Annotated in this window: 197 protein-coding genes, 5 tRNA genes, 2 pseudogenes and 1 riboswitch (2 of these 205 cut by a window edge); of the genes and pseudogenes, 137 read left to right on the top strand and 67 right to left on the bottom strand. The window is 71.7% G+C overall.

What is annotated here, in order from left to right:
• The 3 genes in view from AC0VXQ_RS04230 to AC0VXQ_RS04240 are tightly spaced (at most 19 nt apart) and all read right to left on the bottom strand, a layout consistent with a single transcriptional unit that may run on beyond the window.
• On the bottom strand, nt 1-1,723 hold the 5' portion of the coding sequence (locus tag AC0VXQ_RS04230) for a heavy metal translocating P-type ATPase (RefSeq protein ID WP_038569906.1). It extends 194 nt beyond the left edge of the window; the window shows 1,723 of its 1,917 coding nt (coding positions 1-1,723); it begins with the start codon at nt 1,721-1,723; its stop codon lies beyond the left edge, outside the window.
• The gene (cmtR, locus tag AC0VXQ_RS04235) at nt 1,720-2,088 is read right to left on the bottom strand and encodes a Cd(II)/Pb(II)-sensing metalloregulatory transcriptional regulator CmtR (RefSeq protein ID WP_038566113.1); all 369 of its coding nucleotides are present in this window, start codon (nt 2,086-2,088) and stop codon (nt 1,720-1,722) included. Before cmtR (AC0VXQ_RS04235) ends, AC0VXQ_RS04230 begins: the two co-directional genes overlap by 4 nt.
• A gap of 19 nt (nt 2,089-2,107) precedes the next feature.
• The gene (locus AC0VXQ_RS04240; RefSeq protein ID WP_038566116.1) at nt 2,108-2,572 is read right to left on the bottom strand and encodes a methyltransferase family protein; all 465 of its coding nucleotides are present in this window, start codon (nt 2,570-2,572) and stop codon (nt 2,108-2,110) included.
• Between the two features lie 92 nt (nt 2,573-2,664).
• On the opposite strand from AC0VXQ_RS04240, the gene AC0VXQ_RS04245 reads away from it, so the two are divergent.
• A complete protein-coding gene (locus tag AC0VXQ_RS04245; RefSeq protein ID WP_099049768.1) occupies nt 2,665-3,036 on the top strand; it encodes an ArsR/SmtB family transcription factor in 372 nt (123 codons plus the stop codon).
• A complete protein-coding gene (locus AC0VXQ_RS04250) occupies nt 3,033-4,094 on the top strand; it encodes a cation diffusion facilitator family transporter (RefSeq protein ID WP_038566119.1) in 1,062 nt (353 codons plus the stop codon). Before AC0VXQ_RS04245 ends, AC0VXQ_RS04250 begins: the two co-directional genes overlap by 4 nt.
• Nucleotides 4,095-4,295: 201 nt before the next feature.
• On the opposite strand, the gene AC0VXQ_RS04255 is transcribed toward AC0VXQ_RS04250, so the two are convergent.
• The 11 genes from AC0VXQ_RS04255 to AC0VXQ_RS04305 all read right to left on the bottom strand — a co-directional run bounded on the left by AC0VXQ_RS04255 (nt 4,296) and on the right by AC0VXQ_RS04305 (nt 14,403).
• Entirely contained in the window at nt 4,296-5,063 is a 768-nt protein-coding gene (locus tag AC0VXQ_RS04255) for a cytochrome c biogenesis CcdA family protein (protein ID WP_224800058.1), read from the bottom strand.
• Between the two features lie 72 nt (nt 5,064-5,135).
• A complete protein-coding gene (locus AC0VXQ_RS04260; RefSeq protein ID WP_051805394.1) occupies nt 5,136-5,585 on the bottom strand; it encodes a TlpA family protein disulfide reductase in 450 nt (149 codons plus the stop codon).
• Between the two features lie 152 nt (nt 5,586-5,737).
• The gene (locus AC0VXQ_RS04265; protein ID WP_196826333.1) at nt 5,738-6,493 is read right to left on the bottom strand and encodes a hypothetical protein; all 756 of its coding nucleotides are present in this window, start codon (nt 6,491-6,493) and stop codon (nt 5,738-5,740) included.
• 266 nt (nt 6,494-6,759) lie between these two features.
• Complete coding sequence (locus tag AC0VXQ_RS04270; RefSeq protein ID WP_038566122.1) at nt 6,760-7,308, bottom strand: hypothetical protein; 549 nt, start codon at nt 7,306-7,308, stop codon at nt 6,760-6,762.
• Between the two features lie 268 nt (nt 7,309-7,576).
• Complete coding sequence (locus AC0VXQ_RS04275; protein ID WP_038566125.1) at nt 7,577-8,101, bottom strand: carboxymuconolactone decarboxylase family protein; 525 nt, start codon at nt 8,099-8,101, stop codon at nt 7,577-7,579.
• A gap of 43 nt (nt 8,102-8,144) precedes the next feature.
• Nucleotides 8,145-8,513 carry a metal-sensitive transcriptional regulator gene (locus AC0VXQ_RS04280; RefSeq protein ID WP_171969963.1) on the bottom strand — a complete coding sequence of 123 codons (369 nt, stop codon included), beginning with the start codon at nt 8,511-8,513 and terminating at the stop codon, nt 8,145-8,147.
• 11 nt (nt 8,514-8,524) lie between these two features.
• Entirely contained in the window at nt 8,525-10,690 is a 2,166-nt protein-coding gene (locus AC0VXQ_RS04285) for a heavy metal translocating P-type ATPase (RefSeq protein WP_038566131.1), read from the bottom strand.
• A 44-nt stretch (nt 10,691-10,734) separates the two neighbouring features.
• A complete protein-coding gene (locus tag AC0VXQ_RS04290) occupies nt 10,735-11,340 on the bottom strand; it encodes a YdhK family protein (protein ID WP_006944980.1) in 606 nt (201 codons plus the stop codon).
• A 114-nt stretch (nt 11,341-11,454) separates the two neighbouring features.
• Entirely contained in the window at nt 11,455-11,727 is a 273-nt protein-coding gene (locus AC0VXQ_RS04295) for a YHS domain-containing protein (RefSeq protein ID WP_006944982.1), read from the bottom strand.
• Nucleotides 11,728-11,779: 52 nt separating this feature from the next.
• Nucleotides 11,780-14,047, bottom strand: a complete 2,268-nt coding sequence (locus AC0VXQ_RS04300) for a heavy metal translocating P-type ATPase (RefSeq protein WP_038566134.1) — start codon at nt 14,045-14,047, stop codon at nt 11,780-11,782.
• Between the two features lie 146 nt (nt 14,048-14,193).
• Nucleotides 14,194-14,403, bottom strand: coding sequence for a heavy-metal-associated domain-containing protein (locus AC0VXQ_RS04305; RefSeq protein ID WP_006944934.1), 210 nt, complete (start codon nt 14,401-14,403; stop codon nt 14,194-14,196).
• A gap of 150 nt (nt 14,404-14,553) precedes the next feature.
• Here AC0VXQ_RS04305 and AC0VXQ_RS04310 point away from each other — a divergent pair, with 150 nt between their 5' ends.
• A complete protein-coding gene (locus tag AC0VXQ_RS04310; RefSeq protein ID WP_129358159.1) occupies nt 14,554-15,000 on the top strand; it encodes a DUF6153 family protein in 447 nt (148 codons plus the stop codon).
• A 212-nt stretch (nt 15,001-15,212) separates the two neighbouring features.
• Nucleotides 15,213-16,718, top strand: coding sequence for a multicopper oxidase family protein (locus AC0VXQ_RS04315; protein WP_058731094.1), 1,506 nt, complete (start codon nt 15,213-15,215; stop codon nt 16,716-16,718).
• Between the two features lie 337 nt (nt 16,719-17,055).
• Here the strand turns inward: AC0VXQ_RS04315 and AC0VXQ_RS04320 are convergent, their stop codons facing one another.
• On the bottom strand, nt 17,056-18,036 hold the full coding sequence (locus AC0VXQ_RS04320; RefSeq protein ID WP_038566154.1) for an Abi family protein: 981 nt from the start codon (nt 18,034-18,036) through the stop codon (nt 17,056-17,058).
• Nucleotides 18,037-18,331: 295 nt separating this feature from the next.
• Between AC0VXQ_RS04320 and cmtR (AC0VXQ_RS04325) the strand changes: the two genes are divergently transcribed.
• A complete protein-coding gene (gene cmtR / locus AC0VXQ_RS04325; protein WP_006947315.1) occupies nt 18,332-18,691 on the top strand; it encodes a Cd(II)/Pb(II)-sensing metalloregulatory transcriptional regulator CmtR in 360 nt (119 codons plus the stop codon).
• Complete coding sequence (locus AC0VXQ_RS04330) at nt 18,688-19,284, top strand: cadmium resistance transporter (protein ID WP_006947316.1); 597 nt, start codon at nt 18,688-18,690, stop codon at nt 19,282-19,284. Before cmtR (AC0VXQ_RS04325) ends, AC0VXQ_RS04330 begins: the two co-directional genes overlap by 4 nt.
• Before the next feature lie 2 nt (nt 19,285-19,286).
• On the opposite strand, the gene AC0VXQ_RS04335 is transcribed toward AC0VXQ_RS04330, so the two are convergent.
• Entirely contained in the window at nt 19,287-20,345 is a 1,059-nt protein-coding gene (locus AC0VXQ_RS04335; protein WP_006947314.1) for an IS630 family transposase, read from the bottom strand.
• Nucleotides 20,346-20,909: 564 nt separating this feature from the next.
• Nucleotides 20,910-22,334, bottom strand: coding sequence for a type I glutamate--ammonia ligase (gene glnA / locus AC0VXQ_RS04340; RefSeq protein ID WP_061225493.1), 1,425 nt, complete (start codon nt 22,332-22,334; stop codon nt 20,910-20,912).
• 258 nt (nt 22,335-22,592) lie between these two features.
• Here glnA and AC0VXQ_RS04345 point away from each other — a divergent pair, with 258 nt between their 5' ends.
• Nucleotides 22,593-23,033 carry an RDD family protein gene (locus AC0VXQ_RS04345; protein WP_061225492.1) on the top strand — a complete coding sequence of 147 codons (441 nt, stop codon included), beginning with the start codon at nt 22,593-22,595 and terminating at the stop codon, nt 23,031-23,033.
• 141 nt (nt 23,034-23,174) lie between these two features.
• Here AC0VXQ_RS04345 and AC0VXQ_RS04350 read toward each other — a convergent pair whose 3' ends face one another.
• The 3 genes from AC0VXQ_RS04350 to lipB form a co-directional block, all read right to left on the bottom strand.
• Nucleotides 23,175-23,924, bottom strand: coding sequence for a DUF4191 domain-containing protein (locus tag AC0VXQ_RS04350; RefSeq protein ID WP_061225491.1), 750 nt, complete (start codon nt 23,922-23,924; stop codon nt 23,175-23,177).
• Between the two features lie 98 nt (nt 23,925-24,022).
• Nucleotides 24,023-25,081 (bottom strand): lipoyl synthase, encoded by a 1,059-nt coding sequence (gene lipA / locus AC0VXQ_RS04355; RefSeq protein ID WP_081046186.1) that lies wholly within the window; start codon nt 25,079-25,081, stop codon nt 24,023-24,025.
• Between the two features lie 58 nt (nt 25,082-25,139).
• Nucleotides 25,140-25,820, bottom strand: coding sequence for a lipoyl(octanoyl) transferase LipB (lipB, locus tag AC0VXQ_RS04360; RefSeq protein WP_058731666.1), 681 nt, complete (start codon nt 25,818-25,820; stop codon nt 25,140-25,142).
• 122 nt (nt 25,821-25,942) lie between these two features.
• On the opposite strand from lipB, the gene AC0VXQ_RS04365 reads away from it, so the two are divergent.
• The gene (locus tag AC0VXQ_RS04365; protein ID WP_129357593.1) at nt 25,943-27,916 is read left to right on the top strand and encodes a protein kinase; all 1,974 of its coding nucleotides are present in this window, start codon (nt 25,943-25,945) and stop codon (nt 27,914-27,916) included.
• Between the two features lie 30 nt (nt 27,917-27,946).
• Here AC0VXQ_RS04365 and AC0VXQ_RS04370 read toward each other — a convergent pair whose 3' ends face one another.
• From AC0VXQ_RS04370 to AC0VXQ_RS04385, 4 genes are all read right to left on the bottom strand, one after another.
• Entirely contained in the window at nt 27,947-28,300 is a 354-nt protein-coding gene (locus AC0VXQ_RS04370) for a hypothetical protein (protein ID WP_058730683.1), read from the bottom strand.
• A gap of 212 nt (nt 28,301-28,512) precedes the next feature.
• The gene (gene sucB, locus AC0VXQ_RS04375; protein ID WP_058730682.1) at nt 28,513-30,303 is read right to left on the bottom strand and encodes a 2-oxoglutarate dehydrogenase, E2 component, dihydrolipoamide succinyltransferase; all 1,791 of its coding nucleotides are present in this window, start codon (nt 30,301-30,303) and stop codon (nt 28,513-28,515) included.
• 54 nt (nt 30,304-30,357) lie between these two features.
• Nucleotides 30,358-31,731: a dihydrolipoyl dehydrogenase gene (gene lpdA, locus AC0VXQ_RS04380; protein ID WP_058730681.1), complete on the bottom strand. Its 1,374-nt coding sequence runs from the start codon at nt 31,729-31,731 to the stop codon at nt 30,358-30,360.
• 220 nt (nt 31,732-31,951) lie between these two features.
• Nucleotides 31,952-33,472 carry a leucyl aminopeptidase gene (locus AC0VXQ_RS04385; RefSeq protein ID WP_475529244.1) on the bottom strand — a complete coding sequence of 507 codons (1,521 nt, stop codon included), beginning with the start codon at nt 33,470-33,472 and terminating at the stop codon, nt 31,952-31,954.
• Between the two features lie 345 nt (nt 33,473-33,817).
• Here AC0VXQ_RS04385 and AC0VXQ_RS04390 point away from each other — a divergent pair, with 345 nt between their 5' ends.
• The 3 genes from AC0VXQ_RS04390 to AC0VXQ_RS04400 all read left to right on the top strand — a co-directional run bounded on the left by AC0VXQ_RS04390 (nt 33,818) and on the right by AC0VXQ_RS04400 (nt 38,222).
• Nucleotides 33,818-34,741, top strand: a complete 924-nt coding sequence (locus AC0VXQ_RS04390; protein ID WP_058730679.1) for a proteasome assembly chaperone family protein — start codon at nt 33,818-33,820, stop codon at nt 34,739-34,741.
• 148 nt (nt 34,742-34,889) lie between these two features.
• Nucleotides 34,890-36,383, top strand: coding sequence for a hypothetical protein (locus AC0VXQ_RS04395; RefSeq protein ID WP_058730678.1), 1,494 nt, complete (start codon nt 34,890-34,892; stop codon nt 36,381-36,383).
• A 240-nt stretch (nt 36,384-36,623) separates the two neighbouring features.
• Entirely contained in the window at nt 36,624-38,222 is a 1,599-nt protein-coding gene (locus tag AC0VXQ_RS04400; RefSeq protein WP_058730677.1) for an RNA polymerase sigma factor, read from the top strand.
• A 138-nt stretch (nt 38,223-38,360) separates the two neighbouring features.
• On the opposite strand, the gene AC0VXQ_RS04405 is transcribed toward AC0VXQ_RS04400, so the two are convergent.
• Nucleotides 38,361-38,570, bottom strand: a complete 210-nt coding sequence (locus AC0VXQ_RS04405) for a DUF7455 domain-containing protein (protein WP_058730676.1) — start codon at nt 38,568-38,570, stop codon at nt 38,361-38,363.
• A gap of 219 nt (nt 38,571-38,789) precedes the next feature.
• Between AC0VXQ_RS04405 and AC0VXQ_RS04410 the strand changes: the two genes are divergently transcribed.
• The 6 genes from AC0VXQ_RS04410 (at nt 38,790) to cydC (ending at nt 50,825) form a co-directional block, all read left to right on the top strand.
• Complete coding sequence (locus AC0VXQ_RS04410) at nt 38,790-40,895, top strand: DNA gyrase/topoisomerase IV subunit B (protein ID WP_061225488.1); 2,106 nt, start codon at nt 38,790-38,792, stop codon at nt 40,893-40,895.
• 177 nt (nt 40,896-41,072) lie between these two features.
• On the top strand, nt 41,073-42,704 hold the full coding sequence (locus AC0VXQ_RS04415) for an L-lactate permease (RefSeq protein WP_129357590.1): 1,632 nt from the start codon (nt 41,073-41,075) through the stop codon (nt 42,702-42,704).
• Between the two features lie 105 nt (nt 42,705-42,809).
• Nucleotides 42,810-43,856: a malate dehydrogenase gene (locus AC0VXQ_RS04420; protein ID WP_217265788.1), complete on the top strand. Its 1,047-nt coding sequence runs from the start codon at nt 42,810-42,812 to the stop codon at nt 43,854-43,856.
• Nucleotides 43,857-44,146: 290 nt separating this feature from the next.
• Complete coding sequence (locus AC0VXQ_RS04425; protein ID WP_058730673.1) at nt 44,147-45,733, top strand: cytochrome ubiquinol oxidase subunit I; 1,587 nt, start codon at nt 44,147-44,149, stop codon at nt 45,731-45,733.
• A 9-nt stretch (nt 45,734-45,742) separates the two neighbouring features.
• On the top strand, nt 45,743-46,810 hold the full coding sequence (gene cydB / locus AC0VXQ_RS04430) for a cytochrome d ubiquinol oxidase subunit II (RefSeq protein ID WP_475529251.1): 1,068 nt from the start codon (nt 45,743-45,745) through the stop codon (nt 46,808-46,810).
• Nucleotides 46,811-46,817: 7 nt separating this feature from the next.
• The gene (cydC, locus tag AC0VXQ_RS04435; protein WP_058743520.1) at nt 46,818-50,825 is read left to right on the top strand and encodes a thiol reductant ABC exporter subunit CydC; all 4,008 of its coding nucleotides are present in this window, start codon (nt 46,818-46,820) and stop codon (nt 50,823-50,825) included.
• A gap of 38 nt (nt 50,826-50,863) precedes the next feature.
• Here the strand turns inward: cydC and AC0VXQ_RS04440 are convergent, their stop codons facing one another.
• The gene (locus tag AC0VXQ_RS04440) at nt 50,864-53,404 is read right to left on the bottom strand and encodes a DNA gyrase/topoisomerase IV subunit A (RefSeq protein ID WP_058730296.1); all 2,541 of its coding nucleotides are present in this window, start codon (nt 53,402-53,404) and stop codon (nt 50,864-50,866) included.
• 138 nt (nt 53,405-53,542) lie between these two features.
• Here AC0VXQ_RS04440 and AC0VXQ_RS04445 point away from each other — a divergent pair, with 138 nt between their 5' ends.
• The 3 genes from AC0VXQ_RS04445 to AC0VXQ_RS04455 all read left to right on the top strand — a co-directional run bounded on the left by AC0VXQ_RS04445 (nt 53,543) and on the right by AC0VXQ_RS04455 (nt 58,202).
• Nucleotides 53,543-56,269 carry a bifunctional acetate--CoA ligase family protein/GNAT family N-acetyltransferase gene (locus AC0VXQ_RS04445; protein WP_058730295.1) on the top strand — a complete coding sequence of 909 codons (2,727 nt, stop codon included), beginning with the start codon at nt 53,543-53,545 and terminating at the stop codon, nt 56,267-56,269.
• A 113-nt stretch (nt 56,270-56,382) separates the two neighbouring features.
• On the top strand, nt 56,383-56,982 hold the full coding sequence (locus tag AC0VXQ_RS04450; protein WP_058731494.1) for a DUF5998 family protein: 600 nt from the start codon (nt 56,383-56,385) through the stop codon (nt 56,980-56,982).
• Nucleotides 56,979-58,202, top strand: a complete 1,224-nt coding sequence (locus tag AC0VXQ_RS04455) for an alkaline phosphatase family protein (RefSeq protein WP_242650417.1) — start codon at nt 56,979-56,981, stop codon at nt 58,200-58,202. Before AC0VXQ_RS04450 ends, AC0VXQ_RS04455 begins: the two co-directional genes overlap by 4 nt.
• Before the next feature lie 90 nt (nt 58,203-58,292).
• Here the strand turns inward: AC0VXQ_RS04455 and AC0VXQ_RS04460 are convergent, their stop codons facing one another.
• Nucleotides 58,293-58,997, bottom strand: a complete 705-nt coding sequence (locus tag AC0VXQ_RS04460) for a biliverdin-producing heme oxygenase (RefSeq protein WP_058731495.1) — start codon at nt 58,995-58,997, stop codon at nt 58,293-58,295.
• 217 nt (nt 58,998-59,214) lie between these two features.
• Here AC0VXQ_RS04460 and AC0VXQ_RS04465 point away from each other — a divergent pair, with 217 nt between their 5' ends.
• From AC0VXQ_RS04465 to AC0VXQ_RS04500, 8 genes and pseudogenes are all read left to right on the top strand, one after another.
• Entirely contained in the window at nt 59,215-59,394 is a 180-nt protein-coding gene (locus tag AC0VXQ_RS04465) for a hypothetical protein (RefSeq protein ID WP_058731496.1), read from the top strand.
• Nucleotides 59,395-59,406: 12 nt separating this feature from the next.
• A pseudogene (locus AC0VXQ_RS04470) lies at nt 59,407-60,567 on the top strand (HtaA domain-containing protein); the annotation flags it as partial.
• A gap of 321 nt (nt 60,568-60,888) precedes the next feature.
• A complete protein-coding gene (locus AC0VXQ_RS04475) occupies nt 60,889-61,557 on the top strand; it encodes an HtaA domain-containing protein (protein WP_260007530.1) in 669 nt (222 codons plus the stop codon).
• The gene (locus AC0VXQ_RS04480) at nt 61,557-61,868 is read left to right on the top strand and encodes a hypothetical protein (RefSeq protein WP_058743658.1); all 312 of its coding nucleotides are present in this window, start codon (nt 61,557-61,559) and stop codon (nt 61,866-61,868) included. The genes AC0VXQ_RS04475 and AC0VXQ_RS04480 overlap by 1 nt, the downstream gene beginning before the upstream one ends.
• A 12-nt stretch (nt 61,869-61,880) precedes the next feature.
• Nucleotides 61,881-62,762, top strand: coding sequence for a heme/hemin ABC transporter substrate-binding protein (locus AC0VXQ_RS04485; RefSeq protein ID WP_328798567.1), 882 nt, complete (start codon nt 61,881-61,883; stop codon nt 62,760-62,762).
• The gene (locus AC0VXQ_RS04490) at nt 62,762-63,805 is read left to right on the top strand and encodes a FecCD family ABC transporter permease (RefSeq protein WP_058731639.1); all 1,044 of its coding nucleotides are present in this window, start codon (nt 62,762-62,764) and stop codon (nt 63,803-63,805) included. Before AC0VXQ_RS04485 ends, AC0VXQ_RS04490 begins: the two co-directional genes overlap by 1 nt.
• Nucleotides 63,806-63,891: 86 nt before the next feature.
• Nucleotides 63,892-64,206, top strand: coding sequence for an ATP-binding cassette domain-containing protein (locus tag AC0VXQ_RS04495; RefSeq protein WP_254303303.1), 315 nt, complete (start codon nt 63,892-63,894; stop codon nt 64,204-64,206).
• The gene (locus AC0VXQ_RS04500) at nt 64,098-64,568 is read left to right on the top strand and encodes an ABC transporter ATP-binding protein (RefSeq protein WP_254303296.1); all 471 of its coding nucleotides are present in this window, start codon (nt 64,098-64,100) and stop codon (nt 64,566-64,568) included. The genes AC0VXQ_RS04495 and AC0VXQ_RS04500 overlap by 109 nt, the downstream gene beginning before the upstream one ends.
• A 33-nt stretch (nt 64,569-64,601) precedes the next feature.
• Here the strand turns inward: AC0VXQ_RS04500 and AC0VXQ_RS04505 are convergent, their stop codons facing one another.
• On the bottom strand, nt 64,602-65,636 hold the full coding sequence (locus AC0VXQ_RS04505) for a hypothetical protein (protein ID WP_064725259.1): 1,035 nt from the start codon (nt 65,634-65,636) through the stop codon (nt 64,602-64,604).
• An 84-nt stretch (nt 65,637-65,720) separates the two neighbouring features.
• Complete coding sequence (gene sepH, locus AC0VXQ_RS04510; protein WP_196826036.1) at nt 65,721-66,785, bottom strand: septation protein SepH; 1,065 nt, start codon at nt 66,783-66,785, stop codon at nt 65,721-65,723.
• A gap of 343 nt (nt 66,786-67,128) precedes the next feature.
• On the opposite strand from sepH, the gene AC0VXQ_RS04515 reads away from it, so the two are divergent.
• The gene (locus AC0VXQ_RS04515; protein WP_058731643.1) at nt 67,129-67,428 is read left to right on the top strand and encodes a DUF4193 domain-containing protein; all 300 of its coding nucleotides are present in this window, start codon (nt 67,129-67,131) and stop codon (nt 67,426-67,428) included.
• A 123-nt stretch (nt 67,429-67,551) separates the two neighbouring features.
• Here AC0VXQ_RS04515 and AC0VXQ_RS04520 read toward each other — a convergent pair whose 3' ends face one another.
• A complete protein-coding gene (locus AC0VXQ_RS04520; protein ID WP_081101582.1) occupies nt 67,552-68,133 on the bottom strand; it encodes a DUF3093 domain-containing protein in 582 nt (193 codons plus the stop codon).
• Nucleotides 68,134-68,357: 224 nt separating this feature from the next.
• Here AC0VXQ_RS04520 and dut point away from each other — a divergent pair, with 224 nt between their 5' ends.
• The 4 genes from dut to AC0VXQ_RS04540 all read left to right on the top strand — a co-directional run bounded on the left by dut (nt 68,358) and on the right by AC0VXQ_RS04540 (nt 70,939).
• Nucleotides 68,358-68,816 carry a dUTP diphosphatase gene (gene dut / locus AC0VXQ_RS04525; protein ID WP_064725257.1) on the top strand — a complete coding sequence of 153 codons (459 nt, stop codon included), beginning with the start codon at nt 68,358-68,360 and terminating at the stop codon, nt 68,814-68,816.
• Nucleotides 68,817-68,885: 69 nt separating this feature from the next.
• Nucleotides 68,886-69,683, top strand: a complete 798-nt coding sequence (locus tag AC0VXQ_RS04530; RefSeq protein ID WP_129357583.1) for a DUF3710 domain-containing protein — start codon at nt 68,886-68,888, stop codon at nt 69,681-69,683.
• Between the two features lies 1 nt (nt 69,684).
• Nucleotides 69,685-70,149 (top strand): hypothetical protein, encoded by a 465-nt coding sequence (locus AC0VXQ_RS04535; protein ID WP_061225476.1) that lies wholly within the window; start codon nt 69,685-69,687, stop codon nt 70,147-70,149.
• 40 nt (nt 70,150-70,189) lie between these two features.
• Nucleotides 70,190-70,939 (top strand): DUF3159 domain-containing protein, encoded by a 750-nt coding sequence (locus tag AC0VXQ_RS04540; protein ID WP_196826034.1) that lies wholly within the window; start codon nt 70,190-70,192, stop codon nt 70,937-70,939.
• Here AC0VXQ_RS04540 and AC0VXQ_RS04545 read toward each other — a convergent pair.
• Both AC0VXQ_RS04545 and AC0VXQ_RS04550 read right to left on the bottom strand, forming a co-directional pair.
• Nucleotides 70,890-71,627 carry a potassium channel family protein gene (locus AC0VXQ_RS04545; protein ID WP_064725255.1) on the bottom strand — a complete coding sequence of 246 codons (738 nt, stop codon included), beginning with the start codon at nt 71,625-71,627 and terminating at the stop codon, nt 70,890-70,892. The genes AC0VXQ_RS04540 and AC0VXQ_RS04545 overlap by 50 nt on opposite strands.
• 2 nt (nt 71,628-71,629) lie before the next feature.
• A complete protein-coding gene (locus tag AC0VXQ_RS04550) occupies nt 71,630-72,367 on the bottom strand; it encodes a potassium channel family protein (protein WP_058730299.1) in 738 nt (245 codons plus the stop codon).
• A gap of 116 nt (nt 72,368-72,483) precedes the next feature.
• On the opposite strand from AC0VXQ_RS04550, the gene AC0VXQ_RS04555 reads away from it, so the two are divergent.
• The 3 genes from AC0VXQ_RS04555 to acnA all read left to right on the top strand — a co-directional run bounded on the left by AC0VXQ_RS04555 (nt 72,484) and on the right by acnA (nt 79,137).
• On the top strand, nt 72,484-74,532 hold the full coding sequence (locus AC0VXQ_RS04555) for an APC family permease (RefSeq protein ID WP_129357581.1): 2,049 nt from the start codon (nt 72,484-72,486) through the stop codon (nt 74,530-74,532).
• Nucleotides 74,529-76,043 (top strand): class I SAM-dependent RNA methyltransferase, encoded by a 1,515-nt coding sequence (locus AC0VXQ_RS04560; protein ID WP_475529265.1) that lies wholly within the window; start codon nt 74,529-74,531, stop codon nt 76,041-76,043. Before AC0VXQ_RS04555 ends, AC0VXQ_RS04560 begins: the two co-directional genes overlap by 4 nt.
• 286 nt (nt 76,044-76,329) lie before the next feature.
• The gene (gene acnA, locus AC0VXQ_RS04565) at nt 76,330-79,137 is read left to right on the top strand and encodes an aconitate hydratase AcnA (protein ID WP_133566143.1); all 2,808 of its coding nucleotides are present in this window, start codon (nt 76,330-76,332) and stop codon (nt 79,135-79,137) included.
• 91 nt (nt 79,138-79,228) lie between these two features.
• Here the strand turns inward: acnA and AC0VXQ_RS04570 are convergent, their stop codons facing one another.
• The 5 genes from AC0VXQ_RS04570 to AC0VXQ_RS04590 form a co-directional block, all read right to left on the bottom strand.
• On the bottom strand, nt 79,229-79,771 hold the full coding sequence (locus tag AC0VXQ_RS04570) for a Rieske (2Fe-2S) protein (protein WP_081101581.1): 543 nt from the start codon (nt 79,769-79,771) through the stop codon (nt 79,229-79,231).
• 112 nt (nt 79,772-79,883) lie between these two features.
• Nucleotides 79,884-82,028 carry a 3-hydroxyacyl-CoA dehydrogenase NAD-binding domain-containing protein gene (locus AC0VXQ_RS04575; RefSeq protein ID WP_475529268.1) on the bottom strand — a complete coding sequence of 715 codons (2,145 nt, stop codon included), beginning with the start codon at nt 82,026-82,028 and terminating at the stop codon, nt 79,884-79,886.
• Between the two features lie 120 nt (nt 82,029-82,148).
• Complete coding sequence (locus AC0VXQ_RS04580) at nt 82,149-83,435, bottom strand: ribonuclease D (protein ID WP_475529270.1); 1,287 nt, start codon at nt 83,433-83,435, stop codon at nt 82,149-82,151.
• Between the two features lie 43 nt (nt 83,436-83,478).
• Nucleotides 83,479-83,943 carry a peptide-methionine (R)-S-oxide reductase MsrB gene (gene msrB / locus AC0VXQ_RS04585; protein WP_081046413.1) on the bottom strand — a complete coding sequence of 155 codons (465 nt, stop codon included), beginning with the start codon at nt 83,941-83,943 and terminating at the stop codon, nt 83,479-83,481.
• Nucleotides 83,936-84,454, bottom strand: a complete 519-nt coding sequence (locus AC0VXQ_RS04590; protein ID WP_100514587.1) for a hypothetical protein — start codon at nt 84,452-84,454, stop codon at nt 83,936-83,938. Before AC0VXQ_RS04590 ends, msrB begins: the two co-directional genes overlap by 8 nt.
• Nucleotides 84,455-84,539: 85 nt before the next feature.
• Here AC0VXQ_RS04590 and AC0VXQ_RS04595 point away from each other — a divergent pair, with 85 nt between their 5' ends.
• A complete protein-coding gene (locus AC0VXQ_RS04595; protein WP_475529273.1) occupies nt 84,540-85,793 on the top strand; it encodes an alpha/beta hydrolase family protein in 1,254 nt (417 codons plus the stop codon).
• Between the two features lie 10 nt (nt 85,794-85,803).
• Here AC0VXQ_RS04595 and ybaK read toward each other — a convergent pair whose 3' ends face one another.
• Nucleotides 85,804-86,295, bottom strand: a complete 492-nt coding sequence (gene ybaK / locus AC0VXQ_RS04600) for a Cys-tRNA(Pro) deacylase (RefSeq protein ID WP_475529275.1) — start codon at nt 86,293-86,295, stop codon at nt 85,804-85,806.
• 207 nt (nt 86,296-86,502) lie between these two features.
• Here ybaK and zapE point away from each other — a divergent pair, with 207 nt between their 5' ends.
• Nucleotides 86,503-87,558 (top strand): cell division protein ZapE, encoded by a 1,056-nt coding sequence (zapE, locus tag AC0VXQ_RS04605; RefSeq protein WP_475529277.1) that lies wholly within the window; start codon nt 86,503-86,505, stop codon nt 87,556-87,558.
• A gap of 18 nt (nt 87,559-87,576) precedes the next feature.
• Nucleotides 87,577-88,314: a TSUP family transporter gene (locus tag AC0VXQ_RS04610; RefSeq protein ID WP_058730315.1), complete on the top strand. Its 738-nt coding sequence runs from the start codon at nt 87,577-87,579 to the stop codon at nt 88,312-88,314.
• A 133-nt stretch (nt 88,315-88,447) separates the two neighbouring features.
• Here the strand turns inward: AC0VXQ_RS04610 and AC0VXQ_RS04615 are convergent.
• The 3 genes from AC0VXQ_RS04615 to AC0VXQ_RS04625 all read right to left on the bottom strand — a co-directional run bounded on the left by AC0VXQ_RS04615 (nt 88,448) and on the right by AC0VXQ_RS04625 (nt 88,748).
• A tRNA-Val gene (locus tag AC0VXQ_RS04615) sits at nt 88,448-88,519 on the bottom strand.
• 29 nt (nt 88,520-88,548) lie between these two features.
• Nucleotides 88,549-88,619: transfer RNA gene (locus tag AC0VXQ_RS04620), tRNA-Cys, on the bottom strand.
• Nucleotides 88,620-88,675: 56 nt separating this feature from the next.
• Nucleotides 88,676-88,748, bottom strand: a tRNA-Gly gene (locus tag AC0VXQ_RS04625).
• Between the two features lie 284 nt (nt 88,749-89,032).
• Between AC0VXQ_RS04625 and AC0VXQ_RS04630 the strand changes: the two genes are divergently transcribed.
• The 6 genes from AC0VXQ_RS04630 to rpe all read left to right on the top strand — a co-directional run bounded on the left by AC0VXQ_RS04630 (nt 89,033) and on the right by rpe (nt 94,130).
• Nucleotides 89,033-89,104, top strand: a tRNA-Val gene (locus AC0VXQ_RS04630).
• A 151-nt stretch (nt 89,105-89,255) separates the two neighbouring features.
• The gene (locus AC0VXQ_RS04635) at nt 89,256-90,176 is read left to right on the top strand and encodes a PD-(D/E)XK nuclease family protein (RefSeq protein WP_058730314.1); all 921 of its coding nucleotides are present in this window, start codon (nt 89,256-89,258) and stop codon (nt 90,174-90,176) included.
• The gene (gene def / locus AC0VXQ_RS04640; protein ID WP_475529280.1) at nt 90,173-90,772 is read left to right on the top strand and encodes a peptide deformylase; all 600 of its coding nucleotides are present in this window, start codon (nt 90,173-90,175) and stop codon (nt 90,770-90,772) included. Before AC0VXQ_RS04635 ends, def begins: the two co-directional genes overlap by 4 nt.
• Entirely contained in the window at nt 90,772-91,707 is a 936-nt protein-coding gene (gene fmt, locus AC0VXQ_RS04645) for a methionyl-tRNA formyltransferase (RefSeq protein WP_061225466.1), read from the top strand. The genes def and fmt overlap by 1 nt, the downstream gene beginning before the upstream one ends.
• The gene (locus AC0VXQ_RS04650) at nt 91,704-93,350 is read left to right on the top strand and encodes an RsmB/NOP family class I SAM-dependent RNA methyltransferase (RefSeq protein ID WP_058730311.1); all 1,647 of its coding nucleotides are present in this window, start codon (nt 91,704-91,706) and stop codon (nt 93,348-93,350) included. Before fmt ends, AC0VXQ_RS04650 begins: the two co-directional genes overlap by 4 nt.
• Nucleotides 93,351-93,428: 78 nt before the next feature.
• Nucleotides 93,429-94,130, top strand: coding sequence for a ribulose-phosphate 3-epimerase (rpe, locus tag AC0VXQ_RS04655; RefSeq protein ID WP_058730310.1), 702 nt, complete (start codon nt 93,429-93,431; stop codon nt 94,128-94,130).
• On the opposite strand, the gene AC0VXQ_RS04660 is transcribed toward rpe, so the two are convergent.
• Complete coding sequence (locus AC0VXQ_RS04660; RefSeq protein ID WP_100463581.1) at nt 94,105-95,043, bottom strand: SDR family oxidoreductase; 939 nt, start codon at nt 95,041-95,043, stop codon at nt 94,105-94,107. The genes rpe and AC0VXQ_RS04660 overlap by 26 nt on opposite strands.
• Nucleotides 95,044-95,191: 148 nt before the next feature.
• Nucleotides 95,192-95,330: riboswitch (FMN riboswitch) on the top strand.
• 148 nt (nt 95,331-95,478) lie between these two features.
• Between AC0VXQ_RS04660 and pnuC the strand changes: the two genes are divergently transcribed.
• The 7 genes from pnuC (at nt 95,479) to hisF (ending at nt 101,928) form a co-directional block, all read left to right on the top strand.
• Entirely contained in the window at nt 95,479-96,216 is a 738-nt protein-coding gene (pnuC, locus tag AC0VXQ_RS04665; RefSeq protein WP_058730309.1) for a nicotinamide riboside transporter PnuC, read from the top strand.
• Nucleotides 96,213-97,316, top strand: coding sequence for a bifunctional diaminohydroxyphosphoribosylaminopyrimidine deaminase/5-amino-6-(5-phosphoribosylamino)uracil reductase RibD (gene ribD / locus AC0VXQ_RS04670; RefSeq protein WP_263619084.1), 1,104 nt, complete (start codon nt 96,213-96,215; stop codon nt 97,314-97,316). Before pnuC ends, ribD begins: the two co-directional genes overlap by 4 nt.
• Before the next feature lie 73 nt (nt 97,317-97,389).
• Nucleotides 97,390-99,384: a 3,4-dihydroxy-2-butanone-4-phosphate synthase gene (gene ribB, locus AC0VXQ_RS04675; RefSeq protein WP_475529286.1), complete on the top strand. Its 1,995-nt coding sequence runs from the start codon at nt 97,390-97,392 to the stop codon at nt 99,382-99,384.
• On the top strand, nt 99,381-99,866 hold the full coding sequence (gene ribH / locus AC0VXQ_RS04680) for a 6,7-dimethyl-8-ribityllumazine synthase (protein WP_358293960.1): 486 nt from the start codon (nt 99,381-99,383) through the stop codon (nt 99,864-99,866). Before ribB ends, ribH begins: the two co-directional genes overlap by 4 nt.
• A 114-nt stretch (nt 99,867-99,980) precedes the next feature.
• Complete coding sequence (locus AC0VXQ_RS04685; RefSeq protein WP_064725242.1) at nt 99,981-100,244, top strand: phosphoribosyl-ATP diphosphatase; 264 nt, start codon at nt 99,981-99,983, stop codon at nt 100,242-100,244.
• 30 nt (nt 100,245-100,274) lie between these two features.
• Entirely contained in the window at nt 100,275-101,120 is an 846-nt protein-coding gene (hisG, locus tag AC0VXQ_RS04690) for an ATP phosphoribosyltransferase (protein WP_075513890.1), read from the top strand.
• 43 nt (nt 101,121-101,163) lie between these two features.
• Entirely contained in the window at nt 101,164-101,928 is a 765-nt protein-coding gene (hisF, locus tag AC0VXQ_RS04695; RefSeq protein WP_475529290.1) for an imidazole glycerol phosphate synthase subunit HisF, read from the top strand.
• A 17-nt stretch (nt 101,929-101,945) separates the two neighbouring features.
• On the opposite strand, the gene AC0VXQ_RS04700 is transcribed toward hisF, so the two are convergent.
• A complete protein-coding gene (locus tag AC0VXQ_RS04700) occupies nt 101,946-102,617 on the bottom strand; it encodes a maleylpyruvate isomerase family mycothiol-dependent enzyme (protein ID WP_064725240.1) in 672 nt (223 codons plus the stop codon).
• 81 nt (nt 102,618-102,698) lie between these two features.
• On the opposite strand from AC0VXQ_RS04700, the gene hisI reads away from it, so the two are divergent.
• The 10 genes from hisI (at nt 102,699) to AC0VXQ_RS04750 (ending at nt 116,457) form a co-directional block, all read left to right on the top strand.
• Nucleotides 102,699-103,172, top strand: coding sequence for a phosphoribosyl-AMP cyclohydrolase (hisI, locus tag AC0VXQ_RS04705; protein WP_475529387.1), 474 nt, complete (start codon nt 102,699-102,701; stop codon nt 103,170-103,172).
• The gene (locus tag AC0VXQ_RS04710) at nt 103,169-104,797 is read left to right on the top strand and encodes an anthranilate synthase component I (RefSeq protein ID WP_475529292.1); all 1,629 of its coding nucleotides are present in this window, start codon (nt 103,169-103,171) and stop codon (nt 104,795-104,797) included. The genes hisI and AC0VXQ_RS04710 overlap by 4 nt, the downstream gene beginning before the upstream one ends.
• Nucleotides 104,794-105,450, top strand: a complete 657-nt coding sequence (locus AC0VXQ_RS04715) for a Trp biosynthesis-associated membrane protein (RefSeq protein WP_196826020.1) — start codon at nt 104,794-104,796, stop codon at nt 105,448-105,450. The genes AC0VXQ_RS04710 and AC0VXQ_RS04715 overlap by 4 nt, the downstream gene beginning before the upstream one ends.
• Nucleotides 105,451-105,516: 66 nt before the next feature.
• Nucleotides 105,517-105,780, top strand: a complete 264-nt coding sequence (locus AC0VXQ_RS04720; RefSeq protein WP_061225461.1) for an HGxxPAAW family protein — start codon at nt 105,517-105,519, stop codon at nt 105,778-105,780.
• A 133-nt stretch (nt 105,781-105,913) separates the two neighbouring features.
• Nucleotides 105,914-106,750, top strand: a complete 837-nt coding sequence (gene trpC, locus AC0VXQ_RS04725; protein WP_279751929.1) for an indole-3-glycerol phosphate synthase TrpC — start codon at nt 105,914-105,916, stop codon at nt 106,748-106,750.
• Nucleotides 106,747-108,216, top strand: coding sequence for a tryptophan synthase subunit beta (gene trpB / locus AC0VXQ_RS04730; protein ID WP_196826019.1), 1,470 nt, complete (start codon nt 106,747-106,749; stop codon nt 108,214-108,216). The genes trpC and trpB overlap by 4 nt, the downstream gene beginning before the upstream one ends.
• Nucleotides 108,213-109,181, top strand: coding sequence for a tryptophan synthase subunit alpha (trpA, locus tag AC0VXQ_RS04735; protein WP_279751928.1), 969 nt, complete (start codon nt 108,213-108,215; stop codon nt 109,179-109,181). The genes trpB and trpA overlap by 4 nt, the downstream gene beginning before the upstream one ends.
• Nucleotides 109,178-110,065 (top strand): prolipoprotein diacylglyceryl transferase, encoded by an 888-nt coding sequence (gene lgt / locus AC0VXQ_RS04740; protein ID WP_058731319.1) that lies wholly within the window; start codon nt 109,178-109,180, stop codon nt 110,063-110,065. The genes trpA and lgt overlap by 4 nt, the downstream gene beginning before the upstream one ends.
• 301 nt (nt 110,066-110,366) lie before the next feature.
• A complete protein-coding gene (gene gltB, locus AC0VXQ_RS04745) occupies nt 110,367-115,004 on the top strand; it encodes a glutamate synthase large subunit (protein ID WP_475529295.1) in 4,638 nt (1,545 codons plus the stop codon).
• A complete protein-coding gene (locus AC0VXQ_RS04750) occupies nt 114,997-116,457 on the top strand; it encodes a glutamate synthase subunit beta (protein WP_475529297.1) in 1,461 nt (486 codons plus the stop codon). The genes gltB and AC0VXQ_RS04750 overlap by 8 nt, the downstream gene beginning before the upstream one ends.
• A gap of 123 nt (nt 116,458-116,580) precedes the next feature.
• On the opposite strand, the gene AC0VXQ_RS04755 is transcribed toward AC0VXQ_RS04750, so the two are convergent.
• Nucleotides 116,581-117,132, bottom strand: coding sequence for a flavodoxin domain-containing protein (locus AC0VXQ_RS04755; protein WP_475529299.1), 552 nt, complete (start codon nt 117,130-117,132; stop codon nt 116,581-116,583).
• 139 nt (nt 117,133-117,271) lie between these two features.
• On the opposite strand from AC0VXQ_RS04755, the gene pyk reads away from it, so the two are divergent.
• The 4 genes from pyk (at nt 117,272) to AC0VXQ_RS04775 (ending at nt 120,378) form a co-directional block, all read left to right on the top strand.
• A complete protein-coding gene (gene pyk / locus AC0VXQ_RS04760; RefSeq protein WP_061225457.1) occupies nt 117,272-118,741 on the top strand; it encodes a pyruvate kinase in 1,470 nt (489 codons plus the stop codon).
• A 98-nt stretch (nt 118,742-118,839) separates the two neighbouring features.
• Nucleotides 118,840-118,924: transfer RNA gene (locus AC0VXQ_RS04765), tRNA-Leu, on the top strand.
• Nucleotides 118,925-119,058: 134 nt separating this feature from the next.
• Nucleotides 119,059-119,523: an SRPBCC family protein gene (locus AC0VXQ_RS04770; RefSeq protein WP_064725233.1), complete on the top strand. Its 465-nt coding sequence runs from the start codon at nt 119,059-119,061 to the stop codon at nt 119,521-119,523.
• A gap of 180 nt (nt 119,524-119,703) precedes the next feature.
• A complete protein-coding gene (locus AC0VXQ_RS04775; protein WP_260009749.1) occupies nt 119,704-120,378 on the top strand; it encodes an ANTAR domain-containing response regulator in 675 nt (224 codons plus the stop codon).
• Nucleotides 120,379-120,489: 111 nt separating this feature from the next.
• Here the strand turns inward: AC0VXQ_RS04775 and AC0VXQ_RS04780 are convergent, their stop codons facing one another.
• A complete protein-coding gene (locus AC0VXQ_RS04780) occupies nt 120,490-120,948 on the bottom strand; it encodes a hotdog fold thioesterase (RefSeq protein WP_061225455.1) in 459 nt (152 codons plus the stop codon).
• A 70-nt stretch (nt 120,949-121,018) separates the two neighbouring features.
• Here AC0VXQ_RS04780 and polA point away from each other — a divergent pair, with 70 nt between their 5' ends.
• The 3 genes from polA to rpsA all read left to right on the top strand — a co-directional run bounded on the left by polA (nt 121,019) and on the right by rpsA (nt 127,039).
• The gene (polA, locus tag AC0VXQ_RS04785; protein ID WP_475529305.1) at nt 121,019-123,787 is read left to right on the top strand and encodes a DNA polymerase I; all 2,769 of its coding nucleotides are present in this window, start codon (nt 121,019-121,021) and stop codon (nt 123,785-123,787) included.
• A gap of 55 nt (nt 123,788-123,842) precedes the next feature.
• Complete coding sequence (locus AC0VXQ_RS04790) at nt 123,843-125,330, top strand: GNAT family N-acetyltransferase (RefSeq protein ID WP_475529308.1); 1,488 nt, start codon at nt 123,843-123,845, stop codon at nt 125,328-125,330.
• 236 nt (nt 125,331-125,566) lie between these two features.
• Complete coding sequence (gene rpsA, locus AC0VXQ_RS04795; protein WP_064725231.1) at nt 125,567-127,039, top strand: 30S ribosomal protein S1; 1,473 nt, start codon at nt 125,567-125,569, stop codon at nt 127,037-127,039.
• A gap of 123 nt (nt 127,040-127,162) precedes the next feature.
• Here the strand turns inward: rpsA and AC0VXQ_RS04800 are convergent, their stop codons facing one another.
• Entirely contained in the window at nt 127,163-127,813 is a 651-nt protein-coding gene (locus AC0VXQ_RS04800) for an IMPACT family protein (RefSeq protein WP_064725265.1), read from the bottom strand.
• A gap of 365 nt (nt 127,814-128,178) precedes the next feature.
• Here AC0VXQ_RS04800 and AC0VXQ_RS04805 point away from each other — a divergent pair, with 365 nt between their 5' ends.
• Together AC0VXQ_RS04805 and coaE are read left to right on the top strand one after the other, a co-directional pair.
• Nucleotides 128,179-128,928 carry an SLC5/6 family protein gene (locus AC0VXQ_RS04805; protein WP_133566126.1) on the top strand — a complete coding sequence of 250 codons (750 nt, stop codon included), beginning with the start codon at nt 128,179-128,181 and terminating at the stop codon, nt 128,926-128,928.
• Between the two features lie 221 nt (nt 128,929-129,149).
• A complete protein-coding gene (coaE, locus tag AC0VXQ_RS04810) occupies nt 129,150-129,773 on the top strand; it encodes a dephospho-CoA kinase (protein WP_279751923.1) in 624 nt (207 codons plus the stop codon).
• Nucleotides 129,774-129,818: 45 nt separating this feature from the next.
• On the opposite strand, the gene AC0VXQ_RS04815 is transcribed toward coaE, so the two are convergent.
• Nucleotides 129,819-131,909, bottom strand: a complete 2,091-nt coding sequence (locus AC0VXQ_RS04815; RefSeq protein ID WP_328798585.1) for a siderophore-interacting protein — start codon at nt 131,907-131,909, stop codon at nt 129,819-129,821.
• 154 nt (nt 131,910-132,063) lie between these two features.
• On the opposite strand from AC0VXQ_RS04815, the pseudogene AC0VXQ_RS04820 reads away from it, so the two are divergent.
• From AC0VXQ_RS04820 to AC0VXQ_RS04835, 4 genes and pseudogenes are all read left to right on the top strand, one after another.
• Nucleotides 132,064-133,892 (top strand): annotated as a pseudogene (locus AC0VXQ_RS04820) (BCCT family transporter).
• Between the two features lie 98 nt (nt 133,893-133,990).
• A complete protein-coding gene (locus tag AC0VXQ_RS04825) occupies nt 133,991-134,593 on the top strand; it encodes a hypothetical protein (RefSeq protein WP_260007842.1) in 603 nt (200 codons plus the stop codon).
• 70 nt (nt 134,594-134,663) lie between these two features.
• Nucleotides 134,664-136,862, top strand: coding sequence for an excinuclease ABC subunit UvrB (uvrB, locus tag AC0VXQ_RS04830; protein WP_058731301.1), 2,199 nt, complete (start codon nt 134,664-134,666; stop codon nt 136,860-136,862).
• A gap of 10 nt (nt 136,863-136,872) precedes the next feature.
• Entirely contained in the window at nt 136,873-138,681 is a 1,809-nt protein-coding gene (locus tag AC0VXQ_RS04835) for an AIPR family protein (RefSeq protein ID WP_475529314.1), read from the top strand.
• A 305-nt stretch (nt 138,682-138,986) separates the two neighbouring features.
• Here the strand turns inward: AC0VXQ_RS04835 and AC0VXQ_RS04840 are convergent, their stop codons facing one another.
• The 4 genes from AC0VXQ_RS04840 to AC0VXQ_RS04855 all read right to left on the bottom strand — a co-directional run bounded on the left by AC0VXQ_RS04840 (nt 138,987) and on the right by AC0VXQ_RS04855 (nt 140,186).
• Nucleotides 138,987-139,274, bottom strand: coding sequence for a transposase (locus AC0VXQ_RS04840; protein ID WP_133143337.1), 288 nt, complete (start codon nt 139,272-139,274; stop codon nt 138,987-138,989).
• Between the two features lie 9 nt (nt 139,275-139,283).
• Nucleotides 139,284-139,409, bottom strand: coding sequence for a hypothetical protein (locus AC0VXQ_RS04845; RefSeq protein ID WP_375542924.1), 126 nt, complete (start codon nt 139,407-139,409; stop codon nt 139,284-139,286).
• Complete coding sequence (locus tag AC0VXQ_RS04850; RefSeq protein ID WP_058731300.1) at nt 139,402-139,602, bottom strand: hypothetical protein; 201 nt, start codon at nt 139,600-139,602, stop codon at nt 139,402-139,404. The genes AC0VXQ_RS04845 and AC0VXQ_RS04850 overlap by 8 nt, the downstream gene beginning before the upstream one ends.
• A 173-nt stretch (nt 139,603-139,775) precedes the next feature.
• The gene (locus AC0VXQ_RS04855; RefSeq protein WP_165590090.1) at nt 139,776-140,186 is read right to left on the bottom strand and encodes an IS110 family transposase; all 411 of its coding nucleotides are present in this window, start codon (nt 140,184-140,186) and stop codon (nt 139,776-139,778) included.
• Nucleotides 140,187-140,612: 426 nt separating this feature from the next.
• Between AC0VXQ_RS04855 and AC0VXQ_RS04860 the strand changes: the two genes are divergently transcribed.
• The 3 genes from AC0VXQ_RS04860 (at nt 140,613) to AC0VXQ_RS04870 (ending at nt 142,207) form a co-directional block, all read left to right on the top strand.
• Nucleotides 140,613-141,695, top strand: a complete 1,083-nt coding sequence (locus tag AC0VXQ_RS04860; RefSeq protein ID WP_058731298.1) for an LLM class flavin-dependent oxidoreductase — start codon at nt 140,613-140,615, stop codon at nt 141,693-141,695.
• Entirely contained in the window at nt 141,692-141,892 is a 201-nt protein-coding gene (locus AC0VXQ_RS04865) for a histidine phosphatase family protein (protein ID WP_058731297.1), read from the top strand. Before AC0VXQ_RS04860 ends, AC0VXQ_RS04865 begins: the two co-directional genes overlap by 4 nt.
• A gap of 120 nt (nt 141,893-142,012) precedes the next feature.
• Complete coding sequence (locus AC0VXQ_RS04870) at nt 142,013-142,207, top strand: hypothetical protein (RefSeq protein WP_058731296.1); 195 nt, start codon at nt 142,013-142,015, stop codon at nt 142,205-142,207.
• 236 nt (nt 142,208-142,443) lie between these two features.
• Here AC0VXQ_RS04870 and AC0VXQ_RS04875 read toward each other — a convergent pair whose 3' ends face one another.
• Nucleotides 142,444-142,932 carry an Lrp/AsnC family transcriptional regulator gene (locus AC0VXQ_RS04875; RefSeq protein WP_081046127.1) on the bottom strand — a complete coding sequence of 163 codons (489 nt, stop codon included), beginning with the start codon at nt 142,930-142,932 and terminating at the stop codon, nt 142,444-142,446.
• 224 nt (nt 142,933-143,156) lie between these two features.
• On the opposite strand from AC0VXQ_RS04875, the gene AC0VXQ_RS04880 reads away from it, so the two are divergent.
• Nucleotides 143,157-144,587 carry an MFS transporter gene (locus AC0VXQ_RS04880; RefSeq protein ID WP_475529318.1) on the top strand — a complete coding sequence of 477 codons (1,431 nt, stop codon included), beginning with the start codon at nt 143,157-143,159 and terminating at the stop codon, nt 144,585-144,587.
• A gap of 123 nt (nt 144,588-144,710) precedes the next feature.
• On the opposite strand, the gene AC0VXQ_RS04885 is transcribed toward AC0VXQ_RS04880, so the two are convergent.
• The gene (locus AC0VXQ_RS04885) at nt 144,711-144,947 is read right to left on the bottom strand and encodes a hypothetical protein (protein ID WP_061225442.1); all 237 of its coding nucleotides are present in this window, start codon (nt 144,945-144,947) and stop codon (nt 144,711-144,713) included.
• Between the two features lie 291 nt (nt 144,948-145,238).
• Between AC0VXQ_RS04885 and AC0VXQ_RS04890 the strand changes: the two genes are divergently transcribed.
• The 5 genes from AC0VXQ_RS04890 (at nt 145,239) to AC0VXQ_RS04910 (ending at nt 152,116) form a co-directional block, all read left to right on the top strand.
• Nucleotides 145,239-146,438: a TerC family protein gene (locus AC0VXQ_RS04890; protein ID WP_058731293.1), complete on the top strand. Its 1,200-nt coding sequence runs from the start codon at nt 145,239-145,241 to the stop codon at nt 146,436-146,438.
• Between the two features lie 129 nt (nt 146,439-146,567).
• On the top strand, nt 146,568-146,903 hold the full coding sequence (locus AC0VXQ_RS04895; protein ID WP_058731292.1) for a hypothetical protein: 336 nt from the start codon (nt 146,568-146,570) through the stop codon (nt 146,901-146,903).
• Between the two features lie 32 nt (nt 146,904-146,935).
• The gene (locus AC0VXQ_RS04900) at nt 146,936-147,901 is read left to right on the top strand and encodes a fumarylacetoacetate hydrolase family protein (RefSeq protein ID WP_058743454.1); all 966 of its coding nucleotides are present in this window, start codon (nt 146,936-146,938) and stop codon (nt 147,899-147,901) included.
• 25 nt (nt 147,902-147,926) lie between these two features.
• Nucleotides 147,927-148,667: a 3-keto-5-aminohexanoate cleavage protein gene (locus tag AC0VXQ_RS04905; RefSeq protein WP_058731290.1), complete on the top strand. Its 741-nt coding sequence runs from the start codon at nt 147,927-147,929 to the stop codon at nt 148,665-148,667.
• Between the two features lie 32 nt (nt 148,668-148,699).
• Nucleotides 148,700-152,116 carry a PHP domain-containing protein gene (locus AC0VXQ_RS04910; protein WP_475529321.1) on the top strand — a complete coding sequence of 1,139 codons (3,417 nt, stop codon included), beginning with the start codon at nt 148,700-148,702 and terminating at the stop codon, nt 152,114-152,116.
• A gap of 27 nt (nt 152,117-152,143) precedes the next feature.
• Here the strand turns inward: AC0VXQ_RS04910 and AC0VXQ_RS04915 are convergent, their stop codons facing one another.
• Both AC0VXQ_RS04915 and AC0VXQ_RS04920 read right to left on the bottom strand, forming a co-directional pair.
• Nucleotides 152,144-152,404 carry a Txe/YoeB family addiction module toxin gene (locus AC0VXQ_RS04915; protein ID WP_061225494.1) on the bottom strand — a complete coding sequence of 87 codons (261 nt, stop codon included), beginning with the start codon at nt 152,402-152,404 and terminating at the stop codon, nt 152,144-152,146.
• A gap of 1 nt (nt 152,405) precedes the next feature.
• Nucleotides 152,406-152,666: a type II toxin-antitoxin system Phd/YefM family antitoxin gene (locus AC0VXQ_RS04920; protein WP_058731839.1), complete on the bottom strand. Its 261-nt coding sequence runs from the start codon at nt 152,664-152,666 to the stop codon at nt 152,406-152,408.
• Nucleotides 152,667-152,878: 212 nt separating this feature from the next.
• On the opposite strand from AC0VXQ_RS04920, the gene AC0VXQ_RS04925 reads away from it, so the two are divergent.
• From AC0VXQ_RS04925 to AC0VXQ_RS04935, 3 genes are all read left to right on the top strand, one after another.
• The gene (locus AC0VXQ_RS04925) at nt 152,879-154,165 is read left to right on the top strand and encodes an SLC13 family permease (protein ID WP_061225436.1); all 1,287 of its coding nucleotides are present in this window, start codon (nt 152,879-152,881) and stop codon (nt 154,163-154,165) included.
• A 150-nt stretch (nt 154,166-154,315) separates the two neighbouring features.
• The gene (gene thrS / locus AC0VXQ_RS04930) at nt 154,316-156,331 is read left to right on the top strand and encodes a threonine--tRNA ligase (protein WP_100463619.1); all 2,016 of its coding nucleotides are present in this window, start codon (nt 154,316-154,318) and stop codon (nt 156,329-156,331) included.
• A 22-nt stretch (nt 156,332-156,353) separates the two neighbouring features.
• Entirely contained in the window at nt 156,354-157,316 is a 963-nt protein-coding gene (locus AC0VXQ_RS04935; protein ID WP_358293098.1) for a hypothetical protein, read from the top strand.
• Between the two features lie 17 nt (nt 157,317-157,333).
• Here AC0VXQ_RS04935 and AC0VXQ_RS04940 read toward each other — a convergent pair whose 3' ends face one another.
• Nucleotides 157,334-157,840 (bottom strand): FBP domain-containing protein, encoded by a 507-nt coding sequence (locus AC0VXQ_RS04940; protein WP_064725371.1) that lies wholly within the window; start codon nt 157,838-157,840, stop codon nt 157,334-157,336.
• A 114-nt stretch (nt 157,841-157,954) separates the two neighbouring features.
• Here AC0VXQ_RS04940 and AC0VXQ_RS04945 point away from each other — a divergent pair, with 114 nt between their 5' ends.
• Nucleotides 157,955-158,521 carry an HIT family protein gene (locus tag AC0VXQ_RS04945; RefSeq protein WP_061225543.1) on the top strand — a complete coding sequence of 189 codons (567 nt, stop codon included), beginning with the start codon at nt 157,955-157,957 and terminating at the stop codon, nt 158,519-158,521.
• A 13-nt stretch (nt 158,522-158,534) separates the two neighbouring features.
• Here AC0VXQ_RS04945 and AC0VXQ_RS04950 read toward each other — a convergent pair whose 3' ends face one another.
• The 3 genes from AC0VXQ_RS04950 to AC0VXQ_RS04960 form a co-directional block, all read right to left on the bottom strand.
• Nucleotides 158,535-159,140 carry an LOG family protein gene (locus AC0VXQ_RS04950; protein ID WP_061225542.1) on the bottom strand — a complete coding sequence of 202 codons (606 nt, stop codon included), beginning with the start codon at nt 159,138-159,140 and terminating at the stop codon, nt 158,535-158,537.
• Between the two features lie 131 nt (nt 159,141-159,271).
• Entirely contained in the window at nt 159,272-160,393 is a 1,122-nt protein-coding gene (locus AC0VXQ_RS04955; RefSeq protein ID WP_358293103.1) for a hypothetical protein, read from the bottom strand.
• The gene (locus AC0VXQ_RS04960) at nt 160,386-162,518 is read right to left on the bottom strand and encodes a M3 family metallopeptidase (RefSeq protein ID WP_358293106.1); all 2,133 of its coding nucleotides are present in this window, start codon (nt 162,516-162,518) and stop codon (nt 160,386-160,388) included. Before AC0VXQ_RS04960 ends, AC0VXQ_RS04955 begins: the two co-directional genes overlap by 8 nt.
• 144 nt (nt 162,519-162,662) lie before the next feature.
• Between AC0VXQ_RS04960 and AC0VXQ_RS04965 the strand changes: the two genes are divergently transcribed.
• The 10 genes from AC0VXQ_RS04965 (at nt 162,663) to AC0VXQ_RS05010 (ending at nt 174,206) form a co-directional block, all read left to right on the top strand.
• The gene (locus AC0VXQ_RS04965) at nt 162,663-163,964 is read left to right on the top strand and encodes a Mur ligase family protein (protein WP_058731448.1); all 1,302 of its coding nucleotides are present in this window, start codon (nt 162,663-162,665) and stop codon (nt 163,962-163,964) included.
• Between the two features lie 2 nt (nt 163,965-163,966).
• Nucleotides 163,967-164,740, top strand: coding sequence for a type 1 glutamine amidotransferase (locus tag AC0VXQ_RS04970; protein WP_196825990.1), 774 nt, complete (start codon nt 163,967-163,969; stop codon nt 164,738-164,740).
• Nucleotides 164,741-164,932: 192 nt separating this feature from the next.
• The gene (locus AC0VXQ_RS04975; RefSeq protein WP_058731447.1) at nt 164,933-165,694 is read left to right on the top strand and encodes a YebC/PmpR family DNA-binding transcriptional regulator; all 762 of its coding nucleotides are present in this window, start codon (nt 164,933-164,935) and stop codon (nt 165,692-165,694) included.
• On the top strand, nt 165,684-166,340 hold the full coding sequence (locus AC0VXQ_RS04980; protein WP_058731446.1) for a crossover junction endodeoxyribonuclease RuvC: 657 nt from the start codon (nt 165,684-165,686) through the stop codon (nt 166,338-166,340). Before AC0VXQ_RS04975 ends, AC0VXQ_RS04980 begins: the two co-directional genes overlap by 11 nt.
• A gap of 56 nt (nt 166,341-166,396) precedes the next feature.
• Nucleotides 166,397-167,014, top strand: coding sequence for a Holliday junction branch migration protein RuvA (gene ruvA, locus AC0VXQ_RS04985; RefSeq protein ID WP_058731445.1), 618 nt, complete (start codon nt 166,397-166,399; stop codon nt 167,012-167,014).
• A 91-nt stretch (nt 167,015-167,105) separates the two neighbouring features.
• Nucleotides 167,106-168,140: a Holliday junction branch migration DNA helicase RuvB gene (gene ruvB, locus AC0VXQ_RS04990; RefSeq protein ID WP_061225538.1), complete on the top strand. Its 1,035-nt coding sequence runs from the start codon at nt 167,106-167,108 to the stop codon at nt 168,138-168,140.
• 105 nt (nt 168,141-168,245) lie between these two features.
• Nucleotides 168,246-168,740 carry a preprotein translocase subunit YajC gene (locus AC0VXQ_RS04995; RefSeq protein ID WP_058731443.1) on the top strand — a complete coding sequence of 165 codons (495 nt, stop codon included), beginning with the start codon at nt 168,246-168,248 and terminating at the stop codon, nt 168,738-168,740.
• A 91-nt stretch (nt 168,741-168,831) separates the two neighbouring features.
• A complete protein-coding gene (secD, locus tag AC0VXQ_RS05000) occupies nt 168,832-170,652 on the top strand; it encodes a protein translocase subunit SecD (protein WP_081101593.1) in 1,821 nt (606 codons plus the stop codon).
• Complete coding sequence (gene secF / locus AC0VXQ_RS05005; RefSeq protein WP_058731442.1) at nt 170,645-171,784, top strand: protein translocase subunit SecF; 1,140 nt, start codon at nt 170,645-170,647, stop codon at nt 171,782-171,784. The genes secD and secF overlap by 8 nt, the downstream gene beginning before the upstream one ends.
• A 121-nt stretch (nt 171,785-171,905) precedes the next feature.
• Nucleotides 171,906-174,206 (top strand): RelA/SpoT family protein, encoded by a 2,301-nt coding sequence (locus AC0VXQ_RS05010; protein WP_196826012.1) that lies wholly within the window; start codon nt 171,906-171,908, stop codon nt 174,204-174,206.
• Here the strand turns inward: AC0VXQ_RS05010 and AC0VXQ_RS05015 are convergent.
• Both AC0VXQ_RS05015 and AC0VXQ_RS05020 read right to left on the bottom strand, forming a co-directional pair.
• Nucleotides 174,175-174,897, bottom strand: a complete 723-nt coding sequence (locus AC0VXQ_RS05015; protein ID WP_058743458.1) for a hypothetical protein — start codon at nt 174,895-174,897, stop codon at nt 174,175-174,177. The genes AC0VXQ_RS05010 and AC0VXQ_RS05015 overlap by 32 nt on opposite strands.
• Nucleotides 174,898-174,972: 75 nt before the next feature.
• On the bottom strand, nt 174,973-176,457 hold the full coding sequence (locus AC0VXQ_RS05020; protein WP_081101592.1) for a DUF349 domain-containing protein: 1,485 nt from the start codon (nt 176,455-176,457) through the stop codon (nt 174,973-174,975).
• Nucleotides 176,458-176,613: 156 nt separating this feature from the next.
• On the opposite strand from AC0VXQ_RS05020, the gene hisS reads away from it, so the two are divergent.
• The 31 genes from hisS to AC0VXQ_RS05175 all read left to right on the top strand — a co-directional run bounded on the left by hisS (nt 176,614) and on the right by AC0VXQ_RS05175 (nt 211,925).
• On the top strand, nt 176,614-177,972 hold the full coding sequence (gene hisS, locus AC0VXQ_RS05025; RefSeq protein ID WP_058731438.1) for a histidine--tRNA ligase: 1,359 nt from the start codon (nt 176,614-176,616) through the stop codon (nt 177,970-177,972).
• A gap of 137 nt (nt 177,973-178,109) precedes the next feature.
• Complete coding sequence (gene aspS, locus AC0VXQ_RS05030) at nt 178,110-179,879, top strand: aspartate--tRNA ligase (RefSeq protein ID WP_058731437.1); 1,770 nt, start codon at nt 178,110-178,112, stop codon at nt 179,877-179,879.
• Nucleotides 179,880-180,003: 124 nt separating this feature from the next.
• Nucleotides 180,004-180,456, top strand: a complete 453-nt coding sequence (gene dtd / locus AC0VXQ_RS05035; RefSeq protein WP_064725361.1) for a D-aminoacyl-tRNA deacylase — start codon at nt 180,004-180,006, stop codon at nt 180,454-180,456.
• A 25-nt stretch (nt 180,457-180,481) separates the two neighbouring features.
• Entirely contained in the window at nt 180,482-182,014 is a 1,533-nt protein-coding gene (locus AC0VXQ_RS05040; RefSeq protein WP_058731435.1) for a replication-associated recombination protein A, read from the top strand.
• A gap of 260 nt (nt 182,015-182,274) precedes the next feature.
• Complete coding sequence (gene rpsD / locus AC0VXQ_RS05045) at nt 182,275-182,916, top strand: 30S ribosomal protein S4 (RefSeq protein WP_058731434.1); 642 nt, start codon at nt 182,275-182,277, stop codon at nt 182,914-182,916.
• A gap of 213 nt (nt 182,917-183,129) precedes the next feature.
• Nucleotides 183,130-183,525: a DUF948 domain-containing protein gene (locus AC0VXQ_RS05050; protein ID WP_058731433.1), complete on the top strand. Its 396-nt coding sequence runs from the start codon at nt 183,130-183,132 to the stop codon at nt 183,523-183,525.
• The gene (locus AC0VXQ_RS05055) at nt 183,522-183,983 is read left to right on the top strand and encodes a hypothetical protein (RefSeq protein WP_100463633.1); all 462 of its coding nucleotides are present in this window, start codon (nt 183,522-183,524) and stop codon (nt 183,981-183,983) included. The genes AC0VXQ_RS05050 and AC0VXQ_RS05055 overlap by 4 nt, the downstream gene beginning before the upstream one ends.
• Nucleotides 183,984-183,985: 2 nt before the next feature.
• The gene (alaS, locus tag AC0VXQ_RS05060; protein WP_058731431.1) at nt 183,986-186,670 is read left to right on the top strand and encodes an alanine--tRNA ligase; all 2,685 of its coding nucleotides are present in this window, start codon (nt 183,986-183,988) and stop codon (nt 186,668-186,670) included.
• 31 nt (nt 186,671-186,701) lie between these two features.
• Nucleotides 186,702-187,265, top strand: a complete 564-nt coding sequence (ruvX, locus tag AC0VXQ_RS05065) for a Holliday junction resolvase RuvX (RefSeq protein ID WP_058731430.1) — start codon at nt 186,702-186,704, stop codon at nt 187,263-187,265.
• Complete coding sequence (mltG, locus tag AC0VXQ_RS05070) at nt 187,262-188,473, top strand: endolytic transglycosylase MltG (RefSeq protein ID WP_058731429.1); 1,212 nt, start codon at nt 187,262-187,264, stop codon at nt 188,471-188,473. Before ruvX ends, mltG begins: the two co-directional genes overlap by 4 nt.
• Nucleotides 188,470-189,441: a shikimate dehydrogenase family protein gene (locus tag AC0VXQ_RS05075; protein WP_475529334.1), complete on the top strand. Its 972-nt coding sequence runs from the start codon at nt 188,470-188,472 to the stop codon at nt 189,439-189,441. The genes mltG and AC0VXQ_RS05075 overlap by 4 nt, the downstream gene beginning before the upstream one ends.
• Nucleotides 189,442-189,592: 151 nt before the next feature.
• Nucleotides 189,593-190,813, top strand: coding sequence for a chorismate synthase (gene aroC, locus AC0VXQ_RS05080; protein ID WP_100463636.1), 1,221 nt, complete (start codon nt 189,593-189,595; stop codon nt 190,811-190,813).
• Nucleotides 190,810-191,379, top strand: coding sequence for a shikimate kinase (locus tag AC0VXQ_RS05085; protein ID WP_058731426.1), 570 nt, complete (start codon nt 190,810-190,812; stop codon nt 191,377-191,379). Before aroC ends, AC0VXQ_RS05085 begins: the two co-directional genes overlap by 4 nt.
• Nucleotides 191,376-192,491 (top strand): 3-dehydroquinate synthase, encoded by a 1,116-nt coding sequence (gene aroB / locus AC0VXQ_RS05090; RefSeq protein ID WP_475529337.1) that lies wholly within the window; start codon nt 191,376-191,378, stop codon nt 192,489-192,491. The genes AC0VXQ_RS05085 and aroB overlap by 4 nt, the downstream gene beginning before the upstream one ends.
• 139 nt (nt 192,492-192,630) lie before the next feature.
• Nucleotides 192,631-193,194, top strand: a complete 564-nt coding sequence (gene efp, locus AC0VXQ_RS05095; RefSeq protein ID WP_058731424.1) for an elongation factor P — start codon at nt 192,631-192,633, stop codon at nt 193,192-193,194.
• Nucleotides 193,191-193,601: a transcription antitermination factor NusB gene (nusB, locus tag AC0VXQ_RS05100; RefSeq protein ID WP_058731423.1), complete on the top strand. Its 411-nt coding sequence runs from the start codon at nt 193,191-193,193 to the stop codon at nt 193,599-193,601. Before efp ends, nusB begins: the two co-directional genes overlap by 4 nt.
• A gap of 132 nt (nt 193,602-193,733) precedes the next feature.
• Nucleotides 193,734-194,405, top strand: a complete 672-nt coding sequence (gene pyrR / locus AC0VXQ_RS05105; RefSeq protein ID WP_058731422.1) for a bifunctional pyr operon transcriptional regulator/uracil phosphoribosyltransferase PyrR — start codon at nt 193,734-193,736, stop codon at nt 194,403-194,405.
• A complete protein-coding gene (locus AC0VXQ_RS05110) occupies nt 194,402-195,403 on the top strand; it encodes an aspartate carbamoyltransferase catalytic subunit (RefSeq protein ID WP_061225531.1) in 1,002 nt (333 codons plus the stop codon). The genes pyrR and AC0VXQ_RS05110 overlap by 4 nt, the downstream gene beginning before the upstream one ends.
• A 19-nt stretch (nt 195,404-195,422) precedes the next feature.
• Nucleotides 195,423-196,754, top strand: a complete 1,332-nt coding sequence (locus tag AC0VXQ_RS05115) for a dihydroorotase (protein WP_100463662.1) — start codon at nt 195,423-195,425, stop codon at nt 196,752-196,754.
• A complete protein-coding gene (locus tag AC0VXQ_RS05120; protein ID WP_064725354.1) occupies nt 196,751-197,332 on the top strand; it encodes a PH-like domain-containing protein in 582 nt (193 codons plus the stop codon). The genes AC0VXQ_RS05115 and AC0VXQ_RS05120 overlap by 4 nt, the downstream gene beginning before the upstream one ends.
• Before the next feature lie 8 nt (nt 197,333-197,340).
• The gene (gene carA / locus AC0VXQ_RS05125; protein ID WP_100463637.1) at nt 197,341-198,537 is read left to right on the top strand and encodes a glutamine-hydrolyzing carbamoyl-phosphate synthase small subunit; all 1,197 of its coding nucleotides are present in this window, start codon (nt 197,341-197,343) and stop codon (nt 198,535-198,537) included.
• Nucleotides 198,538-198,541: 4 nt separating this feature from the next.
• Entirely contained in the window at nt 198,542-201,865 is a 3,324-nt protein-coding gene (gene carB, locus AC0VXQ_RS05130) for a carbamoyl-phosphate synthase large subunit (protein WP_100463639.1), read from the top strand.
• Complete coding sequence (gene pyrF / locus AC0VXQ_RS05135) at nt 201,862-202,773, top strand: orotidine-5'-phosphate decarboxylase (protein ID WP_328798607.1); 912 nt, start codon at nt 201,862-201,864, stop codon at nt 202,771-202,773. The genes carB and pyrF overlap by 4 nt, the downstream gene beginning before the upstream one ends.
• Nucleotides 202,774-202,931: 158 nt before the next feature.
• Nucleotides 202,932-203,246 carry an integration host factor, actinobacterial type gene (gene mihF, locus AC0VXQ_RS05140; RefSeq protein WP_058731701.1) on the top strand — a complete coding sequence of 105 codons (315 nt, stop codon included), beginning with the start codon at nt 202,932-202,934 and terminating at the stop codon, nt 203,244-203,246.
• A 4-nt stretch (nt 203,247-203,250) separates the two neighbouring features.
• A complete protein-coding gene (gmk, locus tag AC0VXQ_RS05145) occupies nt 203,251-203,835 on the top strand; it encodes a guanylate kinase (protein ID WP_058731700.1) in 585 nt (194 codons plus the stop codon).
• A 118-nt stretch (nt 203,836-203,953) separates the two neighbouring features.
• The gene (gene rpoZ / locus AC0VXQ_RS05150) at nt 203,954-204,415 is read left to right on the top strand and encodes a DNA-directed RNA polymerase subunit omega (RefSeq protein WP_058731699.1); all 462 of its coding nucleotides are present in this window, start codon (nt 203,954-203,956) and stop codon (nt 204,413-204,415) included.
• A gap of 171 nt (nt 204,416-204,586) precedes the next feature.
• Complete coding sequence (coaBC, locus tag AC0VXQ_RS05155) at nt 204,587-205,885, top strand: bifunctional phosphopantothenoylcysteine decarboxylase/phosphopantothenate--cysteine ligase CoaBC (protein WP_404435513.1); 1,299 nt, start codon at nt 204,587-204,589, stop codon at nt 205,883-205,885.
• Between the two features lie 56 nt (nt 205,886-205,941).
• Nucleotides 205,942-207,144: a methionine adenosyltransferase gene (metK, locus tag AC0VXQ_RS05160; protein WP_064725349.1), complete on the top strand. Its 1,203-nt coding sequence runs from the start codon at nt 205,942-205,944 to the stop codon at nt 207,142-207,144.
• Nucleotides 207,145-209,268: a primosomal protein N' family DNA-binding protein gene (locus AC0VXQ_RS05165; RefSeq protein ID WP_475529344.1), complete on the top strand. Its 2,124-nt coding sequence runs from the start codon at nt 207,145-207,147 to the stop codon at nt 209,266-209,268.
• Between the two features lie 141 nt (nt 209,269-209,409).
• Nucleotides 209,410-210,690 (top strand): YkvI family membrane protein, encoded by a 1,281-nt coding sequence (locus AC0VXQ_RS05170; protein ID WP_133143327.1) that lies wholly within the window; start codon nt 209,410-209,412, stop codon nt 210,688-210,690.
• On the top strand, nt 210,687-211,925 hold the full coding sequence (locus AC0VXQ_RS05175; RefSeq protein ID WP_058743580.1) for a YkvI family membrane protein: 1,239 nt from the start codon (nt 210,687-210,689) through the stop codon (nt 211,923-211,925). Before AC0VXQ_RS05170 ends, AC0VXQ_RS05175 begins: the two co-directional genes overlap by 4 nt.
• Here AC0VXQ_RS05175 and AC0VXQ_RS05180 read toward each other — a convergent pair.
• Nucleotides 211,876-213,012 (bottom strand): glycosyltransferase family 4 protein, encoded by a 1,137-nt coding sequence (locus tag AC0VXQ_RS05180; RefSeq protein WP_058731243.1) that lies wholly within the window; start codon nt 213,010-213,012, stop codon nt 211,876-211,878. The genes AC0VXQ_RS05175 and AC0VXQ_RS05180 overlap by 50 nt on opposite strands.
• A complete protein-coding gene (locus AC0VXQ_RS05185) occupies nt 213,009-214,004 on the bottom strand; it encodes an alpha/beta fold hydrolase (protein WP_165590114.1) in 996 nt (331 codons plus the stop codon). Before AC0VXQ_RS05185 ends, AC0VXQ_RS05180 begins: the two co-directional genes overlap by 4 nt.
• A gap of 123 nt (nt 214,005-214,127) precedes the next feature.
• Between AC0VXQ_RS05185 and leuS the strand changes: the two genes are divergently transcribed.
• The 5 genes from leuS to holA all read left to right on the top strand — a co-directional run bounded on the left by leuS (nt 214,128) and on the right by holA (nt 221,578).
• Nucleotides 214,128-216,638 carry a leucine--tRNA ligase gene (gene leuS, locus AC0VXQ_RS05190; RefSeq protein WP_058731241.1) on the top strand — a complete coding sequence of 837 codons (2,511 nt, stop codon included), beginning with the start codon at nt 214,128-214,130 and terminating at the stop codon, nt 216,636-216,638.
• Nucleotides 216,639-216,774: 136 nt separating this feature from the next.
• On the top strand, nt 216,775-217,710 hold the full coding sequence (locus AC0VXQ_RS05195; RefSeq protein WP_058731240.1) for a DegV family protein: 936 nt from the start codon (nt 216,775-216,777) through the stop codon (nt 217,708-217,710).
• A gap of 124 nt (nt 217,711-217,834) precedes the next feature.
• Nucleotides 217,835-218,746, top strand: a complete 912-nt coding sequence (locus AC0VXQ_RS05200) for a ComEA family DNA-binding protein (protein ID WP_475529348.1) — start codon at nt 217,835-217,837, stop codon at nt 218,744-218,746.
• 31 nt (nt 218,747-218,777) lie between these two features.
• Nucleotides 218,778-220,643 (top strand): ComEC/Rec2 family competence protein, encoded by a 1,866-nt coding sequence (locus AC0VXQ_RS05205; RefSeq protein WP_131797963.1) that lies wholly within the window; start codon nt 218,778-218,780, stop codon nt 220,641-220,643.
• Nucleotides 220,574-221,578, top strand: coding sequence for a DNA polymerase III subunit delta (holA, locus tag AC0VXQ_RS05210; protein ID WP_231377226.1), 1,005 nt, complete (start codon nt 220,574-220,576; stop codon nt 221,576-221,578). The genes AC0VXQ_RS05205 and holA overlap by 70 nt, the downstream gene beginning before the upstream one ends.
• A gap of 187 nt (nt 221,579-221,765) precedes the next feature.
• On the opposite strand, the gene rpsT is transcribed toward holA, so the two are convergent.
• Complete coding sequence (rpsT, locus tag AC0VXQ_RS05215) at nt 221,766-222,029, bottom strand: 30S ribosomal protein S20 (RefSeq protein WP_058731236.1); 264 nt, start codon at nt 222,027-222,029, stop codon at nt 221,766-221,768.
• A gap of 247 nt (nt 222,030-222,276) precedes the next feature.
• A complete protein-coding gene (locus AC0VXQ_RS05220; RefSeq protein WP_475527931.1) occupies nt 222,277-222,795 on the bottom strand; it encodes a type II toxin-antitoxin system PemK/MazF family toxin in 519 nt (172 codons plus the stop codon).
• 232 nt (nt 222,796-223,027) lie between these two features.
• On the opposite strand from AC0VXQ_RS05220, the gene lepA reads away from it, so the two are divergent.
• Both lepA and hemW read left to right on the top strand, forming a co-directional pair.
• A complete protein-coding gene (lepA, locus tag AC0VXQ_RS05225; RefSeq protein WP_231377214.1) occupies nt 223,028-224,890 on the top strand; it encodes a translation elongation factor 4 in 1,863 nt (620 codons plus the stop codon).
• A complete protein-coding gene (gene hemW, locus AC0VXQ_RS05230) occupies nt 224,887-226,116 on the top strand; it encodes a radical SAM family heme chaperone HemW (protein WP_058731235.1) in 1,230 nt (409 codons plus the stop codon). The genes lepA and hemW overlap by 4 nt, the downstream gene beginning before the upstream one ends.
• Nucleotides 226,117-226,202: 86 nt before the next feature.
• Here hemW and AC0VXQ_RS05235 read toward each other — a convergent pair whose 3' ends face one another.
• Both AC0VXQ_RS05235 and AC0VXQ_RS05240 read right to left on the bottom strand, forming a co-directional pair.
• Nucleotides 226,203-226,622, bottom strand: a complete 420-nt coding sequence (locus AC0VXQ_RS05235; protein WP_224799492.1) for a DUF4870 domain-containing protein — start codon at nt 226,620-226,622, stop codon at nt 226,203-226,205.
• A 133-nt stretch (nt 226,623-226,755) separates the two neighbouring features.
• Nucleotides 226,756-227,616 (bottom strand): DUF3097 family protein, encoded by an 861-nt coding sequence (locus AC0VXQ_RS05240; RefSeq protein ID WP_061225517.1) that lies wholly within the window; start codon nt 227,614-227,616, stop codon nt 226,756-226,758.
• A 275-nt stretch (nt 227,617-227,891) separates the two neighbouring features.
• Between AC0VXQ_RS05240 and hrcA the strand changes: the two genes are divergently transcribed.
• Nucleotides 227,892-228,036 carry the 5' portion of a heat-inducible transcriptional repressor HrcA gene (gene hrcA / locus AC0VXQ_RS05245; RefSeq protein WP_061225516.1) on the top strand. Its footprint extends 893 nt past the window's final position, so the window shows 145 of its 1,038 coding nt (coding positions 1-145); the start codon lies at nt 227,892-227,894; the stop codon falls past the right edge of the window.

Genomic DNA, 228,036 nt, shown 5'->3' on the forward strand with positions numbered 1-228,036 from the left:
CGTGGCGCAGCGCCTGCGGGATCAGGCCGAGGTCGTGGCCGGTGAAGGCGACGTCGGCGGACTCGATCGCGGCGTCGGAGCCGGTCGCTCCCATCGCGATGCCCACGGTCGCCCCGGCCAGGGCGGGAGCGTCGTTGATGCCGTCGCCGATCATCGCCGTGGGCGAGGCCTCGGAGAGCTGGGCGACGATGCGGGCCTTGTCCTCGGGCCGCAGCTCGGCGTGCACGTCGCCGATCCCGGCGCGCTGCGCGAGCGCGTGCGCGGTGCGGGCGTTGTCGCCGGTGAGCATGCTCACCTCGACGCCCTGGGCCCGCAGCGTGCGCACGACCTCGGGGACCTCGGGGCGCAGCTCGTCGCGGACGCTGATCGCCCCGGCCAGGCGGCCGTCGACGGCCACGAGCACGCAGGTCTGTCCCTCGGCCTCCAGGTCCTCGACCCGGGCCTTGAGCGCCCCCGCGTCGATCCAGCGGGGGCTGCCCACCGTCACCCGGCGGCCGTCGACCAGGCCGCCGATGCCGTGCCCGGCCTCCTCGGCCACGTCCTGCGCGGCGGGGGCTGCCTGGCCCGCGGCGGCGATGGCGGCGGCCAGCGGGTGCGTCGAGTGCTGCTCGACGGCGGCGGCCCAGGCGAGCACCTGGGCGTCGTCGAAGCCGTCGGCGGCGACGACGGCGGTGACCTCGGGCCGGTTGCGGGTCAGGGTGCCGGTCTTGTCCACGGCGAGGTGGCGGATGCCGCCGAGGCGCTCGAAGGCGGCACCGCTCTTGATGACGACGCCGAACTTCGTCGCCGCCCCGATCGCGGAGACCACGGTGACGGGCACCGCGATCGCCAGCGCGCACGGGCTGGCGGCGACGAGGACGACCAGGGCGCGGGTGATCCAGGTCTCGGGGTCGCCGAGCAGCGAGCCGAGCACGCCGACCAGGACGGCGAGGACCATCACGCCGGGCACCAGCGGGCGGGCGATCCGGTCGGCGATGCGCGCGCGTTCGCCCTTCTCGGCCTGGGCCTGCTCGACCAGCTCAACGATGGTGGTCAGCGAGTTGTCGGTGCCCGCCGCGGTCGCCTCGACCTCCAGCACACCCGCGGTGTTGATCGCGCCCGCCGACACCGCGTCATCGGGGGCGACCTCGACCGGGATCGACTCGCCGGTGATCGCCGAGGTGTCCAGACTGGAGCGGCCGGACCGGACAGTCCCGTCGGTCGCGACCCGCTCGCCCGGGCGGACCAGCAGCACGTCGCCGACGGCGATCTCCTTCGCCGGGATCTCGACCGAGGCCCCGTCGCGCAGCACGGTCGCGGTATCCGGCACGAGCTTGAGCAGCGCGCGCAGGCCGCCGCGAGCGCGGTCCATCGCCTTGTCCTCCAGGGCCTCGGCGATCGAGTAGAGGAACGCCAGCGCGGCGGCCTCCTCCACGTAGCCGAGGATCACCGCGCCGACGGCGCTGATCGTCATCAGCAGCGCGATCCCCAGCCTCCGCCTGACGACCAGGTTCCGCAGCGCGCCGGGCACGAACGTGTACGCGCCCAGCAGCAGCCCCGCCCAGAACGCGACCAGCGCCGCGACGTGCAGCCCCGACCACTCCAGCACCAGGCCGGTGCCGAACGCGACGCCGGAGAGGATCGGCACGACCAGTCCCGGGTCGCGCCACCAAGGGCGCTCGGTCTCCTCGGCTTCCTCGGATGAGCTGGTGGTCGGCTCGTCGCAGCCGCAGGCGGCGCTCACGAGGCGTCCCCCGAGCCGGTCGCGGCGCAGCAGCCCGGCACCGAGCACTGCGGGTCGATGCACGGCGCGCTCTCGTCCACGGCCAGCGTCACGTCCACCAGCGCCGTCAGCGCCGCGGCCAGGTGCGGGTCGGCGATCTCGTAGCGGGTCTGACGGCCCTCGGGCTCGGCGACCACGATCCCGCAGTCGCGCAGGCAGGTCAGGTGGTTGGACACGTTCGAGCGCGTCAGCCCGAGCTCGCGCGAGAGCACGGCGGGGTGGCTCGGGCCGTCGAGCAAGGACATCAGGATCCGGGAGCGCGTCGGGTCCGCCATGGCCCGGCCGAGCCGGTTCATGACGTCGAGACGCGAAGCAATAGTCAGCACACGCTGAACTATACAGTGATCACTGACCAGACGGCAAGGTTGGCGGGCCGATCCAGCGGGGAGCCGCGGCCGCATAGGCGTCGAAGGCGGCACCGAACTTCTCCCGCAGGGCGCTCTCCTCCGCCGGGATCTGGATCCGGTCGATCAGGGCGACGAAGCCGGCGGCGGGCAGGAGCGCCGCCCACGATCGGCGAAGGGCCGCGTGGGCGAGGAGCAGCCCGGCCATGACCGTGTACATCGGGTTCCGCGTGAGGCGGAACGGCCCGGTCGTGACCAGCGCCTCTGCCCGGTCGACGGCGAGGGGGTCGACGGTCGTGCCCCGGCGTCGGAACGCCGTGGTCGATGAGAGCAGCAGCCCTGCCGATGCCGCGGCCATCGCGCCAGCCGTTGCCCGCGACAGCGCGGTGCTCGCCGACCCCCGCGCGATCAGCCCCTGAGCCGCGGCCGCGCCGGCGGCCAGAAGGAGCGGCGGGACGCGCGTCATGATCGAGACCCCTCGGCGGTCCGAGCAAGAATGGTCATCATGCGATGACCATACAGGATGCGCTGACGCATCGGTCATGCGATAATCTGCGCATGGACGCAGATAAGCAGATGTGCGGGCTGGACCCGGACTCGCCGTTCGTGGAGCTGGCGGTGGAGGTGTTCGGGCTGCTCGCGGACGCGACGCGGGTGCGGATCATCCTGGCGCTGCGCGGCAGCGGGGAGGTGTCGGTCAACCATCTGGCCGACATCGTGGACAAGTCCCCGGCGGCGGTGTCGCAGCATCTGGCGAAGCTGCGGATGGCGCGGATCGTGTCGACCCGGCAGGAGGGGCAGCGGGTGTTCTACCGACTGGAGAACGAGCACGCCTCGCAGCTGGTGTCCGACGCGATCTTCCAGGCCGAGCACTCCATTGCGCAGGGCCAGCCCCCGGCGCACCACCACCAGGAACGGGAACGAGCATGACCCGGCACGACCACGCCCATCCGCACGACGCCGTCGAAATCGAGCCCGGGCACGATCATGACCATGAGCCCGACCACGATCATGATCGCGGCGATGGGCATGGCCACGGCCACTCGCACCCGACGGGACTCAAGGGATTCCTCTACGGGATCTTCGTGCCGCACTCCCACGACGCCGCGGACTCGATCGACGACGCGATGGAGGCGAACGCAGAGGGCGTCCGGGCGCTGAAGATCAGCCTCGTGATCATGATCGCCACCACCGTGGTGCAGGCGGTGATCGTCGCCTTCTCCGGCTCGGTCGCGCTGCTGGCCGACACGATCCACAACCTCTCCGACGCGCTCACCGCGATCCCGCTGTGGATCGCGTTCGCACTGTCAAGGCGGGCCGCGACGCGGAAGTACACCTACGGCTTCAACCGGGCCGAGGACCTCGCCGGCCTGTTCATCGTGCTGATGATCGCGCTGTCCTCGATCGTGGCCGCCTACGAGGCGATCGACCGGATGATCAACCCACGCCCGATGGAGAACATCGGCTGGGTGATCGCCGCAGGGATCGCCGGGTTCCTGGGCAACGAGGCGGTCGCGGTGTACCGGATCCGCGTGGGCCGGAAGATCGGCTCGGCCGCGCTGGTCGCCGACGGCGTGCACGCCCGGACCGACGGGTTCACCTCGCTGGCGGTGGTCGCCGGCGGGATCGGCGTGCTGCTGGGCTTCCCGCTGGCCGACCCGATCGTCGGGCTGCTGATCTCGGCGATGATCGCGGTGCTGCTGGTCGGCACTGTCCGATCGGTCGGCCGGCGGCTGATGGACGGCATCGAGCCCGAGCTCCTCGACCGGGCCGAGCACGCCCTGGAGCACCTGACCGAGGTCGAGTCGGTGGAGCAGGTGCGGCTGCGGTGGGTCGGCCATCGCCTGCACGGCGACGCCCTGCTGCGCACGCGGTCGCTGAGCCTGGCCGAGGCCGACCGCGTGGCGGCAGAGGCGGAGGCGTCGGTGAAGGAGCGCATGCCGAACGTGGACGAGATGGCGGTGCGGGTCACGGGGTCTGCGGCCTGACACCGAAACGCAGATGACGCGCCCTCACTTGATGCCCTCACTTGGTGAGAGGCAACGCGGCTGCCCGCACGGGTGGTCGATGCCGGAGCTGCCGATCATGACTCCTGCTGCCCATCGCGGCAAGGGTGCCGCGGCCAGCAGTCATCACCTCACCTGCCCGAGCCCGGGGCGGCGAGCCGGCGGGTCGGGCTCGGAACGCGGTCAGATCACGGTGACGAATCCGCTGACGACCTGCCGGATGACGCCCATCAGCCAGCCCCAAACGCCGGTGATCATCAGCGCCCCGGTCGCGATCATCAACAGGCCGCCGATCCGCATGATCAGTTCCTGCCGGGCCCGCAGGAAGGCGACGGCACGGCTGATGCGCTGGAAGGCCACCGCTGCGACGATGAACGGCACGCCGAGCCCGAGGGTGTAGGCCACGGCCAGCCATGCGCCCTTGGCCGCGCTGCCCGCGTTCAGCGCCATCGTCAGCACCGCGCCGAGCGTCGGGCCGGTGCAGGGCGTCCATCCCAGGCCGAAGATGAGACCGACCAGCGGAGCAGCGGCGAGGCCGACCCGAGGCAGCCGGGTGGGCCGTAGGTCGCGCTGGCCGAAGCGGACCAGGCCGGCGAAGATCAGGCCAAGCACGATCATGATCGCGCCCATCGCGCGGGTGAGGGGTCCCTGCCATCGCAGGACGATGCCGCCGAGAGCCCCGGCCAGGGTGGCGCTGCCGACGAACACGACGCCGAAGCCGGCGACGAACAAGACGGTCCCCGCCAGCGCGCGCCACATCCTCGTCCGCGGTCGAGCGGCCACGATCTCGGCGGCCGACAGGCCGGTTGCGTAGGAGATATATCCCGGCAGCAGCGGCACCACGCAGGGCGAGAAGAACGACACGAGGCCGGCCAGGAACGCGACCGGCAACGCCAATGGCATCGCCCCGCTGACCGTCTGCGCGGCCCAGCTTCCCAGTGACTCGAGCACCAGATTTCCTTTCTCGTGGTCTGTCGACTCCCGGGCCGGCCGCAGCGCTGGTCGATGCCTGGGGCCGGTCGGCTACTTGCCGTTGGCGGTGTCGGTGATGAGCGCGGCGAGGGTGTCGCGATCCACGGGTCCGGTGATGCGGGCAGCGCTGCGCCCTGCGCGGTCGATCACCAGGGTGGTCGGGATGGCCGTGGTGGACAGCTGCCCGGAGAACTTCACCAGCTGCTTGCCCTCGGGGTCGAAGATGCTCGGGTAGGGGGTCTTGAAGGCGCGGGTGAAGGCCTGCGCGGCTTCGCGGTCGTCGCGGATGTTGAGGCCGACGAACCGGGCCGTCTTGGCCGTGTCACGGCTCGCGGCGGCGAGGTCGGGGGCCTCCTTGCGGCAGGGCCCGCACCAGGACGCCCACACGTTGACCACGACCACCTTGCCGGGATGGTCGGTGGTCACGTTCCCGCCGGTCCTGACGTCGGGCCCTTCGGCGGTCGAGGCGGGCTTGCGCTGTCCGGGTTGATAGAGCTGCACACCACACCGGAGGCCGGCCCGGCGGAGCCGTCCTTCGACGGCGAGGCGGGGTCTATGGACTTCGTGCAGCCCGCGGCCAGCCCCAGGCTCAGCACGGCGGCGGCCAGCGCAACGGTCCGGGCCGCGGTCTGTGGTCCTCTCGCTGGCATCGTCTACTCGCCCTGCTCGAACGCGTAGCTGGCCGCCGGGTCGTCGGTGGCGTCTCGCGGCCCGTAGACCAGTGAGATCTGCCGGTGGGCGGTGAGCTGGATCGTGGCGGGGTCTCCCTGGAATCGCTTCCCGTCGACGTAGGCGCGCAGGCTGTCGGTGTTGCTGTTGTCCAGTCCGCCGATGCCTTCGGCGTCGAGGCGGACCTGCCACTCGGTGAAGACCTGGCCGAGGGTGTAGCGGCCGTCGGCGGTGGGGGCCTCGACGTGCAGCACGCCGCGTTCGTCGTGGGTGTGGAGCTCCGACATCTGGCCGCTAGCGGGGTCGACGCCGATGTTGGCCGGCACGGCGATGGGCTGCCCGTTGACGCTGATGTCGAGGTGGGAGTGGAAGTGGGCCGCCGTTCCCTCCATCGGGCCGACTCGGAGGCCGACGGCCTTCGCCGCGTCAGAGGTGTTGGCGGGCAGCGACCATGGCGGCAGGTCCCGACGCCCCGCGGCGGCAGCCCCGCCGGTGGGGCCGTCGGATCCACCGCCTTGGAGGCTGGCGATGACCACCGCTCCGGCGGCGACGGCCAGCACCACGACAGCGATCGCGGCACCCGTGATCAGCCGTCGCGCCCGTCGGGCCTTGGCCTCCTGGAGCTGCATCTGCCGCAGCCGGTCCCGCGCGGACCGGCTGCTGGCCGTACGCCCGCCGGTCGAGCGCTGCGATGGCGACGATTTCGAAGACTTAGTGGATGATTTCTGGTTCTTGGTCATGGGTCTCTCAGCTGGGATGGTCGACGGCCACCGGGGAAGACGTGCCCGACGTCGCCGAGGATGCATGGACCGCTCAACTCCAGCCGGTGGGGTCGTCGCGAGTTGTCAAAGGAGTCGTCAGAGAATGGACGCCGGGGCGTCGCGAGCGTCGCGGGTCGGCACACCCGCCCACAGGTTCCGTGGTTACTTGCCGGTTCTCCGGCTGGGAACGGCCACGGCTGCATGTCTGCTGCCCCGAAACGGGCGCGGATGGACCTGCGACCGGCTCAGGTGCGACTGATCGACAGCTCGGCGAGGCTCAGCGGAGGGCGAGCCCAGCAGCGGAGGACCAACGATTCCATAAGAGTGCGCCGTGATGGGCGCGGAAGCGACCAGCCGCCTCCGCGGGCTGCCGGCCGCAGGCCTCCGATCCCGACCAGCAGCACCAGCAGGATCAGGCAGCCCGCTGCGACGCAGTCCATCGGACCCGGGGACGGGCTCGCCGGCGAGCCGCAGTCCGGGCCGCAGCCCGACGCCATGCCCATCCCGGAGGACACGGTCCCCATGGACAAATGGCCGGCGGCCGCGGCCGCCTGCTGGTCACCGACGTTCTTGGTCGAGAACTGGCCGTGGACCACAATGGGAGCGCTGTTCTCCGGGGAATGGCCGGTCGCCATCTCGGCAGCGCCGGCATCGGCGGCGGCGGTGCCCAGTGACGCAGACATCGAGAAATGGTCAGCGGCGCGAGCCGGCGGCTGCAGCATCAGCAGAGCTGCGACGGTGAGGACCGCGAGCACCGGCGAGAAGCGGCGCGCGATGCTCAGGAAACGCTGCACTGCCTTCCCGCCTTCCGCTCGATTCGGTGGCCCCAGAGTGCCGCGGAGCACGCCGTGGCCCCGGACAAGTATTCGGCAAACACCGGCGACATGCCAATCCGACCCGGGAGCTGACCGCCAGACCCCGCTCTGGCCGAGGCCAGGGCGACTGCTGCGAGCACGGCTCCCGCTGCCAGGCCAGCCGGTGCGAGGCCGACGACGCGGCCCGCACCCGCCGGTCGAAAGGCCCCGTGCACAGTCGGGTCGCCGAAGAGAATGCCCTCGGGCGTCAGTGCTGGTCCTCGGGTCCCAGCCCGGCGACGAGGTTGAACGCGCCGGTGAGGATGTTGAGCGCGACGACGCCGACGACGTCGGCGATCGCGCGGTCGCTGTAGCCGAACGCGCGGAGCTGGTCGATCTGCTCGTCGGTGACGGAGGTCGGCTCCCGATAGACCTGCCGCCCGAGCCGGATCATGGCCGAGATGGCGGGATTGCTCGACGTGCCCTGGTGGGCGAGGCTGATCTCCTCCTCGGCGACGCCCAGGGAGCGGGCGGCCGCGACGTGGGCGTCGAGGCACAGGCCGCAGCCCTGCTGCGCCTGCACCGCGATGGAGAGAAGCTCGCTGATTCTCCGGTCGAGCTTGGCGCGGCGCATCGCTCTACTCAGCTGCAGGTAGCCGCCGAGGACGGCCGGGGAGTGGGCCATCGTGGAGACCATGTCGCCCACGGTGCCGTGGCGCTCGACGAGCTCGCCGAGCAGGTCCCGGGACGCGCCGACGGCGGTCTCCGCGGTCAGCGGGGCGAAACGGGGCATGGGTCCTTCTCCTTCGTGTGCGCGGGTGCGCTGCTCGTGAGCCTCAGGAGCGGACGAGGCGGTTGATCGCGTCGGTGGCTTCCTGGATCTTGGCGATCGCCGCGTCGTCGTCGCCGAGCTTGGCGGCGTCGAGGACGCAGTGCTTGAGGTGGGCGTCGAGCAGCCCGGTCGCGACGCCCTGCAGGGCTCGGGTGAGCGCTGAGACCTGGGTGAGGATGTCGATGCAGTACTTCTCGTCGTCGATCATCTTGGCGATGCCGCGGGCCTGGCCCTCGATCCGCTTCATGCGCGTCAGGTAGCGGTCCTTGTCGCTGATGTAGCCGTGATGGTGGGCCGCGGCGGCGGCGACTTCGGTGCCGGGGCTGGCGGTGCCGGTGCTGTCAGTGGTGTCGGTGGTGGTGTCGAGTGTCATGGGCGTGTCCTTCACTTCTGACGCTCCAGGATCGAGCGGGTGCTGGCTTGGGGGGTGAGGTCGATGCGCCGCAGCAGCTGGGCGTTGAGGGCGACGACGACGGTGGACAGCGACATCAGGATCGCGCCGACCGACATCGGCAGCACGAAGCCGACGGGTGCGAGGACGCCGGCCGCCAGCGGGACGGAGATCAGGTTGTACCCGGCGGCCCACCACAGGTTCTGCTTCATCTTCCGGTAGGCGGCCTTCGACAGCTGGGTGACCGACAGAACCGAGCGGGGGTCGGAGCTGGCCAGGATGACGCCGGCGGAGGCGATGGCGACGTCGGTGCCCGCGCCGATGGCGATGCCGACGTCGGCCTGGGCCAGCGCCGGGGCGTCGTTGACGCCGTCGCCGACCATGGCGACCTTCTTGCCCTCGTGCTGCAGCTGGGCGACCTTGGCCGACTTGTCCTCGGGGCGGACGCCGGCGAAGACGCGGTCGATGCCGAGCTCCTGGCCGACCTCGTTCGCCACGGCCTCGGCGTCGCCGGTGATCATGACGACCTCGACACCCAGTTCGTGGAGCGCGTCGACGGCGTCGCGGGACTCCGGGCGGACCTCGTCGGCGAGTTTGAGGCCGCCGATCACCTGCCCGTCGCGCAGGACGTGCAGGATGATCGCGCCCTCGCCGCGCCAGGCTTCTGCGGATTCAGTTTCGTGCTGGCCGGTCTCCTCGAGCAGCCGGGGGCCGCCGACGCGGATCTCGTGGCCGGCCACGGTCGCTGTGACGCCGACGGCGGGCGAGGAGGAGAATCCGGTGGCCTGCTGCAGGGCGAGGCCGCGGTCCTTGGCGGCGGCGACGATGGCCCGGGCGAGCGGGTGCTCGCTGTCGGCCTCGGCCGATGCGGCCAGGGCGAGGACCTGGTTGGCGTCCAGGTCTCCGGTCGGTTCGACGCCGGTGACGGTGGGCTCGCCCCTGGTGAGGGTGCCGGTCTTGTCGAACAGCACGGCATCGACCTGGCGCATGGACTCCAGCGCGAGGCGGTCCTTGACCAGGACGCCGCCGCGAGCGGCGCGCTCGGTGGCGATGGAGACGACCAGCGGGATCGCCAGGCCCAGGGCGTGGGGGCAGGCGATCACGAGCACGGTGATGGTGCGGACCACGGCGTCGTCGGGGGACCCGGCCAGCGTCCAGACGATCGCGGTGATCAGGGCAGCGCCGAGGGCGAACCAGAACAGCCAGGCGGCGGCGCGGTCGGCGATGCGCTGAGCGCGGGAGGAGGAGCCCTGCGCCTCGGCGACGAGCCGGTTGATGCCGGCCAGGGCGGTGTCGTCGCCGGTGGCGGTGATCTCGACCCGCAGGCCGGAGTCGGTGGCCACCGTGCCGGCGGTGACCGGGTCGCCCTCGCCGCGGGCGACGGGCCGGGACTCGCCGGTGATCATCGACTCGTCCATGTCGGCGTGGCCGTCGACGACGGTGCCGTCGGCGGGGACGCTGCCGCCGGGGCGGACGATGACGACGTCGCCGACGCGAAGCTCGGCGGGGTCCACCTTGACGATGTCGTCGCCCTCGACACGCTCGGCCTCGTCGGGCAGCAGGGCGGCAAGCGAGTCGAGCGCGGAGGTGGTCTGGGCCAGGGAGCGCATCTCGATCCAGTGCCCCAGCAGCATGATGACGATCAGCAGCGCCAGCTCCCACCAGAACTCCAGCTCGTGGTGGACGAGCCCGAGGGTGGCGGCCCAGGAGGCGAAGAACGCCACGGTGATCGCCAGCGCGATCAGCAGCATCATCCCCGGCTTGCGGCTCCTCAGCTCGCTCCAGGCACCGGTGAGGAACGGCTTGCCGCCCCAGACGTACATGACGGTGCCGAGCACCGCTGCGACCCACCCCGCCCAGCCGGGCACGGAGTACCCGAGCAGCATGGCGAACATGGGCGAGAGCCCCACCACCGGGGCGGCGATGACGAGGTTGATCCAGAACAGCCGACGGAACTGGCCGACGTGGTCCCCGTGGCCTCCATGACCGCCGTGACCGGCGTGGTCTCCGTGCTGCCCCTGGTGCGCGACGTGGCCTGCGTGCCCCGCGTGCGGATCTTCCCCGTGGCCGGGCGCGGTGGTCGCGACGGCGTGCCCGCTGTGGGCGGGCGCGTCTGCGGTGTCGCCGTGGTGGTGCTGATGCGCGTTCGGGTCTGTCATTGCTGCTTCCCTTGTCCGGGCCCTGCTCTGCGGTGGTGGCCGGCTCAGGAGGCCGGCTTGATCTCGCTCTCGACGACCCACTTGTGGTTGGTCATCTTCATGCCGCCTGCTTCGTAGTCGACCATGTAGACGGTCTCGTCGGTGGAGGAGGCGATGGTGGCCTTCGCGCCCTTCATGCCCTTCATGTGCTCGGCCTCCAGGGTGACTTCGGTGCCGTCGGCCAGCTGCTTGCTGCCGGCGTCCTTGATCTCCTGCTGGACGACCCACTTGTGGTCCTTGACCGGTTCGCCGCCGGTGGTGGGCGTGAAGTTCACCGCGTAGGTGTAGGTGTCGTACGCGCCGACGATCGTGGCCTTCGCGCCGTCCATGCCCATCATGTGGTCGGCGGTGAGGATCACCTGGGTGCCGACCGGGTACTTGGGGGAGGCGGCCTTCTCGATGCCGGCGGGCGCTGGGCCGCCGTCCATCGGGTGCTCCATCGAGGAGTGGTCCATCCCGCCGTCGCTGCTGGCCGGGGAGCTCGTCGAGCTGCTGCCGCCGTGGTGCGGGCCGGCTTTCGAGGGGTCCTGGTCGCCGGAGCTGCAGCCGGTCAGCAGGAGTGCTCCGCCGAGCACTCCTGCTGCGAGGGTCATGGTGAGGCGCTTGCGCATGTGGTCTCCTGTTCGTTGCCTTGTCCATCTCCGACCATATACCCCGGTGGGGTATATCGCAATCCTGCTGGTCCGCCGGAGCGTCTATCCGGGCGCTCCGATCCGGTGCTCGGACTACGCCATGGCGGCGGCGTACTTGGCGGGGTCGGCGTCGAAGGCCGGCCCGCAGCCGGCGCAGCAGAACCAGTAGCGCTGGCCTCGGTAGTCGCGGAAGAGGCCTGCCGCCTCGGCCGCGGTCTTGCTGACCCGGCTGCCGACCATGACGGGGCAGGTGGTCATGTCGTCGCTGCCGCTCAGCAGGTTCTCGCGGCCCTCGGCGTCGACCGCCGGGTTCGCGGCGCTGGAGGTGCTGCAGCAGCTGGCGTGGGCGTGGGAGTCGTTCGTCATCGTCGGATGCCTCTCGTGCGATCAGTTCAGTTCGGGTGGGTGGTTGTGCGGGTCAGTGCGGGGTGACGCTGCGGAATCCGCGCAGGCGGAGGCTGTTGCCGACGACGAAGACGGATGAGAACGCCATCGCCGCGCCCGCGAGCATGGGGTTGAGCATGCCCAGCGCCGCGACCGGGATGGCCGCGACGTTGTAGGCGAAGGCCCAGAACAGGTTGGCCTTGATGGTGCCCAAGGTCCGGCGGGACAGCCGGATCGCGTCGACGGCGGCCCGCAGGTCCCCGCGCACCAGAGTGATGTCGGAGGCCTCGATGGCGACGTCGGTGCCGGTGCCCATCGCCAGACCCAGATCGGCCTGGGCGAGGGCGGGGGCGTCGTTGACGCCGTCGCCGACCATCGCGACGACCTTGCCTTCGCCCTGGAGGCGGGCGACGACGTCGACCTTGTCCTTGGGCAGGACCTCGGCGATGACCTGGTCGATGCCGACCTCGGCGGCGATCCGCTTCGCGACGGCCTCGTTGTCTCCGGTGAGCAGCACCGGGGTCAGGCCCAGGCCCTTCAGGCCCTGGATCGCCTCGGCGCTGGTGGGCTTGACCGTGTCGGCCACGACGAGGACGCCGCGGGCCTGCCCGTCCCAGCCGACGGCGACGACGGTCTTGCCCTCGGCCTCGGCTGCGGCCTTGGCGGCGGCGACGTCAGGGGAGAGGTGCTGGGACCAGTCGGCCAGCAGGGACTCCCGGCCGACGAGCACGGCGTGGCCGTCGACGACGCCCTGCACGCCCTTGCCCTCGACGTTGGCGAAGTCCTCCGGCGTCGGGAGCTGGCCGGTCTCCTGGACCGCGCCCTTGGCGACGGCCTGGGCGATCGGGTGCTCGGAGGCGTCCTCCAGGGCCCCGGCCAGGCGGAGCAGCTCGGCGCGGTCGGTGCCGGCCTCGGCGATCACGTCGACCAGGGTCATCCTGCCGGTGGTGACGGTGCCGGTCTTGTCCAGCACGACGGTGTCGACCTTGCGGGTGGATTCGAGGACCTCGGGGCCCTTGATCAGGATGCCCAGCTGCGCGCCGCGGCCGGTGCCGACCAGCAGTGCGGTCGGGGTGGCGAGGCCCAGGGCGCAGGGGCAGGCGATGACGAGGACCGCGACCGCGGCGGTGAACGCCGTCGAGACGCCGGCCCCGGAGATCAGCCACGCCGCCAGGGCGACGAGCGCGATGGCGATGACGATCGGGACGAACACTCCGGAGATCCTGTCGGCCAGCCGCTGGACAGCGGCCTTGCCGGACTGGGCGTCCTCGACCAGCTTGGCCATCTGCGCCAGCTGGGTGTCCGAGCCGACGCGGGTCGCCCGGACGACGAGCCGGCCGCCGGCGTTCACGGTGGCCCCGGTGACCGGGTCGCCTTCGCCGACCTCGACAGGCACGGATTCGCCGGTGAGCATGGAGGCGTCCACCGCGGAGCTGCCGGAGACGACCGTCCCGTCGGTGGCGATCTTCTCGCCGGGCCGGACGACGAACTCGTCGCCGACGGCCAGTTCGGAGGTCGGGATCTTGATCTCGGTCCCGTCCCGCAGCACCGAGACCTCCTTCGCGCCGAGCTCGAGCAAGGCGCGTAGCGCGGCACCGGCCTGGCGCTTGGAGCGCTTCTCGAAGTAGCGGCCGGCGAGGATGAACATCGTCACCCCGGCGGCCGCCTCGAGGTAGATGTTGCTCGCGCCGTCGGAGCGGGCCAGGGCGAACTCGAACGGGTGCTTCATGCCCGGCATGCCGGCGTGTCCGAGGAACAGGGCGTAGAGCGACCACAGGAACGCCGCCGAGGTGCCCATCGAGACGAGCGTGTCCATCGTCGCGGTGCCGTGCTTGAGGTTGGTCCATGCGGCCTTGTGGAACGGCCAGCCCGCCCAGACGATCACCGGCGCGGCCAGGGTCAGCGAGGCCCACTGCCAGTAGGTGAACTGCAGGGCAGGGATCATCGCCATCGCGATCACCGGCACGGTGAGCACGATCGACCCGATCAGCCTCTGCCTCAGAGAGATCAGCTCAGGGTCGGCGTCCGCGCCTCCGTCGGAGGCGTCATCGGTCTTCGCGTCCGGGGGCTCGGGCAGGGCGGCGGTGTAGCCGGTCTTCTCGACCTCGGCGACCAGCAGCTGCGGGTCGTAGCCCGCGGGCACGGTGACCTTGGCCTTCTCTGTGGCGTAGTTGACCGACGCGGTGACGCCGTCGAGCCTGTTGAGCTTGCGCTCAATCCGGTTCGCGCACGAGGCGCACGTCATCCCGCCGATCTCCAGCTCGATGCCGGCGTCCGTGCTGAGCGGCGCTGGTGCAGTCATCCTCTGCGTCCTTTCTTCTCCGGGCTTTGAGACGTCCGGTTCGTGCGCAGGGGCGGTCATGTCGCCGATGCGGTCAGTGGTGCGCGCTCCGCCCCCGCCGCCGTCGGGGTCGACGGGGAGCGTGAGCCGCGCTGGTGGTGGTGTCGTCAGGCGCGCACGGCCGTGTAGCCGGCCTCCTCGACGGCGGCCAGGACCTTCGCGTCGTCGATCTCGCCGGAGCCCGACACGACGAGCTTGCCGGTCTGCGCGCTGACCTCGACGTCCTCGACGCCGGGGATCCCGCTGACCTCCTCGCGGACCGACATCTCGCAGTGCCCGCAGGTCATGCCCGTCACCTGGTACTCGTTCGCAGCCATCGAATGCCTCCTCAGCAGAGATACCCCCAGTGGGTACCGCGTACGAGTAACCGTATACCCCTGCCGGGTATTCCCGCAACGCGGGGGGTGCGCCTCGCCGACGGATCCTCCCTTGGAGACGGGATACGCCACCGGGGTATGCTGTGCAGCGTGGAGACCGCGACCGACGAACCCCGCCGCAGCCGGCACCGGCTGCAGCTCCTCGTCCTCGCGGCCCTGCTGATCGCCGGCCTCCTCGGAATGCACTCGCTGGCCAACGGTGCCGGGGCCACGGCCATGAGCGCCCCCATGGCCTCGATGAAGCATTCCGCCCCGGCGACGCCAGCTCTGACCGCAGAGGCGGCCGTCGCCCCCTCGTCGTCGACGTCCGGATCGCATGGCATGGTCCACGGCTCCGGCGGCTGCGCGGGTGCCATGAGCAGCGGCTCAGGCTCCACCTGCGTCCCCGGGCCGACCGGCAAGAGCATCCCCGTCCTTCCGGCCCCGCTCGCCGCGACCCTGCCCGAGCTCGGCCGCGCGCCCGAGCCGGTGCCGCCTCTCCAGACGCCCCGCCGATTAGCGCTGTCGCACCTGGAACTGTCGATCTATCGAACGTGAGCAGCGGGGAGCGCCCCCCAGCGGCGCTCCTGCCCATCGGGGCATGCCCATGCGCCTGCCCTGCATCTGCGACGGCATCGCGCCCAGATGGCGCTGACCCCTCTCCCGAGAGCCCTCGAGCCTGCGCATCCGATCACCCGTGGTCGTCGAGCGCGTCCAGGCCGATGCCCGTGGCACCGCTCACCATCGACACAGAAGGACACCGTTCAACCATGCACACCGACCTGAACCGCCGCCAGTTCCTCGCCGCCGGCGCACTGACCCTCACCGCCGCAGGCCTCGCCGGCTGCACCTCCACCAGCAAGACGACCTCGTTCGTCGGGCCCGACAGCGCCGCCGTCGAGAAGGCCGAATCCAAGCGCCGCCGCACCGGCACAACCGTGCAGCGTGCGCTGACCGCCGAGCCGACCACCGTGGACCTGGCCGGGAAGGAGGCGAAGACCTGGGCGTTCACCGGCGCGTCGGCGACCGAGCCGATCCGCGGCAACATCGGCGACACCCTGAAGGTCGCCCTGACCAACGATCTACCCGACCCGACCACCGTGCACTGGCACGGCCTGGCACTGCGCAACGACATGGACGGCGTGCCGAACCTGACGCAGAAGCCGGTCGAGCCAGGCGGCGCGTTCTCCTACGAGTTCGTGCTCCCGCACGCCGGGACCTACTGGTTCCACCCGCACGTCGGCGTCCAGCAGGACCGCGGCCTGTACGCCCCGCTGATCATCGACGACCCGAACGAGAAGGGCGACTACGACCAGGAGTGGATCATCGTCCTGGACGACTGGCTCGACGGCGTCATCGCGACGCCCGACCAGGTGATGAAGGAACTCGGCAAGGGCATGATGGACCACGGCGGAATGGACATGGGGCCGATGCGGATGGGCAACACCCTGATGGGGGCGACCTCGCCGCTGCTCGGCGGCGACGCCGGCGACGTCTACTATCCGCTCTACCTGATCAACGGCAGGCCAGCGGCCGACCCGGAGACCTTCACCGCGAAGCCGGGCCAGAAGATCAGACTGCGGATCATCAACGCCGGCGGCGACACCGCCTTCCGGTTCGGCGTCGCCGAGCACCCGCTCACCATCACCCACACCGACGGCTACCCGATCCAGCCGTTCGAGGCCGAGAGCGTCGTGCTCGGCATGGGCGAGCGCTACGACGCCGTCATCACCGCCGGCGACGGCGCGTTCGCCGTCGTCGCCGAGGCCCTTGGGAAGCAGGACCAGGCCGTCGCCGTCCTGCGCACCGGATCCGGCAGCGCCCCGGCCAAGGACGCGAAGCTCCCGCAGACGAAGGCTCCCGCCACCGCGGCCGACCTCAAGGCCATCGATGCGGTCGCCCTGCCCCAGCGCGCCGCCGACCGCACACTCGTCCTCGAGCTGACCGGGGGCATGGAGAAGTACGACTGGGCGATCAACGGCAAGCGCATGGACATGGAGCAGCCCATGCGCGACGCCCTCGGCCTCAAGGAGGGCGAGCGCGTCGCGCTGGAGTTCAAGAACTCGACCAAGATGTGGCATCCGATGCACCTGCACGGCCACACCTACCAGCATCCCGGAGGCGGGCCCCGCAAGGACACCTCGATCGTCCTGCCCGGCAAGACGCTCCGCGTCGAGTTCGACGCCGACAACCCCGGCCGGTGGCTCAGCCACTGCCACAACGTCTACCACGGGGAAGCCGGCATGATGACGACGATCGCCTACCAGCAGGGCTGAACTCCGGCCGGACGTTTCTGGGTAGGACCAGTCATCAGCGGCGGGGCCGCGTGCTCTGTGGTTGCACGGCCCCGCCGCCGTTGCCGTACCGCTCGCTAGTGTGCATCGCGGATGCGAGACAGCAGCGCGACCGTTCTTTGACTGCTTTCGCGTCCCATCGAAGATGCAGCGTCGACAATGGCAGGTTTCGGCGGTGCTCCGAAGACGCGTCTCGAAGACATCTCCTTGACGGGACGAGACGAGGCCCCCGCAGTCATGCGGGGGCCTCGGTCTCAGAACTCTGTCTCACTGCCCCTGTCTCAACAAGCACCTTTACGAGACTTGATCGGCGTCGAGCTCACCGCCACAGGTCCAGCGACTCCCAGCCGTCGGGGACGCCGATCGATCCGACCGTCAGGGCGTGCGACGCTGGGAACGCTTCGAGCAGCTCGGCTAGCCGGCGAGGCCACCCGGACTCCGGGGCGACCGTGAGCAGGAGGTAGGCGATCACGGCCAGCGCGTTGTAGGTGCCGAAGTCCTTCTTCGGCGCTTCCGGCGCACGGAGGTGATCGAGCATCGACACCAGCCCTGAAGCAGGACGCGACGGCGCGTTCTGAAGCTTCCGATTGAACAGCCGCGAGTGGTGGGCCGCCACGTTGCGCACGTAGTTGAGGCTGGCGAGCCAGCTGGCCATGAGCTTCTTCCTCGGGACGCCGAACGCGAGGGCGAGCTCTTCGGCATCCGGCTGGAGCATTCCCCTGTACAGGCTCGACAGCTGTCCGAGCTCGAGGAGCTCGGTGAGGGCCCAGACCGGCATGCGATCGTCGTACTTCTCCCGGAAGTGCGCGACGAACTGCTCGTCGGACCCGTCCCGCCGATCCTTGACGCGCTGCAGCCACTTCACGTGCGAGCTGGGCTGCGGATCGCGGCTGTCCGTGCCCGCCTTCGTGAACGAGTCGTCGAAGGCCGCCGGGTCCTCATGGGCGAACGCGGAGGACCTGCCGAGGACGTACCCCGCCTGCATCCGCACCGCGACCTCGATGCGCTCGACGCCTTCCATGACCAGCATCCGCAGTCGGCGGTCGAAGTCGATGATCGTCTCGGCATGGTGAAGCGCGGTGCCGGGCAGATACCTGTTCAGTACCCGAGTTCGCTCGCGACCGTCGTCGGTGTACTCCTCGGCCTCGAGGAAGGGGTACAGGTAGCCGGTGAGTCGGTAGTAGCCGATCGACTGCAGCAGTCGGAGCGCTCGTTCTGGGTCGTCGACCGCGAGGCCGCGGTCGATCAGCCGCTCGACCTGCTGGTCGAGCGGAAGCCACTCCTTCGTGTACTCGACCACGAGCTTCCTTCAGATAGAAAATCAGCCCGCGCCTTGCGGCAACGGGCTGATCGTGATGACTCGACTCTAGCACGGGGAGCCGACGACGGGCTCCTACGAACCGGCCTGCGCCGCCCGGTGGCGATAGTAGGTGGCCTTCGACCAGCCCACCGTCTTTGCGGCCTCGACCACGCCCAGGCCTTCCGAGTCGATGAGGTGCTGGACGGTCCTCAGGTTCCTAGTGTCACGCGTCTGAACTTGTTTGACGAGTTGGGTGGGGCGATTGTAGTTCAGCGGTTACTGTATCGTTCAGTGCATGCTGACTCTTGCTTCCCGCTTAGACGCCATGCAGCGTCTGGGCCGGGCGATGGCCGACCCCACGCGTTCACGGATCCTTCTGTCGCTTCTGGCGTGCCCCGCGCATCCGGCAGAGCTCGCCAACGCGCTAGACCTGACGCGCTCGAATGTGTCGAACCACCTGGGTTGCCTGCGGGACTGCGGGATCGTGGTCGCCACCCATGAGGGCCGCCAGGCCCTTTACGAGATCGCTGACCCCCACCTCGCACGTGCGCTCACCGAGCTGGTCGAGGTCAAGCTGGCCGTCGACGCGGACGCCCCCTGCCTCGACGTCGCCTGCGAGGTGCCTGGTTGCCACGACGGCAGGTCCGGCGCATGACGGCCGCGGCGCTGCTCCAAGCGATCGGGCTCTTCATCGCGACCAACATCGACGACATCATCGTGCTCTCGCTCTTCTTCGCCCGAGGTGCCGGACGCCCCGGGACGACCGCGAAGATCTTGGCCGGGCAATACCTTGGCTTCGTCGGGATCCTCGCCGCCGCACTCGTGGTGACCTTGGGGGCGGGGTGGGCGCTGCCAGAGGAGGCGATTCCCTACTTTGGGCTCATCCCCCTCGCGCTGGGTCTCTGGGCTGCGTGGGAGGTCTACCGCGGCGAGGGCGACGACGATGATGCCGCCGTGTCAGGTAAGAGCGTTGCCGTGGCGACCGTCGCCGGCGTCACCTTCGCCAACGGTGGGGACAACATCGGCGTTTACGTCCCGGTCTTCCTCAACATCAGTACTCCCGCTGTCATCACCTTCTGCATCGTTTTCCTCGTGCTCGTGGCAGTGCTGGTGGCCACCGCCAAGTTCGTCGCCACGCGTCGACCCATCGCCGAGGTCCTCGAACGGCGGGAGCACATCCTCTTCCCCATCGTCCTGATCGGACTGGGCGTCGCAATCCTCGTCGGCGGCGGCGCGTTCGGTCTCTGATGTCACGCGCCTGAACTGGTTTGACGGGTGGCGTGGGGCAGGATTTCCTCGGCGGTCTTGGTCCAGATGAATGGGTGGCAGCGCTCGTTCCAGCCGTCGATGAAGGTGCTGATCGCTGTGACGAGTTGCTTGACGCTGTCGAAGGAGCCGCGGCGGATGGCCTGTCGGGTGATGATCCCGAAGAAAACCTCGACGAGGTTGAGCCAGGACCCGCTGGTCGGGGTGAAGTGCAACGTGATCCGCGGGTGCTTGGCCAGCCACTGCTTGATGTCCTCGTGCTTGTGGGTGTGGTAGTTGTCCAGGACCACGTGCAGCTCCCGGCGCGGGTAAGCCCTGGCGACCTTCTTGAGGAAGTCGAGGAACTCGGCCTTACCGTGCCGGTCGTAGCACTGGTCGGTCACCGCACCGGTGGCTACCTCGATAGCGGCGAACAGCGTGGTGGTGCCATTGCGCTTGTAGTCGTGGGTCGCCTTCTCCGGCAAGCCTGGTCGCAGCGGCAGGATCGGCGCGGTCCGGTTCAAGGCCTGGATCTGGGACTTCTCATCCACGCACAGCACGACCGCCTTCTCCGGTGGGTTCAGGTACAGCCCGACCACGTCGCGGACCTTGGCCTCCAGCTCCGGGTCTGTGGAGAACTTGAACGTCTCCCGCCGCCATGGCTTGACCCCGTACTTGCGCCAGGCACGGGCGACGGTGGCATCCCCGATCCCCAAGTGCCTGCCCAGCAACCGCGAGGACCAATGCGTCACCCCGAGTTTGGCCGGTGGCGGCTCGAGCGTGGTGGCGATGATCACGGCATCATCGATGCGTTTCGGTCGGCCCGAACGCTCCTCGTCCTCGAGGCCAGCGAGCCCGTCGACGGCGAACCGGTCACGCCACTTGATCACAGTCGGACGCGAGACCCCGACATGCCGCGCCACTGCCGAGGTGCCCGTCCCCGCCGCGACGGCCAGCACGATCCGCGCACGCTGCGCACGTCCCGCCGGCAACGTCCGCGACCGTGTCCACGAGGTCAGGGTCGCACGGTCCTCTTCGCTGATCTCCAGCACAGGTGACGGCATATGCCATCATCCCATACTGTCAACGAATTAATGACGCGCGACACTAGGCGCTTCTGGGAGTCCCGGCATCCCAGCAGACGCTGCATCGGGATCAGCCGCGTCGTCACCTGCACGCGCACCCAATCCACGACCTCGGGGGACTAGTGCCCGGCGGTAAGCTACTCGAGCTCGTGCGTCAGCGTGGATCGCGCCCTCACCCAGGTCAAGACAGGCGAGTGCCACATAGGCTCATTATCGGTCACCCCGGGCAGGTGGGACGGCTGGAGACCGACCCCTCTGCTGCGCATCGCGTATCCGCTGGATGCCCTGTTGACGGAGGTGGCCAGAAGTTCCCACCAGATGCAGGGGAAACTGGCGAGATGCTGGCGGTGTCATGAGCCAGGCTCCAACGAGCTGAAGGCCGAACAGATCGTCGCCGCGCTCCACCAGATCGGGATGATGACCTCAGATGCGTTGAGCAGGTGCGGGCCCTCGAACGCAGTCGCACCGTCCCAGAGCACGGGAAAGCCCCCGCTCCACCGGCCCGTGAGGGCGGGGGAGCGGGGGCTTTCCGGCGTCGAGGGCTCAGACCCCGTAGTACATCTGGAACTCCAGCGGGTGGGGAACCTGGGTGAGCGGCTTGAGCTCGTTCTCCCGCTTGTACTCGATCCAGGTGGAGATCAGGTCCTCGGTGAACACGTCCCCCTCCAGCAGGAAGTCGTGGTCCGCCTCGAGGGCGTCCAGGGCCTCCTCCAGGGAGCCCGGGGCCTTCTTGATGTCCTTGGCCTCCTCCGGGGGCAGCTCGTAGAGGTCCTTGTCGATGGGCTCCGGCGGCTCGATCCGGTTGCGGATCCCGTCCAGCCCGGCCATCAGCTGCGCGGCGAAGGCCAGGTACGGGTTGCAGGAGGGGTCCGGGGCGCGGAACTCCAGGCGCTTAGCCTTGGGGTTGGAGCCGGTGATCGGGATGCGGATGCCCGCGGAGCGGTTGCCCTGCGAGTAGACCATGTTCACCGGGGCCTCGAAGCCCTTGACCAGGCGCTTGTAGGAGTTCACCGTCGGGTTGGTGAAGGCCAGCACGGCCGAGGAGTGCTCCAGCAGGCCGCCGATGTACCAGCGGGCGGTGTCGGAGAGGTTGGCGTAGCCGCGCTCGTCGAAGAACAGCGGCTCCCCGCCCTTCCACAGCGACTGGTGGCAGTGCATCCCGGAGCCGTTGTCGCCGAAGACCGGCTTGGGCATGAAGGTCGCGGACTTCCCGAAGGCGTCCGCGGTGTTCTTGACCACGTACTTGAACTTCATCAGGTCATCCGCGGCCAGGGTCAGCGTGGAGAACCTGTAGTTGATCTCCGCCTGCCCGGGGGCGCCGACCTCGTGGTGGGCACGCTCCACCTCCAGGCCGACCTCGTCCAGGGCCACGGAGATCGCATCGCGCAGATCCCCCTGCTTGTCCACCGGGGCCACGGGGAAGTACCCGCCCTTGGTGAGGGTCTTGTTGCCGAGGTTCCCGCCCTCCTCCTCGCGCCCGGAGTTCCACGGGGCCTCGTCGGAGTCCACGCGGTAGAAGGTGTGCTGCGGGGTGACCTGGAAGCGCACATCCTCGAAGATGAAGAACTCGGCCTCGGAGGCGAAGTTCGCGGTGTCCGCGATCCCGGTGGACCTCATGTAGGCCTCGGCCCGCTCGGCCACGCCGCGGGGGTCGCGGTGGTAGGGATCGCCGGTGCGCGGGTTGACGATGGAGCAGGAGACCACGAGGGTCTTCTCCACCCGGAAGGGATCCACGAAGGCGGTCTTCGGGTCCGGGATCAGCTGCATGTCCGACTCGGCGATGCCCTGGAAGCCGCGGATCGAGGAGCCGTCGAACAGCTGCCCGTTGACGAAGAAGTCGTCGTCCACGGCCTTGGCGGGGAGGTTGAAGTGCTGCTGCACGCCGGGCAGGTCGGTGAAGCGGATGTCGACGAACACGACATCCTCTTCCTTCAGATAGTCCAGCACTTCCTGGCCGTTCTGGAACATGGTCGGGGCTCTCCTTCGGGTAGCTTGCGGCGACCGCGCGGCGATCCCGGAAGCGGCTTCCGGGCCGTGCGCCGCGGTGCGGGTGGCCCCAACCTAGGGTGACGACGTTGCCCCGCCGTATCCCGAGTGTTTCCCCGCGGTAACGCGGGCCCGGGGCGAGGCGGCGACGCGGGTCGGCGGCCGGCCTGTGGCTCCCACCCTACCGCGGGGGACCCCCGGCCTCCGGGAGGCGGCGGCTCTCGGCTATCCTGGGCCATCATGGCTATCCCCGATCCCCCCACCTCCGAGCACGACGCCGCGGCCCCGGACTGGCCGGGTCAGCGCCTGGGCCGTCCCGCGGCGGGCCCGGGCTCCGTGGCGCGCTTCCCCCGGCGCCTGCTGGCCCTGGCCCTGGACTGGTATCTGTGCTTCGGGATCTGCTGGCTGGCCGTGGGCACGGTGCAGGGCTGGGCCGGGATCTGGCCGCTGGTGGTCTTCCTCGCCTACCAGAGCCTGCTGGTGGGGATGTGGGGCCACACCCTGGGCCACCTGCTGTGCGGGATGCAGGTGCAGACCCTGCGCGGGACCCCCGCCGGATTCGGCCGGGCCGCGCTGCGGGCCCTGCTGGTCACCCTGGTGATCCCCGCCGTCGTCATGGATGAAGACCAGCGCGGGCTGCAGGATCGCCTCAACGACACCGTGCTGGTGCGCATCCGCTGAGGATCCCCTGCGGCGAGCCCACGGACGGTGAGCCCACCGCCCGTGAGGGCGCCCCCGATGACGCCGGCGGCCCGGTCTCCACCCCTCGGGGAGGGGAGGTGGAGACCGGGCCGCTCAGGTCGATGCGGTCGCAGGGCGCCTTCAGCGCATCATCTTCCGATCCGGGCGGGCCCGCATGGGGTCCACGCCCTTGGGCACCGGCAGGGACCGGTTCAGGGAGGACAGGCGCTTGGAGACCTCGTGGACCTCCTGCTGGGTCAGCTTCTTGGGCAGGGCGCGCACCGTCTTGCTCACGCGCTTCAGGGCCACCTGCCCCTCGCCGTCGCCGGTGTTGACCACGTGCACGGGGACGTTGGGGGCCAGCCGGTGCAGCCTCTTGCGCTCCTGACCCACCAGGGAGCGCACCCGCTGGGTCGGACCTTCGGTGACCAGCACGACGCCGGGTCGTCCCAGGGCCCGGAACACCAGGTCCTGGGTGCGCGGGTTGAAGGCCACCGGCTGCTCCTCGATGATCCAGCCGCGCCCCAGGTCCTGCAGCGTGGCGCCGGCCGCGCCGGGCTGGCCCTCCACCTGGGCGTAGGCAGCGCGCCGGGCCCGCCGGGAGAGGATGATGACGGCGACCAGCACCGCGACGGGGATGCCGATGATCAGCCAGGTGATCCAGTTGTGCAGCAGGACGCCGATGAGCAGGAACACCAGGAGGGTCGCCAGGGCGGACAGCAGCAGGATCCAGGTGATGTTGGGATCCGACTTCTTGGTCATCCCGTAGACCTGCTTCATCTGGGAGAACCAGCCGGGCCCCTTGTTCTGCTTCCGCTGCCGCTTCTGCTCACGCCGCTCCTCGCGGGTGGGCGCGGGCTTCCTGTTCGACGACGTCGACGCCAAGTCCATACCTCGCTAGCACTGCTGATGATGGGTGTCCGCCTCCGCCCCGGCGGCCGCAGCGCGATCCCGGGAGCGGAAGGGAACGGAGAAAGACGGGGTCCAGTCTACGCGAGGCTCTTCAGCAGGGAGGACGCCTCCTGCCGGGCGCTGCCTTCGTCGGCGATGTGGGCCAGGTGCTCCGGGATCTCCCGCCCCATCTTGCGCATGGCCCGCGCCCACAGGCGCCCGGCCCGGTAGGAGGAGCGCACCATGGGTCCGGCCATGACCCCCAGGAAGCCGATCTCCTCGGCCGCCTCGGACAGCTGCACGAACTCCTCGGGCTTGACCCACCGGTCGATCGGGTGGAACAGCGGAGACGGACGCAGGTACTGGGTGAGGGTGATGATGTCGCAGCCGGCGTCGTGCAGATCGCACAGCGCCTCGTAGATCTCCTCGTTGGTCTCGCCCATCCCGAGGATCAGGTTGGACTTGGTGACCAGCCCGCGCTCCTTGCCGTAGGAGATCACGTCCAGGGATCCCTCGTAGGAGAAGGCGGGGCGGATCTTCTTGAAGATCCTCGGGACGGTCTCGACGTTGTGCGCGAAGACCTCCGGTTCGGCGTCGGCCACCAGCTTCAGCCGCTCGTGCTTGTCCTGGAAGTCGGGGATGAGGATCTCCACGCCGGTGTTCGGGTTCTGCTCGTGCACGGCCTCGATGACCCGCCCGTAGTGCGCGGCCGAGCCGTCGTCCAGGTCATCCCGGGCCACACCCGTGATCGTGGCGTAGCGCAGATCCATCTGCCGGATGGAGCGGGCCACCTTCATCGGCTCCAGCGGGTCCAGGGCGGAGGGCCGCCCGGTCATGATGTCGCAGAAGTCGCAGCGTCGGGTGCAGGTGTCCCCGGCGATCAGGAACGTGGCCTCCCGGTCCTCCCAGCACTCGTAGATGTTGGGGCAGCCGGCCTCCTCGCACACGGTGTGCAGGCCCTGGCTGTGGGTCAGCTGCTTCAGCTCCTGGTACTCCGGGCCCATCACGGCCCGGTTCTTCATCCAGCTGGGCTTCTTCTCGATGGGCGTCTCGGCGTTCTTGCGCTCGACGCGGCGCAGCCTGCGGTCCTTGTCCGCGGCGCGTCCGGAGCGGGCCTGCACGCTCAGCAGCCGACGGCCTTCGGGGGCGATGGTCATGGGTGCTCCTCCTGCGGGGGCGGGTGGGCCGCACGGGCCCGACGACGATGGCGGGGCCTCAGGCGGCCGTGGTGGGGCGGGCGGGTTCGAAGGATGCTGCCAGCAGGTCGGCCCGGCGACGCAATGCGTCCTCCACCGTGTCAACGATGTCCTCGGGGGTGATATTCCGCCCGGTGACCCGGCTGATGGTGGTGACCCCGGCGTCGCTGATCCCGCACGGGACGAAGGTGTCGAAGGCATCGAGGCTGTTGCTGCAGTTGATCGCGAAGCCGTGCATCGCGGTGCCGCGGGCCACGCGCAGCCCGATCGCGGCGATCTTCCGGTCCGGGGCGGTGCCCTCGCCGCGGATCCACACCCCGGAGCGGCCCTCCACCTGCTCGCCGTGCACGCCCAGGGAAGCCAGGACCTCGATGATGGCCTCCTCCAGGATCCGGACATAGCGCACCACGTCCAGCGGCTCCGGCAGCTTCACGATGGGGTAGCCGATGAGCATGCCGGGTCCGTGCCAGGTGATCTTGCCGCCGCGGTCGATGGGCACCACCTCGGTGCCGTCGCGCGGATACTCCTCGGGCAGGGCGCGCTTGCCCGCGGTGTAGACCGGGGGGTGCTCCAGCAGCAGCACGGTGTTCTGGCGGCGCCCGGAGGCGACCTCCTCGTGCAGCCGCTCCTGCAGGGCCAGGGCCTGTCGGTAGTCCACGAGGTCCGGGGCGAAGCCGACCCGCCGCATCTCAAGTGCCATGCCGTCCAGCGTACTCCCGGCCCGCACGCGCCCCAACCGGAGTCGAGTCCGGGACCCTGCGATCGGGGGCAGCCTGTGGACAACGCCGTCGTCGGCGGCTTGCGGCCGGTAGAACTGGGCCCATGAGACCCCAGGACTCCGACGCCACCCCCTCCGCCCGACGACTGCGCGCGCTGCTCGACCCCTCCGCCGGCCCCGGCCACCCGGAACCGCCGCCACCGACCCCGCAGGCCCCGGCGGTCCCGCAGGCCTCATCTGCAGCGGCGTCACCCGCACGGGAGTCATCCGGGCCGCGCGGGCCCGTGCTGCCCGAGGTCCAGGCGCCGGGTGCCCCGCCTCCGGAGGACGATCCCGAGCCGGGGGAGTCCGCGGGAAGGGGTGGCGACTACGAGCTGGTCACCCGGCTGCGTCGGGAGGAATCCTCCGTGCTCTGGTACGCCCGGTGCACGGCGGAAGGGGACGACCCCGCCGCACCGGATCCGCGCACCCGCATCGGGGAAGCCGCCGCCGCGCGCGGGCCCGTGCGCGCCCTGGAGCGCGGGTACCTCGACGCCGCCCGACGCCGCCTGGCCCGCGAGCGCATGGTGCGGGTGTACCTCCCTCCGGAGGGCGCAGCGGCCCAGGAGCAGCTGATCCGCAGCGCGACGCGGTGGGCCGAGCAAGTCAGCGCCCGGGCCCCGGGCCTGCGCCACCCGCACCTGCTGCACGTGTACGGCGCCGATGCCGCAGACCCCCTGTCCCCGCTGCTGATCAGCGAGTTCCCGGAGGGAGGCGGGCTCGCGGAGGTCCTCGCGGCCAGGGAGCGGATCAGCCCCGCCGAGTGCGCCGGCGTCGTGGCCCACCTGTGCCGGGCGCTGTCCTGGCTGCACGCCCAGGACCTCGTGCACGGCGGCCTGGACGCGGGGGCGGTGTTCTTCACCCGCAGCTCCCAGACGCTCCTGCGCCCGCCCCTGCCCGATCCGTGGCGGGAGGCCGAGGAAGGTCTCGAGCCTGCGGAGGACGTGTGGGCCCTCGCCGAGCTGGCGTGGCTGATGCTCACCGGCCGGCCGCCGGGGCCCGAGGCCCAGCGGGCGCCGCTGCCCCTGATGTGCCCCGGAATCGGCTCCCAGGTGGTGGCGGTCCTGGAGGAGGCCCTGGACCCGGATCCGCAGCGGCGCCCGCGCGTGCAGGAGATCGTGCAGGTCTTCCGCGGCGCCCTGCAGGCCGAGCCCGTGGATCTGCACGCCTCCGTGCGGGAGGAGTTCGCCGGGCGCCTGCCCCGCCAGCGGGAGGGGCATCCCGGCGGGGCCGGGCCTCGCCGGGCAGGCCCGGGATCGGGCGAGCAGGTCGAGGAGGCGGAGCAGTCCCGGGACCGGCTGGTCTACGACGTCGAGGATCCGGGCACGCGCAAGCTGCGCCGCACCGGGCGATCACGACGTCGCTCGGCCGCGGCGCTGCGCCTGTCGGCCCCGGCCCGGCGTCGGCGCGCCCTGGTGCTCGGCGCCGCGGGGCTGCTGGGTCTGTCCGCGCTCGCCGTCGGAGGCGGCCTGCTGCTGCGCGACGGGCAGGAGCAGGTGCAGCCGCTAGCCCAGGCGAGCGCGGAGACCGCCGATCCCGCGTCGACGGGCGGGGGCTCGGAGGGCGGCTCGGGCGCCTCGGAACACGCGGTGTCCTCCGCCGAGCCGCGGCGATCGGCGGAGGGGGAGTCGCCCGCGGCCGCCGAGGATCCCGCGGCGGCCCTGGGCGGGCTGCTCGCGGCCCGTGACGAAGCGCTGCGCTCCCGGGACGCCGCGCTGCTGGCGCGTTACGCGGTGCCCGACCAGGAGCTGGCCACCCAGGATGCGCAGCTGATCCGGCGGCTGCAGGAGACGGACACGGACTGGTCCGGTCTGCGCTCCACGGTCCAGGACCCCGAGCCGATCTCCCGCAGCGGATCCGAGGCGATCGTGCGCACGACGCTGCGGGTGCAGGGGTATCGGACCCAGGAACCCGCCCAGGCCGGGGAGGGGCGGGCGCGCGGAGACAAAGACGGCGCCGAACCCGATGAGCAGCGGATCGAGGTCCGGCTGCGCGCCGAGTCCGGCGCCTGGCGGATCGAGAGCGTGCGGGTCCTGTGACCGGCCCGCCGGATCCCGGGGGGGGGGGCGTCAGTGCAGCAGCGTGGCCACGGCGATGTTGATCAGCGCGAGGCCGCCGACGGCGTGGGCCAGGCCGGTGGACACGGTCTCGCCCCGCTTGTCCTTGCGCTGGCCGATGTAGGCCAGGACGGTGATGACCAGGCCGAGGATCAGCTTGATGCCGATCCAGGTGTAGGAGTGGGAGCTGCCGCCGTGGGCCTCGCTGATGCCCACCATCGCCAGTCCCGTGATCAGCTGCAGCAGGGCGGCGTGGAACTGGCCGGGCAGGACCCGCGGGGTCCGCAGGTGGGCGACCCACAGGCCGAAGACCAGGGCCGCGCCGACGATGTGCAGGAAGAGTAGGAGTGACATGAGCACAGACATGCCTCCAGCATAGGCAGGCTCGGACGATCTTGGCGACATGGTGTCACCATGATGTCGTGCGGTTCACGCCCCCAGCTCCCCGGGTCCCGGACCAGTGGAGACGAAGGACGCCGGGCCGGCGACGACGCCGGGTGCCGGTGGAGACGGCGACGGTCCGCCGACCCCGCCGTGGGCGGGAGTCAGCGGGCCGTGGAGTCCGGGATCCGGGAGCCTCAGAGGCCGAGCTCGGCCTCGAACTGCCCCTCCTCGAGGCGCTTCTTCACGGTCGCCAGGAAGCGTCCGGCGTCCGCGCCGTCGACCAGCCGGTGATCGTAGGTCAGCGACAGGTAGCACATGTGGCGGATCGCGATCGAGTCGTTGCCGTCGGCGTCCGTGACGACCATGGGCCGCTTCACGATGGTGCCGGTGCCCAGGATGCCCACCTGCGGCTGGTTGATGATCGGGGTGTCGAACAGGGCCCCGAAGGAGCCGATGTTCGTGATCGTGAACGTGCCGCCGGAGAGCTCATCCGGGCCGATCGAGCCGTCCTTGGTGCGCGCCCCGACGTCGGCGATCTTCTTGGCCAGACCGGCCAGGTTCAGGTCGCCCGCGTTCGGGACCACCGGGACCAGCAGACCCCGCGGGGTGTCCACGGCGAAGGCGAGGTCCTCGGAGGCGTTGTAGGTGATCTCCTTCTTCTCCTCGTCGAAGGAGCCGTTGAGCACCGGGTGCTGCTGCAGCGCCTCGGCCACGGCCTTCGCGAAGAAGGGCAGGAAGGTCAGCTTGGCGCCCTCGCGGGCCTGGAAGTCCGCCTTGGCGCGGTTGCGCAGCATCGCCACCCGGGTCATATCCACCTCGGTGACCTGGGTCAGCTGCGCGGAGACCTCCAGGGACTCCTTCATCCGCTTGGCGATGACCTGGCGGATGCGCGGGGCCTTCTCCGTGGTGCCGCGCTTGGCCGACGGCTTCGGGGCCTGGGGCGGCTTCTCGGCGCGCGGGGCGGCCTGAGCCGGTGCGGAGGCGGGAGCGCTCTGCTCGGCGGAGGCGGGGCCCTGGCTCTTCTTCGCCTCGACCGCGGCCTGCACGTCCTGCTTGCGGATGCGACCGCCGACGCCGGTGCCCTCGATGGTGGACAGGTCGATGCCCTCCTGCTTGGCCAGCTTGCGCACCAGCGGAGTGACGTACGGGGTCCCGGAGGACTGTCCGGCGGCGGGGGTGGCAGCGGCCGGCTCCGGGGCCTTGCTCTGCTGCTTCGCGGAGCGCTGCTCGGCCCGGGCCGCGGAGGACTCCTGCTTCGGCTGCTCGGCCTCCTTCTTCTCCTCCTTCTGCTCGGCCGGGGCCTGCTGCTCGGGGGTGGGCTCCGGCTCGGCGGACCCCGCGGAGGCACCCTGCTCGCCGACCAGGGCGAGGACCTGGCCGACCTCGGCCTCCTCGTCCTCCTGGACCTTGATCTCCAGCAGCGTGCCGGCCACGGGGGAGGGGATCTCGGTGTCGACCTTGTCGGTGGAGACCTCCACCAGCGGCTCGTCCACCTCGACCGTCTCGCCGATCTCCTTGAGCCAGCGGGTCACGGTCCCCTCGGTCACGGACTCGCCCAGAGCCGGGAGGGTGACCTCCTGGGCCTCACCGGAGCCGCTGGAAGCGGAGGACGACTCCTCGTCCTTCTGCTCCTTCTCCTCGGCCGGGGTCTCGGGTTCGGATTCGTTCTCCTGCTGCGCGGAGTCATCAGACTCCTCGGCCGCGGCGGAGTCCTCGGCGGCGTCATCGTCGGAGGAGGAGGCGCCGGAGCCGTCGCCGATCTTCACCAGCGGGGCGCCGACCTCCACCTCCTCGTCCTCCTCCACGAGGATCTCCTCGATGACCCCGGCCACGGGGGAGGGGATCTCGGTGTCGACCTTGTCGGTGGAGACCTCCACCAGCGGCTCGTCGACCTCCACGGAGTCGCCGACGGCCTTGAGCCAGCGGGTCACGGTTCCCTCGGTCACGGATTCGCCGAGTGCGGGCAGTTCTACGGTTTCGGACATCGTCTTCCCGTTTCTCCTAGTGATTTGTGCCTGTGCGCGGGGTGGTGCGGTGGCTCAGCCGTGCAGCGGGTGCCCGGCCAGCATCATGGCCGCCTCGCCGAGGGACTCGTTCTGCGTCGGGTGGGCGTGGATGAGCTTGGCGACGTCTTTGGGGTAGGCCTCCCAGTTCACGATCAGCTGGGCCTCGCCGATCTGCTCGCCCATGCGCCGGCCCACGGCGTGCACGCCGATGATCGGGCCGTCCTTCTCCCGCACGAGCTTGACGATGCCGCCGGTCCCGAGGATCGAGGACTTGCCGTTGCCGGCGAGGTTGTACTCGGAGACCTCGATGTTCTCCTTGCCGAACTTCTCCTCGGCCTTGGGCTGGGTGTAGCCCACCGAGGCGATCTCCGGATCGCAGAAGGTGACCTTGGGGATGTCGATGTCCGCGACGACCACCGGGTTCAGCCCGGCGATCTCCTCGGCCAGGAAGATGCCCTGCTGGAAGCCGCGGTGGGCCAGCTGCAGACCCGGGACGATGTCCCCGGCGGCGTAGATGTTCCCCACGCCGGTGTGCAGGCGCTCGTCGGTGATGACGAAGCCGCGGTCCATCGTGATCCCGGCTTCCTCGTAGCCCATGTCCTTGGTGTTCGGACCGCGGCCCACGGCCACCAGCACGATGTCGGCGTCGAACTCCTTGCCGTCGGCCAGGGTCACCTTGGCGCCGTCGTCGTCCTGCTCGACCTTCTCGAAGAAGGTGCCGAGGTTGGACTTGATGCCGCGCTTCTTGAAGGAGCGCTCCACGACCTTGATGATCGCCGGATCCTCGTTGGGCACCAGGTGCGGCAGGCCCTCGATGATCGTGACGTCCACGCCCATCGAGTTCCACATGGAGGCGAACTCGGAGCCGATCACGCCGCCGCCGAGCACGATCGCGGACTTCGGCAGGTAGTCCAGCTCGAGGGCCTCGGTGGAGGTCATGATCCGACCTCCGATCTCCAGCCCCATGGTCTTGGACACCGAGCCGGAGGCCAGGATGATGTGCTCGCCGGTGTACTCGGTGCCGTCCACCTCGATGGTGCGCTCCCCGGTCAGGCGGCCCCAGCCGTTGATGACGGTGACCCCGCGCATCTTCAGCAGGCCCTGCAGGCCCTTGAACTTGCCGGCGATGATCTTGTCCTTGTAGTCCCGCACGGCGGCCATGTCGATGCCCTCGTAGGAGAGCTTGACGCCGTACTTCTCGGACTCGCGGGCCTCCTCGGCGACCTCCGCGGAGTGCAGGTACGCCTTGGTGGGGATGCAGCCCCAGTGCAGGCAGGTGCCGCCGACCTTGGAGCCCTCGATCAGACCGACGCTGAAGCCGAGCTGGACGGCGCGCAGGGCGGCGGCGTAGCCCGCGCTGCCTCCGCCGAGGATGAGAATGTCGAAAGCTTTGGGCGAATCGGCCACGTGGACGCTCCTCGAGTGTGGATCGGACCTCCATCGGTCCGCGACGTGTGGGTCAGTCACCACCTACCCTATAGTGCCGTCCGGCACCGCTCCACCTGCCGCGCCGCGTCCCGACGAAGCCCGACCCCCGACGGAGTCCGATCCCGGCGGCCCCCGAAACCGGAGGCGCCGCGGGACCGGTCGAGACCGACCCCGCGGCGCCACCGAGGAGGAGAGGGGCTCAGGCCCCCGCGATGCGCTCGGCCAGGGTGACTAGGGTGCGCACGGCCACCCCGGTGCCCTGCTTCGGGGTGAACCCGTACTCCGAGCCCTCGTTGAAGGACGGCCCGGCGATGTCCAGGTGGGCCCACGGGATCTGCTGCCCGTCGACCTCCCCGACGAAGCGCTGCAGGAACAGCCCGGCCGTGAGCATCCCGCCGGCCCGGCCCGCGCCGATGTTCTTCAGATCCGCCACGGGCGACTTCAGCCCGGCGCGCAGCTCCTCCGGCAGGGGCATCGGCCAAAACGGCTCGCCCGCCTCCGCACCGGCCTCGGCGACGGACTCGCGCAGGGACTCCTCGCCCATCACCGCCGCGTACCGCTCGCCCAGGGCCACCACCTGCGCCCCGGTCAGGGTGGCGACGTCGAGCAGGCAGTCCGGGGACTGCTCGGAGGCGTAGGCCAGCCCGTCGGCCATCACCAGGCGACCCTCGGCGTCGGTGTTGAGGACCTCCACCGTGGTGCCCCCGCGCATGACCAGCACGTCCTCCGGGCGGGTCGCCCCGCCGCCGGGCAGGTTCTCGGCCAGGCACAGGTACCCCGTGACCCGCAGGGGAAGGCGCAGCTCCGCCGCGGCGGCCACCGTGTTCAGCACGGCCGCGGCCCCGGCCATGTCCGACTTCATGGTCATCATGCCGGTGCCCGGCTTCAGGGACAGTCCGCCGGAATCGAAGGTGATGCCCTTGCCGACCAGGGCCATGTGCTGCCCGGCGTCCTCGGGACGGTAGTCCACGACCACCAGGCGCGGCGGGCGGTGGGAGCCGCGGCCCACGCCGAGGATCCCTCCGAAGCCGCCCTCGGCCAGGGCTTCCTCGTCCAGGACCTCGACCTCGACGTCGTCGATCCCGGCCACCCGCTCCAGGACCCGGCCGGCGAAGGAATCGGGGTACAGGTGGTTCGGGGCCTCGTTGACCAGGCGGCGGGTCGAATCCACGGCCTCGCCCAGGATCAGCGCCCGGGTCAGGACCGGCTCGGCCTCCTCGGCCTCCACCTCCGTGATGATCACGACCTCGCCCACCGGGGTGCGCTGCCGATCCTCCTCGGAGGTCCGGTGCATCGGGTCCACGAAGGCCCCGAAGGCCGCCCCCTCGGCCAGGGCCCCGACCTCCGCGACGTCGCCCGCCGGCAGGTCCAGGGCCGCGCTGTCCATGCCGTGCAGCTGTCGGATCGCGGAGCCGGCCGCGTAGCGCAGGGCATCCAGGCGCGCCCGGCCCTCCTCGGGCAGCTCGCCCATGCCGACCAGCACCAGCACGTCGGCCCCGGTGGACTCGGCCCCCGGCAGGCGGCGGACCTCATCGCGGGCCCCGGTGATGCCGAGGTCCGCCAGGACGGCCTGCAGACCCTCCGCCGTCTCCTCCGGCAGGTGGTGCGGGGCCAGCCGGGCCCCCTGCCCCGAGGGCAGGACGCCGACGACGAGCGCCCGGACCTCGAGACCGTCGTCGGGGGCCGTGACGGACAGGGCCAGATCGTGGGATTCGGTCATGGAAGCTCTCCTTGCTCGGAAAACGGGGATGCAGTCAGCGCCGCCGCAAGCCGGTGCACTGCGCCGCGGCTCACCCGGAGGCGGGAAATACCGCGGGCGCCGGTACCGTTGCTACAGACACGGGACGTCGAGCCATCCGGCGGCGCCCCGCGGCGCGCACACCACAACCTTAGGCCCTCACCGGGCCGCAGGTGTCGGGCGGATCACCCCGAAAGGCCCTCTTCCGGTGGGCCGGAACGTGTTCCCCGCCCGGACGCGCCGGGATCTGGATCAGGCCGTGTCGCCGCTCATCGGGCCCTCTCACCCGTCGGGCCCGGGGGCACGTGAGGAAGGGGAATCGGCACCATGCACGAATCGCACAAGCTCTACCTGGGTCACGCGGGGCTGCTGGGCGATCCCCGGCTGAAGGGCCTGCCGCTGGTCGTGGCCATGACCGGCTACGCCGAGGCCGGGCAGGCTGCGCGCCAGGTGGGGGAGGAGATCCTGGAGACGCTGGATTCCCAGCAGGTCGCCGAATTCGACGTCGACCGGCTCTACGACTACCGTTCCCGGCGCCCCCGGGTGAAGTTCATCGAGGACCACTTCGAGGACTTCGACCTGCCGGAGCTGTCCCTGCGGGCCGTGACCGACGGGCTCGGACAGCCGTTCCTGCTGCTGTCCGGGCCCGAGCCGGACCTGCTGTGGCAGCGGTTCGCGCAGTCCGTCGTGGAGCTGGCCGAGACCCTCGACGTCTCTCTGGTGGCCTCCGTGTCTTCGATGCCCATGCCCGTGCCGCACACCCGACCGCTGCCGGTGACCGCGCACGGCAACCGGGAGGACCTGATCGCCGGGATCTCCCCGTGGAAGCCGATCGCCGAGCTCGGCGGCTCCGCGGCTCAGATGCTGGAGGTCGTCCTCGGCGAGCGGGGCTTCGACACGATCGGGTACACGGTGAACGTCCCGCAGTACCTCGCCGACGCCGAGCTGCCCCAGGCCGCGCTGATCGCCCTGGAGCACCTGGGGGCCGCGACGCACCTGAACCTTCCCACGGACCGACTGCGGGAATCCGGGCGCGAGGTCGAGCAGCAGATCGACGACCAGGTCAGCGGCTCCCCGGAGGTTCAGGCCATCGTCACCCACCTGGAGCAGCGCTACGACGAGCACGTCGGAGGCTCCGCCCAGCGGTCCCTGCTGGCGCGGGACGAATCCGAGATCCCCGACGCCGACGAGCTGGGCGCGACCATCGAGGCCTTCCTGGCCGAACAGGACGAAGACTCCTCGGAGGACTGAGCCCGAGGCTCTGGTGGCGCCGCAGCGGGGACGGGAGTTTCCCCAGGCGCACGATCTCCGGCGGGATCCGCCCGCCCATCCACAGGGACGCCGGAATCGCGCGGCCTCGCTCGGGGACGGGGTCTGGGCCCTCGGGCACCCTGGGGCCATGACGACATCCCCAGCCTCCGACCTGCCCCTCGACGCCGAACCCGGCACCCCGATCACCCGGGCCCAGGACGTGATCGCCCTGCTGCCCCTGCACTCCGGCCGCTGGCCGCAGGAGTGCCTCGCCCTGGTCTTCTTCACCGACCAGCGCCTGGGCCCGTGCCTGACCCTGCCCCTGCCGGATCCCGACGAGGACATCGGCTCCTGGGCCGGGTGCCTGGAGCCCGTGCTGGAGCAGGTGCAGCGTAGCAGCGCCCCCGACGGGATGTTCACCGTGGCCTACACCCACCGCACGGCCCCGCTCGCGCCCGAGGCCCGGCGTCTCCTGGACACCGGGCGGCCTCCCGAGGCCGCCTCCTTCCTCGCCGAGACCGCGGTGCTGCTGGCCAGCATGCACGCGGCGGCCGCCGCGGGACTGCGCGGGGCCCGGCCCCGGGAGCTGCTGGTCATGGACCGGAGCGCAGGGCGCTGGGGGCGGCTGAGCGTGGGCAGCGCCGACGGGGAGTTCGCCCCGCTGCTGGCCCCGCCCGAGCACCGCGTGGGCGAGGCCTGCTGGCTGGTGGACGGCGGCGGGACCCTGGAGGACGTCCTCGCCTCCCCGGTGGCCGTCGCGGCGGCCGTCGGCGGTCATCCGCTGAGCGCCCGGTCCCCGGTCGGCGCGGTGCAGCCGCTGCCGGGCATTCCCGACCTGGAGGCCCTGTGCGGACGGGACCGGGCCCGGGCCTGGCGCGACTCCTTCCGCAGCCGCTGCGCCGAGATCTTCCTGCGCTTGGCTGCCGATCACGATCCCGACACCGGATGCTGGCCGCCGACCCCGCAGGGGCCCCGGCGGGCGCCGGCCCTCGAGGAGCAGCGGCGCCTCGGCGACGCGCTGGATCGCATGGCCCGGCTGTGTCGAGCCCACCGCGTGCGGGCCGAAGAGCAGGGCTGGTCCCCGGACGCCGCCAGCCCCGAGGCCGCAGTCCTGCGCGCGAGTCTGGCCGAGGCCACCGCGCCGGAGGATGCCGCGGCCCTGGGCGCTCGCCTGCCGGGCATCTGCGGGGTGCTCACGATGCTCGCCGCGGCCCAGCTGGGCCCCCGGCACGGCGAGGCCCTGCGGGGGTGGCTGGAGCGGCGCCTGGACACGCTCACCGAGGCCGCGGAGAACCAGCCCGTCTCCGACGCCGACCCGGAGCCCGCGGGTCCGCCGGAAGACGACCCCCTGACGGTCTCCGCCCTGGAGCTGATCTTCGGTCGGGGATCGACCGCACCCGATCCGGACCGGCGCTGCGCCCTGCGCTTCCTGCTGGGGCTGATCGCCGCCGACGGCGAGCAGCCCTGGGCCTCGGGGGCCGAGGTGGGGCTGTCCCTGCTGGCCTGGCAGGAGGGGTGCACCCGGGAGGCCTACCGTCGCCTGGAGGCGGCGCAGGACCCGATCCTGGGGCAGGCCGTGGTGCTGGTGAGCGGACTGCTGGATCGGGGATACCTGCCGGAGTGGCTGTTCCACCGGGACTGACCCCCCGGGCTGCTGCGGGGGGGGGGAGTCCATTACCCCCGCGGGATCGCGGCGTCAACAGATCCGTCGGAGAAATCTGCGCCGACGGGAATAAGCGGTGCGGCCCCGGGCGTTGTCACCACCGAACGACCTTGCGGGCCCGGCAGTGGGAATCGTCCTCACGGAGGACGCCGGACTTGACAGGGTCATAGGCGTTTCGGGCGCATCTGACGTCCGACCACCGGGAAGAAAGGCTCTTGAGTGTCTCCTGCTGCCCAGAAGACGACCGCCGAGCGGACCGACTCCGCCGCGGCCACCACGACCACGACGTCCGCCGGCACCACCACGGCCCGGCGTTCGAGCGCGCGCTCCGCGTCCGCGGCGAAGGCCGGCGGAACCAAGACCGCGGCCGCCAAGAGCGGCGCCCAGTCCACCGCCACCAAGCCCGCCGGCAAGACCACCGCGCGCAAGAGCGGGACGAAGACCGCCGGGACCGCTGCGGCAAAGACCGCGGCCGCCAAGACCGCTGAGTCCGGGACCGACGCCGGTCAGACCGCCGCCAAGGCCGGTGCGGGCAAGACCGGCGGGACGAAGACCGGTGCCGCCAAGACCTCCGCGGGCAAGACCACGCGGGCCAAGTCCGCCGCGAAGTCGGGCACCACGGCGAAGTCCGGGACCCGCACCGCCACCGCGAAGAAGACCTCCACCCGCTCGCGCTCGGCCGCTAAGGCCGCCCCGAAGAAGGGTGCGCGCAAGACCAAGGCCGATGAGATCGAGGAGCTGGCCAACAGCGCCGACGTCGAGGACCAGGCCGAGGAGACCGAGGAGGAGGTCGTCGAGGACGAGGACAAGAAGGAGAAGAAGACCGTGGCCGCGCGCGGCAACGGCTTCGTGATCTCCACCTCCGACGACGACGACGAGCCGGCCCTGCGCGTGCAGGCCCCCGGTGCCACCGCGGACCCGGTCAAGGACTACCTCAAGCAGATCGGCAAGGTCTCCCTGCTGAACGCCGAGCAGGAGGTGGACCTGGCGATGCGCATCGAGGCCGGGCTGTACGCCGAGCACAAGATGAAGACCGAGGGGGACACCCTGGACCCGCAGCTGCGCAAGGAGCTGCGCTGGGTCATCCACGACGGCAAGCGGGCCAAGAACCACCTGCTGGAGGCCAACCTGCGCCTGGTGGTCTCCCTGGCCAAGCGCTACACCGGGCGCGGCATGCTCTTCCTGGACCTGATCCAGGAGGGCAACCTGGGCCTGATCCGCGCGGTGGAGAAGTTCGACTACTCCAAGGGCTTCAAATTCTCCACCTACGCCACCTGGTGGATCCGGCAGGCTATCACCCGGGCGATGGCCGACCAGGCCCGCACCATCCGCATCCCCGTGCACATGGTCGAGGTCATCAACAAGCTGGCCCGCGTGCAGCGGCAGATGCTGCAGGACCTCGGCCGCGAGCCCACCCCGGAGGAGCTGGCCAAGGAGCTGGACATGACCCCGGAGAAGGTCGTGGAGGTCCAGAAGTACGGCCGCGAGCCGATCTCCCTGCACACCCCGCTGGGCGAGGACGGGGACTCCGAGTTCGGCGACCTCATCGAGGACTCCGAGGCCGTGGTCCCCGCCGACGCCGTGTCCTTCACCCTGCTGCAGGAGCAGCTGCACTCCGTGCTGGACACCCTCTCCGAGCGGGAGGCCGGCGTGGTGGCCATGCGCTTCGGCATGACCGATGGTCAGCCGAAGACCCTCGATGAGATCGGCAAGGTCTACGGCGTGACCCGCGAGCGGATCCGCCAGATCGAGTCCAAGACCATGTCCAAGCTGCGCCACCCCTCCCGCTCCCAGGTGCTGCGGGACTACCTGGACTGAGCCGGACCCGGGTCGGGGAGGCCGCTGGTGCGGCTCACCGGCCCGCCGGGATCCTCTCGGACCCGCCTCAGAGCGCGAAGAACCCCGCACCGCCGTGTCGGCGATGCGGGGTTCTTCGCGTGGCTGCCCGAGGAGATCTCAGACCGCGGCGGGCGTGGTGAGCCGATCCCGCTCGTCCTGCCAGAGGCTGGCCATCGGGCGCAGCTTGGCCTCGTTGGCGCTGGCGTGGTGGGCGCAGAACAGCAGCTCCCCGCCCGATTCCAGCACGACGCGCACGTAGGCCTGGGCTCCGCAGGAGTCGCAGCGGTCGGTCGCGTCGAGCTGGCGTGCTTCCAGAGTTGCCGTCATGATGGTCCTCCTGACGAGTCGTTCCCGCCCCTGCACCCGCACGCGGCGGGGGATCGGGGCGGCGCTGATGTCCATCCATGCAAACACGGAGCACCCCCGATGTCATCCCGGCCCCGTCCAGTTCGCTGTGGGCATGGGTGCTGCCCGCGCCCGTCGTAGACTGGGGCACTGTCCCGACCCCGCCCGCACCCGCCCGTCCCCGTGAGGAGCACCGTTTCCGTGAGTCCCCAGCAGTCCGAGTACACGGCACGTCAGCTCTCCGTCCTGGAGGGCCTGGAGGCGGTGCGCAAGCGCCCCGGCATGTACATCGGCTCCACCGACTCCCGCGGGCTGATGCACTGCCTGTGGGAGATCATCGACAACTCCGTGGACGAGGCCCTGGCCGGGTACGGCCAGGCCATCGGCATCGTGCTCAACCGGGACGGCTCCGTGGAGGTGCGCGACGACGGGCGCGGCATCCCCACCGACATCGAACCGCGCACCGGACTCACCGGCGTCGAGGTGGTCTTCACCAAGCTGCACGCCGGCGGCAAGTTCGGCGGCGGCACCTACAACGCCGTCGGCGGCCTGCACGGGGTCGGCGCCTCCGTGGTCAACGCCCTGTCCTCCCGCCTGGACGTGCAGGTGGACCGGGGCGGGAAGACCCACCAGATGTCCTTCCGCCACGGCATCCCGGGGACCTTCGACGACACCGGAGCCCCCTCCCCGGACGCCCCCTTCACCCCGGCCGAGCCCGGGGAAGCCCTGCGGGTGGTCGGGAAGGCCCGCCGCGGGGCCACCGGCACCCGGGTGCGCTACTGGGCCGACCGGCAGATCTTCACCCCGGACGCCGCCTTCGGCTACGAGGACCTCGTGCAGCGGGCTCGCCAGACCAGCTTCCTGGTGCCCGGCCTGCGCCTGTCCATCACCGACGAGCGCAGGCTTCCCGGCACGGCCGGGGCCGAGGGCCCGCACGAGGAGGTCTTCCAGCACGACGGCGGCATCGCCGAATACGTGGAGTTCCTCGCACCGGACGCGCCGGTGACCGACGTCTGGCGCTTCCAGGGCACCGGGGCCTTCACCGAGACCGTGCCCGTGCTCGGGCCCGACGGGCGCTCGCAGCTGCAGGAGGTGCAGCGCGAGTGCGAGGTGGACGTGGCGCTGCGCTGGGGCATCGGCTACGAGACCACCGTGCGCTCCTACGTCAACATCATCGCGACCCCCAAGGGCGGCACCCACCTGACCGGCTTCGAGCAGGGGCTGCTGAAGACCGTGCGCAAGCAGATCGCGGCCAACGCCCGCAAGCTCAAGGCCGGCACGGACAAAGTGGAGAAGGACGACGCCCTGGCCGGACTCACCGCCGTGCTCAACGTCCGCCTCGTGGAGCCGCAGTTCGAGGGCCAGACCAAGGAGATCCTGGGCACTCCCGCGGCCCGCCAGATCGTCTCCAAGGTGGTCTCCCAGCAGCTGGAGAAGACCCTGACCTCCTCGGCCCGAGCGCAGAAGCAGCAGGCCGGGCAGGTGCTGGAGAAGATCGTCGCGGAGATGAAATCCAGGATCTCCGCGCGGGTGCACAAGGAGACCCAGCGGCGCAAGAACGCCCTGGAGACCTCGCAGATGCCGGCCAAGCTGGTGGACTGCCGCACGGACGACGTCGCCCACTCCGAGCTGTTCATCGTGGAGGGCGACTCCGCGCTGGGCACGGCCCGCCTGGCCCGGGCCTCCCACTACCAGGCCCTGCTGCCCATCCGCGGGAAGATCCTCAACGTGCAGAAGGCCTCCCTGACGGACATGCTGGCCAACGCCGAGTGCGCGGCGCTGATCCAGGTGATCGGGGCCGGCTCGGGGCGCACCTTCGACCTCGACGCCGCCCGCTACGGCAAGGTCGTGATGATGACCGACGCCGATGTGGACGGCGCGCACATCCGCACCCTGCTGCTGACGCTGTTCTACCGCTACATGCGCCCGCTGGTGGAGGCCGGGCGGGTCTACGCCGCGGTGCCCCCGCTGCACCGGGTGGAGATCGTGCGCCGGGGCAGGGACAACGAGATGGTCTACACCTACTCGGAGAAGCAGCTGCACGAGGTGCTGGCCCGCCTGGAGGCCGAGGGGCAGCGGTACAAGGAGCCGATCCAGCGGTACAAGGGCCTGGGGGAGATGGACGCGGACCAGCTGGCCGAGACCACGATGGACCCGCGCCAGCGCCTGCTGCGCCGGGTGCGCATCGAGGACGCCCAGGCCGCCGAGCGGGCGTTCTCCCTGCTGATGGGCTCCGAGGTGGCCCCCCGGAAGGACTTCATCATCTCCCACGCGGACGAGCTGGACCTGGAGCAGATCGACGCCTGAGCCGGCGGGTCGTGCGGCTTGACGAAGGTCACGCCGTCACATACTGCGTTCGTGTGGGTTTATGTGGGTTCGTGAGTGTTCTGCTGGGTAGACTCGGGTCCGGAGGATCCCCGGCACGCGTGGACGATGGCGCTCACGGACGGGGCCTTCCGAGAACACGAAAGGCTCGCACCGGACATGTTCCTGCAGCACTACGACCCGCTGGGCTCCCTCTGGCTCTCCGCTCTCGTCGCGGCCCTGCCCATCCTCGTCTTCCTCCTCGGATTGACCCTGTTCAAACTCAAGGGCATCACCGCCGCGATCATCGCCCTGGCGCTCACCGCCGTGCTGGGCACCGCGGTCTTCGGGCTGCCCGTGCCCTCGGCCGCTTCGGCCGCCGTCTACGGTGTGCTCAACGGCCTGTGGCCCATCGGCTGGATCGTGCTGATGGCCGTCTGGCTGTACCGCATCGCGGTGCGCGCCGGGAAGTTCGAGACCATCCGGGCCTCGATCGCCGCGATCTCCACGGACCAGCGGGTGCAGGTCCTGCTCATCGCCTACTGCTTCGGCGGCTTCCTGGAGGGCGCGGCCGGCTTCGGCATCCCCATCGCGATCTGCGCGGCGCTGCTGGTGGCTCTCGGCTTCGAACCGCTGCGCGCGGCCATGCTGGCGCTCGTGGCCAATGCCGCGGCCGGCTCCTACGGGGCCATCGGCATCCCCGTGATCGTCGGGGCCCAGCAGGGCGGGGTGGGCCTGCACGAGCTGTCGGCCATGATGGTGCTGGTGACCATCCTGGTCACCGCCGCCGTGCCCTTCCTGCTGATGGCCATCATGGACGGCTGGCGCGGGCTGCGCGAGACCTTCCCCGTGGCCCTGGTCTCCGGGCTGGTCTTCGGCGGGCTGCAGGCCGCGGTCCTGCTGCTGCTCGGCCCGGAGCTGGCCGACATCGTCCCGCCGCTGGGCGCGATGGTGGCCCTGACCGTGACGATGCGCCGCTGGCAGCCGAAGCGGATCTACCGCGAACCCGGCGCCCCCGAACCTGCGGCTGCGACCGGCGGGGATCGCCCCGCCGGCAGGCAGGTGCTGGCCGCCTGGAGCCCCTTCTACATCCTCTCCGTGCTGATCCTGCTGTGGTCCCTGCCGGGCGTGAAGGCTCTCACCGCCCCGGGCGGGCCACTGTCCTTCACCTCGCTGTCCCTGCAGATGCCCGCCCTGCATCAGGCGGTGGCCCGCACCACCCCGATCGTGGAGCAGGACGCCCCGCTGACGGCGGTGTGGAACCTCAACCTGCTCTCCGCCAGCGGCACCGCGATCCTTGTCGCGGCGATCATCACCGTGCTGAGCACCCGCGCCATCGGCTGGCGCGAGGCCGGTCAGGAGCTGGCCGGGGCCTGGCGGCAGCTGTCCACCCCGATCCTCATGATCTGCCTCGTCATGGCGGTGGCGAACATCATGAGCTTCGCGGGCATGTCCTCGACCCTCGGCCTCGCTCTGGCCGCGGCCGGTTCCGTCTTCCCCCTGCTGTCCCCGATCATCGGGTGGATCGGCGTGTTCGTCACCGGCTCGGTGGTCAACAGCAACACCCTCTTCGCGGGCCTGCAGGCCGTGACCGCCGGGCAGATCGGGGTCAACCAGACCCTGCTGGTGGCCTCCAGCACCGCCGGCGGGCTGATGGCGAAGGTTGTCTCCCCGCAGTCCATCGCCATCGCCACCGCAGCGGTGGACCGCTCCGGGCAGGAGTCCCGCCTGATGCGCCTGGCCCTGCCCTACAGCCTCGGCCTGCTCGCCTACGCCTGCCTGTGGGTGCTGGCCCTGTCCCTGGTGCTCTAGTCCCCGGTGCTCCGGCCCGACGCCGTCGCCGGCCCATCCCTGTCGCCCCGTCGGCCCCGCGTCACACACGCGGGGCCGACGGGGCGGATCACTAGCCTGGGAACCATGCAGACCAGCACCACGACCACCGCCCGACTGCGCCGGGACCCCGTGACCGTCACCGTGACCGGGGCCGCCGGGCAGATCGGCTACGCCATCCTCTTCCGCATCGCCGCCGGTGAGATGCTCGGTCCGGATCAGCCGGTGCGCCTGAAGCTGCTGGAGATCCCCGCGGCCCTGCCCGCCGCCGAAGGCACCGCCATGGAGCTTGCGGACTGCGCCTTCGGCCTGCTGGACTCCGTGGAGATCACCGACGATCCCGAGGTCGCCTTCGACGGGGCGAACCTCGCCCTGCTCATCGGCTCCGCCCCGCGCCGACCCGGCATGGACCGCGGGGACCTGCTCTCCTTCAACGCCGCGATCTTCGCCGAGCAGGGTCGGGCCATCAACGCCGCCGCGGCCGAGGACGTGCGGGTGGCCGTCGTCGGCAACCCGGCCAACACCAACGCCCTGATCGCCGCCAGCCACGCCCCGGACGTGCCCCTGGGGCGCTTCACCGCCCTGTCCCGCCTGGACCACCTGCGGGCCGAGGCCCAGCTGGCCGAGGCCGCCGGGGCGCCCGTGCGGGACGTCTCCCGGGTGATCATCTGGGGCAACCACTCCGGAACCCAGGTCCCGGACCTGGACCACGCCCGCATCGGCGGACGCGGTGCCCGCGAGGTGCTCACCGAGCGGGGCCTGGGACAGGAGTGGATCACCGAGACCTTCATGCCCACCGTGGCCATGCGCGGACACGCGATCATCGCCGCGCGCGGCGGCTCGTCGGTGGCCTCCGCGGCCCACGCGACGCTGCGCCACGTGCGCGACTGGGTGCACGGCACCCCGGAGGGCACCTGGACCTCCATGTGCGTGCCCAGCGACGGCTCCTACGGCGTCGAGCCCGGGGTCATCTCCTCCGCCCCCGTCATCTGCTCCGCCGGCGGCTGGCGGGTCGTGCCGGACCTGGAGATGTCCGAGGACATCACCACCCGGCTGGAGGCCTCGGTGCGGGAGCTGCGCGCCGAGCGCCAGGCGGTGCAGGACCTCGGTCTGCTGGGTCCCCGCACCCGCTGAACCCGACATCGGGCGGCCGCGTCGATCCGCGCCCGGACCCCGTCTGCCGGACGGGGGCGGGGCGTGCGGCCGGAATCACCCCTGATCGCTGCGCCACACCCCGCAGCCCTCGGCGGCCCGGCTGCCGCAGGATCCCGCGGTGCGCCCCCGGTCACCCAGGCTGGATCCCAGGAGGCGGTGCTACGGTCTGGCCCATCGGCGCGCCCGCGCCCGCAACCGCCTCCCGACGGGCGGCGCGATGCCACGGGAGCGCCGCGCATCACCCTCTTCACGATCCCTCGAGGAGCAGCGTGGACATCGTCGACATCGCACGGTGGCAGTTCGGCATCACCACCGTGTACCACTTCATGATGGTCCCCCTGACCATCGGCCTCGGCACCGTCGTGGCCACCCTCAACATCGCGTGGGTGCGCACCCGCAGACCCGAGTACCTGAGGATGACCAAGTTCTGGGGCAAGCTCTTCCTCATCAACTTCATCATGGGCGTGGCCACCGGGCTGGTCCAGGAGTTCCAGTTCGGGATGGCCTGGTCCGAGTACTCCCGCTTCGTCGGCGACGTCTTCGGCGCGCCGCTGGCCATGGAGTCCCTGCTGGCGTTCTTCGTCGAATCCACGTTCCTGGGCCTGTGGATCTTCGGCTGGGATCGGCTGAAGCCCTGGGTGCACGCCGCGTGCCTGTGCTGCGCGGTGGTCGCCTCCCTGCTGTCCGCGTACTTCATCATCGTCGCCAACTCCTGGATGCAGCACCCGGTGGGCTACGAGATCGTCGACGGGCGCCCGGTGCTCGACGACATCGCCGCGGTGCTGACCAACAACACCGCGATCGTCGCGATCATCCACACCCTGTTCGGCTCGATCGCGGTGGCCGGATCCTTCCTGCTGGGCATCGCCTGGTACAAGCTGTGGCAGCGCCGCCGGGCCGGCATCGACACCGTGGATGCGCAGGGCCGGGTGGTCGTGGGCGAGGAGCCCACCGGCGCCCGGGACCGCACCGACTACCGGGTCTGGTGGCGCTCCCTGCGCATCGGCTGCCTGATCGGCATCGTCGGCTTCCTCGGCACCGCCTTCTCCGGGCACGTGCAGGCCCAGCTGATGATCCACCAGCAGCCGCTGAAGATGGCCTCCGCCGAGGCCGCCTGCCACGACGGCACGGCCTTCTCCGTGTTCACCTTCTCCAACCCCGGGGCGCGGGACTGCAACAACGTGCACACCGTCATCGAGATCCCCGGGCTGCTGTCCTTCCTCGCCCACGACAACTTCCACACCGACGTCGCCGGGATCAACACCCTGGTGCCCCAGTACGAGAAGGAGTACGGCACCAACCTCGCCCAGGACGCCAAGTACGGGGACCGAGCGGGGCAGGAGATCAACTACGTCCCGCTGATGATCGTCACCTACTGGGGCTTCCGGATCATGATCACGTTCGGCGGCCTGGCCGCGCTGGCCTGCGCCCTGGCGTGGTGGCTGACCCGCAAGGGCACCGTGCCGGAATCCCGGTGGCTGATGCGCCTGGCCGTGTTCGGGATCCTCGCGCCCTTCGGCGCCAACGTCACCGGGTGGGTGTTCACGGAGATGGGCCGCCAGCCCTTCGTCGTCGCCCCCAACCCGGATCTGCCGGCCAGCCAGCGCATCCACATGTTCACCGAGGCCGCCGTCTCCCCGACGATCACCCCCGGCGAGCTGCTGACCTCCCTGATCTGCCTGTGCCTGGTCTACCTGGTGCTGATGATCGTGGAGGTCTGGCTGCTGGCCAAGTACGTGCGCACCGGCGTCGTGGCGGCCATGCCGGAGCTGGTGCGGGACCCCGAGCACGATGACGACGACGCGGACGCGCCTGCCGGCCGACGCTCCGACGACGTCCTGGCCTTCGCCTACTAGGAGCACCCGATGATCGAGACCCTCGCGAACGAACCCGCGCTGAACACCGCCTGGTTCCTGGTGATCGGCCTGTTCTGGACCGGCTACCTGGTGCTGGACGGCTTCGACCTCGGCGTCGGGATGCTCATGGGCCGCATCTTCGCCCGGGACGAGAAGGAGCGGCGGCTGCTGCTGAACACCATCGGACCGGTCTGGGACGGCAACGAGGTCTGGCTGGTCACCGCCGGTGCCGCGACCTTCGCCGCCTTCCCGTTCTGGTACGGCGCCCTGTTCTCCGCCCTGTACCTGCCGCTGACCCTGCTGCTGCTGGCGCTGATCCTGCGGGCCGTGTCCATCGAATACCGGGGCAAGGGCTCCTCCGCCCGGTGGGCGCGCACCTGGAACGGGATCCTGGCGGTCTCCTCCGGGGCGATCGCCTTCCTCATCGGCGCGGCCCTGGCCCTGACCACCATCGGCCTGCCGCTGGATGCGAACGGGGACCGGATCGGCGGGGCCTTCGCGTGGCTGACCTGGCCCGCGGTGCTCGGCGGCCTCGGCTTCCTCGGCTTCGCCCTGGTCCACGGGCTGGCGTTCCTGGCCCTGAAGACCTCCGGGCCGGTGCAGGAGCGGGCCCAGCGGGCCCTGGTGCGCCTGCTGCCGGTGGGCCTGCTGCCCCTGGCCGGGTGGGTCCTGCTGGTGCAGGTGCGCGACGGCGTCGGCCCGACTTGGGCGCTGACCGGACTGGCCGTGCTCGGGGCCGTGCTGTCCTGGGCCTTCGCCCGCGCCGGGCGCGACGGGGCGAGCTTCGCCGGCAGCGCCGTGTTCCTCATCGCCGGGGCGGCGGCCGTCTTCCTGGCCGTGTTCCCCGTGGTGCTGCCCACGACCCTGGCCGGAGGAGCGGATCTGACCGTGACCAGCGCCGCCTCCTCCCAGTACACCCTGAAGATCATGACCATCGTGGGCTGCTTCGGCCTGCCCGTGCTGTTCCTGTACCAGGGCTGGTCCTACTGGGTGTTCCGCAAGCGCCTGCGCACCGAGCACATCCCGGACGCCCACGACGTGCGGGAGCTGGCCGAGCACCCGACCCGCACCGCCTGAGCCGCTGATGAGCCCGGCCCGCCCCGGCGTCGACCCCGGCGCCGATCCCCACCTCGCCACCGAGGCCGCCCCCGGTGCGCCCTCCGAGGCCGAGTCCCGGGGTGGGTCGTCCGCGCGGCCCCCGCTGGGGCCGAACGCTCGCAGGGCCCTGCCCGCACTGGGGCTCCTGCAGGCGATGCGCGCGGTCGGCACGGTGCTGTTCAGCCTGGGCCTGGCCGTGCTGCTGACCGGACTGGCCCAGGCGGGGCTGGCCGGCCTGTCGGATCCCGGCGCCGCCGGGCCCCTGCCCGAGTACATCGGCACACAGGTCCTGCGCGATGACGCCCTGCTGCCCGGGCTCGGCGGGTCCTGGACGCCCGGCGGATTCCCCGCGCAGCGTCTGAGCGCGGCCCTGGCGATCGCGGTCGGCGGCCTGGCGCTGCGGGCGGCGGGTGACTGGCTGCTGGGTGTTGCCGCCCGGCGCGCGGCCCGCGGCGCCCAGACCGAGCTGCGCGAGCGGCTGCTGCGCCGCGAGCTGCTCGGCGGGCACCTCGGCGCGGGCGGGGCGGCCGTGCTGATCACCCGGGGACTGGACGCCCTGGACGACTACTACACCCGGTCCGTGACCGCCCTGGTGGCCACCGGCGTCGTCCCCGTGATCCTGCTGGGCGTGGTGGCGCTGGTCGATCCGATCAGCGCGCTCGTGCTGGTGCTGACCCTGCCGCTGGTGCCGGTGTTCATGGTGCTGATCGGCAAGACCACCCAGCGGGACACCCGCACCGCCCAGGCCGGGCTGCTGCGGCTGTCCTCGCACCTGGCGGAGCTGGCCCGGGGCCTGCCCGTGCTGGTGGGGCTGAACCGGGATCGGGCGCAGCGGCGCGCTCTGGCCGAGCTGGGGGAGCGTTACCGGCGCACCACCATGACCACCCTGCGCTCGGCCTTCCTCTCCTCCCTGGCCCTGGAGCTGATCACCACGCTGTCCGTGGCGGTGGTGGCCGTGACCATCGGGGTGCGCCTGGTCAACGGGAGCCTGGGGCTGGACACCGGGCTGCTGGTGCTGCTGCTGGCCCCCGAATGCTTCCAGCCCCTGCGCGACGTCGGCACCGCCTACCACCAGTCCCAGGACGGGGTCGCGGCCCTGCGTCGGGCCGAGGAGATCCTCCGGGAGGACCCTGCGGCGACCGGGCAGGAGGAGCCGGGGGACGCGGCCGATGCTGCGCCGGGGGACGCGCCGGGCGCAGCGGCGGGTCGCCCGGTCCTGGCCGTCGAGGGGCTGAGCGTGACCTACCCCGGGCGCACCGAGCCCGCCGTGCACGACGTCGAGATGACCGCCCGGTCCGGGGAGATCACCGCGCTGGTGGGTCCCTCCGGGGCGGGCAAGACCACCCTGCTGCGCGCGGCCGCCGGGCTGCTGCCCGCGGGGTCCGCGGTGACCGGATCGGTGCGGGTGTGCGGCCCGGTGGCGTGGGTCGGGCAGGATCCCCGCTTCCTGGCCGAGACCGCCGCGGCGGAGACGGCCCTGTACGCCGAGCCGTCTCGGGCCGGGCAGTGGCTCGCGGCCGGCGAGGGCATCGGATCCCTGCCGGGGGAGAAGGACCGGGACCGGGGAGCCCTGGCGGTGCCCGGGGTGCGGGCGGCCCTGGAGCGGCTGGGCCTGCTGGGCCTGGCCCGGGTGGCCCCGGCGGCGCTGAGTGCGGGCCAGCAGCGGCGGCTGGCCCTGGCCCGCGCCCTGGCGCCCCTCCTGGCTCGCCGCGCGGACCCCGCCTCTGGCGCCCACGGGGTGAGTATCGATGGGCCAGGAGCCGACGGAACGGGAACCGAGGGGCCGGTGATCGACGCGCCCGGTGCTTCCGGGCCGGACGCCCACGGGCTGGTGCTGGTGGACGAGCCCACGGCCCACCTGGACCCGGCGGCCGCCGCGCGGGTGCTGGACAGCCTGCGGGCCCTGGCCGCCGCGGGGGCCGCCGTCGTGGTGGTCACCCACAGCCCGCGGGTGCGCGCCGTGGCCGATCGGGTCCTGCGCGTGGACGCCCGGGGCGCGCTCGGCCCGGACCCGGCCCCGGAACCCGCACCCGACGCGGCGGACCCGGCCAGGCAGGGGAGGACCGACGAGGAGCGAGCCCCGCGGGAGGCCGGGGCGCCGGACGCCGTCGCGGGGCCTGCCACCGCGGGTCCCACCGCCGCGGCCGACGGCTCCCGGCCCCGGGTGCGCGAGGTGCTGGGGATCCTGCGCCGGGTCACCGGCCTGCGCGCCCGCGCCCTGCTCGGGGCCCTGACCCTGAACACCCTGGCCGTCCTGGCCGGGGCCGCCCTGACCGCGCTGTCCGGGTGGCTGATCGTGCGCGCGGCCCAGCAGCCGGGGCTGATGTACCTGCTCGTGGCCATCACCGGGGTGCGCTTCTTCGGCCTGGCCCGGGCCGGGTTCCGCTACGCCGAGCGGCTGCGCACCCACGATCTCGCCCTGCGCGCGGCCGATGCGCTGCGGCTGCGCACCTGGAGCGCGACCGGCGCCACCGCCCTGGGCCTGCGCTCCCTGCTGCGCGGCCGGGAGTTCCTGCGTCGGCTGATCGCCGACGTCGAGGACCTGCGCGATGCCCTGCCCCGGGTGCTGCTGCCCGCCGCGACCGCCGTGCCCGTCCTGGCGGTGGCCGTCATCGCCACCCCGGTGTGTCTCCCGTCGGCCGCGTGGCTGATGGCCGGAGCCTGCGTCCTGGGGCTGATCGTGATCCCCGGCCTGGCCCTGCGGGCCGACGCCGCGGGGGAGGGGACCCAGCGGGAGGTGCGGGCCCGCGCCCTGGGCCTGGCCGCCGGGGTCCTGGAGAACCGGGAGGATCTGCGCGGCAACGGCGTGGTCGAGCCCGTGCTCGCGGTGTTCCGGTCCGCCGACGCCGCCGCGCACGCGGCGGCCCGCCGGGCGGCCTGGGCGACGGGCCTCGGTTCCGGCGGGCAGGTGCTGCTGTGGTGGGGCACCGCCCTGGGCACGGCGGCCCTGGCCTGGCCGGCCGTCTCCTCCGGTGCGGTCTCCGCACCGGTGGCGGCGATCCCCGTGCTGCTGGCCACCGCCCTGGTGGAGCCGATGACGGCGGCCACCGAGGCGATCCGCGCGTGGCCCGCCTTCGCCCGACTGACCCGGCGGGTCGGCTCCCAGGCGCAGGAGGGCACCCCGTCGGAGGTCGGAGATCGGACGGAAGACGCCGTCCGGGCCGGTGCGCAGGACCGCGCCCCCGCCGCACCCCAGGGGAGGGACCGTGCCGAGCGGGATGACGTCGAGCCGGCGGGCCTGGTGCTGCGGGAGGTCGCCGCGCGCTGGCCCGGGATGGACCGGCCGGCGGTGCGCGGGCTCACCGGAACCGCGGCCCGGGGACGCTGGTGGGGCATCACCGGGCCCTCCGGCTCCGGGAAGTCCACCGCGCTGGCGGTGCTGCTGGGCTTCCTGCCCCGCGAGTCCGGCAGCATCCGGGCGCTGGACCCCGCGGTCTCCGCCCCCGCCGATCCCGCCTCCTCCGCGGCGGGGCCCGAGCTCGGTCCGTCCCGGCTGCGCGGGCTGGCCGCCTGGTGCCCGCAGGACGCCTACGTCTTCGACTCGACCGTGCGCGGGAACCTGTCCCTGGCCCGGGACCGGGAGCACGCGCCCACCGACGATCAGCTGTTCGCCGCCCTGGAGCGGGCCGGTCTCGCGCAGGACGTCGCGGCCCTGCCGCAGGGCCTGGACACCCGGGTGGGCCCGGCCGGCGGCCTGCTGTCCGGGGGTCAGCGCCAGCGCCTGGCCGTGGCCCGTGCGCTGCTGACCGAGGCGCCCCTGCTGTACCTGGATGAGCCCACCGCCCACCTGGACGAACCCACCGCGCGCGCCATGATGGCCCGGCTGGCCGCGGGTCTGAGCCCCGGCCCGGGGGAGAACGACGCGACGGCGCCCGGCGTCATCGTCATCTCCCACCGCCCGGCGGACCTGGCACACTGCCGCAGCGTCCTGCGCCTGGCTCCGGGCACGGCCGACGCCCGGGAGCCGCACCCGGTGCCCGGCGAGGCGTCCTGAGGCCGCTGCGCTGGCCGCCCGCCGCCCGCGGGCCCGGCCTACGACGTCGGGCTCTGCCGCTGCCCGGCGTCGAGGCCGTCCAGGGAGGGGCCGACGGCGACGATGCCGCGCTCCAGCGGCACCCCGGACCCGTCCCTGGCACCGTGCTCGGTGGGCAGGGACCGGGCCACCCCGGACTTGGACACGGCCCGCACCGGGCCGGGCCCGGCGAAGGCCAGCGCCAGTCGGGACTCCCCGCGCAGGAAGCGATGCGCCCGCACCCCGCCGGTGGCCCGGCCTTTGGCGGGGAACTCCTCGAAGGCCGTGACCTTCGCGGAGCCGGCGCCGGTGCCGGGCAGGGAGTCGTCCTGGGCGGCGATGGTGACGACCTCGGCCCGCTGACCGGGGCGCACCACCCCGAAGGCCAGCACGGCGTCGTCCTCGGCCAGCTTGATCCCGGCCACCCCGGAGCCGGTGCGGCCCTGCGGGCGCACCTTGGAGGCGTCGAAGGTCAGCAGTTTCGCCGCCCGGGTGATGAACACCAGGTGGTCGTCATCGGCGGCCGCGGCGCACCCGAGGACCTCGTCGCGGCCCTTCAGGGTGATGACCTCCCAGTCGTCCCGGTTCAGCGGGTAGTCGGGATTCACCCGCTTGACCACCCCGTCCCGGGTGCCCAGGGCGATGACCTCGGAGGTCGGCACCAGGCCCACCACCCGCTCCCCGCGGGCCAGGGTCAGGAACTCCGCCACCGGCACCCCGGTGCCCAGGTTCGGCGCCTGCCCGCTCAGCTGCAGCACCGGCAGGTCCATCACGTTCACCCGCAGCATCCGGCCGGCACTGGTCACCGCCCCGACCTCCCCGCGTGCGGTCGCGGGGATGCAGGAGACCAGCGCGTCGTGCTTGATCCGCTGGCCCGGATCCGCCAGCCGCTCCCGGCCGCCGGGGGCCCCGGGGGTGCGTCCGAGCAGACCCGAGGCGGACAGCGCGACCCAGCACGGGTCGTCCGCGGTCTCCAGGGCCAGGCCCAGGCCCTTCCCGGTCTTCTTCGCCCCGGCCGGGGTCGCCGCCTTCGCCAGCTGCGCCAGATCGTCCGTCTCGGTGAGCACCGTGCGCCGGTCCGTGCCGTACTTCTCGGCCACCTCGCCCAGCTCCGCGGAGACCACCGAGCGCAGCGTCGCATCCGAACCGAGGATCTCCTCCAGCTCGGCGATGCGCGCGCGCAGCTCCTCCTGCTCCCGCTCCAGCTCGATCCGGGAGAACTTGGTCAGCTGCCGCAGCCGCAGCTCCAGGATGTGCTCGGCCTGCACCTGGGTCAGATCGAAGACCTGCATGAGCCGCGTGCGGGCCTCGGCGGTCTCCTCGGCGGCGCGGATGATCTGGATGACCTCGTCGATGTCCACGATGGCCAGCAGCAGGCCCTCCACCAGGTGCAGCCGGTCCTTGGAGCGGCCCAGCCGGTGCTCGGTGCGCCGGCGCACGACGTCGATCCGGTGGTCCACGTACACCCGCAGCAGCTCCAGCAGGCCCAGGGTCTGCGGCTGCCCGTCCACCAGCGCGACGTTGTTGATGCCGAAGGAGTCCTCCAGCGGGGTGTGCTTGTACAGGCTCAGCAGCACCGCGTGCGGGTTGAACCCGTTCTTCAGCTCCACGACCAGGCGGGTGCCGTGCTTGCGGTCCGTGAGGTCCACGACGTCGGAGATCCCGGACAGCTTCTTGGCCTGCACCCCGTCCTTGATCTTCTCGATGATCTTCTCCGGGCCCACCATGTACGGCAGCTCGGTGATCACCAGGCCCTGCTTGCGGGCGGTGACCTGCTCGATGCTGACCTTCGCGCGGGTCTTGAAGGAGCCGCGCCCGGAGGCGTAGGCGTCGCGGATCCCGGACAGCCCGACGATCGTGCCGCCGGTGGGCAGGTCCGGGCCCGGGATGAAGGCCATGACGTCCTCGAGGGTGGCCTGCGGGTGGGTGATCAGGTGCTGGGCCCCGGCGATCACCTCGCGCAGGTTGTGCGGGGCCATGTTGGTGGCCATGCCCACCGCGATCCCCGAGGAGCCGTTGACCAGCAGGTTCGGGAAGGCCGAGGGCAGCACGCCGGGCTGGGTGAACTGGTTGTCGTAGTTGGGCACGAAGTCCACGACGTCCTCGTCCAGGTCCCCGGTCATCGCCAGGGCCGCCGGGGCCATCCGCGCCTCCGTGTAGCGGGCCGCGGCCGGGCCGTCGTCCACGGAGCCGAAGTTCCCGTGCCCGTCCACCAGCGGCAGGCGCATCGCGAAGGACTGGGCCAGGCGCACCATCGCGTCGTAGATGGCCGCGTCCCCGTGCGGGTGCAGCTTGCCCATGACCTCCCCGACCACGCGAGCGGACTTCACGTGCCCCTTGTCCGGGCGCAGGCCCATCTGGGTCATCATGTACAGGATCCGCCGCTGCACGGGCTTGAGCCCGTCCCGGGCATCGGGCAGGGCGCGGGAGTAGATCACCGAGTAGGAGTACTCCAGGAAGCTGGTCTCCATCTCCGCGGAGACGTCCACGTCGACGATGTTCTCCACGACGTCGACCGGGAACTCCTCCTGCATACTCGAGCTCTTGCGGCGAGGGGCCATCGGTGATCCTTTGCGCTTCGGGGGTGGGCGGGGACGGTGCCGCACCAGTCTAGGTCACGCCCCACCCGGGCGGACCCGGGGCGACGCCGCGTCGTCACGCCCACCCGGAAGTGTGATGTGCCCGACTAGGATGGGGTCATGGCCGAGTCCGAGCAGCCCCCGTACCCCGCCCACTGGGAGGCCGACGTCGTCCTGCGCGACGGAGCCACCGCCCACCTGCGCCCCGTCCTGCCCACCGATCGGGACGCCCTGGAGCGGATGTACGCCGGGCAGTCCGAGCAGACCATCTACCTGCGCTTCTTCACCTACAAGTCGGCGCTGACCGCCAAGGAGCTGACCCGCTTCACCACCGTGGACCACACGGACCGGGTGGCCTTCGTGCTGATGCTCGGGGAGGAGATGATCGGCATCGGCCGCTTCGACCGCACCGGGGATCCCGCCGAGGCCGAGGTCGCCTTCTTCATCTCCGACGCCCACCACGGGCGCGGCATCGGCTCGATCCTGCTGGAGCACCTGGCCGCGGCCGGCCGGGAGCGGGGCATCCGCAGGTTCACCGCCGAGGTGCTGCCGGAGAACCGGAAGATGCTCAGCGTCTTCTCCGAGGCCGGCTACGAGCTGTCCCGCGGCTTCGACGACGGCGTGGTCATGGTCCACTTCGACATCGACCCCACCGAGCGCTCCCGCGCCGTCATGGAATCCCGGGAGCACCGCGCCGAGGCGAAGTCGGTGGCCCGGCTGCTCACCCCCTGGTCCATCGCGGTGATCGGGGCCAGCCGGGACTGGACCAGCCCCGGCCACGAGGTCCTGGTGAACATCGTGGAGGGTGGGTACACCGGCTCCGTCTACGCCGTGAACCCCGAGGCTCTGGAGGTCGCCGGGATGATGGCCCACCCCAGCATCGCCGAGGTCCCGGAGACCGTGGACGTGGCGATCATCGCGGTGCCCATCGACCGGGTCGCGCAGGTGGTGCGCGAGTGCGGGCGGGCCGGGGTGCGCGGGGTCCTGGTGATCACCAGCGGATACGCCGACGACGGCGCCCGCGGCCGGGCCCGCCAGCGGGAGCTGGTGCGCATCGCCCGGGACCACGGGATGCGCGTGATCGGCCCGGCGTCGATGGGCATGGTCAACACCGACCCCGAGATCCGCCTGAACGCGACCTTCGGCGAGCACGCCCCCGGTGGGGGCGCGCTGGGGCTGTTCAGCCAGTCCGCGGCCATCGGCGTGATGATGTACACCTCGGCGTTCCGCCGCAGCATCGGCGTCTCCTCCGCCTTCTCCGCCGGCAACCGCGCGGACGTCTCCGGCAACGACCTGATGCAGTACTGGGAGGACGACCCGCGCACCCGGGCCGTGTGCCTGTACCTGGAGTCCATCGGCAACCCCCGCAAATTCTCCCGGATCGCCCGGCGCCTGGCCCGCACCAAACCCGTCATCGTCGCCAAATCCGAGGTCACCGGGCGCCAGCTGCCCCCGGGACACACCGGGCGCACCAGCTCCGCCCCGCCGGAGGCGCTCAACGCGATGATGCGCCAGGCCGGGGTGATCCGCGCGGACACCTCCGAGCACCTGATGGACATCGCCCAGATCCTCGTCTCCCAGCCCCTGCCGCGCGGGCGCGGGGTCGCGGTGGTCTCCAACGCCTTCGCGCTGAGCCGGGTCATCGAGGACGCCTGCACGGCCCACGGGGTGGAGGTCCGCCGCCGCGAGGACGCCCTGGACACCTCCGGGCTGGAGACCGACCCGCGCGAGATCATCCGCGAGGCCCTGCTCGCGGCCCTGCGCGCCCCCGACGTCGACGCCGCCATCGTCACGCTGCTGCCCACGCCCCTGGCCGATCCCGACGAGATCGCCGCGGTGCTGATGGACTGCGCGGCCCAGACCGGCACCCCCGTGCTCGCCGCGTTCGTCGGGGTGCTGGACTCCTCGGCCTCGCGCCGCGGCATCTTCCCGTGCCCCCGCACCCTCGAGGAGTCCGCCGCGGGGCAGGAGGAGCCTCGGGAGCTGCCGGGGCTGCCCTGCTTCGAATCCCCGGGGGCCGCGGTCGGCGCGCTCGCGGCGATCATGGACTACGTCGACTGGCGGGAGAAGGAGGAGGCCTTCCTGGCCGAGGTGGACGGCACCGACGCCAAGGCGGTGCGGCGGCTGCTGCGCGAGGAGGCCCCGAGGATCCCGGGGGAGGGGCTGCTGGAGCTGGATCAGCAGCGCACCCGGCAGCTGCTCGGGGCCTACGGCATCGAGGTGCTGGAATCGGTGCCCTTCACCACCGAGGAGGAGGCGGTGCGGGCCGCCGAGCGCCTGGGCTACCCGGTGGTGCTGAAGACCACCGACGCGACCCTGCGCCACCGCCTGGACCTGGGCGGGGTGCGCCTGGGCATCGAGGACGAGGCCGCGCTGCGCCGGGACATCGCCCTGATGCGCCGGACCCTGCGCCCCTACGGGGAGGTCGGCCTGGAGGTCCAGGCGATGGGAACGCCCGGGCAGAACTGCGTCATCCGCGCCACCGAGGATCCCCTGCTCGGGCCCGTCGTCTCCTTCGGGATGGCCGGGGACGCGGTGAACCTGCTGGAGGACTGGGCCCACCGCGTCCCGCCCCTGACCCAGCGGGACGTGCGGCTGATGGTGCGGGCGCCGCGGGCCAGCCGCAAGCTGTTCGGCTACGAGGGGCTGCCGGTGGTCGCGGTGTCCCTGCTGGAGGAGCTGCTGGCCCGGGTGGCGCAGCTGAAGGACGCCCACCCGCAGATCGCGCGCCTGGAGCTGAATCCCGTCATGCTCTCCGCCGACGACCTCACGGTGCTGGGCGCCCGGGTGGATCTGGGCAACCCCCAGCGGCGCACGGACTCCGCCCGGCGCACCATGACCCGGTGATCCACAGGGCCTCCCGGGGCGGGCCGGGCGGGACGTAGAATGTCCGGACGGCGGGGTGCCGCGCACGGCGCGCGCCCCGCGCAGAGGATCAGCGGCACCAGGAAAGCGAGTCGATGGCAGAGTCGGGATATCAGGGACGGAAGCTGGAAGAGGACATCATCAACGCGGGCTTCTACCCGCAGCTGGTCATGGACGTGGTCACGGATGCCCTGGACGGGGCCGTGCCCACCTCGCACCTGGTGCAGGTGGAGACCCACTTCGATCAGACGGAGGTCCACCGGCACGTGACCGTCCTGGCCCTGGCCGGCGAGGTCGTGCAGGTGACCCACGTGGATGACCAGGCGCTGGACGAGGACGGCCAGGACGTGGTCGCCCACGTGTCCACGGAGACCGTCCCGATCCGCAACCTCACTTCCGTGACGCTGTCCTTCGCCTACCGCCAGCCCCAGGAGTACACCCCCCGCACCCCCGCCTCGGAGGTCACGCTGATGATGTCCTGGACCGGATCCCAGCGCATCGACGTGCAGCCGGCCGACTGCGCGGATCCCGCCTGCGAGGCCGACCACGGCTACACCGGGGTGGCCCCCCGGGAGGACGTCGTGCTGCGGATCTCCGCGGAGGCGGACGGCCCACAGGCGGTGGAGGACGCCAAGGAGTTCGCCCGGGCCCTGCGCCGGGCCAACACCGCCCTGTCCGGGACCTCCCACCTGTGAGCCCGAGCCCGCTGCGGGACCTGCTCGGGCGCGAGATGCCGCCCGCCCCGGCCTACGGCACCGGCGCCGTCGCCGACGCGCTGGCCTCCGCGGCCGCCCTGCACCGCCCCGTGCAGGCGCTTCCCGAGGATCACCGGCCCGCCGGGATCGGGGACCGGCTCGGCCTGTCCGCCGCGCTGGAACGGGCCGGGCGGCCCCCGGGCTCCTACCGCAACGTGTGCCTGGTCCTGGTGGACGGGCTCGGCGCCGAGCAGCTGGAGCGGCACCTGGGCTACGCCCCGACCCTGCGCCGGGCGGCCCGCCTGGCGGATCTGGACGCGGCCTTCCCCTCCACCACCGCGGCGTCCCTGGCCACTCTGGGCACCGGGCAGCCCCCGGGACGGACCGGGATGGTCGGCTACGACGTCGTGGACCCGTCCCGGCGCGTCGTGGTCAACCAGCTCTCCGGATGGGATCCGCAGGTGCTGCCCGAGGACTGGCAGCCGCTGCCGACGATCTTCCAGCAGCTGGAGGGCCTGACCGACGTCGTGACCGTCTCCCAGCGCGCCTACGCCGGGTCGGCCCTGACCCGGGCGGCCCTGCGCGGCGGGGACTTCGTAGCCGCCGGCTCCACCGTGGCCCGCGTGGCGAAGGCCGCCCAGCGGCTGCAGAGCCCGGAGCCCACCCTCATGTACCTGTACTGGCCGGAGCTGGATCAGGCCGGGCACCGGTACGGCGTGGATTCCCCCGCCTGGCGCGAGGCCCTGGAGGAGCTGGACTCCGGGCTGCGGCGGCTGCGCTCGCGGGCGGGGGAGGAGACCCTCATCCTGCTCACCGCGGATCACGGGATGGTCGACGTCGCCGCCGAGCACCGCATCTCCTACGACGAGCACCCGGAGCTGGTCGCCGGGGTGGAGCTGACCGCCGGCGAGCCGCGCCTGGTCCAGCTGCACCTGGCCGACCCCGAGGACGAGACCGCGCGGGGGCGCCTGATCGCGGCGTGGGGGCAGCGCTTCGGGGACCGGGCCTGGATCCTGGACCGGGAGGACCTGGTGCGCGCGGGCTGCTTCGGCGACCTGCGCGAGGGGGTCCGCGGACGCATCGGGGATCTGCTGATCGCCGCCTCCGGGGAGCTGGCCCTGTACGACCTGCGCCGGGTCTCCCCGCTGGCCAAGGGCATGGTGGGTCAGCACGGCTCCTGGACCGACGCCGAGCGGAAGGTTCCGCTGCTGGCCCTGTGAGCCGCAGCGGGGCGGGCCGGTGCCCGCTCCGAGGGTCGCCCAGAGCGGGCGCAGGGGATCGTCGGAGGATCGCCGGGGCGATGCCCCGCCTCAGGCGCGCACGGCGCGCTGCAGGTCGGCGAACATGCGGGCGTTGAGGTCGAAGCCGGCGACGGCTTCCTCGACCAGCGCGGCACGCTGGTCCTCGCTGAACTGCGCCCGGTCCAGCAGGGTGCGGTAGCCGTCCTTGAACACCTTGGGCTTGGGCAGGTCCGGGAAGCGGTACATGCTCAGCGCCTCGGCGGGAAGTCCGTAGTGCCGGGCCATCAGCGCCGCCACCGCCTGCCCGCCGGAGAGGTCCCCGAGGTAGCGCAGATAGTGGTGGGCCAGGAACCGCTCCGGGCTGGTGCGGGTGGTCCGGATGCGCGCGACGTACTCGGCGGTGCTGAGCAGGGCCGCGAAGAGAGGATCTCCGTCGACGTCGAGCGGGCGGCCCACCAAGTCGGCGAGCACCGCCAGATCCGCCTCGATCGCGGACAGCCGATCCAGCCCGGGAAGGACGAACGGGTTCGTCAGCGGCTGGGGGTCCTCGCGGAAGGAGCGGGCGACCTCCTCGAGTGCCGCGTAGATGTGGCGGTACTGCGCCAGCAGCCGGAGGTAGGCGCTCGCATCCAGGGTGCCGCCCATGAGGTCGGTCATGAAGGTCGAGTGCTCGGCGGAGGAGTGCCGCTTGGCGGTCGAGCGGCGCAGGCGCGCGGAGAAGGTCTCCTCCTGCGCGGCGTCGGTGCGGGAGCGGTGGGCGGTGGTGACGGACATCGGGGCCTCCGGGCACTCGGTCGGGTGAACAGGGTTGGTGACAGGGTGTCGCCAACATGTCTTGATGACAGTCTGTCACCGAAACATGACGCGATTAGAGGGTGCCCTTGAATTCTGCTGAGCCACACCTTAGTTTGGGTTGTGCCGGTCCTCGTCCGTTGCACAGCCGCGCCTGCACAGGAACCGGACCCTCCCCGTCACTCGACCCGAAGGCATCATGAACAACTCCAGCACCTCCCGCCGCGTCGGCACCGTCGCCGCCGCGGCCGTCATCGGGCTGGCGGGCCTCGCGAGCCTGCCCGCCGTCGCCGATGCGAGCCCGGTCCCCGCCCAGGCCCAGGTCCAGCCCGCCGCCCAGACCCAGCAGGACACCCTGACCCAGGCCACCATGGACTAAGGCGTCAAGGGGTCCTTCCGTCGCTACATCAAGGGCCCCATCGCCCGCGGGGAGATCGCCGTCTCCGGCGGGCTGACTCAGAACGCCGACGGCACCTACCACTGGAGCGAGGGCACCGGAACCTGGAACGGCACCTCCGGGGAGGTCGCCCTGCCGGGCGCCGTCACCTTCACCGGGCACAAGGGCATCCTCGAGACCACCCTGAGCAACCTGCGACTGCGCATCGACGGGACCAAGGGCACGCTGATCGCCGACGCCCAGGCGCGGCCGTTCATCGACACCACCACCAAGGGCGAGCTGGAGGACTACCGGAGCCTGGAGCTGGCCGACGTCGATCTCAAGGGCCTCACCGGCGCCGACGGCCAGCTCCGCCTCAAGGACGCGAAGGTCACACTCAAGGACTCCGGGCGCGCCGTGTTCGGGCAGACCTTCTACGACGCGGGCCAGGAGCTGGATTCCCTGAGCTTCACCGCCGACTACGCCGCCGCTCAGGAGCCTTCGGCCCAGCCCAGCGAGCAGCCGCAGCCCACCCGCACGTCCACGCCCGCGCCGAGCTCGAGCCCGAAGCCCAGCACCGCGGCCCCGCGGTCCACCGCCGAGTCGTCCGAGAATCCCGCCGCCCAGCCCACCCGGGATTCCGGCCAGGGCACCGCCCAGGAGGGGAAGAAGACCGAGACCACCAAGCGCACGGTGGACTCCGGGTCCATGTCCTGGGGCGTCAAGGAGTCGTTCCGCAAGTACATCAAGAGCCCCATCGCCCGTGCCTCCTGGACCGTGTCCGGAGTTCAGGATCGCAACGGGATCTTCACGTACGACAACGCCAGCGGCTACTACGATCCGGCCACCCGCACCGGCCAGATCGACTACCCCGGCACGCTGCACTTCACCGGGCACAAGGGGCTGCTGGACCTGACCATCGCCAACGCCCGCCTGCAGATCCGGGACGGCCAGGGCACCCTCGTCGCGGACGTCGACTCCCGCGAGCTCAACGACGACTACAAGACTCCCGGGAAGATGATCTCCTACAAGAGCGTCGCCCTGGCGCAGGTGGATCTCAGCGGGGCCACCCTGACCGGCGACGTCATCTCCGCGCAGGACGCGCGCACCACCCCCACCAGCAAGGGCGCGGATGCCTTCGCGGGCTTCTACGAGGCCGGCCAGGAACTGGACCCCCTGAGCTTCACCGCGCGCCTGGGCGCCGCCGTGCAGAACCCGGATGAGGCCACCCTGGACGAGGCCGACACCTCCGCCGGTTCCGGCAAGACCGCCTCCGCCTCCACGGACGATGCCGCACAGACCGGGAGCTCCAACGGCAGCGGGACCGGGTCCGGCTCCGGGGCCCAGAGCGGGACGAGCGCCGGTGGTGCCGGGGCCGTCTCCACGGATCCCGGGCAGGCCGAGCTGCAGTGCGTGCCGGTGACCGTCACGGAGACGGCGACGCCGGCGGCCGCCTCCGGCGCGTCCTCGGCCCAGGGCACCGTCTCCGCGGCCACCATGGACTGGGGACTGAAGACCTCCTTCCGCAACTACATCTCCGGTGGCATCGCCAAGGGCAAGTGGGACCTGACCGACGTCAGCTACGCGAACGGGAAGTACTCCTGGTCCGGAGGCACCGGGACCTTCAAGGACGGCTCCGGCTCCCTGAAGTTCCCCGGCACCCTGCACTTCACCGGGCACAAGGGCATCCTGGACACCAAGCTCTCCGACTTCCACCTGGAGATCGACGGCAGTCACGGCAAGCTCTACGCGACCATCTCCTCCAATGACATGGAGGGCAAGAACAAGGACTACGGCGACGTCGTGTTCGCCAACGTGGACCTGTCCGGGATCCAGGCCGACGGAGGCTCCGTGTCCGTCAGCGACGCGAAGACCACCCTCACCCAGACCGGTGCCGATGCTTTCGCCAACTTCTACGAGGCCGGCCAGGAGCTGGATCCGCTGAGCTTCTCCGCGTCCCTCACCGGGGATGCCGCCGCGCCGGCCGCGGACGCCTCCCCCCAGGTGACCACCCGTGTGGAGTACCAGGGCCCCGGTTGCGAGAACCTGGCTGAGACCGGCGCCCAGCGTCCGCAGCAGCTGGCCGCGGTCGGCCTGGCGGTGCTGGCCGTCGGCGCGGCCGCCGTGGTCATCGCCCGGCGTCGCGTGAACGGGCGGCAGCGCTGATGCGCCCCGCACCGAGCACCCGCCCGGGGGCCGCCGACCCCCGGGCCCTGCGGGGACCGGCCAGGGTCATCACGGCCCTGCTGCTCAGCCTGCTCCTGCTGCTCACCGCCTGCGGTGACCAGGGCGGCGCGGCGGGCTCCTCCGCCAGCGGCGGGGGCGGGGGCGGGGCCGACTCCGAGCAGTACGCCGCGTCTCTCGAGAAGGCCGCCACCGCGCTGAAGCAGAACGCCGTGGATGACCCGAAGTCCATCACCGGCCCCACCGAGGCGGCCTCGGTTCCGGACGTGGAGCCCATCTCCGATCCCAGCTAGCCGAAGCTGCCCGTGACCGTCAAGGACCATCAGGGCACCGAGGTCACCGTCACGGACACCTCACGGATCCTCGCCCTGGACCTGTACGGCACCCTCGCCCAGACCGTCGAGGCCCTGGGCCAGGGAGACAAGCTGGTCGGACGGGTCACCTCATCCACCGAGGAGTCCCTGAAGGATCTGCCGCTGGTGACGGAGAACGGTCACGATCTGAATGCCGAGGCCATCATGAAGACGGCCCCGACGGTCGTGCTGATGGACACCACCAACGGGCCCACCGAGATCACCGAGCAGCTGCGCTCGGCGGGGATCACCGTGGTGCACTTCTCCCCGGACCGGCGCATGGACCTGATCGACGGGCAGATCCAGAAGGTCGCCGACGCCCTGGGGGTTCCGGAGGACGGCAAGCGCCGGGGGGGGGAGCGGGTGCAGAAGGATCTGGACCACGCGATCCAGACGATCCGCGACGTCGCCCCCGGTGAGGACGGGAAGAAGCTGTCCATGGCCTTCCTGTACGTGCGCGGCAACGCCGGGGTGTTCTTCATCCTGGGCAAGGGCAGCGGGGCGGATGACCTGATCACCTCCCTGTCCGGGGTCGACGCCGCGACCGAGAAGGGAGTGGAGGACATCGTGCCCGCCACCTCCGAGGCTCTGGTCAAGCTCAACCCGGATCTGATCCTGGCGATGAGCAAGGGCATCGAATCCACCGGCGGCATCGACGGGTTCCTGGCTCGTCCGGGCGTCGGGGAGACCACGGCCGGGAAGAACCGGCGCGTCGTGTCCATGGCCGACGGACAGATCCTGTCCTTCGGGCCGAACACCCCGGCGGTGCTGCTCTCCCTGGCCCAGGCCGTCTACGCCCCGGACGCGGTGTCCGGGGACGGGACCTCCTCCTGATGCCGCAGAGGGGCCGCGCCGGGCGTATCGGGGGGACCCTCGTCGCGCTCGGCGTCGTCCTGGCGGTGCTCTGCCTGCTCTCCGCGGGTCTCGGCCAGTACGAGATCCCGGCCAGGGACGTCCTGAGTTCGGTGACCCGGCGCCTCGGGTGGTCCCCGGTCCAGCCCTCCCTGCAGCTGGCGGATGCGACCCTGTGGAACATCCGCTTCCCCCGCATCGTCCTGGGCGTGCTGGTCGGGGCGGCCCTGGGCTGCGCCGGGGCTGTCATGCAGGCGGTGTTCGGCAACCCGCTGGCCGAACCCGGTGTCATCGGCATCTCCGCGGGGGCCGCCGTGGGGGCGTGCCTGGCCATCGTGCTGGGCCTGAGCTTCCTCGGGATCTTCACCGTGCCGCTGCTGGCCTTCGTCGGGGCCATGGTCACCACGGTCGTGGTCTACGTCCTGTCCCGCAGCGATGGCCGGGCCGGGGTGATCACCATGATCCTCACGGGCATCGCGGTGACCGCCGTGGCCAATGCCGCGATCGCCTTCCTGGTGTTCGTCGCCAGCCCCACCGACCGGGATCAGATCGTGTTCTGGCAGATGGGGTCCCTCAACGGCTCCACCTGGAAGGCCGTCTTCTCCGCGGGCCCGATCATCCTCCTCGGCCTCGTCGTCGGTCTCGTCATCGCCGGAAGGCTGAACCTGCTGGCTCTGGGCGATCGGGCGGCGCGGCACACGGGCGTCGACGTCGAGCACCTGCGCATCGCCGCCATCACCAGTGCGGCCCTGCTCACGGGGGCGGCCGTGGCCTACGCCGGGATCATCGCCTTCGTCGGGCTGATCGTCCCGCACGTCCTGCGCCTGGTGCTGGGTCCCTCCAACCGGGTGCTGCTGCCGGCCTCGATGCTCGGCGGGGCCGTGCTCATCGCCGCCTCGGATCTGGCGGCGCGCACGCTGGTGCCCTTCGCGGACCTGCCCATCGGGATCTTCACGGCCCTGGTCGGGGGTCCGACCTTCTTCGTGCTGCTGCGGCGCACCCTGCGCAAGGGGGTGAGCCTGTGAGTCTGCTGCGCGCCGAGGGCATCGGCCACGGCTTCGGGGAGCGGTCCGTGCTCGAGGACATCACCGTGGACGTCGAGGCGGGGGAGGTGCTGGCCCTGATCGGGCCCAACGGCGCAGGGAAGTCCACCCTGCTGTCCGTGCTGGCCGGGGACGTCGTGCCGCGTCACGGCACCGTCCGGGTGGGGGAGAAGTCCCCGAGCGGCTGGAGTCCCATGGAGCTGGCCCGACGACGCAGCGTCCTGCTGCAAATTCCCAGGTCGCGTTCTCCTACCCCGCGGAGGAGATCGTGGCCATGGGGCGGACCCCCTGGAAGGGCACGCCGCTGGCGGAGCAGGACGAGCAGGCCTGCGCCGAGGCAATGGAGACGACCCGCACCCGGCTGCTGCGCCATCGGGACGTGACCACGCTGTCCGGCGGGGAGAACGGCCGGGTCCAGCTGGCCCGGGTCCTCGCCCAGCGCACCCCGCTGATCCTCCTGGATGAGCCCACCGCGGCCCTGGACATCCTGCACCAGGAGGAGACGCTGCGCACCTGCCGGGAGCTGGCCGCGGATGGGGCCGGCGTCGTCGTGGTCCTGCACGATCTGGACGTCGCCGCGGCCTACGCCGACCGGATCATCCTGTTGGAGCACGGCCGGATCGTCGCGCAGGGCACCCCGGAGCAGGTGTGCACGAGTCAGCGGCTCACCGAGGTCTACGGCTGGGACATCGAGGTGCTGCGCCACCCCGTCTCCGGGCGCCTGCTCGTGCTGCCCCGCCGCTGATCAGGCACCCCCGCTCCACCGTCCGCGGCAGACCTACCCGCCGGAGCCGCCCGCGGTGCCCGCGTCCTGCCCCGACTGCGCGTTCTCATCCTGCGCGCCCTGATCCTGTCCACCCTGCCCGCGGGTGTCCTGGGTGGGCTGCTGCCCGCCGGGGTTGGTCGGGGCCGGGGCCTGGGTGCTCGGGGCGGGCGCCTGGGTCGTGGGCTCGGGCGCCGGGGCGGATGTCGGCTCCTGCGTGGGCTCCTGGGTCGGCTCCGGTGTTGTAGGCTCCTCGGTCGGCTCCGGGCTCGGCGCGGCGCTGGTGGTCGGCGCCTGCGTGGGCTCCTGGGTCGGCTGCGGCGCTACCGAGATCTCCCCCTGCTGCGGAGGCTCGATGACCGTGGGCTGCGGGGCCGGGCTGGTCTCCTGCCGGGTCGGCTGCGCGCTGCTGGGGGAGGGTGAGCTCGAGGTGGTGCGCGGCGCCGAGGAGGTCGGGGCGGGGGCTGGCTGGTCCCCGCGCTGCTGGTAGAGGTAGGTCGCCCCGGCGCCGATGCCGAGACCGATCACGGCCAGACCGGCCAGGGCCGCGATCCGCCCGGCCCGCCCGCGCCGAGCCGGGGCCGGCCCCGCATCCTGATCCGGGGCTTCCGGCGCCGACTGCTCGGGAGCCGAGGCGGTCTCCCGGGCGGCCGTGACGGGTGCGACCCCATCGAGCCCCGGCGTCGCCCCGGTCCTGGGGGAATCCGTCGCGGATGCCGCGGTCTGCTGCCGGCGTCGGCGCGCCCAGCGGCGCCGCTGAGCGGTGGCCTCCGGATCGTCGGGCAGCTGCGGGCCGAACAGCTCATCGTTCAGACTCACCATCGGCTCGGTGGGCTGACCCGTCGCGGTCTGTGCGGTCGCATCGTCCACGTACTCGTAGCCCGGTGCCAGCGCCTCGCGCTCCTCCTGCGCGGCGACCTGCTCGGTCGCCTCCGTCTGCGGAGCCGACTCCTCGGCGCCCGCGGCCTCCCGGGCGGCGGAGTCCTCGGATCCGCCGTGCGGGGCCGCGGGGTCCTGTGCGCTGTCGCGACGACGCCGTTTCTTGGCCATGAAGTCACTGTCCCATATCAGGTGCGGTGGTGGTCGATGCCGATCCCGTCCGGCGGGCGGCCCGGGAGCGTGCGGGGGTGTGGATCAGTGCCGACCGCCGAAGACGATGTCGTCCCAGCTGGGCACGGAGGGACGCCGGCCGGAGCCCCGCTGAGCCCCGGCGACGGGGTGCCGGCCGTGGTCGGCGTCTTCGTCGGCCCGAGGATCGGTCTCCTCCGGGGCGGAGGCATCCTCGCCCATCCGCTCGGCGAGGCTCTGCACGCGGGCGTCGGAGGAGGGATCGGTTCCGGCCGCCCGGCCGCGACGCCGCTGCAGCTCCTCCAGCAGCTCGTCCTGGGCGTCCTGCGCGGGCTCCGGCACCGTGCGCAGCTCCGCACGCTCGGCCGGGTCGGTCTCGGCCGTCGCGGATTCCGACGGGGCGGGATCCTGCCCGGCCGGGGCGGACTCGTCCGCCTCCGGGGCCTCCGGATCCTGCGCCTGATCGTCCAGCTCCTGCGGGCCGGGGGAGGGCTGGCCCGCCGCCTCCTGCCCTCCGGTCTCGCGGCCCAGGAGGAACTCGGCGACGGCGTTGGCCGCGGTCACGGTCTGGTTGGCGGGGTTGTAGACGAAGCGAGCCGGGAACTCGGCGCCGTCGGGCAGCTGCCCCAGGGCCGCGGGGGAGTAGTCCACGGACACCGAGACGTTCCACTGCCCGTCCTCGCGCTGCCAGGAGTTCCACTGGGCGTCGCCCTCGGCGAAGCCCCAGTCCTCCCGCACGGCCACGATCTGCTCGTGCAGGCTCGGACGGGTCGAGACGGCGGTGCGCTCGGCGTGCAGCGGGGTCACCGCCACGGCCTTGGCCTCGGCGACGATGTGGGAGCGCTCGGCGAGGATCGGCCATTCGTAGCGGCGCACCCGCTCCGGCTTCCACCCGGACTCGGCCACGATCTCATCCACGCTGGCCCCCTGGCGGAACCGGGTCTGGATGTCCCGGGGCCCGAAGACCCCGTTGCCGGACAGCCCCCGGGCCGGATGGGCGCGACGGGCCTTGACCACGGCGTTGCGCAGGTCGGAGTCGAGGGGCGCGCTGAAGCGCTGCTCGCCATCCGGGGTCTCCAGGATGAGGTGCTGCCCGTCATCGTGCACCCCTACGAATCGCAACTGCTGCATCGGCTCTCCTTCGACATCGTGACCGTCCGCCGGTCCCGCCGCCCCGGCGCCGGGCTCGGCGATGACGGCTCCCGCGAGGGTATCACTGACCAGAGTACCCGTTCGCTCCGCGCGGATTCGGGCAGGTGCGGGGCCTGTTTCCGCCCCTGACGACGCCGTGCGCGCGCCACGGCTGGACACGGTGTGTCCGATGGTGTTCAATCGTCGCGTTACCGGCGCCGCACCGTCCCCTGCACCGCGAATCCGAGGGGCAGCATCGCGTGCCGAACGGACCGCACATCCGTCACGACCGGCTCTCATCGAGGAGAGCGGGTCCCCCGACATCGAAAGGGTGACTCACCCAATGGCCACCGATTACGACGCCCCCCGCAAGCAGGACGAAGAGACCAGCGCCGACTCCATCGAGGAGCTGAAGTCCCACCGCGGGGATCAGCAGTCCAACGTCGTCGACGAGGACGAGAACGCCGCCGCGGAGAGCTTCGAGCTGCCCGGGGCGGATCTGTCCCACGAGGAGCTCTCCGTCGTCGTGCTGCCCGCCCAGCAGGACGAGTTCACCTGCGCCTCCTGCTTCCTGGTCCGCCACCGCTCGCAGATCGCCCGCGAGGAGGACGGCCTGTACTACTGCGTGGAGTGCGAGGGCTGAGGCTCGCGCCTCCCCAGACCGGCGAGGGCCCGGCGGATCCGCCATGATCCGCCGGGCTCTCGCCCGTTCCGGCTGCGTCGGCGGCGCCGCCGGACCCGAAGGCCGCCGTTCGCGCGGGCAGTCTCAGCGGCGCCACCCGGGGTTGTCCTCCGGGGAGGCGGCCGGCTCGGTGTACTCCAGGGCGTGCTCGTCCTGCTCGTCCGGATCCCCGCCCAGGGCCCGCACCAGGTCCTCCGGGTGCCGGGCGTTGGCCAGCCAGTAGGGGGTGGGGTCCGCGGGATCCTCGATGCGGATGCGCACCACGGGGGAGACCCACGGGCGGAAGCACATGTAGGCCCGTCCGTCCGCGGCCGGCCCCGCCGCGATCCGAGCGGCGTCCCCGCGGAATGCCTCGGCCCGCCCGACGTAGCGCCGTTCGATGTGGGCCCGGCCCACCTGCAGGGAGTCCTGGGTGACCTCCAGGACCGGGGAGGTGGCCGTGAGGATCACCCCGAGCAGGCCCGCCAGGACGACGGCCACGGCGGTGCCGATCGGGATGCTGATGGGGGCCCCGATGAGGAACACGGCCAGGCCGAAGACCACCACCAGGATCCAGGTTCCCACCGAGGGAACCAGCTTCTCCCGGAACAGCACCTCCCCGGGAGCCGTCACGGCCGGGGAAGAGGCGGGGGCGTCATCGTGCGGGGTGGGCAGGGATGCTGACATGCCTCCAGGATCTCACGAACCCGACCCCCGCACGCCCCGCGGCCCGGGGGCCGGGCGGTGCGGCAGGGTCCCGCCCCGCCGGTTCCCCGTCCGGTGAACTACAGTGGCCTACGGGCCCCCGACGCCGTCCGCGTGCCGCGGCGCGAGCGGTAGACGGGAGGCTGGCGCCCCGGCCACACGCCGTCTTTTCGCATCCCGTCCACCGAGGAAGTGCTCCCGAGACCATGAGCCAGACCACCGAGATCCCGCTGCAGCTGCTGGACCCCGAGCTGGACCCGCCGAGCTACGCCCACCCCGGAGACGCCGGCGCGGACCTGCGCAGCCGGGTGGACCTCGTGATCGAACCGGGCCACCGGGCCGCCGTGCCCACCGGCGTCGCCCTGGCCCTGCCCCGCGGCCTGGTGGGGCTGGTGCACCCGCGCTCCGGACTGGCCCTGAAGCACGGCGTCACCGTGCTCAATGCCCCCGGCACGGTGGACTCGGGATACCGGGGAGAGATCGTGGTGACCCTGCTGAACACCGACCGCAGCGAGCCCTTCGCGATCCGCCGCGGGGACCGCATCGCGCAGCTGGTGGTGCAGCGCCACGAGACCGCCGCGTTCACGCTCGTGCCGACGCTGGCCGCCGAGGACGAACCCGCCGCCCGCGGCGCCGGCGGCTTCGGCTCCAGCGGGACCCGCTGACGACACCACCGACGCGACCCGGCACCGGGTCGGCACACGACCGAGACGACGAGGAGAGGCTGAGGCAGCATGCTGGGATTCGGCAGGAAGAAGAAGGACCAGGCCGAGCAGGAGCCGGCGGTCGACGAGCAGAAGGACGCCGCGCGGAAGGATGACGCACGGAAGGACCCCGCGGCGTCGCAGGCCGAGGTCAGCGACGCCGCGGGGGAGGCCCAGGCCCCTTCCGAGACCGAGGAGCGGACCTCCCAGCGGGCCCAGACCGGGCCCTTCGACCTCGCCGAGGTCGACGCGGCGGACCTGGAGGGGTTCATCGACCTGGGCGGGCTGCGCATCCGCCGCGAACCCGGGGTGAACCTGCGCCTGGACGTGGATCAGAAGTCCCAGCGGGTCGTGGCCGTGACGCTGGAGGATGGTCAGGCCAGCGTGCAGGTCCAGGCCTTCGCCGCGCCGAAGTCCCGCGGGCTGTGGCCCCAGATCCGCACCGAGCTGGCCGAGTCCGTGCGCTCCCAGCAGGGCATGGTGGACATCACCGAAGGGCCCTTCGGGCGCCAGGTGCTGGCCAAGATCCCGGCCAGCCTGCCGGACGGGCAGCGGGGCCTGCGCGTGGCCCGCTTCGTCGGGGTGGACGGGCCGCGCTGGTTCCTGCGCGGGGTGTTCACCGGGGACGCGGCCGTGCAGGAGCAGGCCGCCGCCCGCATGGAGGAGCTGTTCCGCGGCATCGTCGTGGTGCGCGGGCGCGAGCCGATGGCCCCGCGGGACCTGCTGCCCCTGGAGGTCCCCGCCGAGGCCGTGCGTCGCACCGAGCCCCAGGAGGAGCCGGACCTGCAGGTCCCGCAGCGCGGTCCCGAGGTCACCCAGATTGGCTGAGGTGCCGACCCCGCCCCGGCCCGAGCGGCGCGGCGGCACCGCCGAGTACCTGCCGGTGCACGGGTCCATGTCCCACCAGCCGGGGATGAGGCCGCGGGTGCGGGTGCTCGTGGAGGGGCGGATCAGCGAGGTGCGCCTCCAGCCGATCGGGGCCCTGCCGCGCTACGAGGCCGAGGTGGAGATCCGCCAGTCCCTGCGCACCGTGGTCAGCGCCCAGACCAAGGCGGCCCGCGGCTCCTTCGCCGCGCCGACCTCCGCGATCGCGATGGACACCCCGGAGCTCTCCGACGCCCCCGGTCCGCTGGCCCCGGGGGCCCGGGTCCGCCTGATCTGGCACGGCCAGCGCAGCGTCCCCGGGCTCGACGCCGGGACGCGGCTGCGCTGCTCCGGGATGCTCGCCCGGGATGCGGTCGGCCCGGTCATCTACAATCCCCGCTACGAGATCGTCTCCCGGCACACCCCGTGACCGGCGTCGACCGACCCGCCCAGGAAAGGACCCCGGACCCGTGACCCAGGACCCCGGACAGCGTTCGCCCCAGCACCCCGAGTCCGACGGGGCCTCACCGGACTCCCTCGGGCGCACCCTGGCCGCCTCCTACGGCGCCTCCGGAACCTTCCGCCGGGACGAGCAGGGCCGCATCGACCTGCTGCACGCCGTCGGCGGGTGGCGAGGGATCGCGGAGTCCGTGCTGCCCAGCCTGGTCTTCCTCGTCGTCTACCTTTTCACCCAGCACCTGGGCCACGCCCTGTGGGTGGCCGTGGCCGCGGCCCTCGCGGCCGCCCTGCTGCGCGTGGCCCAGCGCGGCAGCCTCCTGCAGTCCCTGGCCGGGGCCGCGGGAGTGCTGGTGTGCGCCGGATTCGCTCGCTTCACCGGCCAGGCCGCGGACTACTTCGTGCCCGGCTTCTGGATCAACGGCCTCTATCTGCTCGGCGCCCTCGTCTCGATGGTCGCCCGCTGGCCCGTGATCGGGCTGTTCTACGGTTTCCTGCGCGGGGAGGGCACGGCCTGGCGCTCCCGGCCCGAGCGGCTGCGGGCCTACCAGTGGGCCACGGTGGTCTTCGCGGGGATGCTGGCCCTGCGCCTGGCGGTGCAGCTGCCCCTGTACGCGGCTGATCTGGTGGGGCCGCTCGGGGCCGCCCGGATCGTCATGGGCACCCCGTTCTACCTGCTCGTGCTGTGGCTGGGGTGGCTGATCTCCCGCCCGGCTACAGCTCCTGACCGTGGGCCGTCTGATCGCGGTCCGGAACCTGCCTGACCCCCTGATCCTCGGTCCCGGCCTCGCCCGCGGCGCGGTTGAAGGTCAGCTGCAGCTCCCGCTCCCCGTGGGCGGTGGTGATGAAGAACAGCTCGTCATCGCCCTCCAGGACGTCGTCGTCGCTGGGGGTGATCGGGATCCCGTCGCGCAGGATCGCCACCAGGGTGGTCTGCTCGGGCCACTCGATCGCGCCGACCTCCGTGCCGATGAACCCGTGCCCGTGGGGCACGGTGTACTCGATGAGGGTGGCCCCGCCGGCCTGCAGGTTCAGCAGCCGCACGACGCCGCCGACCTCCACGGCCTCCTCGACCAGCGCCGTCATCAGCCGCGGGGTGGACACGGCCACGTCCACTCCCCAGGCGTCGTCGAACAGCCACTCGTTCTTGGGGTTGTTGACCCGGGCGATGGTGCGCGGCACCCCGAACTCGGAGCGGGCCAGCAGGGAGACGACGAGGTTGGACTTGTCATCTCCGGTGGTCGCGACGATCACGTCCGCGGACTGCGGGGCGGCCGCGCGCAGCACGGACAGCTCGCAGGCGTCCCCGATCAGCCACGAGGCGCCCTGCAGGTTGGAGCGCCCGATGGCCTCGGGCTTCTCGTCCACGAGGGTCACCTCGTGGCCGTGGGTCAGCAGCTCCCGGGCGATCGAGGATCCCACGGATCCCGCGCCCACGATCAGCACCTGCACCGCTAGCTCCTTCCCTCCCCGCGCCGGCGCAGCGCCCGGCGGGGCCGATCGTCCTCCCGGTACTCCTGCTCCTCCGGATCCTGCGGCGGATTCGCGAAGACCTTCGCGACCTCGTCCACCTCCTGGGTGCGCAGCATCGCGTGCACGACGTCGCCCTGCTGGTAGCTGGTGTCGGGGCCGGGCAGCTGGCCCTCGCCGAAGCGGGTGATGAACGCGATGCGCACCTCCGCTGCGGCCTCGATGCGCTCCAGCGGCAGGCCCGCCCAGGCCGGGTGCAGCTTCAGCTCGGCCAGCACCAGCCGCCCGGAGGCCTCCCGGTAGTCCCCGGTGACGTCCTGCTCGGGCAGGATCCGGCGCAGCACCTGGTCCGTGGACCAGCGCACCGCGGCGACCGTGGGGATGCCCAGGCGCTGGTAGAACTCCGCGCGATTCGGGTCGTTGATCCGGGCGACCACGTGCTGGACCTTGAAGGTCTCCCGGGCCACCCGGGAGGCCAGGATGTTGGAGTTGTCCCCGGAGGAGACGGCGGCGAAGGCGTAGGCCTGCTCGATGCCGGCCCGGCGCAGCGTGTCCCGGTCGAAGCCGATGCCGGTGATCTGGCGGCCCTGGAAGTCCGCGCGCAGGCGCCGGAAGGCCGCCTCGTCCCGGTCGATCACGGACACGGTGTGCCCGGCGGTCTCCAGGGAGTGGGCGAGCATCACGCCCACGCGCCCGGCACCCATGATGACGAAGTGCGGCACGGCGGGATCAGTCCTTCCGGGGCGGTACGGGGGCGGTGAGCGGTCGGGTCCGAGCTCCACAGTAGTGCACCCGTCCCCTCCCGGCGCACCCCGAGGCGGTGGGGTAGCGTGGGCCTGTGCGAACCCCGGGCTCCCGTCTGCGCGACGCGGTCCTCGGCGCTCCCCAGGAGACCGAGCGGCTGCGTCGGCTCTCCCTGCCTCGGCGCCAGGCCATGCCCGTGTTCGGCGCCGACGGCGTCTCCTCCCTGGCCTACTCCCCGGACGAGGTCGTCATGGTCCTGGCCCTGGCGGGCACGGCCGCGCTGAGCCTGGCCCCGTGGGTGGGACTGCTCATCGCGGTGACCCTGCTGCTGGTGATCGGCACCTACCGGTACAACCTGCGTGAGGTCGCCCGCTCCGGCGGGGACTTCCAGGTGGTCTCGGATCGGCTGGGACCCCGGGCGGGCACCGCGGCGGGGGTCAGCCTGCTGTTCGACTTCGTGCTGACCGCGGCCGTCTCCGCCGCGGCGGCCTCCTCCTACCTGGTGACCCTGCTGCCCTCGCTGGCCGGGCACCGGGTGGGGATCTGCCTGGTCATCATCGCCGTGCTCACCGCGGTGCGCCTGCGCGGGATCGGCCTGATCGGGCGGCTGAACCCCGTGCCCGCATACCTGTTCGTCCTGCTGGTGGCGGTGCTGGTGGCCGTCGGGCTGGCCCAGGACGCCGCGGGCACCCTCGGACCCGCCCCGAGCGCGGACTACGGCATCCAGCCGGGCCGCCAGGTGGAATCCGTGGTCACCGGCGCCGGGCTGGCACTGCTGGTGCTGCGGGCCTTCTCCTCGGGCGCGGTGGGCCTGACCGGCGTGGAATCGGTGTCCAACTCCGCCCGGTTCTTCCGCCGCCCCCGGGCACGCGGCGCCTCCCAGACCCTCCTGGCCATGGGGCTGGTCTCCGCGGTCTTCCTGGTCGCGGTGCTGCACCTGGTCCGGGCCACCGGCGCCGTCGTCGTCATGGATCCGCGCCAGCTGGTCATCGACGGGGCGACGGCCCCGGCGGACCTGCACCAGATGCCCCTGCTGGCCCAGGTCTCCCGGGCGGTCTTCGGCGACGGGCTGCTGGGGGCGCTGGTGCCCATCGCCACGGTCCTGGTGCTGCTGGTCGCCCCGGCGGCGGCCTACTCGGGCTTCCCGGTGCTGGCCTCCGCGATGGCCCGGCGCGGCTACCTGCCCGTGCACCTGAACGCCCGGCTCAACCGCGCCGTCTACGCCAACGCCGTGCTGCTGCTCGGGGTCGCGGCCTGCCTCGTGGTCCTGGCCTTCGGCGCCCAGGTCAACGACCTCATCCAGCTGTACGTGCTGGGCGTGCTGTTCTCGATGTCCCTGACCCAGGCGGCCGTGATCCGCACCCGCCACCGCAGCATCCGCCTGGTCCTGGACCGGCTGCCCCGCAAGCGGCTGATCCGCGACCAGCTGGTCACCTGCGTGGGCTTCGCCGCGACCGTGCTCGGGCTGCTGATCGTGCTGGTGACCAAGCTCGTGCAGGGCGCCTGGGTCACGGTCCTGGTCGTGCTCGTGGGAACCTGGCTGTGTCTGCGGATCAAGAGCCATTACGAGCGAGTCGATGAGGAGTTGGCCGTGCGCGAGAACAACCCCCTGAAGGCCCTGCCCTCCCGGGTGCACGCGATGGTCGTCATCCCGCGGCTGCGTCTGCCCGCGCTGCGGGCCCTGGCCTACGCCAGGGCCTCCCGGCCCTCCAGCATCGAGGCGCTGGTGCTGAACATCGACGAGACCCGCACCCACCGCATCCGAGCCCTGTGGGACCGCTACGAGGTGCCCGTGCCCCTGACGATCCTCGCCGCGCCCTTCCGGGACCCGGTGGCCCCCGTGGTGCGCCACGTGCGCCGCTTCCTGAAGCGCTCCCCGCGCGACGTCGTCGTGGTCTACATCCCGGACTACGTGGTGGAGCACTGGTGGCAGGCCCTGCTGCACCACCGGCTCTCCCGGCGGCTGGTGCGGGCCCTGCGCCGCGAGCCCGGGGTGATCACCGCGGTGGTGCCCTGGCGGCTGGGCCGCGAGGACGGGCAGGACGTGCCCGATCCGACGCAGACCCCGCGGGTCGTGGACGGGCAGGCCCCGGGCGAACCGGCGGCCTCGGAGACGACGCAGACGGCGGAAGGACAGCGATGAGGATCGGCGACGAGTTCGCGGTGCGCCTGACCGGCATGGCCCACGGCGGGGCGGCGCTGGGTCGGCACGAGAACCGCGTGGTGTTCGTGCGCCACGGGATCCCCGGCGAATCCGTGCTGGTGGAGGTCACCGGCCTGGGCCCGAAGGGCCGCTACGCCGAGGCCCGGCTGCTCGAGGTCCTGGAGGCCTCCCCGGACCGGCGCGAGCACCCGTGGCCCGCCGCCGATGCCCTGCTCACCCTGCACCCGGTCGGCGGCATGGAGTACGGGCACATCCGCCCCGAGCGCCAGCGCCTGCTGAAGGCCGACGTGCTGCGCGAGCAGCTGGTGCGCCTGGGCGGGATGGATCCCGCTGACCCCCTGCTGGAGCAGCTGACGGTCGTCGATCCCGCGGCGCTCGCGGACCCGGCCGTGCTGGCCGCCGCGGGGAGCTCGGACCGGCAGGGGCACTCCGACCCGGAGCCCTCCGGGGCTCACGGCGGCTGGCGCACCCGGGTGCACTTCGCCGTGGACGACGAGGGCCGCCCCGGGATGCACCCCTACCACGAGGAGCGGGTCATCCCGGTGGAGCGCTTCCCCCTGGCGGTGCGGGAGATCCAGGAGCTGGGCCTGGGCGCGGGGCGCTTCCCCGGGGTCTCCCGGATCGACGTCGCCGCCCCCTCGGCGGGTGCGGGCTCGGCTAGCCGGCCGCTGATCCTGTTCACGGCCGCCCCGGACACGCAGGATCTGGCGCCGCTGGGCCGGGAGCTGGATGTGGCCCTGGACGCCTGCCCGGCCGACGTCGAGGTCTCCGCGGTCCTGCAGCCGGCGCGCATCTCCGGACGCCGCGGCCCCCGGCCCCAGCCGATCGTGCTGCGCGGGGATGACCACGTGGTGGAGACCCTCCCCGTGCCGAGCCCGGACCGGCCCGATGCCCCCGCCCCGCTGCGCTTCCGCGTGGGTGCGGGCGGGTTCTGGCAGAACCACCGGCTGGCCCCGGCCGCCCTGACCGAGACCGTCCGGCAGCTGGCCGACGTCCGCCCGGCGGATACCGTGTGGGACCTGTACGGCGGGGCCGGGCTGTTCGCGGCGCTGGCCGCGGACCAGGTGGGTGCGGGCGGCACGGTGTGGTCCGTGGAGGGCTCCCAGGTCACCTCCGGGGACGCCCGGCACAATCTGGCAGGACAGGGTCCGGCCCGCACCGAGGGCTCGCGGGGGGCGAAGGTCATCGCCCAGCGCGCCGCGGTGGAGCGGGCCCTGACCGGCAGGCCCCGTACCGGGACCCCCGACGTCGTCGTGCTGGATCCTCCGCGGGACGGGGCCGGGCGCGCCGTGATGCGGCGGCTGGCCGCCTGCGGGGCGCGGCGCATCGTGTACGTGGCCTGCGACCCGGCGGCCCTGGGCCGGGACGCCGGCTTCCTGCGCGCGGACGGCTGGGAGCCCACGGCGGTGCGGGGACTGGACCTGTACCCCGAGACCCACCATCTGGAGGCCGTCGCCGTCTTCCAGCCGGGCCCGGACCGCTCCCGCTGAGCGCGAGCTGAACGGTGGGCCGCGTCAGGGGAGGGGCCGCGCCGTGCCCTGCCGCCGGACGCGCCCCGACGGATGTGGCCTCGGCTACGTCCCGATGCTGGGATGGCTGGGGTGAGCGGGTAGACTGCACGGCGAAGGCTTAGCGTCACTGTGTCTCCAAAGGTCTGCATCACACACCGGAAGAAGGCGAAGGCGCCCCACTCACGGGCACGCGACCGCTGGGATCCCACCGGACGAGGACGGCAGCTGGGCCTGGACCATGAAGCGGCGAGAGGAGTGCCACGCAATGAGCACCGTGGACAGCTTCGGTTCCAAGGACGTCCTGGACGTCGACGGCACCGAGTACGAGATCTACCGGCTGGACAAGGTCGAGGGTTCCCAGAACCTGCCCTACAGCCTCAAGGTTCTGCTGGAGAACCTGCTGCGCACCGAGGACGGTGCCAACATCACCGAGGACCACATCCGGGCGCTGGCCTCCTGGGACCCCACCGCGGAGCCCGACACCGAGATCCAGTTCACCCCCGCGCGGGTGATCATGCAGGACTTCACCGGCGTGCCCTGCATCGTGGACCTGGCGACCATGCGCGAGGCCGTCAAGGAGCTGGGCGGGGATCCGAACAAGATCAACCCGCTGGCCCCGGCCGAGCTGGTCATCGACCACTCCGTGCAGATCGACTCCTTCGGCAACAAGGACGCGATCGAGCGCAACATGGACATCGAGTACCAGCGCAACGGCGAGCGGTACAAGTTCCTGCGCTGGGGCCAGACGGCCTTCGAGGACTTCAAGGTCGTGCCCCCGGGCATGGGCATCGTGCACCAGGTCAACATCGAGTACCTGGCCCGCACCATCATGGCCCGTGAGGTCGACGGCGTCCTGCGCGCCTACCCGGACACCCTGGTCGGCACCGACTCCCACACCACCATGGTCAACGGCCTGGGCGTGCTGGGCTGGGGCGTGGGCGGCATCGAGGCGGAGGCCGCTATGCTCGGCCAGCCCGTGTCCATGCTGATCCCGAAGGTCGTGGGCTTCAAGCTCACCGGCAAGATCCCGGCCGGCTCCACCGCGACCGACGTCGTGCTGACCATCACCCAGATGCTGCGCGAGCAGGGCGTGGTCGGCAAGTTCGTGGAGTTCTACGGCGAGGGCGTCTCCGAGGTGCCCCTGGCCAACCGCGCGACTATCGGCAACATGAGCCCCGAGTTCGGCTCCACCGCCGCGATGTTCCCGATCGACGAGGTCACCCTGGACTACCTGCGCCTGACCGGGCGCTCGGAGGAGCAGGTGGCCCTGGTGGAGAAGTACACCAAGGAGCAGGGCCTGTGGCACGACCCCTCCCAGGAGGTCGCCTACTCGGAGTACCTGGAGCTGGACCTGTCCACCGTGGTCCCGTCCATCGCCGGCCCGAAGCGCCCGCAGGACCGCATCGAGCTGACCAAGGCCAAGGAGCAGTTCCGCTCGGACCTGACCAACTACGTGCACGAGGACGTCTCCGAGCAGGAGAAGGAGTCCTTCCCCGCCTCGGACGCCCCGAGCCACTCCGCGACCGAGGAGCAGGAGGAGCAGGAGCGCCCGCGCGCGACCGTCTCGGCCGCCGCCGGGGCGGAGGGTCGCGCCTCGGATCCCATCGAGGTCTCGATGCCGGATGGCCGCGAGTTCGAGATGGACCACGGCGCGGTGGCGATCGCCTCGATCACCTCCTGCACCAACACCTCCAACCCGTCCGTGATGATGGCCGCCGGTGTGCTGGCCCGCAACGCCGCGGCCAAGGGTCTGACCTCCAAGCCGTGGGTCAAGACCTCGATCGCCCCGGGCTCCAAGGTGGTCACGGACTACTACGAGAAGGCCGGGCTGCTGCCGGACCTGGAGAAGGTCGGGTTCTACGTGGTCGGCTACGGCTGCACCACCTGCATCGGCAACTCCGGGCCCCTGGAGGACGAGGTCTCCCAGGCGGTGAACGAGAAGGACCTCTCGGTCACCTCGGTGCTCTCCGGCAACCGGAACTTCGAGGGCCGGATCAACCCGGACGTGAAGATGAACTACCTGGCGTCCCCGCCGCTGGTCATCGCCTACGCCCTGGCCGGGTCCATGGACTTCGACTTCGAGAACGACCCCCTGGGCCAGGACCCGGACGGCAACGACGTGTTCCTCAAGGACATCTGGCCGGACCCGACCGAGGTGCAGAAGATCATCGACGACTCCGTGTCCACGGAGGCGTACACCACCGAGTACGGCACGATCTTCGACGGCGACGAGCGCTGGCAGTCCCTGGACACCCCCACCGGAGACACCTTCGAGTGGGATGAGGAGTCCACCTACGTGCGCAAGCCCCCGTACTTCGAGGGCATGGCCATGAACCCGGAGCCGGTGGAGGACATCCACGGCGCCCGGGTGCTGCTCAAGCTCGGGGATTCGGTGACCACGGACCACATCTCCCCGGCGGGCTCCTTCAAGACGGACACCCCCGCGGGGCAGTACCTGACCTCCCACGGGGTGCAGCGCAAGGACTTCAACTCCTACGGATCCCGGCGCGGCAACCACGAGGTCATGATCCGGGGCACCTTCGCCAACATCCGCATCAAGAACCAGCTGCTGGACGGCGTGGAGGGCGGGTTCACCCGCGACTTCACCCGCGACGGCGAGCAGGCCGCGGTCTACGACGCCGCGCAGCACTACGCGGAGGAGAACACCCCGCTGGTGGTGCTCGGTGGCAAGGAGTACGGCACCGGGTCCTCCCGCGACTGGGCGGCCAAGGGCACCCGGCTGCTGGGGGTGCGCGCGGTGATCACCGAGTCCTTCGAGCGCATCCACCGCTCCAACCTGATCGGCATGGGCGTGCTGCCGCTGCAGTTCCCGGCCGGGGAGTCCCACGAGTCCCTGGGCCTGGACGGCACGGAGACCTTCTCCATCACGGGAGTCACCGAGCTGAACGAGGGCCGCACCCCCAAGACGGTGCACGTGACCGCCGAGCACCCGGAGGGCAAGACCACCGAGTTCGACGCCGTCGTGCGCATCGACACCCCGGGGGAGCGGGAGTACTACCGCAACGGCGGGATCCTGCAGTACGTGCTGCGCAACCTGGTGCGCCAGCAGTAGGGCCCGTTCCACCGACGACGGCAGGCCTCCGGCCCGGATCGATCCGGGCGGGAGGCCTGCCGTCGTCTCCGTCCCCTGTGCGCGGGGGGGGTCAGCTGCTGACGATGATCCGCCCGTTCTTGACCTGCGCGGTGAACTCGGGCAGCGGCTTCTGGGCGGGCCCGGCCTGCACGGAGCCGTCTTCGATGGAGAACACGGAGTGGTGGCACGGGCAGGTCAGCTGGGCGCCGTCGGCGTTCACGGTGCAGCCCTGGTGCGGGCACACGGTGGAGAACGCCTTGAACTCGCCCTTGCTCGGCTGGGTCAGCAGCACGGTCGTGCCGTCCTTCGCCTTCTGCACGGACCCGCCCTCCGGGACCTCGTCGGTGCCGGCGAGGTCCAGGGGCTCGGCGATGGTCTCCGCATCCGTCGCGGAGTCCTTGCCGTCACCGCAGGCTGCCAGCAGCGCGGCGGCCCCGGCCGCGGCCCCGGCACCGGCCAGGGCCCGACGCCGCGTGGTCGTGCGGACTCCTCCGTCGGATCCGCAGGCGGGGGCTGAATCGGTGTGGCCGCAGGCGCAGCCGGGGGCGGCCTCCGCGCGGGCGGCGTTCTCGGCGGCGTCCTCGGGGCGGGGGCGGGGGTTCTCGGCGGGCATGGCAGGGGCCTTCCTCATCGTCGCTGGGTCATCGCGGTCGCTGTGTATGCGGCGCGGCGCCCCGGGGACGGTGCGGAAGGCCCCGTGCGGAATCCTCGCGGGAGCCGGTGCCTCAGATCCGGTCGAAGGCGCCCACCCGGTCCAGGTAGCGGGTGATGCCGCCGTTGAAGAAGGGCCAGTTGGCGCCGAGGATCATGGCCAGGTCGATGTCCGCCCGATCCGGGACCACGCCTTCCTCCAGCATACGAGTGATCTCCCGGGCCAGGGCTTCTTCGGCGTCCGTGCGGATCGTTTCAGCGTCCTTCCCCTCGCCCTCGGCCTCGATCAGCTCCTGGGCCTGCGGGGTCAGCCCGCCGGAGCGGTCCGCGATGGGCCGGATCTTCTCCTCGGCGAGCCGGCGGAAGTTGCCCGAGACGTGGAAGCGCTCACCCTGGTAGGTGCGCAGGGACTCCAGCAGGTGCACCCCGATGGGCAGGCCGACCAGGTCGATCAGGGTGAAGGCGTCCATGGGCAGGCCCAGGGACCGCAGGGCCTCGGAGATCCGCTGCGCCGGTGCGCCTTCGTCCAGGTCCCGGCCCACCTCGGAGAGCACCACGCCCAGGATGCGGTTGACGATGAACCCGGAGGAGTCCCGGGCGCCCACGGCCACCTTGCCCAGGCGCTGGGCCAGGTCGAAGGCGGTGGCCACGGCCTGATCGTCGGTGTGCTCGGTGCGCACGATCTCCACCAGCGGCATCACGGCCACCGGGTTGAAGAAGTGGAAGCCGATGACCCGCTCCGGGTGCGCCAGGTCCTCGACCATCTCCGAGACCAGCAGGGAGGAGGTGTTGGTGGCCAGGATGCAGTCCTCGCCCACGCTGCGCTCCAGGTTCGCGAAGACCTCCTTCTTCACGGAGGTCTCCTCGAACACGGCCTCAATCACCAGGTCGCAGTCGGCGTAATCGGACGTGTCCACCGTGCCGGAGACCAGCTCGCCCAGCTGCCCGGCCTGCTCCTCGCTGAGCCGGCCCTTGGCCACGAGCTTGTCCAGCTCCCCGCGGATGGTCTCCAGGCCGTGATCCACCCGGGAGCGCTCCACATCGGAGATCATCACCGGAACCTGCAGGCGGGTCAGGAACAGCAGGGCCAGCTGCGAGGCCATCAGCCCCGCGCCGACGACGCCGACCCGGCCGATCCGCCGCGGCTCGGTGCTCGGGGGCACCATCGAGGGGTGCTTGGCCCGGTGGGTGACCAGATCCAGCATCGCGTACAGGGCCGAGGGCAGCTGATCCCCGGCCACCAGCTCGCCCATCGCCTCGATCTGCGCGGCCCGGGAGTCCGCGCGGGTCTGCTGGGGCCCGGCCGCGAACAGCTCCAGGGCGGTGTTCGCCGCATCCGAGGCGCCGGCGGTCTTGCGGGCCACCACCTGGCGGGCCCGGGTCACGGCCTGCTCCCAGCGTTTGCGCAGCGCGGGGTCATCCTGCGCGCCGGTGTCCGCGGCGAACAGGGCGGCGTCGGGATCGACGGCCTCCGGGCGGTGCACCTCGGTGCGCCCGGTCACCACCTCGCCGAACCAGGCCAGGGCCTCGGGGCGGGCGGCATCGTCGTCGGCGCCGGCCTCGGTCAGGGCGTCGAGGATCCCGGCCTCGCGGGCCTGCTCCGATGTCAGGGTGCGGTTGCTGTTCAGCGGGTTCTCGAAGATCACGGTCACCGCCTGCTCCGGGCCGATCAGGCGGGGCAGATCGAAGATCCCGGCCCAGCCGGGGAACAGGCCCAGGCGGATCTCGGGCAGGCCGATGTTGCGGGTTCCGGGGTGCCCGATCCGGTAGTCCGCGGCCAGGGCCAGCTCCAGGCCGCCGCCCAGGGCGGTGCCGGTGACCCGGGCGAGGGTCGGCACGGACAGCTCGCGGATCGCCTCGACGAACTCGTGGCCCATGGACCCGATCATCTCCAGGGGCGCGTCGGTTCCGCGCAGATCGCGCACCAGGGACAGGTCCACCCCGGCGGCGAAGGTCGGGGCGGTGCCCTCGATCATGACGGCCTGCACCCGGCCCTCCTCGGCCAGCTCCCGGACCTCGCTGACCGCCTCCAGCAGGGCGTCGATGGATCGCGGCCCGAGGGTCTCCGGGCGCTTGTCGGCGTCGTTGTGCAGGGTCAGGACGGCGACCTTGCCGTCCGTTCCGGGCAGATCCAGGATCTCCCGGCGCACCTGGGTGACGACCTCGTCGCCGCAGTGCTCGGTCAGGGGGGTGTGGTCCGTGGTGGGGGTGGTGGACACGGGGCATCCTCTCGTTGTGTCGGATTCCCCACCAGCCTAGCTGTAAGACGCGTCACGAGGTAATCGGTACGGGCGGTATCGCATGACGCCGCGGATGGGCCCCGCGGAGGCCGATCCGCCTTAGGCCGGGGTGTCCGCCCAGACCTCGGCCAGCGGCGCCGCGCACAGCTGGATCTGCCACGGCCGGGCCCCCAGCTGCTCGAGCTGCGCCCCCAGCTGGCCGGGATCCTCCTGGGCGTGGTCCCAGCACAGCCGCCGCAGGTGATCCGGGGTCAGCAGGTTCTCCACCGGGGTGCCGGTCTGCTCGGCCAGCTCCGCCAGGCGGGCACGGGAGGCGGTGAGCAGGGCGAGGGAGCGGGGCCGCTTGGGCTCCCAGGCCTTGATCGGCGGCGGGGTGTCCGAGGGCACCGTCATCGGCACCGGGTCCGGATCCTGGGCGGCCTCCCGGATCGCGCTCACCCAGCGCACGGCTTCGCGCTTGATCAGCTTGGTGTGGAAGCCGGGGATCTGCACCAGCGCGGGCACCGAGCGGGGCATGGCCTTGGCCCCCGCGATCAGCACCGAATCCTTCATCAGGCGCTTGGGGGCGATGTCCTTGGCCTCGGCCAGCTTCTCCCGCTCCGTCCACAGGTTGCGCAGGGCGGTGAGCTGACGGCGGGTGCGCAGCTGACGCAGCCCCTTGGTCCGGCGCCACGGATCCTTCGCCGGGGCCGGGTGGGCGGCCCGCTCGATCTCGTGGGCGAACTCCTGGCGGGCCCACTCCAGCTTGCCCTGGGTATCAAGCTGCGCGATGGTGGCCTCGCGCAGATCCGCCAGCAGCTCCACATCCAGGGCGGCGTAGACCAGCCAGGACTCCGGCAGGGGGCGGGTGGACCAATCCGCGGCCGAGTGCTCCTTGGCCAGGTGGTAGCCCAGCAGATCCTCCGTCATCGCCCCCAGCCCCACATGCGCGTAACCGAGCAGGCGCCCGGCAAGCTCCGTGTCGAACAGCGCATCCGGGGCCATCCCGACCTGGCGCAGACTCGGCAGATCCTGGGTCGCGGCGTGGATGATCCACTCGACCCCGCGCAGGGCCTCCTGCAGCGGGAGGAGATCCGGGAAGGCCTCCGGATCCACGAGCAGGATGGGGGAGTCCCCGCGCTTGAGCTGGACGAGGAAGGGGCGCTGACCGTAGCGGATGCCGGAAGCCCGCTCCGTGTCGATGGCCACCGGCCCGGTGGCCTCCGTCAGCATCCGGGCGGCGCGGGCCAGCCCCTCGGGGGTGTCGATGACCCGCGGCACCCCGTCGTGCGGGCTGTCGAGGGGAACCACCTCCGGGATGCTCAGGGTGGGATCCAGACCCAGCTGCCCGGGATCGGGGGTCGCGGGGGAGGAGGCGGAGGGGACGGAGGCGGTGGCTTCGCTCATGACCATCCCAGTGTAGTTGCCCCCGCGCGCCAGCGCGTGGGGATCAGGCCTGCTCCGGGGTGAAGTCCAGGCTCACCGAGTTCATGCAGTAGCGAAGATCCGTCGGCGTGCCCAGCCCCTCGCCCTCGAAGACGTGCCCCAGGTGCGAGTCGCAGGACGCGCAGCGCACCTCGATCCGCTCCATGCCCAGCGAGGAGTCCCGGATGTAGCGGACCCGATCCTCGGCCAGGGGCGCGAAGAAGGACGGCCAGCCGCAGCGGGCGTCGAACTTGGTCTGGGCGGAGAACAGCTGCGCCCCGCAGGCCCGGCACGAATAGGTTCCGGGCGAGAACTCGTCCCAGTAGCGGCCCGTGAAGGGACGTTCGGTGCCGGCCTCGCGCAGCACAGCGTACTCCTCGGGGGAGAGGATCTCCCGCCAGTCCGCCTCCGTGCGCCGCCCGGGATCACCCAGCGGCCCGGGGGCCCGACGGTCGAAGGGGCTGTTCTGCTGGTTCTGCTGCTCAGTCATCCACATGTCCTGTGCCCCAGTACAGGTGCAGCACGGGCACCCCCAGGGTCTTCTCCGCGGTGTTGGACCAGCCGATGTTGAACGTGTCCTGCACCGGGTGCGGATCCGTGATGATCAGCGCCTGGGTGGCGCCATCCCGGATCTCCTCGGCCATGGCCTCCACCGGGTCGCCCGTGCTGGTGCGTCCCGAGGCGGTCAGTCCCGCGCCGCGCAGCACCTCGAGGGAGGTATCCAGGATCTCCTGGGCCTCGGCCTCCAGGGTCTGCGGGCCCTTCTCCGAGGAGGAGAACACGTCCGCGGCCTCACTGAACTGCAACAGCGTGAGACGGTCCAGGAATTCCATCCACTGCGGCTGGCGCAGCTGGGCCGGGACCAGCAGGCGCACCGTCGGGGCGGGGCGTCCCGGATCCGCGTCCCCGCGCGGGTCGGCCGCCGCGCCGCCCGCGATGCGGATGTTCTCGATCTCCTGCTCGCCGAGGGTCTTCTCGGTCACCACCAGTACTGTGCTCATGGGCACAGCCTACCGATCTCCCCGCGGGATCGGCGATGATGGGGGAGTCCGCGCCCGCGTCCCCGGCGGGCGGGAGAGGAGAGCCATGACGAGCACCGCGTCGACCCCGCACACCGGCCTGCGCCGAGCCCTGGGCTCCCGGTCCTGGCGGGCCGGCCTGCGCACCGGCCTGATCGCCGGTGGCGCCCTGACGGGTCTCGGCGCCACCGCCGCGGCCGGCATCGCCGGCTACTACGCCCGCATGGCCGTGACCCCGCCGACGCCGACCAGCAGCGAGGTGCTGCCGATCCTCGGCGTCGGCTTCGACACCCCCGACCCGGAGGAGGGCAGAACACCCACCAGCGTCACGCTGCCGGCGAACGCGGAGACCCTGGTCCCCGGGCGGTACCAGATCTCCTTCGACGGCGGGCGCTCGCAGGCCCGTCTCGGGGAGATCCTCTCCTACTCGCCCAAGCTGGGCACGGTGGTGCGGGCCGTGGAGCACGTGGAGTCGGGGGATCTCGGGGCGGCGAAGAAGGTCCGCTGGTCCGGGGCCATCTGGCGGGATCCGGCCGACGCCGGGTACCCGTTAGAGGAGGTGACCCTGGACCTGCCGGTCGGGGAGGCCCCGGCCTGGCTGGTCCCCGCCCCCGCCGGCTCCTCCGGGCAGACCTGGGCGATCATGGTGCACGGGCGCGGGGCCAGCCGTCAGGAGACCCTGCGTGCTCTGGCCACCACCCAGCGGCTGGGCCTGACCAGCCTGCACGTGACCTACCGCAACGACTCCGACGCCCCGGCCTCCGCCGACGGCCGCTACGGCCTGGGCTTCACGGAGTGGCAGGACGTGCAGGTGGCCGTCGAATACGCCCTGGCCCACGGGGCCCGGGACCTCGTGCTGTTCGGCTGGTCCATGGGCGGGGCGATCGTGCTGCAGACCGCGGACAAGTCCCCGGACGCCGAGCGGATCCGGGCGCTGGTCCTGGACGGGCCGGTGGTGGACTGGTTCGAGCTGATCCGCTTCCACACCCGGCAGTACCGCCTGCCCCTGCGCCTGGGCCAGCTGGTGGCCGATCTGCTCAGCGCCCAGCGGGCCACCCTCATGACGGGGCTGGACCACCCCATCCGGCTGACGGATCTGGACTGGGTCACCCGCAGCGCCGAGCTGCGCGTGCCGACGCTGATCCTGCACTCCGTGGACGACGAGTATGTGCCGGCTTCGGCGTCGATGGAGCTGGCCGAGCGCAGCCCGCGGGTCACGCTCGTGCCGTTCCAGAAGGCTCGGCACACCAAGGAGTGGAACGTGGACCCGGCCCGCTGGGAGGCCGCCGTCCTGGAGTGGCTGCCGGCCCAGCTGGGGTGAGGGGCGCGGCTCAGCCCTGGGCGATGGGCGCGTAGCGCCCGCCGGTGACCGCCAGCAGGTCCGCCGGGGCCAGCTCAACGTCGAAGCCGCGCTTGCCCCCGGAGACCAGCACGGTCTCGAAGGCCTGGGCCCCTGAGTCCAGCAGCACCGTGACCGGGGTCTTCTGGCCCAGCGGCGAGATCCCGCCGACCACGTATCCGCTGCGCTTCTGCGCCACCGCCGGATCCGCCATGCTCGCGGACTTCCAGCCCATCGCCACCGCGGCCGCCTTCATGTCCAGCTTCCCCGCCACGGGCACCACCCCGAGGGCGAACTGGCCGTCGTGGGTGATCATCAGGGTCTTGTACACCTGGCCCGGGTCCCGGCCCAGCTTGGCCGCGGCCTCCGCGCCGAAGCCCGCGCCCTCCTCGTGCTCGTAGGGCAGCTCGGTGAACGCCACCCCCGCCTCGGTCAGGGCGCGCACCGCCGCCGTCGCCCCGTGCTGTTGCTTCTTCTTGGCCATGGGAACCGCTGCCTTTCTCCCGGAATCGGGGACGATGCTCTGGATGCGCAGTGCCGGGCCCGGACCGATCCCGCGGGAACGGGTCCGGTCCGGACGCCGTCGGCACCACTGTAGGCACGGGCAGGGGATAGACTCGGCGTGGCGATCCGCACACCCGCGGCGCGCCCGCCCCTATCCGCAGCCATCCCCCGTCCCCCGAGGAGTCCGGTGCCTGAGACCGTCCACCTGACCGACCGCCGCCCCCGCGTCTCCGCCGAGCAGCTTCTGGAGGGCTTCCGGCCCTCCGAGCGCTTCGGCGAGGTCTCCTTCGACACCTACATCCCGGACCCCGACCAGCCCTCGCAGGCCGCCGCGGTCCAGGCCCTGCGCGACTTCGCCCGCGGCGTCGGCCGCGGCGGCGGTGGGGGCGGGGGGCTGTTCGGGAAGCTGTTCAGGCGCGGCGGCAAGGGTGCGGCCGGCAAGGCCGGGATCTACCTGGACGGCGGCTTCGGCGTCGGCAAGACCCACCTGCTGGCCTCCCTGTTCCAGGCCGTGCCGGGGCCCGCGGCCTTCGGCACCTTCGTGGAGTACACCAACCTGGTGGGGGCCCTGACCTTCCGCAAGACCGTCGAGGCGCTCAGCGGCTACACCCTGGTGTGCATCGACGAGTTCGAGCTGGACGACCCCGGGGACACCGTCCTGATGTCCCGGCTGATGCGGGAGCTGTCCGACGCCGGGGTGAAGCTGGCCGCGACCTCCAACACCCTGCCCGGATCCCTCGGGGAGGGCCGCTTCGCCGCCGCGGACTTCCAGCGGGAGATCCAGGTGCTGGCGGACCAGTTCGAGGTCATCCGCATCGACGGCGAGGACTACCGGCACCGCGGCCTGCCCGAAGCGCCCCAGCCGGTGGAGGCAGCCGGGTTCGACGACGCCGTCGCCGCGGCCTTCGAGCCGGAGCAGACGGTGGCCGTGGACGACTTCTCCGCCCTGATCGAGCACCTGTCCCAGGTCCATCCCAGCCGCTACCGGCAGATGATCGACGGGCTGGATGGGATCGCCTGGCGCGGGGTGCAGACCATCACGGCCCAGGCGGTGGCCCTGCGCTTCGTGGTCCTGGCCGATCGCCTCTACGACAAGGACCTGCCGATCGTCTCCTCCGGGGTGCCCTTCGACCGGGTCTTCACCGAGGAGATGATGGCCGGGGGCTACCAGAAGAAGTACTACCGGGCGGTCTCCCGCCTCACGGCACTGGCCCGCGAGGGCGGCACCCCCGGGACCGCTTGAGCGGCTCGGGTCGGATCCGTGGCCTGGCTGGTGCTGCCCGCCGTGCTGGTGGGCACCGTGCTGCAGCGCATCTGCGGCACCGGGGTGGGCCTGCTGGTCGCCCCCGTGTTCGCGCTGCTGCTGGGCGGGGCGGACGGGGTGCTGCTGACGAACATGACCACCTTCGTCTCCGCGACGATGCTGACCGTGGCGATGCGCCGGGAGGCGGACTGGGCCACCTGGGCCCGCCTGTTTGCGTGGTCCCTGGTGGGCACGGTGCCCGGGGCGCTGCTGGTCCGAGCCCTGCCGGCCGCCGTGCTCCAGGTGGTGGTCGGCGGGGTCGTGCTGCTGGCGATGGCGGTGATCCTCACCTCGGCGGCCCCGCGCAGGAGGCGCGGCCCCGGGGCGGGGGTCGCCGCTGGAATCGCGGCGGGGCTGCTCAACGTCACCGCCGGGGTGGCGGCCCCCGCCGTCGTGCTGTTCGCGCGGATCACCGGCTGGGATCAGCGGGCCTACGCCGCGACCACGCAGCCGCTGTTCATGAGCCTGGCCGTGACCTCCGTGGGGGCGAAGCTGCTCCTCGGGGCGGCCCACCCGGCGCATCTGCCCTCCGCGTGGCTGTTCCTCGGGATCGCCGCGGCCGTCCTGGTCGGGCTGCCGCTGGGCGCCCGGCTGGGCAGGGTCATCGCGGCGTCGGCGGCGCGCACGCTGTCCCTGCTGCTGGCCGGGGCCGGTGCCGTGCTGGCCGTGGTCCGGGGCGTGGCGGGCCTGATCTGAGGCGGACGCCGGAGCAGCACGGGCAACTCGTGAGGGGTGGCCACGCGAGGAGTGCGCCGGGGGAGGCCAGCGGGCGCGGAGACGGAGAAAGCCCCGGATCCTGGAGGGGATCCGGGGCTTTCTCCTTGAAACGTGCGCGATACTGGGATCGAACCAGTGACCTCTTCCGTGTCAGGGAAGCGCGCTACCGCTGCGCCAATCGCGCGAGAAGCATGAACAGCGTCATGATCTGCGAGGTGAGGACGGGATTCGAACCCGCGTACACGGCTTTGCAGGCCGCTGCCTAACCACTCGACCACCTCACCATCGTCCGGTCGGGGACTTAGGGGTCCGTGCTCCACGCGAAGCGGAGCGGTATCCGAGCGGTTGACGAGACTTGAACTCGCGACATCCACCTTGGCAAGGTGGTGCTCTACCAACTGAGCTACAACCGCATGTCTGCCTGCCGCTCATATTCGTGCGGCTCGCCGTCCTCCGGGGGAGTCCGTCGCGCTGACAGGTGAATACTCTACACACCCGGCGCGGAGATGCAAAATCGAGGCCCCGGCGCCGGTCGAACCCCGCGTCCGCCCCGGAATTCCGCGGATCGCGCCGCCTCGACGGGCCGCGGTCAGGGGCCCTGACCGCCGACGCCTCACTGTGGGATACGCCATGTGAAGAAGGGGATCTCCGGATTTGCGGGCCCTCGACCCGGTGTGTATAGTTCTGGGAGTGCCGAGCGCGATTGGCGCAGTGGTAGCGCGCTTCGTTCACACCGAAGAGGTCGCTGGTTCGAACCCAGCATCGCGCACGAACAGGCTCCCCGCCGGAGCCGCGAAGGCCCCCGCCGGAACCGATTCCGGCGGGGGCCTTTTCCGTTCACGCTGCCCGGCGTCGCGCCCGGTGCGTGCCGCGCCATCCGGCGGCGACCCTTCCGTCCCCTGCCCAGGAGCACCCCTTCCATGACCCAGCCCCGGCTCGCCACGCAGACCGAGCACGGTCGCATGTACGCCCGCGCGGACGGCGGCGAGCCCGAGGTCCCCTCGATCACCACGGTCATCGGCCAGCAGGCCACGGACCTGGGCGGCTGGCACGGGTACATGGCGGCCAAGGCCGTGCTGGAGGATGACCGGGCACTGCGCGCCGGGCGCTCGGCGGGGCTGCGCCACGCCGTCATCCGCGACGCCGCCCTGGCCGCCGAGCGCTACCGGGACCAGGCCGCCGCCCGCGGGGATCGCGTGCACGCCTACTGCGAGGCCGTCGCCCTGCGGGCCATGGGCCGGGAGCACGACGTCGACGGCGCCCGGGAGGCGCTGATGCTGCATCAGGAGACCGCCTGGGCTGATCGCTTCGACGAATGGTGGGAGGCCTACCGCCCGGAGCCGCTGGCCCCGGAGATCACCGTGTGGAACCGGACCGTCGGCTACGCCGGGACCCTGGATCTGGTCGCCCGGATCGGCGGGCGGGTGTGCATCATCGATTACAAGACCAAGGGCACCGACCGCAAGGGCCGCGTCAAGCCCCTGGACGAGAAGGTCATCATGCAGCTGGTGGCCGGGGTCAAGGCCGAGGAGTCCCTGGTGGATCCCGCCGCCGGCACCTGGGAGCCGTGGGCCTACGGCGACGCGCCGGTGCTGCTGGGGGTGGCCCTGGGGGAGACCGAGGTCCGGGCCCAGCAGGCCAACCCGGAGCTGCTGCGCCACCACTGGCGCTCCTTCTGCGCGCTGCGCCGCGTGTGGCAGCACCACCACGAGCTCGCCCAACTGACCCGCGAGGCCGCCCTGCCGCCGCTGATGGCCGTCGTGCCCCCGCCGCGCCGGGAGCCCGCCGCGACGCCGTCACCCGAGACCGCCGATCCCACGACCACCAGGAGGGCCTCATGACCATCCTCCCCGTGCGCACCATCGGAGATCCCGTGCTGCGCACCGCCTGCCGCCCCGTCGGGACCCCCGACGCCGAGCTGGCCAAGCTCATCGAGGACATGCTCGAGACCATGTTCGACGTCGGCGGGGTCGGCCTGGCCGCCCCGCAGGTCGGCGTGGAGCTGCGCTTGTTCGTCTGGGGCCTGGAGGGCCCGGGCGGTCCCGTCGGGCACGTGCTGAACCCCGTCCTGGAGGTCTCCGAGGACCCCCAGGAGGGCGGGGAGGGCTGCCTGTCCGTGCCGGGGCTGTCCGCCGAGACCCCGCGGGCCCGCTGGGCGCGGGTCACCGGCACCGACGTGCACGGGCGACCCGTGGACGTGGCCGGGGAGGGACTGCTGGCCCGGTGCCTGCAGCACGAGACCGACCACCTGGACGGCACCCTCTACGTGGATCGGGTGCGCGGGGAGGACCGCCGCCGGATCATGCGCCAGCTGCGGGACCGGGACTTCTGGAACCGCTCCCAGGCGGTCACCGGCCAGCGCTCCGGCCGGGTCTCCTCCGCCTTCGGGGCCGGGGCCTCCGTCGCACCCGGCGCCTCCTTCGGGGGTGGCCGCTGATGCGCGTGCTCTACGCCGGAACCCCGGCCACTGCCGTCGCCCCCCTGGAGGCCCTGCTGGCCGATGCCACCGGGCGGATCGAGGTCGTGGGGGTGCTCACCCGGGAGGATGCCCCGGTGGGGCGCAAGCGCGTGCTCACCCCATCCCCGGTGGCCGCCCGCGCCGAGGAGCTGGGCCTGCCGGTGATCCGGGCCAACCGCTACGACGACGCCGCGCACGCCGCGGTGACCGCCCTGGCCCCCGAGGCCGCGGCCGTGGTCGCCTACGGGGCGATCCTGCCTGAGCGCGCCCTGGAGGCCGTGCCGAAGGGGTGGATCAACCTGCACTACTCGGACCTGCCGCGCTGGCGCGGGGCCGCCCCGGTGCAGCGGGCCCTGATGGCCGGGGAGCGGGAGCTGACCGCCTGCACCTTCCGGATCGAGCGGGGCCTGGACACCGGTCCCGTCTACCACCGCCTCACCGAGCCGGTGGGCCCGGAGGACGACGCCGGGACCATGCTCGAGCGGCTCTCCGCGGCGGGCGGGCCGCTGCTGGCGCGCACCCTCGGGGAGATCGCCGAGGGCACCGACCGCCTCACCCCGCAGGAGGGGGAGCCCATCACCGCGGCCAAGCTCACCGCCGAGCAGGCCCGCATCGACTGGCAGGCCCCGGCCGAGCAGGTGGCCGCCCTGGTGCGCGGCACCACCCCGGAGCCCGGGGCGTGGACCACGCTGGAGGGACAGCGGGTCAAGGTCGCGGGACTCGTGCCTGTCGGCGCCTCGTCGGGGCACCGCCCCGGCACCGTGCGCCTGGAGGGCCGGGACGTGCTGGTCAGCGCCGGGGACGGGGATCTGCGGCTGGGCAGGATCCAGCCCGCGGGCAGGAAGATGATGGCCGCGCCCGACTGGGCGCGCGGATCCGCACGGCTGGATGAGGGGAGCGTGGAGTTCGCATGAGTGCACAGCAGGGCCGCGGACGCGGCGGGAACGCGGGCTCCGGGCCCGGACGCGGTGGGCAGGCCCGCCCGGGGGAGCGGCGCAACGCCAAGGGGCGCCAGCGCCACCGCGGGGCAGGCCCGCAGCGGGACTTCTCCCGCACCGCCCCCAGCCAGCGGCGTCGCACCGGGGACCCGGCGCGCCTGGTCGCCTTCGAGACCCTGCAGGCCGTGCAGACCGAGGACGCCTACGCCAACCTCGTGCTGCCCCGGGCCATCCGGCGCCACCGCTTGGATCAGCGCGACGCCGCCTGGGCCACGGAGCTGACCTACGGCACCCTGCGCGAGCAGGGGCTCTACGATGCGATCCTCTCCCGGTGCGTGGACCGGCCCCTGGCGCGCCTGGACGCGAAGGTGCTGACCGTGCTGCGCCTGGGCGCCCACCAGCTGCTGGGCATGCGCACCGCCGCCCACGCCGCGATCAACGAGACCGTGGGTCTGACCCGCGCCGTCGTCGGGGCGGGCCCGGCCGGGATGGTCAACGCCGCGCTGCGCCGGGTCAGCGAGAGGACCCGGGAGCAGTGGCTCACCGAGCTGACCGCGGATCTCACGGATGAGACCCGCCGGCTGGCCCTGGAGCGGTCCCACCCGGTGTGGATCGTGCGGGCCCTGCGCCAGGCCCTGGCCGCCCACGGCCGGGTGCCCACCGAGATCGAGCAGCTGCTGGCCGCGGACAACGCGGCCCCCGTGGTGCACCTGGTGGCCCTGCCCGGGCTGGGGTCCCTGGAGGAGGCCGAGCGCAGCGGCGCCGAGGCGAGCACCCTGGTGCCGGGGGCCGCGACCTACCGGCACGGGGACATCGGCCGCCTGGAGACCGTGCGGGAGGGGACAGTGCGCGCCCAGGACGTCGGCTCCCAGCTGGTGGCCCGCGCCCTGGCCGCCGCACCCCTGGAGGGGGAGGACGGGCGCTGGCTGGACCTGTGCGCCGGTCCCGGCGGGAAGGCCGCGCTGCTGGGGGCCCTGGCCCAGCAGCGCGGCGCGGAGCTGGTGGCCAACGAGTCGGCCCCGCACCGGGCCGAGCTGGTGCGCACCTCCCTGCGGCCCCTGGACCCCGCCCGGTATGCGGTGCTGACCGGGGACGGGCGGCGGATCCGGGAGACCCTGGCCGATGCCGAGCAGCTGCCGGAGCAGACCTCCCTGGCCGTGGAGGCCTTCGGGGAGTCCGGGGAGATCTTCGACCGCGTGCTCGTGGACGCCCCGTGCACCGGCTTGGGGGCGCTGCGTCGTCGTCCCGAGGCGCGCTGGCGCAAGCAGCCCGCGGACGTGGCCGAGCTGCTGGAGCTGCAGACCCAGCTGGGCCGGGCCGCGATCGAGGTGACCCGCCCCGGCGGGGTCATCGCCTACGTGACCTGCTCCCCGCACGCCGCGGAGACGCAGAACGTGCTGGCGGACCTGCTGGAGACCGGGCAGGTGCAGCTGCTGGACACCGCGGCGATCACCCGCGACGCGGCCCTGCCGCACGCCCTGGACGGGGAGAAGGACCCGGGGCTCACGGCCCCGGACCTCGCCCCGGCCGAGGGTCAGGACCGGGCCTCCACGGTGCAGCTGTGGCCGCACGTGCACGGCACGGACGCGATGTTCCTGGCGCTGCTGCGCCGCATCTGATCAACGGCGGCTGCTGCGCCGCGTCTGATCGGGCGGTTGCTGCGCCGGAGCTGAGGCCGACCCGCCCGACCTGGAAGAATGGGCCGGGCATCGACGACCCGAGGAGCACCCGCCGTGACCCACCTGCGCATCCACCCCTCCATCCTCTCCGCGGACTTCGCCCGGCTGGGTGAGGAGCTGGCCGCGATCTCCACCGCCGACGCCGCGCACATCGACGTCATGGACAACCACTTCGTCCCGAACCTCACGTGGGGTCCGCCGGTGGTGCAGCGGCTGCGGGAGGTCTCCCCGGTGCCCTTCGACGCGCACCTGATGATCGAGGACGCGGACCGCTGGGCCCCGCGCTACGCGGAGATCGGCTGCGAGTCCGTGACCTTCCACGCCGAGGCCGCGATCGCCCCGATCAAGCTGGCCCGGCAGCTGCGTTCGAACGGGGCGCAGGCCGGGATGGCCCTGCGACCGGCCACGCCGGTGGAGCCGTACCTGGATCTGCTGGCCGGCGGGGAGCTGGACCTGCTGCTGGTGATGACCGTGGAGCCGGGCTTCGGCGGGCAGGCCTTCCTGGAGGTGACCCTGCCGAAGATCCGCCGGGCGGCGCAGGCCCTGCTCGGCTCGCAGGTTCCGGTGGCCCTGCAGGTGGACGGCGGGATCACGGAGGAGACCATCGCGCGGGCCGCCGAGGCCGGGGCGGACGTGTTCGTCGCCGGCTCCGCGGTCTACGGCGCGCAGGATCCGGCGGAGGCCATCGCAGCGCTCAGGCGATCCGCCGCCCGCTCATGACCTGCTCCAGGCTCAGCGGGGGATGCCCAGTGAGCCGTTCGACGTCGTCGGTGACCTCCGCGAGCTCACCCGCGGCGATCGCGGTGTAGGTGGAGATCCAGGCCTCCAGCTCCCACTCCGGGGCTCCGTATCCGGCGCGGGAGGCCCGGGCCTGCTCGAGGGTCTCATCCTGAAACCGGTAGTCCTCACCCGTGGCCTCGGACATGATCCGGGCCGCCTCGGTCATGGTCAGCGCCTCCGGGCCGGTGAGCGTGTAGGCGCGGTCCTCGTGGGCGCCCGGATCGGCGAGCACCGCGGCGGCGGCGTCGATGACGTCGGTGCGGGCCACCGCCGCGACCCGCCCGGTCCCGGCGGGCCCCCGGATCACCCGGTCCTGCCCGGCGAAGTCCTCGAACACGTCCAGGTAGAAGTTGTCCCGCAGGAACGTGTGGCGCATGCCGGTGGCCCGGATCGCGGCCTCGGTGATCCCGTGGGTGCGGGCGAAGGTGAAGGTGGCCTCCGGGCCCGGGTGGGCGAAGGACAGGTAGACCAGGTGGCGCACCCCGGCGGCGGAGGCGGCCGCGACGGCGTCGATCTGCTGCTCGTCCCGGTGCGCGGCCTCGGTGATCGAGACCATGAACACGGTGTCCAGCCCGGTCATGGCCTCGCGCAGACCTGCCGGGTCGGCGAAGTCCCCGCGGGCGGCCTCCAGCAGACCCTCGGAGTCCTCCACCCGCTGCCGCACGGCCTCGGGGCGGCGCACCAGCAGGCGGTGGGGGATCCCGCGCTCCTGCAGCAGGCGGGAGACCCCGCCGCCGATCAGTCCCGTGGCCCCGGTGATGCCCACGCGCACCGGCTGGGCGTCGGGGTGCTCCTGGGAATCCTGGTGGTCGGCGGCGGCTTTGCGGGCGGAATCGGCGGGGTGATGGCTCATGGATGCTCCTCGGGATCGACGGTGAGGTGGCGGTCTCTTGGGTGCAACGGTGCGGTGCGACGGATTGTTTCCTCGGGTGTCCGCGGATGATGCCGCATCGTGGCCTGCGGCACGCCTTTCGGGAGGGTGTGGCATAGTGGGTGGCGCAATCGTGCTCCGGGGGTCGGTGAAACTCCGAACCGGCGGTAGAGTCCGCGAACCGGGACGGCCCTGAGATCAGGGGCCATCCCGGCTGATCCGGTGGAATTCCGGAACCGACAGTCACAGTCTGGATGAAGGTGCACGAGCCCACCGCGACCCGTTGAACGGGGTGCGCGCGGGGTGTCGCCGTCGTCCCGTCCAGGGGCGTCCGCCGACGCACCCGGCGCAAGACCCGCCAGCTCGGCGCGCGTGTGTTCTCCCCGGGGCCTCCGCGGTCCTCGAGAAGGAGAGAACATGGACTTCCTGCGGTGGCTCTTCGACGCCCAGCTCACCATCGGCGGTGGGTTCATCCTGTGGCGCGAAGTGATCGGCAACCTCTTCGGCCTGGCCTCGGCCCTGGGCGGCATGCGCCGGAAGGTCTGGGCCTGGCCGGTGGGCATCATCGGCAACCTGCTGCTGTTCACGGTGTTCCTCGGCGCCGTGTTCGGCTCCCCGAATCCCGTGAACATCCTCGGCCAGGCCGGGCGCCAGGTCATGTTCATCATCGTCTCCGTCTACGGCTGGTGGCAGTGGCGGGCAGCCCGCGGGCAGGACGGCGCCGCCGTCACCCCGCGCTGGGCCAGCACCCGGGAGCGGGTGCTGCTGGTGGTCCTGCTCTTCGGCGGCACCGCCGCCCTGACCCCGGTGTTCCGGGCCCTGGGCTCCTACGAGCCGGTCTGGTCCGACGCCTGGATCTTCGTCGGCTCCCTGCTGGCCACCTGGGGCATGGCCCGCGGCTGGGTGGAGTTCTGGCTGATCTGGGTGGCCGTGGACGTGGTCGGGGTGCCCCTGCTGTTCTCCGCCGGGTACTACGCCTCCGGGCTGATGTACCTCTTCTACGGCTGCTTCACCCTCACCGGCTTCTTCGTCTGGTGGCGCACCCGACGTCGTGCAGACCGGGTGCGAGTTGAGACCCGCTTCCCGGACCCCACCGTGGAGGTGGCCGGCGGCGCAGCCGAGACCCCCGCCGAGTCCTCCACCGAGCGCCGATGAGCCCGGCACCGAACGCCCGTGCCGGGAGCGGGCGATCGTCCGGGTCGAGCGCGGAGGAGCGGCTGATGGGCCTCGCCCTGGCCGAGGCCGCCCGCGGACCTCGTGGGGCCAATCCGCTGGTCGGGGCGGTGCTCGCGGATCGGGACGGCACCGTGCTGGCTGTGGGCCACCACCGCGGGGCCGGCACCGCCCACGCCGAGCCGGACGCGCTGGCCGCGGCTCGGCGCGCCGGAACCGACCCGCGCGGGGCGACCCTGTGCGTGACGCTGGAGCCGTGCGATCACACCGGGCGCACCGGCCCGTGCACCGAGGCGATCCTCGCCGCCGGTGTCACCCGGGTGATCATCGGCGCCCCGGATCCCACCGGGGACGGCGCCGGGGGAGCGGCCCGCCTGTGTGCGGCCGGCGTCGAGGTGATCACCGGGGTGCTGCCCGAGCAGGCGCGGGAGCTGAACCACCGCTGGACCCGCGCCCGCGCCGAGGACCGTCCCTTCGTGACCGCCAAGACCGCGAGCACCGCCGACGGCTTCGTCGCCGCGGCCGATGGGACCAGCCGGTGGATCACCGGGCCCGAGGCCCGCGCCCACGCCCACCGGCTGCGCGCCCGGGTGGACGCGGTGCTGGTGGGCACCGGCACCGCCCTGGCCGATGACCCCCGGCTCACCGCCCGGGACGAGACGGGCGCGTCCCTGGCGCATCAGCCGCTGCGGGCGGTCATGGGACGCCGCACCCTGCCGGACACCGCCGCCCTCACCCGCGACGGCGGAGCCCTGCGCCTGGACACCCGCGACCCGGTCGAGGCCCTGCGGCGGCTGCGCGAGCGCGGCGTCGAGCACGTGCTGCTGGAAGGTGGGCCCACCCTGCTCACCGCCTTCCTCGCCGCGGACCTCGTGGACGAGCTGTGGTGGTACCGCGCGCCCCTGCTCCTCGGGGAAGGCGCCCCCGCCATCGGCCCGCTGGGCGTGGGCGGGCTGGGCGAGGCCCGGCGCTGGCGCACCGACCGCACCGGACCCGGCATCTCCGACGCCGCGCGCGGCGTCGAGATCCTCGGCCCCGACGTGCTCACCCGCTGCGAACCTCAGCCCCGGCCCGCGCCCTGACCACCCCTCACCCACCTGAGACCCCACCCCTCGAGAACGGGCGCGCCGCCGACGACGCGCCGGAGAGGACCCCATGTTCACCGGAATCATCGACCACCTCGGCACCGTCGAGACCCTGGAGCGCACCGGCGACGCCGCCCGGCTGCGCCTCCGCGCCGGAGACCTCATCCGCGACCTGCCGCACGGCGGCTCCCTGGCCGTGGACGGCGTGTGCCTGACCGCCGTGCCCGACCCCGAAGCCGGCGAGGGCGTCTTCCTCGCCGACGTCATGGGCGAGACGCTGCAGCGCACCACCATCGGCCGCCTCGCCCCGGGAGATGCGGTCAACCTGGAACGCTGCCTGCCGGCCGGCGGGCGCTTCGACGGGCACATCGTGCAGGGCCACGTGGACGGCACCGGGAGCGTCATGGCGATCACCGAGCACCCCGCCTGGACCGTGCTGCGCATCGGCATCCCCGAGCGTCTGGCCCCGCAGCTGGCGGAGAAGGGCTCGATCGCCGTCGCCGGGGTCTCCCTGACCGTGACCCGCACCAGCCCCGCCGGCACCACCCCCGCCTGGTTCGAGGTCGGCCTGATCCCCGCGACCCGCACCGCCACGACCCTCGGGAGCGTGCGCATCGGGGATGCGGTGAACCTGGAGACCGACGCCGTGGCCAAGTACCTGCTGCGCTCGCGGGAGTTCGAGCGGGCGCTGCTGGGAGCCGACAGCGCCCCCGAGGACGACACCCCCGCGGCGGACGCACCGGACCGCCCCGTCGCCTCGGGGTCGGCCGCCGCACCGCACCGCGCCCCCGCGGCGATCGACCCCGACGCCGCCGCCGAGCCGGTGCGCCTGGACCGGGTCCAGGAGGCCCTGTCCGCCCTGCGCACCGGCGGGCTCGTCGTCGTGGTGGACGATGAGGACCGGGAGAACGAGGGCGACCTGATCGGGGCGGCCGCGACCCTGGATGCGGCGGGGCTGGGCTTCATGATCCGGCACACCTCCGGGGTGGTCTGCGCCCCGATGAGTACCGCGAGGGCCGACGCCCTGGGGCTGCCGCCGATGCTCGCGCGCAACGAAGACCCCAAGGGCACCGCCTACACTGTCACCTGCGACGCCGCCGCCGGGATCACCACCGGGATCAGCGCCGCGGACCGGACCCGCACCCTGCGGGTGCTCGCCGACCCCGCGAGCACCCCCGCGGACCTCACCCGCCCGGGGCACGTGCTGCCGCTGCGGGCCGTGGACGGCGGGGTCCGGGACCGTCCCGGGCATACCGAGGCCGCGGTGGAGCTGATGCGCCTGGCCGGGCTGCCCGAGGTCGCAGCGATCGCCGAGGTGGTGCACGAGGACGGCTCGATGCGCCGCAGCCCGGACCTGCGGGCCTTCGCCGATGAGCACGGACTGCCGATGATCTCCATCGAGCAGCTGATCGCCCACCTCGACGCCGCCCCGACCGCGCCTCCCGCGCCCGAGCCGGTGCTGGTGCCCACCGAGCACGGACTGTTCGCGGTGCGCGCCTGGCCCGGGGCGGGCGGGGTGGAGCACCTGTCCGCCACCGCCGTGCACCCGGACGGCACACCCCGCACTGGCCCGGGCGCCCCGCTGGTGCGCCTGCACTCGGAGTGCCTGACCGGGGACGTGCTGGGCTCGCTGCGCTGCGACTGCGGACCCCAGCTGCGCCAGGGGCTGGCGATGCTCGCCGCACGCGGCGGCACCCTGGTCTACCTGCGCGGGCATGAGGGCCGCGGCATCGGCCTGGGGGAGAAGCTGCGGGCCTACGCCCTGCAGGACGCGGGCCTGGACACCGTGGAGGCCAACCTGGCCCTGGGCCACCCGGCCGATGCCCGCACCTGGGAGGAGGCCGCCGCGATCCTGCGGGCCCTGGGCCTGCACACCGGGATCCGGCTGGTGACCAACAACCCCGCCAAGGCCGACGGGCTGCGCGCCGCCGGCATCCCGGTGCACGAGCTGGTGCCGGATGAGATCCCCCCGCAGGAGCACAGCGCCCGCTACCTGCGCACCAAGAAGGAGCGCATGGGCCACCTGCTGGACCTGACCATGACGACCGAGAGGACACCCCGATGAGCGGACACGGAGCACCCCGACGCGACCCGAACACCCCGAGAGATCCCCGCGCGCGCACCCTGCGCGTCGGGATCGTCGCGGCCAGCTGGCACGAGGAGGTCATGGGCGGCCTGCTGGCCGGGGCCCGCCGCACCCTGGCCAAGGCCGGAGTCCCCGAGCCCACCGTGGTCCGGGTGCCCGGCTCCTTCGAGCTGTCGGTGGTCGCCGCCCGGCTGGCCCGCACCCACGACGCCGTCGTCGCCCTGGGGGTGGTCATCCGCGGCGGCACCCCGCACTTCGACTACGTCTGCTCCGCGGCCACGGACGGGCTGACCCGGGTGGCCCTGGAGACCGGAACCCCCGTGGGCTTCGGCCTGCTGACCTGCGATGACGAGGAGCAGGCCCGGGACCGGGCCGGGCTGGAGGGCTCCCGGGAGGACAAGGGCGCGGAGGCCGCCGACGCCGCGGTGCGCACCGCCCTGGTCCTGGCCGACCTGGACTGAGCCCGCCCGGATCCCTCGCAGCCCCTCCGGAGGGGTCCCGGCCCCGCCCGATGGGTGAGACGCTTCAGCCTGCGGCCCGCGCACCCGGTGCGCGGGCCGGTAGGCTGGGGGACCGTGAAGGATTTCGAGACGCTCTACGCCGAACTGGCCGAGAAGGCCGCCACCCGCCCCGAGGGCTCCCGCACCGTCGCCGAGCTGGACTCCGGGGTGCACGGCATCGGGAAGAAGATCGTCGAGGAGGCCGCCGAGGTGTGGCTGGCCGCCGAGTACCAGTCGGATGCGGAGCTGGCCGAGGAGGCGTCCCAGCTGATCTACCACCTGCAGGTCATGCTCATCGCCCGCGGGCTGAACCCCGCCGACGTCTACCGCTACCTCTGATCCCGCCCCTCCCGGAAGGACATCCCACGGATGCTGCGCATCGCCGTGCCCAACAAGGGCTCCCTCTCCCAGGCCGCCCAGACCATGCTCACCGAAGCCGGGTACCTCCAGCGTCGGGACTCCCGCGAGCTGGTGCTCGCCGATGAGGCCAACGACGTCGAATTCTTCTACCTGCGGCCCCGGGACATCGCCGTGTATGTCGGCTCCGGGACCCTGGACGTCGGGATCACCGGGCGGGACCTGCTGATGGACTCCCCGGGCGGGGCGGAGGAGACCCTGCCCCTGGACTTCGCCCGCTCCACCTTCCGCTTCGCCGGGCCCCGCGGGGCCTTCGCCAGCGTGGAGGACCTCGCGGGTCAGCGCATCGCGACCAGCTACCAGAAGCTGGTCACCGACCACCTCACGGCCCGCGGCATCGAGGCCGAGGTGGTGCGCCTGGACGGGGCCATCGAGTCCTCGATCCGGCTGGGCGTGGCCGATGCGATCGCCGACGTCGTGGAGACCGGCAACACCATGCGCGCGGCCGGACTGGAGCCCTTCGGGGAGCCGGTGATGCGCTCCGAGGCCGTGCTGATCCGTCGCCCCGGCACCCCGGACACGGACGCCCTGCAGGTGCTCTCCCGGCGGCTGCGCGGGGTCCTGGTGGCCCGGCAGTACGTGCTGATGGACTACGACGTCGCCGAGGAGCACCTGCAGGCCGCCACCGCCCAGACCCCCGGGCTGGAGGCGCCCACCGTCTCCCCGCTGCAGCGGGAGGGCTGGTACGCGGTGCGGGCCATGGTGCCCAAGAACATGACCAACCGGATCATGGACGGGCTCTACGAGGTCGGGGCGCGGGCCATCCTCGTCTCCCCGATCGCCGCGGCCCGGCTTTGACCGGACGCCGCACCGCACACACCGGAACAGGAGGAGGAAGCCGATGGGGCTGGCCGTGCGTGTGATCCCCTGCCTGGACGTGGACGCCGGGCGGGTGGTCAAGGGAGTGAACTTCGAGGGCCTGGTGGACGCCGGGGACCCCGTGGAGCTGGCCGCCCGCTACCACCGGGCCGGGGCCGATGAGCTGACCTTCCTGGATGTGACCGCCTCCTCCGGGAACCGGGAGACCACCTGGGAGGTCGTCGGACGCACCGCCGAGCAGGTGTTCATCCCGCTGACCGTCGGCGGGGGAGTCCGGGGCGTGGCGGACGTGGATCGGCTGCTGCGGGCCGGGGCGGATAAGTGCTCCGTGAACTCCGCGGCCGTGCGCGAACCCGGGATCATCGATGAGATCGCCCGCCGCTTCGGCAATCAGGTGCTGGTGCTCTCGGTGGACGCCAAGCGCACCGGGAACACGGCCTCGGGCTTCGAGATCACCACCCACGGCGGGCGGCGCCTGACCGGCATCGACGCGGTGGACTGGGCCCGGGAGGGTGCCTCCCGCGGGGCCGGGGAGATCCTGCTGAACTCGATGGACGCCGACGGCACCCGGGACGGCTTCGACCTGGAGATGATCCGGGCGGTGCGCACCGTCGTGGACGTCCCGCTGATCGCCTCCGGCGGGGCCGGCCAGCCCGCCGACTTCCCGCCGGCCGTGGACGCCGGGGCCGACGCGGTACTGGCGGCCTCGGTGTTCCACTTCGGCCCGGAGAACGCGATCGCCGAGGTCAAGGACGCCCTGCGGGCCGCGGGGCACGAGGTCCGCTGATCCCCACCCCGCCGGGATCAGCTCAGCTCGACGTCGGCCTTGCGGCCGAACAGGTGCAGCAGCAGCTCCAGGGGCCGGCCGGTGACCGTCACGGGCTCCTTCTCCGGGGCGCGCACCACCGCCTGCACCGCCCGACCCGGCAGGGACTCGCGCGCCGGGCGGCGCAGCACGCGCTCGCCGAACACCGGCTCGCCGTCGGCGTCCGTGCCGACCAGGCGCAGCCCGCCCGGGTGGCGCAGGGCCGAGATCAGGCCGACTCCGCCGAGCTTCCCCCAGATCAGCTCCTGCTCATCGGGGCGGAACGGAGTCAGGGCGGCCAGCTCGGCCCGCCCCTCCTCCTGCCCGCGCACCACATCCTCGCGGTGCACCAGGTACTCGATGGTGTTCATGCCCGCATCCACCCGGCCGATCGCCCGGGCCGGGGTGCGCGCCCCCGTGAAGCGGCGCAGGCCGTCGGCGTACTCGTCGGGGGAGGCCAGCTGGTCCCCGAGCTGCCGAGTCAGCCGCTCGGTGCGCGCGGCCAGCGGCGGCAGCGCGACCCCGGCCGCGACATCCGGGCGGGTCTCGCGCAGCAGCAGGTGGGCCAGCAGGTCCCGGGTCCGCCACCCCTCGCACAGGGTGGGTCGGTCCGGTCCGGCGGCCTTGAGAACCTCGGCCAGGTGGGCGCGCAGCTCGGTGATCATCGTCATCTGCCCATGGTAGGCCCGGAGCCCGCACCGCAAGCCCCGCCACGGCGGGCGGGGGAGCGGGGCGGGTACAGTGGCCGGGTGATGAACACCCCCGAGACCCCCGCGCAGCAGCCCGCGCAGGACGCCGCGCAGCAGCCCGAGCTGGACCCCGCGATCCGCGAGCGGCTGAAGCTGGACCCGCAGGGCCTGCTGGCCGCCGTCATCCAGCAGCACGACACCGGCGAAGTCCTCATGCTCGGCTGGATGGACCCCGAAGCCCTGCGCCGCACCCTGACCACCGGGCGGGTCACCTTCTGGTCCCGCTCCCGCCAGTCCTACTGGCGCAAGGGGGACACCTCGGGGCACCGGCAGTACGTCCGCTCCGTGGCCCTGGACTGCGACGGCGACGCTCTGCTGGTGCGCGTGGAGCAGATCGGGGCCGCCTGCCACACCGGCACCCGCACCTGCTTCGACGCCGACCCGCTGCCCGCCGTCGTCGGCGACCCGCAGCAGACCCCCGCAGACCCCGCAGCACCCGCCGCCGACCGTCAGCCGCCGAAGGAGGACCGGCCATGACCCGCACCCCCGAGATCCGCCCCACCCGCGAGGAGTTCCGGGAGCTGGCCCGCACCCGCCGGGTCATCCCCGTGCGCGCCAGCGTGGTCGCCGACGCGATGACCCCCATCGGCCTGTACCGGGCCTTGGTCGCCCGCGACGGGGACCCCCGCCCCGGCACCTTCCTCCTGGAATCCGCGAACGAATCCGCCTCCTGGTCTCGCTGGTCCTTCATCGGCGTGAGCTCCCGGGCCACGCTGACCGCCAAGGACGGTGCCGCCCACTGGCAGGGCACCGTGCCCGCCGGGGCCCCCGAGGGCGGGGACCCGGTCGAGGCGATCCGGGAGACCCTGCGCATCCTGCACACCGAGCCCTTCGAGGACGTGCCCCCGCTGACCTCGGGGCTGGTCGGCTACCTCGGCTGGGACGCGGTGCGCCACTGGGAGCGCCTGCCGAACCCGCCGGCCGATGACCTGCACCTGCCGGAGTTCGCCCTGAACCTCGTCTCGGACCTGGCCGTGCACGACCACCGGGACGGCACCGTGACCCTGGTGGCCAACGCCGTGAATTGGGACGGCACGGACGCCCGCGTGGACGAGGCCTACGACGACGCCGTCGCCCGCGTGCACGCCATGCTGGCCGACCTCTCCCGGCCCCTGCCGCGCACCACCGTCTCCACCGCCACCGCCCCGCAGGACGTGGAGCAGCGGTTGGAGGAGGAGGTGCAGGAGAGCTGGGAGCGCCAGCAGTTCCTCAATGCGATCGTGCAGGCCAAGCACGCCATCCGGGACGGGGACATCTTCCAGGTGGTCCTCTCCCGCCGCTTCGAGGCCCCCTGCGAGGCCTCCCCGCTGGAGGTCTACCGGACCCTGCGCCGCACCAACCCCTCCCCGTACATGTACCTGTACACGTTCGCCGCCGACGACGAGGCCGCCGAGCCCTTCCACATCGTCGGCTCCTCGCCGGAGGCGCTGGTCACGGTCCAGGGCCGCACCGCCACGACCCACCCGATCGCCGGCTCCCGGCCCCGGGGTGCCGACCGCACCGAGGATCTGGCCCTGGCCGAGGAGCTGCTGGCCGATGAGAAGGAGCGTTCCGAGCACCTGATGCTCGTGGACCTGGCCCGCAACGACCTCTCCCGCATCGCCCGGCCCGGCACGGTGGCGGTCACCCAGTTTATGGACATCGAGCGGTTCAGCCACATCATGCACATCTCCTCCACCGTGGAGGCGCAGATGGCGGAGGAGGCCACGGCCTACGATGTGCTGCGCGCGACCTTCCCGGCCGGCACCCTCTCCGGGGCGCCCAAACCCCGGGCCCTGCAGATCATCGACGAGTACGAACCGCACCGGCGCGGGGTCTACGGCGGGGTGGTCGGCTACTTCGACTTCGCCGGGAACATGGACATGGCCATCGCCATCCGCACCGCGGTGCTGCGCAAGGGCCGCGCCTGGGTGCAGGCCGGGGCCGGGATCGTCGCCGACTCCGTGCTGGAATCCGAGGCCGCGGAGACCGTCGCGAAATCCGCCGCCCCGTTGCGGGCGGTGCTCGCGGCCCGGGACCTCACGCCCCTGGACGCCGACGCCGACGGGGCGGGCCCCAAGGCCGACGCGGTCGATAGCGCCCGGGACGGGGCGGCCTCGTGAGCGCAGCACGGACCCCGGCCCCCACGATCGAGGGGGAGGAGGACTCCCGGACCCCCCGGACCCGCGGGGCGGGCCGCCTGATCCTGCTCAGCCTCCTGGTCCCGGCCCTGGCCTTCGCGGCGACCCTGCCGACCTGGGTCACCGCCCAGGTGGATACCGTGCTGGCCCAGCGCCAGGACATCAACGTGCCCGGCACCACCGCGGCCCCCGCGGTCTCCGCACTCGCCCTGGTCGCGCTGGCCGGGGTGCTCACGGTGCGCATCGCCGGGCCCGTGCTACGCACGGTGATCTGCGCCGTCATCGCCTTGGCCGGGATCGGCACGGTGCTCGCGGCGCTGAGCGTGCCCCTGGACCCGGAGGGCGCCGCCCGCTCCAGCGTCGGGCAGCGCACCGGCGCGGTCGGAGCGGGCGGGGATTACACGGTGCACCCCTGGCCGTGGGTGTGCCTGGTCTTCGCCGTGGGCATCGTCGTCATGGCCGTGGTCCTGTGGCGGGCCTCCCGCTCCTGGCGCGGGGCCGGGCGCCGCTTCGAACGCCCGGAGCAGCGGGCCGCGGCGACCCGGGAGACGGCGCCGGCGCCCGAGCAGGCCCCGCACGCGCGGGACATCGACGCCTGGGATCGGCTCAGCCGCGGCGAGGATCCCACCGCCTGAACCGGCATGCACTAGACTGAGTCGGAGCATACGCATCGCACCCTGGGCGCAGAAGGAGCACTTCCCGTGACCTATGACAACCCCGACGTTCTGGTCTCCGAGCCGGTGGAGGGCCACGGCAGCACCGTGGCCGCCTGGTTCCTGGTCATCGTCACCACGATCGGGCTGATCGTGGCCACCGTCGCCTTCGACACCTTCCACCTGGTGGGCATGTGCGTGGGCTTCGGCATCATGATCGTGGGCCTGGGCGGCTCCGCCGTGCTCAAGGCCCTGGGCTACGGCAAGGACGGCAAGCACACCCTCGCCCGGGCCCGCTCCGCCGAGGACTAGCCCCATCGTCTTCCGACCGCAGCGCCCCCTGACCCCGCGCCACCACGGCGCCCGGGGCTCCAGAGGGGCGCTGTCGGCTTAACGGCTTCCCCACCGTTCCCCGCACCCGATCCGAAAGCGACGCACCACCCCCATGACAGTCCTGGACGAGATCATCGCCGGAGTCCGCGAGGACCTGGAGGCCCGCCGGGCCGAGATCAGCCTCGAGGAGCTGGCCAAGAAGGTCGCCTCCGTCTCCCCGACCCGCGACGCCCTGGCCGCCCTGCGCGGCGCCGGCGTCGCCACCGTCGAGATCATCGCGGAGGTCAAGCGGGCCAGCCCCTCCAAGGGGGACCTGGCCGAGATCCCGGAGCCGGCTCGTCTGGCCCACGAGTACGAGGCCGGCGGGGCTGCGGCGATCTCGGTGCTCACCGAGTCCCGCCGTTTCCAGGGTCGCCTGGCGGACCTGGACGCGGTGCGCGCGGAGGTCTCCATCCCGCTGCTGCGCAAGGACTTCGTCATCGACCCGTACATGATCTGGGAGGCTCGCGCCCACGGGGCGGACCTGGTGCTGCTGATCGCGGCGATCCTGGATGACGAACAGCTGCGCGAGTACCTGGAGCTGACCCACCGGCTGGGCATGAACGCGATCGTGGAGGCCCACACCGAGGAGGAGGTGGACCGGGCCGTGGCGACCGGGGCGAAGATCATCGGGATCAACACCCGCAACCTCAAGACCCTGGAGACCGACCCCGCGCACTTCGCGACCCTGGCGGACCGGATCCCCGAGGGGCGCCTGATCGTCGCCGAATCCGGGGTGACCGGCCCCGAGGTGGTCGCCGACTACGCCGCGGCCGGGGCCGACGTCGTGCTGGTGGGGGAGGCGCTGGTGCGCACCGAGGACCCGCGCGAGGCCGTCTCCGAGTTCCGCAACCACGGACGCCGGGCCCGCGCGGCCCGGCTGGAGAGCATCGAGGAGGAGCGGGCATGAGCGAGCAGCCGCGCGACGGCGCCAGCACGGCAACCCCCCAGGACCCCGGAGCCCGGGACGCCGGGGATGCCGGGCTGGCCGAGGCCTTCCTCGCCGGGGACCGCCCCGACGGCTCCGCGGGCGCGCACTCCCTGCGCGATGCCCCGGGGCCGTACTTCGGGCGCTACGGCGGCCGGTGGATGGCCGAATCGCTGATCCGGGCGATGGACGAGCTGGAGGAGACCTTCGAGAAGGCCAAGGCGGATCCGGCCTTCGCCGAGGAGTTCCAGCGGCTCTCCCGCGAGTACTCCAACCGCCCCTCCCTGCTCACCGAGGCCGCACGCCTCAGCGAACGGGCCGGCGCCCGGATCTTCCTCAAGCGCGAGGACCTGAACCACACCGGCTCCCACAAGATCAACAACGTCATGGGTCAGGCCCTGCTGGCCCGGCGCATGGGCAAGACCCGCCTCATCGCGGAGACCGGCGCCGGCCAGCACGGCGTGGCCACGGCGACCGCAGCGGCGTACTTCGGCATGGAGTGCGTGATCTACATGGGCGAGGAGGACACCCGGCGCCAGGCCCTGAACGTGGCGCGCATGCAGCTGCTCGGGGCCCGGGTGGTCGCGGTGCAGACCGGCTCGCGCACCCTGAAGGACGCGATCAACGAGGCCCTGCGGGACTGGGTGGCCCATGTGGACACGACCCACTACCTGCTGGGCACCGCCGCCGGCGCCCACCCGTTCCCGGCCATGGTCCGGTACTTCCACGACGCGATCGGCACCGAGGCCCGCGCCCAGGTGCGCGAGGCCACCGGCGCCCTGCCCGACGCCGTCGCGGCCTGCGTGGGCGGCGGCTCCAACGCGATCGGCATCTTCCACGCCTTCCTGGATGACCCCGTGGACCTGTACGGCTTCGAGGCCGGCGGAGACGGGGTGGAGACCGGTCGCCACGCCGCGACCATCACCCTGGGGCGCCCGGGGATGCTGCACGGGGCGATGACGTACCTGATGCAGGACGAGGACGGGCAGACCATCGAGTCCCACTCCATCTCCGCGGGCCTGGACTACCCGGGGGTGGGCCCGGAGCACGCGCACCTGGCCGACATCGGGCGGGTCTCCTACCAGCCGGTCACGGACACCGAGGCCATGGACGCCCTGCGCCTGCTGTGCTGCACCGAGGGCATCATCCCCGCGGTGGAATCCGCCCACGCCCTGGCCGGGGCGCTGCGGGTGATCGAGCAGTGGAAGGCCGAGGACCCGGAGGCGGCGCGGGAGAAGGTCATGGTCGTGTGCCTGTCCGGACGCGGGGACAAGGACATGGACACCGCGGTGCGCTGGTTCGGGCTGGGCGAGGCCGAGCCCAGCTCCCAGCTGCACGGGGCGGGCACGCAGACCCAGACCGACGCCGTGCACGCCGCGGACCCGCAGGCCGCCGAGCAGCTGCCGACCGACAAGCACGAGGACACCGCCGAAGGGATGCAGCGATGAGCACCGACCCGACCGCAGCCCGCCGCGCCGAGGCCGCACCGGAAGGGGCAGAGCAGGCCGCACCCCGCGGGATCCGGCTGCCCACCGAGTTCCCGCCGGCCCCCGAGCACTCCCGGCTGGCCGAGCGCCTGGCGGCCTGCCGCGAGCAGGGCCGCCCCGCCCTCATCGGGTACCTGCCCGTGGGCTACCCCAGCACGGAGGAGTCCATCGCCGCGGCCATCGAGCTGGGCCGATCCGGGGCGGACATCATCGAACTCGGCGTGCCGTACTCGGACCCCGTCATGGACGGGCCCGTGATCCAGGAGGCCACCGCGATGGCCCTGGCCCACGGCTTCCGGGTGGACGAGCTGTTCCGCGCGGTCCGGGAGATCACCGCGGCCACGGACGCCGTCGTCGTGGTGATGACCTACATCAACCCGGTGCTGCGCCGCGGCGTGGACCGCTTCGCCCGGGAGCTGACCGAGGCCGGGGGAGCGGGGATCATCACCCCGGACCTGGTCCCGGAGGAGGCCGAGCAGTGGTTCGCGGCCAGTGCCGCGCACGGGCTGGACCGGATCTTCCTGGCCGCTCCCTCTTCCACCGCCCAGCGCCTGGAGATGATCTCCCGGGCCTCCAGCGGCTTCGTCTACGCTGTCTCGGTGATGGGCGTGACCGGGGCCAGGGAGAAGGTCTCCGACGCCGCCGAGAAGCTCGTGGCGGACCTGCGCGCCGCCGGGGCGCCCGCGGTGTGCGTGGGCCTGGGCGTCTCGCGTCGGGAGCACGTCGAGCAGATCGGGGCCTACGCCGACGGCGTCATCGTCGGCACCGCCCTGGTGCGGGCCCTGGGCGAGGGTGGCCCCGAGGCCGTCGGGGCGCTGACCCGGCAGCTGGCCGGGCGCGAGCCCTCCGGGGACGACGCGGCCGAGCCCGCCCCCAGCACCGCTCCGCGGGATCCGCGGGTCCCGTCCGGGGAGTCCCGCCTGTGAGCCCGCTCGCCGTGCTGGCGGCCATCCCGTCGCCGTCCTGGAGCGCCTTCCACCTCGGCCCGCTGACGATCCACGCCTACGCGCTGTGCATCCTGCTGGGCATCGTCGTGTGCCTGTGGCTGACCTCCCGGCGCTGGGCCGCGGCAGGGGAGGACCCGGACACCCTCTGGGACATCGCCTACGTCGCGATCCCCCTCGGGCTGGTCGGGGCCCGGCTGTACCACGTGCTGATCACCGCGCCCGAGGACTACTTCGGGCCCGGCCGGAACCCGTGGGATGCCCTGAAGATCTGGGAGGGCGGCATCGGCATCATGGGGGCGATCTCCTGCGGGGCGCTGGGCGCCTGGATCGCCTGCCGGCGCCTGGGGCTGTCCCTGACCAAGTTCGCCGACGCCGCGGCCCCCGGGATCCTGCTGGCCCAGGGCATCGGCCGCTGGGGCAACTGGTTCAACCAGGAGCTGTTCGGCAAGCCGACGACCCTGCCGTGGGGCCTGGAGATCGACCCCACCAGCTACAACTTCCCGCACCAGTACCCGCCGGGCACCCTGTTCCACCCGACGTTCCTCTACGAATCCCTCTGGGACGTGCTCGGGGCGCTGCTGCTGCTGTGGATCTCCCGCCGCGGGCTGCTGAAGCTGGGCCAGACCTTCTGGGCCTACGTGGCCTACTACGGCTTCGGTCGGCTGATGATCGAGCTGTTCCTGCGCATCGACCACTCCCAGGAGCTGCTGGGGCTGCGCATCCACGTGTGGACCGCCGGGCTGCTGGTGGTCCTCGGGCTGATCATGCTGGGGGTGTTCGGGCGCCGTCCCCGGGACTCGGAGGAGCGTCCGGATGCTGGAACGCAGGGTCACACTTTGGAGAACGCCGGGGACCCGCGGTAGTTTTGCATCACATCACCTGAGGAGAATCGGTCGTCCAGTGCGCCCCACCGGCGCCGCACGGCCCACTCGACCCTCCCCGCCGCCGCATCCGGCCGGACGGGATACGAGCGGACGAGCCTCGTCCACGCTGCAACGACGCGGCCACCGTGGAGACACTGGTTCGGAAGAGATCGCGCCGGCGCGTCCGCGCGGGCCCGGTTCCCCCAGGGCCCGCCGCCTCCTCGCCCGAGGATCTCACCTCGAGGGTCCGGGTCGGCGCACCCGACTCCACGGTGGCCCCGACCGGGAGGAGTCCGCGACCATGCCCGACGTCGACCAGACCGGTGAGCGCGCCCGCTCGCCCTTCGAGACCTTCTCCGCCGCGCCCCGGGACACCGGGCTGTACCACCCCGACCAGGAGAAGGACGCCTGCGGGCTGGCGATGATCGCCACCCTCAGCGGGGAGGGCTCCCACGAGATCGTCGACCAGGCCCTGATCGCCCTGCGCGCCCTGGAGCACCGGGGCGCGGTGGGCGCGGACGAGGGCACCGGCGACGGCGCGGGGATCCTCCTGCAGATCCCGGACGCCTTCTTCCGGGCGGAGGCCGACTTCGCCCTGCCCCCGCTGGGGGAGTACGCGGTGGGCACCGCCTACCTGCCCACCGACGGCATCGGCGCCGAAGAGCACCTGCAGGCCCTGACCGAGCTGGCCGAGGCCGAGGGGCTGCGGGTGCTGGGCACCCGGGTGGTGCCCATCGTGGAGTCCGTGGTGGGCAAGAGCTCCCGCGCCGTGATGCCGCACTTCGTGCAGATCTTCGTCGCCGAGGGCGGCGGCCAGGAGGCCTTCACCGGGCACATCCCCGTGGTGGGTCTGGACGAGGACGCCCGCCGGCGCCAGCTGGACCAGAAGGCCTTCCGGGTGCGCAAGCGCGCCCAGCACAAGCTCGGGGTGTACTTCTCCTCCTTCTCCAGCCGCACCATCACCTACAAGGGCATGCTCACCACCGCCCAGCTGGAGCCGTTCTACCCGGACCTGTCCGATCCGCGGTTCACCACCCGCCTGGCGATCGTGCACTCCCGGTTCTCCACCAACACCTTCCCCTCCTGGCCGCTGGCCCAGCCCTTCCGCACCATCGCGCACAACGGCGAGATCAACACCGTCAAGGGCAACCGCAACTGGATGCGGGCCCGGCAGTCCCAGCTGAAGTCCCCGCTGCTCGGGCGCAACCCGGAGGAGCTGTTCCCGATCTGCTCCGTCGGGGCCTCGGACTCGCAGTCCTTCGACGAGGTCGCCGAGCTGCTGATGCTCTCCGGGCGCTCGCTGCCGGAGGCGATCATGATGATGATCCCCGAGGCTTGGGAGAACCACGAGACCATGGACGAGGACCGGCGGGCCTTCTACCGGTACCACTCCACGCTGATGGAGCCGTGGGACGGCCCCGCCGCGGTGACCTTCACCGACGGCGCCCTGGTCGGCTCGGTGCTGGACCGCAACGGGCTGCGCCCGGGCCGGTACTGGGTCACCGAGGACGGTCTGGTGGTCTTCGCCTCGGAGGTCGGCGTCGTCGAGCTCGGGGATCGGAAGGTGGTGCGCAAGGGCCGAGTGTCCCCGGGGACCATGTTCCTCGTGGACACCGAGGCCGGGCGGATCGTCCCGGATGAGGAGATCAAGGCGGAGGTGGCCGCGCGCAACCCCTGGAAGCAGTGGTGCGAGCAGAACATCACCACCCTGGAGTCCCTGCCCCAGCGGGAGCACCAGCAGTCCTCCCCGCGCTCGATCCTGCTGCGCCAGCAGACCTTCGGGTACACCCACGAGGAGCTGAACAAGATCCTCAAGCCGATGGCCCGCACCGGGGCGGAGCCGATCTACGCGATGGGCACCGACACCCCGATCGCCGCTCTGGCCGAGCGGCCCCGGCTGCTGTTCGACTACTTCGTGCAGTCCTTCGCCCAGGTCACCAACCCCCCGCTGGACTCGATCCGCGAGCAGCTGGTCACCTCCCTGGGCACCAGCATCGGCCCGGACGGCAACCTGCTGCGCAACGGCTACGTCCCGACCCACCACCTGGAGCTGCCGTTCCCGGTGCTGGACAACGATGAGCTGGACAAGATCGTGCACCTGGAGGACGAGGACGGGATGTCCACGGCCCTGAAGGTGCGCGGGCTCTACGACCCGGCCGGCGGTGCCGCCGCCCTGCGCGCCCGGATCACCGAGATCTGCGAGAAGGTCTCCGCGGCGATCCACCGCGGGGTGCAGTACATCGTGCTGTCCGACCGCAGCTCCTCGGCCACCTGGGCCCCCATCCCGTCGCTGCTGCTCACCGCGGCGGTGCACCACCACCTGCTGCGCTCGGCCACCCGCACCAAGGTGGGCCTGGTCGTGGAGGCCGGGGACGTGCGCGAGGTGCACCACGTGGCCTGCCTGATCGGCTACGGCGCCTCCGCGGTCAACCCGTACCTGGCCATGGAATCCGTGGAGCACCTGGTGCGCACCGGGGAGCTGACCGAGGTCAGCCCGCAGCAGGCGGTGCGCAACCTCATCACGGCCCTGGGCAAGGGGCTGCAGAAGATCATGTCCAAGATGGGCATCTCCACGGTCAGCTCCTACACCGGCGCGCAGACCTTCGAGGCCCTGGGGCTGTCCCAGTCCCTGATGGACGAGTACTTCACCGGCACCCACTCCCAGCTGGGCGGGGCCGGGCTGGAGGTCATCGCCGAGGAGACCCGGGCCCGCCATGCCCGCGCGTACCCCGCCGACGGCGTCTCCGTGCCCTTCCGCGCCCTGGAGACCGGCGGGGAGTACGACTGGCGCCGGGACGGCGCCCCGCACCTGTTCGACCCGCACACGGTGTTCCGGCTGCAGCACGCGACCCGCACCCGCCGCTACGACATCTTCAAGTCCTACACCCGCCGGGTGGATGACCAGTCCGAGCGGCTGATGACCCTGCGCGGGCTGATGGCCTTCCGCCCGGACCGCGAACCGGTGCCGCTGGAGGAGGTGGAGCCGGTCTCCTCGATCGTCAAGCGCTTCTCCACCGGGGCGATGTCCTACGGCTCGATCTCCCAGGAGGCCCACCAGACCCTGGCCATCGCGATGAACCGGCTGGGCGCGAAGTCCAACACCGGCGAGGGCGGGGAGGACCTGGAGCGGCTGCTGGACCCCGAGCGGCGCTCGGCCATCAAGCAGGTGGCCTCCGGGCGCTTCGGGGTGACCAGCCTGTACCTGACCCACGCCGACGACATCCAGATCAAGATGGCCCAGGGCGCCAAGCCCGGGGAGGGCGGGCAGCTGATGTCCGCGAAGGTCTACCCGTGGGTGGCCCGCACCCGGCACGCGACCCCCGGGGTCTCGCTGATCTCCCCGCCGCCGCACCACGACATCTACTCCATCGAGGACCTGGCGCAGCTGATCTACGACCTCAAGCGCGCCAACCCGAAGGCGCGGGTGCACGTGAAGCTCGTCTCCGAGATCGGGGTGGGCACGGTCGCGGCCGGGGTGACCAAGGCCAAGGCCGACGTCGTGCTGATCTCCGGGCACGACGGCGGCACGGGGGCCGCCCCGCTGAACTCCCTGAAGCACGCCGGGGCGCCGTGGGAGCTGGGCCTGGCCGAGGCGCAGCAGACCCTGATGCTCAACGGGCTGCGCGACCGGGTGGTCGTGCAGGCCGACGGGCAGATGAAGACCGGGCGCGACGTCGTCATCGCGGCCCTGCTGGGAGCCGAGGAGTACGGCTTCGCGACCGCCCCGCTGGTGGTGGAGGGCTGCATCATGATGCGCAAGTGCCACCTGGACACCTGCCCGGTGGGGGTGGCCACCCAGAACCCGGTGCTGCGCGAGCGGTTCACCGGCAAGGCCGAGCACGTGGTGAACTTCTTCGAGTTCATCGCCGAGGAGGTCCGCGAGCACCTGGCGACCCTGGGCTTCCGCAGCCTCGAGGAGGCCATCGGGCACGCCGAGGTGCTGGACACCGAGCGGGCCGTGGCCCACTGGAAGGCCGAGGGGCTGGACCTGACCAACGTGCTGCGCTCCACCGCGGTGGAGTATGGCGGGCAGGGGGTGCGCAACCTGCGCGGGCAGGACCACGAACTGGACAAGCACCTGGACGCCGAGCTGATCCGCCTGGCCGCCCCCGCCCTTCAGCAGCGCACGCCCGTGTCCCTGGAGCACACCGTGATCAACACGGACCGCGCCGTCGGCACGATGCTCGGCAACGCGGTGACCGCGACCTTCGGCCCGGAGTTCCTGGACCCGGACACCATCACCGTGAACCTGTCCGGGCAGGCCGGGCAGTCCCTGGGCGCGTTCCTGCCGCAGGGCATCACCCTGCGCCTGGCGGGGGAGTCCAACGACTACGTCGGCAAGGGCCTGTCCGGCGGGCGGATCATCGTCCGGCCCCACCGGCAGGAGGGCTACCTGCCGCAGGAGAACGTGATCGCCGGCAACGTCATCGGCTACGGCGCCACCAGCGGGGAGCTGTTCCTCTCCGGGCAGGTGGGCGAGCGGTTCCTGGTGCGCAACTCCGGGGCCACCGCGGTCGCCGAGGGCATCGGAGACCACGGCTGCGAGTACATGACCGGCGGCACCGCGGTGATCATCGGACCCACCGGGCGCAACTTCGGCGCCGGGATGTCCGGGGGCACCGCCTACGTGCTGGACCTGGACCCGGTGGACGTCAACAGGGCCGCCCGGGAATCCGGGGAGCTGACCTTATCCGGACTGGACGAGCAGGATGAGCAGGTGGTCACCGCGCTGCTGGAGAAGCACTGGGCGGAGACCGGCTCCCCGGCGGCCCGCGCCCTGCTCGACGACGTCCCGGCCAGCCTGGCCCGATTCACCCGCGTGCTGCCGCGCGACTTCGCGGCCGTGCGGAGCATCCGCGAGCGCGCCGAGGAGAACGGCGCGGATCCGGACGGGGACGCCGTCTGGCAGGAGATCCTGGAGGTGACCGCCCGTGGCTGACCCCCGCGGCTTCCTGAAGCACACCCAGCGTCAGGACCGGCCCAAGCGCCCGGTCCCGGTGCGCATCCGGGACTGGAAGGAGGTGCAGGTCGAGCAGGACTCGGCCGTGCTCAAGGAGCAGGCCTCCCGCTGCATGGACTGCGGCGTGCCCTTCTGCCACCAGGGCTGCCCGCTGGGCAACCTCATCCCGGAGTGGAACGACCTCACCTGGCGGGGGCTGACCCGCGAGGCCGTGGACCGGATGCACGCGACCAACAACTTCCCGGAGTTCACCGGGCGGGTCTGCCCGGCCCCCTGCGAGGCCTCCTGCGTGCTGGGGATCAACCAGCCGCCGGTGACCATCAAGCAGGTGGAATACAGCATCGGGGAGTCCGCGTTCGAGGAGCACGTGATCACCCCGCAGGTGCCGGAGCGGCTCGTGGACCGCACGGTCGCCGTCGTCGGCTCCGGGCCGGCGGGTCTGGCCGCCGCCCAGCAGCTGACCCAGGCCGGGTTCACCGTCGCGGTGTACGAGCGGGAGGACCGCATCGGCGGCCTGCTGCGCTACGGCATCCCGGACTTCAAGCTGGAGAAGGAGGTCATCGAGCGGCGCCTGCGGGTCATGGAGGCCGAGGGCACCCGGTTCCGGCCCGGCGTGGAGATCGGCCGGGACATCACCTGGGATCAGCTGCGCCGCCGCTACGACGCCGTCGTGGTGGCCACCGGGGCGACCAAGCCGCGGGATCTGCCGATCCCGGGGCGGGAGCTTTCCGGGGTGCACTTCGCGATGGACTACCTGGTGGCCTCCAACCGGGTGCAGGCAGGCGACGAGGTGCCCGAGGCGATCGACGCGGCCGGCAAGCACGTGGTGGTCCTGGGCGGCGGGGACACCGGTGCCGACTGCATCGGCACCGCCCACCGGCAGGGCGCGGCCTCGGTGACGACCCTGGCGATCGGGCGCAAGCCCCCGGAGGAGCGGGCCGAGCACGAGCCGTGGCCGATGTTCCCGAACCTCTTCGAGGTGGCCAGCTCCCACGAGGAGGGCGGGCGCCGGAACTACCTGGCCTCCACGGTGGAGTTCGTGGGCGAGGACGGGAAGCTGACCGGGATCCGGGTGGCCGAGACCGAGTACCGCGAGGACGGCAAGCGGGTGCCCAAGGCGGGCACCGAGCACGTGATCCCCGCGGACCTGGTGTTCGTGGCCCTGGGCTTCACCGGCCAGGACTCCGAGGCGATCACCGAGCAGCTGGGGGCGCCGCTGGATTCGCGCACCAACGTGGCCCGGGATGAGCGGTACATGACCGCGGTGGACGGGGTGTTCTCCTGCGGCGACGCCGGGCGCGGCCAGTCCCTGGTGGTGTGGGCCATCGCCGAGGGGCGGGCCTGCGCGGCGGCGGTGGAGCGGCACCTGCTGGGTGCGACGGCGCTGCCGGAGCCGGTGCGGCCCAGCGACCGGCCGATCGACCTGCTCTGAGCCGACGGCGCGGGGGGGGGGGGCTGGGCGCGGTGGGTCAGACGCGATGGGTCTGCCCCCGCCGCGTCGGGCCGCGCGGCGTCGCTCCGGCCGGGTCTCTCCGTCTGGGGCGCTCCGTCCGGGTCAGCCGCGCTGGGCCCGCACCGCGGCCACGAAGTCCGCGGTGCTGGCCCGGTCCGAGTAGTCCGCGGATCCGCCGTAGGAGTCGATCATCTGCTGATCGGAGACGGACTTGTCCGGCTTGGCCTTCAGGAAGGTGCGCACCCCCATCATCGCGGTGCGGTGGGTCCGGGACAGGCGCGAGTAGTCGATGCCGCCGCGGAAGTGTCCGGTGGGCACCGTGCCGCGGCGCGGGGCGTAGGCGGTGGGCAGGTTCTTGGCCAGCTGCCCGTCCAGCTTCTCGGCGGTCGCGGAGACGGTCCCGGAGAAGGAGACCGTGAAGAAGCCCAGGGCCCGCCCGTCCAGGTGGGGTGCCAGGCGCTCGGCCTCGGCGGCGTCGGTGAGCTTGCCGGCGTAGTCGCTGAAGCCCAGCACGACGGCGTCGGCCTCGGCGACGTCGTCCGGGGTGGCCGAGGCCAGGTCCAGGGCGGTGCCCTCGAGGTCCTCGGCGATCCACTGGGCGTAGGTGCGGGTGTAGCCGTAGTGGGAGCCGTACAGCACGAGGGCGCCGGACATGTTCTCCTCCTGGGGTCTCTCGGATCTTCCCTCAGCCTAACCCGCGGTGTGGGAATGTGTGGGATTGAACGCGGACACGGTGGGTTCACCCGGCGCCGATGACTGTTCATGTGGCTTTGCGAGAACTAGAGTGGAAGCCATGAGACGCGCAAAGATCGTATGCACCCTGGGTCCGGCACTGTCCTCCTACGACAAGCTCTCCGAGGCCATCTCGGCCGGATTGAACGTCGCCCGCCTGAACATGAGCCACGGCGACCACGATGTCCACACCGCCAACTTCAACAACGTCCGCCGAGCCTCGCAGGACCTCAACAAGAACGTCGCGATCCTCGCCGACATCCAGGGGCCCAAGATCCGCCTGGAGACCTTCGTCAACGGCTCCGAGATGCTCGAGCCCGGCGACATCTTCAAGATCACCGCCGAGGACGTGCCCGGCACCAAGGAGATCTGCGGGACCACCTACAAGGGCCTGCCCGGGGACGTGCGCCCCGGGGACCTGCTGCTGATCGACGACGGCAAGGTCCGCCTGGAGGCCACCGAGGTCTCCGCGACCACCGTGACCACCCGCGTCGTGATCGGCGGGAAGGTCTCCGATCACAAGGGCATCAACATCCCCAACGCCGCGGTCTCCGTCCCGGCGCTGACCGAGAAGGACGAGAAGGACCTGCGCTGGGCGCTGCGCACCGGCGTCGACATCATCGCCCTGTCCTTCGTCCGCTCCGGGGACGACATCCTCCGCGTGCACGAGATCATGGAGGAGGAGGGGCTGAAGCTGCCCGTCATCGCCAAGATCGAGAAGCCGCAGGCGGTGGACAACCTCCAGGACATCATCGACAAGTTCGACGGCATCATGGTCGCCCGCGGCGACCTCGGCGTGGAGTACCCGCTGGAGGAGGTGCCGCTGGTCCAGAAGCGCGCGATCGAGCTGGCCCGCCGCTGGGCCAAGCCCGTGATCGTGGCGACCCAGGTGCTGGAGTCCATGATCTCCAACCCGATGCCGACCCGCGCGGAGGCCTCCGACTGCGCCAACGCGATCCTGGACGGCGCGGACGCGGTCATGCTCTCCGGGGAGACCTCCGTGGGCCAGTACCCGATCATCACCATCCAGACGATGGCGCGGATCGTGGAGTCCACCGAGGCCCACGGCCTGGACCGCGTCCCGGCCCTGGGTTCCAGCCCCCGCACCCGCGGCGGCGCGGTGACCCTGGCCGCGGTGAACATCGCCCAGCAGCTGGACGTCAACTTCATCTGCACCTTCACCCAGTCCGGCGACTCCGCCCGGCGCCTGTGCCGCCTGCGTCCGTCCAGGCCGATCCTGGCCTTCACCCCGGACCCCAAGGTGGCCGCGTTCATGGCCCTGTTCTGGGGCGTGCAGGCCGTGGTGGATCAGAAGGCGCAGTCCACGGACGAGATGCTCGCCGAGGTGGATCGCTACCTGATCTCCAAGGGCATGGCCACCAAGGACGAGATGATCGTGATGACCGCCGGCTCCCCGATGGGCGTGGCCGGCTCCACGAACATGGTCCGCGCCCACCGCGTGGGCGACCTGGACGACAACGGCGCTCCCGTGCCCGAGGAGCACGAGAAGCTGGGGCCGTACCGGGACTGATCCCGCGGTGATCCAGCGGTGACACCGGCCCGGGCGACGGGCTCGTGTACAGTGGGGGCGTCCTGCCGGGCAGCGATCCGGCGGACGCCCCCTTCCGCGCCCAAGTGGCGGAATCGGCAGACGCGCCGCACTCAAAATGCGGTGTCTTCGGACGTGTGGGTTCGAGTCCCACCTTGGGCACCACGGCCGCTCTGTACGGTCTCGACGGCGGCTGGTCAGGCGCGCGGTCTTGCGGCTGAGGGCGAACTCGGCCCCGCGCTCCCGGCCGCCGACTAGGGTGGATGGTGACCGCTGTTCCCTCACCCAAGGAGCAAGAGATGACCGACCAGACCTCGATCACGGTGACCCGCACCATCGACGCCCCGGCGAAGGACCTCTTCGACGTGCTGTCCAACCCCGAGCGGCACCAGGAGCTGGACGGCTCCGGGTTCATCGTCTCCGACGACAAGACCGACCGCATCCAGAAGGTCGGCGACGTCTTCCGCATGAACATGCACGGGGACCACATGGGCGGGGACTACAAGACCGAGAACCACGTGACCGGCTTCGACGAGAACAAGCTGATCTCCTGGAAGACCGCCCCCGAGGGCACCGAGCCCCCCGGCTGGGAGTGGGTCTGGGAGCTGGAGTCCACCGGCTCCGACTCCACCGATGTGCGCCTGACCTACGACTGGTCCGCCGTGGACCCGCAGTTCGCCCGCGAGGTCGGCTTCCCGCTGGTCAGCGAGGAGCAGCTGGAGTCCTCCCTGGACAAGCTCGCCGCCGCCGTCGCCGGCGCCTGAGCCGCCGTCGCACCCGACGCCGCCTCACCCTCTGCGCATGTCCCATCCCGCCGTCCGAGCGGGTGGGCGTAAAATGCGCAGAGGGTGAGGCGCTGTCCGTCCCGGGTCCCTTCCCGAGACGCGTGCGCTCACCCCGCACCCTTTTTCCGTGACCGTCCGCATCACCCAAGGAGACCGCCGATGTCCGAGAACAGCTCCACTCCCCAGGACTCCGCGGAGACCATCGACGTCAGCGCCGCGGCCGAGCCCGCCGCGGCCGAGACCACCCGGGCCGACTCCAACCGGCCGGTGCGCCGCGTCGTCGTCGCCGAGGACGAGGCCCTGATCCGGCTGGACATCGTGGAGATCCTCTCCGCCCGGGGATTCGACGTCGTGGCCCAGGCCGACAACGGCGAGGACGCGGTCTCCCTGGCCCAGGAGCATCGCCCGGACGTGGTGCTCATGGACGTGAAGATGCCCAAGATGGACGGGATCAGCGCCGCGGAGCACATCGCCAAGGAGCGCATCGCCCCCGTGGTGCTGCTGACCGCGTTCAGCCAGAAGGAGCTCGTGGACCGGGCCACCGAGGCCGGGGCGATGGCCTACGTGGTCAAGCCGTTCACGGAGAACGACCTCATCCCCTCCATCGAGGTCGCGATCAGCCGGTACGAGCAGATCAAGGCCCTCGAGCACGAGGTCACCGACCTCAAGGAGCAGTTCGAGACCCGCAAGCTCGTGGACCGGGCCAAGTCCCTGCTGATCACCAAGATGGGCCTGACCGAGCCGGAGGCCTTCCGCTGGATCCAGAAGACCTCCATGGACCGGCGCCTGTCCATGCGCGAGGTGGCCGAGACCATCATCGCCCAGGTCGCCTGAGCCCACGCACCGGGCGGGGTGACCCGCGCACAGCAGCCCCCGACGCCGCGATCCCGCGGCGTCGGGGGCTGTCCGCTTCCGCCGGAGGCCGCCCCGGAGGCGCCCGTCTCGTCAGCCCTTCCGGTCAACCAGCAGATTGGTGATCCGGGCGGTGGACAGGCGCCGGCCGTCGTCGTCGGTCATCACGATCTCGTGCACGCACAGGGTGCGGCCCAGGTGGATCGCCGTGCAGGTGCCGGTGACCCAGCCGCTGCTGGCCCCGCGCTGGTGCGTCGCGTTCACATCCAGCCCCACGGCCATCTTCTCCGGGCCGGCGAACACGTTGGCGGCCATCGACCCGAGGGTCTCCGCCAGCGCCACGTGCGCCCCGCCGTGCACCAGGCCGTAGGGCTGGGTGTTGCGCTCCACCGGGAAGCGGGCGACGGCGCGCTCGGCGGTGAGCTCCTCGAAGACGATGCCCATGTGCTCGGCCATCGTGCCGATGCCGTGCGCGGGCAGCGCCTCCTGCACCTCGGGCGGCACCCCCATCGCGGTGAGGCGATCGGCGGACTGGCGGGGGGAGTCTTCCATGGCGGGCTCGGCCTTTCGAGAGGGGATGCGGGCCCGGACGGGCCGCGACGGGTGTGCTTAGGATTGTAGGGTGACTTCCACCCAGCAGCCCCAGCCGTCCGACGCCGCCGCGACCGATCCCGCCGAGCAGCCCGCCGCCGAAGGCCTGGAGGAGGTCAGCCGCCTCCTGCTGGTGGACGGGCACTCCATGGCCTTCCGCGCCTTCTACGCCGTGCCCGAGGGGTCCTTCGTCACCACGGCCGGGCAGCACACCAACGCCGTGCACGGGTTCACCGCGATGCTGCTGACCATGATTCGGCAGCTGCGCCCCACCCACGTGGCCGTGGCCTTCGACCTGTCCGGGCCCACCTTCCGCTCCGAGGAGTACCCCGAGTACAAGGCCGGGCGGCAGAAGACCCCGGAGGAGTTCGCCGGGCAGATCGAGTACATCCAGCAGACCCTGGACACCCTGAACATCCCGTGGATCACCGTGGAGGGCTTCGAGGCCGACGACATCGTCGCCACCGGGGCGCACCTGGCCGAGAGCGCGGGGGCGGAGGTCGTCGTCGTCTCCGGGGACCGGGACGCCTTCCAGCTGATCTCCGAGCGCACCAGCGTGCTGTACCCCACCAAGGGGATCTCCGAGATCCCGCCGCGCACCGCCGCGGACATCGAGGAGAAGTACGGGGTCCCGCCCCGGCTGTACCGGCACGTGGCCGCCCTGGTGGGGGAGTCCGCGGACAACCTGCCGGGGGTGCCCAAGGTGGGGCCCAAGACGGCCGCCAAATGGCTGGGCCAGTACGGGGACCTGGAGGGGGTGCTGGCCCACGCCGAGGAGATCCGCGGCAAGGCCGGGGAGAACCTGCGGGCGCACCTGGAGGATGTGCGGCGCAACTTCCGCCTCAACGAGCTGAGGCGGGACCTGGACCTGCCGGTCAGCTTCGCCCAGATGGCCCGGCGGGAGCCGGATCTGGAACGCATGGACGCGCTGTTCGACGAGCTGGAGTTCCGCACCCTGCGGGACCGGGTCCGCCGGGACCTGTCCGCCGCCGAGCCCGAACCGCAGATCCAGATCCCGCAGCGGCAGGACCTGCCCGACGCCGCGGCCATCGAGGCGGCCTTCGGGCAGCCCGGCACCACGATCGCGCTGACCCTGCAGGAGGACTACCGCCTCGGCCCCGTGCTGCAGATCGCGGACCCGGAGGCGGTGGGCACCGCGGTGCTGGAGGAGCTGGATGAGGCCGCGAGCAGCACCCTGCAGCGGCTGCTCACCGAGCGGGCCGCGGACCTGCTGGTCAGCGACCTCAAGGGGCTGGTGCGCCGGCTCGGGGAGCTGGGCTACCGCCTCGCCGACGCCGGCCGGGACGTGGCCCTGGAGGCCTTCGTGCTGCGCCCGGGGGCCCGCGGCTACGACCCCGAGCAGCTGGGCGGGGAGTTCACCTCCTACTCCTTCGGCCCCAAGCTGAAGAAGCCCACCCAGGCCACCCTGCGCAAGGAGACCCCGGAGCAGCGCCGTCAGAAGGCGGTGCCGTGGCTGGATCGCTTCGCCGCGGCCGCGTGGCTGCTGCACGACGTCGCCCGGACCGTGCGGCAGCGGCTGGGCGAGCACCCGTGGGCCCAGCGGATCCTCACCGAGCTGGAGATCCCGCTGGCCGAGATCCTGCTGCGCATGGAGCTGGCCGGGGTGGCCGTGGAGCCGGCCCGGCTGGAGGCGCTGATCGAGGCGTACCAGGCCGAGATCGACACCGCCCAGCGCAACGCCGAGCAGGTGCTCGGCGGCCAGACGGTGAACCTCTCCTCGCCCAAGCAGCTGCAGACCGTGCTGTTCGAGACCCTGGGGCTTCCCACCACCCGGAAGATCTCCTCCGGGTACACCACGGATGCGACCTCCCTGCAGGAGCTCAGCCGCACCCTGGAGCCGGGCACCGCCGGGTACGACTTCATGGCCTGGCTGCTGCGCTACCGCGAGTACACCAAGCTGCGCCAGGCCGTGGAGGGGCTGCGCGACGCCTTATCCGCCCAGGACCGGGTGCACACCACCTTCGGGCAGACCACCGCGGCCACCGGCCGGCTCTCCTCGATCAACCCGAACCTGCAGAACATCCCCGTGCGCACCGCAGAGGGCCGCAAGATCCGGGCGGCCTTCGTCGTCGGCGAGGGGTACCAGGAGCTGCTGACCGCGGACTACTCCCAGATCGAGATGCGCATCATGGCCCACTTGTCCCAGGATGAGGGCCTGATCCAGGCCTACCGGGACGGGGAGGACCTGCACCGCTTCGTCGGCTCCCAGGTCTTCGGCGTCACCCCGGCCGACGTCACCCCGGAGATGCGCGCCAAGGTCAAGGCGATGAGCTACGGCCTGGCCTACGGGCTGAGCTCCTACGGGCTGTCCAAGCAGCTGGAGATCTCCGTGGACGAGGCCCGCGGGCTGATGTCCAGCTACTTCCGCCGCTTCGGGGCGGTGCGCACCTACCTGCGCCATATCGTGGACGAGGCCCGCAAGAGCGGATACACCGAGACGATGTTCGGGCGCCGCCGCTACCTGCCGGAGCTGACCAGTTCCAACCGCCAGACCCGGGACATGGCCGAGCGCGCCGCGCTGAACGCCCCGATCCAGGGCTCGGCCGCGGACATCATCAAGAAGGCCATGCTGGGGGTGGATCGGCGCCTGCGCGAGGAGGGCCTGTCCACCCGGATGGTCCTGCAGGTCCACGACGAGCTGATCCTGGAGGTGGCCCCGGGCGAGCACGACGCCGCCGAGGCTATCCTGCGGGAGGAGATGTCCGGGGCCGCCGAGCTGCGGGTGCCCCTGGAGGTGCAGGTGGGCCGCGGGCCGTCCTGGAACGACGCCGCCCACTGAGCCCGCCCGATCCCGCCGAGCCGAGACACCGCGCACCCGAGACCCAGGAGACCCCATGACGCTCACGCCCTTCGAGCTGACCCGCTTCCTCGACGAGGACGGCGAGCCCACCGCCCTGTACCGCGCCGCGACCCGGCGCATCGCCCTGGGCTTCTACGAGGACCCGGGGGACGCGAAGCTGCAGCGCTGGAACGCCGAGCACGAGCAGCAGATGCGGGCGGTGATCCGCGGCTTCACGGATGAGGACACCACCCTGGCCGGGCTGCCCAGCGCGCAGGGACCGCACCCGGTGGCCACGATCTTCGGCTTCCCCAACACCGTGGAGGTCGGCGCCGGGGCGGTGCCCGCGTGGATGATCACCGGGGTGGGTGTGGCCCCGACCCACCGGCGTCGGGGGATCCTGCGCCGGATGATGGAGCCGGAGCTGGCCCGGGCCCGGTCCGAGGGCTGCGGGATGGCCGCGCTGACCGTCTCCGAAGGCGAGATCTACGGTCGCTTCGGCTTCGGGCTGTCCACCCGCATGATCACCTACGAGCTGGACCTCACCGCGCGTCCGCGGCTGCTGCCCGGCGTCGCCGAGCGCTCCGGGGCCCGGCAGGGCCGCATCCACCAGGCCCAGGGCAAGGAGCTGGTGGAGTTCGGGCTGGCGCTGCGCGAGCCGATCGCCGGGTTCCGGGCCGGGCAGGCCGTGCGCCCGCGCGGGGTCGTGGAGAACGCGGTGGGCGCGGTGAACCTCTCCGAGGATCAGCTCAAGCCCGACGGCGCCCGGCAGGCCCTGGTCTTCGAGGGCCCGGACGGGGTGGAGGGCTACGCCGCCTTCAACCACCAGGGCTGGGGCTCCTCCTCTCCGGGGCCCAACCGGGTGGTGGTCAAGGACTTCCAGGCGGTGAGCACCCGGGCGCGGGTGGCCCTGTGGGAGCAGCTGCTCAGCCTGGACCTGGTGGACTTCCTGGAGTTCCGCGCGGCCCCCGGCAACGAGCTGGCCCGGGCCCTGTCCAACCCGCGGGCTGTTCGACAGATCCGGGAGACCGACGTGCTGTGGACGCGGATCCTGGACGTGGCCCGCGTCCTGGAGCACCGGGAGTACCTGGCCGACGGCGAGCTGGTGCTGCTGGTGGATGACCCGCTGGGACTGGTCACCGGCGCGTACCACCTGCGCATCCGCGACGGGCGGGCCGAGGTGGTGCCCGGGCGGGCCGTGTCCGAGGTCGACGCGGCCCGGGCCGAGGAGGGCGCCGAGGCGGCGGTTGGTGCTGGGGAGTCCGCGGGATCCGGCACTGCCGATGGCGCCGGGGCCTCGACCGAGCTGCCCGGGGCGCACCTGCTGGCCGCGCGGGACGAGCGGCGCACCGAGGCCGAGGACGAGTCGGAGCTGGCCCCGCAGGCCGCCCGGGTGCGCTTCCCCGTGCAGCTGCTGGCCTCCGCGGTGTTCCAGGGCTGCGAGCCCGAGGTGCGCTTCGGCCTGGTCACGGGCGAGGGCGCGGAGGAGGCGGCGCGGCTGTTCGCGGTCCGCCGGGAGCCCTACTGCGACTTCATCTTCTGACGCCGTCGACGGTCTCGGCCGTCATGGTGTGGCGCGCGGGGCCCCGGCCATTGACCCGAGGCCCCGCGCGCCCATAGACTTGACGGGTACGCCCAGGCGTACGCCCTATCAGTAACCAAGCACATGTCCGTGCCGTGCGTCCTCGTCCTGCCCGCCAGGAGGGGGATCACCCGCCGGGAGGCGGGCCGCGGCGTCGGACCCGTTCGACCAACGATCCACATCGGAGCCCCTACTACATGACCACCAACACCCCCCAGGTTGCCATCAACGACATCGGAACCGAAGAGGACTTCCTCAAGGCCGTTGATGAGACCATCAAGTACTTCAACGACGGTGACCTCGTCTCCGGCGAAGTCGTCAAGGTCGACCGCGACGAAGTTCTGCTGGACATCGGGTACAAGACCGAGGGCGTGATCCCCTCCCGCGAGCTGTCCATCAAGCACGACATCGACCCGGACGAGGTCGTCGCCGTGGGTGATGAGGTCGAGGCTCTGGTCCTCACCAAGGAGGACAAGGAAGGCCGCCTGATCCTGTCCAAGAAGCGCGCGCAGTACGAGCGCGCCTGGGGCGACATCGAGAAGATCAAGGAAGACGACGGCGTCGTCGAGGGCACCGTCATCGAGGTCGTCAAGGGCGGGCTCATCCTGGACATCGGGCTGCGCGGCTTCCTGCCGGCCTCCCTGGTGGAGATGCGCCGCGTGCGCGACCTCGCCCCGTACATCGGGCAGAAGATCGAGGCCAAGATCATCGAGCTGGACAAGAACCGCAACAACGTGGTCCTGTCCCGTCGCGCCTGGCTCGAGCAGACCCAGTCCGAGGTCCGCTCCAACTTCCTGCACCAGCTGCAGAAGGGCCAGGTCCGCACCGGTGTGGTCTCCTCCATCGTCAACTTCGGCGCCTTCGTGGACCTGGGCGGGGTCGACGGCCTGGTGCACGTCTCCGAGCTGTCCTGGAAGCACATCGACCACCCCTCCGAGGTCGTCGAGGTCGGCCAGGAGGTCACCGTCGAGGTGCTCGAGGTGGACATGGACCGCGAGCGCGTGTCCCTGTCCCTGAAGGCCACCCAGGAAGACCCGTGGCAGACCTTCGCCCGCACCCACGCCCTGGGCCAGGTCGTGCCCGGCAAGGTCACCAAGCTGGTGCCCTTCGGCGCGTTCGTGCGCGTGGAGGACGGCATCGAGGGTCTGGTGCACATCTCCGAGCTGGCCGTGCGCCACGTGGACATGGCCGAGCAGGTCGTGTCCGTGGGCGAGGAGCTGTTCGTCAAGGTCATCGACATCGACCTGGATCGCCGCCGCATCTCCCTGTCCCTGAAGCAGGCCAACGAGGGTGTGGACCCGGACGGCACCGAGTTCGACCCGGCCCTGTACGGCATGGCCGCGGAATACGACGAGCAGGGCAACTACAAGTACCCCGAGGGCTTCGACCCGGAGACCAACGAGTGGCTCGAGGGCTACGAGGCCCAGCGTGCCGCCTGGGAGCAGGAGTACGCCAACGCCCAGGCTCGCTGGGAGGCCCACAAGGAGCAGGTCCGCAAGGCCCTCAACGAGGACGCCGATGCCGCCGCTTCCGCGGCCACCGGCGGCCGCGGCGGGTCCTCCGCGCAGACCTCCTACTCCTCCGAGGCCCCGGCGTCCGACGCCGGCACCCTGGCCTCCGACGAGGCCCTGGCTGCTCTGCGCGAGAAGCTCACCGGCGGCAACAACTGATCTCCTCGGCACTCGCCGCGCCGCCCGTCAGGGGCCCGCGGTGAGGCCGTGAGATGAGGCGAAGGCCCCGTCCCCGTGATGATTCACGGGGGCGGGGCCTTCTCTCGTGCTCGGGGAGGGCGGTCAGCCGTCGATCCAGGTGACGGTGCCCCAGGTGATGCGGGCTTGCCCGGAGCTCAGCGCGGCCAGGCGGGCGGCGGCCTCCTCCTGGGCGGCTGGGTCGTCCGGGACGGACAGGTGCAGGACGGCGTGATCCGGGGCGTATTCGGTGTCCTGCAGGGCGAAGCCGTGGGCGCGCAGCTCGTTCTCCAGCTGACCGGCGCGGGCGTGCTCCACCGGGACGGTGCCCAGGCGGCGTCGGGAGCGGGTCACCAGGTGGGCTTCATCCAGGGTCTGGGTGACGGCCTCGGTGTAGGCGCGCACGAGACCGCCGGCACCGAGCTTGATCCCACCGAACCAGCGCACGACGATCGCGCACACGTCCGTCAGATCCGCCTGCTCGGGGTCCAAGGGGTCGGGACGGTGGGACAGCAGGGCCTGCAGCATGGGGATGCCCGCGGTGCCGGCCGGCTCGCCGTCGTCGGAGGAGCGCTGCACGTCCCGGTCCGGCCCGAGGACGAAGGCGGAGCAGACGTGGCGGGCGTCGTGGTGACGGCGGCGGATCCGCTCGATGTGCTCCCGGGCTGCCTCCTCGGTCTCCACCCGGACCAGGTGCCCCAGGAACTCGCTGCGCTTGATCTCCAGCAGACTCTCCACCGGCTCGGTGTCGGCCAGGACGGTGCAGCGGCGCGCGCGAGTCTCGGCCTGCGGGGCGGCGTCAGTCGGTACCGAGGCGCTGGCCTGATCGGCTGGTTCGGCGGGAGCGTCGGGGGAGGAGTCGGTCACCAGGCCAGTCTACGAACCTCGCGCTGCGGATCCGGTGCGCTGGCTTCGGCACCGGATCTTCGACGACACCGCGTGCGATGGTGCGCGTGGCAGCCCGGATTCGGTGCGGTGAACCCGTATCGGGGATCTCGAGGGTCGGCGGGCGGGCTCGACGCCGGGGTTATCCACAGCCCGACCCCGAGAGGATGAGGTGTCTCACTAGACTGCGGAGCACCCGGCGCCCCAGGACCGGCGCTACTCCAAGGAGGCATCCCATGACCCAGCAGCCCCCGTTCGATCCGCACCACCCACCGGGCCAGATCCCGCCCGAGCAGCAAGCCCCCTACGGCCAGCAGCCTCCGCCGGAGGGCCCGGGGAGAGCCGGAGCCTGGCGGGCGCCGACCCTGCGAGAGCAGTGGCATCGACTCACCCACCCGGCCGTGCTCGGTCAAGGACACCCGCTCCCACCCGGTGCGCCGCAGGAAGGGCCGGGCTTCGGCGCACCGCCGCCAACGGATTCCGCCGGAGCGGAGCGTCAGGTCTCCGTCGATCAGCTCGTGTGGCAGATGGAGGAGCGTCGTCTCAACGCCCGGAAGGAGCTGGGACGCCGCACCAAGGGGGCGCTGGTGTGGTACCCGCTGCCGGAGGGCCCCGGGCACATCGTGCTCGCGGTCCTGCTCTTATTGGTGGGGATGGGAGCCTCCGCCGTGTGCCTGCTCGGTCCGGGGCTGATCGTGCTCTTCTGGGCATTCATGGCGCTGGTGGCCCTGCTCTTCGGTGCCCCGCCGAGTCAGGCGGGGCCCGCGCTCATGGAGGAGACGGGTCCGGCCCTGGTCTGGGCCATCGTGATCGTGGCGCTGGTGATGCTGGCGGGTCTGCTGGGAGCGGTGGCCAACGTCATCGTGAACACTGCCCGGCGGCATCGGGACGCCGTGGTCTGGCCGGGGCAGGTGCTCAGCGCGGCCATCCCGGTGGTCCTGGCCGTGTGGTGGGTGTCGATGCTGCCGCCCACCATCCTCGGGTGACCCCGGCCGGCACGCAGCGGCCGGTCCACCGCCCCGGGCCACCATCCCGGGCCATCGCATCGTGAACGACGCGTCGGGAGCGTCGCCTCAGGCCCGTCGCATTGGGGACGCCGCGTCGTGAACGCCTTGTCGGGACCGTCGCCTCAGGACCGTCGCATCGCACAGGGAGGGCCTGCCTGCGAAGATGGCCTGGACAGGACATCGACGAAGGGGGACGGGCTGTGACGCTGCACATCGGACTGACCGGCGGCATCGGATCGGGGAAATCCACGGTGGCCGCGCGGCTGGCGCAGCTGGGTGCCGTGGTGATCGACGCGGACCGGATCTCCCGGGAGCTGATGGCCCCCGGCTCACCCGTGCTGGAGCAGGTCACGGAGGTTTTCGGCTGCGAGATCCTGGATGCGGACGGCGCCCTGGACCGCCCGGCCCTGGCCCGGCGGGTCTTCGGCGACGAGGAGGCCCGGCAGCGACTGAACGGCATCGTGCATCCGGCGGTGCGCGAGGAGGCCGCGAGTCAACGGGTGGCCGCCGCCCAGCGCCCCGGATTCGCGGGGGTGATCGTGGAGGACATCCCCCTGCTGGTGGAGACCGGGCAGGCTGACCGCTTCGACGGCGTCCTGGTGGTCACCGCGGAGGAACCGGAGCGGGTGCGCCGCCTGGTCGAGGCCCGGGGGATGGATGAGGGGGACGCCCGCGCCCGGATCGCTGCGCAGGCCACCGACGCCGAGCGGGCCGCGGTCGCCACCTGGACTGTAGACAACTCCGGAACACCGGAGCAGACCCGCACACAGGTGGACCGGATCTGGGCGGACTGGCAGGAGAAGCTCGGACGCGCCGACGGCTGAGCGCCGGGCGCCGCCTCGGCGCGGGTCTGTGTTCGGTGCTCAGGCTCAGGCACTCAGCCGCAGGGCCACCTTGCCCCACCCCAGCTGCTCCACGCGCACCCGGCTGAAACCAGCCTCCCGGGCCATGGCGAGAAGTCGCTCCTCGGAGCGCGGGGCCGCCCCGGTCAGGGCCACGGTCATGAGCTCCTGCACCGCGGCCGACGGCGCGAGCTCATCCGGGCACGGGGCGTCGATCACCACCGCCCGCTCCGAGGCCCGGCGCAGCGCCCGCAGGTGCGCCAGCGCCTCGGTGTCGTCCAGGAGACTCAGCCACAGCACCGAGACCACGGGCGGACCACGGGCCGGCAAATCGGCGTCGTGGGCGTCAGTGAGGACCACGGGTTCGCTCGGGTCCACGACCTTCTCCGGCCTCGAGGCCTCCTGCTCGCGGTCCGCCAGCATCCCGGCGAGGACCTCGGCCCCCGGCCCCACGAGGGCGGGGGAGCCGGCGCCCATCTCCGCCAGCACCCTGAGGATGGGGTGCTGCAGGAAGGGCAGGGTCGCGGCGCGCTCGACCATCTCCTCCCACAGCTGCGACCGCTGCTCGATGCTGCGGGCGAAGCCCTCGCCGTGCTGACGCCGCCACGCGGAAGCGCCGCCGCGCAGGGCCTGCGGCAACCGGGTCAGCGCGGCGATCTGGTCCAGGGCGAAGGACTCGAAGCCCTCCCGCTGGTGCTCATCGGCCACCAGCTCCCGGCCCAGCTCGGTCAGGGACCACCGGGTGACACCCACTTCCCTGTGCGCCGCGGATGCCCGGTCGGCCGCGTCCTGGTCGTCGACAGCGGAGCCCCCGGACGTCGGGAGGTTGGGGGCTTCGGTCCCGGCAGCGACGGAGTCGGAGACCTCGGTCCCGGGTGCGGAGGTGCCGGGGGAGTCCCGTCGGGTGAGCAGCCCCTCTCGGGCCAGCAGATCCAGCAGCGGGAGCAGGAGCGCGGCGTCCAGGCCCGCGGCCTCGGCGATCTGCGCGGCCTCGAGTCCCTGTGCGCCCTCGAGTCCCGGCGTGTTCTGGACCCCCTGAGAAGCCTCGGGCTCCGGGGACGCTTCGGGGCCCTGCGCGGATTCGGCCTCCTCGGCGTCGGCCAGGGCGTCCAGCAGGCCGGTCTGCACGGCAGCGGCCACCGCGAACCAGGCCACCGGGGCGACGGGCAGGGTGGTCGGCGCGGCCGGTCCCCGGTCCCCTCGCGGCCCGTCGGTCCCAGTGCCGCTCGCGGACTGGGCGGCGCCGGCGGCCCTTCCGCCCTGCCCGCGCCCGGCGGCGCGTCCGGAAGAACCCGGCGCGGCGTCGGCGGCGCGCCGGGAGCTGTCCATGGCGACGTGCCAGTATCCGGTCATGGACTGGTGGGTCTTGGGGATGACCCGCTCCCGGCTGGCCCATCGGCGCAGCGGCAGCAGACTGCGCGCCTCGCCCGCGGCCCACAGGAACGGGTCCGGCCCCAGCTCCAGCCCGGCGAAAGTCTCGCGCACCGCGCGCAGCAGCCCCGGCCCGTCCGGGCGCTCCTTGCGCACCCACGTCACGGAATCCCCCTCGCGCAGGGCGAGCTCCTGGCGGGCCGCGTCCTCGGACACGGTGATCACCGCGTGCGCCGGGGCCTGCACGGGGCGTTCGTCGAAGAACCGCCCGATCGCCGGCAGCGCGGTCTCATCCCCGACCAGCAGCATCGCGGAGATCTCCGCAGGAAGGTGCATCGAGAACTTCGGGCCGACGAAGCTCAGCTCGTCCCCGGGTCGCGCTGCCCGGGCCCAGGCGGCCGCCGGACCGTGCCCGTGCAGCACGAAGTCCAGAGTCAGCTCCCCGGCGTCGGTGTCCACCGCGCGCGGGGTGTAGTCCCGGGTGATCCGCGCCGAGGCCGGGGTCCACTCGATGCCCTCGGACAGCTGCCGCGGCAGCACCGCCTGGACCGGGCCGTTCTCGGCGAAGATCAGCTTCACGTGGTCATCGAAGCTCGGGGCCCGGAAAGCCGGGGCGGTCGTCTCCAGCCCGGCCGGGACGAAGGAGCTCAGCTGCTCCCCGCCCAGACGGATCCGCCGCATCCGCGGGGTGACCTCCTGGACGGAGAGCACCCGGACGGTGCGGACCACGAGGGGATGGACGCTCATCCGATGCTGGGCCATGGCTTCCTTCCGTCGCCGGGCGAACCGGGGAATCTGCAGGTGAGGCCAGGCTAACCCATGGGGCGGCGTCGGGGGCCGGCGTCGGATTCTGCCCGGAGCCGACTCCGCACCCGGTGATCAGGTGCCTTATGATGTTCGGATGCTTCACTCGCTGCATCGACGCCTCGGTCTGAAGACCACCCCGGGGATCTTCTTCCCGTCCGCCGCGTTCATCCTCCTGTTCTCCGCGGCGACCATCGCCTTCCCCCAGACCATGATCGACGTGTTCGGTGCGGTCTCCGGGTGGATCCTGACGTACCTGGGCTGGTTCTACGTCCTGGGCACGGCCCTGTGCGCCCTGTTCCTCGTCTACGTCTGCGTCAGCCGCTTCGGCCGGATCAAGCTCGGCCCGGATGACTCCGAGCCGCAGATTCCACCCTGGCCTGGTTCGGCATGACCTTCGCCGCCGGCGTCGGCGCGATCCTGATGTTCTGGGGTGCCGCGGAGCCGCTGACGCACTTCGCCCGCCCGCCCTACGACGGCGTCGAACCCGGCAGCCAGGAGGCCGCCCTGGACGCGCTGTCCATCGCGGACTTCCACATCGGCCTGGGCGTGTGGGTGCTGCTGACCGTGCCGGCGCTGGGCTTCGGGTACTTCACGTACAAGCGGCGCCTGCCCCCGCGCGTGTCCTCCTCCTTCCAGCCGCTGCTGGGCGACGGGATCCATGGGCCCTGGGGCAAGACCATCGACGTCATCTCCCTGATCGCCTCCGTGTTCGGCATCGCCGTGTCCGTGGGCCTGGGTGCCCTGTAGCTGAACTCCGGGGTGACCATCATGTACGGGGTGCCGGTGGCGGGTTGGATGCAGGCGGTGATCATCGCGCTGATCACCGCGGTGGCCCTGACGTCGGTGCTCAACGGCATGGACAAGGGCGTGAAGCGGCTGTCCACCTTCAACATCGTCCTGGCGATGGCGTTCCTGCTGTTCATCCTCATGGCCGGTTCCACCATGTTCGCGCTGCGCGGCGTCGTGGAGTCCGTGGGCAACTTCCTGTACATCCTGCCGAAGATGATGTTCTTCAACGACACCTTCGCCAACACCGGGTGGCTGGGGCAGTGGCCGGTGTTCTACTGGGCGTGGACCATCTGCTGGGCGCCGTTCGTCGGGCTGTTCCTGGCCAAGATCTCCCAGGGCCGCACCATCCGTCAGTTCGTGCTGGGCGTGGTGGTCCTGCCGACCGCCTTCACCATGGTGTGGGTCGGGATCTTCGGGATGAACGCCTTCGACATCGAGATGCACGGCGAGGGCGGCCTGGTGCACACCGTCGTGGCCGAGGGGGACATCCCCGGGGCCATGTTCCAGTTCCTCGGCAACTTCCCGTTCCTGCCGGTGGTCGCGGTGGTGGCGATCGTGCTGATCTTCATCTTCTTCGTCACCTCCATCGACTCCGCCTCGATCGTCATGGACTCCATGGCCAACGGGCACGAGGACGAGTCCCCGATCCGCCAGCGCGTGTTCTGGACCGTGTCCATCGGGCTGGTGGCCGCCTCCATCCTGCTGTTCGCCGGGGAGCTGGGACTGGACGCCCTGCAGAACGTGGTGATCATCATCGGCCTGCCGGTGTTCATCCTGACCTTCGTGCAGGCGTGGATGATCGTGCGCGCCTTCAAGGAGGACGCCGGGGAGCTGCCGCCGCTGCGCACCCGGCAGTGGAAGCAGGTCCTGCCGGTGGAGGAGTACCGGCGCCGCGCCCAGGAGGACTTCACCAGCGTGCAGGAGTACTCCATCCACCCCGAGTACGACGAGACCACCGCCCCCGAGTACGAATCCCTGGTGCCGAACACCTACCAGGAGATCCGCCGCCAGCGCACCGAGGGCGGCGCGGATGAGGCCGCGGAGCTGGCCGAGGGTACGGGCGCGGGGGAGATCCCGGCCGACGACGTCGTGACCGGTGCCGAGCAGACGGTGGAGCCGCGCGAGCGCGGGTGAGGTCGGTGCTGCTGGGTAAGTGAACGGAGGGAGACCCTCCCGGCCCCCGAGTGCCGATTCGCATGTGAACCCCTGTGGGTGACGTTACACTTCCCGGTATGGATGCAGCAGCATGGATCGAGCTGGTGGGGGCCTTGGCGGCTTTGGCGGGAGCCGCGGTCTCCGTGGTCGCTCTGTACCTGTCGTACCGGGCCAACAAGGCGGCAGAGGCCGCTAGGGAACGCTCGGAGGAGATCAACAAACAGGCACAGAGACGAGAGGATGAGCGCAATCGGCGCGAGCAGGAGCATGAGGAGCGCGAGGAGGAGCGCGAGAAGCGGCTGATGGCCGGCTGTCTCCAGGCCTGGTGGTGCAAGGCCACGATCGAGGGCAGGGAGAGCTGGGGTGTGCTGGTCAGCAACGACGGCCCCTACTCGGCGGTCTTCCGCAATCTGATCGTGAAGCTGTCCGATGAGAACAATCCGCAGACCACGGAGCTTCGTCTGAGGATGATCCCTCCCGGTTTCTACTACTGCGCCTCCAACTCCAAGGCTCTGACGGGCTGGGATTTTCCGAAGCGCCTCGTATCCCTGGACGGGCTCCAGCCTGCGACGCAGTCCAATAAGCACCGTATTCACAGCATGACCTTCGACGATCAGCTGCATAGCCGCTGGGAGTGGACCGAGGCCGGGCAGCTCAATCGGATCAGGCGGGAAGGGTGATCACGGCTCGGCCTGTCGGCTCACAGCGGAGCTCGTCGAACACCTGTGCGATCCGGCGTAGGCTGGGCGTATGAGTCTTGCGCAGGAGATCCATCGCGTCGTCGCGCCCTTCGAGGTCGTCTCCGAGTACCAGCCGGCCGGTGACCAGCCGAAGGCCATAGAACAGCTCACCGAGCGGGTGGAAGGCGGCGAGAAGGACATCGTCCTGCTCGGTGCCACCGGCACCGGCAAATCCGCCACCGCCGCGTGGCTGATCGAATCCGTGCAGCGGCCCACCCTGGTGCTGGTGCAGAACAAGACGCTGGCCGCGCAGCTGGCCAACGAGCTGCGGGAGCTGCTGCCCAACAACGCCGTCGAATACTTCGTCTCCTACTACGACTACTACCAGCCGGAGGCGTACGTCCCGCAGACGGATACGTTCATCGAGAAGGACTCCTCGATCAACGAGGAGGTGGAGAGGCTGCGCCACTCCGCGACCAACGCGCTGCTGACCCGGCGCGACGTCGTCGTGGTCTCCACCGTCTCCTGCATCTACGGCCTGGGTACGCCCGAGGAATACGTGCGGCAGATGGTGACTCTGCGGCAGGGGGAGGAGATCGACCGGGATACCTTGCTGCGCCAGTTCGTGAACATGCAGTACGCCCGCAATGACGTGGACTTCCACCGCGGGACCTTCCGGGTGCGCGGGGACACCGTGGAGATCATCCCGATGTACGAGGAGCACGCGATCCGCATCGAGTTCTTCGGGGATGAGATCGAATCCATCCATACCCTGCACCCGCTGACCGGAGAGGTGATCCGGGAGGAGACGGAGATGTACGTGTTCCCCGCCAGCCACTATGTGGCCGGTGCGGAGCGCATGGCCAAAGCCATCGACGGCATCCAGCACGAGCTGACCGAGCGGCTGAAGGAGCTGGAGAACCAGAACAAGCTCGTGGAGGCCCAGCGGCTGCGGATGCGCACCACTTACGACATCGAGATGATGGAGCAGATGGGCTTCACCTCCGGGATCGAGAACTACTCCCGGCACATCGACGGGCGCGCGGCCGGCTCCGCACCGCACTGCCTGCTGGATTACTTCCCGGATGACTTCCTGCTGATCATCGACGAGTCCCACGTGACGGTGCCGCAGATCGGCGGGATGTACGAGGGCGATATGTCCCGCAAGCGCACCCTGGTGGAGCACGGCTTCCGGCTGCCCTCGGCCCTGGATAACCGGCCGCTGAAGTGGGACGAGTTCCTGGAGCGGATCGGGCAGACCATCTACATGTCCGCCACGCCGGGCAAGTACGAGCTGTCCCAGGCGGACGGGTACGTGGAGCAGATCATCCGCCCGACCGGCCTGGTGGACCCGCAGGTGACCGTCAAGCCCACCAAGCACCAGATCGATGACCTGCTGGAGGAGATCACCCGGCGCACCGACCGGGATGAGCGCGTGCTGGTCACGACCCTGACCAAGCGCATGGCCGAGGACCTCACCGACTACCTGGTGGAGCACGGGGTCAAGGTGCAGTACCTTCACTCGGACGTGGACACCCTGAAGCGGGTGGAGCTGCTGCGGTCCCTGCGGCTGGGGGAGTTCGACGTGCTGGTGGGCATCAACCTGCTGCGCGAGGGCCTGGACCTGCCGGAGGTCTCCCTGGTGGCGATCCTGGATGCGGACAAGGAGGGCTTCCTGCGCTCGACGACGTCGCTGATCCAGACGATCGGGCGGGCGGCCCGCAACGTGTCCGGGGAGGTGATCATGTACGCGGACAAGATCACCGACTCGATGCGCACCGCGATCGACGAGACCAACCGACGCCGGGAGATCCAGGAGGCGTACAACCGGGAGCACGGGATCGACCCGCAGCCGCTGCGCAAGCGGATCGCGGACATCACGGACCAGCTGGCCCGGGAGGACGAGGACACCAAGGAGCTGCTGGCCATGCGGGCCGCGGCCAACAATCACACCGCCCCGGTCAAGGGGAAGAAGGCCGGGGCTGGCGCTGACGCGGTTGCTGGTGCCGGGTCCGGTGGGGGAGCGGGGAGGAAATCCGCGACACATAGTGACTCGGACAACGTGGCGCTGGCCGCAGCTGCTAGGATCCGAGAAGACGGCTTGGCCGCAGCACCCGCGGAGGATCTTCTGGAGCTCATCGAGCAGATGAACGAGCAGATGCGGAACGCGGCGGCGGAGCTGAAGTTCGAGTTGGCCGCCCGCCTCCGGGACGAGGTGGCCGACCTGAAGAAGGAGCTGCGTGCCATGCGGGACGCGGGACATGCTTAGGAGTGTTCTAGTGGAAAATACAAACACGTTGAAACTTGAAAATATCGGCGAAGGATCGGCCTGGGCGCACCTTGCGACTCGAACAGATTTGATGGAGTACGTAAACAGGGCTCTTGGGGTAAATAATTACGGTTGCCAGATTGCACTGTTCGCAGCTGCACTCAAATACCGCATTGAAGATATGGAGAGCTTCGCTATAGAATCACTGACCGACGGTTATAAAGATAAAAAATGTGACTTGGTTGGAGTGATGCGTGATGATAGAGAGATTGTTATTGCGCAGGCATACGCAACTACTAGTCCAAGAAAACGAGATCGGTGTCCTATAGGAAAGGTTGATGATCTGAACACAGGTGTTTCTTGGTTGCTTGCCGGTGATTTAAAAGATATGTCAGACATTTTGGCGCAGCAGGCACTACAGGCGCGAAGTGCCATAGATGATGGCGATATCGATAAAATTACCATTTGGTCGGTGCACAATTGCCATGAGAGTGAAGATGCTAAGAATTCGCTTGCGCAGTGCAGAAGATCTACCCTGAGTGTTCTTAGTAACAACTTTAAAGATGCCAGCGACATCACTGTTGTTGCAGAAGAGGTGGGTCTCGAGGAGATCAATAGTCTCTATGAGAGAACCAAAACCCCGATCTTGGTTTCAGATATTCTAGAATTTGATGTGCCTGGCAGTTTTGAGACCTCAGGAAAGGACTGGTCAGTCCTTCATACCGTCATTAAGTTGTCAGATCTCCAAAAGCTTTGGAAGAAATACAACACAAGGCTGGTTTCACCAAATATTCGTGACTATTTGGGTTTCAGAAACTCCGAGAAAAATATTAATAATGGGATTAGGAATACCGCAGAAACAGAACCTCATAATTTTAGCATCTACAATAACGGTATTACTGCCCTAGTTAATGATTTTGAAAAAGTTAACGAGAGTAAATGTAAAGTTGAGGGCATGGGAATTGTTAATGGAGGACAAACTACAGGGTCTATCGGCAATTTAACTAATCCAATTGAAAAAGACTCTGATGGATTTGTTCAAATTCGTTTCGTAAAAATTGATAACAATTCGATTCTAGACAACGTTATTAAGTTCAATAATACTCAGAATAAGGTTGAAGCCTCTGATTTTCGCAGCAAAGATAAAGTGCAAAATCGGCTCCGCGAAGAGTTTGAGAAAATCGAAGGGGTTCAATATAATGGTGGCCGGCGTGGAGGTGTAAATCCGGCAATGAAAACTCCTCCTGAGGTGTTGCCGGACAAGACTGTCGCCCAGGCTTTGATATCATTTCACGGAGACCCCAATCTTGCATATAATAAAACGCGCACTGTTTGGGAAGAAGATAAAGTATACTCACGTTACTTTAATGAGAACTTAACTGCTGATCATGTAATTTTCTGCGCATCATTATTGAAAGTAATTGAGGATAGGAAGGCATACTATAGATCCAAAGACGAATCGGATCTTACCAAACACGAAAGTAAGATCCGCGAATACTTTTCGAGTCGCGGCGCAGTTTTTGTTATGACGGCGGCACTTGGAAAAAACCTTGATAGTATCCTTGGCAGGTCAATTCCGGATGAGTTTTCTCTTAAATTCTCAACGAGTTATAATCTTGCAGAGGCAAAAAAAGCATGGGAGCCTATTGTTAATAAGTATATACATTTTGCAGCGACTTTGAAATCCGCCACGGATGCAGGGTTGAAATCCAAGGAAAGAATTACTAATGTAATAGAGCAGTTTGGCGCCCAGGTGAGTGCAATTAATTCCTCTGGCGCTGATGATGAAGTAGTTGAAAACTTTAAAAAGTTGCTATAATAGTTATAGTGTCCCTGCCCATTTGACGGTAGAGATCGGTCTAGTGGGTACACGTTGAGGTCTCATGATCGTGGAAGTTCTCACTTTCGCCATTTGGTAGACTTCGACGTGCCCGTAACGCCGACGCCGCCGATTGGCTTCGCCTGCCTGGACCTGATCGCCTTAGCTTGATTCTTTGGCCTCCGCTTGTTCCTGACCAACCGTCTCTTCGAACCCAATCATCTCCCTTTCGCTTGGCGTGTCATCGAACCCGTTCGGTGGCGTGGCTGCTGTGTGTATGTGCGGGCGGGCTTCTATGGTTTGCGTCAAGCGGCCAAGGCCATGCCGGGGCCGGGGGCAGGTTCCTGGTAGAAGGACCCATTCCGGATCATCGCATACAGGGCGTCCACCCTGCGCCTGGCTAAGGCGGTGACCGCCTGGCTATGCCGCTTACCCTCAGCGCGCTTCCGGCCGTAGTAGGCCCTGGATGCTGGGGAACCCTTCAACGACGCGAACGCTGAGAGGAACAGCGCACGCTTGAGGGTCTTGTTCCCCCGGCGGGACGGTGCCTCCCCGCGGATCGAGGCCCCCGAACGCCTGGTCACCGGCGCGATCCCAACGTATCAATCCAGATGGGCCGCATCAGCGAAGTCCTTGCCCACCACCTCGGTGAGGATCCTGGCCGCCGTCCTGACACCCACCCCGGCATGGATGTCTTCGACCTCGGTAAGAGGGTGGGCATCAACCACCCGTAAGGATCTCCACCTCGATCTCGGCCCGCTGGGCACCCAGCTGCTGCAGCTGGGCGGCTAGCCGACCGATGATCTTCCCAGCCGCACCGGTGCCGGTGACTTCCACGCTCTGCTGGCCTAAGGCATCGAAGATCTCCTCGGTCAGTTTCGTCGCTAAGCGGGGAGCATGCTTGCGCAGCAGGGCCTGCACGTGGCCCCGCCCCCGCTGCAGCCAGTCGCTGCGGACACGGGTAACGGCACAGCAGTGCGATGACCGCCGGGTAGGACAGCCTGGGCCCGAGCACCCGCTCCAGGGAAGGGCGGATCTGGGTGAGGAAGCCACGCAGCCGGTCGCTGACCTGGGTCATCTGGGCGGCCGGGTCATCATCGAACCCGCACAGCAGCGAGAAGTTCGGCGATGCTCTGTTCCGCCACGGTGATCCCACGCAGGGTGGCCGGCATGGTCCTGGCCGTCTCGGCGATGATGAAGGCATCCCTGGCGTCGGTTTTGGCTTGGCCGGGGTGTAGGTCCGCGACACGGCGCATGGTCAGCCCGGGCAGGTAAGCCACGTCCACGCCGAGGCTGGTGGCTACCGCGATGGCCAGGGTGCCGATGGTCTTGGGCTGATCCACGATCACCAGGATCGACCCGTAAGTGCTTCGCAGTTGCTCGAGCAGGTCTCGGATGGCTGGTTCGGTCTGGGGTAGGGGTGTTCCGTCCCGTGTTTGATAGAGGGTGGATGACAGTGCGCCATTTCCGACGCGATGAGCGCGGCCTCTTGTGGCGACAAGCAATTCACCGCGCAGTTGAGTCAGGAGCGACGCTGTCGCGGACCGGCCTGCCGTGAGAGCTGACCGGGATCGAGGTCCAGCACCTCGCGGTGGTCCGGTCGCCGGGGGTCTTGGGGGTCGCGAGGGACACCGCGGTCAACGCGGTCCTGGCCGAAAGTAGGCGCAGGTTGACCAATGACCTGGCCGGGTTCGACGGGCCGGCTGCGACATCGCCGACACCGACGAAGCCCGCCGCAGACTCGGCGGACGCCGCGAGTACGAGCCCGGCATGTGCGCCCAGCGCCTGCTCCTCGCCGAGACCCGCCGCCTCGGCATCGGCCCTTTCCCCTCTGCACCGGGCCGACCCGCAGACCCCGGCGCGCCGCGTTCGCAGATACTTCACCCGGCAACTAATCTGGCCACAAGACCCCCACCCCGTCAGGAGACCCCATGACTGACAGCACCCACCGCCTCGCCCACCTCGGCTTCCTGCACATCGCCCCCTTCTCCCCGGAGGACCCGGGGGCGGGCCTGCGCGAGGCCATCGAGCTCTTCCGGTTCGCCGAGGGCCTCGGCCTCGACTCCGGCTGGCTGCGCACGCGCCACCTGCAGTACGGGGTCACCGCGCCCGGGGTCATGCTCGGCGCGCTCTCCCAGGCCACCGAGCACATGGAGCTCGGCAACGCCGTGATCCCCGTTGAGTGGGAGAACCCCTTCAGCCTCGCCGAGGACCTCTCCGTCGCGGACGTGCTCTCCGGCGGACGTCTGCGCCCGGGGCTGTCCGTGCACCCGCCCCGCCTGGACGAGGAAACCGCCGACGCAATCTTCGGCCCGGCCTGGCGCCACGAGGACTACTCCTACGAGCGGATCCTGCGCCTCAAGCGCATCCTGGAGGGCGAGAAGCTGCGCAGCCTGGAGGAGTACCAGGGCTACGGCGGGGACATGGACTCCGAGACCCTCCAGCCGTTGAGCCCCGGCCTGTCCTCGCGCCTCTCCTACGGCGCCGGCTCGCTGAAGTCCGCCGCCTGGGCCGGGGAGCACGGGCTGGGCCTGCTGGTGAGCAACATCAGCTCCACCGAGAACGGCGTCCGGGACTTCGACCAGGCTCAGGCCGCGCAGATCCGCGCCTACCGCCAGGCCTTCGAGGCCCAGCACGGCACCGCGAGCCTGGGCGGGCCGGGGCAGGGTCCCGCGGACAGCGACGCGGTGGGTCGCGGGCGCGTCGCCCAGGCCCGGGTCGTCATCCCCACCGGCGGGACCACTCGCGAGCAGAGGCAGCGCTTCGAGGACTACGTGGCAGCCCGCACCCCGCGCACCACGAAGGTGCTGGGGGAGAAGACCATCATCTCCCCGGACCGCATCGGATCCGCGGAGCAGATCGTGGACGGTCTGCTCGCCGACCCGTCCTTCCTGGCCGCCGACGACTTCATCGTGGAACTGCCCTTCGAGCTGGGCGTCGAGGACTGGAAGCACATCCTCAAGCAGTTCGCCCAGGAGATCGGCCCGCGTCTGGGCTGGCAGCCCCGCCGATGACGGCCGCAGCCCGCACGCGCTCCCTGGTCCGAGAGCTCGACCAGCGGCATCCGGGCGCCGACGTGGTCCTGGTGGCCCACGGGGGCATTCTGCAGATCACCCCGGCCTGGACGGCCGGCCGTCCCCCGGCCGAGCACCGGTCGCTGCCACACCTGGGCAATGCCGAGCTGCGGCGGCTGCTCCCTCGGCAGTCCTAGCGAAGCAACGTGCTTCTATGGTTTTCGTCAGGCTGCCAAGGCGGCCGCAGGTGCGATGGGCTCGCGGTCGAGCGTCCGGGGAAGCCGAATTCCGCGGCCTTCTCCTTCGCCTCCGAGATCATGATGCTGGATGCTCTGGAGGTCGTGGCCGGTGCAGAGACCCGGGAGCTGGTCTACGACGAGCCGGATCCGCGCGTCGCGGAGATCGTGTGCTCCTGGCCGGGCGAGTTCGACATCTCCCGCGCCCTGGCCCTGGGGCTGGCCGTGGACGAGGACTTCGCGGACGTGGTCCGTGCCCACGCCCGCCTGGAGTAGTCGCCCTCTGGGTTCCTGGATCCTTCCTGCGGGAGCTGAATATTCATCTGCCGGGGCGGGACGGCGGACGCGGCGGAAGCTGAATATTCAGCTGGCCCGAGCGCTAGGTGCGCTTCTGCGGCAGCTGAATTTTCAGCTCCAGGGGCGACGCTTGAATATTCAGCTGCGGCGAACATCGTCATCGACCGGGCGGGTTGAAAATTCAACCGGGCCGGGGAGGGGTCGGGGTGAGACGGTCACTCCAGCAGCTGCGCCATCCGGTACTTCACCAGGGTCCGCAGGTAGAGGGAGGTGCGGGTGCGCAGCACGCCCGGGCACAGGCGGATCTCCTCGGAGACCCGGTACAGGTGCTCCTCATCCCGGGCCACCACCCGCACCAGCAGGTCCGTCTCCCCGGCCGGGGCCTGCACCTCCACCACCTCCGGGATCTGGGTCAGCCCCGCCACCGTGTCATCGATCTGGCGTTGATCCAGCTCCACCGCCACGTGCGCGCTCACCCGATACCCCAGCGCCTCCGGCTCCACCCGCACGCTGGGGGAGCGCAGCGCCCCACCGGCCTGCGTCCGCTCCAGATGCGCCTGCACCGTGCGTCGGGCCAGGCGCGTGCGCTCCGCGATCGCCACCACCGTGGCCCGCGGATGCTCCTCCAGCACCCGCAGGATCCGCAGATCCGTCCGATCCAGCGACGTCGGTGCGCCCGCCCCGCCCCGTGTGTCCTGAGGCACCAGAAACCCTCCCAATGAACGATCTGCGCAGAAACAGTCACCACTACCCGCACAGAGTGAGCAGAATGAGCACTATTCTGGCACAGGTTTGCCCACTCTGCGGAGGGTCCCCACCATGGAGAGGTCCCACCCGCCGTCGTCGTCTCATCCCCGAGGTTCGCAGCCAGGACCCCGGGGTCAGAGCTCGACGGCGCACCCACGACCGCGAAGGACCCATCCGCCCGATGTCCACCACCACCGCACCCGAGCGCGCCCAGCCGCCGCAGGGCTCCGCCTCACCCGCGCCCGCCCGCCGCAACTCGCCCGGGCGCGTCATCTTCTCCAGCCTCATCGGCACCACCGTGGAGTACTACGACTTCTACATCTACGCCACGGCCGCCGTGCTGGTGTTCCCCTCGCTGTTCTTCCCGCACCAGTCCGGCATCACCGGTCTGCTCGCCTCCTTCGCCGTGTTGGGCGTCGCCTTCATCGCCCGACCCCTGGGCTCCGTGATCTTCGGGCACCTCGGGGACCGCCTCGGGCGCAAGAACACCCTCGTGCTCGCGCTGCTGCTCATGGGCGGCGGCACCTTCCTCATCGGCTGCCTGCCCACCGCGCTGACCCCCGGCTGGGAGGTCGCCGCCCCGACCATCCTCGTGCTGCTGCGCTTCGCCCAGGGCATGGCGCTGGCCGGGGAATGGTCCGGCGCCGTCCTGCTCGCCACCGAGAACGCTCCCGTCGGCAAGCGCGCCCTGTACGGCTCCGTCCCGCAGCAGGGGGCACCGGCCGGCTTCATCGTCGCCAACGGGCTGTTCCTGATCATCACCTCCCAGATGGCTCCCGAGTCCTTCGAGACCTGGGGTTGGCGCGTGCCCTTCTGGGGTTCGGCCATCCTCGTGTTCGTGGGCCTGTGGACCCGGATGAAGCTGCTCGAATCCGAGTCCTTCACCCGCGTGCAGGAGAGCGGGAAGGTCGCCAAGGTGCCCGCCCTCGAGGTGCTGCGCCGCTCCTGGAAGACCGTGGCCATCGGAACCATCGCCACCGTCTCCAACTACGTCACCTTCTACTTCCTCACCACCTTCACCCTCACCTACGGCACCACCGCCGCCACCGAGGACGCCGCCCGGGCCGCCGCGGAGAAGACCGGCAAGGCCTTCGACGCCGCCTCCTTCGTCCCCGGGCTCGGCTTCAGCCGCTCGGAGTTCCTGCTGCTGATGATCGGCGCGGTGCTGCTGCTCGTCGTCGGCAACGTGGTCGGCGCGGTGCTCGCCGAGCGGTGGGGCCGGCGCAAGGCCATGATCGGCTTCCACGTGGTCGTCGCCGCCTTCGGGCTGGCCGTGCCGTGGCTGCTGCGCGGTTCCGACGGCGAGGTGTTCTTCGCCCTGGCCCTCGGGTTCTTCGTCTTCGGGCTGATCTTCGGGCCCCTGGGCGCCCTGCTCTCCGAGCTGTTCCCCGCCAACACCCGGTACACCGGCAGCGCGCTGTCCTACAACATCGCCTCGATCCTCGGGGCGGCCGTCGCCCCGTTCATCTTCATCTGGCTGTGGGGCATCACCGGCGACATCCGCCTGGTGGGCCTGTACGTGGCTGGTGCCGCGGTGCTGTCCATCATCGCGCTGCTGTTCGTCCAGGAGCACACCTCCACCCAGGACCTGGCCGAGCGGATCCACGACTGATCCCGACCGGATCAGCCTGCCCGGCATGACGGAAGGCCCCGCGCCCCATCGAGCGGAAGCTCGAACGGAGGCGCGGGGCCTTCTCGCGTCTCGGGCCGGCCGGAGCCGGGGGAGTGCGGGGCCTCAGTGGTCCCCGGAGACCTCCACATCCGTGCCGTGCTCCACCGGGCGGACCCAGCCGTAGATCGCGGCGGCCAGGGAGAACAAGGCGGTGAAGCCCAGGAAGATCTGGCCCCACAGCACGAAGTCCGGGTTGTCGGTGGGCATGGCCCACAGGAACAGGGCGACCCCGACGCAGAACACGGCGATCAGGATGAAGCCGGTGACGTGGGCGGGCTGCTTCTGGCGCTGCTCGGACAAGAGGGGTACCTCCGGGAAGGATCGGCGGGACGGATGCTCAGTCACCAGGGTACGGCATCCCCGGGGCCCGCGGTGAGGTAGCATATCCCCTCGAGCAAGGGAGTATCCCCACCACCCCGCAGACGTCAGCACGTCGGGCGCCGTCGCCCGGCCGGATGCGGGGGCCGCCCCGCCGTCGTCGGGCCCCGGCGCCGCAGCGCGGAGCCGACACAGCACGGCAGGGACGGCGGGAGAGACTTGTGCGGCTTGCCGCACCCACCTCACCCACCCCTGAAAGCCCGAGGAGGCTTCGTGGAGATCTCCGCGCTGCAGTGGACCATCACCATCTGCGTCATCCTGGCCCTGCTGGCCTACGACTTCATCTTCCACGTGCGCAAGGCGCACGAACCCACCATCAAGGAAGCGGCCATCTGGTCCGCCGTGTACGTCGGCATCGCCCTGCTGTTCGGCATCCTCATCTTCTGGATGGACGGCGCCCAGTACGGGGCCGAGTACTACAGCGGCTACATCACGGAGAAGGCCCTGTCCGTGGACAACCTCTTCGTCTTCCTCATCATCATGGCCTCGTTCAAGGTGCCGCGGGCGGACCAGCAGAAGGTCCTCCTGTTCGGCATCATCTTCGCCCTGATCATGCGCACCGTGTTCATCTTCGTCGGTGCCGCGGCCATCAACCGGTGGTCCTGGGTCTTCTACCTCTTCGGCCTGATCCTCATCTACACCGCCGGCAACCTCGTCAAGGACGAGGTCACGGACAAGGACGAGGAGAACGAGGCGGACAACATCGTCATCCGCCTGGCCAAGCGGTTCATGCACACCTCGGACGAGTACGACGGCGACAAGCTGTTCACGCACATCGACGGCAAGAAGGTCATGACCCCGATGCTGCTGGTCATGGTCGCCATCGGCGGCACCGACCTGCTGTTCGCCCTGGACTCCATCCCCGCGATCTTCGGTCTCACACAGGACCCGTACATCGTGTTCACCGCCACCGCCTTCTCCCTCATGGGCCTGCGCCAGCTGTACTTCCTCATCGACGGGCTGCTGGACCGGCTCATCTACCTCTCTTGGGGCCTGTCCGCGATCCTCGCGTTCATCGGCGTCAAGCTCATCCTGCACGCCCTGCACGAGAACACCCTGCCGTTCGTCAACGACGGCGAGCCCGTACACGTCGTGGAGGTCTCCACGGGGCTGTCCCTGATCGTGATCATCGGGGTGCTCACCGTGACCGTGCTGGCCTCCCTGTTCACCCCCAAGGGGCAGGCGGTGCGTGCGATCAACGGTGCCCGGGAGGCCGCCGAGGCCTACCTGAACCTGCCCGACGACGCCCCGGACGAGGAGCGGATCCGGCTCAACGCCAAGCTGGAGAAGCACCGGCGCAAGCTGCCCGGCATCAAGCAGAAGCACCGGGACGAGCTGATCGAGTCCGAGACCCGCTACCGGGACCTGCTCGAACGCGCTCGCGGGGAGCACGAGGCCTCCTCCGCCTCCTGACCCCGCCTTCCCTCCGATCCGCGGCCCCGTCCGCGCCGCCCCTGACCCGGGTGGTGCGGGCGGGGCCGCTTCGATCTGTCAGTCGCCCCTCCTAGCGTTTCGAACTCATCTTCGAAACGAGGGGGTTCCATGGTTACGGCACGGGTCAGGACGACGACGGCGGGCCAGCCGCTGCGCGTGGAGATCGACGGTGCGCGGTACCGGGTCGCGGCGGACCCGGTGCAGTGGTTCGAGCGCCGGGCGTGGTGGGAGGAGGTCACCCGCGCCCCGAAGGACCGATGCCCGCACCTGGTGGACCGGGAGCTATGGCAGGTGCAGGTGGCCCCGGAGGCGGGCCCGGGCTCCGGGCGACGCCGCGCCGGGGCGGCGGCGTCCTTCCAGGTGGCGGCGGAGGACCTGCGTACGATCTCCCTGGAAAGGGACCGCAACACGGGGACGTGGATCCTCCTGGGTCGGTACTCTTGACCAGGACATCCATCACCGATGCTGGGGAGAACATGAAACTGGGACGCGCTTACGTGGAGAGCCTCTTCGAACAGCACACGGGCATCTACACGTGGGTGGAGATCGAGGGGCAGCGGTACTACCTCCGCGAGCTCGGCACCGCCTCCGTGGTGGACACCGACTTCTTCCACAGCGGCCTGGTCCGCGAGCAGATCAACTACTTCTCCGGGGTGGGTCAGACCGAGCTGACCCACCCTCGCAAGATCATCCCCACCATGCCCATCAAGCCGGGCAAGATCCTGTGCATCGGGCTGAACTACCACGACCACGCCGCCGAGGTGGGTGTGCAGATCCCCGAGCACCCCACCGTGTTCACCAAGTTCCGCAACGCCCTGGTGGGCCCGGCCGACCCCATCGCCCTGCCCCCGGAATCCCAGAAGGTGGACTACGAGGCGGAGCTGGCCGTGGTCATCGGCAAGAACGTGCGCCGGGCGGACGAGGCCCAGGCCCTGGAGGCCATCGCCGGGTACACCATCCTCAACGACGTCTCCGTGCGGGACTGGCAGGGCCGCACCTCCGAGTGGTTCCAGGGCAAGAACTGGGACAACTGCACCCCGGTGGGCCCGTACGTGGTCTCCCGAGACGAGGTGGATCCGGTCGCGGGCCTGCGCATCGAGTGCCTGATCGACGGGGAGACGGTCCAGTCCGGGACCACCGCGGACATGATCTTCACCCCCGCCCAGCTGGTCTCCTACATCTCCACCTTCATGTCCCTGGAACCCGGGGACGTCATCGCCTGCGGCACCCCCGCTGGGGTCGGCATGTCCAAGACGCCGCGCCGCTGGCTGCGCCCCGGCGAGGAGGTCACCACCCGCATCGAGGGTATCGGGGAGATCACCAACATCTGCCGTCCCGAAGCCCAGACCGAGGACCACTTCCAGGACAAGGCGTGGTGGGGTCCGGTGCTCTCCGAACGGGAGGCCGAGGCCGCCACGGGCTGCTGGACCGAGGACGACTGAGCAGAGACGACGGGGTGGGGGTCCGGTGCTGAAGCTCTGCGTCAACGGCGCCAGAACACCTGCGGAGCATCCGCTGCTCAGCGCGGATCCCGCGGACCTGCTCGACGACGCCGTGGAGGCAGCGGCCTTGGGTGCGGGTCCCGTGCATCTGCACCCTAAAGACCGGGCCGGACGGGACAGTCTGCGTGCTGAAGATGTGGCGCGGTGGGTCGGTGCCTTCCGTCGAGCCCTCCCACGCATCCGGATCGGCGTGACCACCGGCGCCTGGGCTGAGACCGAGCCTGCTGCGCGGATCGAGCGCATCCGGTCCTGGACCGCGCTGCCGGACTTCGCCTCGGTGAACTGGCATGAAGACGGCGCCGAGGAGTTGGCGTCTGCTCTCCTCGCGCGGGGGATCGCCGTGGAGGCTGGTCTGTGGGACGCCGGGGCCGCCCGGGCATGGGTGGACTCGCCCCTGAGGCGGCGCTGCCTCCGTCCACTGCTGGAGGTCCAGGACCTCCCGGCTCCCCGCGCTGCAGCAGAGGCGCACGAGATGCTGCAGGTGGTGCGCGAGAGCGCACCGGAGTCCGTCCCCCTCCTGCACGGGGAGGAGCGCAGCGCCTGGCCCGTGCTGCGCATCGCCCGGGAACAGCACCTGGATACCCGGATCGGCCTGGAGGACACGCTGGTGCTGCCGGACGGAACCTCCGCCGCGGGAAACTCCCAGCTGGTCGCCTCCGTGCTGCGCATCTCGGCAGCGGGCGCGCCGTCGGCAACCTCCGATTGACTTAAGATTCGAACACCTGTTCGATAACGGGTGTGACGTTCCCGCACCTGGTCTCCTACAGCGCCTACAGCGCGCACTACGGCGTGTGCACGCCGGAGGAGATCGTCGCGGCCGCCGCCGCCCACGGAGCCACCCACGTAGGGCTGACCGACCGGAACGGGCTCTACGGCGCCGTCAAACACGTCCGGGCCTGCCTGGACCACGGCATCGCCCCCATCCTCGGGGCGGACCTCGCGCTCGCGGACCCGACCCGGCAGCGACTGATCGGGCGGATCGTGATCCTGGCCGAAGGCCACGACGGCGGCGGAGGCTACGGTGACCTGTGCGCCCTGATCTCCCGCGCCCACGGCGAGCACCGGGCCGCAGCCCTCGGCGGATCACCCCACCTGGGGGAGGTGGGCGGCGTCGGGCGCAGCGGCCTCCCGCCCCTGCGCACCCGGCCCCACCTGAGCCTGGCGGACCTCGCCGAAGCCGCGGCCGCCGGGCACGGCCGGTTCGTCGTGCTGCTCGGCCCGGACTCCGACGTCGGGCGCCTGGCCGCCGCCCGCCGATACCGCCGGGCCCGGGCGGCCCTGGCCGCCTGGCGCGCCGCGCTGGGGGCCCACCGGGTGCGGGTGCACCTGGTGGATCGGCTCACCCACCCCGGCGCCCCCTACGGCCTGTCCCACGCCGCCCGCCTGGCGGACCTGGCCGCCGAGGCCGGGGTGCCGGCGGTGCTCAGCAACGCCGCCCGCTACGCCACCGAGGACCAGGCCGTCACCGCGGACGTGCTCGACGCCGCCCGCGGACTCACCCCGCTGGGCGAAGCCCACCACCAGCCCAACGGGCAGGGCTGGCTGAAGGATCCGGCTGCCATGCACCGCATCGCCGGGCGCATCGCCGCGGCGGCCACCGGCCCGGTGAGCGCCACCGGGCTGCTCGGGGCCACCGCCGAAACCGCCCAGCGCTGCGCCCTGAGTCCCGCCGCGGACCTCGGCTACGGCACCCCCACCGTCCCGGAGGCGCACCTGACCGGCACCCGGGACACCCCCATGCGGGAGCTGCGGGCCCGATGCGAGGCGGCCCTGCACCGGATTTACGGGGCGGAAGCGCAGCGCACCGTGCGGGGGCCCGGCATCGCCGCGACCCACTGGGAGAGCCCCCGGGGGCGGATGGAGAGGGAGCTGGCCGTCATCGAGACCCTGGGATTCAGCTCCTACTTCCTCACCGTCGCCCACGTCTCCCGGCTCATCGGGGGACTGGGCATCCGCCACGCCGCCCGCGGCTCCGGGGTCTCCTCCCTGGTCAACCACCTGCTCGGGATCTCCGTGGTGGACCCCCTGGAGTACGGGCTGGTCTTCGAGCGGTTCCTGTCCACCGAGCGCTCGACCCTGCCGGACATCGACATCGACGTCGAATCCGCCCGCCGCCACGAGATCTACCGGGCCGTGCTCGAGCACTACGGGTCCCAGCGGGTCACCCTCATGTCCATGCACAACGGCTACCGGGCCCGCGGGGCGGTGCGCGACGCCGCCCGCGCCCTGGGTCTGGAGCAGGCCACCACGGACCGGATCGCCCGGGCCATCTGGCGCATCCCCGCCGGGCGGCTGCGCGAACAGCTGGCTCACCAGCCGGAGCTGGCCGGGCTGCGGGAGGAGGCCGCGCGCAACCCGCGGGTGGACCTGCTCATCGACCTCGTCGAGCGCCTGGACCGCCTGCCGAGGCACCTGTCCATGCACCCGTGCGGGGTGATCCTCTCCAACGCCTCCCTGCTGCGGCGCACCCCGGTGCAGCCCTCCGGCATCGGCCTGCCGATGAGCCAGTACGACAAGCACGACATGGACCCGATGGGCCTGCTCAAGCTGGACATCCTGGGGGTGCGGAGGCAGTCCGCGATGGCTCACACCCTCGAGGAGATCGAGCACACGCTGGGCCACCGCCCGGACCTGGAGGCCATCGACACCCGGGATGAGGAGACCTTCGAGCTGATCCGCTCCACCCAGACCCTGGGCTGCTTCCAGATCGAATCCCCGGGGCAGCGGGAGCTGATCGGGAAGATGCAGCCGCGGGAGGTCGGGGACCTGATCATCGACATCTCCCTGTTCCGCCCGGGGCCCATGCACTCGGACATGGTCCGGCCCTACCTGGAATCCCGCCACGGCTTCGCCGCGCCCTCCCTGATCCACCCGGATCTTGCCCCGTACCTGCGGGAGACCGGCGGGGTCATGGTCTTCCACGAGCAGATCATCAACATCGTGGACCGGATGACCGGGTGTGGGCTGGCCGCCGCGGATGAGCGCCGTCGCACCCTCGGCGGCCCGCGGGAGCCGGAGACCGAGGCGTTCTTCCGGAAGGCCGCCGCGGCCCGCGGGTACCCCGGGCCCGTGATCGACCGGGTGTGGGAGGCCCTGGCGGCCTTCGGCTCCTTCGGCTTCTGCAAGGCCCACGGCGCGGCCTTCGCGATCCCCACCTACCAGTCCGCGTGGCTGAAGACCCACTACCCGGCGCACTTCATGGCCGGGGTCCTGGAGCACGACCCCGGCATGTACCCGCAGCGGCTGCTGCTGGCCGACGCCCGCCGGATGGGGGTGGGCATCCTGCCGGTGGACGTCAACCGCTCCGGGACCAGCTACCGGGTGGAGCATCGGGGGAGCGCCGAGGACGCGGAGCCGGGGCGGGCGCGGGACTGGGCGATCCGGCTGCCCCTGACCCAGGTCTCCGCGCTGTCCGCCGCGGAGATCGACCGGATCATCGCCGGCGCGCCGTACACCTCCGCGGCGGATCTGCGGGCCCGGGTCCGCCCGCACCGGCCCTCCCTGGAGCGCCTGGCCGCGATCGGCGCCCTGGACCCGGCCGTGTTCGACGGCGTCGCCGCCCCGGGACAGTGGGCCGAGGGCCAGCGGGGCGAGGTGCGGCGGAGCGAGGACCTGCGGACGACGTCGGTGCGCGCGATCCCGCTGCAGCTGGCCCTGCCCCTGGGGGCGGCGGAGAACCCCCACCCGGCGCGGGAGAGCGCGGATCTGGCCGCGACCCTGCGCACCGAACTGGACGTGCTGAGCCTGGATGTCTCCGCGCACCTGATGGCCGGGTGGGCGGGCCGGCTGGCGGACTGGCCGCTGACCCGCGCGGCGGACCTGCTGAGCCTGCGCAACAGGACCGAGGTGTGGGTGGCCGGGGTGCGGGTCTCCACGATGACCCCGCCCATGAAGTCCGGTAAGCGGGTGGTCTTCGTCTCCGTGGACGACGGCACCGGCTGCGTGGACGCCGCCTTCTTCGATGACGCCCAGGCCCTGTCCGGACCCGAGCTGTTCGGCACCCCCATGCTCCTGATCCGCGGCACCACCCGGCGCACCGGGCCCCGCGGCATCTCCGTGACCGCCCACCAGGCCTGGGACCTGCGCCAGCTCATGGACGGGACCGCGCCCCTGCCCTTCGCCCCGGCGCGCACCCGCCCCCTGGCCGCCGGCTGAGCCGGCAGACGGATCGGGGCCGGGGACTCACTGCCCGTAGTGATAGCGGCACGCGGCGATGAGCACCTGGCGGTCGGTGAGTTGATACACCAGTCGGTGTTCCGCAGTGATCCGGCGGGACCAGTATCCGGCGAAGTCATGACGAAGCGGCTCCGGTTTGCCGATGCCCTCATTCCCGTGGCGTTGGATGTCCCGGATCAGCGTGTTGATCCGACGCAGCACGGCGCGATCCTGACGCTGCCACCACAGGTAGTCCTCCCAGGCGTCAGGGTCCCAGGTCAGCAGCAGGTCAGGCATCGGGGTCCACGAGCTCGTGGCGCTCGCCCTCTCCTGCCTCCAAACGCTGCATCGCATCCAGCAGCCGACGGGCGTTGGAGGGGGAGCGCAGCAGGTGCGCCGTCTCCTTCAGCGACTCATACTCCGCCAGGGAGAGGATCACTACCGGGTCGTGACCGCTGCGGGTGATCACCACCTCCTCCCGGTCCTGCACCACGCCGTCCAGCACCTCGGCATAGCGCGCCCGGGACTCCGTATACGTCATCGTCTTCACTGCCGCCCCTCTCCCCGCGGTATCTGTACAGAAAAGAGTACAGACGGGCAGGGACGATGGGAAGAGACTGGCCCCCAGGAGCATCGCCCTACAATGGATCTCCGGGTGGCGCGCATCGCAGCCCGCCGCCGCACGCCTCACACACCCCGCAGCACCCGACCGGGGCCTCCGCACCGACCCCGGCCCCGCGCCGCACCACCGAAGGGATCACCGTGGATCCGGTCCAGACACTCTCCCTCGCGCTGCTCGCCCTCGCCCTCATCCTGGCGATCTGGCGGCGCATCAACATCGGCCTGCTCGCCCTGGCCGCGACCTTCGTCCTCGCCCTGACCGCCCACCTCACCGCCGAGGACGTCTACGAGGCCTTCCCCGGCTCGATCTTCGTGCTGCTGGTCGGGGTCTCCCTGCTGTTCGGGCACCTCGAGCGCTCCGGGGCCCTGACCTGGTTCGTGGACCGGGTCTACCGCCTCATCGGGGAGCGCACCCACCTGATCCCCTGGGCCGGATTCCTCATCGGCGCCGTCCTGTCCTCCCTCGGCGCCTTCGCCACCGCACCCATCACCCTGCTCGTGCCGACCATCGCGCACCTGTCCCGCCGCTTCCCCCGCTCCTTCCTCATCAGCGAGCTCGCCGTGGTCATCGGCGCCAACTCCGCCGGACTCTCCCCGCTGAACCCCGCCGGCGCCGTCATCCGCAAGGTCGCCGACCAGCACCACATCAGCTACCAGCCCTGGCTGATCTGGGCCCTGAGCCTGGCCATGGCCGCCGCCGTCGTCCTCGTCCTGCAGATCGGCCTGGCCCGCTTCCGCGGCCCCGCCGCCGGGCAGAACCCCCAGGACATCGCCGCCGACGCCCAGCCCTACACCCGGCCCCTGGTCATCGTCGACGAGGACGCCGCCCGCGGGCTGCGCCCCGCCTACGCCATCACCGCCGCCGCCTCCCTGCTGGTCTTCGTCCTGTTCGTCGTCTTCGCCAAGACCGACGTCGGACTCACCGCCGTCGCCCTGGTCATCGTGCTCCAGCTGCTCTTCCGGCCCGAGGAGAAGAAGCTGCTGCGCTCCGTGCCCTGGCCCTCCGTGCTGCTGCTGTGCGGTCTGCTGACCTACCTCGGCGCCCTGCAGAGCATCGGCACCATGGACACCATCCAGGCCGGCCTGGAATCCACCGGCAGCCAGGTGCTCCTGGTGTTCCTGCTCGCCTACATGACCGCCGCCCTGTGCAACATCGAATCCTCGACCCTCGGGGTCCTCGGCCTGGTCATGCCCCTGGTCTTCTCCGCCTTCGGGGAGAACCCCGCCCTGACCTGGGTGCTCGCCGCCGTCGCCGCCCCAGCGACCCTCACCGTGATGAACCCCATCCACGTCGCCGGGACCCTGATCATCTCCTACACCGACGAACGCGACCAGCAGGCCCTGTTCCGCCGCCTGCTCGCCCTGTCCTTGGGCATCACCTGCGTGGCCCCCGGCCTCGCCGCGATCGTCCCGGCCCTGCTCATCTGATCCCCCCGCCCTCTCCCCGGGGACCAGGCACGCCCCGGCCAGGAGCGCAGACGGTAGAATGGCCACGGTGCTCGCCCATCCGAGGCCGGCCCGCACCCGAACCAGCACGCCCCCGGTACCGGCGTGCCACCGAACAAGGAGTGAACGCCCATGGCCGCACCGGCCGAGACCCTGCACCTCTACGTCGACGGCGAAGCCCAGCAGGCGACCCCCGGGACCACCGCGGCCGAGCTGTTCGCCGATGAGCAGGACATCGTCGTCGCCCGCATCAACGGCACCCTCAAGGACCTGTCCACCGAGCTGGCCGAAGGCGACGACGTCGTGCCCGTGCGCATCCACGAGCCCGAGGGCCTGGAGGTCCTGCGCCACTCCGCCGCCCACGTCATGGCCCAGGCCGTCCAGCAGCTGCGCCCCGATGCCAAGCTCGGCATCGGCCCCTACATCACCGACGGCTTCTACTTCGACTTCGACGTCGCCGAGCCCTTCACCCCCGAGGACCTGAAGAAGCTCGAGAAGTCCATGATGAAGATCGTCAAGTCCGGGCAGACCTTCCGCCGCCGCGTCGTCACCCACGACGAGGCGCTCGCGGAGATGGCCGAGGAGCCGTACAAGATCGAGCTGCTGGGCCTGTCCCAGGGGCCCGGCTCCGGGGCCGACGCCGCCGAGGGCGCCTCCGTGGAGGTCGGCGAAGGTGAGATCACCATCTACGACAACGTGGACCGCAAGGGCGAAACCGTCTGGAAAGACCTGTGCCGCGGACCCCACCTGCCCAACACCAAGCTCATCGCCAACGGCTACGCCCTGACCCGCACCGGCGGGGCCTACTGGCGCGGGTCGGAGAAGAACCCGATGCTGCAGCGCATCTACGGCACCGCCTGGCCCACCAAGGAGCAGCTGCAGGAGTACAAGGACCGCCTGGCCGAGGCCGAGCGGCGCGACCACCGCCGCCTGGGGGAGGAGCTGGACCTGTTCTCCTTCCCCAAGACCATCGGCCCCGGCCTGCCCGTGTTCCACCCCAAGGGCGGCATCATCCTGCGGGAGATGGAGAACTACGTGCGGGAGCGGCACATCGCCGAGGGCTTCCAGTACGTGAAGACCCCGCACATCTCAAAGGAGGATCTGTTCTACACCTCCGGACACCTGCCGTACTACGCCGACGGCATGTTCCCGCCCATGGAGGAGGAGTCGGTGAAGTACCGGCTCAAGGCCATGAACTGCCCCATGCACAATGAGATCTTCCGCTCCCGCGGCCGCTCCTACCGCGAGCTGCCCCTGCGGTTCTTCGAATTCGGCACCGTGTACCGGGACGAGAAGTCCGGGGTGCTGCAGGGCCTGACCCGCGTGCGGATGATCACCCAGGACGACTCCCACAGCTACGTGACCAAGGAGCAGGCCCCGGGCGAGGTGCGCCACCTGCTGAACTTCATGCTCTCCCTGCTGCGCGACTTCGGCATGAGCGACTTCTACCTGGAGCTGTCCACCCGGGACACCGAAGGGGAGAAGAAGGACAAGTTCATCGGCACCGACGAGCAGTGGGAGGAGGCCACCGCCATCCTGCAGCAGGTGGCCGAGGAGACCGGGCTGGACCTGGTCCCGGATCCGGGCGGGGCCGCGTTCTACGGGCCCAAGATCTCCGTGCAGGCCAAGGACGCCATCGGGCGCACCTGGCAGATGTCCACCGTGCAGTACGACTTCAATCAGCCGGCCCGCTTCGGCCTGGAATACCAGGCCGCCGACGGCACCCGGCAGGAGCCGGTGATGATCCACTCCGCGAAGTTCGGCTCCCTGGAGCGGTTCTTCGGCGTGCTCACCGAGCACTACGCGGGGGCCTTCCCGGCCTGGCTGGCGCCGGTGCAGGTCATCGGGATCCCCGTGGCCGAAGCCTTCAACGACTACCTGGCCGAGATCGCCGCGAAGCTGCGCGCCGAGGGCATCCGCGTGGAGGTGGACGAGAGCACGGACCGCTTCCCCAAGAAGATCCGCAACGCCGCCAAGGAGAAGGCGCCGTTCGTGCTGATCGCCGGGGGAGAGGACGCCGAACACGGTGCGGTCTCCTTCCGCTTCCGCGACGGCTCCCAGGACAACGGCGTGCCCGTGGACGAGGCGGTGGCCCGCATCGTCGAGCACGTGCGCTCGCGCAACAACGCGGACCCGACGGCGGCCTGAATAGCAACGGGGGAAGCCCAGCATGGAGCAGCTTTGGACGTACCTGATTCCACCGATGGTGGGAGCCCCCGTTACTCTCTTGGTGTGGCTAGTTCAGAAAATTGTAACGAGCTATTGGGACGCCTCTAAGAATGCCGGCCAGAAGAGACTGGGATTCCCATTGTCTGACTCTGAGCTGGATTATTTAACTAAATACGACAATCTTCTTAAGTCAAATGGAAACGTCGGGTGGCGGAGAGGAGGGAGAAGTTCAAAAGCTAGTGAAAAAGAGGTTGTTGAACAACTTTTTACGTGGAGTCAAAATGCGATGTCGCGGGCCCAGGGTAACCATTACCTAGCGAAGAGAATCAATGCGATAAGAAGCTCCTGGAAATTAGGGTACGACAAATATCCAGTCCCATTTATCAAGCGGAGTGCGTTCGCATTCACATTTGCGATTCTTATATTTGTTGCATCAATAATCTCATTCGTAATATTACCAATAATAATCACATTACAAGCTCTCTATAATTTATCACAGGAATACGGCTTTAGCAGCTTGTTTCAGGATGGCTTGATTCCGATTCTGGTTATTATTTTAATATACTATCCCCTGCTTTATCTCTTCTGGGTTGTTACGGTTGAACGTGACCCACTCGGGGCTTTTGACGGGTTGAGGGCTCAGCGGATTGCATACGACATAAGATTTCAACTGTCTGGGATTAGAGGATATGGGCGAATATCTGGAAGCGATATCCGAAATCTCATACGAATCTCCGGTTCAATGCCCAGGGACTCCCAGAGGATTAAGGTAATTCTCGACATCCCGAGACGCTTCAAGTCGAATCGCCTTATTTACAGGGCCTACTATAATCTTATTTCTGCATTTCTGACCATGCCACCCATTCAATACATCCCTGCGGTGCATCAAATTTTGAATCGTTGGGCTAGGCCATATTATATGCTGTATTTTTCAAATTGCGACTCTAAAAATAGCACACGGTGAGTTAACTGGACCGAAGCTCAGCCTTCCTCGGCCAGGCGGTCGATGAATCCGCGGGCGTTGGCCAGGGTCCGCTCCCGGCGGTCCTCCACGGTCATGGTCTCCTCCATCTGCCGGACCCCCTCCGGGCGGCGTCGGCCCAGGGTGTAGTCCGTGCAGCGCAGGTCCTGGCACAGGTAGGTGCCCACCGAGCTGTAATGGCCCTTCCCGCCCTTGGCGGAGGGGCGCGCTGCCGAGAACAGGGACACCCCGGAGCCGGAGTGCAGGGTCAGGCAGAACTGGCACATCTGCGCCGATCCCCGCCCGCGGTTGGTCGCTTTGGTCAGCACGACCCCGCGCAGGGAGCCGTCCTCCTGGGGCACCACCGCGTAGCCGCGCTGCGGGGACTTCGGGTCGATCCACCCGAGGAAGACCTCCGCCTCCCAGTCCCAGGCGCCCAGCCCCGCCGGCAGGCTCAGGCGGGAGGCCTCGCCCTTGGTGCAGTTGATGAAGCTGGAGCGGATCTGGGATTCGGTCAGAGGACGCATGGCTCCCAACCTATACCCGGCCCAGCGCCGACGGTCGGGCAGGTTCACCGGCCGCCGAATCCGCCGCCGTCGCACACCACCGGCACGGGCGCGCCACGGGCTAGTCTGGGAGCCATGAGCCAGCCGCAGGACACGGACCAGATCACCGACGACTTCCAGCTGCCCGGCGTGCCGGACGCCTTCCAGCGGCTGTGGACCCCGCACCGTCGGGCCTACGTCTCCGGCGGGCAGCAGGACTACGACGAGCACACCTGCCCCTTCTGCGCCGCCCCCACCCGCAAGGATGAGGACTCGCTGATCGTGCACCGCGGGGAGCACGCCTTCGTCGTGCTGAACCTCTACCCGTACAACCCCGGGCACGTGCTGGTCTGCCCGTACCGGCACATCGCCGACTACGACGAGGCCACCGAACAGGAGACCGCGGAGATCGCCCGGTTCACCCAGATCATCATGGGCGTGCTGCGCGAGCAGTCCCATGCCGCCGGGTTCAACATCGGGATGAACCAGGGCAAGATCGGGGGAGCGGGGATCGCCGCGCACCTGCACCAGCACATCGTGCCCCGTTGGAGCGGGGACACCAACTTCCTGCCGATCGTCGCCGGCACCAAGACCGTTACCCAGACCCTCGCCGAGATCCGCGAGCTGCTGGCCAGGGCCTGGCCCGCCGACGACGACGACTGAACCGGGCCTCGCCTCAGCGCCCCCACTTCGGTGCGGCCGGGCGCCAGGCCCGCAGCTTGCCCAGCAGCTCGTCCGGCTCGCTCGCCACGATCAGCCGATTCCGGAAGGACTCCCGGATGAACCCGCGAGCCACCATCTCGTCCAGCATCGCCAGCATCGGGGACCAGAAGCCGCCGACGTCGTAGACCGCCACCGGCTTGCGGTGGAAGCCCAGCTGCTGCCAGGTCCACATCTCGAACAGCTCCTCCAGGGTCCCGGCCCCGCCGGGCAGGGCCACGAAGGCGTCCCCGAGTTCGTTCATCCGCTGCTTGCGCCGGTGCATATCCGGGACGATCTCCAGGGCATCCAGCCCCTCGTGGGCGATCTCCCCGCGCACCAGGCCCTCCGGGATGACCCCGCGCACCCGACCGCCAGCCGAGCGGGCGGCATCGGCCACCACGCCCATCAGTCCCACGTTCCCGCCGCCGTAGACCACCCCGAGGCCCTCCCGCGCCAGGTGCTCGGCCAGGCGGCGGGCCTCGCGGGCGAAGGCCGAGTCATCACCCAGGGCTGAGCCGGTGAAGATCGTGATGGCCGACAGGGCCGGGGCGTCGGGATCGTCGTGCTGCTCGGTGCTCATGCGCTCATGCTAACCACCGCCCCGCCCGACCGAGCCGCCCGGAAGGGTGGGCCGGGGTGACGAACGGGTGAACATCCCGCGGGGAGCGCGTCACCCCCAGAGGGCGGTGCCGCACCCGGCGGGTCGTGCGGTCACCGCCGGAGCACGACCTCGCGGTGCTTGAACTCCGCGGTGCTGACCAGCGCGGGCGCCTCACCGACGGCGCGGGAGAGGGCCAGGAACGGGCCCGCCGCCCCCAGCAGCTCGCCTCCGGATGATTCGATCTCAGGTGCAGATTGATCGGCGAAACCTTTGACCTGTTGCAGAGGTTGAGTGGTGTCCCTGTCTAGCGCGGCGTAGATCCGCGCCATCACGGGGGACGGTTCCCACGCCTGATGGACGAGCTCCACGCCGTCCAGGGAGGATCCCACCTCCGGGGGCGCGTACCCCGCTGCTCCGGAGACACCGCTCGAGACTTCGCCGGACACACCGCCCGGAACGGCCTCAGCGGTACTGTCCGACGCCGCGCCCGCCGTCGGGCCCTGTGCAGCGCCCCAGTCGGCCAGCAGCCGCCGGGCAGCCCGCACCGCACTGTCGTGCGCGGCGTCGAGCTCCTCCGCCGGCCGCGGGGCGGCCCACGCCCGGTGCTTGGTCCGCACCTGCTTGAACTGGGTCAGCCCCTGCTCGCTCCCCACGGCGTCCTCCAGTCGGCGCACCAGGATCCCGTCTGGGGCCAGCGCGATCCAGGTGGCCCGGGCCGCCGCCTGCTGATCCAGGCGGGTCACCTGGGAGCGCTCATGGGCCGTGCCCACCTTGGAGGCGGCATCCGGGAAGGTCGCGATGTACAGCCAGTGCGGACGGCTCACATAAGCCAGCGCGGCGTCGGTCAGCCGTGCCCCGCGGTGCACCCGGTGCAGGGGCCGGAAGCGGTCCAGGTGCCGACACAGCCCGCACTGCTGGCCGCTGCGGATGCGCTGGTGCTTCGGGCAGGCCACCGTGCGGAACCGCGCCGTGCCCTGCTCATCGACCTCGGCGTGGGCGAAGCCGGCGCACCAGCGCGGCTCGACGCCGTCGGGCACGGGCAGGGCCCGCACCAGCGGGGCGTCCCCGAGGTCCAGCCGGGTCCGCAGCACCGTCCCGCACGGCACGCCGTCCTCCACGGGCTCGACGGCGACCACCGGCTCCCGCTCCCGCCAGGACAGATCCCGCCACACCACCGGGGCACCGTCCAGATCCCGGATGAGCGCGGACCAGGAGGATACGGCCTCACTCATCGGCGCCGGTCCCCTCGGCACCTTCTCCTGCGGCACCATCCCGCTCGGCGTCGTCATCCACCAGCCCGCGACGGCGCAGCAGCGGCCCGATCTGCGGGTCCCGGCCGAGCAGATCCCGGAAGGACTGCGCCGGATCCTGCTCGGAGCCGCGGGCCAGCAGCCGGTCCCGGAACACCTGCCCGTTCTCCCGGCGCAGCCCGCCGCGGGCGCGGAACCAGTCCACGGTCTCCGCGTCCATCATCTCGGAGAAGATGTACGAGTAGTACCCGGCCGAATAGCCGCCCTCGAAGATGTGCTTGAACATCCCGGTCGCATACCGCGGGGCCACCGGAAGATCCGCCAGCCCGTACCGGGCCAGCACCTCCCGCTCGAACTCCCGCACCTGCTGCGGAGTCTCCAGCGGCTCGGCGTCGGTGCCGCGGGTGTGCCAGGCCATGTCCAGCAGGGCAGCCCCCAGGTACTCCACGGTGCGGAAGCCCTCACCCCACCGGGCCGCCTCCTGCAGGGCGCGTGCGGCCTCGGTCGGCAGCGGCTCGCCCGTCTCGTGGTGGCGGGCGTAGTGGGGCAGCACTTCCGGGTGGAACATCCACATCTCGTTGACCTGCGACGGGTACTCCACGAAATCCCGGGGCACGTTGGTCCCGGCCGCGGTGGGCCAGACCACCGTGCTCAGCAGGGAGTGCAGGGCGTGGCCGAACTCGTGGAACATCGTGCGCACGTTGTCCGCGCTGAGCAGCTTCTCCTCGCCCTGCCCGGGACGGGTGAAGTTCAGGGTGTTCATCACCACCGGGGTCTGGCCGACCCGGGCGTCCCGGGGCACGATCTCGTGCATCCACGCCCCACCCTGCTTGGTGGGTCGGGCCCACGGATCCAGGCCGAACAGCCCCAGCAGGCGGTCCTGCTCATCGCGGACCTCCCAGAAGCGCACCTCCGGGTGGTATCCGGGCAGCTGCGGGCGGGCCGTGAACTGCACCCCGTACAGCCGCGAGGCGGCCGCGAACACGCCGTCGACCAGGGTCCGCTCGAAGGAGAAATATGGGCGCAGCGCCTGGGCATCCACGGCGTAGCGCTCCCGGGCCACCCGCTCCAGCAGCACCGGGACATCCCAGGGCTGGATCTGCCCAGGCTCGACGCCGGCGACCTCCGCCATCACCGCAAGCTCCCGCTGGAACGCCGCCCGGGCCCGCGGGGCCAGCTCCTCGAGCATCCCCAGCGCCCGCTTCGGGGTCCCGGCCACGGAGCGGCGCAGCTGCAGCTCGGCGTGGGTGCGGGCCCCGAACAGCTCGGCCCGGCGGGCCCGCAGCTCAGCGATCCGCGCCGCCGTCGTCAGCAGCTCCGGGGTGTCCGCGGCCCCCTCGTCCCGGGCTTCGCCCCGCCCCCGGTTCACCGAATCCCGCCACAGCCGACGCCGCGTGTCCCGGTCCAGCAGCGAGGACAGCACCGACGGCACCGCGAACAGGTCCTGCACCAGCAGGTAGCTTCCCGGGTGCCCGGCCAGCTGCGCCGCTTCGGCGGCCTGGCGCACCCGATCCTCGGGCAGACCGGCCAGCTGCCTCTCGTCCTCCAGCAGCAGGCCCGCCTGCTCAGCCCCGGCCAGCAGCCCGGCGCCGAACCGGGCGGACAGCTGCGCCAGCTCCTGCTCGATCCGCGCCACCTCGTCCCGGGCGGTCTCCTCGAGGAAGGCCCCGCGGTCCTCGAAGTCCTCGCGCCAGCGCCGCAGCACATGCCGCCGCACCGGATCCAGCCCCTCCTCCTCGACGGCGGCCAGCCGCCGGGCCAGACGGGGATCCCGGGCGGAGGCCGCCTCATGCTCGGCCAGGGGGCCGGCCCAGCGGCGATGCAGCTCGAGGACCTCCTCGGTGCCCATCGCACTGATGAAGGTGTGGAAGATCCCGGTGACCCGGGCAAACTGCGCGGCCGCCGTCTCCAGCGGCTCGATCACCGTGGCGAAATCCGCCGGGGCGGAATCTGCGGCGATCCGCTCCCAGGCATCCCGCTGCGCGGCCATCCCGGACCGCAGCAGACGATCCAGCTCCTCAGGACCGGTCTCGGACAGATCCGGCAGTCCACCGGGCAGATCGGAGGGTCTCAGCAGGGGCGATGTCTCGGGAATCTCAGGTGCCATGGACCACACCCTAGCTTCCGCCCGGGCCCCGATCACCCCACCCGGCCCGCCCGTGCCCCTCCACAGCGCACCCGTTCACGCCATCCCGGCCCGAGGGGAGAGCGTGGAACGTCCCGGTCCGAGCGGTTCGCCCCGATCGGTAGGATGGTCCCCATGCCTCACCCCCTGCGACCCCGAGCCCTCACGCGCCTGATCGGGCAGGGCATCCGCACCGCCACCCGCCTGCGCGGCGGCGGCTCCGCCTTCCCCGGACTGTTCATGGAGAAGGCCGACCCCGGCTTCGTCGCCCGCGAGCTGGCCCGGCTGCCCCACGGCGTCGTCGTGATCTCCGGGACCAACGGCAAGACCACCACCACCAAGATGACCGTGCAGCTGCTGGAATCCCAGGGGCTGCGGGTGTTCACCAACCGCACCGGCTCCAACTTCGTGCGCGGGGTCGCCGCGGCCCTGCTCGGGGAGATGGACCTGCGCGGGCGCCTGGAGGCGGACATCGCCGTGCTGGAGCTGGACGAGGCCCACGCGGTGCACTTCGTGCGGGCCGTGAAGCCCCGCCACGCCCTGCTGCTCAACGTCATGCGCGACCAGCTGGACCGCTTCGGGGAGATCGACACGACCCGCAAGATGCTCACCCAGGTCGCCCAGGCCACCACCGAGGCCGTGGTCCTCAACCGGGAGGACCCCCGGATCCGCCGGATCGCCGCGGACCTGACCCCCGGCACCCGCGCCGTCTACTACGGCCTGTCCGAGCAGCTGCGCGCCCGCTTCCCCTCCGACGATGAGATGCGGGACAAGGCCCCGGCCCGCCAGGCCGCGGACCTGCCCGAGGCCGACGTCGTGCTGGAGGCCTTCGAGGGCACCCGCAGCGTGCTGTCCATCGCCGGGCGGGAGGTCACCGCGCAGATCACCCTCTACGGCATCTACAACATCTACAACGCCGCCGGCGCCCTGGCCCTGACCCGCCAGATCATGGGGGAGCGCACCGACGAGGCGGCGCTGCTGCGCGCCCTGTCCGAGGTCACCCCGGCCTTCGGGCGCGGGGAATCCGTGCGGATCGGGCAGAGCACCCTGCAGCTGCTGCTGGTGAAGAACCCCGCCGGCTTCCGCCTGTCCCTGGCCTCGGCCACCGGGGACGACTGGGCCACGATGATCACCATCAACGACGAGTACGCCGATGGGCGCGACGTCTCCTGGCTGTGGGACGTGGACTTCGACGTCCTGCGCGAGGGCGGCGTGGACGTGGTCGGCGGGACCCGCGCCTGGGACATGGCCCTGCGCCTGGAGCACGACGACGTCCCCGTGCGCGAGGTGCACCCGGAGCTTCCCGAGGCCCTGCGCGCCTTCCTGGACGGGGCCGGGGACCGCCCGATGCGCGTGTTCTGCACCTACACCTCCATGCTCGTGCTGCGCCGCGAGCTGGGGAGGATCACCGACGTGGAGGAGATCTGACCATGACCGAGCGCACCGCGCCCGCCGCGCAGTCCCACCAGCCCGACAAGGTAGCGGCCAAGGGCCACCTGCGGATCCTGCAGCTGTACCCCCGGGACATGAACATCTACGGGGACTGGGGCAACGTGCTGTCCCTGTCCCGGCGCGCCCAGAAGCACGGATACACCACCGAGATCATCGACTACAACCCCGAGGACGAGTTCCCCGAGGACGTGGACATCGTCATCGGCGGCGGCGGCCAGGACTCGGGGCAGTCCGTGATCCAGGAGGATCTGCACGCCATCGCCCCCCGGCTGCGCCGGATGGCCGAGAACGGCGTGCCCATGCTGGTGATCTGCGGGCTCTACCAGCTGTTCGGCCACGAATTCACCACCGTGGACGGGCAGGTCCTGGAGGGCATCGGGATCTTCGACGCCCGCACCGTGGGGGGCAGGCAGCGGCTGATCGGCAACATCGTCCTGGACACCCCGGAGTTCGGGCAGGTCGTCGGCTACGAGAACCACTCCGGACTGACCTACCTCGGCCAGGACGTCCAGCCCCTGGGCACCGTGACCCTGGGACAGGGCAACAACCTCGACGACGCCGGGGAGGGCGCCCGGGTGCACCACGTCATCGGCTCCTACCTGCACGGCTCCCTCCTGCCGAAGAACCCCCGGATCACCGACTACCTGATCGGCCAAGCCGCCCGGCGCCGCTGCGGCTCCTTCGACCCCGAGCCGATCGACGACACCCTGACCGAGCGCGCCCGCGAGGTCGCCGCCTCCCGGCCCCGCTGAGTCGGCCGCACCGCACCCCGCCCCCGGCGCCGTCCGAGAGCCGTCAGCGAGTCGTCCGGTAGCCGTCCCGGGGCGGGGCTGGACAGGCGCACTAGACTGGGGAGCAGCCGTGCCCGCGGGCCCGCGCCCCTCGGCGCGCCCGCGGCACCCCGATGATTTTCCGACGATTCCCCGACGCACGAAGGAGACCCCGTGTCCGGTCACTCCAAATGGGCCACCACCAAGCACAAGAAGGCCGCGATCGACGCCAAGCGCGCCAAGGCCTTCGCCAAGTACATCAAGGGCATCGAGGTCGCCGCGCGCATGGGCGGGGCCGACGTCGCCGGCAACCCGGCCCTGGACCTGGCCGTGTCCAAGGCCAAGAAGAACTCCGTGCCCAACGACAACATCGACCGCGCGATCAAGCGCGGCGCCGGGCTGACCGGCGAGGTCGTGGACTACTCCGAGATCCTCTACGAGGCCCGCGGCCCCCAGGGCTCGGCTCTGTACATCGAGTGCCTGACCGACAACAAGAACCGCGCCGCCGCGGACGTGCGCACCGCGGTGACCCGCTCCGGCGGCACCATGGCCGATCCCGGCTCCGTGTCCTTCATGTTCGAGCGCAAGGGCGTGGCCGAGGTGGCCAAGAAGGACGGGCTGACCGAGGACGACGTCCTGATGGCCGTGCTCGACGCCGGGGCCGATGAGGTCAAGGAGGAGGACGAGGTCTTCGAGGTCATCTCCGAGGCCTCCGACCTGCCCGAGATCCGCAAGGCCCTGGACGCCGCCGAGCTGGAGTACAACAACGACGACCCGCAGTTCCGGCCCACCATGACCGTGGACCTGGACGCCGACGGGGCGAAGAAGTTCCTCAAGCTCGCCGACGCGATCGAGGCGCTGGACGACGTGCAGAACGTCTACTCCAACGTGGAGATCTCCCCGGAGGTCATGGCCCAGCTCGAGGATGCCGAGTAGCACCCGATCCCTGCGCATCCTCGGGGTGGACCCGGGGCTGACCCGCTGCGGGTTCGGCGTCGTGGACATGGACGCCACCCGGAAGGCGAGCCTCGTGCGGGTGGGGGTGGCCGGGACCCAAGCCGCCGACTCCCTGGACGCCCGGGTGCTGCACATCCAGGAGCACGCCCTGGCCTGGATGCGCGAGCTGCGCCCGGACGTCATGGCCATCGAGCGGGTCTTCGCCCAGGAATCCGTGAACACGGTCATCGGCACGGCCCACGCCTCCGGGGTGGTCATCGCCGCGGCCGCCTCCCTCGGCATCCCCGTGGCCTGGCACACCCCCTCCGAGGCCAAAGCCGCGGTGACCGGCGACGGCCGGGCGGACAAGGCCTCGGTCGGGCGGATGGTGACCCGCATCCTGGGCCTGGAGGCCATGCCGCGCCCGGCCGACGCCGCTGACGCGCTAGCCCTGGCGATCTGCCACGGCTGGCGCTCCGGCGGGCTGGGCACCGGCTACGACATGACCGCGGGCGTGCAGACCCACCAGGGCTCGATCCCCGCCCGGGCGACCCGCACCGGGCTGACCCCGGCCCAGCGCGCCTGGCGGGAGGCCGAGCGCTCCGGGCGCCGCGGCGCAGGATCCGGCGGGGTCGGCCGCCGCTGAGCCCGCGGCCGACGCCGAGGCTGGGATTCGCAGATGTGTTCGAATAGGATGGGTGCATGATCTCCACGCTGTCCGGAACCGTGGCCCACGTGGGCCTGCACGAGGCCGTCCTCGAGGTGGGCGGCGTCGGCCTGCTCGTGGCCGCGACCCCGGCCACCCTCGCCGGCCTGAAGGTGGGGGAGACGGCCCGGGTGCAGACCCACCTGGTGGTCCGGGAGGACTCTCTGACCCTGTTCGCCTTCCGCACCGCGGAGGAGCGGGAGGTGTTCACCACGATGCTCGGGGTCTCCGGAATCGGCCCGCGCATCGCCTTGGCCGTGCTGGCCGTGCACTCACCGGCCGACGTCGCCCGCGCGGTGGCCGCCGGAGACGACAAGGCCTTCTCCCAGGTCCCCGGCATCGGCCCCAAGGGCGCCCGGCGGATCGTGCTGGAGCTGGCCGGCAAGCTCGTGCTGCCCGAGGAGGAGCCCGCCCCGCAGGGCGGGACCGGCTCCGCCGACGGGCCCGCCTGGGCCCCGCAGGTCACCGAGGCGCTGATCGGGCTGGGCTGGTCGGAGAAGGACGCCGCGACCGCCGTGGACGGCTATGTGCGCACCGACCCGCAGGCGGCGGACCTGACGGTGCCGGCCGCGCTGAAGGCCGTGCTCGCCGGACTCGGCGCGGCCCGCCGCTGACCCACCGCCACCCAGAGCCCTGCCGCCGCGAGGTGCGGCGCAGGATCGACCACGCGGCGGACCCGCCGGCCCGCCAGGAGGAGCACCCCGCATGAGCCAGCAGCCAGCAACCGGCGGCCCGGCGCCGCACGAGCGCCTCGTGGACGCCCAGGCCGAACCCGAGGACCAGGCCATCGAGGCGGCCCTGCGCCCGCGCACCCTGGACGACTTCGTGGGCCAGCAGCGGGTGCGCGAGCAGCTGTCCCTGGTGCTGCGGGCCTCCAAGCTGCGCGGGCGCAGCGCGGACCACGTCCTGCTCTCCGGCCCGCCGGGGCTGGGCAAGACCACCCTGTCGATGATCATCGCCGAGGAGATGGGCGCCCCGCTGCGCATCAGCTCCGGCCCGGCGATCCAGCACTCCGGGGACCTCGCCGCGATCCTGTCCTCCCTGACCCCCGGGGAGGTGCTGTTCCTGGATGAGATCCACCGGATGTCCCGCCCGGCCGAGGAGATGCTCTACATGGCCATGGAGGACTTCCGGGTGGACGTCGTCGTCGGCAAGGGCGCCGGGGCCACCTCCATCCCGCTGGAGCTGCCCGCCTTCACCCTGGTCGGGGCAACCACCAGGGCCGGGCTGCTGCCGGGGCCGCTGCGGGATCGCTTCGGCTTCACCGGGCACCTGGAGTTCTACGCCGTGGAGGAGCTGGAGCTGGTGCTGCGCCGCTCCGCAGGCCTGCTGGATCTGGACATCTCCGCGGAGGGCTACCGGGAGATCGCCTCCCGCTCCCGGGGCACCCCGCGCATCGCCAACCGCCTGCTGCGCCGGGTCCGGGACTGGGCCTTGGTGCACGACGTTGCCCGGATCGACGCCCGCGCCGCCGGGGCCGCCCTGGACATGTACGAGGTGGACGCCCGGGGGCTGGACCGGCTGGACCGCTCCGTGCTGCAGGCCCTGGTGGGCACCTTCGGCGGGGGACCGGTGGGCCTGTCCACCCTGGCCATCGCCGTGGGGGAGGAGACCGAGACCGTGGAGACCGTCGCCGAGCCGTACCTGGTGCGCGAGGGGCTGATGGGCCGCACCCCGCGCGGGCGCATCGCGCTGCCGGCGGCCTGGGAGCACCTGGGCCTGGACCGACCGGAGCAGTGAGCCCGCGCGATGCGCCCCGGAACGGGACGCATTCGGTGGGCACCCAGTTGCGTCCTCTAGGATGGGCGGGACCGTCCGCCACCTCCCCGATCCTCGAAGGAAGACATGCACCTGTTCGCTGACCCGTCCGCCGGCACCCTGCAAGCAGCCGAAGGAGGTGCCGCGGGAGGCAACCTGATGTTCCTGCTCATCGCGGTCGTGTTCATCGTGCTCTTCCTGGTGCTGCCGGCCCGCCGGCAGAAGAAGATGCGCCAGGAGATGCAGCGCAAGCAGGAGGCCATGGGCCCGGGCACCCCCGTGATGACCCAGTTCGGCCTCTACGGCACCATCGCCTCCGTGGACCGCGACAACGCCACCGCGATGCTCGAGGTCTCCCCGGGCACCACCGTGAAGGTGCACCTGCAGACCGTGACCACCATCCTCGATGAGAACGGCAACGTGCCGGGCTCCCCGCAGGCCGCGGCCGCCGGGGCCCGCCCCGAGCAGGAGGTCACCGGGCACAACGACGCCGAGGGCACCGGGCAGCAGCAGGTCCGCGGCGGCACCACCGTCAACGGCGAGACCGTCGACCCCGAGGACCCGCGCGGCACCGACCGCTGACCCGCCTCACCCCCTCCCACCCCGCCAGGTGCCGGATGACCGCCTCCGCGCGGCCCGGCACCTGCGCATGAGCACTTCAGGACCTCCCTCCATGGCAAGGAAGAACCGCACGGCCGGGGCGCGTCGCGCCCTGATCCTGCTGACCGCGATCATCGCGATCATGATCGGGGCGATCGGGCTGAGCGCCGCCAAGTTCGGCGGCAGCTGGACCCCCAAGCTCGCCCTGGACCTCTCCGGCGGCACCCAGATGATCCTCTCCCCGGAATCCACCGACGGCGGGAGCATCTCCTCCGATCAGCTGGACCAGGCCGTGGAGATCATCCGCCAGCGCGTGGACGGGGCCGGGGTCTCCGAGGCCGAGGTCACCACCCAGTCCGGGCGCAACGTCGTCGTGTCCATGCCCGGCGTGCCGGATCAGCAGACCCGCGACCTCATTCAGGCCTCCGCCCAGATGTCCTTCCGCGCGGTGCTGGCCTCCGGGGACGGCAAGCCCGTGCCTGAGGGGCAGCGCACCGACTACGCCAAGCTCAAGGAGCCCACCGAGAAGCCGAAGAACGGCTCCGACCAGAACTGGATCACCCCCGCGCTGCAGAAGGAGTACGAGCTCAAGGACTGCTCGGCCACATCCTCCCAGCAGGGCCAGCGGCAGCTGCCCGCGGACCGCGCCGTCGTCGCCTGCTCGGCCGACGGCTCGCAGAAGTACATCCTCGGGCCCGTGGAGCTGAAGGGTCAGGACATCAAGGACGCCTCCTTCTCCCAGGTCACCTCCGGCAACGGCATGACCACCACCGGGCAGTGGGGCGTGGACATCACCTTCGACGACGCCGCGAAGAGCACCTTCAAGGACGTCACCACCCGGCTGTACCAGATCTACGGCCAGGACCCGAACAACCCCCGCGCCTCCTTCGCGATCATGCTCGACGACGAGGTGCTCTCCGCCCCGCGCGCCGAGGCCGTGATCGCCGACGGGCAGGCGCAGATCACAGGGAACTTCACCGAGGAGACCGCGAAGAACCTCGCCGAGCAGCTGAAGTACGGGGCGCTGCCCATCAGCTTCCACATCGAATCCGAGCAGCAGATCTCCGCGACCCTGGGCACCGACCAGCTGGAGATGGGCATCATCGCCGGACTGATCGGCCTGGCCCTGGTCTGTGTGTATTCCCTGTTCCAGTACCGCCTGCTCGGCTTCGTGACCATCGCCTCCCTGGTGGTGGCCGGGGTGATCTCCTTCGCCGCGATCATCCTGCTCGGCTGGGGCATCAACTACCGGCTGTCCCTGGCCGGGGTGGCCGGGCTGATCGTGTCCATCGGGCAGACCGCGGACTCGTTCATCGTCTACTTCGAGCGCATCCGCGACGGCCTGCGCGATGGGCGCAGCGTGCCCTCCGCGGTGGATCACGGCTGGCTGCGGGCCCGGCGCACCGTGCTGGCCTCCAAGGGCGTGAACCTGCTGGCCGCCGTCGTGCTGTACTTCGTGGCCGTGGGCAACGTCCGCGGCTTCGCCTTCGCCCTGGGGCTGACCGCGGTCGCGGACCTCATGGTGATCTTCTGGTTCACCCACCCGGTCATGGTGCTGCTCTCGCGCACCCGCTACTTCGGGCAGGGCCGCAAGCACTCCGGGCTGGACGCCGAGGCCCTGGGTGCGGTGCCGCTGTACCGCGGGGCCGGGCGGCTGCGGGACCCGCAGGACGCCCCGCGGCGTCGGCGCCGGAGGAAGGGCGCCGCCTCGGAGGAGCCGGCGGCCCCGATGACCATCGCCGAGCGGCGTCGGGCCGAGGCGTGCGCGGCCGAGGACGCACCGGCGCAGGACGCGCAGGATGAGCAGGACGCGGCGGGCGAGAGCCCCCGCACCGAGCAGACCCCGGGCGCCGGGACCGACGCCGAGGACACGGAAGGAGCCCGCCGTGGCTAGATTCGCCGAGTTCGGCAGCAACCTCTACACCGGGAAGACCTCCATCCCCTTCGTGCCCAAGCGGCGCCTGTGGCTCAGCATCGCCGCGGCCCTGGTGGTCATCTCCGTGCTCATCCCCGTATTCGGGGGCGGGCTGAAGTTCGGCATCGACTTCCGCGGCGGCTCCGAGTTCACGGTCTCGGACGTGTCTAACACCGACGTGAAGATCGGGCAGCAGGCCGTGGCCGATAACGCCCAGGCCGAGCACACCGAGGTCACCAACATCGCCCCGGGCACCATCCGGGTCCAGACGGACCAGCTGGATGACGCCCAGACCCTCGCCGTCAAGCAGGCTCTGAAGGACGCCTACCACGTCACCGACGACGAAGTGACTTCCTCCTTCGTCGGACCCTCCTGGGGGGCCGGGGTCACCCGGCAGGCCACCTGGGGGCTGATCGCGTTCGTCGCCCTGGCCACCGTGGGCATGGCCCTGTACTTCCGCACGGTCAAGATGTCCCTGTCCGCGATCGCGGGCCTGCTGTTCACCGTGATCACCACGCTCGGGGTGTACGCCGCATGCGGCTTCGAGATCACCCCCTCGGCGATCATCGGCTTCCTCACGATCCTCTCCTACTCCCTCTATGACTCCGTGGTGGTCTTCGACAAGATCCGCGAGAACACCCAGGGCTGGCAGACCAACCGGCGGCGCACCTTCGCCGAGGAGGTCAACCTGGCCGTGAACCAGACGCTGGTGCGCTCCATCAACACCTCCGTTGTCGGGATCCTGCCGGTTGGCTCGATCCTGTTCATCGGCGCCATCCTGCTGGGGGCCGGGACCCTGCAGGACCTGTCCCTGTCCCTGTTCATCGGCATCATCATGGGCACCCTCGGGACGCTGTTCGTCTCCGCCCCGCTCTACGCGGTGCTGCGCGGGCACGAGGCCGGGATCCGCGAGCAGACCGCCGCGGTGCTCACGGCCCGTGAGAACGGGCAGAGCCCCGAGGAGGAGGCTCAGCCGGAGGCCTCCGAGGGCACCGGCAGCGGGTCCCACCGCGCCGGGGACCCGGAGACGGGGGAGGAGGAGCAGGCGCTGCCGGTGCCGCGCTTCGAGCCGCAGGCCAAGGGTCGGCCGGACAACGGCGCCGTCGTCTGAGCGGGCTTCCGCGGCCGACTACACTAGGTCCATCACACAGACGGGACCCGCCGCAGGCGGGCGCGAGGAGGCCGATGTGAGCACACAGCACGACGGTGAGGGCCACGGGACCCACCGGGTCATGTCCGCGTCCGCGCGCACCCCGGTGCGCCGATCCTTCCCGACCCTGAAGAAGCTCGAACCGGGGGCCGGCACCCTGACCAGCCAGCTGCCGGCCATCTCCCCGGTGCTCGTGCCCCTGCTGCGCACCGTGATGCAGCACAATCCGCAGGAGGACATCGGGCGCATCGAGAAGGCCTTCAAGGTCGCGGACCGGTGCCACACCGGGCAGAAGCGCAAGTCCGGGGACCCGTACATCACCCACCCGGTCGCGGTCACGACGATCCTCGCCGAGCTCGGGGCCTCCGGGGCCACGCTGATCGCGGGGCTGCTGCACGACACCGTGGAGGACACGGACTACACCCTGGAGCAGCTGACCGAGGACTTCGGGGCGGAGGTCGCCGAGCTGGTGGACGGGGTGACCAAGCTGGACAAGGTCACCTACGGCGAGCACGCCCAGGCGGAGACCGTGCGCAAGATGGTCATCGCCATGGCCAAGGACATCCGGGTGCTGGTCATCAAGCTCGCGGACCGGCTGCACAACGCGCGGACCTGGCGCTTCGTCTCCCCGGAGTCCGCGGCCAAGAAGGCCAAGGAGACCCTGGAGATCTTCGCCCCGCTGGCCCATCGCCTCGGCATCAACACCATCAAGTGGGAGCTGGAGGACCTCTCCTTCGCGGCCCTGGAGCCGCGGATCTACGACGAGATCGTGCGCATGGTGGGGGACCGGACCCCCCAGCGGGAGAAGCAGCTGCAGCAGATCCGCACCGGGGTGATCGAGGAGCTCGAGGCCGCCGGCATCGACTGCCAGGTCACCGGGCGGCCCAAGCACTACTACTCCATCTACCAGAAGATGATCCTGCGGGACAAGGAATTCGACGAGATCTACGATCTGCTGGCGATCCGCGTCCTGGTGGACAGCGTGCGGGACTGCTACGCCGCCCTCGGGGTGGTGCACGAGAAGTGGAAGCCCCTGCCCGGGCGCTTCAAGGACTACATCGCCGTGCCGAAGTTCAACACCTATCAGTCCCTGCACACCGCGGTGATCGGGCCCAGCGGACGCGCCGTGGAGGTGCAGATCCGCACCCACGACATGCACCAGAAGGCCGAATACGGCATCGCGGCGCACTGGAAGTACAAGGCCGCCGCCCGCGGGGAGGCCACGGGCCGCGATGCCCGCACGGAGGAGTCCGCCGAGGGCATGAAGTGGCTGCAGTCGCTGATGTCCTGGCAGTCCGAGACCCAGGACTCCTCCGAGTTCCTGGACTCCCTGCGCTACGAGGTCAACGCCCAGGAGGTCTTCGTCTTCACCCCCGCCGGGGACGTGCTCTCCCTGCCGGCCGGCTCCACCCCCGTGGACTTCGCCTACGCGATCCACACGCAGGTGGGGGACCACACCATCGGCGCGCGGGTCAACGGCAAGCTCGTGCCGCTGTCCTCCAAGCTGCAGCACGGGGACCGGGTGGAGGTGCTGACCACCAAGGCTGAGGATGCCGGACCCAGCGAGGACTGGCTGAAGTTCGTCGCCAGCCCCCGGGCCCGCACCAAGATCCGCCACTACCTGACCAAGGAGCGCCGCGAGGGGGCGATCGAGAAGGGCAAGGACAACCTGACCCGCTCGATGCGCCGGCACAGCCTGCCCCTGCAGAAGCTGCTGACCTCCCAGCTTCTGGTCTCGGTGGCCGAGGAGCACGGCAAGTCCGACGTCGCGGCCCTGTACGAAGCGGTCGGCGAGGGGCAGATCAAGGCCCAGGACGTCATCGACCGCCTGGTGGACCTGCTGGGCGGGCGCGCGGGCACCGAGGAGGACCTCGCCGAGGAGACCTCCATCACCACCCGCTCCCGCCCGCAGTTCGGGGACTCCGGGGTGATCGTGGAGGGCGCGGACAACGTGTTCACCAAACTCGCCCGCTGCTGCACCCCGGTGCCCCCGGACGAGATCATCGGGATCGTGACCCGGGGCAAGGGCATCTCCGTGCACCGGGTGGACTGCCCGAACATGCGGGGAGCCCAGGACGACCCGCGGCGGATCGCCGTGCGCTGGGCGCCGACCTCCTCCTCGGTGTTCCTCGTGGAGATCCAGGTGGAGGCCCTGGACCGGCGCTCCCTGCTCTCGGACGTCACCCGGGTGCTCTCCGAGTCCCAGGTCAACATCCTCTCCGCGACGGTGCACACCAACGTCTCCCGGCTGGCGATCTCCCGCTTCGCCTTCGAGATGGGGGACCCCCGCTACCTGGACCACGTGCTCACCGCGGTGCGCAACATCGACGGCGTCTACGACGTCTACCGCATCACCGGCTCCCGCCCCGCGCCGGACCAGTGATCACGGACCGATGAGTCCGGTTCGGTGATCCCGGCTCCGTGATCTCCGGCGCGGCGTCGGATCGGGCGGCGTCGGGCGGGGGCAGCGCGCCTGCGACCTCCCGCAGGGTCGCCAGGGCCCGGTCCCTCGCGCTGAGCCGGGGCTGGGCCCGCAGCGCCACCGCGATCGCCTCGGGGCTGACCCGCAGGCGCGGGTGCAGCATCAGGGTGGCCAGCGCCGAGCGCGCCGCGGGGCTCAGGGGACCCCGGGTCAGGTCCACCGCGGTGCGCAGCGGCGTACTCACCCGCACGGGGCCGATGCGCTGATCCTCGTAGCGGGTGTGCCGCAGGTACCGCCGCTGCACGTGCAGCAGCTCCAGCGGGTGCAGGCGCCGGGCTCCGCGGGCCGCCGCGATCTCCAGGGTGCGCGGGGCCGCGGCCGCGCCGTGCACCCACGCGGCGGACAGCCCGCAGATGACCGCCTGCTCCCGTGTCCCCGGGCGCAGGTGCAGCCCCGCCGCCCAGGCACGCAGCAGCGGATCCGGGCAACGGGGGCTCCACAGGCCCGGCATGAGGGGGTGCAGCAGCCCCCGGGCGTCCAGGGCGGAGGCCTCCCCGGGGCTCAGATCCACCCCCTCGCACAGCAGCTGGCGGGGAGGCAGCAGCCCGGAGATCATCCAGAGGCGTCGGGGGTCCATGACGGTGGCGCTCATGCCACCATCGAACACGCCGTCGCGGCCCGCCCGCTGCCTCGGACCGGCCCCCTGTGGATAACGGGGCCGGTGCGGCTACCGGTCGGCGGCCTCCAGCTGCGCCAGCCAGGCCCGACGGGTTTCCAAGGCCTCCCGGGCCTGGCGGGCCCGGCGCTCGTCCCCGGCCTGCTCGGCCTCGGCCAGGGCGCGCTCCTCCTGCGCGATGGTCTCGCGCAGCTGACCCAGCATGGAATCGGCCCGGGCCCGGGTCTCCGGGTCCGAGCGCTCCCACTCGCGCTGCTCGGCCTCGGCCACGGCGTTCTGCACCTTCTGCAGCTCGGATTCGATGCGCCGGAAGTCCGTGCGCGGGACCATCCCGGTCTCGTCCCAGGCCTCCAGAATCGGGGCGAGCTGCGCCTTGGCCCGCTCCGGGTCCTGCACGGGCAGCACCGCCCGCGCCCGCTGAAGCAGCTCCTCCTTGACCCGCAGGTTCTCCCGGAACTCCTGCTCGGTTTGCTCGTTTGCGGCGGTGCGGGCGGCGAAGAACACGTCCTGGGCGGCCCGGAAGCGGGCCCACAGGGCGTCGTCCTCCCGGCGGGCCGCGCGCGGGGCCTGCTTCCACCGCTGCATCAGCTCCCGGTACCGCCCGGAGGTCTCGCCCCAGTCGGTGGACCCCTGCAGGGCCTCCGCCTCCGCGATCAGCCCCTCCTTGATGCGCACGGCCTGGGCGTTGCGCTGATCGAGGTCGGAGAAGTGCTCCTTGCGCATTCGCTCGAACCCGGAGCGGGCGGCCCGGAAGCGGGCCCACAGGGCGTCATCCTGCGACTTGGGCAGCCGCTGGGTGCGCTGGGCCTGCTTCCAGGCGTCGAACAGCTGGTTCAGCCGGGTGCTGGAATCCTTCCAGTGCAGGGTCTGCGGATCCTGGGCGGCCACCTCCTCGGCCGCGGCGACGATCCGCTCCCGCTCGGCCACGGCCTCCTCCCGGGCCCGCTGGGCGGTCTCCCGCTGCTCGGCCTCCAGGGCATCGATGCGCGTGTGCAGCTCCTCCAGCCGCGCGTCCAGGGCGGCGAGATCCCCGACGGTGCGCCGGGCCGCGGCCTGCTCGCGCAGGGTCGCCAGGGCGCGGCGGGCCTCCTGGGCGCCGGCCCCGCGCTGCACCCGCCCCTCCAGCAGGGCGATCTGGGCCAGCAGCTCCAGGTGCTTGCGGGCGAAGTAGTGCAGCGCCTCCTCGGGTCCGGCCTCCGGGTAGGCGCCCACCGGCACCTCCTCGCCGGCCACCACGACGACGACCTGCCCGTCCTCGCGGACCCTGCCGTGGGAGGCGGCCTCGGCCAGGGCCGCGGGATCCTCGGTGGAGGGCGCGTGCACCGGGGTCGTGGCGGCGGGGCGGGCACCCGGCGTCGCCGCGGGCCGCGGGGCGGGACCGCGACGCAGGGCCGAGGGCTTCGGCGCGGCCGGCTTCGGCGCAGCGGGTTTCGGAGCGGTGGACTCCGACGCAGAGGCGTTCGGCGCGGAGGAGTCGGGGGCCGCGGCGTCGCGCGGTGCGGAGGCGGGCTGCGAGTGATCATCGGTGGGGCGCATCCCTCCAATATATCTGTCGCGTGCATCACGCGGAGAATCCTCGAGGCCCCGTGACGGGTCCGGCGCCGTCGTGCCCGGTGCGCGCCGGCGGTACAGTGGTGGGGCGCGCGGCCCATCCGCGCGGTGTCGACCCCGAACCCCGTGGAGGAGAGGCCCATGGCCCGCAAGGCGTCCCTGTCAGGTTTCCCGGAGCTGCTGCCGGAGGAGCGGGTGGTGGAGAACCACGTGCTGGACACCCTGCGCCGGACCTTCGAGCTGCACGGCTTCTCCAACATCGAGACCCGCTCGATGGAGACCCAGGAGCAGCTGCTGCGCAAGGGCGAGATCGACAAGGAGGTCTACGCCGTCTCCCGGCTGCAGGAGGACGGGCCCGCCCCGGAGCGCCGGGCCAAGGACCGCCTGGCCCTGCACTTCGACCTGACCGTGCCCTTCGCCCGCTACGTCGTGGAGAACGCCGGGCACCTGGACTTCCCCTTCCAGCGCTACCAGATCCAGAAGTCCTGGCGCGGGGAGCGGCCCCAGGAGGGCCGGTACCGGGAGTTCACCCAGGCCGATGTGGACGTCGTCGGCGACGGCGCCCTGCCCTTCCGCTACGACGTCGAGCTCGCCCTGGTCATCGTGGACGCCCTGTCCGCCCTGCCGCTGCCGGCCTTCCGGATGCGGGCCAACAACCGCAAGCTCTCCGAGGGCTTCTACCGCGGCATCGGGCTCACCGACACCGCCGGGGTGCTGCGCAGCATCGACAAGCTGGACAAGATCGGCCCGGAAGCCGTCGGGAACCTGCTGCGCGAGGAGCTCGGGGCCACCGAGGAGCAGGTCGGCAAGGCCCTGGCCCTGGCGGAGATCACCGCGGAGGATCTGTCCTTCGTGGACCGGGTGCGGGCCCTGGGCGTGCAGGACCCGCTGCTGGAGGAGGGCCTGGCGGAGCTGGCCGAGGTCGTCGGCCAGGCCGCCAAGCGCGCCCCGGGCCAGGTCACCGCGGACCTGTCCATCGCCCGCGGGCTGGACTACTACACCGGCACCGTCTACGAGACCGTGCTGGTCGGACACGAGGAGCTCGGCTCCATCTGCTCCGGCGGGCGCTACGAATCCCTGGCCTCGGACGGCAAGCGCACCTTCCCCGGCGTCGGGCTGTCCATCGGGGTCACCCGCCTGGTGGCCCGCATCCTCTCCCAGCACCTGGCCGCGGCCAGCCGCAAGGTCCCCACCGCGGTCTACGTGGCGCTGACCGACGAGGACACCTGGTCCGCGGCGCAGGACGTCGCCCAGCAGCTGCGCGCCCGCGGAATCCCCACCGAGGTCTCCGCGCAGGCGGCGAAGTTCGGCAAGCAGATCCGCCACGCCGACCGCCGCGGCATCCCCTACGTCTGGTTCACCGGCAGCGACGAGCAGGGGAACCCGACCCACGAGGTCAAGGACATCCGCTCCGGCGAGCAGGTGCCGGCCGATCCCGCGACCTGGATGCCCCCGGCCACGGACCTCGCCCCCCAGGTCACCGCCCCCGCCGCAGACTGAGCCGAGCGCTGCCCCTCCCGGGCGGGGCGTGAGCCCGCGCGATAGACTCGATCACCAGAACCCGCCGTCCCGTACGCCGTCCCCCTCGGGGCCGGCGCGCGGTCCGGCACGCACCCCACCGAAAGGCCGTAACCCCCGTGCTGCGCACCCACACCCTCGGCGAGCTGACCGCCGAGAACATCGGAGAGACCGTGACCCTGGCCGGCTGGGTCGCCCGACGCCGCGACCACGGCGGGGTGGCCTTCGTGGACCTGAGGGACCGCACCGGCATCACCCAGTGCGTCTTCCACGACGAGGCCGACTTCGACGCGCTGCGCAACGAGTACGTCCTGCAGGTCACCGGCACCGTGCGCGCCCGCCCGGAGGGCAACGAGAACCCGAACCTGGTGACCGGGCAGATCGAGGTGGAGGTGGCCTCCACCGAGGTGCTCAACACCGCGGCCCCCCTGCCCTTCCAGATCGACGAGCACGTGGAGGTCGGCGAGGAGGCCCGGCTGCGCCACCGCTACCTGGACCTGCGCCGCCCGGAGCCGGCGAAGATCATGCGGCTGCGCTCCGAGGCCAACCGCACCGCCCGCGAGCTGCTGCACGAGGACGGCTACGTGGAGGTGGAGACCCCCACGATGACCCGCTCCACCCCGGAGGGCGCCCGCGACTTCGTCGTCCCGGCCCGCCTGGCCCCGGGCTCCTGGTACGCCCTGCCGCAGTCCCCGCAGCTGTTCAAGCAGCTGCTGCAGGTCGGCGGGATCGAGAAGTACTACCAGATCGCCCGCTGTTACCGGGACGAGGACTTCCGGGCGGACCGCCAGCCCGAGTTCACCCAGCTGGACATCGAGGCCTCCTTCGTGGAGGAGGACGACGTCATCGACCTCGGGGAGCGCATCGTCGCGGCCCTGTGGAAGCTGATCGACGTCGAGGTGCCCCGCCCCATCCGCCGGATGACCTACGCCGAAGCCATGGAGAAGTACGGCTCGGACAAGCCGGACCTGCGCTTCGGCCTGGAGCTGACCGAGCTGACCGAGTACTTCCAGGACACCACCTTCCGCGTGTTCAAGGCCCCGTACGTGGGGGCCGTGGTCATGCCGGGCGGGGCCTCCCAGCCGCGGCGCACCCTGGACGCCTGGCAGGAGTGGGCCAAGCAGCACGGGGCCAAGGGCCTGGCGTACGTGCTGGTCCAGGAGGACGGCACCCTGACCGGCCCGGTGGCCAAGAACATCACCGACGCCGAGCGCGAGGGCCTGGCCGCCGCGACCGGTGCCGAGCCCGGGGACTGCATCTTCTTCGCCGCGGGCGAGGCCAAGGCCTCCCGCGCCCTGCTGGGCGCGGCCCGCGTGGAGATCGGGCACCGCACCGGGCTGATCAAGGACGGCGACTGGGCCTTCGTGTGGGTCGTGGACGCCCCGCTGTTCGAGCCGGCCGCCGACGCCGAGGAGTCCGGCGACGTCGCCCTGGGCCACTCCGCGTGGACTGCAGTGCACCACGCCTTCACCTCGCCCAAGCCGGAGTTCCTGGACACCTTCGACCAGGACCCGGGTGCGGCCCTGGCCTACGCCTACGACATCGTGTGCAACGGCAACGAGATCGGCGGCGGCTCCATCCGCATCCACCGCCGGGACGTGCAGGAGCGGGTCTTCCAGGTCATGGGCATCTCCGAGGAGGAGGCGCAGGAGAAGTTCGGCTTCCTGCTGGAGGCCTTCAAGTACGGCGCGCCCCCGCACGGCGGCATCGCCTTCGGGTGGGATCGCGTGGTGGCCCTGCTGGCCGGCACGGACTCCATCCGCGAGGTCATCGCCTTCCCGAAGACCGGCAACGGCTACGACCCGCTGACCGCGGCCCCCGCCCCGATCACCGCGCAGCAGCGCAAGGAGACCGGGGTGGACGCGAAGCCGGAGCCGGCGAAGGACTGACCGACGTCGGCGAACCCGCCGAGACCGCACATCATGGCCGAGACCGCGCCCGACGGGTGCGGTCTCGGCCGTTTCGTGCGGTCTCGGCGGAGGTGAGCTCGGCGCCGTCGGCTACGGTGGGACCATGCGCATCGTCCTGCAGAGAGTCAGCACCGCCGAAGTCACGGTCGTCCCCGAGGACGGGGGAGAGCCCGAGGTCGTGGGCGCGATCGAGGGCCCGGGCCTGCTGGCCCTGGTGGGCGTGACCCACGGGGACGGACCCGACGAGGCCGCCAAGCTCGCGGAGAAGACCTGGCGCCTACGGCTGCTGGACGGGGAGCGCTCCTGCGCGGACCTGGACGCCCCGATCCTGGCCGTCAGCCAGTTCACCCTCTACGGGGACGCCCGGAAGGGCCGGCGCCCCTCCTGGTCCGCGGCCGCCCCCGGGCCCGCCTCCGAGCCGATCGTCGACGCCTACGTGCAGGCCCTGCGGGATCTCGGGGCTACCGTGGCCACCGGGCGCTTCGGCGCGCACATGCGGGTCCAGCTGACCAACGACGGGCCGGTCACCCTCATCCTGGACACCGCGGACCTGTGACCGGCGGGAAGGCCGAGCCCTCACCATGACCCAGTCCCTGTTCGGCGACGACGACGCCGCGACCGCCCCCGCCCGCGGGAGTACCGGACGCGGCGGATCCCGCACGCCCGCCCCCGGCCCTGCGAACGGCCGGTCCGCCGGCGCCCGCAGCCCGCTGGCGGTGCGGATGCGCCCGCGCACCGTCGAGGAGATCGTGGGGCAGGCCCATGCTCTGAAGCCCGGCTCCCCGCTGCGGGTGCTCGCCGGGGAGGACGCCGGCCCGGCCGGACCCAGCTCCGTGATCCTGTGGGGCCCGCCCGGCACCGGCAAGACCACCATCGCCCACGTCATCGCCCGCGGTTCCGGGAGGAAGTTCGTGGAGCTGTCCGCGATCACCGCCGGGGTCAAGGATGTGCGCGCGGTGATGGAGCAGGCCCTGGATGACCGGGACCTGCACGGCATCACCACCGTGCTGTTCCTGGATGAGATCCACCGCTTCACCAAGGCCCAGCAGGATGCCCTGCTGCCCGGGGTGGAGAACCGCTGGGTGGTGCTGGTGGCCGCGACCACCGAGAACCCGAGCTTCTCGGTGATCTCCCCGCTGCTCTCCCGCTCCCTGCTGGTCACCCTCACCCCGCTGGAGGACGCGGACATCGCCGCGCTGATCGACCGGGCCGTCGCCGATCCGCGCGGGCTCAACGGGACCGTGACGCTGGAGGAGGAGGCCCGGGATCACCTGGTGCAGCTGGCCTCCGGGGACGCCCGGCGGGCCCTGACCACCCTAGAGGCCGCCGCGGCCGTCGCCTTCGGCCACGCCGAGGCCGCACACGACCGGGCCGAACCGGTCGGCGAGGAGGCCGGGGACGAGGCCGCGGAGGCGACGCAGCCGGGGGCCGAACCCGCCGCCGTGGTGGTCACGGCGGCGCACGCCGAGGAGGCCACGGACCGGGCCGCGCTGCGCTACGACCGGGCGGGGGATCAGCACTACGACGTCATCAGCGCGTTCATCAAGTCCATCCGCGGCTCGGATCCGGACGCCGCCCTGCACTACCTGGCCCGGATGATCGAGGCGGGGGAGGACCCGCGGTTCATCGCCCGGCGCATCGTGGTCCACGCCAGCGAGGACATCGGCATGGCCGATCCCACCGCGCTGCAGACCGCGGTGGCCGCCGCCCAGGCGGTGCAGCTGATCGGGCTGCCCGAGGCCCGGATCAACCTCGCCCAGGCCGTGATCCACCTGGCCACCGCCCCGAAGTCCAACGCCGTCATCCGGGCGATCGACGCCGCGCAGGCCGACGTGCGCGCCGGGCGCTCCGGCGTCGTGCCCCCGCACCTGCGCGATGCCCACTACGGCGGGGCCGCCGCCCACGGACACGGAAAGGGGTACGTCTACCCGCACGACGTGCCCCACGCCGTGGCCCCCCAGCAGTACCTGCCGGACACCCTGCGCGACGCCCAGTACTACCGGCCCACTGAGTACGGGGCGGAGCGGACCGTGAAGCGGCGACTGGGGATCCTGCGCGACATCCTGCGCGGCCGCCGACCCCGAGCGGGCGGGGACGCGGGCGGGACGCCGTGACCAGAGGCACCCTCGCCCGGTCGGCCCGGTGACCTGACAGCCCGGCCCGCGTGCCGTAGAGTGGGGCGCTGTCTGGCACGCCGTGGACGAAACGCATCCCGACCCCCGGGATGATCACCGACCGCGGTGGCAGCAAGGGTAGCGGCTGACCCGCGCTCTCCGCCGCGCAAAACCGTGCGCGGATCCCGGAGGCCAGTTGACACCAGAACAAATGGGGCGGGCTCCCGCTGAGCCCGCGCCAACCGCATGAAAGGCAATCCTTGGCTACTACCACCAAGACCAAGCGGGCGCGCAACCTCGTCCGCAAGTCCCGCGCCCTCGGGATCCCGCTGACCCCGAAGGCCGAGAAGTACTTCGAGCGCCGCCCCTACGGCCCCGGCCAGCACGGGCGCGCCCGTCGTCGGCAGGACTCCGACTACGCCGTGCGTCTGCGCGAGAAGCAGCGTCTGCGCGCGCAGTACAACATCCGCGAGGCGCAGATGCGCCGCGCCTACGCCGAGGCCAAGCGCACCGAGGGCCAGACCGGTGAGAACCTGGTCGAGCAGCTCGAGACCCGCCTGGATGCCCTGGTGCTGCGCTCCGGCTTCGCCCGGACCATCACCCAGGCCCGCCAGATGGTCGTGCACCGTCACATCATGGTCGACGGTGTGCGCGTGGACCGCCCCTCCTTCCGCGTGAAGCCGGGCCAGCTGATCCACGTGCACCCGCGCTCGGAGAAGATGGACCCCTTCCAGGTGGCCGCCACCGGCGCCAACCAGGACGTGCTGCCCCCGACCCCGCCGTACCTGAACGTCGAGATCGACAAGCTGCACGCCAAGCTCGAGCGCGCCCCCAAGCGCCCCGAGATCCCCGTCACCTGCGAGGAGCAGCTGGTGGTCGAGTACTACGCCCGCATGGCGTAGCCCGATCCCCACGGGAGACGGCCCGCGACGCAGCCCGCGTCGCGGGCCGTCCCCGTTCCCGTCCCGTGCCGAGGACCGGGGGAGCGCGTCGGACCTGCTGATAACCTAGGCTGGAAACGGTCACGGTTCGGTCACGACGCCGGGACCCGGCGGTCCTGCCCGGACCGCCGCAGCACACCTTTGACCACCACCTGCGAGGAGACGGTTGCGCACATGACGGTCGGATCGATCGCGGGGCTCATCGCCGCCGGCGTCTTCGCCGTGCTGGTGGCCCTGCTGGCCCTGCCCATCGTCAAGCTCGGACGGGTCTTCGATGAGTTGCGCGTGACCGTGCGCCAGCTCAACGAGGGCACCGGCCCGCTGATCGACGAGGTCACCCGCACGGTGGCCACCACCAACACCCAGCTGGAGAAGGTGGACGGGATCACCGACAACGTCTCCGACGCCTCCGCGAACGTCTCCGCCCTGTCCAGCCTGGTCGCCTCCACGGTCGGCCAGCCCCTGATCAAGGTCGCCTCCTTCTCCTACGGCGTGCGCAAGGCCTTCCGCGGCCGCGACGGCGAGACCCAGGCCGCCGATCCCGCAGGCCCCACGGAGGAGAGCGCATGAGCTTCTGGTCCAAGGCCGCACTGACCCTGGCCGGTGCGGCCGCGGGATACTTCGCGGCCCGCCGCGGCCCCGCCGTCGTGCGCACCGGACGCGAGCTGGTGCTGCGCGGGCCCTCCGCGCTGTCCGAGCAGACCCCGAGCCCGGGAGGAAACGCCATGGCCCGCTTCTGGAGCTCCTCCGCCGCCGCCCCGCTGCGCGCCGGGGCCCTGAAGGCCGTGCGCTTCGCCGCGACCGTGAAGCAGGGCATGGCGGAGAAGGAATCCGAGCTGAACCGCCGCTACGCGGCCCAGCAGCGGGACCTGCGCTCCGGCTCCCTGGACAGCTGGGACCGGCCCCTGCCGCCGCAGCCGCCGCAGCCGCCGCAGCACATCGCACCCCGAGACGTCAGCGCCGCGCCGCCCCCGCAGGCCCACGACGCCGAGACCACCACGAGCCCCACCGAGAAGGACGACCGCTGAGCATGCTCTCCCAGGAAATCTCCCAGCGCTGGACCGACTACTTCGCCGAACGAGGCCACACCGTGGTCCCCTCGGCCTCGCTGGTCTCCAACGCGCCCGGCTCGATGTTCACCATCGCCGGCATGGTCCCGTTCATCCCCTACTTCCTCGGCCAGGAGACCGCCCCGTACTCCCGCGCGGTCTCCGTGCAGAAGTGCATCCGCACCCTGGACATCGAGGAGGTCGGCAAGACCGCCCGGCACGGCACCTTCTTCCAGATGGCCGGGAACTTCTCCTTCGGCGACTACTTCAAGGCCGAGGTGATCCCGTGGGCCTGGAACCTGCTGACCTCCCCGGTCTCCGAGGGCGGCTACGGCCTGGACCCGGAGCGGCTGTGGGTCACCGTCTACGAGGGAGACCAGGAGGCCTACGACCTGTGGACCCGCGAGGTCGGGGTGCCCGCGGAGCGGGTGCAGCGGATGGACATGAAGGAGAACTACTGGTCCACCGGCCAGCCCGGCCCCGCCGGCCCGGACTCCGAGATCTTCTACGACCGCGGCCCCGCCTACGGCAAGGAGGGCGGGCCGGCGGCCGACGACGACCGCTACATCGAGATCTGGAACCTCGTGTTCATGCAGTTCCAGCGCGGCGAGGGCATCGGCAAGGACGACTTCGAGATCCTCGGGGAGCTGCCGAAGAAGAACATCGACACCGGCCTGGGCGTGGAGCGCCTGGCCATGCTCCTGCAGGGCGTGGAGAACTTCTACGAGACCGACCAGGTCCGCCCCGTCCTGGACGCCGCGGCCGAGCTGTCCGGCAAGCGCTACTCCGGCTCGGAGTCCGCGAAGGACCCCGGCTACGAGGACGACGTGCGCATGCGCGTGGTCGCCGACCACGTCCGCTCCTCCCTCATGCTGATCAGCGACGGGGTGACCCCCTCCAACGAGGGCCGCGGCTACATCCTGCGCCGCCTGCTGCGCCGCGCCATCCGCGCGATGCGCCTGCTCGGGGTCACCGAGGCCTGCCTGCCCGTGCTGCTGCCGGCCTCCCGCGACGCCATGAAGGGCGCGTTCCCCGAGGTCGAGCGGGACTTCGAGCGCATCTCCCGGGTCGCCTACGCCGAGGAGAAGGCGTTCCTGCGCACCATCGAGTCCGGGACCAGCCGGCTCAACGAGGCCGTCACCGCGGCCAAGGCCGAAGGCCACGCCGTGACCGGCGAGGACGCCTTCACCCTGCATGACACCTACGGCTTCCCCATCGACCTGACCCTGGAGATGGCCGCCGAGGCCGGGGTCTCGGTGGATGAGGCCTCCTTCCGCGAGCTCATGGAGGAGCAGCGTCACCGCGCCCAGGCCGATGCCCGGGCCAAGAAGGGCGGGCACGCGGACCTGCACGTGCTGCGCCAGCTGGCCGACGAGCGCGGCTCCGTGTTCACCGGCTACACCCAGCTGCGCACCGAATCCGCGATCCGCGCGATCCTGGTTGGCGGGGCCACCGTTCCGGCCGCCTCGGCCGGGCAGGAGATCGACCTGGTGCTGGATGAGACCCCGTTCTACGCCGAGGCCGGCGGTCAGGCCGCCGACACCGGCACGATCTCCGGCAACGGCTTCTCGATCCGCGTCAAGGACGTGCAGCAGCCGGTCAAGGGCCTGAGCGTTCACCGCGGCGTCGTCACCGAGGGCGAGGTCCCCGCGGGTGCCGCGGCGGTCGCCCAGGTGGACGTGCAGCGGCGCAAGGACGCCGAGAAGGCCCACTCCGGCACGCACATCGTGCACGCGGCCCTGCACCGGGTGCTGGGCCCCGAGGCCGTGCAGCGCGGCTCCTTCAACAAGGAGGGCTACCTGCGCTTCGACTTCGCGTGGAACGAGGGGCTGTCCGAATCCGTGCAGGCGGAGGTCGAGGAGGTCTCCAACACCGCGATCCGCGACAACTACGAGGTCATCACCCGCGAGATGCCGCTGGCCGAGGCCAAGGCCATGGGCGCGATGAGCCTGTTCGGGGAGAAGTACGGGGACATCGTGCGCGTGGTGGAGATCAACGGGGACTTCTCCCGCGAGCTGTGTGGGGGGACCCACGTCGGGTCCTCCGCGGAGATCGGCTCCCTGTCCCTGCTCTCGGAGGCCTCCGTGGGCTCCGGGAACCGGCGCGTGGAGGCCCTGGTGGGCCTGGACTCCTTCAACCACCTGGCCGCCGAGCGCACCCTCGTCAACCAGCTCACCTCCCTGATGCGGGTCCAGTCCTCCGCCGAGCTGCCCGAGCGCATCGGTCAGACCCTGGAGAAGCTGAAGTCCGCGGAGAAGGAGCTGGAGAAGCTGCGCCGGGAGAAGCTGCAGGCCGAGGCCGGCAAGCTCACCGAGTCCGCCGAGCTGATCTCCGGGATCCGCGTGCTCACCCACGACGCCGGGCAGATCCCCGCCGACGACGCCCGGGGCCTGGCCACGGATCTGCGCCACCGGCTCGGGGAGGACCCGGCCGTGGTGGCGGTGGCCGCCGAGGCCAAGGGCCATCCCGTGATCGTCGTGGCCACCAACCAGGGCGCCCGCGACGCCGGGATCAAGGCCGGTCAGCTGGTGCGCACCGCCGCCGGGATCCTCGGCGGCGGGGGCGGCGGCAAGGATGATCTGGCCCAGGGCGGCGGTCAGAACCCGGCCAAGATCGCCGAGGCCCTGGAGGCCGTCGCCGGCCAGATCGCGACCGCGGCGAAGTAGCCGCCGCACCACGGGCCGGGAGGACACGGGAATGGGATTCAGCCGAGGCGTGCGGATGGGCGTCGACGTGGGCAACGCCCGCGTCGGCCTGGCGCTGTCCGATCCGGACGGCATCCTCGCGACCCCGTTGAAGACCCTCAAGCGCAACCTCAACACGGATTCCGATCGGCGGGTACTGCGCCGCCTGCTGGAGATCCACGAGGTCGCCGAGGTCTACGTCGGGCTGCCCCGCACCCTGTCGGGGGGCTCCTCGGCCTCCACCCAGATGGCCGAGGACTACGCCTCCGGCCTGGTGGCGGAGCTTGCCGCCGAGGGACGCGAGATCCCCGTCTGGTTGGTCGATGAGCGGCTGAGCACCGTCTCGGCCCAGCGGTCCCTGCACGAGGCGGGGGTCTCCTCCCGCCGGTTCAAGACGATGGTGGACCAGGTCGCGGCCGTGGCCATCCTGCAGCAGAGCCTGGACGCCCTGAAGGCCGATCGCGCCGTGGCCGGGTATCGTGTGGAAGCGCCCACCGTGCCGCGCGAGGACGCCCGGTCCCAGCACCTCGATCCGACCTCGGAGCCGAGGCCCGAGCAGAACGGAGATCCCGCGTGAGCGACGACTCGACACGCCGACGCCCCACCTCGTCCGAGGACGAGGCCGGGTTGCACGACATCCTCGCGCCCAGCGACGCGGACCGACGCGATGGGGTCCTCGGGCTGCGGGTGGAGGACGAGGACATCACTCCGGAGCAGGCCCGGCGACGCCGGAAACGGCGCCAGCAGTCCCTGGTGGCCGCGGTGCTGGTCTTCGTCCTGGCCCTGGTGGTCTCCGGGGCGATCGTGGGGCCCAAGCTCGGATTGTTCCAGGCCAAGGACTACGACGGGGACGGCAACGGCACGGCCGTGACCTTCACCGTCAGCTCCGGGGAGACCAACCAGCAGATCGCCCAGGGCCTGGAGGACAAGGGCGTGGTGGCCGACGCGGGCCGCTTCGTGGACGTCTACGAGGAGAAGTCCGACGGCTCCTTCATCCAGCCCGGCACCTTCCAGCTGCAGGAGCGGATGAGCTCCGAGGCCGCCGTGGACGCCCTGCTGGGCACCGGTGGGGAAGCGGTGCACTACGTCGCGATCAACCAGACCCTGCGCAAGGACGAGGCCTTCAAGGCCCTCGCCGACGGCACCGGCATCCCCGTCTCGGAATTCGAGCAGCTGGACAAGGACCCGGCGAAGTTCGGCATCCCCTCGCAGTTCCCCTCCCTCGAGGGCTACCTGCACCCGGGGGAGTATCGCTTCAAGACCGACGCGACCGCCGAGGACATCATCCGCGAGATGGTGGATAAGACCAAAGCGGATCTGAAGAGCGCCGGGGTCACCGGGGACCAGCACACCTTCGACGTGCTGACCATCGCCTCGATCCTCGAGTTCGAGGCCACCCCGCAGGACTACCGCGCCGTGGCCGGGGCGATCCACAACCGCATCGACAACCCCGGCGGGGAGACCAACGGGTACCTGCAGTCCGACGCGACCGTGGCCTACGGGCTGGGGGAGAAGACCTACCAGATCACCGCGGAGCAGAAGCAGGACGCCTCCAACAAGTACAACACCTTCGCCAACAAGGGCCTGCCCGAGGGGCCCATCGGCTCGCCGGGACTGAAGGCCATCCAGGCCGCGCAGAACCCCCAGAAGAACGACTACTACTACTGGGTCACGGTCAACCTGGACACCGGCGAGACCAAGTTCGCCAAGACCTACGCGGAGCATCAGAAGAACGTGGAGGAGTACCAGAGCTGGTGCTCGGATCACGAGGGCAAGTGCTCGTGAGCCCGGAGCCCCCGAAGGAACCGGACCCAGCCGCATGGGCGGCGGTGCTGGGCAGTCCGGTCGGGCACAGCCTCTCCCCGGACCTGCATGCGGCCGCCTACCGCGAGCTCGGCGCAGCCGTGCGGTACCGGCGTCTCGAGACGCCTCGGTCCGAGCTGGGGGCCCGGCTGGCCGCCGCGGCCGAGCCCGGATGGCGCGGCTACTCCGTGACCATGCCCCTGAAGGCCGACGCGGCCCGGGCGGTCTCCGCGCTGACCCCGTTCGCCCGCGCCGTCGGGGTGGTCAACACGGTCGCGGCCGCGTCGCGGGGCGCCGACGGGGCGGCCCGGGGCCTGCTCGGGCACAACACCGACGTCGCCGGCATCGTCAACGCCCTGCGCGACCTCGGGCCCGCTGAACCGGAACCGGTCGCCCCCGCGGCCGTCATCGGCGGCGGCGGGACCGCGACGGCCGCCGCGGCCGCGCTGCGGCTGATGGGCTGGGAGGAGACCTTCGTGTACGTGCGCGACGCCTCCCGCACCCGCGAGCTGCGCGCGGCGGCCGAGCGGCTCGGGCTGCGGCTGCGGATGCGTCCCCTGGAAGACTGCCCGGCGGAGCTGGACGGGATCGGCACGGCCGTGTGCACCCTGCCGGCCCGCGCCTTCGACCCGCACGCCCGGCGGCTGAGCGGGGACCTGTCCGGGCTGCGCCTGCTGGACGTCTCCTACGATCCCTGGCCCTCCGTCCTGGCCGAGCGCGCGCAGCAGCGGGGGGCGCGGGTGGCCTCCGGGGCGCACATGCTGCTGCACCAGGCGGTGGACCAGGTCAAGCTGTTCCTCGGCCTGCCCCTGGACCGCCCGCTTCCGCACCAGCAGACCGTCCTGGAGGCCATGGCTGCGGCGATCGGGCTGCCCGCTCCCGTCCGGGAGCCCGTGCCGGTGCATACTCTGGATGGGCTGACCGAGACCGCGCCCTCCGAGGACGGGTGAGCGCCGCACCGAGAGGACCCGCACCGGCAGGCGCTTGCGGCCGGAGCCCGCGCCCGCGGAGAATGGGACGACCCCCGATGACGCCGCCCGGCACCGTGCCCCATGCACGGCCGGGCGGGTTCGCCGAGACGAGACGAAGGAACGTGACCAGGTGACCCTACGCTGGCTGACCGCAGGAGAATCCCACGGCGAGGCGCTCGTCGGCATCATCGAGGGGGTGCCCGCCGGCGTGGAGCTGACCACCGGGCAGCTGCGCGAGGCCTTGGCCCGGCGCCGTCTGGGCTACGGGCGCGGGGCGCGGATGAAGTTCGAGGAGGACCGGGTCCGCATCCTCGGCGGCGTGCGCCATGGGCTGACCCAGGGCGGGCCCGTGGCCGTGGAGATCGCCAACACCGAGTGGCCCAAGTGGACCGAGGTCATGTCCGCGGACCCCGTTAACCCGGCGGTGCTGGAGGGCAGGGCCCGCAACGCGCCCCTGACCCGTCCCCGGCCCGGCCACGCCGATCTCACCGGCATGCAGAAATACGGCTTCGACGAGGCCCGCCCGGTGCTGGAGCGGGCCTCCGCGCGCGAGACCGCGACCCGCGTGGCCCTGGGCGTGGTCGCCGCGCAGATCCTGGACAGCCTCGGCGCGCAGCTGGTCAGCCACACCGTCGCCCTGGGCGGGGTGAGTCTGCCGGAGGGCCACCCGGCCCCGGTGCCGGCGGACACGCCGACCCTGGACGCGGATCCCCTGCGCTGTGCCGACCCGCAGACCTCCGAGGCGATGGTCCGGGAGGTCGACGCCGCGCACAAGGACGGGGAGACCCTCGGCGGCATCGTCGAGGTCCTGGCCTACGGGCTGGTGCCCGGGCTGGGCTCCTACGTGCACTGGGACCGGCGCCTGGACGCGCGCCTGGCCGGAGCGCTGATGGGCATCCAGGCGATCAAGGGGGTCGAGGTCGGCGACGGCTTCCGCACCGCCGCCCGGCGCGGCTCCGCCGCCCACGACGAGATCGTCCCGGACGCCGAGGGCGCCGCGCACCGGACCTCCAACCGGGCCGGGGGCATCGAAGGCGGGATGAGCATCGGGGACGTGCTGCGGGTGCGCGCGGCGATGAAGCCGATCGCGACCGTGCCCAAGGCCCTGCGCACCGTGGACACCACCACGGGCGAACCCACCCGGGCCCACCACCAGCGCTCCGACGTCGCCGCCGTGCCGGCCGCCGGGGTCGTCGCGGAGGCCATGACCGCCCTGGTGCTGGCCGACGCGTACCTGGAGAAGTTCGGCGGGGACTCCATCGCGGAGACCGCGTGCAACAAGGACGCCTACCTGGCCGCGATCCCGGCCTCCCTGCGCACCGTGGGCGACGGGCGGGACCCCCGCGCATGAGCGAGGTCCCGACCGCACCCGACGCCGCCGTGCACCCCCGGCCCGTCGTGCTGATCGGGCCGATGGCCGCCGGCAAATCCGCCGTCGGACAGACGCTGCGCACCCGCCACGGCTACCGGCTCATCGACTCCGACGCGCGCATCGTCGCCGCCCAGGGCACGATCCCGGAGATCTTCGCCCACCACGACGAGGCCCACTTCCGGCGCCTGGAGGCCGCCGCGATCGGCGAGATCCTCGCGGATCCCGACAGCGTCGGCGCGATCGTCTCCGTGGGCGGGGGCGCGCCGATGACCCCGGCGGTGGCCCGCCTGCTGGCCGAGACCACCGTGGTCTACCTGCTGGTGGACGAGCAGACCGTCGCGGAGCGGATCCGGACGGAGGGGGACCGGCCGCTGCTGGCCGGACACCCCCTGCAGCGCTGGCGGCAGATGTACGCCCAGCGCCACGAGACCTACGAGCGGCTGGCGGACCTGGTCGTGGACGCCCGCGGGCACCGGGACCTGGTCACCCTGGCCGATGAGATCCACGAGCACCTGGCCCGCGCGGCCGGGAAGGAGCAGCGATGAGCAGCCAGCCCAGCGGCGAACCCGAGCCGATCACCCGGATCCCCGCGACCGGTCAGCGTCCCGGCGAGAGCTACGAGGTGCTCATCGGCCATGACCTGCTGCGCGAGCTGCCCGGGATCCTGGGCCCCCGGGTGCGCCGGGCCCTGATCGTGCACCCGCGGGCCCTGCGCTCCACCGGCGAGCTGGTCATGAGCGATCTGCGCGCCGCCGGATACGAGGCCTTCTCCGCGGAGATCCCCGACGCCGAGGAGGGCAAGCACGCGCAGGTCGCGGCCTTCTGCTGGCAGGTGCTCGGGCAGAACGACTTCACCCGCTCCGACGTCGTGATCTCGGTGGGCGGGGGAGCGGTCTCCGACCTCGCCGGCTTCGTCGCCGCGACCTGGCTGCGCGGGGTGCGGGTCGTGCACCTGCCCACGACGCTGCTGGGCATGGTCGACGCCGCGGTGGGCGGGAAGACCGGGATCAACACCGCCGAGGGTAAGAACCTCGTCGGGGCCTTCCATCCGCCGGCGGCCGTGCTGTGCGACCTGGGCACCCTGCGCACCCTGCCCGTCAACGAGCTGCTCACCGGGCTGGCCGAGGTCGTCAAGTGCGGGTTCATCGCCGACCCGAAGATCCTCGAGCTCCTGGAGGCCCACCCGCAGCAGCTGCGCGACTCCCAGTCCGCGGTGATCCGGGAGCTGATCGAGCGGGCCGTGCGGGTCAAAGCCGAGATCGTCTCCGAGGACCTGCGCGAGACCGGGCGGCGGGAGTTCCTCAACTACGGCCACACGCTGGGGCACGCGATCGAGCTGGCCGAGCGGTATCAGTGGCGCCACGGGGCGGCGGTCGCGGTGGGCATGGTCTTCGCCGCGGAGCTGTCCGCCGCGGCCGGCAGCCTGGACCCGGCCGTCGTGCAGCGCACCCGCGCGATCCTGGAATCCCTGGGCCTGCCCACCGGATACCGGGCGGATCGCTGGGCGCGGCTGCTGGAGGCCATGCACCGGGACAAGAAGACCCGCGGCAATCTGCTGCGCTTCGTCGTCCTCGACGGGATCGCCCGCCCGCGGATCATGGAGGTCCCGGACGAGACCCTGCTGTTCGCCACCTACCAGGAGATCGCCGAGGCCTGAGGAGGCCCCCGCCGACCGCGCCACGGGGGAAGCGGGCCGGGGAGGCGATACAATGGCACCTGATCCGCCGCCGCACGGATGCGCCCTCCCGCGCGTCCCCGGATGCGGCGAGAGCAGTACGAACCGAGAAGGAGTGTCCGTGGCAACGACCAACGACATCAAGAACGGGACCATCCTCAACCTGGACGGGAACCTCTGGGGCGTCATCGAGTTCCAGCACGTCAAGCCGGGCAAGGGCGGGGCGTTCGTGCGCACCAAGCTGCGCAACGTCAACACGGGCAAGGTCGTGGACAAGACCTTCAACGCCGGCGCCAAGGTGGACATCACCACGGTGGACCGCTCCGAGTACCAGTACCTGTACCAGGACGGCGAGGACTACGTCTTCATGGACAACAAGACCTACGACCAGGTCACCGTCCCCGCCGCCGTCGTGGGCGATGCCGCGAACTACATGCTGGAGAACCAGAACGCCACGCTGGCCTTCCACGAGGGCACGCCGCTGTACATCGAGCTGCCGCCGTCGGTGGTCCTGGAGATCACCTACACCGAGCCCGGCCTGCAGGGCGACCGCTCCACCGGCGGCACCAAGCCCGCGACCCTGGAGACCGGCGCGCAGATCCAGGTGCCGCTGTTCGTGGAGCAGGGCACCCGCGTCAAGGTCGACACCCGCAGCGGCGACTACCTGGGCCGCGTCAACGAGTGAACTCCCGGACGAAGGCGCGCGTGCGCGCCCTGGAAGTGCTGTTCGAAGCCGATTCGCGCGGCGAGGACACCCTCGAGGTGCTGCGTCGGCGCCGCGCCCACACCTCGGCCCTGATCTCCGACTACTCCGAGCGGATCGTGCGCGGGGTCCTCGAGCACGACGAGGAGATCGCCGAGGCCCTGGAGACCTACTCCAAGGGCTGGACGCTGGACCGGATGCCGGCCGTGGACCGGGCGATCCTGCGCATCGGGGCCTGGGAGCTGCTGTACAACGACGACGTCCCCGACGCCGTCGCCGTCTCCGAGGCGGCGGGCCTGGCCCGCACCCACTCCACGGATGACTCCCCGCGGTTCGTCAACGGGCTGCTGGGCCGGCTGCAGAAGGTCAAGCCGACCCTGCTGGCCTGAGCACCCGCCGAGGCCGCCCGGACCGATCGCGTCCGGGCGGCCTCGGCGCGTCCAGGCTCCTGTGGTAGGTTCGAGCCTAGCAGAGCACCCTTTAAGCTCCCGTCCGGTGAGGCGGGGAAGGAGGCCGAGTCCATGACCGATCAGCATAACCGAGAGGACCCCCCGAGGGTCTCGCCGCGAGCCCGGGTGATCCTGGACGCGGCCGACATCGACCGGGCCCTGACCCGGATCGCCCACGAGATCCTGGAGGCCAACAAGGGCGCCGAGGACCTCGTGCTGCTCGGCATCCCCCGCCGCGGGTATCCGCTGGCCCGGCGCCTGGCCCAGCGCCTGCACCGCATCGATCCCGCCTTCGACCCGGCCGCGGCCCTGGGGCAGCTGGACGTGACCATGTACCGGGATGACCTGCGCACCGGCACCTCCCGCACCCCCGAAGCCACCCGCCTGCCGGGCCTGGGGATCGACGGACGCCGCGTCGTTCTCGTGGATGACGTCCTGTACTCCGGGCGCACCGTGCGCGCCGCCTTGGACGCCCTGGCCGACTACGGCCGCCCCGCCCTGGTGCGCCTGGCCGTGCTCGCCGACCGCGGCCACCGGCAGCTGCCGATCCGCGCGGACCACGTGGGCAAGAACCTGCCCACCGCCGCCGCCGAATCCGTGCGGGTCTTCCTCGCCGAGACCGACGCCGCCCCCGCGCTGAGCGGGAAGGACGAGCGGGATCTCAGCGACTGCGTGCTGCTGGACCCGGCCCCGCCGCGCCCGGGCCCGCAGACGGCGCCGAGCGCGGGGGAGGCCCGGGCATGAGGCACCTGCTGGACACCCGCTCCCTGACCCGCGAGCAGGCCATCGCCCTGCTGGACACCGCGGACCGGATGGGGGAGGTCGGCTCCCGCGAGGTCAAGAAGCTGCCCGCCCTGCGCGGGCGCACCGTGGTCAACCTGTTCTTCGAGGACTCCACCCGCACCCGCATCTCCTTCGAGACCGCGGAGAAGCGGCTCTCCGCCGACGTCATCAACTTCGCGGCCAAGGGCTCCTCCGTGTCCAAGGGCGAATCCCTGAAGGACACGGCCCAGACCCTGGAGGCCATCAACGCCGACGCCGTCGTGATCCGCCATCCCGCCTCCGGCGCCCCGGCCCGCCTGGCGACCAGCGGGTGGATCCAGGCCCCGGTGGTCAACGCCGGGGACGGCACCCACGCCCACCCCACCCAGGCGCTGCTGGATGCGATGACCCTGCGCCAGCGTCGCGCCGAGCTGACCGGCACCGGCGCCCAGGGCACGGACCTGGCCGGGATGCGCATCGTGATCGTGGGCGACATCCTGCACTCCCGGGTGGCCCGCTCCGATGTGTGGCTGCTGAGCACCCTGGGCGCGCAGGTCACCCTCGTCGCCCCGCCGACCCTGCTGCCGGTGGGCATCGACGACTGGCCGGTGCGGGTCAGCTACGACCTCGACGAGGCCCTGGCCCAGGACCCGGACGCCGTGATGCTGCTGCGCATTCAGCGCGAGCGCATGCACGCGGCCTTCTTCCCCAGCTCCGAGGAGTACGCGAGGCTCTGGGGACTCAGCCCCGAGCGCCTGGCCGGCCTCAGCGCCCGCGGGGCGCAGACCGCGATCCTGCACCCGGGGCCGATGAATCGGGGCCTGGAGATCAGCGCCGACGCCGCGGACTCCCCGCGCTCCCTGGTCCTGCGCCAGGTGGCCAACGGGGTCTCCGTGCGCATGGCCGTGCTCTACCACCTGCTCACCGGCGCCCCGGACCCCGCCGGGGCCACCGGGGACCCGGAGGCCGATCGTGCCTGAGGGCACCGGAAAGGACACCATGACCGACGCCGCGATCCTCATCCGAGACGCCCGCCTGCTGGGCGAGCAGACCGTGGACGTGCTGGTGCGCGAGGGGCGCATCGCCGAGCTCGGCGAGAACCTGACCGCCCCCGAGTCCGCCCGGGTGATCGAGGCCGAGGGCCTCGTGCTGCTGCCCGGGCTGGTGGATGTGCACACCCACCTGCGCGAACCCGGCCGGGAGGACGCCGAGACCGTGCAGACCGGGACCCGGGCGGCCGCCGCCGGCGGCTACACCGCGGTCTGCGCGATGGCCAACTCCGATCCCGTCGCGGACACCGCCGGGGTCGTGGAGCAGGTCCAGCGGCTGGGCCAGGACGCCGGCTGGGTCGAGGTTCGACCGGTCGGGGCGGTGACCGTGGGTCTGCAGGGTGAGCGCCTGTCCGAGATCGGCGCGATGGCGGACTCCCGGGCGCAGGTGCGGATGTTCTCCGATGACGGCAGGTGCGTACACAACCCGGTGCTGATGCGCCGGGCCCTGGAGTATGTCAAGGCCTTCGACGGGATGATCGCCCAGCACGCCCAGGAGCCGCTGCTGACCGACGGGGCCCAGATGAACGAGGGCGCGGTCTCCGCGGAGCTCGGCTTGGCCGGCTGGCCCGCGGTGGCCGAGGAGTCCATCATCGCCCGGGACGTGTTGCTCGCCCAGCACGTCGGCTCCCGGGTGCACATCTGCCACCTGTCCACCAAGGGCTCGGTGGAGATCGTGCGCTGGGCCAAGCAGCGCGGCATCGCCGTCACGGCCGAGGCCACCCCGCACCACCTGCTGCTCACCGACGAGCTGGCCCGCACCTACGACCCCGTGTACAAGGTCAACCCCCCGCTGCGCACTGCCGAGGACGTCCAGGCCCTGCGCGCGGCCGTGGCCGACGGGACCATCGACGTGATCGGCACCGACCATGCCCCGCACCCGGTGCAGGACAAGGAGTGCGAGTGGGCGTGTGCGGCGATGGGCATGACGGGTCTGGAGACCGCTCTGTCCGTGGTCCAGCAGACCCTGGTGGACACCGGGCTGATCACCTGGGCCGACGTCGCCCGCATCATGTCCGCCGACCCCGCGCGTATCGCCCGCATCCCGGGACAGGGCCGTCCGATCGCGGTGGGGGAGCCGGCCAACCTCGTGCTGGTGGACCCGCAGGCCCGGCGCATCGTCGTCCCGGAGGAGCACCAGAGCAAGGGCCGCAACTCGCCCTACCGCGGCCTGGAGCTGCCCGGGCGGGTCATGGCCACCGTCTGGGAGGGCCACCCGACCGTCCTGGACGGGCGCATGGCGACCCCCCGCACCCCGGAGGCTGAGGGGGCGCGCGCATGACCTTCCACCACCTGCTGACCCTGCTCTCCTCGTTGCTGCTGGCCGGGATCGTGCTCGGGCTGATCGGACTGGGCTGGCGCCACCGCCGGGACCGGCAGTCCGGGATCGCCCGGCCCGCCCCGGTGCCCGAGCGCCTCGACGGGGCGCAGGCCTCCTTCGCCTGCCCCGCCCAGTACGTCAGCACCACCCGCGCGGGGGACTGGCTGGATCGGATCGCGGTCCACGGGCTGGGCGCGCGCGCCGACGGGCAGGCCCTGGTCCTGACCGAGGGCCTGATCATCGTGCGCGACGGCGCCGAGGACCTGTGGGTGCCCGCCGAGGCGATCCGGGTGTTGCGCCGAGAATCCGGGATGGCCGGGAAGTTCGTGGAGAAGGACGGGCTGGCTGTGATCACCTGGGACCTGGGCGGACTGCTCGTGGACACCGGGCTGCGCACCCGCCGCGCCGCGGACACCCCCGCCCTGCTGCAGGCCCTGCGCGCCATCGCCCCGCACGCCGCGGACCGCCTGCCCGAGCCCGCCCCGCCGGCACCAGCCGCCCCCGCCGATCAGACCACCGCCGCGACCTCGAGGAAGTAGCACACACCATGACCACCCACGCCATCCCCGCCCCCACACCGGCGGTCCTCGTCCTGGAGGACGGCTCCGCCTGGGAGGGCAGCGCCTACGGCGCCGTCGGCTCCACCCTCGGCGAGGCGGTGTTCTCCACCGGCATGACCGGCTACCAGGAGACCCTCACCGACCCGTCCTACGCCGGGCAGATCGTCATCCAGACCGCCCCGCACATCGGCAACACGGGTGTCAACGACGAGGACGCCGAATCCCGGCGCATCTGGGTCGCCGGCTACGCGGTGCGCGAAGCCGCCCGCATCCCCTCGAACTGGCGCTCCCAGCGCAGCCTTGACGAGGAGCTCACGGACCAGGGCATCGTCGGCATCCGCGGCATCGACACCCGCGCCCTGACCCGGCGGCTGCGCGAGGTCGGCGCGATGCGCGCCGGCATCTTCTCCGGGGACCAGGCCGATCGACCCCGCGCCGAGCTGCTGGCCGAGGTCTGGGACTCCGCCGGGATGCTCGGGCGCCGCCTGGCCGAGGAGGTCAGCATCACCGAGGAGCAGATCGTCGAGCCCTCGGAGTGGGGCTGGGAGGGCGAGCCCCGGGGCACCGTGGTCGCGGTGGACCTGGGCATCAAGTCCATGACCCCGCGCCGCTTCGCCGAGCGCGGGCTGCGCACCGTGATCGTCCCGGCCGACACCGGATTCCAGCGGATCCGCGAGCTCGGGGCGGACGGGGTGTTCTTCTCCAACGGCCCCGGGGACCCCGAGACCGCGGATGAGCAGGTCCAGCTGCTGCGCGAGGTGCTGCGGGCCAAGATCCCGTTCTTCGGGATCTGCTTCGGCAACCAGCTGCTGGGCCGGGCCCTGGGCTTCGGGACCTACAAGCTCCCCTTCGGCCACCGCGGGATCAACCAGCCCGTGCTGGACCGGGCCACCGGCACGGTGGAGATCACCGCCCAGAACCACGGCTTCGCGGTGGACGCCCCGCTGGATGGACCCGTCACCGCCCCGCAGGAGGAGTTCGGGCGGGTCGAGGTCTCCCACGTGTGCCTGAACGACGACGTCGTGGAGGGCCTGCGCTGCCTGGACCTGCCGGCCTTCTCCGTGCAGTACCACCCCGAGGCCGCCGCCGGACCGCACGACGCCGCCTACCTCTTCGACCGTTTCATCGACTCCCTCCCGGCCGCCGGATCCGCCGCCGCAACCGCGCAGAAAGCAGGAAAGTAACCCCATGCCCCGTCGCACCGATCTGCACTCCGTCCTGGTCATCGGCTCCGGTCCCATCGTCATCGGGCAGGCCGCGGAGTTCGACTACTCCGGCACGCAGGCCCTGCGCGTGCTCAAGGACGAGGGCATCCGCGTCATCCTGGTCAACTCCAACCCGGCCACGATCATGACCGACCCCGAGTTCGCCGACGCGACCTACATCGAGCCGATCACCCCGGAGACGGTCGAGAAGATCATCGCCAAGGAGCGCCCCGACGCGATCCTGCCGACCCTGGGCGGACAGACCGCCCTGAACACCGCGATCGCCCTGGACGAGCGCGGCGCGCTGGAGCGCTACGGCGTCGAGCTGATCGGGGCGAACATCGCCGCGATCAACCTCGGCGAGGACCGCGAGGCCTTCAAGGGCGTGGTCGAGCGCTGCGGGGCCGAATCCGCCCGCTCCGAGATCGTGCACTCGATGGACGAGGCCCTGGCCGCCGCCGAGCGGCTGGGCTACCCCATGGTCGTGCGGCCCTCCTTCACGATGGGCGGGCTGGGCTCCGGGATGGCCTACGACGAGGTCGACCTGCACCGGATCGCCGGGGCCGGGATCCAGTACAGCCCCACCAGCGAGGTGCTCCTGGAGGAGTCCATCCTCGGGTGGAAGGAGTACGAGCTGGAGATGATGCGCGACCGCAACGACAACGTCGTCGTGGTCTGCTCGATCGAGAACTTCGACCCCGTGGGGGTGCACACCGGGGACTCCATCACGGTCGCCCCGGCGCTGACGCTCACGGACCGCGAGTACCAGAAGATGCGCGACGTCGCGATCGCCGTGATCCGCGAGGTCGGGGTGGACACCGGCGGGTGCAACATCCAGTTCGCCGTGGATCCCGCCACCGGGCGCGTCGTCGTCATCGAGATGAACCCGCGGGTCTCCCGCTCCTCGGCCCTGGCCTCCAAGGCCACCGGCTTCCCGATCGCCAAGATCGCCACCAAGCTCTCCCTGGGCTATACCCTGGACGAGATCCCCAACGACATCACCCGCAAGACCCCGGCCTCCTTCGAGCCCACCCTGGACTACGTCGTGGTCAAGGTCCCGCGCTTCGCCTTCGAGAAGTTCCCGGCCGCGGACCCCACCCTGACCACCACCATGAAGTCCGTGGGCGAGGCCATGGCCCTGGGCCGCAGCTTCACCGAGGCCCTGCAGAAGGCCATGCGCTCCCTCGAGCAGAAGGACGGCGCCTTCGACTTCGCCGCCGAGACCCCGGACCGGGACGCCCTGGACGAGCTCGTGGAGGCCACCCGCACCCCCACCACTCAGCGGATCCACCAGGTGCGCCGGGCCCTGGCCGCCGGGGCCGGCGTGGAGCGGATGTACGAGGCCACCGGCATCGACCCCTGGTTCCTGGATCAGCTGCAGCTGCTCAACGAGGTGGCCGAGCGGGTCCGGGCGGATCCGGACCTGACCCCGGACACCCTGCGCGAGGCCAAGCGCCACGGCTTCTCCGACGCCCAGATCGCCGCCATCGCCCACACCCGCGAGGACGTGGTCCGGGGGGTGCGCCACGCGCTGGGCATCCGCCCGGTGTTCAAGACCGTGGACACCTGCGCGGCCGAGTTCGAGGCCTTCACCCCGTACCACTACTCCGCCTACGACCAGGAGGACGAGGTCGCCCCGCACGAGGGGGAGTCCATCATGATCCTGGGCTCCGGGCCCAACCGGATCGGGCAGGGCATCGAGTTCGACTACTCCTGCGTGCACGCCTCGATGGTGCTGCGCGAGGCCGGCTACGAGACGGTCATGGTCAACTGCAACCCGGAGACCGTCTCCACCGACTACGACGTCTCCACCCGCCTGTACTTCGAGCCGCTGACCCTGGAGGACGTCCTGGAGGTCATCGAGGAGGAGCGGCGCACCGGCGGACTGAAGGGCGTGTACGTGCAGCTGGGCGGGCAGACCCCGCTGAAGCTGGCCGCGCAGCTGCAGGAGGCCGGGGTGCCGATCCTCGGGACCACCCCCGAGGCCATCGACCTGGCCGAGGATCGCGGGGAGTTCGCCCAGGTCCTGGAGCGGGCCGGGCTGATCTCCCCGAAGAACGGCACCGCCTCCACCTTCGCCGAGGCCAAGCGCATCGCCGACGGCATCGGCTACCCGGTGCTGGTGCGTCCCTCCTACGTGCTCGGCGGGCGCGGCATGGAGATCGTCTACGACGAGGCGAGCCTGGCGGCCTACCTCGAGCACGCCACCGAGGTCTCCCCGTCCCAGCCGGCCCTGATCGACAAGTTCCTCGAGGACGCGATCGAGATCGACGTCGACGCCCTGTACGACGGCACCGACCTGTACATGGGCGGGGTCATGGAGCACATCGAGGAGGCCGGAATCCACTCCGGGGATTCCGCCTGCACCCTGCCGCCGGTGACCCTCGGCCCGGACGTCATCGACCGGGTCTGCGCCGCGACCCGCGGGATCGCCGAAGGGGTCGGGGTGCGCGGGCTGATCAACATCCAGTTCGCGGTGGCCTCGGACATCCTCTACGTCATCGAGGCCAATCCGCGCGCCTCGCGCACAGTGCCCTTCGTCTCCAAGGCCACCGGGGTGCAGCTGGCCAAGGCCGCCGCGCTGATCGGGGTGGGCCGGAGCATCCGAGAGCTGACCGAGCAGGGCGTGCTGCCCTCGCACATGGACGGGGCCCGCATCCCGGAGGGCACGGCGATCGCCGTCAAGGAGGCCGTGCTGCCCTTCAGCCGCTTCCGCACCCCCGAGGGCGTGGTGGTGGACGCGCTGCTGTCCCCCGAGATGCGCTCCACCGGCGAGGTCATGGGCCTGGACCCCTACTTCGACACCGCCTTCGCCAAGGGCCAGGCCGCCGTGGGCAGCCCGCTGCCCACCGAGGGCCGGGTCTTCGTGTCCGTGGCCAACCGGGACAAGCGCTCCGCGGTCGTCTACGTGAAGATGCTCCAGGACCTCGGCTTCGAGATCGTCACGACCGGCGGCACGGCCCAGGTGCTGCGGCGCAACGGGATCCCCTGCACCGTCGTGCCCAAGCTCGGCGACGTCGCCGAGGGGGAGCGCTCCGTGGTGGACATGATCCGCGAGGGGCAGATCGACCTGATCTTCAACACCCCCTCCGGCGGCTCGGCCCGCGGGGACGGCTACGAGATCCGCGCGGCGGCGACCTCGGTCGGGGTCCCGCTGATGACGACGCTGTCCCAGTTCGGGGCCTCCATCCAGTCCATCGCGGCCCAGCGGGAGCACTCCTGGGACGTGCTGAGCCTGCAGGAGCACGAGGCCACCCTGGCCCAGCGGGCCCAGGAGGCCCCGGCAGCTGAGGGGGACCGGGCGTGAGCGCGGCCCCGGTGACGGCCCGGAGCCCGCGCGGCGAGGCCGGTGACCGGCTGGTGCGGGCCATGGCCGAGCACGGCCCCCTGTGCGTGGGCATCGACCCCCACCCGGGGCTGCTGCGCGACTGGGGGCTGGCCGATGACGCCGACGGGGCCCGGACCTTCGGCCTGCGCGTGGTGGAGGCCGCCGCGGGGGCCGCGGCCGTCGTGAAGCCGCAGGTCGCCCTGTTCGAGCGCCACGGCGCGGCGGGCCTGGCCGCCCTCGAGCAGGTGCTCACCGCCGCCGCGGATGCGGGGCTGGAGCTCATCGCCGACGCCAAGCGCGGGGACATCGGCTCGACCATGGCCGCCTACGCCGACGCCTGGCTGCGCGAGGGCTCCCCGCTGGCCGCCGACTGGGTCACGCTCAGCCCCTACCTGGGCTTCGGCTCCCTGGATCCGGCCCTGAACCTGGCCGCCGAGACCGGACGCGGCGCCTTCGTCCTGGCCCTGACCTCCAACCCGGAGGGTGCCTCGGTGCAGCACGTCGGCGGCCCCGAGGCCTCGGTGGCCCGGGGAATCGTGGCCGCCGCGCGGGAGCTCAACGAGCGGCTGCGCGAGCCCGGCCCCGAGGGGGCCGGCGGGTGGGAGCTGGCCGGACCGTGCGGGCTGGTCATCGGGGCGACCGTGGGCGCGTCCCTGTCGCGCCTAGGCATCGACCTGGCGGACTTCCCCGGTCCGATCCTCGCCCCCGGCTACGGGGCGCAGGGGGCCACCGAGGAGGATCTCGCCCGCGTCTTCGCCGGGACCGAGCGGCGCCTGGTCGTCTCCTCCTCACGGGCGATCTTGCGCCACGGACCGGAGGTCGCGGCGCTGCGCAGGGAGATCCTCGGGACCAACCGGCGGCTGGCCGCGGGACTGGCACCCTCCTGAACCGAGGACGGGTGCGGGCCCGGCCGGGGTCCGCTGCGTCACGATTGGTCGCCGCGGGCCCTTTTTCGGTAATTTGATCTGCGTACCCGTCGTCGGCCGACCCCGGATCCCGCGAACCGAGGCGGGCCCACCCAGGCCACGAACGAGAGGATGGCTCCATGGTTCTGCAACCCCTCACCGACGAGCAGCGCGCGGCCGCCCGGGAGAAGGCCAAGCACTCCCGGCAGGTGCGCGCCGAGGCGAAGCAGGCCCTGCGCCGCAGGGAGATCACCGTGGCCGAGTTCCTGGAGCGGGCCGACGGGGACGAGGCCCTCGAGCGGATCCGGGTCGAGGACATGCTGAAGTCCATCCCCAGCATCGGCGACGTCCGGGCCCGCGCGATCATGCGGGACCTGAAGATCGCTTCCAGCCGCCGCCTGCGCGGACTGGGCACGCACCAGCGCAACAGCCTGATCTCCTATCTCGAAGGGTGAGTCCATGTCCGAGGGGAACCACCGCACGCTGACCGTCCTGGCCGGTCCCACCGCCGTCGGGAAGGGCACCGTCTCCGCCTACATCCGAGACCACTACCCCCAGGTGTGGTTCTCGGTCTCCGCGACCACCCGCGGGCCGCGCCCGGGGGAGCAGGACGGGGTGCACTACTGGTTCGTCTCCGACGAGGAGTTCGACTCGATGGTCGAGCACGACCAGCTGCTGGAATGGGCCACGGTGCACAACAGCCACCGCTACGGCACGATGCGCGCCAAGGTGGAGGAGGCCCTGGCCGCGGGTCGTCCCGTGCTGCTGGAGATCGATCTGCAGGGCGCCCGGCAGGTGCGCAACGCGATGCCGGACTCCCGGCTGATCTTCCTGGCTCCGCCCAGCTGGGACGAGCTGGTGCGGCGCCTGCGCGGCCGGGGCACCGAGTCCCCGGAGGAGCAGCGCCAGCGCCTGGAGACCGCCAAGGAGGAGCTGGCCGCGGAGCCGGAGTTCGACGTCACCGTGACCAACGACGAGGTGCGGCGCGCGGCCGAGGAGATCGTCTCCCTCATGGGGCTGGACCCCGCCGCACACCGCGACTGAGCCGCACCCCCGGCACCCGGGGGTACCCTGCCGACGCACCACGCGGTATGATGGCCGTTCGGTCCCCGCACCAGGCGGCGGCAGGGCCGATCCACACCCGACCAACGGAGCTAAACCCTTGTCACTTTCCGAACACGAAGGCATCATCGACCCGTCCGTGGATGAGCTGCTCGGCAAGGCCGAGTCCAAGTACGGCCTGGTGATCTTCGGAGCCCGCCGGGCCCGGCAGATCAACGCCTACTACTCCCAGCTGCAGGAGGGCCTGTTCGAGCATGTCGGGCCGCTGGTGGACACGGACATCAACGAGAAGTCCCTGTCCATCGCGATGCGCGAGATCGACGAGGGGACCATCGAGGCCCACCACGTCGAGGGCGGGAAGTTCAACGAGAACGGCCAGCTGGTCCACGACGACGCCCCCGCGGACTTCTTCGGCGCCGACTTCTTCCCCGAGGACGTCGAGATCAACGGCGACGCCTCCGTCGACTTCAGCTCCGGGCAGACCCCCGAGGTCATCGACCGGACCAGCCAGAGCGCCGAGCAGGAGCAGGCCGCCGAGGATCCCTCCGGCGAGCAGGCCTGATCCCGGCCGCGGCTCGCCCAGGGCCGCGGCGCGATCGCCACGGGCCGCCCTTCCCATCCTCACCGGTGGGCGGGGCGGCCCGTTCGCGTCCGCGATCGCCTGCTCCGCACCGGCGGGGGGCGGCCAGCGGTGCTCCCGCGTCGAACCCCGGTGCCCGGTAGCATGGGCCGGGTGCGCATCGTCTTAGGAATCGGCGGGGGCATCGCGGCCTACAAGGCCGCCATCCTGCTCCGCCTGCTCAAGGAATCCGGTCACGACGTCGTCCCCCTGCCCACGGACACCGCCCTGAGGTTCGTCGGCGCCCCCACCTGGGAGGCGCTGTCCGGGCATCCGGTGAACACCAGCGTGTTCGACGAGGTCCAGGCCGTCAACCACGTCCGCCAGGCCGAGGAGGCCGACCTCGTCCTGATCGCCCCGGCCACCGCGGACCTGCTGGCCCGGATCGCCGCCGGCCGGGCCGATGACCTGCTCAGCGCGACCGTGCTCACCGCGACCTGCCCCGTGGTGCTCGCCCCGGCGATGCACACGCAGATGTGGACCAACCCCGCGACGCGGGACAACGTCGCCCTGCTGCGCTCCCGCGGTCTGCGCGTGATCGAGCCGGCCGTGGGGCGCCTGACCGGGGCTGACTCCGGCCCCGGGCGCCTGCCGGAGCCGGCGGACATCGCTCGCCAGGCCCTGGCCGCCGTGTCCGCCGCGGGCCTCACCCCGAAGGAGGCGACCCGGCTGGCGCGGCTGCGCGTGCTGGTCACCGCCGGCGGCACCCGGGAGGCCCTGGACCCGGTGCGCTACCTCGGCAACCGCTCCTCCGGCAAGCAGGGCATCGCCGTCGCCCGGGCCGCCGCCGACGCCGGGGCCGTTGCGCACCTGGTGCTGGCCCACGCGGAGGTGCCCGCCCCGCAGCCCACCACGACGCTGAGCCTGTCCCGGGTCTCCTCCGCGCTGCAGCTGCGCGAGCGGGTGGGGGAGCTGATCCGGCAGGAGGCGCCCGACGTCGTCGTGATGGCCGCGGCCGTCGCGGATTTCCGCCCCGCCGCCTACGCCGAGACCAAGATCAAGAAGGACCCGGGCACCCAGGACGCCCCCGGCATCGAGCTGGTGCGCAACCCGGACATCCTGCGCGGCATCGTCACCGATCGCGAGAGCGACCGCACCCCGGAGCAGCCCGGGCCGGTGATCGTGGGCTTCGCCGCGGAGACCGGCTCCGCGCAGGCCAGTGTGGCCGAGCTCGGCCGCGCCAAGCTGGAATCCAAGGGGTGCGACGTGCTCGTGGTCAACGAGGTCGGCGCGCAGAAGGTCTTCGGCCGCGACGAGACCGCCGCGACCATCCTCACCCGCCGCCCCGACGGGGAGGTGGAGGAGCAGGAGGTCGCCGGGACCAAGGACGAGCTGGCCGCCGCCCTGTGGCGGGCCGTGCTGCGGCTGATCGATGACCAGTCGCGTCGCACGGCGTCATCCGCCTCAGCGTGAGGACTCCGCGCCCGGCGAGGGAGGAGACGACGCGGACCAGCGAGTACAGTGGTCGCGTGACTTCCGACCAGCGAGACCACCTGCGCCTGTTCACCTCCGAATCCGTCACGGAGGGGCACCCGGACAAGATCTGCGACCAGATCTCCGACTCCATCCTGGACGCCCTCCTGGACCAGGACCCCCTGGCCAACGTGGCCGTGGAGACCATGGTCACCACCGGGCAGGTGCACGTGGCCGGGGAGGTCACCACCAGCGCCTACGTGGAGATCCCCAAGATCGTGCGCGAGACGATCCTGGACATCGGCTACAACTCCTCGACCCACGGCTTCGACGGCGAGTTCTGCGGCGTCTCCGTGTCCATCGGGGAGCAGTCCCCGGACATCAACGCCGGGGTCTACACCTCCCTGGAGCAGCGCAGCGGCACCGCCCGGGACGAGCTGGACCACCAGGGGGCCGGGGACCAGGGGCTGATGTTCGGCTACGCCTCCAACGAGAACGCCGCCCTGATGCCCACCCCGATCTGGCTGGCTCACCGCCTGTCCGAGCGGCTGACCGCGGTGCGCAAGGACGGCACCCTCGCGGATCTGCGCCCGGACGGCAAGACCCAGGTGACCCTCGGGTACGACGGCACGACCCCCGTCTCGGTGGACACCGTGGTGGTCTCCACCCAGCACGACCGCGGCTACGCCCTGGAGGACCTGCGCCGCGACGTCGAGGAGCACGTGATCCGCCCGGTCCTGGCGGAGCAGGACCTCGACGCCGCGCAGGCGAAGCTGATCATCAACCCCGCCGGGCAGTTCGTGCAGGGCGGGCCCGTGGGCGACGCCGGGCTGACCGGACGCAAGATCATCGTGGACACCTACGGCGGGATGGCCCGCCACGGCGGCGGCGCCTTCTCCGGCAAGGACCCCTCCAAGGTGGACCGCTCCGCGGCCTACGCGATGCGGTGGGTCGCCAAGAACGTCGTCGCCGCGGGGCTGGCCGACCGCGCCGAGGTGCAGGTGGCCTACGCGATCGGGCAGGCCAACCCCGTGGGCCTGTACGTGGAGACCTTCGGCACCGAGCACGTGGACCCGGTGCGCATCGAGAAGGCCATCCGCGAGGTCTTCGACCTGCGTCCGGCCGCGATCATCCGGGATCTGGAGCTGCGCCGCCCGATCTACGCCAAGACCGCCGCCCACGGGCACTTCGGCCGCTCCGAGCCCGAGTTCACCTGGGAGCGCACCGGCCGGGTGGACGCCCTGCGGGCCGCCGTCTAGGTGAGCCCGGCCGAAGATCCCGGGGTGCTGCCCGGGATGGAGGAGCTGGGGGCACCCGAGCCGACGGCGCCCGGGACCTCCCCGGCGGCCGAACACCGACCGGTGGCCCGGGTGGCCATCGACACCCGGGTGCCTCACCTGGATCGGCTCTTCGACTACGAGGTGCCCGCCGAGCTGGACGAGCGGGCCCAGCCGGGCGTGCGCGTGCGGGTCAGCTTCCACGGCCGGGTGCAGGTGGCGTGGCTGGTGGAGCGGGTGGACACCACGGCCGCCGAGACCTCGCTGCGCCGGATCCTCGAGGTGGTCTCCCCGCTGCGCCTGCTCACCGAGCAGACCTGGGAGCTGGTCCGGGCGGTGGCCGCGCGCATGGCCGGTCTGGATGCCGATGTGCTGCGTCTGGCCGTGCCCCCGCGGGCCGCCCGCACCGAGCAGGCCTTCCTGCGCGAGCACCCCGGACTGCTCACCGGCCCCGAGCCGCCGCCCGCCCCACCCGTGGCCGACCCCGACTCCGACCCCGGTCCCGCCTCGACGGGTCCCTGGGGCCTGTACCGCGGGGGAGCGGCCTTCCTCGCCGCCCTGGGCGCCGAGCGCGACCCCGGACAGCCGACGCCGCGGGCCGTGGCCGCCCTGGCGCCGTCCGCCGAGGCCGACTGGGCCCGGCTGCTGGCCGCGGCCTGCCGCGCGGCGGTGAGCGCCGGGCGCCGGGCGCTGGTCATCGTCCCGGACGCCACCGCGCTGGATCGCCTCGCCGCGGCCCTGGCCCCGCTGTTCGACGCCGAGCGCATCGCCCGGCTGAGCAACGACGAAGGCCTCAGCGAGCGCGCCGGGGCCCACCTGCGCGCCCGCGCCGGCCTGGCCGACGTCGTGATCGGCACCCGCTCGGCCGCCTTCGCCCCCGTCCCGGAGCTGGGCCTGCTGGCCTGCTTCGACGACGGGGACCCCAACCTCACCGAACGCCAGGCCCCTTACGCCCACGCCCGAGACGTGCTGCTGCTGCGCAGCGCCCGGCAGGAGGTGCCCCTGCTGCTGAGCGGGTACGCGGTCTCCGCGGAGGCCCAGCGCCTGGTGGACACCGGCTGGGCCGTGCCGCTGAGCCCGGATCGGGAGGACCTGCGGCGCACCAGCCCCCTGGTGGTGGCCACCTCCGACTCCTACCAGCGGGCCCGGGACCCCCTGGCCGCCCTGGCCCGGATCCCGCAGCGGGCCCACCAGGCCGCCCGCCGCGCCCTGGAGCACGGGCCCGTGCTGGTGCAGGTGGCCCGCACCGGGTACGCCCCGACCCTGGCCTGTCAGCGCTGCCGCACCCCGGCCCGCTGCCCGCACTGCCACGGCCCCCTCGGACTGACCCGGGACTCCCGCTCCCACGCCGAGTGCCGCTGGTGCGGGCGGGCCGCGGCCGACTGGGCCTGCCCGAGCTGCGGCAACCGGACCTGGCGGCTGAGCACCGTCGGGGCGCTGCGCACCGCGGAGGAGCTGGGGCGGGCCTTCCCCCGGGTCCCGGTGATCTCCTCCTCCGGGGAGCACGTGCGCGCGCAGGTCCCGGACCGGCCCGCCCTCGTCGTGGCCACCCCGGGGGCCGAGCCGCGCGTGCCCGGCGGGTACCGGGCGGCCCTGCTGCTGGACGGGGACCGGATGCTGCAGCGGGACGCGCTGCGCAGCACCGAGGACGTGCTGCGCCGGTGGGCCAACGCCTGCGCGCTGGTGCGCTCCCGGCAGGAGGGCGGGGAGGTCGTGGTCACCGCGGAGCAGTCCTCGGTGCTGGCGGCACTGGTGCGCTGGGATCCCTCCGGATGGGCCCGGCGGGAGCTGGCCGAGCGGCGGGAGCTGGGCCTGCCCCCGGCGGTGCGCACGGCGGCGATCACCGGGCCCCGCACGGGCGTCGAGGCCTTCCTCCGCGCCCTGGACCCGCCCTCCCTCGGGCAGGCCCCGGCCCTGCGCGTGATCGACCCCATCCCGCTGGAGCCGGACGGAGAGGACCAGGAGCTCTACCGGGCGCTGGTGTTCATGTCCTACGGCATCGCACCGCAGGTCACGGCGGCCCTGCGGCGGGTGCGCGCGGCGTCGTCGGCGGCGCGTGAGCACGCCCCCGTGCAGGTGCGCTGCGACGGCTCCGACGTGCTCTGAGATCCCCGACCCCCTGACGCGGCCCCGAGGGCCCGCTACAATCTCATGCGGTGCCCGGGCCGAGGCGTCGACGCCGGGCGGGCACCCGGCAGCTCCCGCCGCGTCCGCTCGCTCCCGATCCCTTCCGGAAGAGGTCCCCGCATGTCCGTGAAGCGCACCGCGCGCATCGCCCTGTCCTTCGTCGGCCTGCTGGTCGGCGCGGGCTTCGCCACCGGACAGGAGGTGATCCAGTACTTCATCTCCTTCGGGTCCTGGGGCATCGCCGGGGCCGTGCTGGCCGGCATCGTCATGGCCGCCGCCGGCGCCGTGATCCTGCAGCTGGGCAGCTACTTCCTGGCCGATGAGCACAACCGCGTCTTCCGCTCCGTGTCCTACCCCGTGATCGCCAAGCTGCTGGACGCCTCCGTGACCATCACCCTGTTCGCCATCGGGTTCGTGATGCTCGCCGGGGCCGGCTCCAACCTGCAGCAGCAGTTCGGGCTGCCCGCCTGGATCGGCTCGGCCATCATGCTGGTGCTGGTCATGGTCACCGGCCTGCTGGACGTGGACCGGGTCTCCAACATCATCTCCGCGGTGACCCCGCTGATCATCATCGCCGTGTGCGCGGCCTTCCTCTGGACCCTGTTCCACCTGCCCTCGGACCTCTCGGCCCTGGACCATCTGGCCGCCGCCCAGGAGTCCCCGGTCTCGCCGTGGTGGGTCTCGGCCCTGAACTACAACGGCCTGGCGCTGATCCTGGGTGTGTCCATGTGCCTGGTCATCGGCGGGAACAACACCGACCCGCGGGAGGCCGGCTGGGGCGGTCTGGCCGGGGGCATCCTCTATACGGTCATGCTGATCATGGCCGCGGTGACCCTGTACGCCAACATCGCGGTGGTCGGGGACTCCTCCGTGCCGATGCTGAAGCTGTTCGAGCACATCCACCCCGTGCTCGCGCAGATCATGGTCTGGATCATCTTCCTGATGATCTACAACACCGCGATCGGCATGTTCTACGCGCTGGGTCGGCGCCTGAGCGCCGGGCGTGAGCAGCGCTACCGCCGGATCTTCCTCGTCGTGTGCCTGCTGGGCTTCGCGGTGAGCTTCGTCGGCTTCGAGACGCTGATGACCTACGTCTACCCCGTGATCGGGTGGATCGGTGCCGCGATGGTGCTGGTCCTGCTGGGCTGGTGGGTGCTCAACCGCCGCGACATCCTCGCCGAGGGGGACCGACGCCGGAACCTGCGCGCCCTGCTGTACCTGCGCGATCACCCCGAGCGGGAGTACAGCGACGCCCACGCCGCCCGGGCCGAGCGCATCGCCGAGGACTCGGTGGTCGAGGCCCCGCAGGTCACGGCCGCGATCGGCGTCGAGGTCCTGCGCGACCTGAACCGGGACGAGGACGTGGACTCCGAGCGGATCCACCGGGAGCAGGACCGATGAGCGCGCGCCGCACGATGCGCATCGCCCTGGCCTTCGTCGGGCTGGTCGTGGCCGCCGGCTTCGCCACCGGCCAGGAGCTGATCCAGTACTTCCTGTCCTTCGGGGCGATCGGGATCCTGGGGGCGCTGATCTCCGGGGTCGTGATGACGGTGGCCGGGGCCGTGGTGCTGCAGGCCGGCTCCTACTTCCTGGCCAAGGACCACCGGAAGGTGTTCCGCAGCGTCTCCCACCCGGTGGTCTCCGTGTTCCTGGACGTCGCGGTGACCCTGACCCTGTTCTCGGTGGGCTTCGTGATGCTCGCCGGCTCCGGGGCGACCCTGGAGCAGCAGTTCGGGCTTCCGGCCTGGGTCGGCTCCCTGATCATGGTGGCGCTGGTGATGCTCACCGGCCTGCTGGACGTGGACAAGGTCTCGCGCATCATCTCCTCGGTGGCCCCGGTGATCATCCTGGCGGTCCTGGTGGCCTTCATCTGGTCCCTGGCGCACGTGCCCGGGGACCTGGGGGCGCTGTCGCAGCTGGGCCGGACCCAGGAGTCCCCGGTGCACCCGTGGTGGGTCTCCGCCCTGAACTACACCGGGATGAACCTCATGGTCGGGGTCTCCATGTCCCTGGTGATCGGCGGTGCCGAACCCAGCCCGAAGGAGGCCGGCTGGGGTGGGCTGATCGGCGGGCTGATCTTCACTGCCCTGCTGCTGATGAACGCGACCACGCTGTTCTTCACCCTCGACGAGGTCGGCGACGCCCAGGTGCCGGTGCTGAAGGTCTTCGACCACATCAGCCCCGTCTTCTCCACGATCATGGTGTGGATCATCTTCCTGATGGTCTACAACACCGCGATCGGGATGTTCTACGCCCTGGGTCGTCGGCTCACCGCGGCCCACCCGCGGCGCTACCCCTGGGTGTTCCTCACGGTGTGCGCGATCGGCTACGCCGTGAGCTTCGTCGGCTTCGGCACCCTGATGTCCAGCGTCTACCCGGTGATCGGCTACGTCGGGCTCGTGCTGATCGCGGTGCTGGTGCTGTGGTGGTGGCCGCGTCGGCAACGGATCGGCACCGAGGACTCCCGGCGTCGGCGCATCGGCGCCCTGCTGCGGGTCAAGCAGGATCGCCGACGCCGATTCTCCCGGGGTCAGCAGGATCGGCTGGAGGCCCTGCTGGAGGAGTCCGAGACGGAGCCCGCGGCCGTCACGTCCGCGCTGGAGATCCAGAACCGCCAGCACGACGAGCGCGGCTGACCCGCTCGGCCAACTCCACCAGGGTGCGCGCCGAGGCCTCCCAGGAGTACCGGGCGGCGTCGGCGACGCCCCGTGCCGCGAGCTCGGTGCGCACCCGGGGATCCTCCAGGCGGCGCACCGCGGCAGGGAAGGCCTGCGGGTCCTCGAAGTCCACGTGCAGCCCGTGCGGGGCGACCTCCCGGAAGATCGGGATGTCGCTGAGCACCACGGGAACCCCCTGCGCCTGCGCCTCGACCACGGGCAGGCCGAAGCCCTCGGCCCGGGAGGCGCTGACCAGCGCCCGGGCCGTGCGCAGCAGCTCCCGGTACTCCGGCTCGGCGATCCCGTCGTGGAAGACCACCCGGTCCGGATGTCGGATCAGCGCGGCCAGCTCGCGTCGTCGGGCCTCGGGGTAGCGGGAGAGCAGGTGCAGCCGGTACCCGGGCAGCCGCTCCATGCCCGCGATCAGCCGCTCGACCCCCTTGTACGGCATCGCCGATCCCATGTAGAGCAGGTCCGTGCCGCGCCCGCGCGCCCGGGTCCGGGCCTCGACCGGGTCCAGCAGCACCCCGTCCGGGGCGGCATTGGGCACCACCGTGACGGGGCGGCGGGTCAGCCGGTGCTCGTCCATCAGCCCGGCGGTGGTGTCGCTGACCGTCACGACGGCGTCGGCCCGGTTCAGCAGCCACCGCTGCGGGGCGTAGCTGCGGTGGAACAGCCGCCAGCCCAGGCGCACCGGGGCCGGCAGGAACCCCGGCGGCTGCGGGTGGGCGTAGTAGATCAGGTCGTGCAGGGTGAGGATCTGGGCGTAGTCCCGGCCCCAGGTGCCGATGGTCTGCATCGGGGAGAAGACCACGTCCGGGCGCAGCCGGTTGATCCGCAGGGCGCTCAGCGGCTCCAGAGGACCGGTGGGGGAGAACCCGCGCACCGTCGGCAGCTCCGGCAGCTGCTTCCGCTGGGCCGGGTCGCTGATGAGCATCGCGACCCGCAGCCCCGGGGTCTGCCCGGTGCGGATCAGCGCATCCACCGCGTGCAGCAGCCCGGCCGTGTACCGGCTGATGCCGTCGTGCACAGGCCGGACGTAGCGGGCATCCACCAGCAGCCTCACGCCGCACCCCCGTTCCCGTCGGACCGAGCGGGTCCGGCCGCCGGGCGCGATGACGACGCCGCCGGCGCGGCCCCGGTCTCCGGGAGGGCCTCGGCGAGGAAGTCCCCGACCACCCGGGCCGCCCGGCGGGGTGTCTCGTAGTGGATCAGGTGCCCGACCTCGGGCAGCACTTCCAGGCGCGCCTGCGCCTGCGGTGGGAAGGTCTCGCGCAGCCGCCGCTGCCCGGCCACCGAACCGAGGTCGTCCCGCTCGGCGGCCACCAGCAGCGTGCGCACCGTGACCTGCCCGGACCAGTCGCCCACGGTGGCCCGGATCGAATCGGCGTAGGCCTGAATGACCACCCGACGGGAGGCGAAGGCCCCGAAGTACGCGGCGTGCTGACCGTTGATGAACCGGCGCAGGTGCGCATCGCGGGTCTTCATCATCAGCTCCGAGGAGATCCGGGTGATCGCCGCCGAGCGCACCAGCCGATCTCCCAGCGCCTCGGGCAGCACCGCGCACACCCTGTAGAACAGGGCGGCCCCCCGGGCCGGCAGGCGCTGGGCCGAGGCCAGGGCCGGTTCGCAGATGGGGTTGAGCAGGGCCAGCGCCGCCACCGCGTCCGGGTGCTGCGCCGCCAGGGCCGCGGCGACGACGGAGCCGTAGGAGTGCCCGAGCACCGCCAGGGGCAGCCCGTCCTGCGGCAGGGCTTCGAGCAGCTGCCCCAGGATCTCGGCGTAGCCGGCGACGTCGTGGGCGCGGGCTGGGAAGGCCGGGGAGCGGCCGAAGCCGGGCAGGTCCGGGACCACCGTCTCGACGTCGTCCGGCAGGGCGCGGGCCACCAGGTCCAGACCGTGGTGGTCCCCGCGGAAGCCGTGCACCGCGACCAGGCGCACCCGGGGCGAGGTGCGTGCCGGGTAGGTCCAGGTGCGCAGGACGCCGGCGGGCAGATCCCACCGGGTCTCGGCGGGCAGGTAGGCGCCGACGGGGGCGGATTCCAGGATGGAGCTCACGCCCTCCACTCTACGGTTCCTCCCCGGGCCGGGCGCCGTCGTCGGGGTCCGGCACCGCGTAGACTGGGACGGTTCCCGCGCTCACGCGCGGGCGCCCGCACCCCGATGCCGAGAACCGAAGGAATGATGGTGGCCCAGGTGAGTGACGCAGTCCGCGAGCAGGCGGCCGAGGAGAGGACCTACGACGCCGCGGCCCTGGAGGCCCGCTGGCAGGAGTACTGGGAGACCGAGCGGGTCTTCGTCCCCCTCGACGACGGCTCCAAGCCCCGCCGCTACGTCCTGGACATGTTCCCCTACCCCTCCGGGGACCTGCACATGGGCCACGCCGAGGCCTTCGCGATGGGCGACGTCGTCGCCCGCTACTGGATGCAGCGCGGCTACGACGTGATGCACCCGATCGGCTGGGACTCCTTCGGCCTGCCCGCGGAGAACGCCGCCATCAAGAACGGCACGCACCCGGCCGAGTGGACCTACCGCAACATCGAGACCCAGGCGGCCTCCTTCAAGCGCTACGGGATCGCCGTGGACTGGTCCCGGCGCCTGCACACCTCGGACCCCGAGTACTACCGCTGGACCCAGTGGCTGTTCCAGCAGTTCCACGCCAAAGGCCTGGCCTACCGCAAGGACTCCCCGGTCAACTGGTGCCCCAAGGACCAGACGGTGCTGGCCAACGAGCAGGTCGTCAACGGCGCCTGCGAGCGCTGCGGCACCCCGGTGACCAAGAAGTCCCTGAACCAGTGGTACTTCCGCATCACCGAGTACGCGGACCAGCTGCTGGAGGACATGGATCAGCTGGAGGGGCACTGGCCGGAGCGGGTCCTGGCGATGCAGCGCAACTGGATCGGGCGCTCCTCGGGTGCGCGGGTGGACTTCCGGATCCCGGCCGAAGGCGGCCGGTCGGAGCGGGAGGTCTCCGTGTTCACCACCCGCCCGGACACCCTGTACGGCAACACGTTCCTGGTGGTGGCCGCGGATGCGGACCTGGCCCTGGAGCTGGTCACGGACGAGCAGCGGGCGGCCCTGGAGGAGTACCGGGAGCGGGTCAAGGCCTTCTCGGACATCGAGCGGCAGGCCACCGACCGGGAGAAGACCGGCGTGTTCACCGGTCGTCACGCGCTGAACCCGCTGACGGGGGAGTCCGTGCCCGTGTGGGCCGCGGACTACGTGCTGGCCGACTACGGGACCGGGGCGGTCATGGCCGTGCCGGCCCACGACCAGCGGGATCTGGACTTCGCCCGCGCCTTCGACCTGCCGGTGCGCACCGTCGTGGACACCGGGGAGGAGGACCCCGCGGTCAGCGGCGTGGCCACCACCGGGGACGGCGTGCTCACCGGCTCCGGGCCGCTGGACGGACTGGACAAGTCCGCCGCGATCGCCCGCGCCGTGCAGCTGCTGGAGGACAAGGGCGCAGGGGCCGGCCAGACCATCTACCGGCTGCGGGACTGGCTGCTGTCCCGCCAGCGCTTCTGGGGCGCGCCGATCCCCATCATCCACTGCCCGGACTGCGGTGAGGTCCCGGTCCCGGAGGATCAGCTGCCGGTGCGCCTGCCGGAGAACCTGAAGGGCGAGCAATTGGCGCCCAAGGGCCAGTCCCCGCTGGCCGCGGCCGAGGACTGGGTCAACGTCGCCTGCCCGTCCTGCGGCGAGCCCGCCCGGCGGGACACGGACACGATGGACACCTTCGTGGACTCCTCCTGGTACTTCCTGCGCTTCGCCAACCCCCACCTGGACACCGCCGCCCTGGACCCGCAGGCGCTGCGCGACTGGGCGCCGGTGGATCAGTACGTGGGCGGTGTGGAGCACGCGATCCTGCACCTGCTCTACGCCCGGTTCTTCGTCAAGGTGATCCGGGACCTCGGGTGGGTCGACTTCGATGAGCCCTTCCGGGCCCTGCTGAACCAGGGTCAGGTGCTCAACGGGGGCAAGGCCATGTCCAAGTCCCTGGGCAACGGCGTGAACCTCGGCGAGCAGCTGGACCTGTACGGGGTGGATGCGGTGCGCACCACGATGGTCTTCGCCTCCCCGCCGGAGGACGACGTCGACTGGGCCGACGTCTCCCCGGGCGGGTCCCTGAAGTTCCTGGCCCGGGCCTGGCGGCTGGGACAGGATCTGACGGCCCCGCTGGGGGCGGATCCGGCCGACGGGGACCAGGCGCTGCGACGGGTCACCCACCGGATGCTGCACGAGGCCGAGCAGGCCCTGGAGTCGGGCAAGTTCAACGTGGTGGTCGCCAAGACCATGGAGCTGGTCAACGCGACCCGCAAGGCCATCGACGCCGGGCCCGGCGGGGCCGATCCGGCCGTGCGCGAGGCGGTGGAGGCCGTGGCGGTGCTGCTGAGCCTGTACGCCCCGTACACCGCGGAGGACCTGTGGCACCAGGTCGGACACGATGAGCCGGTGCTGCGCGCGGGCTGGCCGCAGGTCCGGGAGGAGCTGCTGGTCCAGGACACGGTCACCGCCGTCGTGCAGATCCGCGGCAAGGTCCGGGACCGCCTGGAGGTGCCCGCGGACATCGACGCCGAGCAGCTGCGCGAGCGCGCCCTGGCCTCGGATGCCGTGCAGCGGTTCCTGGACGGGTCCGAGATCCGCAAGGTCATCGTGCGCGAGCCGAAGCTCGTGAACATCGTCGCCTAGGCGCACGCGGGCAGCGGCCATGACCGAGACGCGGGATCCGGCAGGCACAACCGGGCGGGAGGAGACCGGCCCGGACGTTCCCGGGGCGGTCCTTCCCGAGACGGGCGCGGCGCGGTCGCGGCCGTGTCGGGTCGGGGTGCTCACCGACGCCGCGGCTGGCCTGCCCCGCACCCTGCTGGAGCGAGCACGCGCGGCCGGGGAGCTGATCTGCCTGGATCTGCCCCTGATGATCGAGGGCCAGATCTTCCCCGAGGCCGCGGACCCGCGCGTGCGGGAACACCTGGTGCTCGCCGCCGCCGAAGGCCGCAGCATGAGCACCTCCCGCCCCTCCCCGGGCGCCGTCTCCCGGGCTCTGGCGGCCCTGGCGGCGGCCGGGTGCACCGAGGTGGTGGCCCTGACCATCTCCGGGGAGCTGTCCGGGACGGTCCAGACCCTGCGCACCGCCGCCCGGGAATCCCCGATCCCGGTGCGCGTGCTGGACACCCGGACGGTCGCCGCAGCCCAGGCCGCCGGGGTGGCCGCCGCGCTGGCCGCCGCGCGCACCGGCGCGGATGCCGACCGGGTGCTCGAGGCGGCCCAGGCGGCCCTCGAGGCGACGCAGCTGCTGTTCTGGGTGCCCTCCCTGGAGCAGCTGGGCCGCAGCGGCCGGGTGCCCCGGGCCCTGGCCCGCGTCGGGCAGATGCTGCACGTCAAACCCATCGCGACCGTCGAGCAGGGGCGCCTGCGCTACCTGGAGCGGCCCCGGCAGGAGGGTCCGGCGGTCCAGCGCTTCGCCGAGCTGGTCGCGCAGCGCGCCACCCGGGCGGTCCTGGCCGACGCCGCGGCCCGCGGCGTGCCCGACGATCACGGGCGGGCGGTGTGCCTGATCCAGGACTTCTGGGGCCGAGAGGTACCCGAGCGGCTGCACCACCGGATCGAGGAGCAGCTGGGGGGCCGGGTGCGCGTGGTGCGGGCGGACCTGCCCGCTGCCCTGGCCGTGCACACCGGCCTCGGACCGACGGCCGCGGCGAGCATCCCCGGGCACCTGGCAGGGGCTCTGGCGGATCCGGCGCCCGACGTCGCGGGGGACTGAGCGCCCTACGGGTCCGCGCCGATGGGGGATGGACGCGGTGTCTTGGCCCCGTCATCCACCGAGGGGTCCTCCGGCCGGGTCGGATGTGCGGAGGCGGATCGCGGGTCCTTCTACGGTGAGGCCCATGAACCAGCGCATCGAGGAAACCGAGGACCCGTGGGAGGTCCCGGAGGATCACCGCGTCACCCGCCGCACGGTCCCGTCCCCGCGCCGGGCGGGTCCCACGGCCTCCCGGCAGCGGCTGACCGCGATGATCGAGGGCCTGGCCCCGGACGAACGGGGACCGGCCGCCGTCCCGACGCCGGGGGTCGGGTGGCTGCGCTTCTCCCCGTCACCAAGGGCGGTGCTGGGCCTGCTGGCCGTGGCGGCCCTGGCTGTGCTCGCGCTCGTGCTGTTCGTCCCCCGCGGGGAGCAGCAGGCCCCGAGGATCGCCGTGGCCGCCTCCGGAAGCGCCTCCCCGTTGGAGCTCGGTTCGCCCGACCCGGGTTCCGACGCCGCCCCGGCGGCCGGTGCCCCAGGGACTCCGGGTGCCACGGCGGCGTCGGGCGGGGAGGTCGCCGTGCACGTGGTCGGCGCGGTGAAGTCCCCGGGGCTGCAGCGGCTTCCGGCCGGGGCCCTGACGGCCGAGGTGATCCAGGCCGCCGGCGGGCCCACCGAGGAGGCCGGGCTGGAAGGGATCAACCTCGCGGCCCCGGTGCAGTCCGGACAGCAGATCCGGGTGCCCACCCGAGAGGAGGCGGCCGCCCAGGCCGCGGCACCGCCCAACCCCTCCGGGACCGCCGCTGCGGGAGCCGGGGATACCGGGACGGGTCCGGGAACGGCCGGCAGTGGTGCCGCGAGCGGGGAGCGGATCAACCTGAACACGGCCACCGCCGAACAGCTGGAGACCCTGCCGCGGGTGGGCCCCAAGCTGGCCCAGCGGATCCTGGACTATCGGCAGGTCCACGGGGCCTTCGCCTCGGTGGCCGAGCTGGATGCCGTTCCCGGGATCGGGGAGGCCATGCTCGCCGCCCTCGAGCCGCTGGTCATGGTGTGAGATGCCCGCGCCCGGGCTCGGTACCCAACCCGTGCGAGCCGTGGATCTGCGGCTGCTCAGCGCTGCGGCCGCGGCCTGGACGGCCGCACTCCTCGCCCCCGGCCACCAGCCCCGGGCCCTGCTGGCTGCCGCCGGGATCTGTGCTGCGGGCGCCCTGGTCGGCGCCGGACTGCTCATCCCGGCGGCCATCGGGCGCCGTCGCGGTCCCCGGACCCGAGGTGCGGTCCCGGAGGATCCCGGGGATGGGGGACGGGCGGGTCGGTCCCCGAGATCCGGTCCCCGCGGGCTGCTCCCGCGGGCTCGCGCCGTCCTCGGTGCCCTGGTGATCGCGGCGGTTGGGGCGGGCCTGGTGCTGACCAGCGCCGGCCTGCAGGCGAGGGACCCGGTGGCCCTCGCTCTGGCGGAAGCCGCCCGCGCGAGCACCGACGGCGAATCGGGCACCGACGCCGAGTCATCGGTCGACGGCGCCGCCACCGGGGCGGGGCAGACCCCGGCCTCGTCCGCCGAGACGAACCCCGCGGAGACCGCCGTCCGCCTGGTCGCGCGCGTCGCGGAGGACCCCAGGGAGGTGGAGGGCCGCTTCGGCTCCCGGTGGGCCGTGCCCACCACGGTCCTGGCCGTGCAGCGCGGGCCCACCGGGGAGACGGCGGCGGGCTCGGCGGCGGTGACGCTGTGGTTCGGCGCCGATCCGACGGCGCGCCTGGCCGAGGCCGGCACCGCACCGGTCCTGCTGGCCGGCGTCGTGAGCGCCGGGCGCGGTGGGGAGCCGCAGATCTCGGTGGCCGCCGTGATCGGCCCGGCGGACCCGGACCACGCCGGATCGGGCGGTGCGTCGTCGGGCTCCGCCGACAGGACCGGTGCGCGGCCGGGGATCCTGGAGCGGGCCCGGGAGCGCACCGAGGCCCGGGCCCGGGACCTGCTCGCCCCGGACACCGCCGCCCTGGTTCTGGGCATGGCCTACGGGGATGACGAGTCCCTCTCGGAGCCGACCGCCGAGGACATGAAGACCGCCGGGCTCACCCACCTGACGGCCGTGTCCGGGTCCAACGTCGCGATCGTGCTGCTGCTCGGGGTCCACGCGGTGCGCTGGACCCGCTGCCCACGGGCGGTGACCCTGCTCGCCGGGATCGCGGCGGCCGGGGCGTATCTGCTGCTGGTCGGTCCGGACCCCAGCATCCTTCGCGCCACCGTCATGGGGGTGCTCGGCGGGATCAGCGTGGCCGCCGGGCGCGGCGGATCCAGCGGGGCGGCCCTGTGGGTCAGCACCGTCGTGCTGCTCACGGTGGACCCGAGCCTGGGCGCCGACGCCGGGTTCGTCCTGTCCGTGGCGGCCACCGCCGGGATCATCCTGCAGGGCCCGGCCGTGTGCCGGCTGCTGTGCGGGGTGGCCTGGCGGTGGCTGGCCGAGGCGCTGGCCATCAGCATCGTCGCGAGCCTCTGGTGCGCGCCCTATCTGGTCCACCTGTCCGGGTTCTGGGGGCCGTGGACGGTCCCGGCCAACGTGCTGGCGGCCCCCGCGGTCCCTCTGGGCACGGTCTGCGGTCTGCTGGCCGTGTGCTCGTCCGGGGTGGGCCCGCTGGCGGATCCGCTGCTGCTGGGCGCCGGTGTCTGTGCCCGATGGATCGAGGCGGTGGCCCACGGGATCGGGCAGGCCCCGGCCGCCCGGGTGCCCACCGGGGACGGGCCCGGCGCCGTCGTCCTGGCCGGGCTGTTCGCGGGATTGGCCGCGGTGGCCCTGCAGCTGGCGGACCCGGCGCGCCGGGCTACCATGAAGGAGCTGCCCGACAGTCTGCGGGCCAGCCTGGCCGCCGAGGAGGAAGGACCCCCATGCCCCCGCGCCGCCGCAGCGCCGAGACCGAGCAGACCTCCTGGCGCAGCGTGGAACCGGCCCCCGTGATCTTGCTCAGCGGTTCGGAGGAGCACTTCGCGTCCCAGGCCCGACGTCGCGTGCTCGCCCGGATGCGCGAGCAGCGCGGGGAGGTCGAGGTCCACGAGCTCTCCGCCCGGGACTACGCCCCCGGAGCCCTGGCCCAGGCCACCGGCCCCTCCCTGTTCGGGGACGCCCGCCTGGTGCGGGTCCAGGAGCTGGAGCGGATGTCCGAGGAGTTCCTCACCGAGGCCCTCGCCTACGTCAAGGCCCCGGACCAGGAGTCCGTGGTCCTGCTGCACCACGGCGGCGGCAATCGCGGGAAGAAGCTGCTGGACGCGATCGGCAAGGCCGGGCACCCGGTGGTGTCCTGCCGGCCGCTGAAGACGGACCGGGACGCCTCGGAGTTCCTGCACGCCGTCGTGCGCGAGGCCGGGCGGCGCATCGAACCGGATGCCGTGCGGCTGCTGATCGCCGCGACCGGGCGCGACGCCGCCGAGCTGCACGCCGCGGCCCGGCAGCTGCTGGCCGACGGGCCCGCCACGATCACCGATGCCGTGGTGGAGCGGTACTACGGGGGACGCACCGAGGTCACGGCCTTCAAGGTCGCCGACGCCGCCGTCGCCGGGAACCCCGGATCGGCGCTGCGCGCGCTGCGCCAGGCCCTGGACTCCGGGGTGGACCCGGTGCCGCTGGTCGGCGCCCTGGCCATGCGGGTGCGCACGATCGCCCAGGTGCACGGACGCCGGGACAGTCCCGCCCAGCTGGCCCGGGACCTCGGCATGGCGCCCTGGCAGGCCGAGCAGGCCCAGCGGGACGCCCGCCGCTACGCCCCCGAGGCGCTGGGGGAGGTCATCCGGGCCCTGGCCGAGGCCGACGCGCAGGTCAAGGGCGAAGCCCAGGACCCGATCTACGCCCTGGAGCGGGCCGTGCTCACCCTGGCCACCGCGGGACGCCGCCGCTGACCAGCCGCCCGAGGCCTCCTCCCGCAGGATGGGTCTCCGGGTCTCCCACCCTGCGCGCGCAGCGGCGCGCCCGGGGCGGGGCCGAGCGGATGGGGGCGGGCCGTGCGGATGCGACGAGGCCCCGTCGCCTCCACCCCCGGAGGGGAGTGAGGGAACGGGGCCTCGAGCGGCTGGCCGTGAGGGGGCGTTACGCCAGGGAGTTCACCCGAGCGGCCAGACCGGACTTCTTGTTGGCCGCGTTGTTCTTGTGCAGCACGCCCTTGGAGACGGCCTGGTCGAACTTGCGGGAGGCGACGCGCAGGGCCTCGGCGGCCTCTTCCTTGCTGCCGGACTCCACGGCCGCGTTGACCTTGCGCACCGCGGTGCGCAGCTCGGACTTGTAGGCGTTGTTGCGCAGGCGGGCCTTCTCGTTGGTCAGGATGCGCTTCTTCTGGGACTTGATGTTCGCCACGTGAAAAGTTCTTTCTGTTCCGTCGAATGGGTCAGTGAGGGCAAACGCAGCGGATCGCGACTGAGCGGCGTGGGGATGCCGAGGGTTCCGTCATCGCTGCGCAGTGCCCGATGACCATCGGACACACAGCCGTCCACTCTAGCAGACCGCGGAGGTTCAGGCCACCGGTGGGGGAGCGCCGTCGGCCGCGACGACGAGGCCCCCGCCCGTCGCCTCAGCGGCGGCGGGGCACGGCGCGGACCACCCGCTAGAAGACCTCGCGCGGCAGCACCGCACCCTCCCGGCGCACAGTTCCGGGATCCACGCGGATCACCCGGTCCACCAGGATCTCGGAGGCCCGACCCTGCCGGTCCCACGGGCCGGAGCCGATGTCCAGGTAGCGGTCGTCGCGGTGCGCGGCGTTGGTGTGATCCTTGCTGGTCAGCATCAGCCCCAGCAGCCAGCGCCCGTCCCGACCCACCAGCAGCACCGGCCGGTCCTTGCCGCGCCGGTGATCCTCCTCGTAGGGCACCCAGGTCCACACGATCACCCCGGGATCCGGCCGCCCGTCCGGGCGCAGCCCGTAGACTGCATCCAGGGCCCCGGCGTAGTCCCCGGGATAGGCTCCGGTGTTCCCGGCGCGGTGCTCGGACGGGGCGGCGACCGCCCCGGAGCCCCGCCGCGAGGAGGAGCTGCGGGTGGTCTCCGGCTGCTGGGAGGCGTACCGGCGCCAGAGGCGCTGGGCGGTGCGCAGCACGCGGGTCACGGTGCGGCGATCGATCTGCATGCTCCTCACCCTAGGCCACCGTCGGTCCCGCACGGGGCCGCCGCCCCCGCCCCGCGTCCACCCCGGGGCCCTCGCGCGGCGAGGAGCGGATGCGGGGAAACGGGCCCGCTCGTGGGAAACTGGGGCGAGGCGCGGATCAGCGTCGGGTCCCGTGCTCGGACCCGCTCGGCATCCCCGCGCCTGCCGAAAGCACCCGTTGACGAGCGGCGCCGTCTCCCCGCGCCAGGAAAGGATGCCCGTGGCCCCCCAGGCAGCCCACGCCCCGCAGCCCGCGGCGACGGACCCCGCGGTCCTGCGCAACTTCTGCATCATCGCGCACATCGACCACGGCAAGTCCACGCTGGCCGACCGCATGCTGCAGGCCACCGGCGTCGTGACCCCGCGGGAGATGAAGGCGCAGTACCTGGACCGGATGGACATCGAGCGCGAACGCGGCATCACCATCAAATCCCAGGCGGTGCGCATGCCCTGGGAGGTGGACGGCACCGCCTACGCCCTGAACATGATCGACACCCCCGGGCACGTGGACTTCACCTACGAGGTCTCCCGCTCCCTGGCCGCCTGCGAGGGCGCCCTGCTGCTGGTAGACGCCGCCCAGGGGATCGAAGCCCAGACCCTGGCGAACCTGTACCTGGCCATGGAGAACGACCTCACCATCATCCCGGTGCTGAACAAGATCGACCTGCCGGCCGCCCAGCCGGAGAAGTACGCCGAGGAGCTGGCCAACCTCATCGGGGTGGAGCCGGAGGGCGTGCTGAAGGTCTCCGGCAAGACCGGCGAGGGCGTGCCGGAGCTGCTGGACCGGATCGTGCGCGACCTGCCCGCCCCCCAGGGTCGGCCCGACGCCGCGCCGCGGGCCATGATCTTCGACTCCGTCTACGACTCCTACCGGGGCGTGGTCACCTACGTGCGCGTCGTGGACGGGCGGCTCACCCCGCGCCAGAAGATCCAGATGATGTCCACCGGCGCCGAGCACGAGCTGCTGGAGATCGGGGTGATCTCCCCGGAGCCCAAGCCCACCGAGGGCCTCGGCGTCGGGGAGGTCGGGTACCTGATCACCGGCGTGAAGGACGTGCGCCAGTCCCGCGTCGGGGACACCGTCACGGACGCGAAGAAGCCGGCCGAGCAGAACCTCGGCGGCTACGAGGACCCCAAGCCCATGGTCTTCTCCGGGCTGTTCCCCATCGACGGCTCGGACTACCCCGTCCTGCGCGACGCCCTGGACAAGCTCAAGCTCAACGACGCCGCCCTGGTCTACGAACCGGAGACCTCCGCGGCCCTGGGCTTCGGCTTCCGCTGCGGCTTCCTGGGGCTGCTGCACCTGGAGATCGTGCGCGAGCGCCTGGAGCGGGAGTTCGACCTGGACCTGATCTCCACCGCGCCGAACGTCATCTACGACGTCGTCGCCGAGGACGGCACCTCGATGCGGGTGACCAATCCCTCCGAGTTCCCCGAGGGCAAGATCGCGGTGATCGAGGAGCCGATGGTGGCCTGCACGATCATCGTGCCCAGCGAGTTCATCGGCGCGGTTATGGAGCTGTGCCAGTCCCGGCGCGGGCAGATGGGCGGGATGGACTACCTCTCCCAGGACCGCGTGGAGCTGCGCTACCGGATGCCGCTGGCGGAGATCGTCTTCGACTTCTTCGACCAGCTGAAGTCCCGCACCCGCGGCTACGCCTCCCTGGACTGGAAGCTGGACGGGACCCAGGAGGCCGACCTGGTCAAGGTGGACATCCTGCTGCAGGGGGAGCGGGTGGACGCCTTCTCCGCGGTGACCCACCGGGACAACGCCTACTCCTACGGCACGGCGATGGCCGCGAAGCTGCGGGAGCTGATCCCGCGCCAGCAGTTCGAGGTGCCCATCCAGGCGGCCATCGGTTCGCGGATCATCGCCCGGGAGAACATCCGGGCCATCCGCAAGGACGTGCTGTCCAAGTGCTACGGCGGGGACATCTCCCGCAAGCGCAAGCTGCTGGAGAAGCAGAAGGAGGGCAAGAAGCGGATGAAGATGGTCGGGCGCGTGGAGGTCCCCCAGGAGGCGTTCATCGCCGCCCTGTCCTCCGGGGAGCAGACCAAGGACAAGCCGAAGAAGTGAGCCCGGCCCAGCCCACGGGGGATCCGGCCCCGTCCGACGGCCTGCTGCCGGCCTCTGTGCTCGACGGCGCCGAGCGGCGCAGCCTGAGCCTCTACGTGCACGTGCCGTACTGCTCGGTGCGCTGCGGGTACTGCGACTTCAACACCTACGCCGCCGAGGACTTCGGCGACGGCGTGAACCGGCTCAGCTACGCCGAGGACGCGATCCGCGAGCTGGACCTGGCCGCCGGCGTCCTCACCCGCTCCGGCCTGCCGGCCCGCCCGCTGAGCACGGTGTTCTTCGGCGGGGGCACCCCGACCCGTCTGCCGGCCGAGGACCTGGCGCGGATCCTGCGCGCCGGGATCGAGCGCTTCGGCATCGTCGACGGCGCGGAGGTCACCACCGAGGCCAACCCGGATTCGGTGACCCGCGAGGACCTCGCCCTGCTGAAGGAGGCGGGGTTCACGCGCGTCTCCTTCGGGATGCAGTCCGCGGTGCCGCGGGTGCTGGCCGTGCTGGATCGCACCCACACCCCGGCCAACGTCCCCAAGGTGGTCTCCTGGGCCAGGGAGGTGGGCCTGCAGACCTCGGTGGACCTGATCAGCGGGGCGCCGGGGGAGACCCTGGCGGAATGGGAGACCTCGGTGCGCGCGGCCATCGACTGCGCCCCGGACCACATCTCGGCCTACTCGCTGATCGTGGAGCCGGGCACCAAGCTCGCCGCGCAGATCCGCCGCGGGGAGCTGTCCCCGGTGGACGACGACGCCCAGGCGGACATGTACCTGCTGGCCGACCGCCTGTTCGGGGAGGCCGGGTACTCCTGGTACGAGGTGTCCAACTGGTCCCGCTCCGAGGACACCCGCTCCCGGCACAATCTCGCGTACTGGCGCAACCGGGACTGGTGGGGGATCGGCCCCGGCGCGCACTCGCACATCAACGGCGTGCGCTGGTGGAATCTGAAGCACCCCGTGCCTTACGCCCATCGCGTGCGTCAGGGCCTGTCCCCGGCGGCGGCTCGGGAGCACCTGGATGCGGACACCCGCTACGTCGAGGACGTGATGCTCGCCGCGCGCATCCGGGAGGGCGTCGCGATCGAGGATCTGCGGGGGCCTGGCCGGGAGGCGGTGGGCTGGCTCGAGGGCCAGGGGCTGATCGAGCCGCAGGCCCGGGCCGAGGGCAGGGTCGTGCTCACGCTGCGTGGGCGGCTGCTGGGGGACGCCGTCGTGCGCACCCTGCTGGGGGACTGAGCCGCAGGGACGTCCTCCAGACGGGGCTCGGGGCGAGCCGACCCCGGGGTTCGACGTCGGGGTCCCGGATCCGAGCCCGGTCGGGATCAGCCGCGGCGGGCGGAGATCCGATCCAGCAGCCGGGTGTTGAAGCGGTACTGGTAGGGGTTGCCCCGGTTCACGTGCACCCCGGCCACCAGGGAGGACAGCGCGAGGAAGACCCAGACCACGGCCGCGATGAGGCCGAACAGCCACCCGATGGCGGGCACGGGGGACAGGGCCACGCAGACCACGATCAGCACGCTCGGCAGGAGGGTGAAGTTCAGGGCCTCCCGGGACTCCTGGGCCGTGAAGCGACCCCGGGCGCGCAAGGTCAGGTAGATCAGGCCGGAGGGGATGCACCCCACCACCCCGCCGAAGTGGGCGAGGGTGGCCATCGTGCGGTCATCCTTGACGCTCAGCGGCTGCGGCATCGCGTTGGTCCCCTCGAAGGGAGGAGTCTGCTCGGTGGTGGAAGTGGTCCCCAAAACTTCTCGCTTCATCCTGTCTCGTCAGCGGCCGCGCGGGTCGTGCGGGCATCGCCTCCAGCTTACCGGGCCCGAACCGGCGACGGCGGAGGCCGGGATCACCCATGGCGAAGATCACATGAGGCGGTGGGGGTCAGGGGTGATCGGTGAGGAAGTCGATGATGTGCTCCACGGGACCGAGGATCCCGGGATCCAGGTCCGTGTAGCTGTTCACCCCGGCCAGGATCCGGCGCCAGGCCCGGCCGCGCTCGGCCGCGCTGGCATGGGGCCACCCGATCCGCCGCAGCACGCCGGTCTTCCAGTCCTCCCCCCGCGGGACCTGCGGCCAGGCGGACAGCCCCACGGCGCGCGGGCGCACCGACTCCCAGACGTCCACGTAGGGGTGGCCCACGAACAGCACGTGCTCGCGGGCCCCGGGCAGGCCCAGAGCCTGCTCGGCCAGACGGGACTCCTTGGAGCCGGGCACCAGGTGATCGGCCAGCACCCCCAGGCGTCGGCCCGGACCCGGCTGGAAGTCGCGGATGGTCTGCTCGACGTGATCCAGTCCGTGCATCGGCTCCACCACGATCCCCTCGACCCGCAGGTCATCCCCCCAGACCTTCTCCACCAGCTCGGCGTCGTGCACCCCCTCGACCAGCATCCGCGAGGCCCGCGCCGTGCGGGCCGGGGCCTGGGGGAGGGCGACCGAACCCGACCGGGTCCGGGCGGGCCCGCTCGGGGCGGCCCGGGGCGGCGGGGGGACCAGGCGCACGGGGCGGCCCTCGTACAGGAAGCCGTAGCCCAGCGGGAAGGCCCGCACCGCGCCGTGGCGGTCCTCCAGGCTGACCACCCGCTGCCCGCCGATGGTCTCCAGGCGCACCGCGGCCCCGACCCACCCGGTCTCCAGCTCCTCCAGGACCATCCCGGCGCGCACCGGCAGGTCCTCGGTGCGCGGGCCGCGGCGGGCGGCGGAGAGCTCCTCGAGGGACTGCGGCCCCCAGTCCTGTGCGTGCATCCTCGTCGCTCCTCCCTCGGCGGCCCGGTCGGCGATCTGCGACCGGCGGATCATCCCGACGTCGGCGGCCGGCGCGCTCCGGACCCGGCCCGCGCTTTCCTCGATATCGGCACGGGCGTAGGATTAGCACTCGGGTCATCCGAGTGCCAGATCGGACCGCGCCGCGCGCCCCCGACTCTAGCGCCGCAGCCGGCCCCCGGCCCAGCCCGGGCCCCGCCGATCCGACCCGTGTCCTCGGCCATCGCCGTCCCCGGCAGAACACCAGGAGCCAGACCGTGAACCATCCGCGCCGCCTCGAGGTGCTCAGCGCCATCGTGGAGGACTACGTGCATTCGCGGGAGCCGGTGGGATCCAAGGCCCTCGTCGAGCGGCACCGGCTCGGCGTCTCCAGCGCGACGGTGCGCAACGACATGGCCGCCC

It is taken from the genome of Rothia sp. QJM3NY_36 (assembly GCF_056173115.1).

What these genes read in the sequence shown, in the direction of transcription:
- AC0VXQ_RS05020 (WP_081101592.1), bottom strand. Translation starts at nt 176,457, where the DNA reads ATGCGCCCCACCGATGATCACTCGCAGCCCGCCTCCGCACCGCGCGAC.
- trpA (WP_279751928.1), top strand. Translation starts at nt 108,213, where the DNA reads ATGAGCACCGACCCGACCGCAGCCCGCCGCGCCGAGGCCGCACCGGAA.
- AC0VXQ_RS04580 (WP_475529270.1), bottom strand. Translation starts at nt 83,435, where the DNA reads ATGAGCGAAGCCACCGCCTCCGTCCCCTCCGCCTCCTCCCCCGCGACC.
- AC0VXQ_RS05120 (WP_064725354.1), top strand. Translation starts at nt 196,751, where the DNA reads ATGACCTTCCACCACCTGCTGACCCTGCTCTCCTCGTTGCTGCTGGCC.
- AC0VXQ_RS04780 (WP_061225455.1), bottom strand. Translation starts at nt 120,948, where the DNA reads ATGGAAGACTCCCCCCGCCAGTCCGCCGATCGCCTCACCGCGATGGGG.
- acnA (WP_133566143.1), top strand. Translation starts at nt 76,330, where the DNA reads ATGAGCACCGTGGACAGCTTCGGTTCCAAGGACGTCCTGGACGTCGAC.
- AC0VXQ_RS04285 (WP_038566131.1), bottom strand. Translation starts at nt 10,690, where the DNA reads ATGACAGACCCGAACGCGCATCAGCACCACCACGGCGACACCGCAGAC.
- AC0VXQ_RS04825 (WP_260007842.1), top strand. Translation starts at nt 133,991, where the DNA reads ATGGATGCAGCAGCATGGATCGAGCTGGTGGGGGCCTTGGCGGCTTTG.
- AC0VXQ_RS04445 (WP_058730295.1), top strand. Translation starts at nt 53,543, where the DNA reads ATGGCCGAGTCCGAGCAGCCCCCGTACCCCGCCCACTGGGAGGCCGAC.
- AC0VXQ_RS04305 (WP_006944934.1), bottom strand. Translation starts at nt 14,403, where the DNA reads ATGGCTGCGAACGAGTACCAGGTGACGGGCATGACCTGCGGGCACTGC.
- AC0VXQ_RS05170 (WP_133143327.1), top strand. Translation starts at nt 209,410, where the DNA reads ATGTCCGTGAAGCGCACCGCGCGCATCGCCCTGTCCTTCGTCGGCCTG.
- AC0VXQ_RS04790 (WP_475529308.1), top strand. Translation starts at nt 123,843, where the DNA reads ATGACGCTCACGCCCTTCGAGCTGACCCGCTTCCTCGACGAGGACGGC.
- hisS (WP_058731438.1), top strand. Translation starts at nt 176,614, where the DNA reads ATGGCCCGCAAGGCGTCCCTGTCAGGTTTCCCGGAGCTGCTGCCGGAG.
- AC0VXQ_RS04350 (WP_061225491.1), bottom strand. Translation starts at nt 23,924, where the DNA reads ATGGACTTGGCGTCGACGTCGTCGAACAGGAAGCCCGCGCCCACCCGC.
- AC0VXQ_RS04390 (WP_058730679.1), top strand. Translation starts at nt 33,818, where the DNA reads ATGCACGAATCGCACAAGCTCTACCTGGGTCACGCGGGGCTGCTGGGC.
- AC0VXQ_RS04460 (WP_058731495.1), bottom strand. Translation starts at nt 58,997, where the DNA reads ATGTCCGTCACCACCGCCCACCGCTCCCGCACCGACGCCGCGCAGGAG.
- cydB (WP_475529251.1), top strand. Translation starts at nt 45,743, where the DNA reads ATGATCGAGACCCTCGCGAACGAACCCGCGCTGAACACCGCCTGGTTC.
- AC0VXQ_RS04900 (WP_058743454.1), top strand. Translation starts at nt 146,936, where the DNA reads ATGAAACTGGGACGCGCTTACGTGGAGAGCCTCTTCGAACAGCACACG.
- sepH (WP_196826036.1), bottom strand. Translation starts at nt 66,785, where the DNA reads ATGCAGCAGTTGCGATTCGTAGGGGTGCACGATGACGGGCAGCACCTC.
- trpB (WP_196826019.1), top strand. Translation starts at nt 106,747, where the DNA reads ATGAGCGAGCAGCCGCGCGACGGCGCCAGCACGGCAACCCCCCAGGAC.
- cmtR (WP_006947315.1), top strand. Translation starts at nt 18,332, where the DNA reads ATGCTGACTCTTGCTTCCCGCTTAGACGCCATGCAGCGTCTGGGCCGG.
- ribB (WP_475529286.1), top strand. Translation starts at nt 97,390, where the DNA reads ATGTTCACCGGAATCATCGACCACCTCGGCACCGTCGAGACCCTGGAG.
- AC0VXQ_RS05055 (WP_100463633.1), top strand. Translation starts at nt 183,522, where the DNA reads ATGAGCTTCTGGTCCAAGGCCGCACTGACCCTGGCCGGTGCGGCCGCG.
- AC0VXQ_RS04300 (WP_038566134.1), bottom strand. Translation starts at nt 14,047, where the DNA reads ATGACTGCACCAGCGCCGCTCAGCACGGACGCCGGCATCGAGCTGGAG.
- ribD (WP_263619084.1), top strand. Translation starts at nt 96,213, where the DNA reads ATGAGCCCGGCACCGAACGCCCGTGCCGGGAGCGGGCGATCGTCCGGG.
- AC0VXQ_RS04700 (WP_064725240.1), bottom strand. Translation starts at nt 102,617, where the DNA reads ATGACGATGATCACCGAGCTGCGCGCCCACCTGGCCGAGGTTCTCAAG.
- ruvA (WP_058731445.1), top strand. Translation starts at nt 166,397, where the DNA reads ATGATCTCCACGCTGTCCGGAACCGTGGCCCACGTGGGCCTGCACGAG.
- pyk (WP_061225457.1), top strand. Translation starts at nt 117,272, where the DNA reads ATGAGACGCGCAAAGATCGTATGCACCCTGGGTCCGGCACTGTCCTCC.
- rpsA (WP_064725231.1), top strand. Translation starts at nt 125,567, where the DNA reads ATGACCACCAACACCCCCCAGGTTGCCATCAACGACATCGGAACCGAA.
- AC0VXQ_RS04505 (WP_064725259.1), bottom strand. Translation starts at nt 65,636, where the DNA reads ATGGCCAAGAAACGGCGTCGTCGCGACAGCGCACAGGACCCCGCGGCC.
- AC0VXQ_RS04940 (WP_064725371.1), bottom strand. Translation starts at nt 157,840, where the DNA reads ATGCGTCCTCTGACCGAATCCCAGATCCGCTCCAGCTTCATCAACTGC.
- AC0VXQ_RS04775 (WP_260009749.1), top strand. Translation starts at nt 119,704, where the DNA reads ATGTCCGAGAACAGCTCCACTCCCCAGGACTCCGCGGAGACCATCGAC.
- AC0VXQ_RS04245 (WP_099049768.1), top strand. Translation starts at nt 2,665, where the DNA reads ATGGACGCAGATAAGCAGATGTGCGGGCTGGACCCGGACTCGCCGTTC.
- AC0VXQ_RS04570 (WP_081101581.1), bottom strand. Translation starts at nt 79,771, where the DNA reads ATGCCCGCCGAGAACCCCCGCCCCCGCCCCGAGGACGCCGCCGAGAAC.
- cydC (WP_058743520.1), top strand. Translation starts at nt 46,818, where the DNA reads ATGAGCCCGGCCCGCCCCGGCGTCGACCCCGGCGCCGATCCCCACCTC.
- AC0VXQ_RS04490 (WP_058731639.1), top strand. Translation starts at nt 62,762, where the DNA reads ATGCCGCAGAGGGGCCGCGCCGGGCGTATCGGGGGGACCCTCGTCGCG.
- ruvB (WP_061225538.1), top strand. Translation starts at nt 167,106, where the DNA reads ATGAGCCAGCAGCCAGCAACCGGCGGCCCGGCGCCGCACGAGCGCCTC.
- AC0VXQ_RS04295 (WP_006944982.1), bottom strand. Translation starts at nt 11,727, where the DNA reads ATGACGAACGACTCCCACGCCCACGCCAGCTGCTGCAGCACCTCCAGC.
- AC0VXQ_RS04240 (WP_038566116.1), bottom strand. Translation starts at nt 2,572, where the DNA reads ATGACGCGCGTCCCGCCGCTCCTTCTGGCCGCCGGCGCGGCCGCGGCT.
- def (WP_475529280.1), top strand. Translation starts at nt 90,173, where the DNA reads ATGACCATCCTCCCCGTGCGCACCATCGGAGATCCCGTGCTGCGCACC.
- gltB (WP_475529295.1), top strand. Translation starts at nt 110,367, where the DNA reads ATGCCCGACGTCGACCAGACCGGTGAGCGCGCCCGCTCGCCCTTCGAG.
- AC0VXQ_RS04450 (WP_058731494.1), top strand. Translation starts at nt 56,383, where the DNA reads ATGGCAGAGTCGGGATATCAGGGACGGAAGCTGGAAGAGGACATCATC.
- alaS (WP_058731431.1), top strand. Translation starts at nt 183,986, where the DNA reads ATGCTCTCCCAGGAAATCTCCCAGCGCTGGACCGACTACTTCGCCGAA.
- AC0VXQ_RS04440 (WP_058730296.1), bottom strand. Translation starts at nt 53,404, where the DNA reads ATGGCCCCTCGCCGCAAGAGCTCGAGTATGCAGGAGGAGTTCCCGGTC.
- AC0VXQ_RS04860 (WP_058731298.1), top strand. Translation starts at nt 140,613, where the DNA reads ATGACTGACAGCACCCACCGCCTCGCCCACCTCGGCTTCCTGCACATC.
- AC0VXQ_RS04965 (WP_058731448.1), top strand. Translation starts at nt 162,663, where the DNA reads ATGGTCCCCATGCCTCACCCCCTGCGACCCCGAGCCCTCACGCGCCTG.
- AC0VXQ_RS04970 (WP_196825990.1), top strand. Translation starts at nt 163,967, where the DNA reads ATGACCGAGCGCACCGCGCCCGCCGCGCAGTCCCACCAGCCCGACAAG.
- AC0VXQ_RS04880 (WP_475529318.1), top strand. Translation starts at nt 143,157, where the DNA reads ATGTCCACCACCACCGCACCCGAGCGCGCCCAGCCGCCGCAGGGCTCC.
- AC0VXQ_RS05175 (WP_058743580.1), top strand. Translation starts at nt 210,687, where the DNA reads ATGAGCGCGCGCCGCACGATGCGCATCGCCCTGGCCTTCGTCGGGCTG.
- AC0VXQ_RS04405 (WP_058730676.1), bottom strand. Translation starts at nt 38,570, where the DNA reads ATGACGGCAACTCTGGAAGCACGCCAGCTCGACGCGACCGACCGCTGC.
- trpC (WP_279751929.1), top strand. Translation starts at nt 105,914, where the DNA reads ATGACAGTCCTGGACGAGATCATCGCCGGAGTCCGCGAGGACCTGGAG.
- ybaK (WP_475529275.1), bottom strand. Translation starts at nt 86,295, where the DNA reads ATGGCCAAGAAGAAGCAACAGCACGGGGCGACGGCGGCGGTGCGCGCC.
- lipA (WP_081046186.1), bottom strand. Translation starts at nt 25,081, where the DNA reads ATGACCATCGCCCCCGAAGGCCGTCGGCTGCTGAGCGTGCAGGCCCGC.
- dut (WP_064725257.1), top strand. Translation starts at nt 68,358, where the DNA reads ATGAGCCAGACCACCGAGATCCCGCTGCAGCTGCTGGACCCCGAGCTG.
- rpe (WP_058730310.1), top strand. Translation starts at nt 93,429, where the DNA reads ATGGGCCGGGCATCGACGACCCGAGGAGCACCCGCCGTGACCCACCTG.
- AC0VXQ_RS05220 (WP_475527931.1), bottom strand. Translation starts at nt 222,795, where the DNA reads ATGCAGATCGATCGCCGCACCGTGACCCGCGTGCTGCGCACCGCCCAG.
- AC0VXQ_RS04755 (WP_475529299.1), bottom strand. Translation starts at nt 117,132, where the DNA reads ATGTCCGGCGCCCTCGTGCTGTACGGCTCCCACTACGGCTACACCCGC.
- sucB (WP_058730682.1), bottom strand. Translation starts at nt 30,303, where the DNA reads ATGTCCGAAACCGTAGAACTGCCCGCACTCGGCGAATCCGTGACCGAG.
- AC0VXQ_RS05110 (WP_061225531.1), top strand. Translation starts at nt 194,402, where the DNA reads ATGAGGCACCTGCTGGACACCCGCTCCCTGACCCGCGAGCAGGCCATC.
- AC0VXQ_RS04710 (WP_475529292.1), top strand. Translation starts at nt 103,169, where the DNA reads ATGACCCGCACCCCCGAGATCCGCCCCACCCGCGAGGAGTTCCGGGAG.
- thrS (WP_100463619.1), top strand. Translation starts at nt 154,316, where the DNA reads ATGGCCGCACCGGCCGAGACCCTGCACCTCTACGTCGACGGCGAAGCC.
- AC0VXQ_RS04960 (WP_358293106.1), bottom strand. Translation starts at nt 162,518, where the DNA reads ATGGCACCTGAGATTCCCGAGACATCGCCCCTGCTGAGACCCTCCGAT.
- AC0VXQ_RS04560 (WP_475529265.1), top strand. Translation starts at nt 74,529, where the DNA reads ATGAGGATCGGCGACGAGTTCGCGGTGCGCCTGACCGGCATGGCCCAC.
- AC0VXQ_RS04345 (WP_061225492.1), top strand. Translation starts at nt 22,593, where the DNA reads ATGGCTATCCCCGATCCCCCCACCTCCGAGCACGACGCCGCGGCCCCG.
- AC0VXQ_RS04980 (WP_058731446.1), top strand. Translation starts at nt 165,684, where the DNA reads ATGCCGAGTAGCACCCGATCCCTGCGCATCCTCGGGGTGGACCCGGGG.
- AC0VXQ_RS04590 (WP_100514587.1), bottom strand. Translation starts at nt 84,454, where the DNA reads ATGAGCACAGTACTGGTGGTGACCGAGAAGACCCTCGGCGAGCAGGAG.
- msrB (WP_081046413.1), bottom strand. Translation starts at nt 83,943, where the DNA reads ATGACTGAGCAGCAGAACCAGCAGAACAGCCCCTTCGACCGTCGGGCC.
- AC0VXQ_RS04290 (WP_006944980.1), bottom strand. Translation starts at nt 11,340, where the DNA reads ATGCGCAAGCGCCTCACCATGACCCTCGCAGCAGGAGTGCTCGGCGGA.
- AC0VXQ_RS04895 (WP_058731292.1), top strand. Translation starts at nt 146,568, where the DNA reads ATGGTTACGGCACGGGTCAGGACGACGACGGCGGGCCAGCCGCTGCGC.
- hisI (WP_475529387.1), top strand. Translation starts at nt 102,699, where the DNA reads ATGAACACCCCCGAGACCCCCGCGCAGCAGCCCGCGCAGGACGCCGCG.
- secD (WP_081101593.1), top strand. Translation starts at nt 168,832, where the DNA reads ATGGCAAGGAAGAACCGCACGGCCGGGGCGCGTCGCGCCCTGATCCTG.
- AC0VXQ_RS04870 (WP_058731296.1), top strand. Translation starts at nt 142,013, where the DNA reads ATGATGCTGGATGCTCTGGAGGTCGTGGCCGGTGCAGAGACCCGGGAG.
- carA (WP_100463637.1), top strand. Translation starts at nt 197,341, where the DNA reads ATGACCACCCACGCCATCCCCGCCCCCACACCGGCGGTCCTCGTCCTG.
- AC0VXQ_RS05200 (WP_475529348.1), top strand. Translation starts at nt 217,835, where the DNA reads ATGAACCAGCGCATCGAGGAAACCGAGGACCCGTGGGAGGTCCCGGAG.
- AC0VXQ_RS04275 (WP_038566125.1), bottom strand. Translation starts at nt 8,101, where the DNA reads ATGCCCCGTTTCGCCCCGCTGACCGCGGAGACCGCCGTCGGCGCGTCC.
- carB (WP_100463639.1), top strand. Translation starts at nt 198,542, where the DNA reads ATGCCCCGTCGCACCGATCTGCACTCCGTCCTGGTCATCGGCTCCGGT.
- AC0VXQ_RS04365 (WP_129357593.1), top strand. Translation starts at nt 25,943, where the DNA reads ATGAGACCCCAGGACTCCGACGCCACCCCCTCCGCCCGACGACTGCGC.
- AC0VXQ_RS04475 (WP_260007530.1), top strand. Translation starts at nt 60,889, where the DNA reads ATGGACTGGGGACTGAAGACCTCCTTCCGCAACTACATCTCCGGTGGC.
- AC0VXQ_RS04500 (WP_254303296.1), top strand. Translation starts at nt 64,098, where the DNA reads ATGGGGCGGACCCCCTGGAAGGGCACGCCGCTGGCGGAGCAGGACGAG.
- AC0VXQ_RS04330 (WP_006947316.1), top strand. Translation starts at nt 18,688, where the DNA reads ATGACGGCCGCGGCGCTGCTCCAAGCGATCGGGCTCTTCATCGCGACC.
- AC0VXQ_RS04595 (WP_475529273.1), top strand. Translation starts at nt 84,540, where the DNA reads ATGACGAGCACCGCGTCGACCCCGCACACCGGCCTGCGCCGAGCCCTG.
- AC0VXQ_RS04395 (WP_058730678.1), top strand. Translation starts at nt 34,890, where the DNA reads ATGACGACATCCCCAGCCTCCGACCTGCCCCTCGACGCCGAACCCGGC.
- glnA (WP_061225493.1), bottom strand. Translation starts at nt 22,334, where the DNA reads ATGTTCCAGAACGGCCAGGAAGTGCTGGACTATCTGAAGGAAGAGGAT.
- holA (WP_231377226.1), top strand. Translation starts at nt 220,574, where the DNA reads ATGCCCCCGCGCCGCCGCAGCGCCGAGACCGAGCAGACCTCCTGGCGC.
- AC0VXQ_RS04480 (WP_058743658.1), top strand. Translation starts at nt 61,557, where the DNA reads ATGCGCCCCGCACCGAGCACCCGCCCGGGGGCCGCCGACCCCCGGGCC.
- lepA (WP_231377214.1), top strand. Translation starts at nt 223,028, where the DNA reads ATGCCCGTGGCCCCCCAGGCAGCCCACGCCCCGCAGCCCGCGGCGACG.
- AC0VXQ_RS04650 (WP_058730311.1), top strand. Translation starts at nt 91,704, where the DNA reads ATGAGTGCACAGCAGGGCCGCGGACGCGGCGGGAACGCGGGCTCCGGG.
- AC0VXQ_RS04370 (WP_058730683.1), bottom strand. Translation starts at nt 28,300, where the DNA reads ATGTCTGTGCTCATGTCACTCCTACTCTTCCTGCACATCGTCGGCGCG.
- AC0VXQ_RS04945 (WP_061225543.1), top strand. Translation starts at nt 157,955, where the DNA reads ATGAGCCAGCCGCAGGACACGGACCAGATCACCGACGACTTCCAGCTG.
- leuS (WP_058731241.1), top strand. Translation starts at nt 214,128, where the DNA reads ATGATGGTGGCCCAGGTGAGTGACGCAGTCCGCGAGCAGGCGGCCGAG.
- AC0VXQ_RS05010 (WP_196826012.1), top strand. Translation starts at nt 171,906, where the DNA reads ATGTCCGCGTCCGCGCGCACCCCGGTGCGCCGATCCTTCCCGACCCTG.
- AC0VXQ_RS04520 (WP_081101582.1), bottom strand. Translation starts at nt 68,133, where the DNA reads ATGTCAGCATCCCTGCCCACCCCGCACGATGACGCCCCCGCCTCTTCC.
- AC0VXQ_RS04660 (WP_100463581.1), bottom strand. Translation starts at nt 95,043, where the DNA reads ATGAGCCATCACCCCGCCGATTCCGCCCGCAAAGCCGCCGCCGACCAC.
- AC0VXQ_RS05015 (WP_058743458.1), bottom strand. Translation starts at nt 174,897, where the DNA reads ATGAGCGCCACCGTCATGGACCCCCGACGCCTCTGGATGATCTCCGGG.
- AC0VXQ_RS04815 (WP_328798585.1), bottom strand. Translation starts at nt 131,909, where the DNA reads ATGAGCGTCCATCCCCTCGTGGTCCGCACCGTCCGGGTGCTCTCCGTC.
- AC0VXQ_RS04465 (WP_058731496.1), top strand. Translation starts at nt 59,215, where the DNA reads ATGAACAACTCCAGCACCTCCCGCCGCGTCGGCACCGTCGCCGCCGCG.
- AC0VXQ_RS04280 (WP_171969963.1), bottom strand. Translation starts at nt 8,513, where the DNA reads ATGACACTCGACACCACCACCGACACCACTGACAGCACCGGCACCGCC.
- AC0VXQ_RS04265 (WP_196826333.1), bottom strand. Translation starts at nt 6,493, where the DNA reads ATGACCAAGAACCAGAAATCATCCACTAAGTCTTCGAAATCGTCGCCA.
- pyrR (WP_058731422.1), top strand. Translation starts at nt 193,734, where the DNA reads ATGACCGATCAGCATAACCGAGAGGACCCCCCGAGGGTCTCGCCGCGA.
- AC0VXQ_RS05240 (WP_061225517.1), bottom strand. Translation starts at nt 227,616, where the DNA reads ATGCACGCACAGGACTGGGGGCCGCAGTCCCTCGAGGAGCTCTCCGCC.
- AC0VXQ_RS04335 (WP_006947314.1), bottom strand. Translation starts at nt 20,345, where the DNA reads ATGCCGTCACCTGTGCTGGAGATCAGCGAAGAGGACCGTGCGACCCTG.
- AC0VXQ_RS04950 (WP_061225542.1), bottom strand. Translation starts at nt 159,140, where the DNA reads ATGAGCACCGAGCAGCACGACGATCCCGACGCCCCGGCCCTGTCGGCC.
- hisG (WP_075513890.1), top strand. Translation starts at nt 100,275, where the DNA reads ATGCTGCGCATCGCCGTGCCCAACAAGGGCTCCCTCTCCCAGGCCGCC.
- AC0VXQ_RS04315 (WP_058731094.1), top strand. Translation starts at nt 15,213, where the DNA reads ATGCACACCGACCTGAACCGCCGCCAGTTCCTCGCCGCCGGCGCACTG.
- AC0VXQ_RS04995 (WP_058731443.1), top strand. Translation starts at nt 168,246, where the DNA reads ATGCACCTGTTCGCTGACCCGTCCGCCGGCACCCTGCAAGCAGCCGAA.
- AC0VXQ_RS04635 (WP_058730314.1), top strand. Translation starts at nt 89,256, where the DNA reads ATGACCCAGCCCCGGCTCGCCACGCAGACCGAGCACGGTCGCATGTAC.
- AC0VXQ_RS04955 (WP_358293103.1), bottom strand. Translation starts at nt 160,393, where the DNA reads ATGAGTGAGGCCGTATCCTCCTGGTCCGCGCTCATCCGGGATCTGGAC.
- gmk (WP_058731700.1), top strand. Translation starts at nt 203,251, where the DNA reads ATGTCCGAGGGGAACCACCGCACGCTGACCGTCCTGGCCGGTCCCACC.
- AC0VXQ_RS04530 (WP_129357583.1), top strand. Translation starts at nt 68,886, where the DNA reads ATGCTGGGATTCGGCAGGAAGAAGAAGGACCAGGCCGAGCAGGAGCCG.
- dtd (WP_064725361.1), top strand. Translation starts at nt 180,004, where the DNA reads ATGCGCATCGTCCTGCAGAGAGTCAGCACCGCCGAAGTCACGGTCGTC.
- ruvX (WP_058731430.1), top strand. Translation starts at nt 186,702, where the DNA reads ATGGGATTCAGCCGAGGCGTGCGGATGGGCGTCGACGTGGGCAACGCC.
- AC0VXQ_RS04805 (WP_133566126.1), top strand. Translation starts at nt 128,179, where the DNA reads ATGACCCAGCAGCCCCCGTTCGATCCGCACCACCCACCGGGCCAGATC.
- AC0VXQ_RS05115 (WP_100463662.1), top strand. Translation starts at nt 195,423, where the DNA reads ATGACCGACGCCGCGATCCTCATCCGAGACGCCCGCCTGCTGGGCGAG.
- AC0VXQ_RS05085 (WP_058731426.1), top strand. Translation starts at nt 190,810, where the DNA reads ATGAGCGAGGTCCCGACCGCACCCGACGCCGCCGTGCACCCCCGGCCC.
- AC0VXQ_RS04385 (WP_475529244.1), bottom strand. Translation starts at nt 33,472, where the DNA reads ATGACCGAATCCCACGATCTGGCCCTGTCCGTCACGGCCCCCGACGAC.
- AC0VXQ_RS04935 (WP_358293098.1), top strand. Translation starts at nt 156,354, where the DNA reads ATGGAGCAGCTTTGGACGTACCTGATTCCACCGATGGTGGGAGCCCCC.
- AC0VXQ_RS05040 (WP_058731435.1), top strand. Translation starts at nt 180,482, where the DNA reads ATGACCCAGTCCCTGTTCGGCGACGACGACGCCGCGACCGCCCCCGCC.
- AC0VXQ_RS04250 (WP_038566119.1), top strand. Translation starts at nt 3,033, where the DNA reads ATGACCCGGCACGACCACGCCCATCCGCACGACGCCGTCGAAATCGAG.
- AC0VXQ_RS04865 (WP_058731297.1), top strand. Translation starts at nt 141,692, where the DNA reads ATGACGGCCGCAGCCCGCACGCGCTCCCTGGTCCGAGAGCTCGACCAG.
- AC0VXQ_RS04515 (WP_058731643.1), top strand. Translation starts at nt 67,129, where the DNA reads ATGGCCACCGATTACGACGCCCCCCGCAAGCAGGACGAAGAGACCAGC.
- ribH (WP_358293960.1), top strand. Translation starts at nt 99,381, where the DNA reads ATGAGCGGACACGGAGCACCCCGACGCGACCCGAACACCCCGAGAGAT.
- AC0VXQ_RS04420 (WP_217265788.1), top strand. Translation starts at nt 42,810, where the DNA reads ATGCAGACCAGCACCACGACCACCGCCCGACTGCGCCGGGACCCCGTG.
- lipB (WP_058731666.1), bottom strand. Translation starts at nt 25,820, where the DNA reads ATGGCACTTGAGATGCGGCGGGTCGGCTTCGCCCCGGACCTCGTGGAC.
- mihF (WP_058731701.1), top strand. Translation starts at nt 202,932, where the DNA reads ATGGTTCTGCAACCCCTCACCGACGAGCAGCGCGCGGCCGCCCGGGAG.
- AC0VXQ_RS04770 (WP_064725233.1), top strand. Translation starts at nt 119,059, where the DNA reads ATGACCGACCAGACCTCGATCACGGTGACCCGCACCATCGACGCCCCG.
- AC0VXQ_RS04415 (WP_129357590.1), top strand. Translation starts at nt 41,073, where the DNA reads ATGTTCCTGCAGCACTACGACCCGCTGGGCTCCCTCTGGCTCTCCGCT.
- hisF (WP_475529290.1), top strand. Translation starts at nt 101,164, where the DNA reads ATGGGGCTGGCCGTGCGTGTGATCCCCTGCCTGGACGTGGACGCCGGG.
- AC0VXQ_RS05050 (WP_058731433.1), top strand. Translation starts at nt 183,130, where the DNA reads ATGACGGTCGGATCGATCGCGGGGCTCATCGCCGCCGGCGTCTTCGCC.
- uvrB (WP_058731301.1), top strand. Translation starts at nt 134,664, where the DNA reads ATGAGTCTTGCGCAGGAGATCCATCGCGTCGTCGCGCCCTTCGAGGTC.
- pnuC (WP_058730309.1), top strand. Translation starts at nt 95,479, where the DNA reads ATGGACTTCCTGCGGTGGCTCTTCGACGCCCAGCTCACCATCGGCGGT.
- fmt (WP_061225466.1), top strand. Translation starts at nt 90,772, where the DNA reads ATGCGCGTGCTCTACGCCGGAACCCCGGCCACTGCCGTCGCCCCCCTG.
- aroB (WP_475529337.1), top strand. Translation starts at nt 191,376, where the DNA reads ATGAGCAGCCAGCCCAGCGGCGAACCCGAGCCGATCACCCGGATCCCC.